Origin of the sequence: Gynuella sp., from assembly GCF_050297175.1 — a bacterium.
GTDB lineage: Bacteria > Pseudomonadota > Gammaproteobacteria > Pseudomonadales > Natronospirillaceae > Gynuella.
Map to the genome: position 1 here is coordinate 1 of NZ_JBNKSF010000039.1, position 230,686 is coordinate 230,686.

Consider the following 230,686-nt stretch of genomic DNA (forward strand, 5'->3'; position numbering starts at 1 on the left):
CACGCCCTTTGAGCAAAACTGCTTTGAGCTGTTGCGGCAGGCTTATGTGGATTCCCGTTATAACCCCACTTATTACATCACCACCGAGCAATTAGATTGGCTGGCAGAGCGAATTAATCACCTTCAGCAACTGGCTGAAAAACATTGCCGCGCCAAAATCGACCATTTGGGCTGACAAGGCCGATACAAATACCCATACGCCAGGATGGATATAAACAAGATGGTGGCTGGTTCTGGAAAACAGAATCCAAAGCGAATGTTAATTAGAAAAAATCAGTTTCAAAAACCAATCTCCAAAGATTCCAAGCATCCAGCTCAAGCCAGGAAAATGATCCAGACTGAGGTAAATTAAAATTTTCGCAGGAGAGACTCAAAGAGATTTCAATAATTTTTTCTGGCTTGTTAATTCATAAGAAGAGATATAGGAAAGGTGGTGCCCAGAGGCGGAATCGAACCACCGACACGAGGATTTTCAGTCCTCTGCTCTACCGACTGAGCTATCTGGGCATTGAAAGAATTTGTGTCATAGACACGGGGCTTTTCAGTCCCCTGCTCATTCCAGTCAAAAACCTAAGATTTTTGCTGTTCCACAAGCTCGAAGCCGTGCTTCGAAAAGCTGCTTGTTCCACCCAACTGAGCTATATGGGCATGTCGTTGCGACGGAGGCGTATTAAACGGATTTTGTTTCTCCGAGTCAAGAGTAAGCTACTGATTTTTATATAATTATTTTTTTTCCTCAGGAACATAGCCTTCTGCCTGGTCATATTCTTCGCCGCTGAGGAATTTTTGCATCTGTTGTTGGATGTATTTTCTGGCCTGCATATCCATCATGTTCAGGTGTTTTTCGTTGATCAGGCGGGTTTGATGGGCCTGCCACTCTTCCCATGCCTGTTGCGATACCGTCTCGAACAGTTTCTGTCCAGCTGGTCCAGGGAAAGGCGGTTTTTCCAGTCCTGGGAGTTCTTGTTGGTACTTTTGGCAAAACACAGTTCGGGTCATTGGGTTTTCTCTATTTGGGCCAGTAGTTTTTTGACCGGTGCGGCCAGTCCTATTTCGATGTCATCCAGTATCACCTGCAGCCAGACGGATTCCGTTTCAGAGACTTCTGTCGCCTCATTTTCAAGCCGCACCAACACCGGCTGAATGTCCAGGTGATAATGGCTGAAAGTATGCCTGAAGCATGTCCAGGGCTCCAGTTGGTAACGGTATCCTTTAAGGTCAAGCCAGGTCTGGGCAGCATCGAGATCTTCAAATTCTTTGAAGCTGTAAAGACCTCCCCAGATACCATTGGCCGGGCGCTTTTCCAGATATACCCGACCATCCTGCTGTTGCAGCATGAGCATAACGGTGGATTTGACCGGTTTATCAGTTTTGGGTTTGGAAGCCGGAATGGATTTAGTCAGATCCTCCAGCCGGGCAATACAACTGTCGTTGAAGGGGCACAGGAGGCAGGAAGGTTTACTGCGTGTGCACAGTGTCGCTCCCAGGTCCATCATTGCCTGGTTGTAATCTCCAGTACGCTGTTTGGGTGTATAACGTTCGGCCAATTCCCATAGCCTGGCCTGCATATGACTGGCCCCTGGCCATTCCCGGATACCGAGGAAACGACACAGCACCCGCTTGACGTTGCCATCCATAATGGCACTGCTCTGACCCATGGTAAAAGCCGCGATGGCTCCGGCCGTTGAACGACCAATACCAGGCAGTGTTTGCAATGCTTCGACAGTATTTGGGAACTCACCACGATAGTCAGCACTCACTATTTTGGCAGCTTTATGCAGATTGCGAGCACGAGCGTAATAACCCAGGCCGGTCCAGTGGTGCATAACCTCGTCCTCAGGTGCTTCTGCCAAAGCCTGGACGGTAGGAAAGCGAGCCATAAACCGTTGATAAAACGGAATCACGGTTTTGACTTGGGTCTGCTGTAACATGATTTCCGATACCCAAACCCGGTATGGGGATTTGTTGAGCTGCCAGGGCAGATCCTTTCGACCGTGCTCATCCCACCAGGTAAGCAGTTGTTCACCAAAACGTTCAGGTGTCATAAGAGTAGCAATCCAGAAATGTGAAAACCGGCAGGGAGCCGGTTTTTATAAGGCAGAAAACCATTAATCTAATTGTGACAGATCGCGTACTGCACCTTTGTCAGCACTGGTTGCCAATTTGGCATAGGCCTTCAATGCTGCCGATACTTTGCGAGGGCGTTCTTTAGCAGGCTTCCAGGTTGTCATGGCGTCACGGCGCTGCTGCAGCTCTTCGTCACTGAGCAGCACGTTAATAGTGCGATTAGGGATATCAATCCGAATGCGATCACCATCCTGTACCAAGCCAATAGCGCCGCCCGCTGCGGCTTCCGGTGATACATGTCCAATGGAAAGACCGGAGGTACCGCCAGAGAAACGCCCATCGGTCAACAATGCGCAGGCTTTACCCAGGCCCTTGGACTTCAGATAACTGGTTGGATAGAGCATTTCCTGCATACCTGGTCCACCACGCGGCCCTTCATAGCGAATGATCACAACGTCACCGGATTGTACCTGATCGTCAAGAATGCCGGCGACGGCATCTTCCTGGCTTTCGAAAATCCGGGCCGGGCCTTCAAATACGAGGATGCTGTCATCCACTCCGGCTGTTTTTACCACACAACCATCGAGCGCGATATTACCCCGCAGCACTGCCAGGCCACCTTCTTTGGAGTAAGCGTTTGCTAACGAGCGAATACACCCCGTTGCGCGGTCAGCGTCGAGACTGGACCATCGGGTGCTTTGGCTGAAGGCCACCTGGGTCGGAATGCCAGCAGGACCTGCCCGATAGAACTCGGCTACGTCTGCAGCTTCTGATTGCATGATATCCCATTTGCTCAGAGCTTCTTTCATGGTTCTGCTATGGACGGTACTGACGGAAGTATCCAGCAGACCGGCGCGGTCCAGCTCACCCAGAATACCGAAGATACCACCAGCTCGGTGTACATCTTCAATGTGATATTTCTGAGTGTTGGGAGCGACCTTACACATCTGCGGCACCTGACGGGACAGTTCATCCATATGGAACATGTTGAAATCGACCTCGGCTTCCTGAGCAACGGCCAGCAAATGCAGAATGGTATTGGTGGAGCCGCCCATGGCAATATCCAGGCTCATCGCATTTTTAAACGCCGATACTGTCGCAATGGAACGTGGCAATACTGAAGCGTCTTCCTGCTCATAATAACGACGGGTGATGTCTACAATCAGGCGGCCAGCTTCTTCAAACAATCGTTTACGGTCGGAGTGAGTGGCCACGGTAGTACCATTACCTGGCAACGACAGTCCAATCGCTTCTGTCAGGCAATTCATGGAATTAGCGGTGAACATGCCGGAACAGGAGCCACAAGTTGGACAGGCTGACCGCTCCACCGCAGCCAGAGTCTCATCATCAACGTTGCTGTCGGCTGCCATCACCATTGCATCAATCAGATCAAGCTTGTGGTCTGCCAACTTGGTTTTACCGGCTTCCATCGGCCCACCGGAGACAAATACGCAGGGAATGTTCAAGCGCATGGCCGCCATCAACATCCCTGGAGTGATTTTGTCACAGTTGCTGATGCAGACCATGGCATCGGCGGTGTGTGCGTTCACCATGTACTCAACGGAATCAGCGATAATATCGCGGCTTGGCAAACTATAGAGCATGCCATCGTGCCCCATGGCAATACCGTCATCCACGGCAATGGTGTTGAACTCTTTGGCCACTCCACCAGCTTTTTCAATTTCGCCGGCAACCAGCTGTCCAAGGTCTTTAAGGTGCACGTGACCGGGTACGAACTGGGTAAATGAATTCACCACCGCGATGATGGGTTTTTGAAAGTCTTCATCTTTCATACCGGTAGCACGCCAGAGAGATCGCGCGCCCGCCATGTTGCGGCCGGCAGTGGACGTTTTTGAACGGTATTGAGGCATGGTTAGCTCCACGTCGTTGTTATTCGGGGAAAGTGGGCGCCATTGTAACGAAATGACACTGCGCTTAAACAGTGTGTTTTTTGCAAGGTCGCGTTGACTGAAATGCCGGCAAGGCCGGCATTTCAGTGATAGGGATTAGCTCGGGTAATGGCAGGCCACCCGATGCTCTCCTTCTGTGGAGAGTACGGGTTTTTCACGTGAACAGAAATCAGTCGCTTTCGGGCAACGGGTTCTGAATACGCAGCCGGAAGGAGGATTCATGGGCGATGGTAGATCCCCTTCAAGCAGAATGACATCCTTACTCCGTTCAATTGTCGGATCCGGAATAGGAACTGCAGAAATCAACGCCTGGGTATAAGGATGCCGGGGATGACTGTACAGTTCTTTCGCGGGCGATATTTCGGCAACATTGCCCAAATACAGCACCATGATCCGGGTACTGATATGTTTGACCACACTGAGATCGTGAGCAATAAAGATCAACGACAGTCCCATCTCTTTCTGCAGCTTCATCAACAGGTTGATCACCTGCGCCTGAATGGAAACATCCAGTGCCGAAACCGGTTCATCGCAGATGATCAGCTTAGGCTCAAGAATCAATGCTCGCGCAATTCCGATCCTCTGACACTGGCCACCGGAAAACTCATGGGGATAACGGTTGATCTGGTTGGCCAACAGTCCTACCCGAGTCATTACCTGCTTCACTCTTTCTTTAACTTCCGCTTTTGGTGTCTGCGGATAGTGGGTAATCAGGGGTTCTGCAATGATCTGACCAATGGTCATACGTGGATTCAGTGACGCCAGTGGATCCTGAAAGATCATCTGGACCTCACTACGCACTTTTTGGGTTTCTTTTTTGCCCATACCCAATAGGTCTTTTTGCCCTAACCACAAGACCTTACCTGATTCCGCCGGAATCATTTTTATCACAGCTCTGGCCAGGGTCGACTTGCCACAACCGGACTCCCCTACAACACCCAACGTTTCACCAGCCCGCAGGTCAAAAGAAACACCATCCACTGCTTTCAGCTTTTTGGGTTTGGTCCAGGGCATCGCATTGCTGGGGTATACATCAAAGTGAACCTTCAGGTTCTCTACCCGTAGCAGAATATCGTTCGCGACCGTCATGCGACCTCCTGAATATCTTTATGGCAGGCACGACAGAGGCCTTCACTGGTTTCAATTAACTGGGGAGCCTGAGTTTTACAACTTTCAGTCGCAATCGGACAACGTGGTTCAAACGGACATCCCTGAGGAGGCCGGAGCATGTTTGGTGGATTACCCGGAATGGTATTCAGTTCATCTCCCAGGTGATCCAGACGCGGAATCGCTGCCAACAATCCCTGAGTATAAGGATGGGTAGGCTGTTTAAACAGACTATCGGTATCGTTGTATTCCATGACCCGACCACCATACATAACCAGGGTTTTCTCACACGAGCCGGCGACCACACCCAGGTCATGGGTAATCAGGACAATCGCTGTACCAAACTCATGCTGCAACTCTTTTAGCAGTTTCATGATCTGCGACTGCACCGTTACATCAAGCGCCGTGGTGGGCTCATCAGCGATCAGCAATTTAGGGCGGCATAACAACGACATGGCAATCATCACCCGTTGGCGCATGCCACCTGAAAACTCATGCGGATAAAGGTGCACACGGGTTCTGGCTTCAGGAATTTTGACTGCATCCAGCATGTGGATGGATTCCTGCAGAGCTGCTTTTTTACTCATACCCTTGTGGTGCATCAGCACTTCCATGAGCTGATCACTGACCCGCATATACGGATTTAATGAGGTCATTGGATCCTGAAAAATCATGGATATTTTTTCAGCCCGGATTTTATTCATGGCTTTTTCCGGTAATCCGAGAATTTCCGTACCATTGAATTTAACGCTGCCACTAACAGAGCCGTTTTTGGCCAGCAAGCCCATCAGAGCGAATACAGTCTGACTCTTACCGGAACCGGACTCACCAACAATGGCCATGGTTTCTTTTTCTTTCAGATCAAAGCTGACACCATTGACGGCGCTGACTGTGCCATCAAGGGTTTTAAAATAGACGTTAAGATCTTTTACTTCCAATAAATTCATGTTCATTGCCTCATCGATCTTTAGGGTCCAGAGCATCACGCAGCCCGTCACCAATAAAGAAGAAGCACAGCAGGGTGACGATGAAAAAAGCAAGCGGAAAAGCCAGTTGCCAGACGGTGCCGTAGGTCATGGTTTTTGCTCCTTGACTGATCAAAACACCCCAGGAGGTATCCGGCTCCTGTACCCCCAACCCAAGAAAGGAAATAAAGGATTCGGTCAGAATCATATTAGGCACCAGTAGGGTCGCATAAACGATCACAATTCCCAGCACATTTGGTACGATATGGCGAAGAATAATGCGCCAGGAACTGACTCCTGTGGCAATCGCCGCTTCGATATATTCCTTGTTCTTCAAAGACAGAGTCTGGCCACGGACAATACGGGACATATCCAGCCACGATATAGCGCCAATCCCGACAAAAATTAAAATAATGGAACGCCCGAATACCACCAGCAACAGAATCAGAATAAACATATAGGGAATGGACATCATGATATCGACAAAACGCATCATGAAGCCGTCGACTTTACCGCCCACATAACCCGCTGTGGCACCATACAAAGTGCCTATCAATACCGCAATCAACGACCCAATCACACCCACCATCAGAGAAATCTGAGTACCTTGAATCACTCGCGAAAACAGATCACGGCCCGACTCGTCAGTACCAAAATAGTGGCCGCTCTCCAACGACGGTGCTCCAAGGGTTTTGATATCTCCGAGCACATCCCAATCTATATTTTCATGATCCCATACAGCAACATAAGGACCAATAATGGTAAATGCGACGATCAGCCCCAAAATCACCAGACTGGTCATGGCAGCTTTATTATGAATAAAACGGTTTGCCGCATCTTTCCAAAGACTGCGTCCACTCATTTCAGCTTCAACCAGGTTTTCGGCCAGCTGCTCGGTTTTACTTTGATTTAATAACATGCTTTACCTCAGTACCTGATTTTCGGATCAATCCAGGCATACATAATGTCCACCACGGTACTAAACAAAATGGTCAATGCCCCTAACAAGATGGTAACGCCCATCAGAACCGAGTAGTCACGGTTCAGAGCGCTGTTTACAAAATGAATACCTATTCCACCGGTGGAAAAAAAACTGTCTACAATTACAGATCCGGTGACCATCGCAACGAATGTTGGACCAAGATAAGACACAACAGGCAACAGCGCCGGCTTTAACGCATGCCGGAAAATGATATAGCGAAACGGCAACCCTTTGGCTCGAGCAGTACGAATAAAGTTGCTATGCAATACTTCTATCATGGAAGAACGGGTAATACGGGCAATACTGGCGATATAACTGGTCGACAGAGCAATCACAGGCAAAATAATAAACTTAAGCTGACCACCTTCCCAACCCCCTCCTGGCAACCACCCAAGTGTCAACGTAAACACCAGCACCAGAATCGGAGCCATTACAAAATTCGGCAAAACCTGCCCCACAATAGCAAATCCCTGAGTGGAATAATCCTGCCAGCTGTTTTGTTTTAATGCGGCAAAAATACCAATCGACACACCGACTATCAGTGCCAGAAAAAATGCAACGGATCCATATTTCAGCGTGACAGGGAATCCTTCTGCAATCAGGTCATTGACAGACTGATCCTTGTATCGGAATGATGGACCAAAATCGAACCGCGTAACAACATTCGTAACATAGTTGGTGATCTGCACATATAACGGCTTATCGAGACCGTATTTTTTTTCAATATTGGCTTTGACGGCTGGAGGGAGCGGCTTTTCAGAACTAAAAGGGCTACCTGGAGCGGCATGCATAATCAAAAAAGAAACAACTATCAATACCAGTAAGGTCGGTATCGCAACCATTAGACGTCTTAATATAAAGTTTATCATTTACCACAACCCGATTATTGAGCGACAGGCAAGCCCGTCTCTACAACACGATTTAGACTCTCAAATAGTAACTTAATCTTATCCGGATGAAAAAAAGCAGAAAGCTTATTCTAAGAATAAGAATGCATGCGGGCACTTGGTAAGTGCCCGCGGAAAGGTCTAGTGTGCAATGATATACATATCTTTGCTGTAGATGTTTTGTTCGATGTTGTTATAAGGCCAGCCCTTCAGATATTTGCTGATCGCAATATCTTCCGCATAGTGATAAATCGGTGCGATAGGCATGTCTCTGGCGAGTAATTGCTCAGCCTGTGTGTAGTTGACGTTAGGATCCGCCATGCCGGTAGACTCTTTCATCAGCGTATCGTACTGAGGATTTTTATACTTGCTGTCGTTCTGAGCATTGTCAGACATCATCAATGTCAGGAAGGTTGATGCTTCGTTGTAGTCTCCACACCATCCGGCACGGGAAACGTCATAATCAGGTAATTTTTTAGTTTCAAGATACGTTTTCCATTCCAGGTTTTCGAGCGTAGCGTCGACACCCAGTTTTTGCTTCCACATTTGTGAGATGGCGATGGCAATTCTTTTATGGTCTTCAGAAGTGTTATACAAAATAGCCAGTTTGAGGGGATTGGCCTTGGTGAAACCAGCTTCAGCAAGCAGTTCTCTGGCTTTTTGGTCACGCTCTTTCTGAGTCATATGCTCCCAGGCCAGATCAGGTGTCACAAAACCGTTGGTTTTTGGTGGCGTGAACACATAGGCAGACGTTTGGCCAGCACCCAGAATGCGCTTGGCAATTACGTCACGGTCAATGGCATAACTCAGAGCTTTACGTACACGAACATCATCAAAAGGTGGACGGGTCATGTTGAAGTTGTAGTAGTAAGTGCACAACTGCGGCATGCTTTTGGTTTCTTCTGGGTTTTCTTTCAGCAAACGCTGGAATTGCCCGGCCGGGATATCGGTTTTCATGACTTCACCAGCCTTAAAGCGGGCATAAGCCTGATTTTCATCGTTAATAACCATTGCAACCACTTTATCGATAATAGTGGCATCATTGTTCCAATAATATTTATTACGCTCTCTGACAGATCGTTCGTTCACAACATACTCAGTCAGAACATAGGCACCATTGCCCACCATATTTCCGGGTTTGGTCCAGTCAGAGCCGTATTTTTCGATCACTTTCTGGTTAACCGGGAAAGTGGATGTATGGGCAACCATTTTGGGGAAATAAGGCATCGGCTGAGAGAGTTTTACATCCAGCGTATAGTCATCCACGGCTTTAACGCCCAGAGTTGATGGCTCTTTTTCGCCGGAAACGATCGCTGACGCATTCTCAACATTCATGATTTCCATAAACCAGCTATAAGGAGACGCTGTCGCCGGGTCAGCGAGACGGCGCCAGGCATAGACAAAATCATGAGCAGTTACCGGATCACCATTAGACCACTTTGCATTCTGACGCAGATAAAAACGGAAACTCATATTATCTGGGGAGGCCACCCAGCGCTGCGCGACACCCGGCATCAGGTTACCATCAGCATCCTGATTCACAAGACCTTCAAACAGATCACGGGCCACGTTGGATGCATCAACACCTTCAATCAATTGAGGATCAAGGGAGTCGATTTCATCCAGCATACGGTAGGTAAAAGTCTGGTCGGCAGCCAGCTCTTCACCGGTAATCGGATGCTTTTTCGCATACGCCATCGGCGACAACATTGCCACGCTAATAATACCTGCAGCAATAGTCTTGGTGATTACTTTCATAAGTCTATGTTCCTCTTATTTATTATCTGTGTGCCCTGAACACTATCGGGCGAATGGTTCTCAGAAGTCTTAATGCAATATCAAAACCATCTTAAGCATGAATACTTAAGCGACAAGACCACCAAAATGGCACAAGTAAACCGGCCATTCAACGGTCAACATCAACTTTTTGTTAATTGTTTTTGGGCGGATAATCAGGTATTAGAGCCGCAATAGTGCATATTTTGTATCCCGCTGGCCCGCTAAATATCTAAGAAAACCAACAACATAGGCTAACACGCACCATTGGTGGTCACGCAATAGTGGAATGCACCAAATAGGGCAAATGTTTGTAAAGTAACAATTACAGCTTGGACTGAGAGCTAAATTATTCCTGCAGATGAGCAGTCACAAGCGCATTAACCTCTCGATCCATCAACTCTGAGGATCCAAGATTCATCTCAATAACCCGCCGTAACTGCGATGCACTGTCAAGATCAAGAGACGTAAATTCAAGACCGATATGGTGATCTTCTTGATGCACGCACTTGGCTTGTGCAACCAAGCCATGATCAAGGGAACCAAATTGAACGATCACTTCAAGCTCCTGGCCGACCAGTCCTTCCAATTTATGATCACAGTTCAGCAACACACCTTTCAGGCTGATATCCAGTAAATGACCTGAATATGAATGCCGGTTCATAATGATGTCAGCCTGCGCATCATGGTCAATCCGGGTAAAACGGCGTTTATCGCTCATGTTATCTATTCTTCAATTTGCCAGTGATCTTTTTACTCTAGCAGATTTCAGCCATCTTGCAGTCTGCCGAAAATCTCTCTAGCCTTCCAGGTTCTTCTCTATTTCAAGGGAACCACTATGGCAGGCTTAACAACATTTCCAGAACAGTATCTGGCGGGGCGAGACACCCCCTTAGAAATCGAAAAACAACATTTTGTCACTGGCGGTTCCATTGTTCCGCCATGGCCAGAAGGTTCTGATCGAATTCTGCTGGGGATGGGATGTTTCTGGGGAGCTGAACGAAAAATGTGGCAGCAACCTGGGGTGATCACGACTGCGGCGGGATACGCCGGCGGGGAAACGCCGAATCCAACTTATGAAGAGGTCTGCACTGGCCTGACCGGGCATGCAGAAGTAGTACTGGTAGTGTTTGACCCCAGGGAAACCAATCTGCAGCAACTTCTGAAAGTATTCTGGGAGTCCCATGACCCTACCCAGGGAATGCGCCAGGGCAACGATATCGGTACGCAATACCGTTCTGCTATCTATTGCTGCAACCAATCCCAATGCGAAGCCGTGTTAAAGACCAGAGAGCAATTCCAGCAGCAGCTCACAGCAAAGGGAGCTGGAGGAATTACTACTGAAATCAAGACCGCTCCGGTATTTTATTATGCCGAAACCTATCATCAACAGTACTTAGCTAAAAACCCTGGTGGCTACTGTGGCCTGAAAGGGACCGGCGTGACGTGCGTTTTATAAGGAAACAGAAGTGACCACTATCACTCTTCATACCGAATATTGCCTCAAGCGATTACTCGAACTGGAGCAGCAGGTGGAGGAAAACCGGTTGTTCAACGTGGGTTACATCATTCCTCAGGTTACCCTACTGGAGAATCAATGGCGGGATGAAGAGCGATCCGGCAATTTGCAAAACTTCCTGACAGATTTAAAACAGATGGTGGACACGCATGGACGCCAGGACAATCTGGATGACGAGGACCTCACGGTCAATGCTGAAATTCTGGCACTACTTTGAAACCGAATATTCCTGCCTGGCAGACTCAATACTATGACACATTGAGGTAATGCCTTTGATGATGTTAACCGTCGGCCGGCCAATATCGTCGGCACTGATGGAATATAAAGCATGGTGATGCACGGCCGGTATTTCATCGAAATCGGGAAATACAGAATCCCCCCGATGACCGCTCTGGCTGATGATCACCTCTGGTCGACCGGCAATCACGCTTTCAATACCAATTTGTGGCGCAGGTAATTCGAGGTCTTTAAAAATATTTACGCCACCACAGATCTCAATTACTTCATTGATAAAACTGTTACCACTGATCGTATAAATCGGCTCATGCCAGACTTGATAGAACACCCGCATTCTTCGACGGCTCTGATAACTCTGGCGCAATGCCGCCAGCTCAGTGCGATAGCGCTGAACACGTTCATCTGCCTGCACTATACGATTCGTCAAATGGGCAAAAGTTATCAGGCTGCTTTCAATCTGCTGCAGGTTTTTGGGGTCACTGTAAAAGACCTTATAACCCAGCTGCTGCAATTGCTCCAATTGCTGCAGTGTGGGGCCATCGGGTAGCGCGATGATTAAATCCGGTTTCAGGCTGACAATCTGTTCAAGATTCAAAGTGTAATAATCACCTACCCTCGGAATTGCCTTGGCGGCTTCAGGGTAATTGGAATAGGCACCTGCTCCGACAATCAAGTCGCCGGCATCAATCTCGAATAATTGCTCGGTGGCATGAGGCACCAGGCTGACAATCGCTTTTACCGGCCCAACGAACGTCAATTTCCGGCCGGTATCATCTACCACAGTCGTCGCTGCCCCTACACAAACAGAGCACAGGAACAGGTAGCTGAATAACCATAAAACAGGCTTCATCCATTTACCCCACAAACCATCCAGATCACAATAATTGCCAGCTGTTGCATTGCTCCGAGCGTATCGCCGGTGTACCCCCCCAAATGCCGCCGCAACGTCTGGATCATCGCACTTCGAACCATTACCAACGACAAAATCAATAGCCACCACTGCCACCAGACAAAACTGTGACCCAACCAGAGCGGCACGACTGCCACCATGACCGGTAACATAGCAATAACAGTAGCTGCTGCATTGAACTGAGTGGCCAAAGGTTTACTTTTTGATTGTGCCGGATCAGCAACATATTCCAGATTCCATAACAGCGATATTGCCACCAAACGGCTCAGGCTTTCAGTCAGAATGAGCACCAGCAGTACAAACTGCCACGACTGATGATCCAACACCCAGACCATTAATTGCCACCGCAACAACAAGGCGATAACCAACGCTGCCGCACCGTAACTACCAAGCCGACTGTCTTTCATAATGGCCAGCTTACGCTCGCGACTCCAGCCACCACCCAGACCATCGTAAGTATCTGCCAGCCCGTCTTCATGAAACGCACCTGTCAGCCACAGGCTCAGAGCCAAACAACACAACACGGAAACAGCTGCCGGGAAAATTACTGTCAGCACACAAAACGCAACTGCCTGTATCATCCCCAGCACCATTCCCACCCAGGAAAAGTAGCCACTGGAACGACTCAGGTTCTGATTGTTGTAGTCCACCCACCTGGGGCCCGGCAAACGGGTAAAGAACACCCAGGCGTTGAAAAACAGCTGCAACTGCCGGTTCATTTCTCCTGGCTGACTCCAGCACTTTCGAAACTGGCCATATTATTTATAAATACAATGCTGGATTGAATCAGAGGCCAGGCCAATACCGCTCCAGTGCCTTCACCCAAACGCAGATTTAACTGCAGTAATGGGCTTACACCCAACGCTTCCAGCATGGCTTTATGACCTTGTTCATTTGAACAATGGCCGAAAATGGCATAATCCAGAACTTCTGGCTGATCTTTACTGACACACAGTAGAGCCGCCGTTGCCAGGAAACCGTCCACAATAAACAAACGCCCTGCCGCAGCAACCGCCGCCATAGCCCCAGCCATCATAGCCAGCTCAAAACCGCCCAAGTGCTGCATAATTGCAGCACCGGTTTGTAATTGTGCACCATGTTTTTTCAACGCAAGTTGTATCGCCCTGACTTTATTGTCGATAATTTTCTGACTGGCTCCGGTTCCCCTGCCAACACATAGTTCCGGTGCCAAATTCATCACTGCAGCCATTAATGCCGCACCTGCAGTGGTGTTACCAATACCCATTTCTCCAAAACTGAAAAACAGGTTTTCGGGTTGCCCGCACAACTCTCTGATCAAGTCAGCTCCAGACTCTGTCGCCTGTTGCCACTGACCTTCGGTCATGGCTGGCTCACCGCTGAAATCCGTTGTCCCTTTGGCCACTTTTCGATCCACCAGTAACGGGTGAGCTGCAAATGGTTCGGCCGCAACACCTGCATCCACAATCGTAATAGGCACCTGATGCTGAGCGGCAAACACATTGATCGCCGCGCCACCCTGCAAAAAATTCATGACCATCTGTTGCGTAACTTCTGCGGGGAAAGGGCTGATATTTTGGGCTGTCACACCATGGTCGGCAGCAAATACATAGTGATGTAGTGTTCCCGCTTGCGGATCAACGGTTTTTTGAACTCTGGCTATCTGAAACGCCAACGCCTCTATTTGCCCTAGGGACCCCGGTGGTTTTGTTTTTTGGTCGATCTTGGCTTGAATCTGATCATCCAACTGTCCGGACACTGCTGGAATTTTAAATTGATACTGAATCATGGGAGTTCACCTAAAGTAATTTTTTTGCCTGCAATTATGAAAAAGCTTTGATCGGCCATAGCAGCAATATCCTGATGCAGCCAGCCGGCTTCATCAACAAAGCGACGGGTTTCCTTTCCCATAGGCACGATCCCCTGGCCGACCTCATTGCTGACCAAAACCACATCACATCGTGTTTGTTTTAACTGATCCAAAAACCTCCGCCGTACATCCGGCCACTGATCTGGATTTTGATATAACTGATTACTGAGCCACAGGGTCAGACAATCCACCAGAATAGCCTGGTGTTGATTTTGTCTGGCCTTAATAGTTTCAGACAACGCCAGCGGCGCCTCCAAACTCTGAAAGCGCGGATCCCGCTGAGCCTGATGCATGGCAATTCGCGCCTGCATTTCTTCATCCAGCGCCTGTGCAGTCGCGATATAAAAAGGACTCGAGGACAGGCTTAATGTTTGTTGTTCTGCCAGCCTACTCTTACCTGAGCGCGCGCCCCCCAAATAGAAATAAATCATCGATAAAGATTGATTTCGTTTTTCAGTGACAGTGTTTCAGCTCGCGCCGCCTCGGCAAAATCATCACCTGACGATGCATACAGAACCGCCCGGCTGGAATTAATGATCAGACCAGTACCATCAGTTGTTTTCCCAGCGCCAAGAACAGCGGCTATATCTCCACCTTGAGCACCAATACCGGGCACCAACATAGGCATGTCACCACAAATACGGCGAATTCGCGCCATTTCTTCCGGTGCAGTAGCGCCTACAACCAACATGACATTGTTATTATGATTCCATTCCTGCGCAGCCAGCCTGGCAACTTCTTCATACAACGGATAACCACCAACATCCAGGTTTTGTAACTGAACCGCCCCCGGGTTGGAAGTACGGCATAACAGAATCGTGCCTTTATCTGTGAATTCAGTAAACGGTGCAACGGTATCAACGCCCATGTACGGATTAACAGTAACAGCATCTGCCTGATAATGGACAAAAGCTTCTTTCGCATACATGCTCGCGGTGGAACCAATATCGCCCCGCTTTGCATCGAGAATCACCGGAATCTCCGGATATTGGGATTTGATGTAATGAATGGTCTTTTTTAACTGATCTTCAGCCGCCACTGCGGCGAAGTGAGCAAACTGAGGTTTGTAGGCACAGACCAGATCATGAGTGGCATCGATGATGGCTTTGTTAAATTGAAAAATACCATCCTGGTCAGAAAATCCGGCCGGGAACTTTTCTGGGTATGGGTCAAGACCGACACATACCAGAGAGTCAGCGCTCAACCAGCGCTGACGAAGATAGGAAATAAACTCCAATGGAAGCTCCTTCAACGGACATGAGTTGCAGCCAGAATTGTACGGAAGAGGGCCGGTTTTGTCTGTAGCCAGCCCAATGTTTTCAAAGCTTCCCGGGAATTCAGAAATCCAACTGCATCGACAAGAAAATTACCAAACCGTTTTCATCTTGCCGCCATCTACCGTCAATGACGAACCGGTAATATAACTGGCTGCTTCTGACAACAAAAACGTCGCGGCATTGGCAAATTCTTCCGGTCTGCCGTAACGTCCCCACGGCAATGTTGCTTCCACTTGAGCCTTACGCGCTTCACGGGTGATCCCCTGTTTATCGGCCACGGCCTGATCCATCCCTTGCACCCGTTGGGTATCAATCAACCCTGGAATGATGTTGTTAACCCGGATCTTATCTCCAGCCAGCTGTTGGGAAAGACTTTTCACCAAAGAGGTAACCCCAGAGCGCATGACATTAGACAAAATCAACACATCAATAGGCTCTTTCACGGAAGAGGAAGTCAGTGTCAGAATAGAGCCACCACCGGCCTGCTTCATACTTGGCAGCACTGCCCGTATCAACCGGACAGCACTCATCAGAGTCAATTCAAATGCTGCCTGCCAGTCATTGTCATCAAAACTTTCAAACTGACCGGTGGGTGGCCCACCGGCGTTAACCAGCAATCCATTCACCGGCCCGAGATCAACGATGGTATCTGCCACCCAGCGCTCAATACTACTGCCGTCACGGGCATCAAACTGATAGGCCTGGACCTTCGCTCCGGATTCTGCTCGGATGGTTTCAGCCGCAGCCTCAATGGCAGCCTTGTCACGACTGGCCATGGACACTCTGGCACCTTCCAATGCACATTGCCGGGCAATGGCATATCCCATCCCCTGACTCGCTGCCGCCACCATGATGACCTTGTCTTTCAGTTGCAGATCCATAAGATTCTCCTGTTTAGTCACCCGCCCCTTAGGGTCTGAGTGGACCGATATTTTTCTTAAAAACTTTAGAGTTGCGCTGATAGTTGTACAGAGACTTTCTCTTCATCGGCAACCCATCCACGTCAATCTGTTGAAATCCCCGTTCAAGAAACCAGTGCGCTGTATGTGTCGTCAACACGAACAGGCTGCTCAGGCCCAGCGCATGGGCCCGCTCAGTAATGGCCCGCATGAGCCGGTCACCACGATGTTCATGACGATACCCTTCATGCACCGCCACACAGGCCAGTTCACCGGTTTTTTCCTCATCCTCCAAAAACGGATAAAGAGCAGCACAACCGATGATCATGCCATCGCGCTCGTTGACCATGAAATGATTGATTTCCTGTTCCAGCAGCTCTCGTGAACGTCGCACCAGAACGCCCTTAATCTCCAGGGGTAGCAGCAGTTCGAGGATACCGGCCACATCATTAATCGTTGCCGGGCGGATGCTATCGTAGGCCTCCTGGGTAACCAGGGTACCGATACCATCGCGGGTATACAGTTCGTTGAGAATGCTGCCATCGTTATCGAACGGCAACAGGTGACAGCGTCCTACACCGGCTCGACAAGCAGTGACCATGGCCTCCAATTCGGCATATCCAGGTATTTCTGGAGTATGTTGATCCAATATTCGCTGGCACTGACTGGGAAACAGCTCGGTAATCGTTTCGGCTTCTTTCAAGACCAGTGAACAGTCACCGACAATTACCAGCTTGTCTGCTTTGAGTGCAACTGCCGTTTGTACCGCAACATCATGAACAGACACATTAAACAACTCGCCGGTGGGCGAATACCCCAGATGCGACATCAGGACAATGAAATTGTTGTCGAGCAATTGCCGTATCGAAGAGGCATCCACTTTACGCACCACACCCGTATGTTGCATGTCGACACCATCAATCACCCCCACCGGTCTGGCCAGAACAAAATTACCACTGACACACCGGACTTTGGCGTTGTGCATGGGTGAGTTCACCATCCCAAGACTGAACTGAGCCTCCAGCTGTGAGCGCAATTGCCCATGTACATCCAGAATGGTTTCCATGATTTCAGGACTGGTCACCCGCATATGGCTGTGCATAACGCTGGTGATATTTTTTTCCTGCAATCGTCGGTTTATCTGACTTCGGGCACCATAGACCAGGACTACCCGCATCCCAAGACTGTTCAGCAACGCCAGATCAGGAACCAGAGAGCGGGCAGCAGGTTGATCCAATCCTTCACCAGAGATCCCGACAACCAGTGTCTTGGTCCGGTGGGCATGAATATAAGGAGCCGTAGAACGGAAGAAATCAACGAAATTCACGATGGGAATATGTTCCTTTCAAGTGGTGGCAGGAAAGTCTAATCATAACGTATCTGCAGGTTTTATTGATTGTTCAAATTTATTGATAGAATTATATGAAAAGCTTCAATTTTTTTACCAGTATCCATTCAGTACTATTGCCGTCATCTTAAACAAATGAACAGATAAGGCAAAAAACAATGGAAAAATTCTGGAGCTATGTCGAAGTCCTGGGACGGGTTTTATTGATCTCAATTTTTGTGATGTCCGGATTGCAAAAACTGGGCGATATTCAAGGAAATATGGCCTATGTCACCAGTGGCGGCCTACCCGGTTTCATGTTGTTCCCAGCGATAGCAATTGAACTGTTTGCCTCTTTGGCTGTTTTGTTGGGCTGGAAAACCCGTATCGCCGCTTTGTTCCTGGCATTATTCTGCCTGGTGTCCGGCCTGTTGTTTCACGGTAACACGTTTCCGGATAATGCAATGGCCACGCTATTGGATCAGATCCACCTAATGAAAAATATTGCTCTGACTGGTGCCTTTCTGTTTCTGGCGGGTCGTGGAGCTGGTCCTATCAGCCTGGATAGCCGCAACAAAGCTTGATTATCCTGACGAAAACCAAAAAGAGCTGCCTTGGCAGCTCTTTTTTATTACAACATGTTTTATCACAACACTTTGGAAAAGCGATTCTTATTTGCCGGACTCTGCTGCAGATATGCATCAAATACCATACAAATAGGCCGTAACAACAAACGCCCGGCGCTGGTTACCTTAATGGCATGATTATCGACAGTCACCAGGCCGTCATCAGCCAGAAACGCCAGTCGACGAATCTCATTGGCAAAATACGCCCTTGAATCAATATCAAACTGTTCATCAAGCGCGTCAAACTTCAACCGACCATTGCAGCTAAGCTCCTGAATAACCCGCTGTCGAATCAGATCATCGTCATTGAGCTGATAACCTTTAAAGCTGGCCAGGTTTCCATTGGAAATAACCTGCTCGTACTGCCCAAGATCACGATAATTCTGCACGAAGGTCTGGTTGATATAACTGATACTGGAAACGCCAAGCCCCAGCATATCCATATTGCCGTAGGTCGAGTAACCTTGAAAATTACGCTGCAGAGTTCCTTCATTAAGCGCATCAACCAAGTCATCTCCCGGTTTGGCAAAGTGATCCATGCCAATATAAACGTAACCGGCCTGCTGCAATGCATTGATACAACTATCAAGAATATTTAGCTTTTCTTCCGGTGAGGGCAGTTCACTTTCGTTAATCCGTCGTTGTGGTAAAAAACGCTCTGGCAAATGAGCGTAGTTATACACAGCAATCCGGTCCGGATTCAGGGCGATAACCTGCTCAATGGTGCGATCAAAGCTCTCCCTGGTCTGTTTTGGTAAACCGTAAATCAGGTCGAAACTAACACTGAAAAACCCATTTTGCCGGGCAATGTGCATCATTTCCGACACCATGTCATAACTTTGCAACCGGTTGATGGCTACCTGTGTGTCCGGATTAAAATCCTGCACCCCGAGACTGATACGATTAAATCCAAGCTCCCGTAACAGAACCAGCTGATCCCTCGAGGTCACTCTGGGGTCTATTTCGATGGAATATTCGCCCAGGTCATCAGCCAACAGCGAAAAGTTCTTTTTAATAAGCAGGAACAACCGCTTGATCTGATCTATCGATAAAAAAGTCGGCGTTCCTCCCCCCCAATGCAGCTGACGTACCGGACGTTCCGCAAAATAAGGCGCCATCATTTGCATCTCTTTTTCCAGAATATCGATATAAGCGTCGGCTCGGGCCGGGTCCTTGGTTGCTATTTTATTACAACCACAATAAAAGCAGATATGACGACAAAACGGCACATGCACGTACAAACTCATCGATTGATGAGTGTTTTTATGTTCCTGGGCAATCTCCAGCGTCCGAGTGGGATCAAAATCCTCAAACTGCACCGCTGTCGGATAAGATGTGTATCTGGGGCCTGAAATGTTGTATTTCAAAATGACTTCGCGATCCCAGATTTTAGGTTCATTAATTACGGTCATAGGACTCCTCCAATATCAGGCTAGGCTAAGTTTTAATCCCGCCAGCGTCATTGACAAAGGTCACCCAATCCCGGAAAAGCAATAAGTATTTTATGGTTTTTGATCAAATACATATTCTGTTTGATTTGCATCAAGCGTGAATGAGTTAGCACTAAACAGCAAAGATTTTACCGGTATACTTCACTGCAACACCGACCTAACCCGCTATAGGAAGGTGTCTCCATTGTTCTCCTCCTCCAGCACACGGATGTGTTGTTACGATGGTGAGGCCAGGGCTTTATAGCTTTGGCCTTTTTTTTGCCCCGTCGTTTTCCCATGAAACTTTTTTCCCTCTGACTGGTCTTATATAAAAGCTATAAGTACCTATTTAGTAAGGTTTTTTTACACCCCAATAGGGTCTATAGTAATTGCCGGATTTAAAGAAACACTCCGAGCCGCAGCGTTCTAACCGCCAGACGCATGAACCTCCGGCCTCAGCATTGTGCTGACAGGGTAAACAGGGAAACCGGTTTGCCTCCCTTGTATTTTGGAAAGGTGTGTCTATGTTACAGGATTCATTTGGGCGTCGTTTTTATTACCTGCGCCTGTCTATTACTGATGTTTGCAATTTTCGCTGCAACTATTGCCTTCCGGATGGTTATAAAAAGGATGGCCAGCGTTCATTTCTCACCCGTCCGGAAATTGTTAACCTGGTATCGGGATTTGCCTCTGCCGGCACTCAGAAAGTTCGAATTACCGGCGGTGAACCGGCCCTGCGTAAAGACCTGATCGATATCATTGGTGACATCAAAAGCATCCCAGGCATCCAGACCGTTGCCATGACCACTAATGGCTATCGATTAGGAAGTCTGTTGCAAGGTCTTGATCACGCAGGGCTTGATCAATTGAATGTCAGTATCGACAGTCTTGATCCTCAGGTCTTTCAAACCATCACCGGGCATGACCGGCTCAACGAGATTCTTGTCGCGCTGCAACAAGCACAAAGGACGGGTATTAAACATATCAAAGTCAATGCAGTGTTAATGCGCGATCTGAATGACCGTGAACTGGATACATTTTTGGGATGGATTAAGGACCAGGATCTGACTTTGCGCTTTATTGAAGTCATGCAAACCGGAGACAACACCGAATTCTTCGAAAAACGACACCTTTCCGGAGCTGACCTGCAAGTGAAATTACTTGAGCAGGGCTGGCAGACAATCATTCGTAACCAGGATGCAGGCCCGGCAGTGGAATATTGGCATCCAGATTATCAGGGCCGTATCGGTCTGATCATGCCATACAGCCAGGACTTCTGTAGCAACTGCAACCGCTTGAGAGTCAGCGCCGAAGGTAAAGTACATTTGTGCCTTTTTGGTGACCATGGATACGATATCCGCCATCTGATTCAACAGCCAGAACAGCGCTCACAGCTGACAGATTTCTTAGCCGAGGCACTTAAGGACAAGAAAGTCAGCCACTTCCTGCAACAGGGCAACTCCGGCATCACGCGCGACCTTTCCATGATCGGAGGCTGACATGCTGGGTGTTATTCTTGCCGGAGGCCGTTCCTCACGTATGGGAAAGGATAAATCCCGACTGATGATCAATGGTCAGACCTTGTTACAACGCCAGCAAAGCATCCTTGGACAGTTGGGGCTGGAAGTTATTGTCAGTGGCCCAGACGGGGTTCACGACGAGTTTACTGACTACCCCGGGCCATTGGCCGGAATATACTCTGTCATCCGGCAACGACCGGCTCCCAGCTGGTTGTTTGTGCCGGTTGACCTGCCCCTGATGCAACCCGAAACGCTTGCCAGACTGATGAACCATTCTTCAGAGGCAGGCTGTTGTTATGATTACCATCCTTTGCCATTACTGCTGAAGTCTTCCGTCCAGCTGATACCGGAATTATATAAACGGCTGCAGACATCCGGAGAAGATTTGAGTGTCCGGGCATTCAATCGCAGCATGGGTGTTGAACAGCTGGCCCTGAATGCTGATGACGAAATATGTTTAAGCAACGCCAATGATCCACAACAATGGCAAACCTTATTAAGACAGTTATAGGAAATATTCACCATGGCTCATTTATCACAAGCTGACTTCGTTCCCCTGAATATTGCAGTACTGACCGTATCCGATACCCGTACAGAAGCAAACGATACTTCCGGACAATACCTGGCAGAGCAAGTGAAAGCGGAAGGCCATCTGCTGGCCGACAAGCAAATCGTCAAAGACGACGTTTATCAACTACGCGCCATCGTTTCCCAATGGATCGCTTCGAGTGAAGTACAGGTTATTTTAATTACCGGAGGCACTGGATTTACCGGTCGCGATTCCACCCCGGAAGCACTCACACCGTTATTTGACAAACAGGTTGAAGGATTCGGAGAGTTATTCCGGCAACTGTCTTATGACGAAATAGGGACTTCGACCATACAAAGTCGCGCTCTGGCAGGTTTTGCCAATGGCACAGTCATCTTCTGCATGCCGGGCTCCACCGGGGCCTGCAAAACCGGCTGGAACGGCATCATCAAAGAACAACTGGATGCACGTTGCAAACCCTGCAATTTTGTTGCCCATCTGAAAATGGCACCCACATGCGAGAGTCGGGGCTAATGGAAAAGCAATTCAGCCATATCGATCATCACGGCTCCGCCAACATGGTGGATGTTACCGACAAACATAGCAGTCAACGGTTGGCACAGGCAGAAGCATTTATTTATATGTCTGCCGATACCCTGACCATGATAGAACAGGGTAACCACCACAAAGGGGATGTTTTTGCCGTTGCCCGCATTGCTGGCATACAAGCAGCAAAAAAAACCCCTGAGCTGATTCCGCTATGCCACCCGCTGATGCTAACCAAAATTGCTGTGGACTTTGAGCTGCAACCACAGCTTGGCCGCGTTCGCATTACATCGCTTTGTAAACTGGCCGGTCAGACCGGCGTCGAGATGGAAGCATTGACCGCCGCTTCGGTTGCAGCACTAACGCTGTTTGACATGTGCAAAGCCGTCGATCCGGCCATGACCATCAGTGGTTTAAGGGTATTGGAAAAACAGGGTGGTAAAACCGGACACTGGCTCCATCCGGAGGAAACATGAAAATACTGTTTTTTGCCCGCCTGCGGGACAGTATCGGTTGTGCAGAGACATCACTGGAAGTACCTCAGCCTACCCAGGTTCATAAGGTCATCAAACAACTGCTTAATGATCACCCGGACTGGCAGGATGCATTCGATAAACCAGTACTGGTGGCCATTAATCAGACCATGGCAGAAATGGATAGCAAGGTCAGCAACGAAGATGAACTGGCATTTTTTCCACCGGTCACGGGAGGGTAGTGCACATGACTGATCTGGTATTAATACAGGAAAATGATTTTTCAGTGGATGAACACTACCAAGCCATGGTCGCTCAAAACAACAGCGCGGGTGCAGTGGTGTTTTTTGTCGGCCGGGTTCGCGATTTTAACGAACAACAGCATGTTACCGGCCTGTACCTTGAACATTATCCCGGCATGACTGAAAAAATTCTGCATGAGATTATTCTGACTGCACGCCAGCGCTGGTCCGCTGAAGAGATACGGATTGTTCATCGCGTTGGAGCGTTGCAGGTCAGCGATCAGATCGTGTTTGTAGGCGTCAGCAGTGCTCACCGTCAGGATGCGTTTCAGACCTGTGAGTACCTAATGGATTTTTTAAAAACCAAAGCTCCTTTCTGGAAAAAAGAAACGGGCACTCAAGGTGAACAATGGCTGGATGCCAAGGACAGTGACGAGCAGGCAGCCCAAAGATGGTGACCGACAAAGATCATTACGTTGCCACAAACACAAGCACCTAAAACCCCTCCGATCCCGTTCCCCCAAGCGCTCATATATAAACAAGTGCGTGATTGCCCGGCAGTATTATTTGCCGGGCGAACAAACACTTAAGGGTACTTCAATACAACTCCACTCCCGTCATATCCGGTAAGCGGTGAGCAATTCCTTTGTGACAGTCGATACAGGTTTTTTCTCCCGATGCCAGTGCAGTTGAGTGCCGCTCCGCAGCGCGTTCACTTTGACGGGTAAAATCCATGGAATCAAAGTTATGACAGTTACGACACTCTAGGGAATCATTGGCCTTGAGACGGGCCCATTCATGTTCAGCGAGTTCTCGCCGTTTATGTTCAAATTTTTCCTGAGTATTAATGGTGCCAAATATTTTTCCCCAGACTTCTTTTGAAGCCGCCATTTTTCGGGCCATTTTATTCGTCCAGTTATGGGGCACATGACAATCGGAACAAATCGCCCGAACCCCGGATCGATTACTGTAGTGAATGGTCGTCTGCAACTCCTGATAAACATTGTCACGCATTTCATGGCAACTGGTACAGAATTCTTCCGTGTTAGTAAATTCCATGGCGGTATTGAATCCTCCCCAGAAAATAATACCAGCGATAAAACCACCCACTACCAAAAACCCTAGAGAAAAGTGCACACTGGGCTGACGTAGGATCAGCCAACCGCGCCGAATCATTTGCATCATGCCCTACTCCTCACCTTTAACCAGGGTATCCATGTCGACAAAGGTGTTCTCGATCAAAGACTTGGTCTCCTGCTGGGTAATATGGCATTGGGTGCAAAAGAATCTTCGCGGCGATACATCAGCCAAAAACTGCCCATCCCGGTTCATGTAATGAGTGATACTGACCATTGGTGCCTGCGCTTCATCGGCTTTCTTGCGGGAGTGACAGGCCAGGCAGCGATTGAAATTCAGATCCACCTGATAACCGGTAATATCATGAGGAATGGTTGGTGCCTGTTGAGGATAAGCGCGCTCACGTTTTAAATCGCTGTTTTCCACAGCCTTCATTTTCGGCGGTTCACCCTCTGCATCCAATGGTGTATCACCACGCAGGTTAGCCAACTGATTATCGGCAAGTAAAAATACCGAAACGAATGCCACCATTAACACGATCAATCTTTTCATTTCGGTATCTCCTATGCTTTATAGACTCTGACGGCACACTTCTTATAATCCGTCTGTTTGGAAATGGGATCGATAGCATCGAGAGTAACTTTATTTATCAGCTGACTGGCATCGAACCATGGGACAAATACGAGCCCTCTTGGCGGTTTGTTGCGACCACGGGTTTCCACTCTGCTCAGAATATAACCACGGCGGCTTTCCACTTTAACTTCATCGCCACGACGCAGTCCCTTTGCTTTGGCATCTTCTGGATGCATGAATACCACGGCATCCGGGAATGCCTTATAAAGCTCAGGTACCCGCTGAGTCATGGATCCGGAATGCCAGTGCTCCAATACCCGGCCGGTAGACAACCACATGTCGAACTCTTCATCAGGCGATTCCGCTGGTGGCTCGTAAGGCAACGCGAAAATCACCGCTTTTCCGTCTGGCTTGCCATAAAACTGCCAGCCAGTACCCGGCTGCACATACGGATCAGAGCCTTCTTTAAAGCGCCATAAAGTTTCTTTGCCATTCACATACGGCCAACGCAGTCCACGCGCTTTGTGATATTCCTCAAACGGTGCCAAGTCGTGACCCTTGCCCCGACCAAATGATGCATACTCCTCAAATAAACCTTTCTGAACATAAAACCCGAAGTCTTTGGATTCATGGTTTCCATACTCTGGGCTGATTTCACTCAGTGGAAAATGATCGACTTTGCCATTGGCAAATAACACATCAAACAGATTTTTGCCTTGATATTCAGGATTCTCATCCAGTATCGCCTTTGGCCATACTTCATCCGTTGTGAAACGTTTGGAAAACTGCATCACCTGCCATAGATCCGATTTAGACTCTCCCGGCGCATCTGTCAGCTGATACCAGAACTGAGTACGACGTTCAGCATTACCATAAGCGCCTTCTTTCTCGATCCACATAGCCGTCGGCAATATCAAATCAGCCGCTTCAGCAGTGACTGTTGGATAAGCATCTGACACCACAATGAAGTTTTCCGGATTACGATACCCCGGATAAGTTTCTTCATTCATATTGGCCGCTGCCTGAAGGTTGTTATTCACCTGAATCCAGTAAGCATTGATTTCACCATCTTTAAGCTTACGATTCTGTAAAACGGCATGGGCTCCCACTTTCGGGTTTAACAACCCTTTTGGCAGTTTCCATTTTTCTTCGGCAATTGCCCGATGCTGATCATTATTGACCACCATATCCGCCGGCAGTCGATGCGCAAATGTACCCACCTCACGGGCGGTGCCACATGCAGATGGTTGTCCGGTTAATGAAAATGGACTATTACCCGGCTCAGAGATTTTTCCTGTCAAAAGGTGAATGTTATACAATAGATTATTAACCCAAACACCGCGGGTATGCTGGTTCACACCCATGGTCCAGAGCGACATGATCTTAACCTCAGGGTCAGCATACAGCTTAGCGAGCTGTTCTATTGTCCGTGCTGGAACGCCAGACATTTCTTCGGCATATTCAAAGGTATAGGGTTTAACAAACTCAGCGAAAGTATTGAAGTCAATGGCTTCGGAGGCGCCGGCTTTAGCGGCATTTTTTGCTTTTTGCTCTAGCGGATGAGTCGGTCGCAATCCATAACCAATATCCGCCATACCCTTACGAAAGTTAACATGCTTGGCAACAAAGTCCTGATTCACCGCATTATTCTGGATAATGTAATTGGCAATGGCATTCAACAAGACGATGTCTGTTTGCGGAGTAAATACTGCGGGAATATCAGCCAGATCGAAACTACGATGTTTGTAAGTGGACAGAACCGCAACCTTCACATGCGGATGACTCAAACGCCGGTCGGTAATACGAGTCCACAAAATTGGATGCATCTCGGCCATATTTGAGCCCCAGAGAACAAATGCATCGGCATTTTCAAAATCATCATAGCAGCCCATGGGTTCATCGATACCAAATGTGCGCATAAAACCCGCAACCGCTGACGCCATACAATGGCGGGCATTCGGTTCGATATTATTTGACCGAAATCCGGCTTTCATTAATTTGACAGCCGCATAACCTTCCCAGACAGTCCACTGACCGGAACCAAAGAAACCAACACCATCCGGCCCCTTGGCCTTCAAAGTCGCTTTCCATTTCTCTGCCATGATATCGAAGGCTTCATCCCAACTGACAGGAGTGAACTGGCCATTTTTATCGTATACGCCATTGGTTTTCCGTAACAATGGCTGTGTCAGGCGATCTTTACCATATAAAATTTTAGCCAGAAAATATCCTTTAACACAGTTGAGCCCTTTATTAACCGGTGCAGCTTCGTCTCCATGGGTAGCCACCACTTTGCCGTTCTTCGTCGCCACACTGACACTACACCCAGTACCGCAAAACCGGCAAGGCGCTTTGGACCATTTCAATTCACTGTCCTGACTGGAGGCAATCAGATTATTGGCTCCGGCAGGTACGGACAAACCTGCGACAGCAGCTGCAGTAGCAGCAGCCTGTGCTTTGACAACCTGTCTACGTGTTAATTTCATTTGAATTCTCCAAAATCTGAAAATGCGCCTGACTGCACTTGCTCAAAATAGGTTTCCAATTCCTGATCAACATCGGCCTGTTGATCAAATTCTTCCTGGCTGCCGGTCTGGTGATAGACCAACGCCACGTTTATGACCTCGGGGATCTCTCTGATCCGGTCGACGTTATCCATCAGCTCTTTCAGAGTCTTTGCACAACACACCACCACTATTTTTCCTTCCCGGGTGCTGTGAAAGATTTCAGTATCCCGGATGCACTGAATCTGCTGTCTGCACAAACTCATCTGTTCAGGCCGGCAGTGCACCACCAGGCTGGCTATTTGTTCTTCATGGATTGCTGATTTCATGTTTGGATTCCTATGGCTGATACCGGACATGCCGATACACATAAGCCGCAACCGCTACAACGGATTGGGTCGATATGCGGTCTGGCTACGGCGGAGGTTAAGTCAAATACAATCGCCTGCTCGCTGCAGTCATCGAGACAACTGTTACAGAATACCTGTTGCATTGTCAGACAGTGATTATGGATGGTGAAATGATGTTCCCAGGGCTTGGTAACCAGATCGGGAGATATGGCCTGGGTCGGACAAGACCGTGCACAGGCACCACAAAAGTCGCAACCTGACTGGTCAAATTTCAGCTCAGGAAAACCACCATCTCCTGAATAAATCAGTTGTTCTGGACATTCGTTTACACATGCACCACACCGACTGCAGTGATCAGTAAACAGTGCTTCCGGCAGAGACCATGGAGGCCTGACAGGTTTCTTTTGCGACCGGCCATGTATGAGCCATGATCGCCTGGCCAGATCAACAGACATTTTGCACCCTATACGCCCGGAGGTCCCATGAGCAATTGCAGCATCCACACTACAAACCCATAGCCACCAATAATTGCTATGCTCAGTATCGGGGCCAGGAATACAGTCAAAAAGATAAATAACTTCAGCTCATCGCCTTTACTCGGCTGCTGCTCTGACATATCTCTTGCTCCATATTTTCGCTTTGTTGTTATGAATTTATTCTAGTCAAGCGGATATGGAATGGACGTACCCCTGGCGAGGTACGGGAGTTGTCACAGGTCAATGTGGGAGGAATTTAGCAGGGTCTGGTGGATGATCAGCACCAGAATTCAGACAAACCAACCATTGCGGGAAGGAACACAGTGGTGAAATACGGAATAGTCTTGCTATTGGCAGCAACCATATAGACGGAAGGTCACATGATACTGGCAAACGTTATTTTTGCCCGACGTTCTTTGTTGGAAAACACTGCAGAAATTGTTGGGCTTTGAATCAGTGTTTGACCGCATCGCCATGGCAACATTATTAATCCAGGTCTTGACGGGCATTCATCTGACTGATCATTTATGGCCAGACTACAGACAATGGCATCCACCCAAACTGACACGGTTGCTGATAACTGCCTTACTGGCTCTGGATGCCAGGTTTCAGGTGATGATAAATAATCAGAAGACAGCCTGGGAAATATGACCAGGCATATCAGGAGCAGCACCCAATTTACACCTGTATTTGGGCTTTCTAAGGGTGCTTCCTGACTGTTACCAGCATAGGAAAATTATTTCCCGAGAAACTCATCGACCGCTGCCAATGCCTGCGTTCCATAGATAATGGCCGGTCCACCCCCCATCAACACCGCAACATTGATCATCTCTACCAATTCCTCACGATTGGCACCAGCCACCACTGCTGCTTTGATATGAGAAGCAATGCAGCCATCACAGCGTATGGCAATGGCTATCGCAGACGCCATCATTTCTTTATATTTTTTAGGTACAACCCCTTCTGCCATGGCAGCTTTATGCAACCCTAAAAATGCATTCATAGTGTCGGGACTGGCTTTTCGATAAGCAGATCCCAGAAGGTGTTGGTCCTGATTAATTTCCGTGTAGTTCTTGGTCATATTTGTCTCGCTTAAGACTGAATGGAAGATTGTTATTCCGGCTGGCATATCGCTCTGTTTCGAATCGCCAATAATGTTTTATAAAGCAACCATACAATGATGATATTCAGGGCAACAAACAGAAGTATGGCAACTGAATATGTAAAAACTCCCGGCATAATGTGCGCCATTTTCACACAGGCAACAGTTGCTGCTGCCAATGGAAAGCTGTAAGCCCAGGATGAAATAAAAAACGGTAACTGGAAAAACCGCCAGGCATTAATAAACAACAATAAGGCGAAAAATATCGTGACGTTGAACAGTATCCGGACAAAGTTATCCAGCTCGTGATTCAACGCCAGATAGGCAACCACTCCTACGGCCGGCGGTGCCATTAGTATGAACAGGGTTGGAGTCAGACGGGCGGGCAATGCTTCCAGAAAAAACAGCCGTTGCATTACAATCGTCAGCAATACCAGCCAGAAAAGCAGACCGACACTGAAGAAAAACCAACTGATCTCATGATAACCGAGTGGTACTCCCGCAATCGGCACAACCATATTGCCCACGACGGGAATAAACCAACTTGGATTCACATGACCATGAGTATAATGAGGCTGATAAATCCAATGACTCAGCACAAACAGCGTCAGAGGTAACTGAATTGCCAAAGCGGCTATCCACAGCGCTCTGGCAATAAAGACATGCTCCATCCAGGCAATGGCAAACAATAACATCGCAATGGACATGGTCGGAAAAAAGTTCAGTTTGACCGGATGGTTAATTTCCTCCCGAACTGCCGCTGGGTATTTCATCCATTTCAACAGATAGAGACATAGAACAACAGCAAACACGACTGCCGCCAGCCAGGAAAGATATCGCCAGCTTTCCAGCTTCGGTAACCACATTGCAGTCACTGCTTTCCAGGCAACCGCAAAACCAGCCAGCCCCATCGCTATCGCAAACATGGAAACAGGAAAGTTTAACAACCGTGACTGCGGAATGGTTTCCTCTTTTGAAGCCGTATGAGTACTCATGTAAGACTCCTGTGCACATGGATGTTTTTAAATTAGAATACACTAATATTCAAAAAAGAACATCTGCTATCGAATATCTGTCTAGATTTTGTGGTGAGGAAATAGTTAACCTGCCAGCCATAATCAGAATAGGCCGTATTCCCGGTTTTGAGGCAAGAAATTTGCTGATTAACGCAAAAGTGGAATTGGGGGACAAAAAAGCCCTGATAACCATACAGCTTCAGGGCTTGAAAACGCTTTAGAACAGAAAGAGGTAGCTGATCGCACCAGATACATAGCCCAGCAGCGCCAGCGGACTAATATTTTTCAGATACCAGAAAAAGTTGATTTTCTCCATTCCCATAGCAGCAACACCCGCAGCAGACCCAATAATCAGGCAGCTACCACCAGTCCCGGCTGCAAATGCCAGAAACTCCCAGATATGGGCATTGGTTGGATAAGTGGCCATGTCATACATGCCCATTGAGGCTGCGACCAGGGGAACGTTATCGATGACGGATGACAATAGCCCGATCAGAAACACAATGGCATCGATATTACCAACGGATTGATCCAGCCCGTGCGCCAGCATATCCAGCAAACCTACCGCTTCCAATGCCCCTACAGCCAACAGAATACCCAGGAAGAACAATACACTGGGGGTATCAATCTGACGCAGAATTCTGGTAATACGCAGCGCCGGATCAGGTTTGGTGGGGCTGGTTTGAGCCAGAATTTCACTGATAATCCATAGCACCGACATACTGAGCAGCATCCCCATAAAGGGTGGTAGATGCGTGACGGACTTGAAAACCGGTACGAACAGCAGTCCACCAATACCAACCAGGAAAAAGATATTACGATGACCACTGGTAATATTGGTATGATCAGAACCAACAGCCTGATCCGGGGCATGAATGATCCGCCCCTTCAGACGCCAGCTCAAATACAACAACGGAATGATCAGACAAATCAGTGACGGAGCCAGCAACCCTTTAATAATCGCTCCGGTTGTGATCTGACCTCCAATCCAGAGCATGGTTGTCGTGACGTCACCGATAGGAGACCAGGCCCCACCGGCATTTGCCGCTACCACGATAATGCCGGCAAAAAACAGTCGCTCCTCATGCTCCTTTATCAGTTTGCGAATTAGGGAAATCATGACAATTGTAGTGGTCAGGTTATCAAGAGCTGCAGACAGGAAAAATGCAATCAGGCCAATAATCCACAACAAGGTAACCATATTTGATGCCTGAATGCGATCAGTGATAATCGCAAATCCGCCATGAGCATCCACGAACTCTACAATTGTCATAGCACCCAGGAGGAAAAACAGAATACTGGCAATTTCTCCCAAAGCACCCAGCAATTCATGTTCACCCACCCAACTGCTGATCAGTTGAGCATCGGTTTTCTCGACGTACTGCTCTTCCAAAAACCAGTGTGGCAGATCTGCGACCGATACCAGGGAATGGGAGAACATAATGTACAACGTCCAGCAGATGATGGCCGTCAGGATCGCCGAGGCGGTCTTGTCTATTTTGATATTATGTTCCAGTACGATGGCGGTATAACCCAGCGTAAAAACAACACTAATCAGTATCAGTGAGAATGACATAGGTACCTCATTTAAGTTTTTGTTCGAATTCTTTAGCGAAGTATTGAGTCACCGAATGGCATTCATGGGAGGCAACAACTTTGCTCTTTTCACGCTAAACAGACCCGGCTAGTGGCACTCTTTCCAACTGTGTATTCAATCAATAAAAGTCAAACTGCATCGGTAGGCCGGATCTATGGTGATTTTGGGTCCGCCATCCTGAAACATCTCCAGGTATGATGCATATACGACTTTCGTAGGGAGCACAGGCTACCTGCTAAATCGTGGTACCTACCAACAGAGCCCGATGCCAGTGCCTGGGCCTCCATAGTAGAGAATGATGGATGGTGGATTCAAAAGTAATTAACAACAACTTGATACGGATCAACCGCTCAGCACCGTACCCGGCCATAAAAGTTTCATGCCCCAGGGTTGAAAAAAAAACCTGAGATCATAAATAAGGGTATACCAGTGATGGGTCTTGAAAAGAGCGTCGCTGGCAAATTGATCTTGCTTAATTAAAGAGGATACAAACATGACAACTATTGATCTATCTCCGCTATATCGCAGCAGTATTGGTTTTGACCGCCTGGCTAACTTACTCGACAGTGCCATGAGAGGTGAGCAGTCTTCACCAGGATACCCTCCCTATGACATCGAAGTGGTCGATGATAACCGCTATGCAATTACCATCGCGGTTGCGGGGTTCGAGGAAGACGAACTGAATATTCAGGTTGAGAAAAACCTACTGACTGTCAGTGCCAGGAAAGCTGACAAAGAGCAGAAAAAGTACTTGTATCGCGGAATCGCCAATCGTTCCTTCGAAAGAAAGTTCAATCTGGCCGATTATGTTGAAGTAGTCGATGCAAAACTGACTAACGGGCTTTTGAAAATCAATCTGGTTCGTGAAATTCCTGAGGCAATGAAGCCGAGAACCATCACGATCAATGGTAACAATGGGCAAACTCTGGAATTCCGGAAAGAAGCCTGATCGACCCTAAAGGCCATGGAGCATCGCTCCATGGCCTGCTGATCATCCCACCTGTTATCTAGCTGCTCTCAGAGCCTTCAACGCTACGGCTTCACCCAGCCGGTAGCTGGCGATACCTTCAACAATACCCTGCGCCTTTAACTGCTTGTCATAGGCCTGCCAAAATAAATGTTGAAAGCGCCAGCGCGGCTTATTTGCCTGCCAACGGCTATAGCAATCGAGATCCTGATTGACCTCTTTACCCAACAATATCCGATACTCTTCAGGAGCGCCAATGCTGTGCCACCATTGCAACCATCCGGCATAAACGATCCAGGGATCCTCCGCCTGCCACAAAGCCATATATGCGATCAGGTCAGCATCCTGCTCAAAGGCATATCCAGCCCAATGAGCAAATTCATGGGCTTTCGTGAATGGCTGCACCATCACAAAAATACTGTTGCTGATCGTTGCCTCACCCGTAATCGGAGTGAACATGCCGGCAATGGATAAGCGTGTATACACCGGGCTCCACAAAGAGGTTTTGACCGCTATATCCGGAGCCTCGGGTAAACCTTTATTGCCAAGCCACTGATTGACGACAGTTTCCGGCTGAAAAGCGACGAGACTGTAAGACAATTTATCTTTACAGGTATCACTGATCTCCGCTGGTCGTGCAGCACGGCTTTGTTGAATGGCAAATATCCAGTCGACAGGAGAAAGTTTCGTTGAGTCCAGTTCAGATACATATTGGTGGTATAAGGAGGGTTTATGATAGTTCAGCCCCCAACTAACCATAAACAATAAAGTCAGTACACCTGCCCATAACAATACCTCCAGTACCGCTCGAAATGGCCAGAACCACCATACATACCTGAAACCCAACCAGATCAGGCGGACCAAAAACAACAACGCGGTAGTCGGCCAGAGAAAATCAGCAAGCAACCAGCGACTGTTTGGGTGAAGTTCACCCCACACATATTGCCAGAATGGATAAACACGACGGCTATAGGTATCCATAAACCATGCTGGTAAGTACGCCGGTAAATACAAAAGACAGATAAGACATATACCCAGGCATACAACCGTTAACAATACCCCCAGAGAGGCTCTAAATGGATTCTGCACCATAAATCTTCTTTCCTGATTCCAGTGGGGGGGGCAATGCCTTCGCATTATCACCGAGCGATTAAAATGCCCGGAATATTATCAGGTTTAAAAATAACGATTGGTGATTAGCTTGGCAATTGATGACCACGAATCAACGATGACTCAGAGATCATAAATCAATTGATCCACTTTAGATGCTGGTAACGGGTGATAAAACCAATATCCCTGAAACTGATCACACCCCAGATCTTCAAGTACTTCGACATGATGCTCGGATTCAATACCTTCAGCAGTTACCTGTAACTTAAGTCTGTGCGCCAGCAGAATTATGGTACTCAAGATCTGAATAGCTTTTTCCTTATCGGAAGATAAAGCACTGACAAAAGAACGGTCAATTTTCAACTTATTGAACTGAAACATCCAGAGATAATTCAAACTACTAAAGCCTGTACCAAAGTCGTCAACAGAAAATCGGATTCCCAATGACTGCAAGACATAAATCTGCTCTTTCACATGATCACTGTTATCGATCATAACCGACTCTGTCACTTCAAACTCAATACGTTCAGGGGAAATCGACGAAGTAGCCAGCGCATCACGCACGTAATCCACTAAATGGCCGGTTTGAAACTGAACAACAGAAAGGTTGATTGCTACAAATATACTCTCTGGCCAGGACACCGCCTTGAGCAACACTTCTTTGATCACCCACTTACCGATACTATCAATCAGTCCAATCGATTCTGCCATAGGAATAAATTCAGCAGGCGAAATCAGGTTGCCATGATCATCTTTTAGCCGCAGTAGCGCCTCAACACCAGTTAACGAGCGCTGCCGAGCATCCAGCACCGGCTGATAATAAATTTCGAACCGCCCTTGTTCCTGCCCGGTCCGCAACAACCTCTCAATCATCCTGCGACGAAGCAATTGGTCTTCGATATCATGATGATAAATACAATAACTTTCACCCACCGACACCCCAGCACTAAACAGCGCCAGTTCTGCACGCTGGATATTGATGTCCACTCCCTGTGCTTCTTCATGACAATTACAGGCCCCTACATTGATATTTATGGAAATCGACCGGCCATTAATATGATATGGCATTTGAATCCGGTGGATTAAATCGACAATAACTTCCTGGAGTACACGATGATCATCTAGCGGTATCGCGATATGAAATTTATCAGCACCGAAACGAGCGACAATGGACTCTGAGTCAAGGTACTCAGTCAGGCGATTGATGACCCGGGTCAGGAGTATGTCACCGGTCTGCTGCCCATATTCTTTATTAACATATTTAAAGTTCCGAATATCCATCAACACGATGCTGTAGAAACGGCCTTCAGACAGAAGGCTTTTCTCCCGCCAGGCATATTCCCCGAAGAAACCTTCACGATTATATGCTCCGGTTAAAGGATCATGATAACTTAAATAGGATAATTTCTTGTGGGAGTCCCGAGCCTGCTGGCTTCTCCAATAAAAAGCCAGCGCAGGTACCAGAAACGCAAATGTTAATATCAGAGAAATGTAGATAGATACATCGGTAATAGCCTGACGATAAATTGAACCGGTTTCGGACTGATCGAGATAGACTTCGACTCCTCCCAGAGTTTTGCCGTTTTCTGATATCAGTGGAAAAAAAACCTCTACGTATAATTTTGGATAGCCATTATCGGGTTGTCCATGATTCAGCTGCGCATAAGCCTCTTGAGACCTGATAGCCCGGTACGCTTCCTGACTGTGTTCCTGGAGAGTGACTGTATTTTCAATATCAGACAATACCTGGTTACCACTTTCATCAAAAACCCGGAAACCAATAATATTCCCTCTTCCCTGAAGCTGATGAATAAAGTCCAATTTTGCGTCACTCAGCTCTTTACTTACTAATATTGACTCGATTTTTGGAAAAGCGGTGGAAACATATTCAACCCAGCTTGTTATCCGAACAATGGCATCCTGAGCAATAGCTTTTTCCACTGCACGGGCATTCAGCCAAAATACACCAAACGCCAGACATATCATCAGCAATACAGTGACCAGTACCATAAAAACAGAAGACGGAAGTCGATACATCGCTGAATATTTATCTCCCGAAAAATATCGTTTTAAAAGCGCTCTTTGTCACTCTTCAATTCACGAAGTTATACAGAGCAGGTACACCAAGTCACAAATGTAACAATATGTTATTTTTAGAACCATTACAAAGCTCGCCGCTTCAGTTAGGGTGCTACATTCCACTTTTTATGTAGCACCTGAATCCACCCAATACCGACACAATGAATTGCCGGGTTGAATAAACAAGTTTAGTCTGAATATGAATAATTGGTTGTGTAGTAACTTAAAATTATATAAATCATTGAAACAGCAAATCATTATGCAAATTGAACATGACACCGAACAACAATGCTTTACCTGCCAGCTGGATTCTAGTCAACACGCCTTTCTCAGCTACACACTACATGGTTACCATATTGATTTTATTCATACTCTGGTGCCGGAATCTCTCCGTGGTCAGGGAATTGCTGAAAAACTGGTCCGAGAAGGTTTATCGTGGGCCCGACACCAGGGTTTCACCATCTCTGCATCCTGCGGCTATGTACGTAAATTTATGTAGCAGCCAATTTTATTAATCAAGATAACTAATTAGTGTCGAAGTTATTTACAAAAAATAGACAGGACGTTCACTCATAGAGAACTTAACCCCTATTTTATAAGCGTTTTTATTTGTTGGTATCAATTTTGCCTATGGATGATCGATATTTTAATAATTATGAATATCAGCAGTCTTGATCAACTTTTAAGGATGGTCAAAGAAACCGTTATCATAAAAATAAGCCAAGGAATATCAGCTATGAAAAAAATCATTGCACCTTTGTTTACACTGACTCTGCTGACAGTTGCACCATCTGCTTTTAGTACTGGCTGGTGGGGAGGAGGCTGGGGTCCTGGTGATTGGGACTGGGGTGACTGGAACTGGGAATGTGATAATGGATGGGGCCAATGGGGGCATGACAGCTGTGACGATGACTCTGACCAACCACCTCCAGCAACATCCGTCCCGGAAATAAATGCGAATGGAGCCGGACTGGCACTGGCACTGCTTGGCGGTGTTGTGTTAGTGGCCAGAGAGAGAAAACGCAATAAGAATTAACAGCTCCCGACAGTACAACCACGCCATGGTTTGAGTCTCACCAACCATGCATGGGATCTCCTCTGACACAAGTATTTTGATGGCCCTCAATTAGGGCCATCAAAAAAATGTACGCCGATACTGAATGGGTTTTACCAGCCTGACCCAAAACACGCTACCCAGCAAAAACCCTTATTTACGCCAATTGCGTTTTCACAAGTACTGCTTTCCGATGAGAATAGAAACTATTACTATTCTTAGATGCTCCCATAAAAAAAGGGCCATAGGCCCTTTCTGGTAAACACCATTACTCAAGCCGTTTTCTGGCCCGCTCTGCCGCCGCAGCAACCTGAGCCGGAGCAGTACCACCCAAATGATCTCGGGCGCCAACAGAACCTTCCAATGTCAGAACATCGAAGACATCCTCTACAATCAAATCAGAAAAACTCTGCAGTTCAGTCAATGACATTTGTCCCAGGTCTTTCCCAACTTCAATACCATATGCAACGGATTTACCAACGACCTCATGGGCATCCCGGAAGGGCATACCTTTTTTCACCAAATAATCAGCCAGATCTGTCGCCGTCGAAAAACCTTGCAAGGCGGCTTCACGCATTTTTTCCTTTTTCGGACTGATATGGGGAACCATTTCTGCAAACGCATGCAGACTCCCCCACAGGTGGTCTATGGTATCAAACAGAGGTTCTTTATCTTCCTGGTTGTCTTTGTTGTAAGCCAACGGCTGGGATTTCATTAAAGTAAGCAGGCCTACCAAATGACCGAATATTCGTCCACTCTTGCCACGCACAAGCTCTGGCACATCGGGATTTTTCTTTTGCGGCATAATCGATGAACCGGTACAAAAACGATCCGGCAACGAAACAAAATCAAACTGCGCCGATGTCCACAACACCAGCTCCTCGCTCATGCGACTCAAATGCATCATGATCAGTGAAGCCACACTGGCAAATTCAATCGCAAAATCGCGATCTGATACAGAATCAAGAGAGTTTTCAGATGGCATATCAAAGCCAAGCAGCTCTGCTGTCATGGCTCTGTCTATGGGGTAAGTGGTCCCAGCCAGAGCAGCTGCCCCCAATGGCATAATGTTAACCCGCTTCCGACAATCCTGGAGACGCTCAGAGTCCCGCTGCAACATTTCATTCCAGGCCAGTAGATGATGTCCAAAAGTTACGGGCTGAGCCGTTTGCAGATGCGTAAATCCCGGCATCACGGTATCAGTATTGGATGCCGCCAGTTCAATCAAACCGAGTTGTAGACGTTTGAGCTCAGCAACAATGACATCCGTCTGATCACGCAGGTACAATCGAATATCTGTAGCCACCTGATCGTTACGGGAACGTCCGGTATGCAGTTTTTTGCCGATCAGCCCGATCTTCTCAGTCAGAGCTGACTCAATGTTCATATGGACATCTTCCAGCTCAACCCGCCAGTTAAAACGCCCACCTTCTATCTCTACAAGGATTTCCTGAAGTCCGTCGACTATCTGCTGTTTCTCCGACTCACTCAATACACCAACCGCGGCCAGCATGGTGGCGTGAGCAATGGAGCCCTGGATATCCTGTCGATACATCCGACGATCAAACCCGACAGAGGCAGTGAACTCTGCGACAAATTGATGAGTTGCTTCGGCAAAACGTCCGCCCCATGCGGAATTGGTCTGATCTGACATATTTCACTCTCGATTGCAGGTACATTCACAACAAAGTGCGCAATTATAGAGAGATCAAAACAAGATGTCGTCTATACTCTGATCCGTTGACAAAGATACATTCTGACTCAGAACCTGCTCCATTTGTTGAAGCAGCTCAACCAGTAAGATAAATACCTGTTCACTCGTTTCTTCCATATCCGCAAGCTTTTCCAGCGCCTGGTAAATATCTCCTTTGAGACAGAGCCTGATTGTATCAGATGCAATTTCATGAAACTGAATATGAGGGCCCTCCAACTCCTGGAAAGCCTTCAAGTGCGAATACTTTTGAGACTTCTCCTGATCGTAGTACCATTTTCCCAACCGACATTCCTGATGATTGTGAGCACATATCTGCTCCTCTGTCAGATGGTCGTTGGCTTCCATGAAAGAGGTATAGACCTTATTTTTCCAAACAAAATGATCCAATATCACTGACTGAATAAAACTTTCATGATTGGTGCGGTTGATCAGTTCAAGCATATCCCGGGAAATGTCAGTAATTTCACCAACAGTCTGGAACACGCTTTCGGTGGTTTCTGACAACTTATTACTCTCCAGCTTGATCCCGTCCACACCATCATCTGCCTGATCCGTCAGATTAATGATCTGGCTGATCAGACTGGCAATCTGATGCGTCGCTTCACTGGTTCTGCGCGCCAGGCTGCGCACTTCATCAGCCACGACTGCAAACCCTCTCCCCTGCTCCCCCGCACGTGCGGCTTCAATTGCAGCATTCAGTGCCAGCAGGTTGGTCTGATCAGAAATGGACTGAATCATGTCGACAAATTTATCAATGTCGTGAGAGGCTACTTTGAGTTGTTTCATGGTATCGGAGTTGGAACTCGCCAACTGATCGATATCCTTAAGATCCGCTGAAATCTGCCGCAGAATCGCCCCTATCTGGTTGGAGGTTGCTTCACCTTCACTCAAGCGAATGCGGTCCTGCTCCAACGCATCCGATTTACCCGCCACCATTTCCCGAAACGATGAGGATCGCTTTATCGCCTGAAAAATCAACTCCAGCAACCTCCGGTTCTGCTGGGACTGCGACACAATGTAGTCACCACGCATATCCGCCACTTTGCGAATGGACTTAAGCAACTCGTTTTCACTCTGTAACTGTCGGACCTGCTGTCGTAATACTTCTTGCTCTTGTCGCAAGCGGGATGCTTCCTGATATCTTGTCAGACCAAACCAGGCCATAAGAAACCGTTCCTCTTACTTTGTCAGCAGGAATATTTTTCGTCGCTGACTGAGTCTGCTAAATTGATACTCTCCTCAACCTAAGCATAGACAAAAAATGCAAAACCCCAACCCACAGACCAATGCTTTTTTGTTACCTAACTTCTGTAAGGATAAATCCATTTTTTTTCTGATTGCGGCAGCACAGACTGCGGTTATTCTGCTCGCATTAATGGATGCTGGAGTACGCCCGTTTGACTGGCAGCGCCTGTCGCTAATGACCTTACATGTGCAATGGGTCTGTATTGTCAGTGCCGCGATTACCTGTTGGCTGCGTCAACGGTTGATGAAATTATCCACACCGATGAGCATTCTGTTCGTCTGGTGCATTTTTGTCAGCGTTGGTTTCATTGTCAGTTGCGCCGGCCAAGCGCTCGTTTATGCAACCTTTAAAACCAGTACGGTAGGTCTGCATACACTCATGACCGGCCTCATCGCCGCGTTGATACTAAGATATTTTTATCTGCAACAACTGGTCATTAATCGCTCTCAAGCAGAGCTCAGGGCCCGTATTCAATCCCTGCACTCACGAATAAGACCTCATTTTCTGTTCAACAGCATGAACAGCATTGCCAGCCTCATACCAAGCGATCCGGCGACAGCAGAAACGGCAGTGGAAAATCTGTCAGACTTATTCCGGGCAAGTCTCAAAGAGACTGATGAGCAGGTCAGCCTGGCGCAAGAGGTCGACCTCGCCAGACAGTTTTTATTTATCGAACAACTTCGGCTCGGTTCACGTCTGAGCGTAAAGTGGGACATCCAGGCACGACCGGAAAAATGGCGGATACCGCAACTGACTCTGCAACCACTATTGGAAAATGCTATCCAACACGGAATTCAACAATGCCTTGAGGGCGGCACCATAAATATTCGCCTTTACGAATCCGACAAAACGCTGAAAATTACTATTGTAAATCCACTGCCAGAAAAAACCCCGACTCAATCACAATCCCGTCAAGGTAATCGTATAGCACTGCAAAATATTGAACATCGAATACAATCTATATATGGAGATACAGCTAGAATATCAGCAACAAAAACAGAGAAAGAATACATATGCATTCTGAGCCTGCCGCGAATAAACAATCGATCTCTACAGAAAACGCGATAACAGTACTGATTGTCGATGACGAGCATCTGGCCAGGGAACGCCTGAAACGATTTATTAGTGGAATCAACCATTGCAAAGTTATCGGTGAAGCCGAAAACGGTATTCAGGCTATCGATCTGTTTTCCAAACTCGCTCCAGACATTCTGTTACTGGATATCAGAATGCCAAGTATGACAGGCATTGAAGTTGCCCAGCACTTAAGCCGCCTGGATCATCGTCCAGCCATTATCTTCTGTACCGCCTATGACGACTACGCCCTCGAGGCCTTCAAAGTCAATGCAGTGGATTACCTGGTCAAACCAGTCCGCCTGGCAGACCTTGAAAACGCCATTCTGAAAGCCAGCAGCCTGAATCGTGCTCAGCTCAATGCCATGCAGCTGCAACAACAGGAGCTCAATCAGCGTTCACATCTTAGCGTTACAAGTCATCGGGGGCTGGAGTTGATTCCGGTTTCTGAAATTCGTTGTTTTCGGGCAGAACAGAAGTATGTGGCAATTGTGACAGACCAGGGGGAGTGGCTGGTGGATGAGCCTTTGAAACAGCTTGAGAAAGAGTTTGTGGACCAGTTTTTAAGAATTCATCGTAACGCACTAATTGCGATCAGATATGTTGAACGACTCGAACGAACCAATGAAGGGCAACAACAGATTTATCTGCAGGGACTGCAACAACCGCTTAAAATCAGCAGGCGTCATTTAAGCGAAGTCAAAAAACACCTGCGTAGATTAATAATATGAAGGGAATCAGGCAGCCGTAATAATCCGGTATTTTTCCATCAGCTGGTCCTGATTCTCAACCCGATTCGGATCCTTGGGAATACAATCGACGGGGCATACCTGCTGGCACTGAGGCTCATCGTAATGGCCCACGCATTCTGTACAAAGGTTCGGATCAATCTCATAGATCTCCTCACCTTCCGATATTGCACTGTTCGGGCACTCGGGTTCACACACATCACAGTTGATGCATTCATCTGTAATCATTAATGCCATTGAGTCTTACCTCTTACTGACTGTAACCATGAACTTCTGCCAATGCCGCTGCCACCTCAGGGTGAACAAACCTGGTAACATTGCCACCAAGTGACGACACTTCGCGGATCATGGTAGACGATATAAATGATAAATGTTCTGTCGGGGTTAAAAACAAACTTTCCACCTCAGGAGCCAGTTGTCGATACATATTGGCCAGCTGAAATTCGTACTCAAAGTCAGATACTGCCCGCAATCCCCTGATGATGGCAGTAGCCTGCTTTTCACGGACAAAATCCGTCAACAAGTTACGGAAACCGATCACTTCGACATTGGGAAAGGTAGCCAATACCTGTTTGGCCAGATGTACGCGGATATCCAGAGGAAATAATGGCTTTTTCTTTGGACTGGCCGCCACCGCAACAATAACGTGATCAAAAAGTTTGGCTGCCCTGCCAACCAGATCAGTATGACCATTGGTAACCGGGTCAAATGTTCCAGGATATACAGCGATACTCATAAGCTTACACCTGTGCCAGCTCAAGAAAACGGGGCGCGAATGGTAGCCGAAAACCCCGTTGCTCACAAATTTTGCCGATTCACTAACGAATAAATATTTTCTGCATCAACTTCACCAGCCAACGATCATATGGCGGATTGAACAGCCGGGTCAGGTGAATTCGGCCGCGACGATGAATCCCTTTGGCATTGGAAAACTGCTGAAAACCTTCCCAACCATGATAGTGCCCCATGCCAGACGGCCCCACTCCCCCAAACGGAATACTGTCCACCCCGACATGAATGGCCGCATCATTCACCATCGCACCACCGGAATGGGTTTGCTCCATTACCTGACGCTGTACTGTTACGTCATTACTGAAAATATAAAGAGCCAGCGGCCTGGGTGCACTATTCACCATATCCACAGCCTGTTGCAAGTCACGATACGCGACTATCGGTAATAGTGGCCCAAAGATTTCTTCCTGCATGATACGCATTTCTGATGTCACTCCGGTTACCAATATCAGAGGCCGGTGTCTGGCATCTGCCAAGTACTCCTGCGTCTTAATCACATTGGCCCCAAGGCTGGTCGCTTCCGCCAGCAGCTGATCCAAACGCGTCCGCTGACGGTCACTAATAACGTAAGTGCAGTCTGTATTGGTAGCCGCATCCGGCAGCTGCTGGCTATATAGCGCCTTGAGTTCATCAACGAGCTGACCAACCTTGCCTTCAGGACATAACACGTAATCTGGCGCAACACAGGTCTGTCCAGCACTCATAATTTTAGGCCATAGCAAGCGTCTGGCGGCTTCACGGATATCGTAATCCGGCGCCACGACCACCGGTGACTTCCCCCCCAACTCCAGCGTCACAGGGGTCAGGTTTTCGGCTGCCGCTTTCATCACAGCACGCCCAATATTCGTCGACCCGGTAAACAACAGATGATCAAAAGGCAAACTGGAGAACGCCTGTGCCACCTGACTATCACCATTAACCACTTGGACCAGATCATTTCCAAAGTACTGTTGACACAGCTCAGCAAACAAACGACCAAAGTTAGGGGTATATTCCGACATCTTGATCATCATTCGATTACCTGCCGCCATGGCCGAAACCATCGGTCCGGCAGACAGCATCAACGGATAGTTCCAGGGTGCCACAACCCCTATGACGCCAAGTGGCTGATAAAGAACCTGACTTTGACCAGGGAAGAACAGCAGACCACTGGAGCGCCGGGCAGGTTTCATCCATCGACGCAGGTGGCGAAGGTTGAAACGAATCGCGCTGATTACCGGCAGTATCTCCAGAATACGGGTCTCATCCAGTGATCGCCGCCCAAAATCTTCATTGATAGCAGCTGCAATCTCATCCTGTTTCTCGACCAGCAATCGTTTTAATGTCAGCAGCCACTGCCTACGTTCGTTCAGTGTCGGATAACGATGACCAGTATATGCGGTCGTTAATTGCTCCAAACCAACCGTTAAATCTTGCTGCACGCCATTGACCTCTCTCAAGGTTATCGAAAAAAACAGAATCAATCACGATGCAGCATCAAACACAATGGAACAGCTCTTGTGCTCACAAACAACTGCACATCCATATTCATTATTAAAAAGAAGGCTGGGAATCGCCGCTATTACGGTAGAGACCGTACACCAGTGTTGAAGTGCTCTTTTCTTTCACCGGCAACCATCCTTCCGGTAACGGGACATCCGTCTCTCGTTCTATATATACCTGAGCATCTACCGTTAACAGAGACAGGAAACGCGGGTGATTCAATATTTTGTCCAGCCACCCCTGGTGAAAAGGCGGGTCCAAAAACACCAGATCATAGTTCTGCTCTGGCAGCTGATTTAAAACACTTAATGCGTCTCCCTGAACAACACTACCGTGCTCACACTTCAATACGGACAAATGCTGTTGCAAACTGCGACTCGCCGCAGCATTCAGCTCGACAAAGTCTGTCGCCTGCGCCCCTCGTGACAAAGCCTCCAGCCCTAAAGCACCACTGCCAGCAAACAAATCCAAACATCGGCAGCCCACCACCTCCACGGCCAGCCAGTTGAACAATGTTTCCCGAATACGGTCGTGACTCGGTCTGAGCCCCTGCACAGTTGGAAATGAAAACTTCCGGCCACGCCAATCTCCGGCGATGATCCTGAATTCGTTGCGCCCACTATGAGTCGTTTTTTTTCTGTTTTTCATCGTGCTCTTCATTGATTGAAACTTTGCAAAACCTGCTGCACCTGCTGGAGAGTCAGCGCCTCCAGTCGCTCTGTCTGGTGGCTGATAAAAGTGTCTGGCAAATGATATATCGCCATTGCTGTCAGATAGCGGTGTATCTGCGCGGGCGAACGAAGGGACACGTCCGCAAATTGTTTCAGTGGCTGTAGTGCTGCAACATATTCCTGTTCACTAGGAGCGCGTAGCCAGTCAGGCTGTATTGTGGTATTCAACGTCAAATAACTGGTCGTACGCTGATGGTCCCAGCGCAATTGCAAATCATATCCCGCCATACGGTGGGACAATATATCTGCCGCCACAATCATGGCCAGCTGGTCAGGGCTGCCAAATGGTGGACTGGCAATAACGCTCAATGCTGTCGGCGCAGGAATAGCAACATCCACGGCTTTGCCTTTGGCTTTATGTAACTCCGTGCGGACACTTTCCAGCATGCCGGCATCCACTTCGCCACTCATCACCAGAATATCATCCGGCATAACCGGTGACAGCCATTGATCCAGAAAGTCCAGGGTGAGCTCCAGCTGGGCTTGGGTAGCCGGAATGACAACCCTGGTTACGGCCATGCCATTGCGAAAACTAAAGGAAAAATCCTGATGTTCTGGAACATCAACCCGATTCACAGGCATACGCTTTTGTGCCACAGACAGTGCAATCAAACCACTACCAGGCAGGTTCACCCAGCGATCAGCCCCTAACCTGCCAATAGCGAGGGAACTGATATCAAATTTATAAATCGTTTCAGGTACCGACTGTTTTTCGGTTTTAGAGCCCATATTATTGAGCACCACAACCAGTGGAATCAGGACAATAATCAGGATCCACAATGTCGTGCGACTCAATTGTATGAATCCCAGTTGTTTTCGTTTGACGGACACGCGTTTATTATCCTTATCTATTACGTCAATCTGTTACAATCCGGCTATGGCATAATCGCCATCCCGTATTGCCACCGCTATTTCTGGATTTTTTCATATATGTTCGGTTTTGGAAAAAAAAACAAAGCGAAGAAAGCATCATCACAAAGCGTTGAAGCATCTGAACAACAAGCACCTGATGTTACTCCAGCAACGCCTGCTCCGCAGCCTGCCACTCAGGAAAAACCCCGACTGAGCTGGTTTGCCCGCATGAAACAGGGGCTGGGTAGAACCCGCAGTGGCCTGACCGACGGACTGGCCAATCTGTTACTCGGGAAAAAAAATATTGATGATGAGCTGTTCGAGGAAATTGAAACATTGCTGTTAATGGCAGATGTCGGTATCGATGCCACCCAGCATATAATCAAAACCCTTACTGCCAAAGCATCACGCAAGGAGCTGTCGGATTCTGATGCTCTGTACCAAGCACTCAAACTTGAGCTGCAGGCCATCCTGACACCTGTCGAACAACCCCTTACCATTGCAGACACCCAACACCCATACGTGATTCTTGTGGTCGGCGTAAACGGCGTGGGAAAAACCACCACCATCGGCAAGATGGCACGCTATTTCAAGGAGCAGGGTAAATCAGTCATGTTGGCGGCCGGTGATACTTTTCGGGCAGCCGCAGTCGAGCAGCTGCAAGCCTGGGGGGAACGCAATGATGTCCCCGTCGTGGCTCAACATACCGGCGCCGATAGTGCCTCGGTCATTTTTGATGCAGTTGCTGCCGCCAAATCCCGAAACATTGATGTTCTGATTGCAGACACAGCCGGGCGCCTGCACAACAAAGACAACCTTATGAGTGAGCTTGAAAAGGTTGTCCGGGTCATGAAAAAGCAAGACCCCGAGGCTCCTCATGAGACCATGCTGGTGCTTGATGCCGCCACCGGCCAGAATGCTTTGAGTCAGGCGAAGATCTTTGGCGAGTCTGTCAACGTATCCGGCCTGTGTTTGACCAAGCTGGACGGAACAGCCAAAGGTGGAATTATTTTCGCGCTGGCTCAGCAGCTTCAAATTCCGATCCGTTTTATTGGAGTTGGAGAAAGTGCCGAAGATCTGAGGCCATTCGAAGCGAAATCCTTTACCGATGCCTTGTTTGTCAGTGAAGACAGCCCGGAATGATTCACTTCGAACAAGTCTCCAAGCGATATCTCGGAGGACATGAGGCGCTCAAAAGTCTGACGTTCAATATGGCTCCAGGCGAAATGGCGTTCCTGACCGGACATTCCGGAGCAGGTAAAAGTACTCTGCTTAAAATGATTGCGCTGATCGAAAAACCGTCCAGCGGTCATATCCGCATCGCCGGACAGATACTAAATCGTATGAATCGCCGTCAGATCCCCTTTTTTCGCCGCCAGATTGGGTTGGTATTTCAGAACCACAACCTGCTGATGGACCGGTCTGTTTTCGACAACGTCGCACTGCCCCTGCTGATCGAAGGCGAGTCACCACGCGAAATCGGTCGCCGAGTCAGGGCGGCTCTCGACAAAGTGGGCCTGCTTGAACGTGAATCTTATCTACCCATTATGCTGTCCGGTGGAGAGCAACAACGGGTTGGAATCGCTCGGGCAGTGGTCACCAAACCCAAACTGCTGCTGGCAGACGAACCAACCGGAAACCTTGATCCCAAATTGAGCCGCGAGGTTATGAATTTGTTTGCGGATTTTAACCGAGTGGGAACGACTGTGTTGATTGCCAGCCATGACCTTGGCCTGATTGCCCGCATGCCTTTCCGTGTTATGACTCTGAAAAATGGAGAACTGGTCAGAGGTGCCGATGGAGGTGAACGTGCCCAGAATTAAAAAAGGCGCTGTGGCCCGTAAGATTCACTTCGCCGAAAAACGGGACGCCTGGCTGCGACACCATCGTTATCTGGCCATGGATAGCATGAGGCAGATGCTTAAGCGACCGCTTTCAGCGGCCCTTACCTGGATGGTGATTGCCATCGCCCTGTCTCTGCCCACCTTGATGGTGATGGCATTGCTGAACCTGAAACAAATTACCGGCCCACTCAACGAAGGTGCTCAACTCAGCCTCTATCTTGATCAATCCGTATCTACCGACCGGGCAGAAAAGTTGGCCAGAGAACTGAAGCAACGACCGGAAATCAAAAGCACTCGCTATATCAGCCCAAATGATGGTTTACGTGAGTTCAAAGAATTTTCCGGCCTGGGCAATATTATCGACAGTCTGGAAAACAACCCACTGCCCGCACTGATCGTGATTCAACCGATGGAAGAAACAGCGGCCACGGTGGAAGGCCTCAAAATCATGCTGGAAGCACTGCCCGAGGCAGATACGGTACAGCTGGATTTGATCTGGGTTCAGCGACTAAACCAGATCAGTCGGATTGCAGAGCGGGTAGTTGGCGTTCTGGGGCTGATTCTGTCTATGGCGGTGGTACTAGTGGTTGGCAATACCATCCGCCTGGCTATTGAGTCCCGTCGGGATGAAATTCTGGTCATCAAACTGGTTGGCGCAACTGATGCATTTGTACGACGCCCATTCCTGTACATGGGCTTCTGGTATGGTCTGGCGGGAGGGATCTTTGCCGTCATCATCGTTACAACCTGTTACTGGTATCTGCACGAGCCGGTTACTCGTCTAATCAATACGCTATCAGCAGGATTTATCTTTGAATCCATTCACTGGTGGGGAACGTTGCTGGTTATCGCGACATCCATCAGCATCAGTATGTTTGGCACCATCATGGCGGTCAGTCGCCATATACGGGCAATAGAACCAACCTAAATTAGTAAAATCTGATACTGTCAGTCAAAGGTAAAAAAAGCGGCTAATACTTGATCTCAATCCTCAGTTAACGATAAATAATACCCTGATAAGGGAAGCCATTGAGGGCTAAGCCCGATTGCATCGATATTTTTCATGTTATACTAACCGATGCATGTGTCTGCGCCTTAACTGATAGGGCAGGCTCACAACACACATTCGAGGTGAACATATGACTAAAAGCTTACCAGCAGTTGCATTCGAGAATCTGGCTCCAGGGCAGAATCTTGATGCATATATTCAGGTCGTCAACGGTTTTGAGATACTGTCTGCTGAGGAAGAAAAAGAGTTAGCTGAGCGCCTGTATTATAAAGGCGATCTGCAAGCCGCCCGTCAGTTGGTCATGTCTCATTTACGGTTTGTCGTTCATATTGCGAAAAGTTATTCAGGTTATGGCCTTAATCAGGCAGACCTGATTCAGGAAGGCAACGTAGGACTGATGAAAGCGGTCAAACGGTTTAATCCCGAAGTCGGAGTCAGACTGGTTTCATTCGCGGTACACTGGATTAAAGCCGAAATCCATGAATTCATTTTGCGTAACTGGCGCATCGTCAAGGTGGCAACCACCAAGGCCCAAAGAAAACTATTCTTTAATTTACGCAGCTCCAAAAAACGTCTGGGCTGGTTAAACCAGAGAGAAGCGAGAGAAATCGCGGAAACACTGGGTGTCAAAGAATCGACCGTTTATGAAATGGAAGGCCGCATGACTGCTCAGGATATGGGCTTTGATGCTGACAACGATGACGATGAGAGCGCCTTTCAGGCTCCGGTCTATACGATTGAAGATACTCGTTACAACCCTGCCACTATGGCTGAAAACGAGAATTATGAGGATGATGCCAACAGCCGTTTGCTGTCTGCACTCGAAGATCTTGACGAGCGCAGCAAGGACATCCTGATGCAGCGATGGTTAAGTGAGAATAAAGCCACTCTGCATGATCTGGCTGCTAAATATGGCGTATCTGCGGAACGCATCAGACAGCTGGAAAAAAATGCTATGAAGAAAGTACGGAAAGTGCTTGAAGCAGGTGGCATTGAAGTATAACAACGCTGATGAATTGATAAGCCGTGTCGAAACAGATTCGACACGGCTTTTTTATTGTCTGCAACATTCAGTTAGAATCTCTCTACACTCTGGTTAACCCACTAAAACTAATACCCGTCATGGTCAGTCAAAAAACCCAATTATATGCCCTTGGTCTGCTGGGAACAGCGGTAGCTCTGGGAGCTTTCGGTGCCCATATCATCAAAGATATGGTGACTCCCGAACGCCTTGATACCTGGCACACTGCAGCTCGCTATCAATTCTGGCATGGCCTTGCCCTGCTGATATTGGCAGAACACCAGATCCGGTCACCCCAAACAGTAGCATTGAAAACATGCGCGCGACTGTTTCTGGCAGGGACACTGGTATTCAGCCTTTCACTGTATGCCTTGTGTCTGACAGATATCTCTATACTGGGAGCTGTAACTCCTGTTGGTGGAGTTCTCATGCTATCCGGCTGGGTCTACTGGTTTACAACGGTTTTAAAGCAAACAAAATATGACAACAGATAAACAACTGAAAAAAATTCGCAGCTTCGTCATGCGCCAGGGACGGATGACCGAGGGGCAACAACGCGGTTTGGATGAGGTATATCCGAGACTGGGACTGAACCCTGAGACCGTATTCAACAGCCAGGAAATATTTGGCAACAACCACCCACTGGTGATCGAAATCGGCTTTGGTATGGGCGACTCGCTACTGCAAATGGCCATGGCAGAGCCCAACTACAACTTTATTGGCATTGAGGTTCACTTATCCGGTGTCGGACGCCTTTTGAATAATGCCGATAAAACCGGCGTCAGCAATCTGAGGGTTTATAAAGATGATGCGGTGGAAGTCCTGAAGCATTGTTTTGCCGACAACTCCATTGAACGACTGCAGCTGTTTTTCCCGGATCCCTGGCATAAGAAGAAACACCATAAACGTCGTATTGTACAAGCTGATTTCGCCAACCTGGTCCGTCGTAAACTTAAACCGGAAGGTATCTGGCATCTGGCGACGGATTGGCAACCATATGCAGAACAAATGCTGGAAGTACTCACATCAACCCAAGGCTTTAGCAATACAGCCGGTGAAGGACAGTATTCTGAACGACCGGTTTATCGGCCAGAAACCAAGTTCGAACGTCGAGGCGTTCGCCTGGGGCACGGAGTCTGGGACTTAATATTCAAGAAGACAGAGATAGAATAATGAAAAAAGACAAACAAAGAGTAGAATCAGAAGAATGGGATACCACACGTTTTGAGGTGTTTTTTTCGTTAAAATCCCATGACGAAACCGACCGCGACTTTGTCATTCTCGAAAAAGCCTATCGATCCATGCCTGTTCCATTATTTGAGCAGTTTCTGGAGATATTTGTAGACAGAAATCACAATCTCCAAGCTAAAAACAAAGCCGGTCAGACGATGCTTGAGATTATTGCCAAACACGCGCAGTCAACAGAATATCTTCAAGCCATTCAGCAGCGTATTAACTGAACCTGATGACAGCAATGATACACGGACGTATCTTGTCACATAGCTGTTCGCTATCGGCATCATTCCAAAACGAATTATTTCAAATCCGCAGATACTGATACTCTGGTTGTCATTACTGGAGCTTCAGACTATGAGTTGGATTTTATTCACATTTCTTGCCGTCAGCATGCAAACTGTCAGAACAGCCGGACAAAAACGACTTGGCGGACACATATCCCCAATATTGGTCACTTGGGTTCGTTTCGGTTTTGGACTGCCATTTACCATAGTTTATTGGCTGTATCTGTCATATATCATCAAAGACACATACCTGGACCTCAATACAACATTTTTCCAATATTCTTTTTTTGCAGCCATCGCTCAAATTGTTGCTACTTTTCTGTTGGTACATGCGCTCAAACTTCGTAATTTCAGCGTTGGAACCACTTTTGCGAAAACAGAAGCTATTTTTACGGCACTGCTGGGCTTTCTATTCTTTCAACAACCTCTCAGCCTGTTAGCAGGCATTGCCATTTTTATTGGCGCGACGGGAACAATTTTAGCGGGCCTGATCAAACCTTACAGAACAATACTGACAGAACCATCGCTTATCTATGGCCTTGGAGCCGGGCTCGGTTTTGGTCTTGCATCGCTTTGGTTACGACAGGCAAGCCTGTCACTACATGGCAACTATATATACTCAGCCGCCACAACTCTGATGACGATTGTCTCACTACAGGTATTTATCTCTGCGATTCCCATGATAAAGAACCCTGCAAATAGCATCAGACAATTAAAACACCATTGGAAAGCATGTATATTTGTTGGCGCCACCAGTGCTGTCGGATCAATCGGCTGGTTCACTGCCATGACATTTCAGACAGCGGCAATTGTAAAAGGCCTCGGACAGATAGAGTTTGTTCTGTCTATTCTGATCACTACCTTTTACTTTCGTGAACGCATCTCATACAACGAATGGACAGGTATGATCCTGGTTACATCATCCGTATGTCTATTATTGTTTGTCAGTTGACAGATTCCCTGGCGTACAATATGTCACAAAAACTGTTGCTGTAGATCAAGAATTTCAGCATCAAGACGATCATTCAACGCCACTTCAAGTTGTTGCTTTCGCTGATCCAGTAGCTTTCGGTTTGGCGCAACAACAAGCACCGACAGTATTGAATGATCAAGCTCTTCTTTGAGCTCCGTTTCACTGGCTGCAACATCGCTATGACCACCTAAAAATTTTACCAGTCTGGTGACACGTTGACTTTTATCCTTTAACGATTCCACACCGTGAAATCGGATATGGTATTGCATCAATATAATCTGCATAGAACGCCTTGTTTTTGTTTCACTTTGATACATGTCAACACATTCTATCTCAATCAGTCTATGTTTTGATTATCTGCCACTTTTATGAGGTTTGTGTCATGGCTGCCAAACTACTCGAACACTTACACAACGAGCATAAAAACCTGTCTCGTTTTCTTTACTGTTTTAGATATCAGTTACAAGGTTTTGGCGACCCGGATCAGGACGCAAATATCAACCTGATTATGGATATGCTTGACTATATCAATACATTTCCGGAGCGTTACCACCACCCGGTTGAAGATGTTATTTTTAAAAAACTGTTGAGTAAGTCGATTCCAGACCCGGATATTATTACTGGCGTGCTGGCCCAGCATGCCAAGCTGGAGGAGATCACTCAAAAGCTAAAAAATGATTTTAACGCCGTGGCCATGGACATTGCCATGCCAATGGATCAACTGAAAATCGATGCACATCTCTATCTGGATATGCAGTTAGAACATCTGGATGTTGAAGAAAGCGATATTTTTCCACTGGCGGATGAGTACCTGGAAGAGGACGACTGGACCGAACTGGAAAACATGGTAGAAACCATTTCCGAAGACCCATTATTTGATAACACTCGAAAAGAATACGACTCTTTACTCTCAGAAATCACTAATTTTGAAGCTCAGGGCCTGGATGAGGAGACCAGAAGTAAATTCACTGATGATTGAGAAATTGTTGTGTAGTCACATTGTTAATACGCCACCAATCCGGCAATAATCTTTGAATATTTGCCCGGAAAAATCGATCATCGATTAAAATCAGATAACCAGAGTCATTAACGCCCCGAATGACTCTACCTGCAGCCTGAATAACTTTCTGCAATCCTGGAAATAAATAAGCATACTCATACCCATGACCAAACACCTGATGCATATTTTTCTTCAGCGCTTCATTGCGCTGATTAAGCTGTGGTAGTCCTAGTGTCAGAATAAACGCACCTATCAATTGCTCACCTGGTAAATCCACCCCTTCCCCAAATGCACCGCCCAACACCACCAACCCGAGTGTATTGATCTTCTGATCAAATGCAGCCATAAATTCCGTTCGCTCAGATTCCGACATACTGGCTGCCTGCCGGATAATTCGATGATCCTTAACAACGTGTTGTAAACGACTACCAACCTGCTCTAGGTATGCAAACGAACTGAAAAAAACCAGGTAGTTACCTGGGCACCTTTGTAGCTGACAACGAATAATATCAATGACCGAATCCACTGAACGCTCCCTATCCAGATAACGAGTGGAAATATCAGTAATGACCTTAATGTTCAGTTGCTGAGCTGAAAAAGGAGAGGCTATCTGTTGGACTGGACAATCCTCGCCAAGACCGAGAGTATCCTTAAAAAAAGCAAAGGGAGTCAGCGTACCGGAAAAAACCACACTGGATTGTGCAGCAGCAAAACGTTCCCTCAGCAGTTCTGCCGGAATCTGGTTCAATAACCGGATAGCGGCATGTGTCTTTTCAACCTCCGTTTCCATCACAAAATGATGGTTAAATAACTCTGCCACTCCCATAAACTGGATAACAGAAAAGTAGAACTCCAGATGCTGCTGAGGTAGAACTCCATGCTCATATTCATCAGTCAGATATTCACTATAGTCAGACACAAAACGCGATAAACAGCCAATCAGGTCTTTATCGAGACTGCCACTGATGTGAACCCCTTCCGGCCACTGTTTTTCAATTTTCAGCCACCGTCGGTTTAGTCGTTCGAGAATTTTTCTGCCGGCATGATTATGTATTTTTCTGGCAGCCAGCAACTCCTTTCTGCTCAGTTCAGCTGAATACATGCTACGACCTCTGTCGAGCAGGTTATGAGCTTCATCAATCAGTAAGCCTGTATACCATTCATTGGCTTTACTCAAACCGTAGATCTGTGCTGATATATCAAACCAATAGTTATAGTCAGCAATCAGAACATCACTCCATTTGAGCATTTCCTGTGCCAGATAGTAAGGACATACTTGAAACCTAGAAGCAATATCTCCAACATCATCAGCCATCAACCAGGCATTTGCAAAAGCAGCCTGCCGGGCTTCTCTAAGACGGTCATAAAAACCGTTGGCGAGGGGACAGGAATCACCATGACAGGCCAGATCAGGATGTTCACAGACTTTATCCCGGGCTTTCATTTCGACAACACGCAAAACACGTGACTGATCCAGTTGTAACTTTTTAAGAGCCTCCCTGACCAATACTCTGCCAGGCGTCTTGGCCGTTAAAAACACCAACTTATCAAACTTGCCAGACATCATGGCCTTAAGAGCCGGAAACAACGCGGCCAGCGTCTTGCCAATTCCGGTTGGCGCTTCAATGATCAGTTTTTTTTGCAGTCGAAAAGCCTTATAAACGCTTTCCGCAAAATCCCGCTGCCCTGTTCGGAACTCCGGATAAGGAAAACTCAGTTGCTCCAATAACTGACTTCGTTGCTGCATGGCAACCTCAAGCTGCCGCGACCACTCCATAAATACTCGAACACAATCATCCAGGAACAATTTCAGCTCTTCGGCACTAAAACATTTCTCTTCAATGGTTTCCTTTTTCTGGTCCACGTGCCAGTACACCAGCGCCACACCAATTTCAGAATGTCTGTGCTGCTCACAATAAATCGCAGCATACAGTCGTGCCTGCGCCCAATGTAATGCTTTATGGTTATCAGGCAACCGCGTTAACTGTCCACGATAAGTTTTTATCTCCTCAATACGATGACGATCTCGATCATAACCATCCGCCCGCCCGCGAACACAAAGCAGCTGTTGATATTGATAAACCAGAGAAATTTCTGACTGGTAGTTGTCCGAACGCCGGCTATAGATTGCCTGATGACCTTCGATACCTTCCAGACCAGAAGGAGCAGGCGTGAAACGCAGATCCAAACTTCCGCTTTTACAGCAGAACTCGGCCAGATTGCGGACACTAACTGTTTGCATCATTCAACCACTGAACATATAGCACAGATGCTGGAATCTGATGGCGTATAAAATAGTTAAACCAGCGTATTTGATTATCCTGCAAACGATCTCCTGGACCTTTGACTTCCACCAATCGATAGCAAGGTCGATCAGAATCAAACACAACAAGGTCTGGAAATCCGCTGCTATTACTTTTTATATCAAACAAAATCCGTTCAAAAACTGTTCTCAAATGTTGAATGGGAATACACCTTTGCACCGACTGCAACAGCGTTTCGTCAATGACCGACCAGTTTACAAATGGATTAGCAATTCCATGTTTCTCCTGGTAACGACCTGCCAGCCACTTATGATAACCGGGTTGCTGCATCCGCTCCCAGCCAGCAGCAATTTCACCTGCCCGGGTACTGGCAAAATCGGTTGTATATAAGTCACGAGGTGCTGACTGGAATGGATGGAAAAATGCACCAGGACAAGGCTTGAAAATGGCCTCCCAAAAGGTCAGACCAAACAAACCATTAAACAGACTGTTCTCCACATAGACTGCCTGCCGACTCGATGATGTCAGGCTTTCTGCGGCCAACAGTTCGACTGGTTCAGGACGACAATCCAATTGAGTAGTATGCTGTTCAATCGGAGCCATCACAGCAACACTGACCTTACGAGCCACCTTGCGGGCCAGTCGCTTGATCATTTTCTGACAGCTCTGCTGTTCATTTTCGTCCAACGGCTCCGCCAATGCCAACTCACACAGCTGAAAAGCCTCTTCATATCGCTGTTGTTTTTCGAGTACACGAATGTGACGTTCACGTGCCCGGCAATAATCATTATCAAGATAACAGTCTAGCGCCTGATCAAACTCACTTTTGCGTTCATAGTCGTAACCAATACGATACAGAGCCTTATCTCTTTTCTGGTTCAACCAATCACTATTAATCGGTTCAGGTAGACTATCAAGAGCCTGATCGGTAAGACCTTGTTCCAAAAACTCTCGACTAATCAGCAGCTGGCGGTAAAACTCAATCTGTTGACGAGTCTGAAATGCACGAGTGCTGTCGTCGAAAGGAATCACTTCATAACGAAATAACCCAAGATCAGTTAATACAAATTCAGTCAGATCCTGATAAGGATTACCAAAAAACATCAGACAAAAACAGTCAAACATGTCCTGACATTGTAATTGGATCAAAGGATCATCGAGTTCCGCCGCCCATTGACTCCAGTGCTTTTTCGATTGCAATCCGTAACATTCATATAATTGTTCTGATAACTGTTTTTTACTGGCTTTTGGCAACGCCAGTTCATGACCAAAACATGCAAGCAGCTCCGCTTTCAGCATTTGTCCGGTCACAATTTCAATATCAATGACCGGATCTATCTCCACCAGTTCATGCAGACAAAGTTCTTTAACCGCAACATCAATATGATCGACTTCCGGATATACCAGCTTGGAACAACGAAAATACTGCTTAGTCCGCATTAACATTCGAACCAACAGGCATTGACTGGCGACAGATAGTTGACGGAATATCTCCAGAAAGTCATGTTCTGTTGGCAACAGTAAGTCGTCGTAGCGCTGCTCGACCCACTGCAATAACGTGTGAAAATTACTCAAATAATAGGGTTGATCGACTTCTGGAAAATAACTCAATGAAACCACCGGCATTTTTACGTTTAGCGACTATATTTATTACTACTATTGACGTAGCGCCGATTCATATGGAGCAGTAATGAATAAGCCATTGCGCGGACTAAAATCATGGGTAAAACATATCAGTCAGATGGAATTACCCTCTCTTTCCAATATTTTACAGGAGCTTAATCGCATTACCGATGACCATCAATCGAGTGTACAGGAACTCGCCGATGTCATCCTTAAAGATGCATCCATGACAGCCCAGGTGTTAAGGGTTGCCAATTCAGTTCAGTTCAATCCCAGCGGTCAAACCATTCATACCATCAGTAAGGCCATCGTCCAGATTGGTTTTAATGAAATAAAAGCCATCAGTACGACGGTTTTGATCATTGATACTTTACTGAAACACAGCCACAACGATAATTTTTTGCTGGATACCATCGCCCGATCTTTTCACGCCGCCATACAGGCGAAAAATATAGCCTACAACCTGGCGCCAGAGAAGCGTGAAGAAATCTTCATTGCAGCATTACTGTATCACCTTGGAGAAATGGCCTTTCTGGCCTGTCATTTACCACAGGTGGATGAATATATTCAGCAAGTCAATGAGACCCCTCAGGATAAGGCCGCGATTTGCCTCGACATTCTGGGAGTCGGTTTTGGTTCCATCACCAAAGCCTTGTGTAAGGAGTGGGATCTGGGACCACTGGTCATACAGGCCCTGGATCGCCCGGAACATCCGACCCGAAGCGTTGCCGCAGTTCTGATGGGCGAAGCCATCAGCCAAACTGTCACCAAAGGTTGGCAATCCAGGGAAATGCGCCGACTGGTCAGCCAGGTCAGTCGCTTTACCGGATTAAACGATGACAAGACCGAGGACTTAATTGTCGCAGGAGCCGATGAAGCCAGTGCAGTGGCAAAATCATATGGTGCAGAAAAAATATGCCATTTGCTGCCTTCCGGCAGTCAGCTTCGGGATATACAACCGGAAAGCAGCGAAAGCGCAACGCAACTACAACTTAAGTTTTTACATGAACTAACCGATCTAACTCTTGAAAAAGCCGATATAAACCGGGTTTTTCTGACTGTTATCCAAGGCCTGAGCCGTGGAGTGCTGATCAAACGTTGTGCAGTTGCACTGTTCGATATGCAACGGGAGTATCTTGAAGCCAGATATTTTGCCGGACGTAATACTCAACTCTGGAAAGAACAATTTCGCATGCCGGTCATGGACTCAGACTATGCCAAGGACGTTTTTTCTGTCGCCCTCAACCAATATCAACCAATCTGGATGGGACAGGATCCATCACGGGAAAAACTGCGCTACCAGGCACTGCGCAAAATCCTCCCCGATGGAGATTGTTTTGTTGCCCCCATCACTTACCGTAACCGTAACATTGGTGTGCTTTATGGCGATGGCAACGGTGATCCACTCACCAGCACTCAATTCAACGACTTCTGCCTGTTTTCCAAGCAGACCAACCTTGGACTGTCTATCCTGATCAAAGACAGTTAAGTATTCTGGGAAAAACAAACAGGTCTGGATGATCACCTTCTGTCACAAACTGGCAATACAACGAATTGCTCAGGACTGACACACAGATCTGTTTCCCACCATTACATTCGGTTACCATCAACAGACTCAAAATACCGGAGTCACCATGACAAAAGCTGTTCGAATCGCAACCCGCAAAAGCCCGCTGGCACTTTGGCAGGCGGAATTCGTCAAACAGGCGTTGATTAAAAATCACCCAGAACTTGAGGTGGAGTTGCGAACCTTTACCACCCAGGGAGATAAAATTCTCGATACTCCTCTATCCAAAGTGGGAGGAAAGGGACTATTTGTTAAAGAGCTGGAAAATGCCATGCTCAATGGTGACGCAGATATTGCCGTGCACTCCATGAAGGATGTTCCTATGGAACTGCCTCCCGGACTGGAACTGGCGGTGATCTGTGAACGGGAAAATCCCCATGACGCTTTTGTATCAAACCGATACGATAGTATCGATCAGCTCCCGCAAGGGGCTTTGGTGGGAACATCCAGCATGCGCCGGCAAAGTCAGATAAAACACTGGCGTCCGGATCTGCAGGTGGCATCATTGCGTGGCAGTGTCGGCACCCGGCTGGAAAAGCTTGATCAGGGTAATTTCGACGCCATTGTTCTGGCCGCAGCGGGATTAATCCGACTGGAATTAAAGTCACGCGTCGCCCAGCTGATACCAGAATCAATATCCACCCCGGCCTGTGGTCAGGGCGCGGTGGGAATTGAATGTCGCAGCAATGATGACTGGATAAAATCGCTGATCCGTCCTCTGATGCACGGAACAACCTGGCTCAGAGTGACAGCCGAAAGAGCCATGAATAAGAAACTGAACGGTGGGTGCCAGGTCCCAATTGCGGGGTTTGCAAAACTTGACTCAGATAATATTCTTGCGCTTGAAGGTCGTGTTGGTGAAACTGATGGTTCTCGGCTCATCATAAAAACGGCCGAACGATTACTCGAAGGCAATATAGAACAGCAAACCCTAATCGCGGAGCAATTAGGTCAGAATGTCGCCCAGCAACTTCTGGACGGAGGTGCTGAAGGTATTTTGCAACGTTTGTATGGAAATCAATGAAGGTACTAATTACTAGACCCAGCGGACAAGAACACTCTTTGGCACAGTTACTTCAGGGGCAGAGCATTGATTACGCTCATCTGCCGCTGCTTTCAATTGCTCCGAAGGAAACTGCACAGGCAGATAAAGAGCTGATCATGAATCTGGATCAGTTTACTGGCGTCATTGTGGTCAGCCCGAATGCTGCCCGTCATGGACTGGACCTGATCGAACAATACTGGCCACAGTTTCCTGCCCGGCAATATTGGCTGACCAATGGCTATGGAACCGCCAAAGTGCTGGAGCATGCCGGTCTTGAAGTGGCCTTTCCGGAGACAGGAACGCGCACTGAAGACCTATTGGAATTACCGGAACTGGATCAGATCATTGGTCAGAAATGGCTGATTATCAAAGGAGAGGGTGGCCGAGATCTGCTCAAGCAGGAACTCGAGGATCGTGGCGCGGAAGTATCCGTGTTATCTGTATATAAGCGCAGTGCTCCGGAAATCACTAAAGCCGATGCTGCTAAAGCGGTTGCTGACGTCGATACTCTGATACTGACCTCTGGAGAAGCGCTGGATAACCTGAATAAACTGGTTGACACCGAACTGCTAAAAGACAAGACCTTTATCGTTTCATCCAGCAGGATGGCGCAAATGGTCCAGGAAAGAGGTCTGGCAGATATAATTGTAGCCAAAGGAGCCAGCGATACCCTGATACTACAGGAGTTGTTGAAGCTGGATGAACCTGGTACTGACGGACAGGAAGAGTGACAAAATCCCAAGACCCCAAAGAACTGCCGGCAAGCCCTGATGAGGTGGAGCCGGCATCTGCGCCTCCCTCTCAGCCCCCCAAACATAAAGCCAGCAAACTGGTCATTCTGACCCTGTTCCTGGTGATAGTCCTGCTTGCAGCGCTTACCACTGGTGGCTGGCTGGGCTTTCAACAATGGCAGCTGCTGCAAACCAACAATGCCGCTTTGAGAGCCGATATCCGGAATCTGCAGCAAGCCCTGAACGAAGAGAAAACGACGACCCAACAGTTCAGTCAACAGCTGACCGCCTTGAAAGAAAACAACCAGCAAGCCATCAGCAACCTTCAGACTGAACTGATCAGCACCGCCAGGCGCATGACAGAGAGTCAGGGAGTAACCCGCTACGAATGGTTGCTGGCCGAAGCAGAATATCTCATGCGACTGTCCCAGCAGCGATTGAAACTGGAACAGGACGCTGCCGGCGCCCTCTCTATATTGCAATCGGCGGATGCCGTATTGCGCGATTCCCGCGACGCTGGATTACTGGACGTCCGTGCAGCCTTGGCAGATGAAATGACTGCACTTGCGGCTGTCACCCCGGTCGATACCGGAGGCATTTACTTAAAACTCGCGTCCTTGTCGAAACAGATACAACAATGGCCGGTGATACCTCAGTTTGAACCGGCACCAGCAGCGCCGGAACAGGACAGCAGCTGGATGAGTGGACTGACTCAGTTCATCAGAATCAGAGAACATACTGAGAATTTCCAGCCAGCAACTCTGGGACAATTCGAACTGAATCGTACCATCCTGATTCTCAAACTTGAGCAAGCTCAGGCAGCGCTATTGAAAAAGAACCAGCCAGCATTTGAATTGGCTCTGTCTCAGGCAAGCCTGTGGCTGGAAAACTATTTTATGCAGCGTCCACAAGCTCAAAGCATAGACAACCAGCTCGTTGAACTATCGCAAACTCAGCTAAACGTCGCCCTGCCCAAAATCGGCCAGTCACTCAAGCTCCTCAAAGGCTATATCGCTCAGGTTTACGCCTTGAAGCGTGAAGCTCCAGCAGAAAAAACAGGGGCAGAGCAATGAACTACAGGATTCTGCGGCTGTTTATTCTGATCCTGCTATGGCTTGTACTGATGACACTTGCAGCTCTGGCGGGACAGGTCGCCAGTCGTGATGCTGGTTATGTATTGGTCTCCATTGGCCGCTATACCCTGGAAACCAGTTTCTGGCTTGCCGCAGCGGCCTGGTGCCTGAGTGTGGTCATTGTATATGGCAGCGTGTGGTTAATTGGCCGGTTAAGAATTTATCGGTCACTGTCGCGTTGGAACCATGCCCGCCTGGCCAATCGCGCCAGTAGAATGATGAACGACGGTCTGCGGGCGCTGGCTAGAGGCCAGTTCAAACTGGCTTACAAGCTGCTGACCAATTCAGCCAAACGAGCCAACATTCCGGCCATTAATTATCTCCTGGCAGCCTATGCCGCTCACCATATGGGCAATAACACCTTATGCGACGAATGCCTGACCGCCGCAGAAACCACCGGTAAAGCCGACCCAGTGATGGCGGGGCTATTGCAATCAATGGTGCAGATTCAGCGTAAAGACTATGAACAGGCACTGGCTACTCTGAACCGTATCAAGGGCGAGGATAAGAATCCGTTCAAACTGGAGTTGTTGCGTCAGGCATATGATTATCTTCAGGATTGGGAAAACCTTGATCAGATTTTGAAACGCCTGGATAAAATTGGTCGCAGTCAGTCCAGCGAAGTTCGTATTTCAACCGAGCATCTGATTATCAACCGCTTGAAACAGGCCGATGCCAAGACACTTGATAAGGTATGGAACTCCATTAGCAATTCCCATAAACAGGAACCGGTGATGCTACTGACCTATTGCCACCGGTTAACGGAACAGGGACGTCAGCAACAGGCCGAAACATTGCTGCGCAAACACATCAGCCAGCAATATGATCAGGAATCCATTCTCGCTTATGGCGAATTGAACGCCGATGCCAAACAACAATTACTCGCGGCTGAAGGCTGGTTACGGGAACGCCCCAACAATATAGAGCTACTCGTTACCCTGGGACGCCTCAGCCTCAAAAACCAACTCTGGGGCAAAGCGCTGGAGTATCTCAAAATGGCAGTCTCGCTTGGGCATTGCCCATTAGGTCATGCTGAACTGGCAAGGCTCTACGCCGCCATGGGCGAACAACAGCTCAGTCATGAGCACCTGCAACAGTATGTGGCAATGACCGAATCATTGCCCCAATTGCCAATGCCGGATCACGATCAACAGTCAAAGGCCTCTTAAAAATCCCCCCACTGCGCCTGCAACAAGGTCAAAGCAACCAGAGGCGCAGTTTCTGTTCGGAGTATCCGTGGACCAATCAAGGTGGCATTAAAATCGGCTTTTTCTGCTTCGATGATCTCGTGATCGGATAACCCGCCCTCCGGCCCAACCAGCAACGCAACAGATTGGGGTCGATTGAACTCACGTATAGGTTTCGCTGCTTTAGGGTGTAATACCAACCTCAGCATCTCTGTCCGAGCGGATAACCATGCAGACAACGGCGTGATGGCATGTACCTCTGGTACCTGATGACGAAAACACTGCTCACAGGCACTGACACAGATCTGCTGCCAGTGTTGCTGTTTCTTCTCTTGCCGCTCACCTTTCAAGCGTACCTCACAGCGTTCTGACGTCAGAGGTGTCACTTCCGTGACGCCCAGTTCTACAGCTTTCTGCAGGGCAAACTCAAACCGGTCTCCCTTAGATAAGACAATGCCCAAATGGGTATGCAGAGGAGACTCACGATTCACAGCTTCCACTTGCAGAATTCTGACCTTGGCACTGTGCCGGTCAGATGTCTCCAGTACGGCAACAAATTCGTTCTGGCTATTGTTGAACAGTACCAGCTCCTGACCCGGCTTCATCCGCAATACTTTTAACAAATGCTGTGAAGCACCAGTCTCCAGTTCAACCACACTGTCCAGCATCAGTGGTTGGGGTGTAAAAATACGAGGCACTCGCATGTCTGCTCCTTAATTCACAATAATGACCACTGCCGTCCCGCCATCAGATCCTCAATATCTTCAACGGTTTTCGGCAACTGCTTGCTTAAAACATCCTGACCATCACGGGTAACCAGTACCGTATCTTCAATCCGTATCCCGGTGCCACGAAGCGTAGGACTCACCCGGTCATTATCAGTCTGAATATAAATACCGGGCTCCACGGTCAGCACCATGCCGGGTTCAAGTATCCGCCACTGACCACCAATCCGATAATCCCCAACATCATGCGCATCCAGACCCAGCCAATGACTGGTACGGTACTTGAAAAATGGCTGAACAAGGTTTTGCGCCATTGCAGCTTCATAACTGCCGGCTATCCATCCCATCGCCAGCAACCCTTCAGTCATCACCTTCGTCGCTGTCTGATGGGGAAGATCAAATGTCACGCCTGGACGAATCACCGAAATTGCGGCGGTCTGGGCTGCCAGTACCAGTTCATACAGCTGTCGCTGTTCAGCACTGAAATGCCCACTGATCGGATAGGTTCGGGAAATATCCATGGCGTAGTACTGGTATTCACATCCGGCATCCACCATCAGCAACCCATCTTTGCCCAGTTTTTTGTCATTACGACTGTAGTGCAATATGCAGGCATTGGCCCCGGAAGCAACGATGGGAGGATACGCAACCCGCTGCGCACCGGAACGCATAAACTCATACTCCAGTTCAGCCTGTAGTTCGTACTCAAATACTCCCGGACGAACACAACTCAACATACGTTTGTGAGCTGCTACGGAAATATCGGCAGCCTTGCGTAACAAGCTGATTTCAGCAGCTGATTTCACCAGCCGCTGTTCATGCAGCAAGTGTCTGAGATCAGAAAAGTCCTCAGGCGGTAATGCCCCGATACTCTGCTTCTGGCGAATTGTCCGGGTCCATTCCATGAGCATGTGATCCAGGCGGGGATTGGCACCGATGATGGTATAAACACGGCTGCGACCTTCGATCAAACCCGGCAGAATTTCGTCCAGATCAGCAATGGGGAAGGCATCATCCACGCCCAACAGGCTGATCGCATGCTCCGGACCAGTCAACGGCCCATGCCATTCTTCCCAGTCCGGATTACGTTCAAGACAAAATATCAGCTCAGTCCCCTGCTCCCGTCCAGGACATAACACTAACCAGCTGTCCGGTTCTTCAAAGCCGGTCAGATAATAGAAGTCGCTGTCCTGTCGAAACGGATAATGAATGTCACGGTTACGGACCGTCAAACTGGCAGATGGAATAATGGCAATGGAATTATCTGCCATCTCTGACATTAGACGCTGTCTGCGACGACGGAACTCAGCCTTGGCAACTCTGGTCACTCACGCACCAATTAATGGGTTGTACTATCGGATTCTTCAGACTTCGGTAATTCATTGAACTCCAGAAACAGACTCAGAGCAGAAAGACGTACATGCTCAAACACCGTCATCCAGTCTGCCTCATCACTGTCGTCAGCATCCTGCTCCTGCAGTAACGAAATTTCAGACAGATCCGAAATAATTTCTCCGGCCTCCTGCGTCATCTTCGACAAATCCCGCCCGCTGAGCCCCAAGCCACTGATAAAAGCAGAACACCAGGATGCCAACTCAGCGAGCCGTTTAGGGATCTCCTGACCATCTGCCACGAAAACCGGCCGAAATAACATCTGCTCGTCCTGCAGAACCTCCAGCATATTGTCGTAGAACTCAATCAACTCTACCTTGGTGTCCGGATCAGCACTCTGATCGGTTTCCATCACTTCAATTGCCTGAGCGATAAACTGCTCAGCCGTAAACCGACCTCCGGCACACAAATGTCCCGCGATGGCACCATGAATCATTGCAGGTGTGGCTCTGGCTCCGAGGCGGGTACATAGGTGCAATACCCTTTCATAATCAAATTGTTCAGACATTCATTCTTCCAAGTATTCATCGTCATTGCTGCTGGCAAAACTCTGGACGGTTCAAAAAACAGTCAGTGAGACAACCGAACAGACCTGAATAAATCCTAACACTGGTCATAACTGATGTCTGCGCTGATTGATTATCCAGGTGTCGGCTTTTATAGTACTGAGGGTCTGTTGTCGTTTAGGTTCTGTTCAAGAAACTGTAAACACAACAGTCCCATGCGTCTTGAGCAGAAGAAATTTCATGAGCAACACTGATCTGAAAACACTGGCGTCCAAAGTTGAAGAGCTGCTGGAAGCCTACCAAAGCCTGGAAAAAGAAAACCAATTACTACGTGCTGAACGTACGCACTGGCATTCCGAACGCAAACGCCTGATTCAGCAAAATGAACTTGCGAGACAAAAAGTGGAAGCCATGATCGAGCGGCTAAAAAAAATGGAGTCTGAATAATGAAGCCTGCTGCCAAGCTTATTTCTGTAACGATTCTGGATCGAGAATATAATGTTGCCTGTCCTGATGGGCAGGAACACGAGCTACAAAAGGCCGCCAGCTTCCTAGATAAAAAGATGCAGGAAATCAAATCCAGCGGCAAGGTGTTCGGAATGGAGCGCATTGCCGTAATGGCGGCTTTGAACCTGACTCACGAGTTGCTGCATCAGGATGAAATGGACAGCAGCGAATCAGTGGAAATTGAAAAAATAACCGAAAAAATCGATCAGGCACTGGGAGCGGGTCGCCAGCTGGAACTTTGATGGCTTTTCAACATCACCACGATCATCCGTCAAGCCATATGACACGATATTCTGGAAGTTGATATTTGAAAACAAATCTATCTAACCAGTTTTTTGTTTTCGCAAAGTCAAGACCTGTTATTCTGATATTTTTTCTTATAATGGTCATCACCCTGGGCTATTCGCCAGCGATTAAGACCTCGAGCCGATAATCTGAATTTCGGAGGTTCCTGCGCTGGCGCTGTGAGCATGTCCAAACCTTAACGGCCCCCTGACTTCGGTCATGGCCCGCGGGTACTGGAAAGCCTTTTGCGCCACTAGGGCCGCCACCTTGAACTCCATGGTTCAAGGGCTTTATTCGGCAGCGGTAGTCTGGGGTTTCTCTTCTTTTTCTGAACGCTTATGAATTCAAAAGATCAACTTCGTAAACACATACGATCACTCCGGCGGCAACTTACCCCCTCTCAGCAGCAACATGCCAGCGAAGGCCTGGTAAACCAACTGCGCGCCCACGACGTTTATCAGCAAAGCGAATCTATTGCCCTCTATCTTGCCAATGATGGAGAAATTTCAGTTCAACCTCTGGCCGAATACGCTTGGCAGCAGGGCAAAAAACTCTATCTGCCGGTACTCAATGCAAACACCGGAGTATCACTGATATTCAAGCGATGGCTACCTGACAGTGAATTTGAGCCTAACAGGTTTCGAATTCCGGAACCGGTTACCAACGAGACAATTGAGGCCCAGGCACTGGACTTAGTCTGCTTTCCGCTAGTGGCATTTGATACTCAAGGGGGGCGACTGGGAATGGGAGGAGGTTTTTACGACCGAACCTTTTCGTTTACCTTAGAGGAATCATGCGCAACGCCAATATTGTGGGGAATGGCTCATGAATGTCAGGAAGTAGAGATAGTACCGAAAGAGGACTGGGATATTCCATTGAGCAGTATTATTACCGATCAACGCTGGTATGAAGTGAAAAACTAATGCTCAGTCAGTGCTGACCAGTGAAGATGACATATTAACTGCCGCAACTGCCGCTTTAGCAGAAGAACTCTCTCGATGGTCATGCTGACTGGTAAACCCACTCAAAACCAAACTAAGCCCAAATACAATAACCAGAACTATAATCATATCCGGCTTATGGCGCTGCATAGAAACTCCTGAACATTTTTGGATTATCTTTTTTTGGATAAAAACAGGCAATTAAGGCACCATGCCCGTTTTGCCGCACATTTTGCTATCAAGTATTATAACATTCCGTGATCAAGAACAATCTTTCATGAATTTCTGGGAGAAATTTAATCATGACTTACTGGCTCATGAAGAGTGAACCTGACGTATTCAGCATCGATGACCTGGCTAACTGTCCCAAAGAAACCGACCACTGGGACGGCATTCGAAACTATATGGCCCGCAATTTTATGCGCGACAGTATGCAGGTAGGAGACGAAGTTCTGTTTTATCATTCCAATGCTAAGCCTCCACACGTTGCTGGTCGAGCCAAAATCACCAGCACTGCTTATCCTGACCATACCGCATTCGACCCAAATTCAAAATATTACGACCCGAAATCCGATCCGGACAATCCACGCTGGGTAATGGTCGATGTTACTTTTGTCCGTAAATTCAAAAACAGCGTGCCTTTAACCGATATCAAAGCCAATCCAAAACTGAGCAAAATGATGCTGCTAACCCATGGCCGCCTATCTATCTCCAAAGTCGCAGAAGATGAATGGATCGAGATCCATCAAATGGCAGGCGAAAAGGTCTAATCGTTTTTTTGCACCAACAGAGCGGCCCGATGCCCAAACTCCACATTTGGATTTGGAAACACGATCAACTCCGGCCGCCCCTGTACCCGATATTCCTGCTCATGATCCCGCCAAACCAGTTCTCCAGACAAATACTCAGAGAAATTCTCCTGGTCCGCCGCGACCATCAATTCAAAATGCTCGCCTGTGCGGATGACCTCTGAGCGAACGGAGTAAAACTCCATCTGCCGATCAGGCGTTACAATGCTGTCAGGCTCGCACAGCCATGCTGCCAAAGCATCATACACATTTTGATAAGCTGTCAGATCATTCTGGCCAAACGGACGTACCCTGCCAAGCTCCAGAGTATAACTGCGGGCACCATGCTGCAGGCCACTATAAGAAGAAAATGTGGATCCCGCTTTGTGCATCAATAATGTGGCTTCAATACCCATCGCCAGTAGCAGCTGAATATCTTGTTGCAGGTAAGCCCTGTTTTCCACATAAGGAAAAATGGCAAACCGTTCTTTTCTGGACCTCCTGATAGCCGTATGCAAATCCAGGTGTAACTTTTCTGCCTGACCGTGACGCATCAGAAAGTCATCCACCAGACGACACAATAGATTGGCACGACTTAGCTCAATGGAGGGTTTATACGTATTGCGACGGAGGGGTTCGACAAACAAGCGGTTCAGGTTGGTTTCGATATAACGCTGCTCCTGCCTCATCGCTTGAGGATGTCCCAGAATGATCAACAATGAACACTGCAGTTGAATATGCCCTGCCAATATTGCTGTGACCAGGTTATTTATGATTTCGATCGGAGCAGTTTCATTCCCATGAACACCTGCAGAAAGCACCAACGCATGCCCGGCAGAATGACTCGGACTGAACTCAAGCACTCCGGTTGCATGAAACAATATCTGCATCCCATCCTGCTGGACCACTTCAAAAGAACAATCGTCTGTGACCAGAGTATGGGCTAAAAAATCATGGCCGGGTAAAAACAGGTTGCTGTTCATGTTTTTAGAGGACGCATATAGGCTAACACTCTCTGTTCAATTTTTTTGAAAATGAACACAATAGAAAACGTGATGCAGAGATAGATACAAGCGACGAAAATAAATGCTTCAAAAGGGGCGTAGTATTTGGAGTAAACATTTTGGGCCGCGCCGGTTAAATCAACAATAGTCACCACACTGGCAATAGCGCTGGCATGCAACATGAAAATCACCTCATTGGAGTAAGCCGGCAATGCGCGCCGAAATGCCGCTGGCAGAATAATACGGCGCATTCTTGTCCACCATCCCATTCCATAAGCCTGTGCAGCTTCAAGCTCGCCATGATCAGTCGCAACGATAGAACCATAAATAATTTCGGTCGTATAGGCAGCGGTATTCAACACAAATGCAATTAAAGCAGGATAAAACGGTTCCCTGAAGATACTCCACCAGAATGTATCCTGAATTCCGTTAATATATGGAATTCCATAATAAATAATATATAGCTGAACCAATAAAGGCGTGCCGCGAAACACATAACAATAAAACCAGATCGGCCAGACAATAAGCGGATTTTTCAATGTGCGCAGCACTGCAAAAGGCACAGATAGAAACAATCCAATTAATAACGATAAAAACACCAATTGTATGGTAGTGACAAATCCACCCCAATAGGTCATAAGTGTTTCGGGAGTAAAAATCTGATTTTGTTCCAATAACTGCAAAAGACTGTCAAACATGCACTTACCCTTTCACAAACCCAACACTGAATTTGCGTTTTAAATAACTCAATAACACTTCTGATATAAAAGTAATCGCAAGATAGACAATCACAACAGGGATAAAAAACTTGAAGGGCTCATGAACCGCACCCGACGCTTCTTTCGCCAAACGCACCATATCCGTAAGGCCAATCACAGATACCAAAGCAGTGGTTTTTAGCAATACCATCCAGTTATTACCCAAACCAGGCAATGCAAAACGCATCATTTGTGGAAACAGGATACGGATAAATATCCGCCACTTACCCATCCCATAGGCGACTGCTGCCTCTATCTGTCCTTTCGAAACAGACATATATGCGCCACGGAAAGTTTCTGCCATATAAGCGCCAAAAATAAAACCGATCGTCAGAATACCCGTCACAAACGCATCTATATCGATAAAATGCCGGGTACCAAACTGAACGTTGTACCAGATAACAATTTTGTTAACGATAATCTGAGCTCCGAAAAAAATCAGCAGCATCAGAACCAGGTCAGGAACACCACGGATAACCGTGGTATATACCGTGGCAACAACCCTCAATGAACGCTTATTGCTGAGCTTGGCCAATGCTCCAGCCAAACCAAGCAATACCGCCATTATCATGGACAGAACAGCCACTTCCAGTGTCAGGAAGGCCCCCTTGAATATGGATAGCCCATAACCATGAAAATCAAACATACCGTTCTGTCCGTCTTAGTGCTTAGATTTTAATGTCGTAAGAGAAATATTTTTTCCGGATTTCATCATAGACACCATTGTTTTTAACAACATCCAGTGCCTTGTTGAACTTCTCTACCAGTTCCTTATCAGAAGGACGCAATGCCACTGCGGCACCGTCACCCAACTGGAATGGTTTGCCGATCAGTTCATATTCAGAACCCTGATCACCGCCCAGAACGGTGGTTTCACCGACAGGATAGTCAAGGATGACGGCATCCAAGCGTCCGTTGTAAAGGTCGATCACCAGCTCATCAGCCGTCCCATAACGCACCACGTCAGCATCCTTCAGGTTGTCTGTTGCAAATTTGTCCTGAATCGTTCCGCGCTGAGCACCGATTTTTTTACCTTTGATAGAAGCTTTATCGTTAGGGTCGAAATGGCTGCCTTTCTTGGCAAACCAGCCGGTCGGAGTGTTGTAGTAACCATTGGTAAACGCGACTTTTTGAGCCCGCTCGGTCGTAATCGACATGGAGGACAGGATCGCATCATATTTATAGGCCAGCAAACCAGGGATAATGCCATCCCACGCCTGAATAACCCATTCGCATTTCACCTTCATCTCTGCGCACACAGCATTACCCAATTCAATTTCAAAACCCGTCAGGCTGCCATCGGGTGCCTTATATTCAAAAGGTTCATACGGAACATCCACAGCAATACGAATTGTTTCTTCAGCATGACTGTAACTGGCCATTGCCAACAAAGCGGACAGTGTTAACAGGATTTTCTTCATGGCTTCACTCCAAATTTAGATTATTTTTTTACCATTAAAAAAGACGTCAGATCCTTGGGACTGACCTTTTCTTTTTATTCAAAATGCATGATGACAACAGCAGGATTAATAGCCATCCAATATCAATATTTGGGGGCCAAAAACTGTCTCATTCTCTCTGAATCAGGATTATCAAACACTTTGGCAGGCGTGCCTTGTTCTTCGATTTTCCCCTGATGCAGAAACATCACATGATTGGAAACGTCTCTGGCAAAATCCATTTCATGGGTAACAACAATCATCGTTCTTCCCTCTTCGGCCAGACTGCGCATCACCTTAAGCACCTCTCCCACCAACTCCGGATCGAGTGCCGAAGTAGGTTCATCGAACAACATCACCTCCGGATCCATAGCCAATGCCCGGGCGATTGCAGCCCGTTGTTGCTGACCACCAGACATGTGTGCGGGATAATAGTGTTTACGCTCATGCAGTCCGACCCGATCCAGTAATGCTTCTGCCTGCTCTATAGCTTCTTTCTTATTTTTACCCAGAACATGGACAGGTGCTTCAATAACATTTTCCAGGATAGTCATGTGAGACCACAGGTTAAAGCTCTGGAATACCATTGCCAGTCTTGCCCTGATCCTCTGTACCTGGCGACTGTTGACCGGCACTCTTTCACCCCGGATCTCGCGAAAACGGATCTCTTCGCCATGTACCGTCAGCTCACCTATCGTGGGAATCTCAAGTAAGTTTATACAGCGCAGAAAAGTACTTTTGCCTGAACCGGAGGAGCCGATCAATGAAATGACATCCCCTTTATGGGCTTCCAGGGATAACCCCTTTAAAACTTCATGGCTACCAAAGGTTTTATGAATATTGGTTGCCAATAACTGTGGGGTATCTGGACCCATTCACTTCTCCTGTAATTTAAAATAGACCCTATTGTACAGAAAAATTGCCATTATAAACTGCCTGTTATCGCATCGGATTCTATCCGTTGCCCAATCAGCAATTGTTAAGCCAATATGGCTACACTCCGGTCAGCACTGGATCCAATCACTCAACTATAGCGAAGCAATTCGATCATCGTGAGTACGATTCATCCGGCTGGCAAAAGGGCTATCCGGAACTTTTTTGGAAAGCACTTTGAGACCCTGCCAGAGTTTCCACATTCCCTGACATCAACTTTCATACTGACTGGCAGCCAACGATCGTACATTCAAGCCCAACATACTTGACCCGATATGGAGATTCATCTACTCAATCATGCCGGCAGAAAACGCATTCGCGGCAAAACTCACGAGCAAATGGTTTTAATATACGGCGGCAGACAAAACGCACCACAAAAAAGCCATTGCGCACCATTTGTTAACACGATACACACCCGCAGGCAACTGTCCATTGGAATCATCGAACGCCTGTATGGCGAAAATTTCCGTTACACCTGACAAAACTATCTTGACAGCATCAGTTGCGGTGCATTTTGGTCACCGTTATAGTGCAGGTTACTCAAATATTTGAGAAATAACCCTGGCCTGCTGATTGCTCTGTTTACTGAGCCAAAATACTTTCGCTCTGTACAGGATAAAAGTATTTGTCATGGGCCATAAGGGCGTGCTCGGTTGCCCAATAAATGATATCGCTCTGAAATACTTAACATGTTTCAACCATGTCCAGTGAAAATCGGACAATGAAGGAGATAATAATGAACAAAGCTCTGACACTGATTGCAGGTTTTGTACTTGCATCGTCAGTCACCATCAATGCATCTGCCGCAAAAACGTTAGTTTATTGCTCAGAAGGTAGTCCAGAGGGGTTTAACCCCGCCTTCTATACAGCCGGTACGACCTTTGATGCCACTTCAAAAAATATCTTTAACAAACTGGTCGAGTTTGAGCGTGGCAGCACCAAAATTATTCCAGGGCTGGCCGAAAGCTGGACCATTTCTGATGATGGCACAAACTACACCTTCAAGCTGCGCAAAGGGGTTAAATTCCACTCCAACAAAAAGTTCAAGCCTCATCGTGATTTCAATGCCGATGATGTGCTGTTCAGCCTGAACCGTCAGCGTCTGAAAGATCACCCTTATCACACAGTGTCTGGCGGCAACTATGAATACTGGAACGGTATGTCGATGACAGAAACCATCAAGGATATCAAAAAGATTGATGACTACACCGTGAGCATCTCCCTGAATCAGCCCAATGCACCGTTTCTGGCCAACCTCGCTATGGATTTCGCATCAATCATGTCTGCCGAATACGCCGACAAGATGATGAAGGCAGGCACACCAGAAGTAGTCGATAACCAGCCGATCGGCACCGGTCCGTTCGAATTTGTCGACTACCGTAAGGACAGCCAGATCCGCTATAAAGCGTTCAGCAAATACTGGGGCGGGAAAACGCCAATCGACCGTCTGGTTTTCTCAATCACACCTGATGCCTCTGTTCGTTATGCCAAAATGCAGGCCAATGAATGCCAGGTCATGCCATACCCGAATCCGGCAGATCTGGAAAAAATGCGTGCGGATAAAAACATCAATCTGCTGTCTCAAGAAGGTTTGAATGTTGGTTTTCTCGCTTTTAACGTTGAGAAAAAGCCATTTGACGATCGCAAAGTCCGCCAGGCTCTGAACTACGCCATCAATAAGCAGGCAATTCTGGATGCGATTTTCCAAGGCGCAGGAACCGTTGCGAAAAACCCGATTCCGCCAACAATCTGGTCTTACAACAACGACACTGTGGACTACGACTACAACCCTGAAAAAGCCAAACAACTACTGGCAGAAGCTGGGTATTCAGATGGTTTCTCCACTAATATCTGGGCAATGCCGGTACAACGTCCTTACAACCCCAATGCCCGCCGTATGGCGGAACTGATTCAGGCTGACTGGGCCGCTGTTGGGGTGAAAGCAGAGATCGTCAGCTATGAATGGGGTGAATATCTGGCGCGCACTAAAGAAGGTGAGCATGACACGGCACTGCTCGGCTGGACGGGTGATAATGGTGACCCGGATAACTTCCTGTATGTATTGTTAAGTTGTGACGCTGTCGGCGCCAGCAACCGTGCCCGCTTCTGTAATGCCGATTTTGACAAGCTGCTGAAAGCGGCACAGACAACATCTGATATTGCAGAAAGAACCAAGCTGTACAAACAGGCCCAGCTGCTGTTTAAGAAAGAAGCACCATGGGTAACCATTGCTCACTCAGTCGTGTATAAACCGGTTCGTCCGGAAGTGGTTGATTTTAAAATTGACCCTCTTGGTGGGCATATTTTCTACGGTGTGGACTTGAAATAAGTAATGCACTTCAATCTAAACCGGCCTGTCGGGCCGGTTTACTTGTGTTATGAAAGCTTTGATGCACACATCCAATCAATTCATACAGCACCCCAATCACTTCAGACGTGATAGCATCATTATTTGTTCTATTTTGAGGATGACCTTTGTCTACAATTAGAACATTTCGACTCAACTGATGTCCTGGTAAATCTATGTTAGTGTTTTTATTTCGTCGCCTGATGCTGGTCATTCCGACCTTCTTCGGCATAACCCTGCTCACATTTTCATTAATTCACATGATCCCCGGTGATCCAATTACAGTGATGGCTGGAGAACGCGGAGTAACCGATGCCCGCAGAGCCGAACTTGAAGCTCAACTGGGATTGGACCAACCATTGCCAATCCAATACCTGCACTATATTAAAGGTGTGTTGCAGGGCGATTTTGGTAAATCCCTGGTCACCAGAGAGCCCGTCCTCAGTGAATTCTTCACACTCTTTCCCGCTACCATGGAACTGGCATTCTGCGCTTCCATCATCGCCATTCTGATCGGTCTTCCCCTCGGTGTCATTGCCGCTGTGCGACGAGGATCGATATTCGATCATAGCGTGATGACGGTATCTCTGGCCGGCTATTCAATGCCGATTTTCTGGTGGGGACTATTACTGATTATTCTGTTCTCTGTCACTCTGGGCTGGACACCGGTATCTGGGCGGATATCCGCCACCATGTGGATAGACGAGAATACCGGCTTTATGCTGATAGACACACTCATGTCCGATGAGGAGGGAGCCTTTATATCCGCTCTGTCACATCTGATCCTGCCTTCAGTTGTTCTGGCAACAATTCCCATGGCAGTTATTGCCAGAATGACGCGCTCCTCTATGTTGGAAGTACTGGGAGAGGATTATATTCGTACTGCACGAGCCAAAGGCCTGAGTCGCTGGAAAGTCATTGCCAAACATGCACTGCGCAATGCTTTGATTCCAGTGATTACCGTCATCGGTCTGCAGGTAGGTATTTTATTGTCCGGAGCCATTCTGACGGAGTCTATTTTCGCCTGGCCGGGAGTTGGCCGCTGGTTGCTCGAATCCATCCACCGCCGTGACTATCAGGTGGTTCAGGGCGGCATTCTGATAGTTGCCACGATTATTATTGTAATAAATCTATTGGTTGATGTGATGTACGGGATTGTCAATCCCCGCATCCGTCATGCCCGTGGTTAAGGAGTATTCTGATGACCGTTCAAACCAATCAGAACCCGCCGTCTCCGTTGATGGAATTCTGGTTATATTTCAGTGCTAACCGCGGTGCCTTACTGGGGTTTGTGTATATTCTGTTTATTCTGTTTCTGGTGGTGTTTGCAGATGTAGTCAGCCCTCACGCCGCTCACGAACAGTTTCGAGATTCACTGCTGCTACCGCCAGCCTGGGCTGATGGAGGTAGTTGGCGGTTTGTTCTGGGGACGGATGATATTGGTAGAGACATTCTGTCGCGGCTGATACATGGTTCCAGACTATCCATGCTGGCAGGGGCGCTGGTCGTCACCCTGTCTTTGTGCATCGGTATCATTCTCGGCCTGCTGGCAGGATATTTCCGGGGCTTCGTCGACACGTTCATCATGCGTGTAGCTGATATCATGTTATCGATTCCCAGTCTGTTACTGGCTATCGCAGTGGTGGCAATACTGGGCCCAAGTCTGGTGAACGCCAGCATCGCCATTGTCATCGTTTCAATGCCCCATTACATCCGCCTGACCCGTGCATCCACCATCAGTGAGATGAGCAAGGATTATGTGATTTCATCACGGGTGGCCGGGGCCGGAGCGCTGCGCATGATGTTCATCAATATTCTGCCAAACTGTCTGGCTCCTTTGATTGTGCAGGCCACCCTGGGGTTTTCCAACGCCATCCTCGATATGGCCGCGCTCGGCTTTGTCGGGTTGGGTGCCCAGCCACCACTGCCTGAGTGGGGATCAATGCTGGCGGATGCACGCCAGTTCGTCCAGAGCGCCTGGTGGGTAGTTACCTTTCCAGGTCTGATGATCCTGAGTACGGTATTGGCATTTAATCTGATGGGTGACGGTCTGCGTGACGCCCTTGATCCAAAACTCAAGCAATGAAGGTTTAGCAAACGTGAGTCTATTAACAGTCAGGGATCTGGCCGTCGAATTCGGATCCCACGAGACACCGTTTCGAGCGGTGGATCATATCAGTTTTAGTATCGAGGTCGGAGAAGTACTCGGTATTGTCGGTGAATCCGGCAGCGGTAAAAGTGTCAGTTCACTAGCCACCATGGGGTTAATCGATTTTCCTGGTCGGGTTTCTGCCACAGAACTGAAGTTCGCCGATATCGATCTGCTGACCATCAGTGAAAAACAACGCAGAAAAATTACTGGCGACGAAATAGCCATGATTTTTCAGGAACCGATGTCCAGCCTCAATCCTTGTTTCACCGTTGGTGATCAAATCACTGAAACCCTGAAAATCCATCAGGGCGGGTCTCGCAGAGAACGTCGGGAAAAAGCCATCAACCTGCTACGCCAGGTTGGTATACCTGCACCAGAAAGTCGTATGAAAGCATATCCGCATCAATTATCCGGCGGCATGAGCCAACGGGTTATGATCGCCATGGCCATTGCCTGTGATCCAAAACTACTGATTGCAGACGAACCAACCACGGCGCTTGATGTCACCATTCAGGCACAGATTATTGATTTATTGTTGGAGTTGCAGCGGGAAAAGAACATGGGACTGATTCTGATCACCCATGATCTTGCTCTGGTCGCTGAAGCCGCGGATCGCGTGGCCGTCATGTATGCCGGACAAATCGTCGAACTGGCCTCCGCCGAACAAATCTTCAATCATCCACAGCATCCCTACACGCAGGCATTGCTCAATTCATTGCCGGAATCATCACTGGGTGAGAAACGCTTGCGGGCACTGCCAGGCGTAGTGCCCGGCGCTCATGACCGCCCTCAGGGCTGCCTGTTGAATCCCCGCTGTCGTCATGCGACCGATCAATGCCGACACCAGCAACCCGCCATGGTGGGCTCAGCTGAGCATCAAGTTAAATGTTTTTATCCGGGAGGGTCTGCAGCATGACCACCGTAATGCGCGCGGAAGCACTCAAAAAACACTACCAGGTTGATCAGGGCTTCAGGCAACCCCAAGCCATAGTCAAAGCCCTAGATGGTGTCAGCTTTGACCTCCAGATAGGAAAAACTCTTGCTGTCGTTGGTGAATCAGGCTGTGGTAAATCGACGCTGGCAAAACTGTTGACCTCAATCGAAACACCAACGGCAGGGACCCTGGAGTTCGATGGCAAAAACCTGTTGGAAAACGTCAGCAAAGCAGCCGCCAAAGAACGTCGACAGAAAATTCAGATCATCTTTCAAAACCCTTATGGCTCGCTCAATCCACGGAAAAAAATCGGCTATATACTGGAAGAACCGCTGATCATCAATACGGATATGAGCAAGGCAGACCGGCGCGCACGAGCGTTGGATATGCTGCAAAAAGTGGGACTGCGGCCGGAACACTACAATCGCTATCCGCACATGTTTTCCGGCGGGCAGCGCCAGCGCATTGCGATAGCCCGCGGACTTATGATGAACCCGCAAATTCTCATCGCCGACGAGCCGGTCTCGGCACTGGATGTTTCGGTTCAGGCTCAGGTACTGAACCTGATGATGGATCTGCAACAGGAGCTGAATCTGGCGTATGTGTTTATCAGTCACGACCTGTCTATCGTTGAACATATTGCTGATACGGTCATGGTGATGTATCTCGGCAAGGTGGTCGAATACGGCAACAAACAGGACATTTTTGCCAACCCAAGACACCCCTATACCCGGGCATTGCTGTCCTCAACACCAAGGATCAAAAAAGAGCACCGTATCGAACGCATTCGTCTCACGGGAGAATTACCATCTCCACTGAATCCCCCATCGGGATGCAGCTTTCATGGCCGCTGTCAGTATGCCAATGAAACCTGTAAGACCAAAGTGCCAGAGCTGATCATGCATGATCAGAGTCAAATCGCCTGTCATGCCGTAGAGGAAGGACGGATTTAACCCGTCTTCATCATTTCCTGCCATTAATTCGCTTGCTTCCAATCGCGAATTAATGGCATTTCACTATGACTCTTTCATCAGATAAAGGTTCACAGTGAAGCGGCCTGCCTGGGTATCAAACTTCAAGCAAGTAGTACCGTCATTCGTCAGTTTTGCAGCACCATCTTTCAAGCTCTGAAAGGTAACCTGCTTTTTAGTATGCAGCTGTTCATTATTCTCACCAACAATTTCTATTTTCCATTTTCCTTCGCTTGAGCCGCGATAACGATCAAATCCCGGAAAAGCACTTTGCAAGGCTCTTTGCGCATAACTTAAACTCAGGTAAGGACCAACCGTATTCTCTTTCGTTTGCAGGACAACTTCATCACCATGTTTAATGACTGTACCAATCTTTGCGCCATCGTTACTGGCAGAATAGATGACATAAGCCTGAGCATGGTTAGCCTCGGCGGCGAGTCTTGGGTAGTAGTAGTTGACAGCATCACTTACCACGGTATTGGAATTAGTCACATAAAAGTCGTTTATTTTCAGGGTGATCAGATCGCCATACTTTATCGCGGTTTCGGCATATTCAACCTGTTGAACCGGTCGGAGTGCCATATCCACCTGGTCTGAGTTCATAGCATCCAACACTCGGGTATTGATTGCTTTTTCGGAGTCATCGAGGTACAACTCATCCAGTTCGTTGACCAGATTAAAAATGGGATTCATCGACTTTGATAATGATCGATTTCGGCAAATACGCACCCGACCTTCCTGCTGGTATCTTAAAAACAGGTAATTGATTCTGAACAATGCTTTGGCAGCAATGTTCCAGTTAACGAAGTCATACTTGATCAAAGTACCCTTTTCCATTGGATTGTTTTCATTATATCCTCCTTTTTTATACTCAGTTCGTAACTTACTCGCCCATCCTTCTTTCGCTTTGTTATATCCCGGTACATCGCGATACTTGTCATTTTCAGTATTGCAAAGCCCTGCCAGGCATTCCCCCCATCGCTGTTCAGATGTTAAGAACCAGATACTACCTTCAATACAAAGCCCTTTATCATAGACAAGCGTATCATTTCGGTCTTTTATCGAAGGAGCAATGAGTTTTTTGACAGCATCCAGTATGGTGTTAAGACTTTGCGGCCTGCCATTACAATCTGAAACTTCCAGGTCCCAGCTAAATTCAACATTATTCTTAATACAATACAGAGCAATCACCATTTTTTTAAATGCCTGCAGATAGGTTGTCGGATTATTACGTGTGATCGCTTTTGCCGTTTTAATCTGCCAGTCAGGTCGATACATAAATGCAACGGTCGATACATCAGGAATATGCCCCATTTGACCATGTCCCAGGGAGGTGAAGCTGCTGTTAACGGTAGAATAAACCGTCAATGGATCCCAACTCACCACATTTTTTGGCCAGACAATATCCCGATAGGTGTTTTCCTTGGGGTTCCACTGGTCGTTTTCCCACTCACCATATATTGTGAACTTTCCAGGATCACTGCTGATTGAGTTATACACACCGTTCAAACGAGTTGAAAACGTTCCGGCAAAGTCCTGATGAGCGTAAGTATCTGCAAATACATGCATGCAGCAACCGGCAAGATTAAGTGCGGATTTCTGACTGTCGGCATTATTGGCAATTTCGTTATCTAAACAACGGCTGACAATTTTTCGGGTTTCATTCACCATATTCTGTGCAGCATCGCTGTTTGGTCTAGTCAACAGGCCATCGCCAGTATCACAATCAACCCTGATGTCCTTTTGGGACTCTTCCTGGGAAGAATTAAGATAATCCGGATTCCTAAGCTGCAGGCCGTCACTTATCGATTTTTGATGCGGATAATTACCTGGTAGAAAATGAAATGGTTCCCAGATCTGCCGGGTTTCATCATAATTGGATGTTGGTGCCCAACTGGTCATTCCATATACCGATGTAACCATGGGCCTGAAGACCTTATTGCTTCCATTTGATTTGAAAATATATTCATCCTGTTGACTGATCTTAAAAGCGTTAGTCGTATAGGTTGCTTTTTCAGTACAGTCGTCGATGTATTGAGCAGAGGTCGCAATGGCCCTGGCTTGTTTGTTATTATACCCTGCCGTCCAGGCGGCCAAATAAGTGCCATAATAGTGAAAGTCTCTATCCATTCCGTCTCCCCCAAATACAATTCAATGTTGTAATTCTTCGATTGGAATCAGCAACAAGAATGCCAGGCATAAAAACAACTGATTTCACAGAAGTCATGTATAGACAAGAGAACTGACGATGGCCGATTTGGTAAACCTCCATAACACAACTGGCCATTCTCGACCGGTTTGAGACCCACAAAATAGATTTAGCGGTGTTTTTCATGACCTTATTCTGTGGCACATGAATTGCCACCTTAAAAACATCGTTATTCAGATATTTTTACAGACACTGAAAACAACGATAGTTCTCAGGAACTTCCAATAGTTCCTTATATTGAATTAAGACGCCTATGAAAAATGCAAAATCGGTTATCGATAAATTCGGGCACATTCACATGACAGCGAATCGCTATTTCCAAGCAACCGGAACACTTTTTTTATTTTTCTAAAAGAAGAACAGATTATCTGATTAAGGAGTCTTGATGCCTGAGGTAAATGACTACAAACTAGAGAAACTTTTTCAGGCTATTTCAGAAAATGTGTCTAGAGACCAGCGTGAGACACTGTCAGACTGGAAACGAAAATTTTATCGCTATAAAACCTCTTACTGGAATTTTGAAAACATCGGCACTTGTAAATATCAGCAGGAATTTACTGCCAATGCAGAAGCGCTAATAGCAGCACAGGCAAACATAGACACCCTGCTATCTGATATTTATATGGCAATTAAAGATCCGCAGGAAGCATCGCATCAATGGGACCGTGGCAGAGAAAAACTCAAACGCCAGAATCAACAAAATGCCTTATCAGAACTGACTAAGGAGATTAACGCAATATACCAGGATGTTCGCTCCACCCTCGCCAGATACATGAAACATGAAACTGAGGAACCAACCATGCCCCAACCAAACAAAAATAACAGTACTGATACAGAACCAGATGCAGGTTCATTTGATAAACTCCAGGTTCAAGCACTATACGAAGAGTGCCAAAATCTGAAAGCTGAAAACCTAAAACTCGAACAACGGCTGCAATACTATAACGACACTTCGTCCCATCAGACTGAACCCCGCCAGATTGAACCCGTGCAATCAAAAGATACGCCAAACCTGGAGACAAATGTTTCTTCAATCACAGAGCATAGACTGTTTTATTTTCAAACTTCTCAAGACGAAGATACCTGAATCTATATACCTCCTGATAAAAGCTTCGTCATTGGCTGAAATATTTGACGCAATAGCAGTATTTCAAATGAGTTTTATAAGTTAAGGCTGATCCATCACATAACGACACAAAAGCGTTCTGTACATTTGTCGACGCTAGCCACATGTTCACCGACAACTCTGCCTATCTGGACTCGCATCATGCATGCCGGCTCTAAACTCTTTGTCTATGCAATACTTTTTTTCAACAGCTTCAAAGGTTAATTTACAGATAGGCACCGCCACAAAGTAAAATGTTTTCATGAGTACGGGAGAACACCGTATTCAGAACCACACAGTTTATAGATCATAAATAAGGATTCGAGAGAGTTCCGCCTTCGGACTGAGCTGACGAGTTATTCGCAGCAAAGATGTTTTTTAGAGATACTCAGATATCAATGTTTTTTTCATCAACTCATTGCATTTAACCCCCATATACATACCGGCACATCACGTAATTGTTTTTGAGAACACCCCTTCGAGGCACTGAATGATAGAGAGACTGGAAATACATCATCTTAAAGCACTGGCAGCCTTGTATCAGTTTGGGAATATTTCACCTGCCGCAGAATCGTTAGGGGTTTCCCAACAGGCCATCAGTCTCAAACTTAAAACCATCAGGGACATCCTGGGAGATCCTTTGTTTGTGCGAACCGGCCATGGCATGGCCCCGACACCCTATGCCAAGCTGATAGAACCATTTATTTATAAAGCACTGACTGCCTTTAATGAAATTCCACGATCTGATGCAATCGATCCCAAAAAACTGGAACGGACCTTAACCATTTCAGCCACAGACTACACCCAGGAAATTATTATTGCTCCGTTACTCGAAAAACTACGGAAATTTGCCCCCAAAACCAACGCTATCGTAACCAATATCGAAGCGGCCAATCTGATCAGCAAAGTCCATCAGGGTGAGATTGATGTGGTATTTACCAGTCATGGTTACCTACCGGCAGGCTTGATCTCCGAACCGTTATTCACCGAAAAGTACTTGTGCGTTACCTCAAACAAGTCACTCAGCCTTGAGCAGATGGTCACACTGGAGCAACTGATTCAGCATGATTTCGTCATTACATCACCAGGAGTGGGGAGTTTTATCGGATCAGCCGACGACTGGTTTCAACGCCAAGGCTGTCATCGCAATGTGGTGCTGTCAGTTCCCTCTTTTCATATTGCGAAACAAGCATTAAGGCATTCAGACATGGCAGGTTTTATACCTTCTCGCCTGCTTCCTTGTGAGGGATTGTTCGAGATACCCCTTAACAAATATCCACCGGGATTTGAGGTCGTCATGGCTTATCATCCAAGCAGTAGTCTGGACCCATTGATCACCTGGCTGCGACACACGCTCTCGACAGATTTATCAGACAACTGATCATGTTTGCTTGTATCTGATACAAGCAGAGCTTCATCGATAACGGTTGCAACAGCCACTACTCTTTGACACCCGTAAACATGTCAACTCGAACGAGGTTTTTATGAGTATTAGCAAGATCAATCCCACCGGTTTATATGATGGTGCGGCAACAGGTATGTCACAGGCAACGGTTGATACAGAGCTTGGGCTGGTCTTTATATCCGGCCAGGTAGACTGGAATATGGAGCATGCCGTGAAGCACCAGGACATTGCCTCCCAAACCAAAAGTGCCATAAAAAACCTGGTCACCGTCTTGGAAGAATCGCATTCATCTGTAGAAAACCTGCTACAGCTGCGTGTTTATGTCAGAGGAGAGGTGGCCGACCATATGGACCACATTGTACCGATTATCACTGAACAACTTGGAAAATCCCGACCCGCACTGACCGGTGTAGGAGTTGCCTCTCTGGCATCACCGGATATTTTGATAGAAATAGAGGCTATCGCCAAAGTCGCCAGAGCAATATGAATCTCTCTCAGTCAGCAGAAATACTCGGCTGTGCCCGTTCGATCACATAGGCACAATCACTGCCTGGCGGCAATGTGCCATACATAGAACCAGGATTAAGCGCCAGACGACTGCGAACAAACAAGTCAGCTACCCGTCCATCGCCGTGCTCGATCAGCATGGCTGCCTGCCAGGCCAGTGCCAGACTCTCAACCAGAGTTCGGGCCTGATATTCGAGATTATCCGGACTGGAGGCTAGCGGTTTGATCACCCGATCAATCAGTAGCCGCAACTCATTGGCAGCCTGTGCTGCCGGTTCAAGCTGTTGTAACAGCCCCTCAAAACAAGCCGGGTCCTTCTTGATGACCCGGACCACATCCAGACACTGAATATTGCCGGAGCCCTCCCAGATGGCATTGACCGGAGCATCCCGGTACAACCGCGCCAGCACGTTGTCCTCAATCATCGCCACCGCCCCAATCGACTCCATCGCTTCATAACTGTGCTGAACCGTGCGCTTACAGATCCAGTATTTCCCAACAGCAGTACCGATCCGTACCAATGCTCGCTCACACTCATCATCTGCGTGATCCAGTGCATGGGCAATGCGTAAGGAGATGGCCAGCGCGGCTTCGGCTTCCAAAGCCAGATCCGCCAGCACATTCTGCATCAGTGGCTGTTGATGTAATGGTTTGCCGAAAGCAGCGCGACCTGCGGTATGATGCAAGGCCTGGGCAACTGCCAGCCGCATTTGTGCCGACGACCCGACCATACAATCAAACCGGGTCATGGCCACCATTTCCAAAATGGTATTAATGCCTCGACCTTCCGGGCCAATCATCCAGGCAAATGCATCTCGATACTCCATTTCCGAGGATGCATTGGAAACATTACCCACTTTGTTTTTGAGTCTCTGTATATAAAAACTGTTTTTGCTGCCATCGGGCTTCCAACGCGGCAAGAGAAAACAACTGAGGCCACTATCGCTATACGCCAACATCAGAAACGCATCGCACATAGGTGCGGAACAAAACCACTTATGACCGGTTATCAGATATTCCTGCCCCGGTCCTGGCACCCCCAACGGTCGCGCCAGCGTAGTATTGGCACGGACATCAGAGCCCCCCTGCTTTTCGGTCATGGCCATGCCGATTGTCACACCGTTCTTCTGATAAAACGGGATATTTCGGGGATCATAAGTGTTGGTAGTGATTCTGGGAATCCAGTCACCAGCAATATCCGGCTGCTGCCGCAAAGCCGGAACGGATGCAAATGTCATCGTCAACGGACAGCCCGAACCAGCATCAGCCTGAGTATGAAGATACTCGACGGCCGCCCGGACCACATGAGCTCCAGGTTTCGAGTTCACCCAGGGCAGCGCATGATGACCAGCCTCAATCGCCGCTTGCATCAGCTGATGATAAGCCGGGTGATACTCCACCATATCAATACGGTGACCAAAACGATCATGACTGTGGAACTCAGGCTTATATTTGTTGGCTTGAAATCCGGCATCCAGCAGATCATGGCCAACCCGATGACCGTACTGAGTCAGCGCTTCCTCACCCCAGCTCCCGCCAAATACCAGAAGCCAATGATGCAGCACCCGGTCACTGGTATAGGCATTATAATTTTCCAAAGGCTCTGGTTGATTGAAAACATCGTGGGTTTCGGTGGCCATATCAATGCTCCTCCCCTGTCATGGTGGTTGGCATATAGACAGATATATGAGCCGATCATGTTAACCAGATCAACCCTCTATCCGCCATAGAAGGCTTCCCTGAAAGCAGCAATACTGTGTAGGATAAAAAAGTCAGGTACAGCTATTTGCCGTGAAACAGAAGAGGCGCATGCGCGCCTCTGATTCAGGTTCAAAATTCGTCTTCGTCGATCTCCATCAATACCGCGCTGCCTGCTTTGATCTTGCCAAAGTAGGCACTGGTTTCCGGCAACAGTTTCTGAATGAAGAAACGAGCCGTTTTCAGTTTCGCACGATAGAAAGCATCATCTTTACCCATGGCCTGCTCGGCCATGCGGGTCCAAACGTATCCCAGAGACACCAACCCGAACAGATTTAGATAATCACAACCGGCTGCACCAATCTCATTCAGGTCTTTCTGACTGGCAGAAATCACTTGCTCAGTCGCCTGCCGGAGCAGATCCAGACTGCTGCGCAATGCTTCTGTAAATGGCTGTAACTCCGGCGACTTGAGGCCATTCAGATATTGATCTATCTCCTCAACATATATATTCAGCCATTCACCGCCATTGGCCACGACTTTACGACCCATAAGATCCAGCGCCTGAATCCCGTTGGTACCTTCATAGATCTGGGTAATACGGGCATCACGAACATACTGCTCCATACCCCATTCACGAATATATCCATGACCGCCAAATACCTGTTGCCCCAGCACACAGACATCAAAGCCACGATCAGTGAAATACGCCTTGGCCACTGGAGTCAGCAGCGCAACCAGGGCATCGGCACGGGCGCGGGTCGCAGCATCGGAATGGTTCTTGGCGACATCCAGTTGCATACCCACATATGCGGCAAACGCTCTGGCGCCTTCGTTATAAGCTTTCTGAGTCAGTAACATCCGTCGTACATCCGGATGCACCAGTATCGGATCGGCACTTTTCTCCGGCTGGCGAGGGCCGTTCGTAGCTCGCCCCTGAATACGGTCTTTGGCATATGCCAGAGCCTGTTGATAAGACGCTTCACCCAGACCGATTCCCTGAATACCAACCGACAACCGCTCGTAATTCATCATGGTAAACATGGCCTGCAGACCACGATTCACTTCACCAACCAGGTAACCAACAGCACCATCAAAGTTCATCACGCAGGTGGCAGAGCCTTTGATCCCCATTTTGTGTTCGATGGAACCACAGCTGACGGCATTGCGGGCTCCCAGACTATCGTCATCATTAACCAAAAACTTTGGCACCAGGAACAATGAAATACCTTTAGTACCGGAAGGGGCATCAGGGAGCTTGGCGAGTACCAGATGGATGATATTTTCCGTCAGATCATGCTCACCACCGGTAATGAAAATTTTGGTGCCATTCAGATGGTAACTGCCATCGTCTTGCGGTTCTGCGCGGGTCTTGATAATACCGAGATCCGTTCCACAATGAGGCTCAGTCAAACACATGGAACCAGCCCAGGTACCGTCATACAATTTTGGCAGATACTGCTGTTTCAGTGCTTCGCTGGCATGATTATTCAGAGTCATACTGGCCCCGCTGGCCAGTGTGGTATAGAGACCAAACGAAGTGTTGGCGGAAAACAGCATTTCCTCAAACATCACCGTCAGCATCTTCGGCATTCCCTGACCGCCATATTCCGGACTGCCACCAAGACCGGTCCAGCCATTTTCGGCATACAACCGATAGGCTTCCTTAAATCCTTTGGGAGTGGTCACGACAGAGTCCTGCCAGTGACAGCCTTCCTCATCGCCATTACGATTCAGCGGTGCCAGTTCGTTCTCACATAACCGGGCACCTTCCTCCAGAATCGCACTGACCAGATCGGGTGTTACTTCCTGAGTATTCTCCATTGATGCCCACAACTCCGGTGCCTGCCACACTTCATTGAGGACAAATTGCATGTCACGAATAGGTGCTTTGAATTCAGCCATCATCATTACCTGTTTTATTGTTATTGCTCAGCGGGCTACTGAATAGAATGATCAGACAGTTGTGCCGGGCATACTGCCCGGCACGCGATGATCATAGAAACGCAAAATGTTCCGGATCCAGCGCCATCAGTGTCTCGGCACCATTGAGCATGGCCCCTTTATGCCCGTCGGCCCTCGGCAAAATCCGCTGGAAGTAAAATCTTGCGGTTGCCAGCTTGGCCTTATAAAAATCTTCATCTGACGTTCCTGCGACCAGGGATGCTTGCGCAGTCTTGGCCATAGCAGCCCAGAAATATGCCAGTGTGATATAGCCTGAGTACATCAGATAGTCGACAGATGCCGCCCCTACTTCTTCACGATCCTGCATGGCTTTCATGCCAATCTGCATGGTGACATCGCCCCAATCTTTATTGTAGGCCGCCAGTGGCTCAGCAAATTCCTTCATATCAGCATTATCTGCTTCGGCCTGACAGAATTTGTGAATGATTTTGGTGAAATGACGCAACAGCTCACCTTGACTCATGAGCACTTTTCGACCCAGCAGATCAAGCGACTGAATACCAGTCGTACCTTCGTAAATCGTGGCAATACGGGTATCGCGGACAATCTGTTCCATCCCCCATTCAGCAATATAGCCATGACCACCAAATACCTGCATACCCAGATTGGTTGCTTCATAACCCGTCTCAGTCAGAAAGGCTTTGGCAATTGGGGTCAACAGGCTCAGCAGGTCTTCCGCTTGTTTAATCTCAGCTTCGTCCTGACTGCGATGAATGGTGTCACCCAGCATCGAACAATAATAAATCATCGCCCGGCCGCCTTCGGCAATAGCTTTCTGAGTCATCAGCATACGGCGGACATCAGGGTGAACAATAATCGGATCGGCAGGTTTGTCCGGTGCTTTCGGCCCAGATAAAGACCGCATCGCCAGACGATCCTTGGCATAGGTCAACGCCCCCTGGAAAGACTGCTCGGCAGCAGCCACACCTTGCATGGCAGAGCCCAGACGCGCGAGGTTCATAAAGGTAAACATGCAGTTCAAACCTTTATTCGGCGGGCCAATCAAAAAACCTTTAGCGGCATCAAAGTTCAATACTGCAGTGGCATTACCGTGAATACCCATCTTGTGTTCAAGCGATCCACAGGTCACATTGCGAGTACCATCGGGCAGGAACTTCGGCACGATAAACAACGATATCCCCTTGGTGCCTTCAGGTGCGTCCGGCAGGCGCGCCAATACAATGTGAACAATGTTTTCGGCCATATCGTGCTCACCGGCGGAGATGAAAATCTTCGTACCGGTGATGGCGTAAGAGCCGTCGTCATTTGGCTCAGCCTTGCTTTTGAGGATACCCAGGTCGGATCCGCAATGCGGTTCTGTCAGACACATGGTGCCGGTCCATTCGCCACTGATCAGTTTGGTCAGGTAAGTCTCTTTCTGCTCATCAGTGCCAAACTTGTCGATAGTGTGTTTGGCACCGTGACTCAGACCGGGATACATCCCCCAAGCCCAGTTGGCGGTCGCTACAAACTCCGAAAATACGGTTGCAAGTGATTCGGGCAGCCCCTGACCTCCAAACTCTTCTGATGCGGAAAGACTCGGCCAGCCACCTTCCACATACTGTGCATAAGCTTCTTTAAAGCCGGGAGGAGTAGTGACTTCGCCATCCTTAAAAGTACATCCCTGATCACCGGCCTGATACAAAGGCGAAAGCACCTGCTCACAGAACTTGGCCCCTTCCGTCAGGATGGCATCGATCATGTCGCGGGTGGCATCGGATGCGCCCAGCTTTTCATAATGGGCTTCACCTTGGAGCAGCTCATACAGCACAAATTGAGTATCACGCATCGGTACTTTGTATTCTGGCATGGTGGTTTTCCTCGAATAATGGTTGGCGACTGAAGAATTCAAACAACTGTTTGAAACATATGTTTGTAATTGCCCTCCGTCAAGTAAAGTGTTTTTCCACTCAACAAAACAAAACACAAGTACGCCATCGGGTGAATAATCCAGGATGAAACTCTGTGATTACTGAATTTCAGGCAAGCGAAAAAATCGCTACAGCCCACGGGAGGAGCGGCCTGAATCACCCAAAAATTTCGAGTGTTGCGAAAAAGAGACAAATTAAGTTATTGATTTTTAAAGGTTTTCTTACAAAACCTCCTTACATGTCGCCAGCAACAGACAGATACTTGGAGTATTTTCGTCTGTCCGTGTCGAGCCATCTCAAAAAATAACCATAACCCATTGATTTATATAAATTTTTTAAAGATGGCACGGCGATTGATATACGTAGAGTGCTTGCTTAAAACGTCACGAAACTATTAAGCAAATTATAAATATAGAAATTACAACTCAACATATGAATACGGAGTAATACTCATGAAAAAAGTACTGTTATTGTCATCTTTAATGCTGGCCGCTACAACTTCATTCGCATTCGATCAAGTGGCTTCAGCCAATGTTACTTTCAAATCTATCGATATGAACGCTGACGGTTTTATTAGCTCAGAAGAAGCTGTTTCCTATGACGCGTTGGTAGGACAATTCAACAGCCTGGATACCGACCAAGACGGAATGTTGTCTGAAGACGAGTTCAGCCAGTTCGGTGAAACCACCAATTAATCAGTTTTAGTTTACAGGGCAGTCTGGCAAGGATAAGGCAACCCAAAGAAATCTTATGTACGCCTCATAATTTGGTAAGCCTTATCCGCCCTGTCATTGTTAAGATACCTTTGAAAAATCTTATTTTTTTTAAAGGTATCTTCCAAAGGAATATGAATATACGTTTTCAACCCTCATCGTTACGCCAACTGATTCTCATCGGTTTTTTTGTTTCACTGATCCCTCTGGCCGTGTTGCTCTGGCAAAGCACCAAGGTTCTGCGGCAGATCAGTCGCTCATCCATCGCCTATTCCCAACAATCCAGCGATCTGGTCCGTAATGCCGAAACCATGGACGATCTGCTGATTGATATCGAGCGCGCCATCAAACAATTCACCATTGTCAAAACCGACGCACTGGCAGAACTTGCAAATGCCCATCTGAAAAAATATCAGGATCTGCAACAACGGCTCTGTGCGGTATCCCCCCTGGACCTGACTGCGTTTTGCAGCACCCAGCAACAACAAATTGGCATGCTAACCAGTAATTTTACTGCCATGGACATCAAACAACTCGACCCTATCTTTAACCAGACCCGACAACAACAGCAACGACTGATGACATCGGTATGGTCTTATCTTGACCAGTCCATTGAGCAACAACGAGAGTATGTTGAGCAGCAGCAGCGACGCATGAATATACTGCTGGTCTCACTGGTACTGGCCACTTTTGCATTGATTGTCTTAATGAGTGGTCGCCTGGCAGCACCGGTGAAACTGCTGGAGGAAAAAATCAAGCTTATTGGAGCCGGCGAAAATGCTCACCATGATAAGAGTGAAAAGTTCGTCGGTCCGGAAGAGTTTCAACTGATTTATGAACGCCTGAACTGGCTGTCGGCGAGACTGGAACAATTGGAATCGCTGCGTCAGGCATTCCTGCGACACGCCGCCCATGAACTGAAGACACCACTCTCAAGCATTAAGGAAGGCTGTTCAATTCTATCTGAGCAACTGGCCGGTCCGTTAACCCAGCAACAAATCGAGGTCATCAAACTACTGGACGAAGGCGTCGACCGCTTACGGCACCTGACAGATCAGTTGCTCGACTACAACTATTTGTTGCAACAGACAGCGCCAACATTGGTATCTCTGAATCCGAATGACCTGATCCAGGAGTGCCTGTCCATTTACGATCTGGCTTTTCGCAAACGCCAGCAACAGGTTACCGTTGAATGTGACCTGTCAGATATATACTCCGACCACAAATTATTTACACGCATTCTCGACAATTTGTTGAGTAATGCTCAAGCCTATGGCGAACAGAATGGTAAAGTCCTGATTCGCTTAAGCAGACAAAACCGGGAGGCCATACTCATAGTAGCCAATACCGGTGAGAGAGTTCCGGCTGATCAGGGACCACTGCTGTTTAAACCGTTTCATCGGGGTGGAGCCGTCAGACAGGATGCCATCAAAGGTACTGGCTTGGGTCTCTCCATCGTCCATGACTGCGCCCGATTACTGGGCGGTAAAGCCGAGTTGCTGGAATCTGAGCAGTATCAGTTTGGTGTCATCATTTCGTTACCACAACTTTAAGGAAAACCGTGTGAGAAAAGTCTGGTATCTATTTGTTCTGGGGCTGTTATGTTCCTGTCAGCTGCAGGACCTGAAACCAATTCATCAGTCACCGACACAGACGGACGATGCCTCTGTGGCAAACTCATCCATCGCCGCGGATGGCGGTCGAACAGTGACGAACTGCGATGACGATCTGAACGATATCGATCTGTCGGCCAACCTCTGCAACACCATAGCCTGGCAGAACTATCTGGCGGAAATTCCCACTCTCAGCGAAGAACAGCGCATTCAACGCCTGGATACGTTGAATGCGTCATCCCCCGACGAACTCAAACGACTGCTGTTAAACACCGCTCCGACACTACCGTTGCAGCAGCGGATTGATAACCAGATTCTTTTATTCGACAAGGCATCCACCCTGCCCAATCCACTGGGCAACCTGATCTTTATGTATGCCTCACAAAACCAACGGCTAATCGAACAGGAACTCAAAACCCGTCAGTTGGTTACTCAAAACCAGCAACAGCAAAAACAGCTCAAACAACTGCAAAGCAAGCTGGTACAGACACAGAAAAAAATTGATGCACTGACAGAAATAGAACAACAACTCAATGATGTTGAATCCAATACGCAGGAGGGTACGGAAAGTGAGTAACCTGGCAGAAGATCTGATCCAACAACAACGCCCCAAAATATTGCTGGTGGATGATGACCCCAGCCTATTACGGCTGCTAACCATTCGTCTGGAAAGCGAAGGCTATGAAATTATCACCGCAGCAGATGCGGACGAAGCTGTTCGCAGTATCTCTAAACAGCAGTTTTCACTGGTACTGACCGACCTGCGCATGCCCGGTAAAGATGGCATGTATCTGCTTGATTATCTGGCCCGAAAAATACCGTCGCTACCGCTGATCATCATGACGGCTCATGGTTCTATCGCCGATGCCGTGGATGCTACGGAAAAAGGAGCACTCGGATTCATCACCAAACCGATTGATCATCAACAATTGCGTCAGGCTCTGCGAAAAGCATTGTTACAGAGCAACGGTACCGTCGAAGACAGCTGGCGCAGCGAAATCATTTCTCACAGCCCGCTGATGAAAGCAGTACTGGATCAGGCCTACCGGGTGGCACAGAAAGATGTCAGCGTACTGATCACCGGCGCCAGCGGTACTGGTAAAGAGTTGCTGGCCAGGGCAATTCATAAAGCCAGTCACCGGGCGGACAAACCATTCGTGGCCATTAACTGTGGTGCCCTGCCGGAACACTTGCTGGAATCAGAACTGTTTGGCCATACCAAAGGTGCTTTCACCGGAGCCGTCAGTGAAAATAAAGGCCTGTTCCGCGCAGCAGAAGGCGGAACCCTGTTTCTTGATGAAATTGGTGATATGCCTGCACCTCTGCAAGTCAAACTGCTACGGGTATTGCAGGAACGCATGGTGCGTCCGGTCGGTAGCAGCCAGAGCATTCCGGTGGACGTCAAAGTATTGTCCGCGACACACCGGGATCTGCTGGCCGCCATGAAAGACGGCAGCTTCCGTGAAGACCTCTACTATCGCCTGAATGTGGTCAATCTCAAACTACCCAGTCTGAAGGAACGGCCGGAAGATATTCCGCTACTGGTACGCCATATTCTGCTGAAAACAGCAGATAGACACGGCGTCAACGTGACCCGCTTTGCCGATGCTGCCATGTTGAAACTATGCGGTGCCAACTGGACCGGCAACATCCGCCAACTGGTTAACGTGGTGGAACAGTGCGTCGCCCTGACGCACACTCCGGTGGTCAGCGAATCACTAGTGGAACAGGCTCTACTGCAAAACTCCGGGCATTGGCCCGCACTGTCAGAAGCCAGAGATGAATTTGAGCGCCAGTATATTGTTCGGGTATTGAAAATGACCGATGGGATCGTCTCCAGAGCTGCAGAACTGGCAGGCCGGAACCGTACGGATTTCTATAAACTGATGAAGAAGCATGAGCTCAGCAGCGACGATTTTAAAACGGTAAAACATTGATGTCGGAGAATCCCTCCGATAATCCGGGAGCCATATCTGTGCGGCTCCATCACAAAAGCATGGGACACCCCTGCGGTACAGAACGCCCTGATCGAATTGCCGACTAACCGCTGGCCTTAACAATCAGAACAGAGCAGGCAGCCTGAACCGCCACTTTCGCGGTAATCGTGCCAAAACCCGGGTTACCCAGCATATTGGTGGTTTGTTTGTGATTGGCAATAATGATCAGGTCGCACGCTTTTGCCTTGGCAAACTTCAGGATCTCCTCACTGGCATTCCCCAGGAGAACATGCAGAGATACCCGCTCATCCACCCCCATATGCTGTTCAGCGAAAGCCATCAACTTTTCTTCAAACTGCTCGAATTCCGACGACGCTGATGACACCCCATTTAATACGCTCACCAGATATATTTCCGCATCTTCAGCCCTGGCCAAGGCCAACGCCGTTTTGGCAATTTCCGGAGAATAACCATTCTCCTTGAGATCAACAGGAGCTAGAACTTTCTTATACATAATTGCACCATCCTGCTAAATAGCGGTTTTATAAGCATAGTTATGATCGTACATTTCTCAATGTCAGCCTCGACTAAAAAAGCACCAACCATTTGTCGATTTTTTTTACAAAACATCAGTGAGAACTTAATCACACAATGAAACACTGATCACAGCAACCAATGACAAACAAAAAAATACACGCTCTCTCAATTTCTTAATTTTTACCAAAATTCCCTCAAAGCTTGCCAATCAACTGGCCTCTGAGGTCTTTTTCTTCCTTATTGTTAATTTTTGTATATACGTAAAACAGCTCATCCAAAAAAATGACACAAATCGGTCTCATTTTTGCTTTGGAGCCCTAATCGACTGATCTATAAAGCAATCTGTCAATAGACTTTATGAATGAGAAGTGTGAAATACATTCTCAAATATTAAAAAAGGAGATGTAAAGTGCGCCAATTTTTCGGCTTTTGTGTGCTGTTATGCCTGACCATATACACACCTGCCGCAGTTACGGATATTGCGTTCAGCCAGGACTCCGATAACAGCAGTGCCACCGAAGTTCTGGAGCTTCATACGCCCAGAACCTGGAGCAATGTTGCACTGACCAGCGAAGGCGTCGCCGTCGATGTTCAAGTGGAACTCATGAACACATTCCCAGGAACCGTTGAGACGGGAATATCCGGTGACGATCTGGTGGTTTATCTCAATCGCAATCTCACAAATTGCGTTGTCTGTCAGGATAACTACGAAGCCCAAATCCGCTATAGCTTTGTGAACCACGACGACCAGACTCCGGTTACGTTATCCAGCGTGCTCACGATCAAAGACATTGATGGCTGGAGTGACGGCGACTATGAAACCGTATTTTCGCCGTTGGAACATATTGCCAGCGCCAGCATCAACCTCGGTCACGATCTCGAAATCGTACCGGATCTCAGTTCAAAAAATATGGTTTTAAAGGGGCTTGGCGCTCATGATGTTACAGACCCTCAGGCAGCTGCTTCCATCGCTTTTTCGGAAACCTCCTCCTTTACTGTTTATTACACCCGTGCTCACAGTACAGATGCCAATGTCAGCAGCGCATTTTACATGGATGGTAATCTGACACCCGGTTTCTATACCCTTGAAGTGCCCTTCACCCATAAACCTTCTGCTCTGGGGTCAGTCGATATTGCTACCTACAACAGCAGCAGCGTACCCGTTTCCGGAACATCGGCTAGCGCCAAAGCAGACATTGCTGTTTATGTTGATGGAGTAGAAAGCTGCACCACCACCAGTAACAGTGAAGGCCACTGGAGCTGTGACCTATTGGGACTCAGCGATGGACAACACACCATTACGGTCTACGCAATCGCACCTGCACCTGTTGCACCTGGCTTTATTTATGAATACAGCGACTTCACCATTACCGCCGGTGACCAGGATGGCGATGGAACTCTGGACGGTAACGATGCGTTCCCAACCGACCCAACGGAAGATACCGATACTGACCACGATGGCATCGGCAATAATGCTGACAAAGACGACGATGGTGATGGTTACAGCGACAGCGACGAAACTGCTGCCGGCACCGATCCGTTGGATGCTTCAAGCGTACCAGCCGATCAGGACAATGACGGCGTGTCTGATGCCACTGATGATGACATTGACGGCGACGGCACTCTGAATGGCAACGACGCTTTTCCATCCGATCCAGCAGAAGATACCGATACTGACCACGATGGCATCGGCAACAATACCGATAATGACGACGACGGTGATGGCTACAGCGACAGCGACGAAACTGCCGCCGGCACCGACCCATTGGACGATTCAAGCGTACCGGCCGATCAAGACAATGACGGTATTTCTGACACCACCGATAATGACATCGATGGCGACGGCACCCTGAATGGCAACGATGCGTTTCCAACCGATCCAGCGGAAGATACCGATACCGACCACGATGGTATCGGCAACAATGCCGACAATGACGACGATAACGATGGCTACACCGACAGCGACGAAAATGCTGCCGGCACCGATCCACTGGATGCTTCAAGCGTACCGGCCGACCAGGATAACGATGGCGTTTCCGACGCCACCGACGATGACATTGACGGCGACGGCACCCTGAATGACGACGATGCCTTCCCAACCGACCCAGCGGAAGATACCGATACTGACCACGATGGTATCGGCAACCATGCCGACTCTGACGACGACAATGATGGCGTCCCTGACAACCTGGAATCCTCCATTGAAGACACCGATGGTGATGGCCTGGTGAATAGCCTGGATCCGGATTCAGACAATGACCGCATACCGGATCGACTTGAAAGTGGCTTTACCAGCACGGATAGCGACGGTGATGGCATTAACGACTCTTTGGATGTGGATATCACCGCTGGCGTGGATGCCGACAATGATGGCATCGACGATAACGTTGCCCTGAGAGACAGCGATGGTGACGGCGTTGCTGACCTGTTTGATCTGGACTCCGACAACGACGGCAGACCAGACTCACGTGAATCAGGGCTGGGTATCAGCGATGTTGATCATGATCAGATTCCAGACCAGGCTGATCCAGACTTTGTGGCCGGCGGTATTGATGCTGACAATGATGGCATTGAAGACAGCACATTGCTGACAGATACCGATCATGACGGTATTCCCGATTACCTGGATACTGACAGTGACAACGACGGTATTGCCGACAGCGCTGAAAACGGAGCGTCTGGTCTCGATAACGACGGTGACGGTATCGACGACGCTTTTGATATAGATTTTGTCCATGGCATTGACAGCAACATTACCGACAGCAACGGCGATGGTGTCGCAGATACCATGATTGCCATTGACTCTGATGCTAACAATACACTGGATACCCTGATCACCGACCTGGATACCGATAACGATGGCTTCCCCGATTACCAGGATCTGGACAGTGACAATGATGGAATTCCTGATGCCACCGAAGCCAACACCGATCAGGACCATGACGGCCTGGGCGATAATGACATTCTGGAAACCGATCCAGTCGATACAGACCAAGACGGCGTTCCGGACTTTCAGGACACAGACAGTGATGGCGATGGCATAACGGATATTAATGAGTCTGGTAACGGCGAACTTGACCAAAACGGCGATGGTCAGGTCGACAACACCACTGATTCTGATGGTGATGGTATTGCTGATGATGTTGATTTTAATGATGGCGCCTGGGGTACTGACAATGATACTGATGGTGATGGCATCGGCAACGACCAGGATCCTGACGATGATAATGACGGCCTGCCAGACGCCGATGAAGCTCCCGGAGATGCAGACGGCGACGGACTGGATAACTCCCAGGATCCCGACAGCGACAACGATGGCATTATTGACGGCGAAGACGACACACCTACAGAGGCCAACCCGACACCTGGTGCACCGGGAACCGGAAGCCCTGATAACGGTGACAACAGTGGCAGTGGCAGTGGCAGTGGCAGTGGCAGTGTGAATGTCTCCGTATCCAATGGCGGTTCAATGCCGATCTGGGCATTACTGATGTTGCCACTACTCGCGTGCCTGCGATCCAAAAAATAATTATCTTAATAAGCCCGGCTTCGGCTGGGCTTTTGTTTGTCAGGAATACATTGAATGCTCAAAAACACAACTCTGCTTTGCTGTGTCACTCTTTTATCTGGCTATGGGTTAGCTGCCGGGACAGAAAAGCCCACCGGGCTATACTTTGGAGGATCACTCGGCTGGTCCCATCTGGAGCCACAGCCTGATGATAATGCTCCCTATAACGTCTCCGACAAGAACGGTTTTACCTTCCGCCTTCATGGCGGTTATCTGTTAACCCCAAAACTATCTGGTGAACTGTCGTTTGCATCACTGGGAACAACAGGTATTGCAAAAGACAGTGATCCGGACAAAACCATTACAGATATCAATTATTACGCCACCAGCGCAGCGGTCCTCTACCGTCTTTGGGACTATGACCATCCTTACAACCTGTTTGCCAAAGGCGAATTATCTACCTTCTCAACTGACAGTAGCGGAGAAGATATCCCGATCAATAACGACAACACCATACTGCTCGGGTTTGGATTTGGTGCTTCTTATCGTCTCAACCAGCAATTCAATCTACGAGCGGATTTTGACAGCTACTCCGCCGATGCAAAGTCACTGACATTGGGCATTGAATGGCAGCCTGCAAAACGGGAAATGCCTGCCGACGCTGACCACGATGGAGTCATTGATGAACTCGATCACTGTCCTGACAGCAAACCAGGTGCGACCGTAGACAGCATGGGCTGCGAAGTTGCCAAAGACAGCGATGGTGATGGCGTATCAGATGCCATTGACCAGTGTCCTGCCACACCAACAGATCTTAAGGTCGACAGCACAGGCTGCGCGCTTGACAGCGACCAGGATGGTTACCCCGATTACCAGGACCAATGCCCCCATTCCACAGTGGGTGTGAAGGTTAACGACAAAGGTTGTGAAGCAGACAAAGACAGCGATGCCGATCGCGTGGCAGATTCTATGGATTTTTGTCCTGACACCCCTGCCGGCCTGGCGGTCAACCTGAATGGCTGTGAATTGGATGATGACATTGATGGTGTCGTCAATCGCCTGGATCAATGTCCAGATACGCCAGTGGAACAAAGCGTTAACGAAATCGGTTGTCCTCTGACTTATGAACAAACCGTTCAACAGAAAATTGCGATTATTGAACCGTCAAATATCCAGTTCGCTACTGACTCAGCGGAACTGACAGAAGATGCCCGCCGGGAATTACTGGTACTGGTTTCCATCATGAACAGTTATGACAATATCAGCATCGATATCAATGCTTACACTGATAATGTCGGACGCGAAAAATACAATCTGTCTCTGAGTCAGAAACGCGCAGACGGCGTCAAAGCCTACCTGGTTGAACAGGGTATCGCAGCGGAACGTCTGACCGCGGAAGGTTATGGTGAGGCGAGCCCTGTGGCTGATAACGCAACGGCTGAAGGACGATCACTGAACCGACGGGTCGAGTTTATAGTAAAAGGCATTAATTAATTAACCAACAGAACATCAGGGGCCAACGAAAAAGATAATGGTCCCTGATGTTCAAAAGCTTCCCTAGTCAGAGCATCAACATCAGGCAATGTCCGGATTAAGATCTGATATCAGGTTTTGAATTTTCTGATCTGTGCCAGCAAATCCTCAGAGATATTGGCAAGCTCTTCACTTGCAACCGCTATTTTTTCAGCACCATTAGAAGATTCAACCGCCGAGTTGTTGATGGACATAATGGAACGCTCAATTTCATGACAGACTTGGCTCTGTTCCTCAGAAGCCGTCGCTATCTGCGTATTCATATCACTCAATAAATTAATCGCTCTGGAGATTCCATCCAAAGTGGTACCTGCAAAAACAGCACTTTCTCCGGTTTTAGCCGCCCTTTGATTATTGGTTTCCATTGCCGAAGCGGCCATCCGGGTACCATTTTGAAGTTTTTCAATGGCATCTTTGACTTCAGAAGTCGAGTCCTGGGTTTTCTGAGCCAGGTCCCTGACCTCATCGGCAACCACTGCAAACCCACGCCCTTGATTTCCAGCTCGTGCAGCTTCTATCGCGGCATTCAATGCCAGTAGATTTGTCTGTTCGGCGATGCCCTGAATGACCGTAATGACAGAACCAATGTTGTCACTGAATTTATCAACCGCCAGAATTTGTTCCGTTACCCGATGAATCTCTTCAACCAATTCTTGTGTCGCCCGGGTTGCGGAGCGTACAGCTTCATTCCCCAGTTCAACCTGTTGTGACGTTTCAGATGTTTCGCGGTTTGCATTTTCAGCATTCGCAGCAATTTCTCTTGCGGTACTCAGCATCTCGGTCATGGCAGTCGTGACCTGTTGGATCTCATCACGTTGTTGCAAAACATTCGTTTTGGAGTGTTCACTGATATTGTTAAGTGCCACAGCGGAGGAAGAAAGCGTTTGTGCCGACTGGTTGATATTTTTCACCAGACTTCTGATTTTACCCAACATGGTTTCAAAACTATTGGCAATGGTCACCAGCTCATTTTTACCTTCAAGTCTCAGCTCAACCGACAGGTCTGAGTTTTCAGTAATCGTATTAATCGAATGACCAAGCTTATCCAGCGGTGACTTAATACTCAGGTACGTTATCACTCCAACCGCGCTGACAACAAAGAGAGTCACCAGGGCAATCAGAATAAATATCGACCGGCTGGCAAAGTAACTTTCATTGATCGCATCTTTTTCAGTTTGTGCCACAGAAATCTGCAAATCAATCAATTGATTAATGATATTACTGATAGGATCAATGCTGCGATATAACGGACCATCGTAGGCTCCCAGCTTAGCGGTCACATCCCCACGCATACCAGTACTTCGCAAAGCATTTTCAACCTCATCCAATGAGCGATTGGCAATCACAAACAGGTTTTCAGCCTGCTTGACCAGACGTACTTCCTCCTGAGTCAGCGACGTTGCTAAATATTGTTGCCATACCTGTGTAATTTCCTTTCGGGCTAACTGAATAGCCACCAAGGCATTACCTCCGGAAATAGAACCACTGTTAGCCTTATTGATACTGTCTATGACAGAAACAGCGTAGTCGTCGGCAATGACTTTTAACTGTTCCAACGGAACAATACGATCACGGTATATTCGATCAACCCCACGACTGGCTTCTTCTAACTGTCCCATTGCCACAAAAACAATAAGAGCAATTCCAATCACGGGAAAAACAGACATCGTAATCAGTTTTTGGCGAATGGATATCCTATCTAACATATTAAAATTCCCATGCTGTATATTTGTAGAGTGTGTTCGATTAATTGTGGTTATAAGTTATGAGTGACAAGAAACACGAACATCTGTTTTTGTTAATCTGACCAAAGCCAAAATACAAATGAATGGAGATTATTTTCCCTATCGCACTCTGCGCAGGAAATACATTAAGGAGCAGTTCAATAATACCGACAGATCAGGATCTGACGGCACTCACAATAAACAGATAGATTATTCAGGCGGGCTGGCAATGATGTGGCGACTCATAAATGACGCCAGTTATCACATTTAGCGCCAAAGTGTTTTCCATGCAGGTTTTATGATTGTTGTTTTCATCGAACAGCACAGGAATTTCAATAAACACATAGAAACCTTCCTGAATGATCAGTATTCCAATGACTCTCTGTCAGAACCTATAACTTTAACCCAATATACAATGTAAACCAGGGCCAAAGTTTTGTTCATTTAAAAAAAGAGACTTCGTTCACAGAGCTTCTTACAAAACAATGGGTAAAAACTCAACAGAAAGGATCACTTTTGCCGTTATTAAGAAAATCCAAATATTACAAAATTCCGGGCCATCATCGCTCCATCTTGAACATACGGTCTAACGAAAAAGTACCGGGGCCCATCACCAGAATGACCGCCAATATTGCCACCCACCAGGCAGCGGGATTCCACCAGTGAGCCCATTCAGGAAATACCGCCAGCTGGATAAATCCGACCATAAACAATAGACCCAGAGCCGCTACCCGGCTGAATAACCCTATTATTAACATAACCGGCAAAAGGACCTCCATGATTCCCGCCGTTACCGCCAGCGCCTTGATTACTCCGATTAACCAACTTCCCTCAGCATAATCCAAAGTTTGCGGGTCACACAGTAAAAGAGCCCCCGGACGAATCGGGTCTGGGCAAAAAAACTCATATAGGAATAGATCATATTTGTCCGCATTAAAATCAAACCAGCCATTCCATTTAGTCAGGCCGGATAATAAAAACACTCTTGCAACCAATAATCTCAACATCAGCAGCAAGACAGGAGTTAGCACCCGTTGAAGCTGACTTGAGACTGCTCGATAACCTGAACCTAATAGTTCCGTATTCATACTAATTCTCCATGTACATCAACAGCGCCTGTTCAATCGACAGTGAAAAAAATTCACTGACTTCAAATTCACTATCAACAGCCAAGGCTATTTCCGAAGCCCGATACAAATTTTTGCGGGTGTCCAGTTCATGCAAAAAAGACCATTGAGCGGATGTAATTGGCTGCACCCGGACACAGCCATCCCGTTTCCAAAGCAATACATGCTGCAGTTGAGGTTGCCATGAAGGGATTGCAGGACATTCCGCCTGCTTAAACGCCTGCCAGTACGGCAATACATCATATTGCAGCGTCAGCAACCGCACCGATGGTGCCAACCCGATAAGCAATTCGCCCAGGTCCTGTTGCTGTTTGACCAGTTCAGCGATCTGCTCAGTCGTTACAGCACCACCATCAGCTTCGTTCAGACATACCAGCCAAGCCAGATCCAAACGCGCCAGGTCTGCCAAATATACTGAAGAAGGAAGCATCTCGGAGATGAAATCGGCAAAATGGTGACCATACTCCACCAGTGTTCCATGCTCTGGTGGCCATTGCTCGACATAACGACGCGCAAGATTTTTAAATTCCATTTCACTGATCAATGTCTGAAGCACTGGAAAATTTGCCTTGAGAGCTCCGATACACGACTTATAAAAACCGTTTCGATACAGCTGCATGACTGTTCGAGCATTTTTATGACTATCCTGTGCAACGAATGCCATCAATGGGTCAGCATATCCGCGACTTAGATAATCCGAAAAAGCTAGGAGGTAGCGATCTGTTTGCTGCATGTGAAACCACTCTGGGTGAGTATCTGATCGAGCATGGTTTGCGCCTGATTACGCTCCTGCATCAAATCATCGTATACGGGAATATTGTCATCCCTCTCCAGCAAGACCGGAACATAACCGAAACGTTGCAAAGCAAATTGAAGTAGTGACCAGACGGCTTCACTGACCGTATCAGCATGGCTGTCAATCAATAGTTCATTTTTTAGCCCTGGATCTTCGCTGTAGCCGGCAATATGTATTTCCTCAACGAATGCTGGATCGATCTGACGCAGATAGTCTTCTGCTTTCTGACCACAGTTGTATTCACTGACATACAGGTTATTAACGTCAATCAATAAGCGACAACCAGTACGCCGGCAGACCTCCAACAGAAAATCGGGCTCATCCATTTCCGTCATCAACGAAACATAGTGACTGGGATTTTCAATCGCAATGTGACGGCCAATGGCATTTTGGTAAGCATCCACACCATCGCACAAAGCCTGCAACGCGTCTCGGGTTTTCGGCAGAGGTAATAACTCGGCAAAGTAATGGTCCTGATAACCGGACCAGGCTGCATGTTCAGATACCAGCTGTGGATTGAACGTTTTCACCAGTTCGGCGACTTTGCTCAAATGCTCCGCGGAACTGCGCATGGGGCTGCCGAGCGATCCACCTACACCATGAAAACTGAGGGGAAACTGTTCAGCCACACGTTGCAGATACTGCCTTCTCGGCCCGCCTTTAACAAAATAGTTTTCAGTATGGACCTCAAACCACAAGCCCTCTGCCTGACAGGCTAGCGCCTGTTCATAGTGCTCTGGCTTCAGGTTAATGCCAGCTCCCATAGTGACAGCAGCCGTTGCAGGAGAACATGGTGTTGAGGCCATAAAAAATACCTTTTAGCAGTACTGTACAATCACATTTCAACCAACGATCCCATACCCTTGGGAGTCATAATGTACTCACAACTACCTTTGGGAACATAGGTCCAGGCATTGCTTTGAAAATCAACGGTTGATGTTCCTTCACAACTGGTTCCTGCCCCGGCCTTACAATCGTTTTCACCAGCCAATGCCACACCAAAACATTTGTCTTTACGACCACTGACTTTTTCCCCGGCCTGCCACTCCTTAAACTGCATCTGAACATTTTCCGAAGCCTTAGGTGAAATGCTGAGTTCAGCATTAGGTTTTGCCTGGGCCATAGAACCAGCAACAGCTAGAGCCACACCTGCAATCAGTGCCTGATTGATATTCATGGAACTTTCCTCATTTGCTACGATGTAAAAATTACTTCGAAAACTTAGACTGGGGGACTGAAAAAAGGTTCCACAGATCAATCATTTTTTTTATGAGGACGATAACCGTGCCAGACCTGGCAGATGGAGTGGTGCTCTAAAGCTCATCAAGCTGTTCAATATTTTCAAGCAATCGTGTACGTAATGTTAGGGCCGGCACAGGGCAATGGTCATAACGACCAAACAGACGATAACGACGCCACGCCAACTGCTCATATAAGTAATCAGTCAACCCTCGTGGTAACCAGCGGAATCCTCTCAACCAGCGCCATGGACGGTCAAGATAACCGGCAATAGCAAACAACGCTGAGCTGCGGGTAAACACACCCGATTCTGTTATCACCATAATGGTATTGTTTTGCAGCAGATTAATGCCAAACCGCTGCTGCAGGTATTGTCCCAGCTCTGATTGCAGAGGAACGACCTTAAGCTGCTGACGCGAATCATGGCGATCAATAAAACGTACCGCGGCATGGCACAACACACAAACGCCGTCAAAGACAATCAGCGGATACGGCAGCGGTAAAATATTCTCCGAACAGCTGACCAACTACAATTGCTCCAGATATCGTTGCACCATTGCTTCCTGGCTTTCAGGTGGCTCACCATCCTTGAGCGGATCTTTCAGGATCTGTTCCATGGTTGAAACATTGCTGCGACTCATCTGACAGGCAGGCCCCCATAACGTTGACCACATCAGTGCTTTGCCCCAATGCATAAATACCTCCGTCACGTCGACCTCAATACAACGCATATCCGCGAACATCGCCAGATATTTCAGTACAGTGCCGACACCGGCTCCTCGCCTCACCCTGTTGATTCACAGTGGCGAACATGATGATGGAAGACTGCTCAATAAAACAGCGGGAATGGGTTTCAAGCGCCGGCAAGACCCTAACCCAACCACTGGCCGCCGGGTAACTCTCTCGCAACGGTTCCACACAGTTAAGTTTCATTGCAGCATCCTATATAGTGACTCCAGTTTAACATTAGCAGGATACACCTTATGCCAAAAGCACAACCGATTAGCATTCACGATGCTCTCGATAAACTGACTTTTTTCTCTGGTCGCACGCCATACTCCACCGATGAAGAAACAGCAGATGCCTTCAGCTGCCTGTCCGAGTTCCAGAATGGCGGTCTGTATGTTGGCCATTATCAGGGAAACAGCGAATGGGAACGTCATGGTTATGGTGATGAACTAGTGATGGTGATCGACGGCCAGACCACATTATTTATTTGGCAGGATGACCATGAAGCAGCTCATACCCTGACTGCAGGAAGCATGATCGTAGTTCCTCAGGGTCTCTGGCATCGTTTTGAAACCCCCGAAGAGGTTAAGATACTGACCCTCACCCCACAGCCGACCGATCATCAAACCGAACACCCGTAAGGGATCAGTCGAGTAATGAATCATAGAAAACCATTATTGACCGGCAGCAGATATACATTTGCGGTGGGTATGGTGCTCTACACCAGCCCGGCAATTTTTCATGTCGCGCGGTTTTACTTTCCTGCTATATTGCGCCGCCAATGATTTAGTTGATTGTTACCACCACAGCACCTTACCAGTACATCAGGGAATTCTTATGATTACTATTCCTCAACAAGTTATTGCCCACCGTGGTATTTCAGCCTCTGCACCGGAAAACACCCTCAGCGCATTTAAACTCGCCAAACAACATGGTATCAGGTGGGTGGAATTTGATGTTTCTTTGTGCCGCGACCAGCAGTGTGTGATTTTTCATGACGATGATCTGGACCGTTGCAGCAATTTAACCGGACCACTGGCCCTGCAGAATCTGGCAACGCTTAAACAGGGAGACTTTGGTAGCTGGTTTGCACCAGAATATGCCGGTGAAAACATCCTCGAACTCAAGGCACTGATCCACTGGTTACACACCCATGACATGTACTTTAACCTGGAAATCAAAGTTGCCCCCAACATAGCCTGGGAAGCACTGGTTGAAAGCATTGCAGCAACCCTGCCAGAGACCGCATGGCTGCGTGAACACTGTCTGGTCAGTTCGTTTCATCCAGCAGCATTGCTGGCATTTTCCCGATTACGCGAAGATGTGCCACTCGGCATACTGCTCGATGAACCGATCCATCATTGGCAAGACTGGGCCGAAGGTGTTAATGCCTCAACGGTGAATTGTAACTACGACCATCTTACCGATGCATTTGCCAATGAGGTCATTGATACCGGCTACCAGTTACTGGTTTACACAGTGAATACCCCCGAACAGTTCGAAACAGCCTTAAGACTGGGGGCAACTGCCGTTTTTTCGGACAATCCCGAGGAGCTGATGCAGTCATAGATATGTTTTAGGCAATTTGTCTCCTTCTCTGAGGAGGAGACCACTTTATAACTATTTGAACCACGTCTCATTTTATATAACCCGAATATCAGCAACCACCATTTTCATTGATTCAGGTCATCAGGTGGCGCAATCGTTGCTAAACCAATCCAGCTAATCAGAGTGGTGATTCACGAGGGTTTTGAAAATGACGGTCAGCAATGTTCTTCAGCATCCATCCAAGGTGGAAAATAAATCCACAAGTATTGGTTTTCTGCTACTGGAAAACTTCACTATGATCGCTCTGGCCTCTGCTCTCGAGCCTTTGCGAATGGCCAATCAGCTATCAGGCAAAGAGCTGTACAGCTGGCATCTTATCAGCAAAGACGGAGAACCAGTCCGCGCCAGCGACGGTATTTCCGTGACCCCCGATGCATCCATGCAGCAACATCCCTCTCTTGATATGTTGTTCGTTGCCGGAGGAGTGGACATTACCCGCAGCTACTCAAAACGGGAACTCAGCTGGCTACAAAGCCTCGACCGTAAACACGTTCAACTGGGCGGCATCTGTACCGGCGCATATGTGCTCGCGCATGCCCGGATGTTGGACGGCTATGATTGCAGTGCTCACTGGGAGTGCATCGGTACACTCAAAGAGATGTTTCCAAAAGTAAACTGTAACAACCGCTTATTCACCATCGACGGTAACAGAATAACCTGCTCCGGTGGAGCCGCTCCGATGGACATGATGCTTAACCTGATCAGTCGTCAACATGGACAGTCATTGACTAACGCCATTTCGGATATGTTTGTCTGCGACCGGGTACGCAGTCAGAATGACCTGCAGCGAGTGCCTTTAAGACACGTACTCAGCAGCGCCCAACCCAAGCTTTTGGAAATCGTCGAATTAATGGAAGCCAATATCGAGGAACCGATTGAACTGGATGACCTGGCCGCGTTCGTCGGAATATCCAGGCGGCAACTGGAACGACTGTTCCACCAATATCTCGACTGCACACCATCCCGTTACTATCTCAAATTACGACTGGATCGGGCCAGACAGCTATTAAAGCAAACAACCATGTCGATCATAGAGATCTCCGCTGCCTGCGGTTTTGTTTCTACGCCACACTTCAGCCGTTGTTATCGCAAACACATCGGTCTCTCCCCTCGCCAGGAAAGAGCTGGCATGTGGTTTGACCGACCAGATGATAAAATGCTCAACATTTCCACCGCCGAAGAGGTGATGGAAGCACTTTGCCCTGACAGGGTCGCGGATGCACTGGTAACGGCCAAATCAGAGCCCAGCTATGCATCTATTCGACTTCACAGCGCCTGAGGCAAGAGAACATTGACGGTTTTGGAAAGGCAGCTGTCGTTTATAACCTCCATTTGGTTATTTTGAGCCGATACACTCAAATGCACTTCTTTTCATATATGCGAGAGGTGCACCATGAGCATCGAAGCCGAACAAGTACACCAACAGTCCATAATTATTGACGGACTTATTATTGCCAAATGGAACCGTGAACTGTTTGAAGACATGCGCAAAGGCGGACTCACTGCCGCCAACTGCACAGTGTCCGTTTGGGAAGGATTCCAGAACACTGTCAACAACATCGTGGCCATGAACCAGCTGATCGAAGCCAACAGCGATCTGGTTAGCAAGGTAAAATGTACGGCAGATATTCACCAAGCCAAAAGTGATGGCAAGACCGGTATATTTCTGGGTTTTCAAAATGCACATGCCTTTGAAGATCAGATTGGCTACGTACAGGTCTTCAAGGACCTTGGCGTGGGCATTGTACAGATGTGCTACAACACTCAGAACCTGGTGGGTACCGGATGTTATGAGCGTGACGGAGGACTGTCTGGCTTTGGTCATGAAATCGTAGCCGAGATGAACCGGGTGGGAATAATGTGCGATCTGTCGCATGTCGGTTCAAAAACCTCACAGGAAGTCATCCTGGCATCCAAAAAACCGGTCTGTTATTCCCATTGCCTGCCTTCAGGATTGAAAGATCACCCTCGGAACAAATCCGATGAAGAATTAAAATTTATCGCAGATCATGGCGGCTTTATCGGCGTTACCATGTTTGCTCCATTTTTGAAAAACGGCATCAATTCTACGATCGATGATTATGTCGAAGCCATTGCATACATCGTTAATATTGCCGGTACCGATCAGGTGGGCATTGGCACTGACTTTACTCAGGGTCATGGGCAGGAGTTCTTTGAATGGCTCACCCATGATAAAGGTTACGCCAGACGCCTGACCAATTTTGGAAAAATTGTGAACCCTGAAGGTATCCGAACCGTGGGGGAATTCCCGAATCTAACAGAAGCGTTGTTGCGTAAAGGATTGTCTTCATCCGTGGTTGAAAAAATTATGGGGAAAAATTGGGTGAACGTACTCGCAGACGTTTGGGGCGAATAGTCGTCGTTACACACGAGTAAGATATTGAAATCGTTATTTCTTCAGGAGCAATTGAGAAAAGCCGGTGTCTGCCAACACACCGGCTTTTTTGGGTCACATTTTGTCTTTATACATGGGATCGTTCTGTAATCCGAACCCCATAGGATCCAATGCTCTTAAACCACGCGCCAATACTGCAGCATTCTCTTCGGCATCTGCACCAGTAAAACAAACATACAAACCGTGCAGCTTAAGACCGCCCATATTATATTTCACCTCACCTTTGCGGGGTTTTAAGTCTTTATCATTCGAGACCCAATACGACAGCACCCGCTTGTCGATGACCGCCAGATCCACTTTATGGCCAAGTAGATTTTTAATATTCTGAACATCATCCACAGATTCCAGCACAGGAATTTTTTTCTGCGCAACGGCATGATCAAAGTTTTCTTCGTTCACATAACCAGAAACAACTCCAACCTTGCTAGATGCAAGGTCTTTAAGTGTTGCTGACGGTTTTTCTTCCTCAGCTCTATGAGCAAAAACCACCATACTGGTGCCAATTGCGTCAGAGAAAACACAACGTTTCTCCAGATCGCTGGAATAATATTCCGGAAAATAACCGGCGACCTCACTATCATTCATTGCACGTGAAACAGCAGTTTCCCAAGGCTCGAACTCAATCTTCAGATTATATCCCTCGCGTTCAAAAGCCTGTTTGACAATAATACTGGTCATCCCACCACCACCGATTGAGGGCGATGTGAAAGGAGGCCAGTCCAATGAAGTAAGTACAATATCTTTTGCCGAAGAATAACAAGAGAGGAAAAGGACCACGCCTAAAAGTGAATATAAACACTGCTTTTTCATACTACCTACCCAAAAAAAACATGACTACACAGGTAAATCTCCAAAGACCTACCATCAACGCGCCGCATTCTATTGAACTGAAATAACAAGCTCAACCAAGCGGCCTGGACATTTCTACTCCTGGCGCTTTTGGTAACGCTGCTGTCGCGAATGGTGACACCGCCGTGATATTCGAATCGCTAGACTGCCAGCAGATACTTAATCATAAGAGAGATGCCACATGGCTGCACATGCACCGGAAGTACCTATCAGTGTAGACGATCAAACCGGAGTATGGACGACTGATTCTCTACCCATGCTTTATGTTCCTCGACATTTTTTTATAAATAACCATATGGCTATCGAAGCAGAGTTGGGCCCGGAGCGCTACGCAGAAATTTTGTATCAGGCCGGTTACAAATCAGCCCGGCACTGGTGCGAAAAAGAAGCAGAAGCACACGGCTTAGCCGGCGCAGAGGTATTTGAACATTATATGAAGAGAATCTCACAACGAGGCTGGGGGCTTTTCATCATTGAGGAACTGGATATTGCAAAGGGTCTTGCCAGAGTTCGTTTGGAGCACTCGGCATTTGTTTATCAGTATGGAAAAGTAAATCGTAAAGTTGATTATATGTTTACCGGATGGTTTGCCGGAGCAATGGACCAGATTGCTGAAACAGCAGGATACAAGCTTCGAACCCGAGCCATACAGTTGCAATCTGCTGCTGAGGATGGATGTGACTATGGCGTATTCGAAGTCAGGCCCGATTCAACCGATTAATTACAGTCCCCTCTGAAGCAATAAAGTTAAGACAGAAAATAAATATCCAAAGCGGGAACCTGAAGCCTTAGCCAGAGACTCCCAAAGTAAAAACACCGCATTTTTAGCCATTTTTAATGGCGTTAGCATGGAAAAAACGATGTCACAATACGATGCACTGTTTCAGCCACTAAAAATTAACCAGCTTACTATTCGCAACCGTATCGTCAGTACGGCACATGCCGAAGTGTATGCCACGGATGGTGGAATGACGACAGAGCGCTACATTGGCTACTACGAGGAAAAAGCCAAGGGCGGTTGTGGCTTATGTATTTGTGGTGGTTCGAGTCCGGTTTCCATAGACAGCCCGCAAGGCTGGTGGAGCTCCGTCAATGTTTCCACGGACCGCATTATTCCGCATTTTCAAAAGCTATCGGAAGCAGTGCACCGGCATGGCGGCAGAATCATGATTCAGATTACCCATATGGGTCGCAGATCCCGGTGGGATGGGGAGCACTGGCCTAACTTAATGTCACCTTCCGGAATTCGGGAACCGGTTCACCGAGCCACCTGCAAAACCATTGAAGAAGAGGAAATTCAGCGGATCATTAGTGATTTTGCCCGTGCAGCAGGCCGAGTCAAAGCTGGTGGCCTGGACGGCATTGAATTATCCGCCGTGCATCAACATCTGATTGATCAGTTCTGGTCACCTCGGGTCAACAAACGTACCGATGATTGGGGCGGCAGCTTTGAAAACCGCATGCGCTTCGGGCTGGAGGTTATCAAAGCCGTGCGAGCCGAAGTCGGTCCGGACTTTGTGGTTGGCATGCGAATTTGTGGCGACGAATTTCATCCTGATGGTCTGACCCACGATGATATGAAGCAGATAGCTGCATACTACGATAGCACCGGCATGGTGGATTTTTTTGGGGTGGTCGGTTCAGGTTGCGATACCCATAACACACTGGCAAATGTGATACCCAATATGAGCTATCCGCCAGAACCATTTTTACATCTGGCCGCCGGTATCAAGGAAGTGGTTTCGGTACCGGTGATTCATGCTCAGAATATCAAGGACCCCAATCAGGCTCAGCGCATCCTGGAAGCCGGATATGTCGACTTTGTCGGTATGACCCGTGCCCATATTGCTGATCCACATTTCATTGCCAAAATTAAAATGGACCAGGTGGACCAGATACGTCAATGTGTCGGTGCCAACTACTGTATCGACCGGCAATATATGGGGTTGGATGTTCTGTGTATTCAGAATGCCGCCACATCGAGAGAATATCTGGGACTGCCACACATCATCGAAAAAACGTCTGGTCCCAGACGTAAAGTAGTGGTGGTCGGTGGTGGTCCCGGCGGCATGGAAGCTGCTCGCGTGGTTGCTGAGCGCGGTCATGAAGTAATCCTGTTTGAACAATCTGCAGCTCTTGGCGGCCAAATCAACATCGCCGCCAACGCACCTCAACGAGAACAGATAGCCGGTATTACCCGTTGGTTTGTACTGGAACTGAACCGGCTGGGAATAGATCTGCGGCTGAATACAGCTGCCAATGCTGACATGATCCGAGAGCTACAACCGGATGTGTGTATTCTTGCCACCGGCGGACGCCCTTTTGTAGAACAAAATCCGGAATGGGGAGCTGAGGACGGACTCGTGGTTTCAAGCTGGGATATTCTGAACGGGGACGTGGCTCCCGGTAAAAATGTTCTGGTTTATGACACCATCTGCGAATTTTCAGGTCTGTCCGTTGCCGACTACCTCGCAGCCAAAGGTGCATTGGTGGAAATCGTAACAGACGATATCAAACCCGGCGTAGGCATCGGCGGAACAACGTTCCCAACCTACTATCGCAGTCTGTATGAAAAAGAGGTCGTGATGACATCGGATCTGATGCTCGAAAAGGTCTATCGGGAAGACCAACAGCTCGTGGCCGTGTTGGAAAACGAATACACCGGTGTTCGCGAAGAACGGGTAGTTGATCAGGTCGTGATTGAAAATGGCATCCGTCCTGATGAAACACTTTATTATGAGCTAAAAGCAGAATCCATAAATAAGGGACAAATCGATAATGAAACGCTGTTTGCTGCGCAGCCACAACCGATACTGAGCCACCCAGCCGATGGCATGATCCTGTGGCGCCTCGGTGACTGTGTGTCACAACGCAACACCCATGCCGCCATCTATGATGCTCTGCGTCTGTGCAAGGATCTTTGATCAATGACACTGATGTCATGGCTCATATTATTATTCCTGCTGGTATGGTTCGTTGGTGCTGTACGGCGGATTCGTCTATGGCGAACCGGGCAACCTGATCCAGTATCATTATTAGCCGGCCTGATGGCGATGCCACGCCGTTACCTGGTAGACCTGCATCACGTCGTTGCCCGCGACCGGCGAATGTCCCACACTCATGTCGCCACTGCTGGCGGTTTTGTCGCCGCCATGGTCGTCATCATACTGACTCATCTGGTTGGCCTACACAGCAAATGGTTATCGGGGTTACTACTGCTGACAACGGCAGTTATGTTTACCGGATCGGTCTTCGTCTGGTTAAGACGCCAGCACCCGCCGTCACGACTTTCAAAAGGTGCCTGGATGCGCCTGCCTCGTAATCTCATGCTATTTTCCGCAACGTTCTTCGTGATTACCCTGGCAGGTTCACCACTGTTACCGACCGGCACCTATTCAGTTGTGATAATAACCCTGTTAACCCTGGCACTCATTCCGGCACTGGCGGAAATGCTGTTCGGCATGACCTGGGGTGGGCCTATGAAACACGCGTTCGCCGGGGCGCTGCATTTGGCTTTTCATCGTCGTAGTGAGCGTTTCGGTGGTGGTCGTTCAACAGCCCTTAAGCCGCTGGACTTGCAACAGCCACAGCTGGGTGTGGCAAAACCGACAGATTTCAAATGGAATCAATTGCTTGGTTTTGATGCCTGTGTACAGTGCGGGCGTTGCGAACAGATGTGTCCAGCCTTCGCAGCAGGGCAGCCATTGAACCCCAAGAAATTTATCCAGGATATGGTCATCGGCATGGCTGGCGGAGATGACCGCAGTTATGCCGGCAACCACCATCCAGGCCGTTCTTCCGGACAAGCCAGCGGAGGGCCCACCTCTATTATTACTGAAAGTTTGGTGAGCACAGACACTATATGGTCCTGTACCACCTGCAGAGCCTGTGTTGAAGAGTGCCCGATGATGATCGAACATGTTGATGCCATCGTCGATCTGCGCCGTTTTCTGACACTGGAAACCGGTCAAACACCAAACAAAGGGGCAGAGACACTGGAAAACCTGATTGCAACAGACAATCCCGGTGGTCATGACCCATCCCGCCGCACCCACTGGGCTGCCGACCTGAACCTGCCGCTCATGACTGATGTAAAACAGGCAGAGGTATTGTTCTGGATCAGCGATGGGGCTTTTGACCTCCGCAGCCAGCGGATTCTCAGAGCATTCGTTACACTGCTGCGGTCTGCTGGTGTCGATTTTGCCGTTCTGGGTGATGAAGAGACTGACTGTGGGGATGTTGCCCGCAGACTGGGTGATGAAGCAACCTTTCAACAACTGGCCAGACAGAATATTAAGACGCTCAACCAGTACCGTTTCCAACAGATTGTCACTACGGACCCTCATGCCTTTCATTGTCTGAAAAATGAATACAGGGATTTTGTCGGTGGGCACTATGAAGTCTTACATCACACTACTTTTCTGGAACAACTGGTCAATCAGGGCAAACTGCCACTGGAACCTGCAACGGCCAGTAACATGACCTATCACGATCCATGTTATCTGGGCCGGTACAATGGCGAGTATGATGCCCCCAGAACCTTGCTTAACAAGCTGGGTATCGAACTGAAAGAAATGGAGCGATCCGGTTTCCGGTCACGTTGTTGTGGAGGTGGCGGCGGAGCTCCGATCACAGATATTCCCGGTCAACGCAGAATTCCCGATATGCGTATGGATGACGCCAGAGCCGTATCGGCAGAAACAGTTATCGTGGCCTGCCAGCAATGTACCGCGATGCTGGAAGGTGTGGTCGAGCCACGACCCGCAGTCAAGGATATCGCCGAACTGCTGGTGGAACATTTACGGGTGGAGTAACACCGGAGCCAATGACCATGAATCAGATTAACCGCCGCAACCCCAGACGGGAACATATCCTCCGTAATCGTCTGCATCCACAACATCAAATGCTTATGCAGCAAACTATTGGTAGCGGTGCCCAGTCTGGAGGCCCTAAACGGAAAAATCCTCATGCGAAAGGGTTTATCGGCCCGAATGGCATTCGCAGAATTAACCGTCAGCTTGGACATGACGTTCAATACGATGCGGTCAAACATTCGCACGAACAAACCGTTAGCCTGCCATTGATCACAATCGACCAGCCCGATCACTTTATTGCCGTGGTACCCGACATGGTTGGAGGACAATTGACGGCCCATGATAAAGATCTTCTTGGACTGGCCCGTCAGTTTGTCAGTGAACAAAATGGTGCCGTCATTGCTATTGTATTTGGCAATTGTCGAGAGCATCAATTTGATCTGGCGGGCGTGGATCGGCTGATTCACTTTAATGACAAACAGTACCAGGGATACTGCCCGGAAGCCAAAATCGCAGCATTACTGGACATTGAAGAGCGATGGTCACCGGCATTCTGGTTTTTTCCAGACAGCATACACGGTGGAACAGAACTGGGTTCCCGGTTGTCAGCAAGGTTGGGGGTCAGGGCTGCCACACGGGTTCGGCAAGCGGATCGAACAACGGTCACCTGTCTTGGTGGCAACCAAACCATCGACATCCAACGCCCGACCGAAAAAATACTGCTGCTGATGGAAGAATGTGCCGAACCCGTCAGCGGCCAACGTTATGAAGCCAGACCAATGCAAACGGAAGCTATTGATCCACCTGCACCACAATTGCATGACCTTGGTCAGGTACAGGTGGATCCCGGTGACATTGCTTTGGCAGAAGCCGAATTTATTATCGCCGGAGGCAATGGCATTCATGACTGGGATTTGTTTCATCGCGCTGCCACGGAACTGCACGCGACAGAAGGCGCCAGCCGGGTTGCTGTAGACAACGGCCATATGCCCCGTTTTCGACAGGTCGGAGCCACTGGTACCTGGGTATCTGCGAAAGTATATCTGGCGGTCGGTATTTCCGGTGCAATCCAGCATTTACAAGGCATTGGTCAGTGCAACAAAGTGATTGCCATCAATACCGATTCGGACTGCGACATGGTCAAACGCGCCGACCTCAGCATTATTGATGACAGCCAGACAATTCTGAAAGCATTGATAGATGCAGTGCAAAGTCGAAATTCAGGAGATCACGAAGATGTCGCTTAAGATTACGACTCTGGTTTCCATCGGTCAGCACCTTCGCTCCGGCCGAGAAATGCGCGCCGATCAGGATGCACGTGCTATCGAGCTTGGTCTGACGCTATCACCAGTAGAACTGACTCTCTTACATGCCGGTTCAGCCCAGTCTCAAGCATTACGGATGTATCTCGGCATGGGATTGCAACACATCAAAGTTATCAAGCAAACAGAACAGGCAGATATCATTCCTGCCCTGGTGTCCTGGTTACGCCAATCCGACAGCCACATTATTCTGACTGGTGCCAGAGCAGAACGTGGCGAGGCTTCCGGCTTAGTACCTTACATGGTCTCTGAACAACTTGGCTGGCCACTGATCAGTCATATCGTTGCCATCGAAATGACCAGCCAGACGGAAGCCAGAATTTTACAAGCACTGCCACACGGCCAACGTCGGGCCATCAGTGTCAAACTGCCCTTTGTTGCTACGGTTGACAGCAGCGCTCCCAAGCCCAGACAAAGCGCTTTTGGTCCCGGACAACGTGCCACAATTGACATTCTGGATTCAAAAGAAGTGGTCGACACCAGTCGATTACCATGGAAACAAAGTAACGCCCGAAAACGCCCCAAACGGTTAAAAATCGTCAAGGCAGAAACTGCGGCAGAACGTTTTCGCGCTGCCACGGCAAAATCTCAGAGCAATAATGGCAAAATATTACAATCGGAATCTGCAGACCAGAAAGCGCACGCTATACTTAGTGTGTTAACTGAGGAGGGAGTATTAAAATGATGATTGCAGATTTGCTTGACCAAGAGGATCTTCGCGACCGTTTTTTGTCATTGGGCATACCAGTCACACAGGAACAAAGCCCTGATGCATGTTGCCGTGCGGCTTTGGCTTGGCGTACTGAACAGGATCGTGAACGAAAACAAGCACTGGATGAAGTCATTCGTCTACTGATTCGTAACAGCGATTCATTGTTACCTGAAATCAAAACCGCCATACAAACATGTTTTCCGATGAATGACGTGCATTAAAGGGATATTCAGTTCTTCGCGACAGCCTCTACCGTCTCTGGTCATCTGGATGGTCAGGTAAAAATACCCAGCCCAATCATTTGCGGCACCAGTACATTCCAAACCTGTTTGCCAATACGCCGGCCCTGACTGTCCAGCTCTTCCCCCCGCAGAGCGGTTGCACGATGCCGCTGTCGAAGATACTGCTGCACCGGTAAAACCAGTTGTTCCCGGCTTTCAGCACCATCAAGCCAGGACACAAGCGCTACAGCCTCAACAACATCCAGAGGAAAACCATTACCCAGAACGGGACTGGGCAAGGGCAACGCAGCACCGGTTTCAATAATAAACTCAAGCATGTTGCGAATAGTGGGACTGGCAACTCTGTTTCCCACGCCACCTACATGTACGTTTTGGCATACCTGCAACTCACCTGCTGCAATCAAAAATAGGATATTGCGAAATATCTCCATTTCATTACGACTGTTGCCACCCATATTCGCAAGAGTCTGTTGGAAACTAACGGCCCCCTGCTGCATAAGAGCTCGCAATTCAACCATAAATGATTTTCCGAAACTGATCTTTCCCCGCGGAGTGGTCACGATATCGGTAATAAATTCCGGGTCTTTAGTTGCGGCAAAAGGTATGTGAGACACCAATTCCAGAACCGATTTTTGCGATTCAACAGTACCGTTGATAAAAACATCGCGTCGAAACCGGCGGTTACAGGCAAAGTCAAATGCCAGTTGTCTTTGTCTGTCAGTGGGCAGCTGGTTGATGGCTTCATGTGTCCCCTCGTCCACTAACAGGAACGGATGATTATCAACCAGGGTAGCGCTACCCACGAAAGCCAAGCCAATGTTATTCATTTCCTCAGCAATATCGACAGAATAAAACGTCTGCCACGAGTGGTTCAGAAATTCGTGAGCGAGATAGTTATCAGACTCATGGATATATGCATTCAGACCGGTGATCACCGAAGGATGCTGTTTAAAGTAATTAAGCTTTGAGCTGAGTTGATTAACCGTTTGCAAGGCACCACGAGCTCGCTGAGCAGAATCGCCTGCTTCGGTTCTGGAAAGCTCCACTAACAATTTGCGTAGTGGCTCTTCTGGCGACCAGCCGGGCTTGCAGTTGTAACTCATATAAACCAGCCCACCGGGCTTCAAACGGGTAGCGAGTATTTGCCGTATGGTCATTCGGACCTCGGTTGCCACCCAGCTGTAAACACCATGCAATACAATAAAATCAAATTTCGGCAGTTGTTCCTGAACCCATAACTCGTCAAACGATGTCTGCAGGAACTCCACATTGTGAATGGCGAAGCGCTCTGCCCTTGATCGGGCTTCTGTTATGTGGCCCGGGTTGATATCACAGGCAACGAAGTGCCCGTGAGGATAGGCGCCGGCATTGACCAGCACAGAGTTCCCAAACCCACATCCGAGTTCAAGATAATAAAAAGGCTGATCGAGATCTCTGGGGGCAGCCCCATGAAGCATAGCGACATAATTTAACCATACCGGCGACAGCTCTTTGTAAAACCGGTCCGCGTATACAGCATCCACGACATAGCCAAAATTATCGAATTTGTTCGCCATACTCTTGCCCTCAGGGGTTTTCCAGGCCAGATACTAACGACATTGGAGTATATTCGGTACAGATTATTGATACCGGACAGCATGTCATCAGCCGTCAATCAAAGATTGTTGTCACCTGCGATCACTTCGCGGTTACAATGGCACAAGCACATTAATATCCTTTGCGGAGTTTTTATGTACATCGCTATGAATCGTTTTCGCATTGTACCGGGACATGAGCAGGAGTTTATTGAAATCTGGCGCAACCGCGACAGCCACCTGGAAGATGTTCCTGGGTTTAAAGAGTTCCATTTACTTCAGGGAGCAACTCAGGATAACTATACGCTGTTTTCCTCTCATGCCCTATGGGAGTCAGAGCGGGCTTTTCTGGACTGGACTAAGTCAGACGCTTTTCGGGCAGCTCATGCCAATGCAGGAACCGCCCGTCATATTTATCTTGGGGCGCCGGAATTTGAAGGCTTTACCATTATTCTATAACAGTTTAATGACATCAGTTCCCAGGATAAAAAATACACAATAAGAGTAAAATTTCACTTTCTGCAGCAGACTGAAAAACGGCATAATAGTCGTTTCCTTTCTGATTTTTCTTGCTATCTCATATCCAGGATTCTTTATTTTATGACAGCTCAAAAACATGTCAGGCCATTGCCGCTCCTCGAATTCGTCATCCTGATGGCACTACTTACGTCATTGGGTGCATTATCTATCGATGCAATTTTGCCGGCATTACCCGAAATTGGCCGGTCACTTAACATTCAGGACAGCAATGACACCCAACTACTGATCTCCATGATTATGCTCGGTATGTCAGTCGGTCAATTACTTTATGGCCCTCTTTGTGATTCCTGGGGACGCAAGCCCAGTCTGTATTCCGGAATGGTGGTTTTTACAATTGGTTCCTTGATTTCGATGTACTCCAATACATTAGAAGTCATGCTGTTTGGACGGATCATCCAGGGGTTCGGTCTGGCGTCCACCCGAGTAGTCGGAATGGCTTTAGTCAGAGACGTATACAATGGCCGCGAGATGGCGCGAATTATGTCGATCATTATGATGATCTTCATCCTGATCCCCATGATTGCACCGACCATTGGCCAACTGATTATGGAACAATCTTCGTGGGTTATGGTATTCGCCGCATTTGTGATACTCGCCTGGCTTTGCACACTGTGGTTTGGGATTCGTCAACAGGAGACATTGACAGCTGAAGACAAAAAGCCCTTTGTCATTAAAGTGATCTTTGCGACATTCAAAACTATTCTGACTCACAAAGCGGTGATGTCTTATACCATGGCAGCCGGGTTTGTGTTCGGGGCTTTTCTGTCTTATCTCAGTGCTTCGCAGGCAATCTTTGAGCAGGTATTTAATATCGTCGACGACTTCCCCAAGTACTTTGCCGCCATGGCCGGATCATTTGGGCTGGCAGCGTATATGAATTCACGCCTGGTGATGCGTTTGGGCATGATGAAAATGATTAATTTGGCAATCAAAGGATTCGTGGGCCTGGCAATCATTCTGTTGGTCATTACCCTGATCTATGATGGAGTGCCTCCATTCTGGCTGTTCTTTGGACTCGCATTACCATTGTTCTTCAGCCTGAGCCTGATGTTTGGCAACCTGAACTCCATCGCCATGCAGCCCATGGGACACATGGCTGGTATGGCTGCGGCGGTGATAGGTTTTATTTCCACGTTAATGTCCGTAGCCTGCTCAATCTTTATTGGTCAGCAGTTCAACGGCACCCTGACACCATTCTTTATTGGTTATGTCGTACTCGGGCTGGCTGGCTGGTTTATGATCCGGATTGGCAACAACGCTGCTACGGATATCCAGGACTGATTACTCCTCTGCCGCCATATCCCTAAGGTTATGGCGGACAACAAACTCTGCAAAAGACCGCTGCCAGTGGTCACCACAACCAGTCGCATATGATAGACTCCAGCGATTCTTTGCTGTCACTGAAAACCCTATGAATTATAAGGATCTAAGAGATTTTATTGCCACCCTGGAAAGCCGTGGACTGCTAAAGCGCATTCAACTTGAAGTCGACCCTTATCTGGAAATGACAGAAATTTCTGATCGGGTATTGCGAGCTGAAGGCCCGGCATTGTTATTTGAAAACCCTAAAGGTTTTTCCATGCCGGTACTGGCCAATCTGTTCGGCACTCCTGAGCGTGTGGCACTTGGCATGGGTGCGGAAAGTACCGATAAATTGCGTGAAATCGGTGAGTTACTGGCGGTTCTTAAAGAACCTGAACCCCCATCCGGTTTCAAGGATGCACTCAGTAAATTTTCCACCTATAAACAGGTGTTGAATATGCCTCCGAAAATCTTAAAAAAAGCCAATTGCCAGGAACAGGTATTTCACGGTGACGAGGTAGACCTCAACCAAATTCCCATTCAAACCTGTTGGCCGGGTGATGTGGCTCCGTTGATTACCTGGGGTCTGGTCATCACCAAAGGACCTGAGAAACAACGGCACAATCTGGGGATTTACCGTCAGCAGCTGATTGGCAAAAACCGGGTCATTATGCGCTGGCTGAGTCACAGGGGTGGCGCGCTTGATCTCCGTGACTGGCAGCGTAAATATCCAGGTCAGCCATTTCCAATCAGTGTCGCGCTCGGGGCAGACCCAGCGACCATTATCGGCGCAGTCACTCCTGTACCAGATAGTCTGTCAGAATACGCCTTTGCTGGCCTGCTGCGTGGCCACAGAACGGAACTGGTCAAATCAGTATCCAATGAGCTACTGGTACCGGCTTCCGCAGAGATTATTCTGGAAGGTCATATTTATCCCGACGATATGGCAGCAGAAGGGCCTTATGGCGACCACACAGGGTACTACAATGAAGTGGATCAGTTTCCGGTATTTACCGTGGAAACCATCACCATGCGTAAAGATCCTATCTATCACACCACGTATACCGGCCGCCCACCTGATGAACCGGCAGTGCTTGGAGTGGCGCTAAATGAAGTGTTTGTACCGATACTGAAAAAACAATTTCCGGAAATCGTGGATTTTTATCTGCCACCGGAAGGTTGCTCCTATCGAATAGCCATCGTTTCCATCAAAAAACAATATGCTGGCCATGCCAAGCGGGTCATGATGGGGGTTTGGTCTTTTTTGCGCCAGTTTATGTACACAAAATTCGTCATTGTCTGCGACGATGATGTCAACGTCCGTGACTGGAAAGACGTTATCTGGGCAATCACCACTCGTATGGACCCAAGTCGTGATACCACCCTGATCGAAAACACTCCCATCGATTATCTCGACTTTGCCTCACCTGTGTCTGGCCTGGGGTCAAAAATGGGAATGGATGCCACCAATAAATGGCCCGGAGAAACGGACAGGGAATGGGGTAACCCCATTGTCCGGGACCCCAAGGTGGTGGCAAAAGTTGATGAAATCTGGAAAAAGCTGGGTATTGAACAATAGCGGAGACTGATATGAGACTGATTTCCTGGAACGTAAACGGCATTCGGGCCATCATGAAAAAGGACTTTTTGCAATCACTGGAAACAATGAAACCTGACGTACTGTGTCTGCAGGAAACCAAAGCCCAGGATGATCAGGTCATCGAAGCGCTGGCAGAACTTGAAGGATTCCATATTTACAGCAACTCAGCGGTCAAAAAAGGGTATTCCGGTACAGCAATCCTGAGCAAAACCAAGCCCTTGAGCATTAAGGCGGATATGGGAATCGAGGAGCACGACCAGGAAGGGCGGGTGCTCGTAGCTGAGTTTGATGAATATTATCTGGTCACAGTCTACACACCGAACTCAGGAGGCGAATTGAAGCGTCTTGGGTATCGTCAGCACTGGGATAAAGCTTTTTTGCAATACCTGCAGCAATTGGAAATTCACAAACCGGTCATCGTCTGTGGAGATTTCAACGTCGCCCACCAGCCAATAGACCTTGCCCGGCCGAAAGCCAATTACAATAAAAATGCTGGCTATATGCAGGAGGAAATTGACGGTATGGATCAATATATCGCATCAGGTTTTCTGGATACCTTCCGCTACAAAAATGCTGACCAGGTTAAATACAGCTGGTGGAGCTATCGGGGTGGTGCCAGAGCCAAGAACGTAGGTTGGAGAATCGACTATTTTCTGTGCTCAGAAATTCTGGGTACAAAAATCAAGCAGACTGATATTCTGAACGATATTCATGGCTCAGACCATTGCCCGGTATTACTGGAGCTTTAACAAGCACTCTGGCTTTGATAGTGATACCCTTATTTTCATTCGCCCAGAGTCTACATAATGGAGCATGTTTTGATTCAGACCGAATGTACCATTCGCAGCATTGAAAAAACTTCTGGCCAGGTGTCTATCATTACCCTGGTTCCCGAACAGCAACCCGAGTATAAGGCCGGGCAATACCTTGAACTGCAGATTCCCGGTCAGGAACATGCATTTTTCACGATTGCCTCCGGTCCTGGCCAGGCATCCCTGGATATTCATGTTGTGGTACCTAACGAGAGTTCTAACTCTCACGCCATTGTTCAATACCTGCAGCAAAATAATCGGGTCAGCGCCAAAATTGGCCAGGGCTCCTGCTATCTTGATAACTTTAAACCAGAAAACGGGCCTTTGCTGCTAATCACTGCTGGCACCGGGTTCTCACAAGCCAAGGCTATTTGCGAAGAACTGTTCAGCCAAGGCCCTCTGCAGCGCGAAGTACATTTGTACTGGGGGGTTAAAATGGTTCAGGATTTATATATGCACGACCTGCCACAACAATGGCATGAACAGTATCCATTGTTTCACTACTGCGCCGTGGTATCAGACCAGATTGACTGGCAGGGTAAGCAGGGGTTGTTGTATCAGGCAATTCAAGCGGATTTCCCGGACCTGAGCAAATGTCAGGCGATTTGCTGTGGCTCCCCGTCAATGGTGTATGCCACCCGGGAGGAACTGATGAAACATCATTTCCGCAAAGATCAGATGCTGAGTGATGTTTTTGATTTTGCACCGGAACCCTAATTACAAGATAGGGTGGCAAGCGTAAGAGGGAGCTTCGAACGGCTCCCTTAAGCATGACTAGATGACTTTCGTCAGCAAACTTTCCAGGTACGGTAGGTTGGGAATATAAGCTTTTCCAAGAGCGGTTTTCACTGCCATTGCTTCGGCTGGCCCAAGATTTTCCTGGCTTTGTTCAACATCGTCATTGCCAACCCTGACCATCCGGGGGATCCCCTGAACCACCACCGCAAAAAATGGCAATCTGCTATGAGCACCAGAACCATTCATTACAGCAATCCGAGCCGAAACTGTTTTGGGCGCCTGTGTTTCATGGTTAGCCAGTTCATAAGACAGTACAGGTATTTGTTCACCCCGCCAGAACATAAACCCCAGAAACCATGCAGGTGCATTTTCAAGCGATCTGGGTTCGGTATAACCCACGACTTCTGCAACTGTGACGTTAGGCAACAACAAGCTTTTGCCCTGGGCAGGAATCAACAAGCAAGGCACTGCCTGACTGGCAGAATCGCTTTGAATCTGTTTGGTCACTATTTTTCTCCTACTGATTTAAGTCGCAGTAACTTCCAAACTTGTGGTATCGGCTAATAACTGCTCAACAAATTTGCGAGCCAGCTGTTCCGGCGAGCCACGAAAACTCACATAACCGGCCTCTGACACACTGTCGGGCATCGATGGCTCGATAGCAGACTGGCAATCCTGAGCCCAGACTGTACCGCCAGCATCAACGATACTGGTTGCTCCCAAAGTACCATCTGACCCCATGCCACTAAATACGATGGCACTGGTCATATTTTTATATCGGGCAGCAACATTCTTAAATAAATGATCGATACTCGGACCATAAGGACCAGACCAACCATTTTCGAGTATTTCAACCACATGATTGGCCTGAAACTGAATTTCCCGGCTCACCGGGACCACCAGAATCTTGCCATTTTCCAACTGGCACCCTTCACTGACCAGTTCCATTTTCAATTCTGTATGGCGTCCCACGGATGCCACCAACGCATCAATGCAGCCCTCGTCTATATGCTGGGCATACAAAAATGCTGCTGGTAAATCAGCTGGAATCCGATCAAAAAACTCTTTCACTGGAGAAGGGCCGCCCAGCGATGCTGCGACCACACAAACATGGTCAACCTGACTCGGGTTCGCATAGCGGAATCTGGCTGGGAGTTTAATCACATCAGAGGGATCGACTCTATTCGCACTGATCAAAGCATCCAGATCAAGCACAGGTGCCGACTTCACTTCGGCGATTGGATCAGCAAACTCCTTCAGCTTGGTAATAATACGTCTACGCCAACTTGGAAACTCCGTAGAGTTCCTCTCAGGTGCTTTACCATCGCCAAAAAACACCGGTGCACAACTATGATCAAGAATTTGCTCAAGTACATCATCCCAGGCATCCGAATCCACCAGATTAACCACCCAGACGGATATGGTATCTGATCGAAGCAGTGCAGCATTCACCTTTTCGGGATGTGTGTTTACACCAACCTCATAGCCTTCTTCTACAATGACATTCTGCAATAAATGCTGTTGCAGTGGTTGATCAGCAATGATCCCCACTCGTGCCTGATGTCGCACTTAACCTACCCTGTTGGCCTTAACCAGCTTCTCTATCGCCTCAAGCAGCATGGACTCCTGGAATGGTTTCCCCATGTAGTCATTCACACCAATCGCTAAAGCCCGGTCTTTATGTTTAGAGCCTGTACGGGATGTAATCATAATGATCGGCACCTGTTTTGTACGGCTGTCATGGCGGACCCGGTTGGCAACGTCAAAGCCATCCATCCGAGGCATTTCAATGTCCAGCAATATACAGTCAGGAACACGATCCTGTAGCAATGCAACAGCATCAACACCATCTTTGGCCACCAGAACTTCATAACCCTGCCGCTCCAGTAAACGGGAGGTTACTTTTCTCACGGTAACTGAATCGTCCACCACCATAATCGTAGCTGGACCAGAAGCACGACGGCCACTATGGCCGGTGGAGATATTGGTAGCCTCTACTTCCACTGGCTCGCCGAATTCATCATCGCGCTCGTAATCTGCTTCCAGTACTGGAATCCCTATATCGTCAGTACCGGTTCTGGAAATAGTCAGATCGCTTCTGAGCAGAGAAGTCAGGTCCAGAATAACGACCACGCTACCATCCCCAAGAATCGTCGCTCCAGACAGAGCCTGAACATCGGCAAACTGCGGCCCAAGGCTTTTTACCACGATCTCACGAGAGCCCATCAACTTATCAACGTTTAAAGCAATGGATTCTGAATGAGTTCCCCGTTTTACCAACACCAGAGGTACCGGCATGTTTGAACTATAAAACGATGGACGATGATCATAATTGAGAGTCGACCCCAGATAGTTCACCTTATACCGGTTGCCTGCGTATTCGAACGGAACCGCTCCGGGTTTCACATATTCCATCAGTTGTTGTGGCGCGATACGAACAATACCTTCGATTGTATCAAGCGGAATAGCGTAGTGATCATCACCGATAGCCACCATCAATGCCCGGTTAACAGATACACTCACCGGCAGGTGAATGGTGAACTCAGTACCCTGATTCAATTGGGTATCGATAACCATCTGCCCACCCAGTGCTTTTACCTCTGAGTGCACCACATCCATTCCGACACCACGACCAGAGATCTGAGTAACCTTCGCTGCAGTGGAAAAGCCCGAATCAAGAATAAACTGTAATACATCCTGATCACTGAGCTGCTGATCTTTTGAGATCAGACCACGCTCCACGGCCTTTTCCCGAACCTTGCCGACATTGATACCTGCACCATCGTCCTTGATCCGGATGACTGCATCACTGCCTTCCCGGTTAATAAATATGCTGATCTGTCCAACAGGACGTTTGTGCAACTCCTGACGGCGTTCCGGCAGTTCGATACCATGGTCAACAGCGTTACGAAGCATGTGCTCCAGAGGTGAAATCATCCGTTCCAATACGGTCCGGTCCAATTCCCCTTCTGCGTTATTTACCACCAGCTCAACTTCTTTACCCAGCTCTCCTGCGATCTGACGCACGATCCGCCGCAGTCTTGGAATCAAACGACTGAACGGCACCATTCGTGTCTGCATCAGACCTTCCTGGAGCTCAGTATTGATACGGGATTGCTGTAAGAGCAGTGTCTCAGCATCACGGGTCTTATCAGTCAAACTGTTTTTCAGGTCCAACAGGTCGGAAGCCGATTCCATCAGCGAGCGAGACAACTGCTGAATGACGGAGTAACGGTCCATTTCCAATGGGTCAAAGTCCTGATAGTTACTTTCCTCTGCCCTTTCCTGACGAAAACTGACCTGAGCATCGGTTTCAATATCCAATCGGCGTACCTGATCGCGAAGACGGTCGATCGTGCCTTCCATCTCTTCCAACGTAAAACCGAAGTCACTAACCTGCTCTTCCAGTCGCGAACGGGCAATAGAAGTCTCCCCGGCGAGGTTGACCAGATTTTCCAACAGCGACGCACCAACCTTAACGGTTTCCTGAGGCTGGCCACCTTTATTCCGCCCCTTAGATTTATCGTCATCCCGTTTTTCAACTTCCCGCTTCTGGAAGGGAACAACATTGGTAGCTGGTTGCTCGGACTGCGGAGCAATCTGAGCGGCCAGATCAGAACCATAAGGTTCTTCAGGCTCATCTTCGTCCTCTACCTGAGCAATAACCGACGGACCAACTGCACCGCTCAACCCTTGCTGGGCAAGCATTTGTTGCAGTGTCTCAACACCATTGACCAACTGATCATTCATTGCCAGGATTTGGCCAAAAAAGCTTTCATCCAGCGGCAGATGATTACGCTGGGCCGATATGACAAAGGTTTCAAATTCATGGGCTTTGTTACCCAGAATAGTCAACTTAGCCAATCGTGCACCACCTTTCAGAGTATGCAGGACCCGCTTTAACTCGTCGGTGTGATTCTCATCTTCAGGATCTGCCTGCCATCCATGAATGGCACCATCCAGCTCAAGCAACAGTTCATTGGCTTCATCAACAAAGATATCGAGGATATCGAGATCCATGTCGTCGGTCAGCGTCATCTGCCAGTCAATACCTTGATCATCACGCTTCGCACTTGATGCCCCCACAAACGAAACATTTGGCTGTGAAGGCTCAGTTTCAACAGGTTCTGAAGCACCTTCCGGCTCTGAAGGCTCAAAGTCCGAGTCTATTTCATCCTCTTCGAATACGGCTTCTGGTTCCTGTGCAACGGTGCCAAATTTTTGATCCAGAGCGTTACTGCGAAATTGTTGAATAGCTTCAATCAACTCTTTTGCAGGGCGACAGGACATGGTTGACTCAACATCATGCACCATATCCGCAAGCCGCTCATGACACTGACGGCACAGATTGGTAATTTGTGTAGAAACCGGATATTTGCCGTCACACAGATCTTCGTAGAGAAACTCAAGTTCATGACCCAAATCGCCGATGTGTTTCAACTCGGCCATTCTGGCACCACCCTTCAGAGTATGCAGATCACGCTGAAGAGCTTCAATCAGATCGGTATTGTCAATATCGTCGGCCCACTGATCAAAGGTCTGGGTAATGTCTTCAAGCAGATCATTGGCTTCTTCCAGGAAGATTCCGATCAACTCAAAATCACCTTCGGTTTCTTCCAAGCCGTCACCAGACAGATCGTCTGCGACATTATCCAAGGTGATCAGCTCTTCGATATCAGTACCGGCTGTATCTTCATCAAACTCCACTACATCCAGCTCGGGTAATGGTAGTTCCGAAGCGGTTTGCGTATCTGTCCCGGTAATCAGGGATCTCAGCATCCGTTCTACTTCTTCCTGCGGCCATACGCTCTGACCCGCAGCAATCCGATCCATCATATTAATTAATGCGTCCTGGCCTGCTAATGCAGCGACAAAAAACTCATCATCAGTCGCGATTCGCTGCTGCTGCACTACTGTATACAACTCAGCCAAAGCATCACTCAGAGTGACCACTGGCTTAAGATCAATAGTCCGGGCCGCTCCCGCCAACGTCTTCAATTCCTGAATCAGTACCTGCAACTGATCAGAGGAAATTTCCGCCTCTTTCCAGTCACTTACGATCCGCTCGGCGTCAAGAATGATATCCATGCTTTCGGACATAAAGATGGCCATGACATCCTGTTCTTCTGGCGCACCTGTATTCCGTTTGAAAGTTGATAACTTAGACTCGTGTAACTGTTTTACCCGCTGAACGAATTCGACATTGTCTTCAGGTATGGGATCATCAGCTTCTTCACATGCCAGGGTAATCCGTACACGGGTGATCAATTCAGAAAGGCAGTCATTGATGGCGCTGTCATAACGTATACGCCACTCTTGAAACTCCTTGATCATTTTTTCTACAGGCTGGACAAGGTCGGCAATCGTATGCAGTGTGGCCATGTGTGCCGAGCCTTTTATTGTATGCAAGGCACGCTGAATTTTGTCTTTTAGCAGCTCTTCCTGACCATTCTGGCGAAAGAGATTAACTTCTTCCTCAAGCACTGCCAGCAGGCTATCCAGCTCTGTACGGAACACATCGAGCAACGGGTTCTGTTGCTCGGCAGTCTCAAATTCCAATTCAGGTTCAGGGCCTGATCCGGTTAATTCTTCGTCTTCGTCTTCATCGGTATCCTGATCTGCCTCTTCTAATTCAAAAGGCAGATCAGACTCAAAAGGGGTTTCGGACCAAGAGTTAGTGGCTATTGCCGTTGCTTTATTGGACAGGTAATCAACTCTGTCCTGATCATAACCGCCGTTTGTCCTGAATGCTTCCACCAAATTCGGCAGAATGTCGATCACTTCCTGAACCACATCGACAAGGGGCTGTGAATACCCAATCGTGCCATCAATAAGACGGTTCAACATGTTCTCAATCGACCATGCCAACTCACCAATGACATTGGCACCAACCATTCGGCCACTACCTTTCAAGGTATGAAACGCCCTTCTGAACTCGGTCAATGCTTCTTTGTCTTCAGAGTTACGCACATAACGTGGGAAATATTCATTCAGTGCTTCCTGCACCTCTTCAACTTCCTCAAGGAAGACTTCAATGATTTCATCATCAATCAGATCGTCATCCGACTCCGCAGTGGCCGCATCTCCAGTTACAAGCTCGGCAGCGACCGTTTCCTCTTCATCAGGCTCACCTGCTGTCTCAGCATCGGATGCAATATCAGAATCATCAGTAGTGACATCAAATTGAAGCACAGAGTCTTCTTCGTTATCTGCCTCCAATTCGGCAACAGGCAGTTCCACTGGTTTAATAACGGCATATCCCAGATCCGCCACTCTTTTTTCGGCTTCGGCCAGCAAATGCTGATTGCCTTGAGGACCATCTAATCCCAGTCGTTCAAGGTAATATTCAACCCCCATGATGGCATCAGCGAGAGTATCCAGTTCCGTCCATTCAGGACGATAACCACGATCCGTCAGCTTGTCTTTTACATATGCCAGACAGCTCGCCAGAATACCCGCTGGTCGAAGCATGGGAATCATCCGCAACCCACCACAAATGGCAGATAACACCGAGGGTATGGATTCAAGACTATTGGCATCAAACTGACTGCCAATGTAATCAGTAATGGCCTCTTTAACTTGTTCCAAACCATTTCTGGCTTCCCGGATAACTGCTTCCTGAGCACCATCGATTGAATGAGCAGCCTGCACTCCATCCACATCGTGACCAGACGCTGTGGACAATGCACTTAATGTTGCTTCCACATAAATAAGAGCACCGGCGATATCCATCAAGGAGCCATCAGAGAGCGGCTCATTTGCATTATGCAGAGAATTGATGATATCAATTTGTTCTAATAGGACCTTACGCGGAATACCCAGCGCCAAAACCGCCATAGTATCGGCAACGTGCTTGATGTCAGGAACCAGTTCAAGCAATTTAGCGCTATTCTGTACCTTGCCACGCACCATAATATCGAGAGCATCTTTAATTGTTCCCAGCTCTTCCATCAATGCGCTGACCACGCTGTTCATAGTTTCATGGTCGGGTCCGGACAGCGGATCATTCTCATCTGACGCGCTTATGGGCAGAGAATTGCCGAGGTCGAAACGCTCTTTAATGACCGTCAGCATGTTATTTTGACTATCAGATTTGGCAATGTAATAAAGAAGGTTTTTGAGAACTTCCTCATCAACACGGGCATTGATAGCCTCTGCTTTGTTTACACAGACATCTTTTAAAGAGTGATCCAAAAACTTTAACAGTCTTTTTGTTGCGGTGGACAATTCGATAGTGCCTTCCGCCAGCCCCTGCAAATACGCATGGCCTACTTTCCACAAATGTCCTTTTGGGGTATTGCCGGCAAGTGTTTCCAGGCGGCTAAATACTTTAAGACAGTATTCGAAATTATGTGCCAGCTCTTTGCCGTTCAGAATCCCAACCAGTGCATATTGAAACATCTGCCGGAGCTTTCTCAACAAATCCAAAAGCCGGGGATCACTGAAACGCCCCGTATCATTATCCACCGGTGCTTCCATCACAGCCGTCAGATTTGGCGTAAACAAAGCCGTTTCGGACATCAGTGCTTCACCACGGGCTGACCGCAGGTCATTCAGCAATGGCAACAGGATCAATGGCAGATCCCGCTTTGAGCTTTTTATATGATCCAGATAGACAGGAAGCTGCAAAATTGCCTGCATCAATACAGACAAATTGTCCTCACTGGCAGGGATGGCTTCATTTACCAGTTCAGCTGCCAGCTTCTCCATTTCCTCTGCAAGAAGAGCCGCTCCATAAAATTCGACCATGTGCAGAGTACCGCTAATCTGATGCAGATAAGCCAGGCAGAACCGCAAACGAGATGAGTCTTCTGGATTCTCCACATAGGCTTCTAAAGCCTGCCTGGACTGCACCAGCGTCTCCTGTATTTCACCTTTTACCCAGTCAAGGGCAACATAGTCGTGACGTTCCACCATGCCTATTCTCCGCCCGATCACGCTTTCTGCTTAATATAAGCAAGCGATGATTCACTTGATATCCGTGTTAATTCAGTACCATGCCAATCAGTCAGCTCCCCAGAACCAAGAAGTAACAGTCCACCAGGGGCCAGATGTTTGGCTAGATGATTAGTAATTTCTTTTCGGCGCCAGCGCCGAAAATAAATCAGTAAATTCTGACAATAAATTACATCGAAATCCCCTAACGGAGATTTATCGATATCCAACACATTCATACGGATAAAACATACCCGGTCTTTCAAATAATCGGAGATCTGACACCATCCGTCTTCACATGTGAAGTAGGTTTTCAGAATGTCCGGTTCAACTGTTTGTAATTTTCTTTGTGGATATTTTCCTGCCCTTGCTTTCGAGAGGACAGGCTGGCTAATATCAGAGGCAGTAACAGACCAGCGGCAGGGAGAACTTTGCCCCAACTCCTGATCCGCAACCATTGCAAGGCTGTACGGTTCTTCTCCGGTTGAACATCCAACACTCCACAAATTAAATGGTTTGCTTCGTGGTTTTCTGGATTGAAGATAGCTCCGAACCAAATCAAAGCCTGCAGGATCACGGAAAAACCGGGTTTCCTGTACAGTCAGCCGATCAACCAGAGTGTCCCATTCCATCAACCCGGAAGTACTGTCTACAACCAGGTTGTAATAGGATTGGTAATCCCCACACCCGATTTCTTTCATCCTGAGACTGAGATTAGTTTGTAGAAACCTGCGGCGCTGTTCAGTAATCTGTATACCCACCCGATGCTCCAGGAGTTCCCGCCACTGCCGGAACTCCCTTTCATTGAGGGGGCCGCCAGGAATCTGGGGCGACCACTTTTGAGTTACTGGCTCAGCCACTTTTAATGATGTGCTCTGTGGTTAGATAGATAACAGGTCCGCATCAAAGTCATCGGACATTGAACCCTGACCGGATCGACTATCCGGCAGTTTAAAACCAGCTACCGATGCACGCATTTCATTTGCAAGCTGAGCAAGGTTACCAATGGATTTCGCTGTTGCCATGGTACCTGCAGATGTTTGCGAAGTAATTTCCTGAATAACGTTCATCGTGTTGGAAATATGACCGGCAGAAGACGCCTGTTGTCTTGCAGCGTTAGAGATGTTCTGAATCAAATCTGCAAGAGATTTGGATACGTTCTCAATTTCTTCCAGTGCCACACCCGCGTCCTGTGCCAAACGAGCACCACGTACCACCTCGGATGTTGTTTGTTCCATCGAGATAACCGCTTCGTTGGTGTCGGTCTGAATCGTTTTAACCAGTGCCTCGATCTGTTTTGTCGCAGCTGAGGAACGTTCCGCAAGGCGCTGTACTTCGTCCGCTACCACCGCGAAACCACGACCTGCATCACCGGCCATAGATGCCTGAATCGCAGCGTTCAAAGCCAGAATGTTCGTTTGGTCAGCAATATCGTTAATCAACGATACGATATCACCAATCTCCTGAGAGGATTCACCCAACCGTTTAATACGTTTCGCTGTTTCCTGAATCTGCTCACGGATGTTATCCATGCCATTGATCGTTGCCTGTACCACGTCAGCACCTTTTTTGGCGATCGCAACCGACCGCTCCGCAACCGCTGATGATTCAGCAGCGTTGGCAGATACCTGGTCAATAGATACTGCCATCTCGTTCACAGCGGCAGAAGCTCCGGCAATTTCCTGAGCCTGGTGTTCAGATGCCTCTGCAAGATGCATCGCTGTAGCCTGTGTTTCCTGGGCAGCTGAAGATACCTGTACTGCAGTCGCATTAATCGCAGATACCAGACCACGCATCTGGTCAATCGCAAAGTTAATGGAGTCAGCAATCGCACCTGTAAAGTCTTCGGTTACCGTTGCTTCAGTTGTCAGGTCACCGTCCGCGAGATCAGCCAGTTCGTCCAACAGACGCAAAATTGCGTTCTGGTTCTGTTCGTTGGTTTCAGCTGTATCTTTAAGGTCAAGCTGGGTATCACGAATAAACAATCCAGCAATAGCGGCAATCAGAAGGATTGCGATACCACCTAACGGCCACACCATATAGTCCTTCAGGAAACGCTGGCTGGAATAATTTACGAAAGAGTCTGACAAACTGGTTGCCAATTTAAGCAATGTAGAAGAATCATTGGAGATAGAACTGGCAGCTTCTCTGACCTGGAACAACTCTGGAGAGGTTTCAAGAATCTGGTCAACGGACCCGTTCACAAACTCAAACTTAGTTTTAATGTTCTGTAAGGCTGCAACTGCATCACTATCCACAACTTTGGTAATACCCAGGCTACTGTTTCCTTCCAACATGCCAGTCAAAACCCGGCCAAACAAAGTAGCATCACGGCCAAACGAGTCTGCCGCCATTACCGCACCTTCACCACCACTCAATACTTTGTTCACTGACCGGATAATACGTTCAGCCAACCAGGATTGACGCTGTGCCACAGCAATTTGTGGAGACGCAGATCCAATATCAAGCATGGTTTCGACAACTTCATCATACTCAACCTGAAGCTCAGGAATTTTCTCACTCATGGTTGATGCAACTTCGTGCAAGGCCAGAATCGTAGACTGCGAAGCAATAATCTGGTCAGCATTGAGTTTTGCCCGATCCCACACTTCCTGTAAGGATTGCAGGTTATGGTAGGACGCATCAGCACCTGGCAAACCAGTCTGCTCATTACCATTTACAATGTAATCCCAACGGGCCTGGAATTTTGTTCTGGATTCCTGCAATGAGCGAAAAGCATCTGCCTGACCAGAAGCAGCTTCTGAGGCATCCTTCGCTATCTGCTGTGACAACACTCGTAACTCACCTACATGCTGCAGATATTCAGAATCGTACCTGTTGTAGGTGGACAACCGGATGAACACCACAACTGTTACTGCTATCACCAACACCAACAATACAAAAAGGATAGCGTATAGTCGGTTAATTCCTATTACCGAAAGGTAATTACCGCTTTTCTGTCTCATTTTCGAACTCCAGTTCGCTTGAGCGATTAACAACAAGCCATGCACTTGGTTTTACTTCAAGAAACCCAAAATGCCGACACATTCAAAATTACACTGCAACGGCCATAAATTCTTCTGACACCATCATTCTCTGTAGGCTGAATACAGACCATACTTTATTATTGAGAACATAGTGACCATCGGAAAAAGGTTGCAAACTTTCGGGAATCTCAGGCGCCATTTCTGCAGAAAACGTATCTACCGGAAAATGTTGCATACCTTCAACTGAGTCCACCACGATGCCATTGATCATATCTTCATAATCAATCACAAGAATTCGCTTGGTTTTCAAAGTCGCACTTGAACGTTCACCCAAAAAATTCACGAAATCAATAATCGGAACCAAACGTCCACGGACATTGGCCACACCATTCACCCAGGACTTAACACCCGGTAGCCTGGTATAGCCTGGAACCGATAGAATTTCTGAGATTTCATTCATGGGGGCAACATATTGACGACCGGCAACGGTGAAACCGATACCCGACCATAGCGCTCTGATTTCCCTTTGCGCCGGAAGCTGACTGGCTGCACTTCTACTGGAATCAGCAATCTGCCTGAGCAACTGAAAGGGTGTAATAGAATCGGACATAACTATTATTCTTGGCTTTTCCCTGCAAGTACTGCATTGATTGTATCCACCAGCTCCTGCTCGGCAACGGGTTTAACCAAATACCCCGATGCCCCCTGGCGACGCCCCCAAACCCGATCAGTCTCCTGATCCTTGGTGGTGACAATAATCACCGGGATGTGCGCCGTATCAGCCCCCTTGGTCAGCTGTCGTGTTGCCTGAAAGCCATTAAGGCCAGGCATAACAATGTCCATAAGCACGACGTCTGGTAGCTCCTGACGAGCCAAAGCAACTCCATCGGCACCATTTTCGGCTGTTAAAACGCTGTGGCCATGCCGCTCCAGCATTTCTTTGAAGGCGAAGGTTTCCGTCGGAGAATCATCTACTATCAAAATTCTTGCCATCATTTCATCTCATTACGGTGTGTGACTTGTTTTTTAGTTAGTTATTCTAGTCTTTAATATGTTGCCGAATGGCACCAAGTAACTCTTCTTTACCAAACGGCTTAGTAAGGTACTGGTCAGAACCAACTATTCGTCCTTTCGCTTTATCAAACAGTCCGTCTTTACTGGATAACATGATGACGGGCGTGTTTTTAAAAGACGAGTTGTTTTTAATTAATGCACATGTCTGATAACCGTCCAAACGCGGCATCATAATATCGACAAAAATGATATTTGGCTTTGTGTCTGCTATTTTGGCTAACGCGTCGAACCCATCAGTCGCAGTAAAAACTTCGCAGCCAACTTTTTTGAGAAGTGTTTCGGCCGTCCGGCGGATGGTCTTACTGTCGTCGATAACCATAACCTTCAGGTTCTCAAAATTGTCCATAGAACACCCGTTGTTCCCAGTAAATATGTGTGGATAACAAATGCGTAAAGCCTACACGGTTTAAGCCTGGGCCATACGTAAAGGCAGTCATTTTTATCACAGATTCTAGTTGTCGGCTATAACCTTCTGTAAACCCTGATAATTTTCGCTAACCAGTGCTGATTTATTCAATAACAACCCTTATTAATGTAGCGCAAATTTCGATAATATGAGAGATCTTAACCTGGAGGAAACAGATCATGACGGTCGCAGTTGGCATCGTGATGGACCCCATTCACACTATTAGCTACAAAAAAGACTCTTCTCTGGCCATGTTATGGGCCGCACAGGAGAAGGGCTGGCAACTCTATTATATGGAGCAGTCTGACCTTTGCATTGACGAAGGTCTGCCTATGGCCAACATGGCAGAGCTCAACGTCAGTCATGATCCAGACAACTTTTACACCCTTGGAGACAAACAAAAAAGACCCATCTCAGACCTGGATGTGGTACTCATGCGCAAGGATCCCCCTTTTGATCCGGAATATATTTATAGTACTTACATCCTTGAGCTAGCAGAGAAGTCTGGCACACTTATAGTTAACAAGCCACAAAGCCTGAGGGATTGCAACGAGAAAATATTTGCAACTCACTTCCCTCATTGCTGTCCACCACTACTGGTGAGCAAAGATCATGCCCAACTTAGAGAGTTTCATCAAAAACACGGCGATGTCATATTCAAACCTCTCGACGGCATGGGGGGAACCTCCATTTTTCGTACCAAACCAGATGATCCCAATGTCAGTGTAATACTTGAAACACTTACACAATATGGCCGCTCACTAATCATGGCCCAGCGCTATATTCCTGAAATCGTCAATGGTGACAAGCGCATTCTGATGATAGATGGGGAACCAGTACCCTATTGTCTGGCCAGAATTCCAGCACAGGGAGAAACCAGAGGCAATCTTGCTGCGGGTGGTCGTGGTGAAGCCAGACCGCTGACAGAAAGAGACCTTTGGATTGCGAAACAAATTGGCCCCGCCCTCAAACAAAAAGGGCTGTTATTTGTCGGACTGGACGTGATCGGTGACTATCTGACGGAAATTAACGTCACCAGTCCAACCTGTATCCGGGAAATTGATAAAGCGTATAACACCAACATTGCAGGTATGTTAATGCAGGTTATTGAAAGTAAATTGAACAGGAAGTCTCAATGAGTGTTTCGGTAGGTGCCGGCGACAGGCTTACGTTTACCATTTTTCTTGCCGCCGCAGTTCACGCGATGCTGGTTTTTGGCATCAGCTTTAATCTGGGCTCCAGCACCAAACCGGACCCATCATTGGATGTTACTCTGGTTTACCATACTTCCGACAGTGAACCGGAGAAGGCTGATTTTCTGGCTCAGTCAAATCAACAGGGCAGTGGTACTGAAGACGAAGCCAAACTGTTGCAGACCACAGAGACTTCAGAATTTGAAGACAACAGCATTCAAAACGTCAATACCGAGCAGCAAAACCTGCTCATAAAGCAACAACATGAGTCCCAGGCCAGAATCATCACAACCACCGCCGGCAGCAAGAAAATTGAGGAAAGCCAGCAGCAGGCAGATGAACAGCCGGAAGCCAATTCTGATGTTGACCAAATCGTATTGCAGCAAACCCAGGATATTGCAACATTGAAAGCAGCGCTGTCAGACATGCGACAGCGTTACGCCAATCGCCCGCGAATACGGACACTATCTGCACTATCCACCAAGAAGGCTGAAGATGCAGCCTACTTATATGAATGGCTGCAGAAGATAGAACAGGTCGGCAACCTGAACTATCCAGACGAGGCACGTCAGCGAAAGATGACTGGTGACGTACGGATGTTAGTATCATTACTGCCCAATGGCACCGTCAAGCGTATCGAAATACTGGGGTCTTCAGGGCATCAGTTGCTGGATGACGCCGCCAAACGCATCGTTCGCCTGGCTTCTCCGTTTAAACCATTTCCAGACAGCATTAAGGAAAACACTGATGAATTGGAAATTATCCGTACCTGGCGTTTTCGCACCAAGCTTGAGCTGGGCAATTAATGGCTGATTCCAAAGCAGAAATGACATTCCTGGGCTTTGATTACGGAACTTCCTGGATAGGTGTTGCCTATGGGCAGCGTATCACCAACACCGCCAAAGCCTTGAAGGTACTTCGCGCCAGAGACGGCATCCCGAACTGGGACGAAATTACAGAACTGATACAGGAATGGCATCCCGACGCTCTGATTGTCGGCAACCCCCTCAACATGGATGATTCTGTCAGCGAACTCAGCCAAAGAGCCAACAAATTCAAAAACCGACTCCACGGACGTTTTGGTTTACCGGCTTACAGCTTTGATGAGCGCCTCAGCAGCTATGAGGCCAAAGGTTTGTTACTGGAAAATAATAAAGGCAACCATGATTTTCGCAGTCAACATGTCGACGCACTGGCTGCTCAGATTATTTTACAGGGATGGCTGGATCAACACACTTCATAGCGCATCAATCTCCAGAAAGTTATCCAGCACACGATTCAGGAACAGGAACCCCTGATCCGTAGTCGCCAATCGATCCGACACAACCAACCCCTGTCGCTGCAAATTACGCCAAATATCTTCGACCACCGCAAAAGGGATACCCGTTCTACGCTCCAAAAGCGACATATCAACACCTTCTTTCAGGCGCAAAATATTCATCATAAATTCAAATGGCAGCTCTTCCCGGGGAACCTGCTTCAGTCCAGGCACCACTGTATGAATTTTTGACATATAGTCCTTGGGCAAACGGGTTTCCTGAGTCCGGAAAATACCCTGCTTTGTTGTAGATGTGAGCTTCCCATGCGCTCCCGCACCGATACCGATGTAATCACCAAACGACCAATAGTTACCGTTATGCCTGGACTGGCGATCAGACAAACTGTATGCAGACACTTCGTATTGACGATAACCATGTTGGGCCATTAAGGCCTGTCCATGTTCCTGAATGCTCCACAATAGTTCATCTTCAGGCAATATAGGTGGTCGACTGAAAAACTCCGTGTTTTTTTCAATGGTTAGCTGGTACCAACTGATATGCTCCGGGTGCAAATCAATGGCCTGCTGCAAATCGGCTATGGCCAGTTCGAGAGTCTGTCCAGGCAACCCATGCATCAGGTCAATATTCAGGTTGTCAAAACCCGCTTCCCGCGCCACAGCTACCGCTTTGAGCGCCTCATCCGCTGAGTGGATTCGTCCTAAATGATGCAATTGTGTATCGGCGAAACTTTGAATACCAATCGACAAACGATTGATTCCTGCCTGTCGAAACCGGGCAAATTTGAGCTGCTCAAAGGTACCCGGATTCGCCTCCATGGTAATCTCGCAATCTGCACTAAAATGGACACGCTGACTTAAAGAATGCAGCAATGCTGCAATTGAATCTGCCGAAAAAAGACTGGGAGTTCCTCCGCCCATAAAAACTGACTGAAGCTCTCTGCCTTCAATCCATTTCTCATAGATCTGAAAATTAGCTATGAGCGCATCAATATATTCAGCCTCAGGCAACGTATCTACAGCAGCATGTGAGTTAAAATCACAGTAGGGACATTTCCGTACACACCAGGGGAAATGGATATACAAAGATAACGGCGGAAGCTCGGTTAATGTTTTTAGGTCTGGCAAAGCCCGGTATCCTGGCTAAATGTTGTTTAACTTGAATATTTTGTCACCCTGCTGATTGATAATCACCATGGCTTTATCCATCGTAATATCACAGGCCATTTTAGGATCAGGGATCAAATCACTACGTATAAATTTCTTTTCCTGCCCATCCTTGCTGATAACGCCACAAACCCGATAATTGTGCCCCCCTTCCGGAATGGGACAGGCCGTTATTGTGTAACCTTTATATTCCATGGACTCTGAAGGGGCAGAAGCGGCACCTCCTGCAAACATTTTTTTCAAAAAGCCAAACATGCTAATTACTCCTGATTATCAAAACATCAAAAACCATTCTGGTGTAAAACCAAACGAACAATCCGTACACAATCAATAACACCAAATTAGAAAAAAGTGCTACAGATCTCATTTTTTCGATATGCCTGATCACAAAAATACTGCATCCTGATAGCTTGCGTTCAGAGCTGATCACAAGTCAGCCATGCATGGATGTAGTCGGTAAGATAGTCATTCGCTTCTTCCAGTCCAAGACCCAGGCCAGTGTCCGGTCGATCTGCTTTGCCAGATAGGATCAGCGCCAGCGGCCACTCAGGAATGCTCAGTAATTGGGTAACGTTAAACAGGCAAGCAGGAAATAGGTATCCAGGGCATTGTATTTGCCGGGTAACGAGTGTGCGAATGAAAATTATTCCATTCCCACATAAAACACCTTCTTTTCTGTCTGACTTTACCGCAGTTCTTACGGTTTCCTGATAGTTACTTATAAGACTTAGAAATCATTATCAAAAAGGATCCAAGCATGCTCAATAAAAAACAACCGCCACTGGTCCGTAAAATGCCTGTGCTGTTAGCACTGGCAATCGGACTGGGAACTCTGGCACCACAGTCGTTTGCTGATATCAAGGTGGTCGATAAAACCAAACCTGCAAATCGCGATGTTATCGAAAAAACGATCGACGCCAGCTCCGGCTCTGCTTCCACTTTCTCCCGGGCATTTGCGGTACCGATGGAGCGCTACATCATTTCCGGTCTTGCACCATCTATCGCCCGTTACCGGGGTGGCATCGATGGTTATGAAGCCACCAGTACCGAAGGTAAGACCAAGCTGAATGTAAAATCCTCAACGGCACAGGCCTATAAAGGGTACCTGGAAAACAGCCAGGAAGAGTTAATTGCCAATATCGAAAAAACGCTGGGCCGCAGTGTAACACGAGTTCAAACCCTGCAAACGGCCACCAACGCAGTGGTTATTGAATTAACTCCTGTTGAAGCGCAGAAAATTTCAGTACTGAAAGATATCAAGAGCATACAAAAAGATCAGTTGCACCAACTGGAATCCAACACCAATGTATTGGATGGTTATGCCCAACCAAGTCAGGACAGTTCTAACTGGACTTACCTCACAGCTGCTGCACTGCTATTGACCCTGGCTTTGATTTTCTGGGCCTATCGTTCAGGCAGATTCAGTAAGACTCATGCCCGCTTGGCGTCAATGCTTGCAGTACTCGGGCTGGCTGGCTGTTATTGGGAAGGTGGTTTTGCCTGGATCAATGCTCCTCAGGTGTGGAAAGGCGTTGGCCATATGAAAGGCACCATGGGCGAAGGCGTTATTGTCGGCATTATCGATACCGGTATTAACCCGATAAGTGATTCTTTTGCTGCCCGCGGTGGCGACGGCTACAAAGTCGTCAACCCACTCGACTCGTACGTCGGCGTATGTAACCCCAGTGAAGCGGTTTATGACGCGACATTCCCATGTAATGACAAGCTGATCGGAGCCTGGGGGCACCCAGCAGTTAATGATGGCAGCCCAAGAGATAAGGAAGGTCACGGCTCTCATACTGCGGGTACCAGCGCCGGAAACATTGTATTTAATGCAACCGTCAAAGCGCCTTCCGGTTATACCATCACCAAAGATATCGCTGGTGTGGCCCCTCATGCCAACATTATCGCTTACAACGTCTGCGATGAAAACGGCTGTTATTCTTCATCGATTCTCTTCGCCATTGACCGCGCTATCCAGGATGGTGTCGATGTCATCAACTATTCCATTGGTGGTGGTTCCGTTGATCCTTGGGCCAACCCAAGCGCTCTGGCTTATCTGGCTGCAATGGATGCTGGTGTTTTTGTTGCCACTTCTGCTGGTAACAGCGGCCCGGATCCTGAAACATTGGGTTCCCCGGCCGATGCTCCTTGGATCACTGCTGTCGCATCCAGTTCACACAACTTCATGTACAAAAGCGCCCTGGTTAATCTGACCGGTGGGGACACCACTCCTCCAGCAGACATCATTGGTCAGGCCATGTCAGAAGGTTATGGACCGGCAACCATTGTTGATGCTACTGATTATGGCAACCCCCTGTGTCTGGAAGATCAGTTCACTGCCAAATTTGATGGTGAAATTGTGTTGTGTGATGCCGGCGAGATTGCCCGTGTAGCAAAAGGCCAGAACGTTGCCAAAAACGGTGGTGGCGCTCTGATTCTGACACGTCCCAATACCACCCCTGATGGTACAGGTTACTGGGAAGCAGATACTCACTATATTCCTGCCGTCCATATCATGTACACCGACGCCGCCAAACTGCGCGAATGGATGAGCACCGGTAAAGAGCACATGGGCACAATTTCCGGCACGAGTACGGTTATTGCCAATGAATATGCTGATGTCCTGGCGTATTTCAGCTCCAAAGGCTCAAATTCATCAGTAGGCAGCATTGTCAAACCCAATATCACGGCACCTGGTCGTGCTATTTTTGCGGCATTTAACGAAGATTACAGCGACCTGGAACAGGACTACAACATCATCCAGGGTACCTCTATGTCGAGTCCTCACATTGCCGGTTCCGGAGCTTTGATGAAAGCGTTGCATCCAGACTGGACCCCCATGCAGATCCAATCTGCACTGATGACCACCGCCAACACCATGCAGTATAAAGAAGATGGCGTCACCATCGCAGATCCATTTGACGTGGGTGCTGGTCGGGTTGATCTGGCGATTGCCGCACGCGCAGCGCTGGTACTAGACGAAACCACCAACAATTTCCTGAAGGCCGACCCGTTTGTAAACGGAGATCCGGCAACACTGAACCTGGCATCTTTAGGGCAGAGTTCCTGCGTCGTGGACTGCAGCTGGACACGTACTGTAACCAACGTCAGTCATAAAACCACGCGCTGGAAAGCCAAATCTAAAGATGGCGTCACAGTCAGTCCGTCTTATTTCTCCCTGAACCCAGGCGAGAGTACCGAGCTGAGCTTTATGGTCGATGTATCCGAAGTACCGGCTGGCGACTGGAAGTTTACCCAGGTTGGTATCAAATCCCTGACCCATGGCGTACCGGATGTGCATTTCCCTCTGGCGGCCTTGTCTACCTTGAGCAACTTGCCGAGTGCCATTGAAATTACCTCTGCCGTTGATGCTGATGTGGCATCACTGGGCGGACTGAAAGCAGTGGAAATCACGGCAGCTGATGTCAATGTTATTGGCTTGACAAAGTCAGAAGCGACCAGCGCAGCCCTATTATCAGACCCAACCAACGGCAAGCCGTTTGATGGTTATGAAACTGCCGAGGACGGCGCATTTTTCTTTACCGTTGAAATCCCCAATGGTGCGACTCGGTTTGTTGCCGAGATTACCGCATCTGAATCAGATGATATGGACATGTTTGTGGGTCTTGGCGATACCCCAAGCGAGGCAACCATGGTAGCCAACAGTGCAACAAGCTCTGCTTTGGAATATATCAGCCTGTCTGAAGTACCAGCCACAACGTTATGGGTACTGGTGCAGAACTGGGAAAGCGGACACACCGACCCTTCTGCAGTCACAGTACACACCGCTGTTGTTGAAAATATGGACCAAGGCAACATGACAGTGACCGTTCCAACATCATTACCTGCGGGTGAAGAGTTCGCCGCTGACATCGCTTTCAGTCTGCCTGGCTCAGTAGCTGGTGACCATTACTATGGTGCGTTCTCAATTGGTACCGACAGTAGCAAACCAGGAAATCTGGGAACCATTGCGGTTGATCTGGTTCGGGAATAATTCGTTCCGACATTAACAGTTGCCGTGGCACCTGCCCGGTAACCTCAATTGTCCCCGCATCACGCGGGGACAACTCATTTATACGAGCACGCTTTTTCAAAAATCTGCAAACTGGCTGTCAACCATGCTCAGCCTGCAGAATCGACCTGGCCATCACCAGCAACGGATCATGAGCACGCTTTCGAGTATGGGCGAATAACACCCTGACATGCTTTTGTGCCTCGCAAATAATTTCAACCTCTCCACTGAGCTGTGCTTCCCTCGCACTATCGGCATGGAGCATACCAATGCCCACACCCCCTCCGATCAGAGTTCGGGTAACCACTTCACGGTCAATACTGATAATTCGCTCCGGGCGAATATTATGTGCTTCAAACAGCTGATCTGCCGCTTGCTTACAACAACTTTGAACCGTTGGACAAATCCAGGGAAGTTGCGCCAGCACCTGCCAGTCGACCGGCTTGGAGGTATCCACCAGCCCAGGTGGGGCCGCCAGAAAAATACCGAACCGCCCGACTTCCAGGCTACTGATACCTTCATCCGGTAAGTGGCTATCGTTGTAGAAACCTGCATCCAGATCACCGTTACAAATTGCTTTAAGTATTTCTGCGGTATCACCATGCTGCACCACCAGCTCCACTTCCGGGCACCGCTCCGACAACGCAATCATCAGCCGCCCAAGCGCTTCCGTACTGGCAGTGCTGGAATTACCAATATGCAGTTTGCCATTGAGTCGCCCCTTTAAACGGACGGCCTCCGCCAGAAAATCCTGATGGGCCACAAGGGTTTGTTCAGCCTTGAGCAACAGCTGCTCTCCCTCGCGGGTCAGACTCATGCCACGAGGGATGCGCTGAAACAAAATCAGCCCGAGTGTATCCTCAATAGCCTTGATATGCGCACTGACCGCTGGCTGGCTGAGACAAAGCTTTGCAGCTGCCCGGGAAATACTGCCCTCGCGTGCGACCGTCATAAATGTCTTGAGTTGATGAATTTCCATGAAATTAGAAATACCCGTGAGATGAGGTCATCAGGTTTTATCAGAGTAACCCCAGTATATGCCACCAAAGCAAATCCAACGGGGCCACGATCACAATACCAATTACAAACAGAGTCAGACACATTCTGGTCACAACGCTCATTGGCAGCTTACCCACCGACATCGCAGTGATCAAAGGAGGCGCCTGGTACGGCATAAATACATTTGAAAAAGCCAACACCTGGGTCATCAATACCGTCGCCAGAGGCAAACCCGTCAAACTGGCAAGATCTGATGCCAACGGTGTCATAACAGCAGGAATACCTGGCAGATTGGTGACCATTGCAACTAATGTGGAAATAACCGTCAAAGCGCCTATATTCCACAACGGCTGGTCACTGGAAAAGTGAGCATGGCCACTGAGATTTCTCACCAATGCCTCGCCAAGTCCACTGGCAGAAATAACGGCCCCCAAACCGATGATCCCGGCAACGAAGAATAGCGACGCAAAATTAATATCCGTGTTAAGGCATTTTGCCTTGGTCAGTCCGGAAATCGGAGCCAGGCAATACAGTGCCGCTGCCAGTCCCACCCAACCCGGTGAAACATGATGAATCGCATCAGTCAGCCAGAATAGTAAACTGAGCCCCAACACGATGATCAACCTTCGTTCCGGGGAAGTCAGCGGCGTTACATCGACAACATCGTCTGCCTGTTGCGGCAGAGGATCACGGTCCGGATACAGCCACAGGATCAGCATGACCAGTAATATAGCCTTAAACATTCCAAGAACAGGGAAATGCAGTAAAAAGTAGTCCCAGTAACTGATTTGTAACCCATGCAGATTCTCAGCCATGGCTGCCAGAATCATATTAGGTGTATTAGACGGCAAAATGGAAAAAGCCGGCAAAAAGGTTCCCAGAGATGCAGCCAGTACCATTCCCGTACGCCCCTTGGACCCCGATTCATAACCCAAATGATCAGCCAAGGCGAGAATAATCGGCACTATCAGCACAATACGCCCCATCGCCGATGGCATGACAAACGCCAGTAACAGAGCCGATGTCACGATACCGGCAATGATACTTCGATAGCGGTGACCGAGCATGCCCGAAAAGCGTCTGGCAACCCGTTGGTCCAGCCGGGTATGGCGAATAGCGGCTCCCAATACCATGCCACTGAACAGCAACCAGAACGGCGAAGAATAAAAGCCGGAAAATACGGTCTGTACTGGTGCCATATGCAGCACAATCGCCACCAGGAAAAACAATAGCGAAGTCCAATACTCCGGCATCACTGCTGTCGCCCACATAGCAATACAAAACACCGTCAATGTCGCAGCCATGGCCATCGTAACGGACAGATAAAACCCGGTAACCACGGCAACCGTCACAGTTAATACCATAATGAAAACAAGCTTGCGAAAACCCGGATGAAACCAAAACGATGACAAGGCGTTTTTCTGATGGACAGGCGTTGATAAACCCGTTGGAGAGGAAGGTTGTTGGTTTGACATCTTTTTCACCGAATACATTAACAACCGCAACCTTACCCGGGCAACGTGTCGATAATCCAATCGTATCTTTGGAGGTCTGCCCTCAGTAATGCTGATACCAACATCAGCCAGAATAATCTTCAGACAGTTTTGGTCCCGTTATGGGCTGACCCGTTTAATCACATAAGTCCGACTGAGGGCATCGTGCAACGCTCCTTTTTTATACCACCAGAAATACAAATGGATAAAAAACAGCTTAAGGGTAATAAACGATAAAAACAGACTGAAAGTACGCCATACGATGTGCCAGAATTCTGGCTTTCCTTCCGCTCGGTTGATGATTGTCATCCTTAACAAGTGTTTCATAGGAGTACACCCGTATTTATACTCGAAGAAAATAAAATAGGAAAAATAACCGGCCAGTTCCATCAGCACCATGGCCCCCAAAGACTTTTCAGGCACATTGAAGGTCAACAACCCGGCAAACAGCACCGCTCCCAGATTGATGAGCATCAGATCCAGCAGGTAAGCCAGACAACGGCTTGCCATACTGGCTTTCTGCTTGTTGAACTCCAATGCCTGCCGCTGAATGGCCTGAGCAGTCTGTTGACGCTGTTGTGCTTCCCGTTCACGCTGATCACGGAGCTGGCCACGTTGATGTTTTTTCAGGTATGTCTGGATCAGTGTAAGCTGTCGATCAGTCTCATTCAGCTCACACTCCTGTTCCAACAACGCCCGCTGCTGCAACCAGTTCATCTGCTGCTGCAACGTAAACAATGCTTCACTGTCAAACAGGTTTCGGTATACCACCGGTACTTCCCGCTCCAACCGCAGTAGACATTCAAACGTTTCCACAGCAAAACGCCGTTGTTCCAGCAGGCTCAAATCAAGTGCCTGATAGGCAAGCCGTTGGATGGAGCGTTCAAAACCCGGCTCGGTAAATTGGCAGATTAATTCATACAACTCATCCACCAGCGTCCGCATTTCAATTTGTGGCGTCTGCGGCGTTACCTCAGCATCATCAAATACAGGCGACTGAATCACAACAGGTTGATCAGCCTCAGGTGACCACGAGTTAGCGTCGTCTTCTACCCGGGCTGGTGTAATAACCGTTGCAACGATTTCCGCTGGTTCCGGCACAACAACAGGCGCAGTGTCAGCCGGTACCGGAACATCCTGCACCTGCCTGCCAGCTTTAACAGCAGACGGTTTACCAACCTGACGACTTAAGGTTTTATAAGCCCGATGTAAAGCCTGAAAACCTTCAGGATCCTCATCAGGCCGACATTTTTTCAATGCCGTTGAGTAGGCAAGCTTGATGGTTTTGGCATCATCGGTAGGCTCTATTCCCAGAACTTTCCAGGCTGACATAGTTCCCTCTTACTAAAAAATGCTGTTGGATTCCAATGCTTCCAGAAAACGGACAAACTGCTGAGTTGCCGCCTCCACCCGATGAGGAACCTGGGTTTCCAGTTCAGACTCAAAGTAGCGAATAAGGTGTTGGATTTCGATCCTATCCTCTTCCAGACTGCTTTCATATAGTCGCTCCGCCCGGGCAATCAGCTCCTTGTTCATTTCCAGGTCACGTGGGTGGAACTTCAGAGCAGCAAGGCGTTCACTGCTGTCGATCAGTTCCTGTTCCGTAAGATCGGAATCAGCATTCTGAATCTGCAGGCTGGTCTTCAGCCCGGTGGATACAACCGTAACATCCACTTCCAGTAAACCGTTCATGTCATAACTGAAGCGCACATCAATGGACTCTTCACCACGCCGGCCGGCCGGTACTTTCACCTCCAGCCCACCAAGCTTGATGTTATTCTTCACCAGCCTGCTTTCACCCTGATAAACATCCACCAGAATTTTTTTCTGATGATCTGCTGCCGTGTAATAGCGCCGGACGATACTGACAGGCACGGTGCAGTTACGTTCAATGATCGGCGAAAACAACGCCCCCATATCTCCCCGTTGATCATTGTCGTTAATCACGGCAGTCCCCAGACTGTACGGGCAGACATCTGTCAGAACCACATCCTCCAGAGCCTGATTTTTTTCTTTCAGACCGGCTTGAATTGCAGTTCCACGGGCAACGATAAGATCAGGGTCAAGATGGATGGATGGCATACGCTGAAACAACCTGGCCACCAGAGAGCGAAACACCTGCATCCGGGTGGCTCCCCCCACCAGAATAATTTCGCTCAGCTCATCAGGATGGGTACCTGCATCCCGCAGTGTTCGTTCAATCGGTACTTGAATACGGGCCAGCAGTGGCTGACAGGCATGGGCAAACTCGTCCCGGGTGATGTCGATATCAACATCACTCGATGACAGAAAACTGGGTATTTTAACGGCCCGCTCAGTACTCAAAGTGTGCTTTGCCTGTTCCAGCGTGGCATATAACTGGCGAACCTGAACCCTGGACAAGCCCTGCTGAGTACGCCCGAGTTTACTCAAATACAAATCAACCAGAAGCTCCAGGAAATCCTCACCGCCAAGAAAGTTATCACCTGCAGTGGCATGTACTTCAAGTACGCCATCAAAATACTCCATCAGCGACACATCAAACGTGCCACCGCCAAGATCGAGGATGATAAATTTAGAGTCTTCGGGTTTTTCATGCAGGCCGTATGCAAGTGCTGCAGCAGTCGGCTCATTGATCAGACGATCCACTTTCAGGCCGATCAGTTCTGCCGCCGCTTTGGTCGCCTTACGCTGAATGTCATTAAAGTAAGCAGGAACGCTGATAATTGCTTCGCTGACCGGCTCCCCAAGGAAAACCTCGGCATCATCCCGCAGGCTTTTCAATACCATGGCAGATAACTCAACCGGTGAATACACCTGCTGTCCCAGTTTGACCTGTTGCCGGCTCCCCATATAGCGTTTGAATGTGGCAGCACAACCTGCCGGCTCCACCATACGCCGAGCCTTGGCAAACTTACCCACTATCAACTCTCCGGTTTCATCAATTCCCACGACAGACGGCGTAAGGTATTCACCAAACCGATTGGGTATTAACTCAATTCCATCTTCTTTCCAATATCCACAGGCACTGTTTGTAGTTCCCAGGTCAATGCCGATAATACTCATCAATCCTTGCTCCTCAATCGCTGAAAGCTCAATAAAAACGGAAACATCCCGTGCTTTTAGGGGTGCCGGTATAAAAGTTATGCACCTGCCTGTCATGACGAAGGCTGGTAATTCCGGCTCTGCCAGAAAGACGGAGTCCTACAAGAGACATGACATGGTACGATGGATGTATGAGGGAAAAAGCGACATCAATTCGGATACGCCGCAACAATCGGGCTAAGGTCCAACAACAGACTGTTTTTAAATGAATCGTGTCGTTTAGCTGCATTCCATTACCCGCTATATCCTTGACTATGAACAGAACAATTGTATTAAAAAAGAAGCGCAGTGCAAAAAATGTCGGTGATTACGGAATTAGAAAATCAATTAATGTGAGCCAGCAGGGGTTTATTTACACTGACACTTGACCGACAGCATAGAACTCTATCAAACAACTCTCTTTTGAAGCGACACCAAGAATTCCATATTCGGCCTTTATATAGGTACTTTTTATTAATCTGACAGGCAATCCACACACCACAAATTCCTGAAATTGGACTTCCCCGTTCAGTTTATATATTTGCAGGCCACATAATCGAATACGGTTACCCATATTCGTTATCCCCGGAACTTACAGAATGCCTCTTTGAACAAAGCATTACAATGCATTCAGGCATGTTTGGGTGGGTGATAACGATGTCGTACTCACAATCGTAATCCAGGCAATAGCAATTTGAATAGATCCGTCTGAAGTCAAAGACTGATCTGAAGAGTGCCAATATCACTCTGTTTTCCATCATAAATGGGTAGATCGTGGCCATATTATGTAACATGGCAAAGACAGCTGTTCCCTGACATCATTGATCACTTATCCGGCGACGTTATATCTCAAGCGATATACCGGAAAGCCGGTCTCAGGATGAGGTTTCCGGCACATCACTTCGAAGCCATATAAGTCGTAAAATCGCTTACCGTTGAGATTGTCACAAAATACTTCAAGCTCCAGAGTCCTGTGCAAAGCGGAGGCTTTATCCAACAATGCTCTGCCTATTCCCATACTCTGATACGACGGGTCAACAAACAAAGCGCCCACTTCATGACCCAGCAGAGACACAAAACCAACCACATGTTCGTCCAGCTCTGCCACCCAGGTGTCTGCGTTTGGCAGATAATCCGTCGGAATGATCTCACGAATCTGTTTAATAAATTCATTGCTTAAAAATGGATGAGCCTGCCGGTTACCACTTTCCCAGACAGATAAAACCAGTTCCAGATCAGCAGCACTATAAGGCCGGATCACATACGACATAGTAATTTTCCTTTCACGCAATCTCTCCGGAGAGAACAAAATAAAACACTCATAAATATTTGAAGCACAGCAACAGAATAAAGTCTATGTGCCGATAAGGGGAAAAACAGCATCTTCGTACAATGTTCATACGGTTAATTTTCGGAAGTCAAAATAAACATATAACCGGATCAGAATTCATCTTCAACAGCACAATACGATCCTATCAACGATCTCTGTTTTATAACTCAGCCAGAAACAATCCAATATACTTTTTGAGAGATAAATGAGTAGGAGTATATTTTCGATAATTCCATACACTTACCATATAAAATTCCAGCCGATTGTTTTTACACAAAGAAATCTATGGATACTCCAAAGAGTGTCGATGAAGACACCAGAGCAATACAAAACATGCCAACATCCGCCATTCATCATCTACAAATAACCGAATTTTGCAGATTTTTTTAGCTCATTTTCGGCGACAAAGGTCATTATTCAGAGTCATAAAACTATTTTCTGGTGCAAAATTTTTCCACAAATGCCGATCTGGTTTACATACCCATGAGCTGAGTACAAACTCTCGCCACCATACATTGTTCTCGCCACAAATTTTTTCATTTCTGTTTAATAATCAAGCCATAAAAAATATTTCATCTTGCATATTTGTCATAATTATAAATAATACGAGCAGCCCGACTAAGAACATTATCAGAATACCTTTCTTATAAGACACTGACGAACCAACATCCCCGGTTAATAAGTATACAAACAGAAAACCCGCCACAAAAAATTATCAGGCATCACGATTGACAAAGTTTCAGCAGCTCCTTTATGGTTGCATTAATGTCTGACAGCTGACAGATCTTCAACTAGAATCTACCTGAAGACCAATACGGAAATATGAATGACAGATCATGTTCTGCCATTATTAAAATTGTCTCCCCGTAACCACGCATATCTGTTGGTAACTTTATCACTTAAGGCGCTTATAAGGTGAATGAACATCCGTTTTTCATTGGTGAATGGCAGGTATCTCCTAAGACCAATACCATTCGTTGTGGCGAGATTGTGCGCCAGCTTGAACCAAGAGTCATGGATGTCCTGGTAGCACTTTCGAACCAGAAAGGCCAACCATTGAGTGCTGACGAAATTGTCCAGCAATGCTGGGGCAACACTGAGATCGGTGATAACCCGGTTCACAAGGCCATTAATCAATTACGTCGGGCGCTGGGAGATAAACCCAGTGAGCCTCTGTATGTGGAGACCATTCGTAAACGGGGTTACCGTATCGTTGCTGAATTAAGTTTTCCTGCATCTGAAACCGTCACCGAACTATGGCAAAACAAGTCGCCATTTCCTGGCTTACGCGCGTTTTCCAGCAGCGATGCAGCGGTATTTTTTGGCCGTAACGAACAGATAGTCACCTTGTTGCAACAACTGTCCGGACAAGTCAGTAACGGCCACACATTCTGTCTCATTCTCGGTCCCAGTGGCAGCGGTAAATCATCTCTACTGAACGCAGGGGTCATTCCTGCTTTGGAAGATCGCAAAGGTTATGATGGTATTGGAGTATTGTCACATACGAGCCTCGACTTTGCGGATATTGGTAAACATCAGCTGTTTATGGATCTGGCAGCCGCGATGCTGGATTGGGAGATTGACAGCACTCCGCTGTTCGAGGGTTGCAGTGCCGAGACACTGGTGACAATGCTTACCAAACAAATTGACGATCTTATCGATCACTGCCGGCAACGCATTGCTGCCACGGAAACAAGCTATGCCTTGCCCCAGTTATCACTGTTTATCGATCGTCTTGAAGTCTTATTGTCTTCACCGTTATTCAGCACAGAAGAGCGTGATCAGTTTTTAAATATTATTGATTATCTGGCTCGATCCGGCGGTATATTAATACTCAGTGCCTGTCGAAATGATTTTTATCCACTGGTCGTGGGCCACCCGGTCCTAATGGCGATAAAAGCCAGCGGTGCAGTATTCGACCTTATGCCGCCCACGCGACTGGAGCTGATGCAAATGATCAGGCTGCCAGCAACCGCCGCAGGGCTTGCCTGGGCACGAGATCCTGTCACACAGATTCCACTGGACGAAATACTCTGTGCTGACGCATCAGACCATCCTGACTCCCTGCCTATGCTGCAATACACTCTGGAAGCCTTATATCAGCAGCGCTCCTCTGATAATGAACTGCTGGTATCGGTCTATCAGCAACTGGGGGGGATAGACGGTGCCATTGGTCGCAAAGCTGAAGAGATTTTCCTGAGTTTGCCTACTAACCGCCAGGCTGCTCTACCCGGAATACTGCCCATGCTGCTGACCATGACCGACGATGGCAAAAGCATTACCAGCCGCACTGCCGCCTGGACACAATTGCAGCATCAGGATCAGATAGAGCTGGTGCAGGCGCTGATTGATCACCGGCTACTGGTTTCACACCTTTATCATGATGAACCCTGTTTCAGTGTCTGCCACGAAGCACTATGGCAACACTGGCCTCGGGTGCAAACCTGGATCAGAGACCATCGCGACAGCCTGGCCATCAAAACCCGGCTGCAACAACAGGCACAACGCTGGCAACAGGAACAGCGTAGTCAGGATTTCCTGCTGGCAAAGGGAAAACCTTTGCAGGAAGCACAAGAACTGCAGGAGCAAAACCTGTTTGTGCTGGATGTATCGGAACGGGAACTGATCAAAGCCTCAGCCAGACGGGCAGAATTAAGGCACTGGCTCAACCGGGCCATTATCGCTTTGCTGTGCACACTGACACTGACGTCGATATTTATGAGCATCCGCAGCCATCAGGCCGAAACTCTGGCTCGCCAGAAACGCCTGGAAGCTGAAAATCTGCTCGGTTTCATGGTAGGTGAGTTTGCCGACAAGCTCAGAAGCGTCAAACGAATGGATTTGCTCGATGGTATCAGCAATGAAGCTTTGGCTTATTTCAGTACGCAGGAACAACAGCGCAACCAAGATACATTCCTGCCCTTTTTAAAGAACGATCTCAGTTTCAAGTCCATGTTTCAGCAGGCGCGAACCCTTGGAGCCATCGGTGAAGTGGCTTATTCGCGAGACCGGATTGATGAAGCTAGACAGGCTTTTGAAGCTGCCAATACAATCCTGCAACCATTGGTTCAGCAACAAAAAGACAATCTGGACCTGCTCAAGGAGTCGGGAGCTAATGCGTTCTGGCTCGGCCAACTCGAATATGATGACTGGAACCTGGATGCCGCACTGGCATGGTTTGATACCTACCGAAACTACAGCGAGCGCATGTATGCGCTGGCACCCGATAGCCTGGATACCATTCTCGAACTGTCAGACGCCTACAGTACCATGGGCTCCCTATATCTGGAGCAACAGAATTATCCAGCTGCACAAACAGCCTTCGAGTCATCGCTGTCCTATACCCAACAGGCCATTCAGATGGAACCCAGCGATGAAACCCTGCACATGAATCAGGCAGATACGCTGTCATGGCTGGGCTCTGTCGCCAAACATCTTGGTGATTTGCAACAAGCAATTGAGCTGAATCTGAACGGCCAACAGGAACTGGAGAAGGCCCTTGAGCGGGAACCCGACAATGCCAACATTATTGAGAGTCTGGCTTACTCATACACCCAACAGGCCAGAATGCTGAATTACCGCACGGAGTATCATCAGGCCAGTGACAAAGTGGATCAGGCCATCACCATGATGGAAAAAGGATTGGTCCAGGATCCTGAAAATACCGGATGGCAGGACTATCTACTGGGACTGAAAGCCTTCCGGCGACTGTTACAGGCAAACAAAGGGCACCCCGACGACGCTGAATTGACAGCCGAGATAGAGGTATCTATGGATCACATCATAGAAAATGCCGCGATTGATCCATCCACCCTGATCGACACTATTCGGTACTATCAGGTAAAACATGACTGGTCAAAAAGTAAAGTACTTATCGAACAGGCACAAATACAGCTTGATGCCGCACATTCGACCGATACTTTATCCAGCTACGCGTTACAGGCGCTGGCAGAAATCAAGTTGATGCACGCCCGGCTGGATGATCAAAACAATAACGGGCAACACAAGCGGCAAGCCTGTCAGGAAGCCATTGAGCTACTACAACCCCTGCTCGAAAAAAGCCGCAGCGCTGAATATCTGATGCCCTTTGTACAGGCACACCATTGTCTGGGCCAGCAATCGTTGATTCAAAACGAAGTGGAGGCATTACGACAAATGGGCATTTCCGAGATCGGCTTTATGCTTGTCAGTGGCGCACAATAACAGGACTTTTTATAACGGGACGCGGGCGTTTTATGCACCTGTGCCCCTATGATGCACTAACCATAGTGGTTCGTAATTGAGAAGGAGAAGTCTATGCAACAGGTAAAATTTAAAGTAACGGTGGACACATCAATCATTCCCCCGATTTTTGTGTTTTATAATGAAAACAAACAAATCACCAATGGATCTGTCACCGTCCAAGGGTGCCCCACAGAAATATACTACACCCTGGAAAGCCCTGGTTACTTTATGCAAAAACCAGCGATCAATGACGACTTCAATAGTGACATCTCTTACACTTTCCAGGACAACGGAAAAACCTTGGTGCTCATGGATCAGGGCTCAAGATCCAACGAAGACGTCGGACTCCAACTGATCATTGAAAACATTCAGACCGGGCAACGCTATGCAAGTCCGGACCCTCGCATTAAAAATAAACGCCCTTAACTGATCACTGGGCATACCACCATTCATCCCGGCCGGGCGACATGTTAAATAATATCTTTCAGTCGTCATCGGCCACCTTCCCAACTCGACAAACTACCTCATTTTTTTCAGCACTTATTGTTGTTTTTCAACTGCCTGAAGCATTGTTTTCTTAACAATCAAAAAACACATAAAAACCTTAAAAATCAATAAGTTATAATTCAGAAGAATACCGGAAGGTTAGGCAGATCATTTTTCTTTACAGTGCACTCATCACATCAGCAGGCAAATATGATTTGCGAGGCAGTTATGAGCAAAACCAGCTGTTCAAAGGATAATAACCATCGCGCCCTGTCAAACCAGGCGCGACCCAACAAAACGTTTGTACCGGCCGAGGAAAGTCATCGGATCAGCCGCTTTTACAACATCCTTCATAATATTGCCGAAGGAGTGTTCATCGTTAACGACGAAGGGGTGATTGAACTGATCAACCCTCTGGGCGTGACATTTTTCGGAGCTCCGGCAGAATCGCTCCTCGGGCAAAAATGGTTTTACTTCCTGACCAATCATTATTATGAGCAGTATCAGGATATTTTTGCCAACTGGAAAAACAATCAGAATCAGCCACTCAGACATGGTCCGAAGGAAGTAGTCATCAACCGGGTTGATGGCACTCTGGTGGAGGCAGACCTGTCATTGTCTTTTCTGCCCACAAACATGACCGGCATGACACCGCTCTTTATCGGAGTACTGCACAACCTGAGTCAACATAAGGCTCAATATCGGGAATTACGTAAACAAGCCTATACCGACCAACTGACCGGATTGCCAAACCGTTACGATCTCGAACAAAAACTGGAAACATGTTGGAATCAATGCATAAACAATCATCAACCTCTCAGCCTGATTCTGATCGACGTGGATTACTTCAAAACCTTTAACGATCAATTCGGTCATCTAAATGGGGATAAATGCCTGCAGAAAATTGCCCAGGTATTACAGGATTGCCTGCCTTCCAACGACAGCCTGGCAGCCCGCTATGGCGGAGAAGAGTTTGTGCTGATATTGCCTCATTGTCCGGTACAGGGAGCCAAACTCGTGGCCCAGCATATACAAAAAGCCATCTGCGCATTGACGTTCACCGACATGCAGCTCGACGCTCATTTGAGCATCAGCGTCAGCCAGGGAATCGCCTGCAATCAAGGTGGCCAATACCGCACACCGGAAGCGCTCATCTTCGCCGCAGATACAGCACTTTACCGTGCCAAGACAGACGGCCGGAACCGGATCAACCTTAGTCTCTAGCCGGATATTGATGTTTCTGGGATGGGTGCGGATATCCGCCTGCGCCCCCTCAGTGCAGATCCTACCGAATTTTTTGCCCTGAACATCATTGACTGGCATTGGTAATGCCCAGCACACGCTTGTTGAAACATGCTGATAACCACTCAAAACATTGATAGCAGTCATTCTTTCTAACGATTGACACGGAAAATTGCAGCACTTCTGAGTATTACCTCTATAATCCGCCGCCTGCCAGACGTTACAACTGCGTCGAAATCACCTTTGCCAGTTACAAAAATGGAGAACCATCTATGGCTCAGATACAGAAAATGGTGAAAAACATCGGCTTTCAGGTAGTGGTTGCTATGATTATCGGCGCTATTGCGGGTGCACTCATGGGCCAACAGGCAGCCATGTTTGCGCCCTTGGGAGCAATATTTATACACTTAATTAAAATGTTGGTTATACCGCTGATTGCAGTCTCCATCATTGCTGGTGCCGCCAATCTGGGTGACAGCCCGGCGGCCGGAAAAATTGGCCTGACAACCTTCGGCTTCTTTCTGCTGACATCTGCCGCAGCCGTTGCTCTGGCTTTGTCCATGGGCGCCATTTTCAAACCAGGTGCAGGGCTTGATCTGAGCGCCGCACAACACTTCTTTTCCAATGACTACGCCGACAAAGGTGCCGTACCTGGATTTTTCGATACCATTCTGGGCATGATCCCCACTAACGTTTTTCAATCACTCAACGATGCCAACATTCTGCAGATCATGGTGTTTTGCCTGTTTCTGGGCATTGCAATTGCCAAGCAGGACAATAGCCGTACCAAACCTCTGATGGAAGGTCTGGACACCCTGATCCAGGCATTTATCTGGATGATCAATATCGTCATGCTGGTTGCCCCAATTGGAGTGTTTGGCTTGATGGCCGATGCCGTCGGTACCTTTGGTTTTGGAATGTTGATGCTGGTCGCCAAACTGTTTGCCGTCTATCTGCTGGCTATTCTGCTGTATGGCTTTGTATTTTATCCACTGCTGGTCAAGCTCTTCTCCAATACATCCCCATTGGATTTCATCAACAAGATGAAAAAACCCCAGGCTGTTGCGCTATCCACCGCGTCCAGTATGGCAACTCTGCCTGTCAACATGGAAACCTGTGAAGAAGAACTGAAAATCTCCAAACCGACCTGCTCTTTTGTGCTGCCTCTGGGAGCCACAATCAATATGAGCGGGAATGCCATTTATTATGGCCTGGTGGCGATCTTTTTTGCCCAGCTGTTTAACGTCGATCTGACCATGACCAGCTATGTGGCCATCATCTTTACCGCCACGATCGGTGCCATCGGTCAAGCCGGCGTACCGGGTCCTTCCTTTTTGGTAGTGGCCGTACTACTGGCCGCCAAAATCCCCATCGAAGGGCTGCCGTTACTGTTTGCCCTGGATCGTATTTTTGACATGATCCGTACAGCTCTGAACATCACTGGCGATGCTGCCTGTGCTGTGATCGTTGATCGTTTTGCCGGCGAAAAATCTGCCTGAACCGGTTATAACCGGGCAGCGTCAGAGCTGTCCGGTATCATCCTGCGCGACAAACCCACTCGCTTCCTGTAGAAAGTCCACGAATACTCTGTTGGCTTGGGATAAATATCCTCCTTTGCGCCAGGCAATACAGAGATCCAGCAGAATCGGCTGATCAAACGATAGTGTGACCAGCTCCGGATCGTCTTCAACCGCCATGTTCAGCAGCGTGGATATACCAAACCCTTGTTTGACAATCGCCCGGATGAGCGGCACCAGATTGGTTTCAAAGCCGATATTCGGAGTACAGCCAACCTCTCTGGCCAAACGATCCAGCACCTTGCGATGAAAATAGCCGGGTTTGAACATGGCCAGTTCTTCAGCAAAAAATTCCTCCAGACTGACAGAACTGCGACCGGCAAACGGATGTTCCCTGGCCACCACCACCCGCATTTCCTCACGCAGAAAGGCCCGAGCTTCCAGCATCTCGGGAATCTGCTGCGATTCAATAACCGCCAGATCCAGCTCACCTTTCTCCAGCATCTGCTGCAACTGTACCGCCCCTCCTTCATGTACCGAAAACACCAGTCCGGGGTAACGATGCCGGAAGGCCATCAGGATCGGCGGAAAATAAAATGACCCGAGCATGCTCGGAATACCGACCCGCACTTCGCCACGCTCCAATCCCTTTAATTCCTGCATTTCCAATTCTGCATCGCTGACTGCCTGAAGAATTTTCTCTGCCTGCACAAACAGTCGCTGTCCTTCATCTGTCAGTGCGATAGTCCGTTCACGGCGATGAAACAAAGTCAGCTGCAGCTCATCTTCGAGTTTGCGAATCGACATACTGATGGCCGGCTGGGCCAGATTGAGCCGCTCAGCAGCGCGGGTAAAACTACCCAGCCGAGCCACTTCATAAAAATACCGCAAGGGTTTGAGTTCCATAGCAACGATCGCACCATCAGACGTATCAACAGAGACATAAATAATAGTGATCATACTGATAACTTCCATATATTTTTATTATGCTTCTTTCAGGGATATAGTGCAGGCAGCTCCACGATGCTCGACCTTGTTCAGGTTTTACAGGACTCTCCCATGACTCAAAAACTGCTTACCAACGCTCTGGAGAGTAAGCTCACTCCAGAATCTGTCATTGTAAACGGTGAGCGGATCAGAACCGGCACGCCTGCCTATTGGCGTGCCACCCTGGCCTTGTGCCTGGGATCATTCATGATTTTTTCCAACCTCTATGTCACTCAGCCATTGCTGCCGATGCTGGCCAGTAATTTTCATATTTCCGCATTGAGCGCGAACTGGAGTTTTACCATTGCCACACTGACTTTGGGTCTGTCGTTGCTCTTTTATGGTCCACTGTCAGATGTCTTTGGTCGACGTGGCATCATGGTGGTGACCATGGCAGGCGCCATTCTGACCACACTGTTGATCTCCCAGGTACACAGTTATGAGTGGCTGCTGATCCTGCGGGCCTTACAAGGCCTGTGCCTTGGTGGTCTGCCGGCTATCGCAGTCGCGTACATGGGGGACGAGTTTGACAGCCACGCACTGATCACCGCCGTCGGCTTTTACATCGGTGCCAACAGCCTTGGAGGTATCAGCGGGCGTCTGATCGGTGGTTTTGCCGGTGAACATCTGGGCTGGTCAAGTACGTTCATGGTCATTGCTCTGCTCAGCCTGGTCATCTGGGCCGGGTTTATCTATCTGCTACCGGCATCCAGTCATTTCCAGGCCCGGCCATTTCATCCCCGACAAATGTTTGCCAATTTGCTGGAGCATCTGCGTAACCCGCTGTTACTACCCGCGTACCTGATTGGTGGTTTCAACTTTTTTGTATTCATCAATCAATACAGTTACCTGACTTTTGTACTCGAAAAAGCCCCCTACTCGCTCAGTACTCAAGTGCTGGGAATGCTGTTTTTGACGTACCTGACTGGCACATTCGGCTCCACGCTGGCCGGTCGCGCCAGCAGGTACCTGGCACAGCCGTTGTGTATGGCGCTGGGGATTGTGGTTCTGATGACAGGTAGCCTGATTACCTTGATACCGTCACTGCCGATGATCATCGTCGGCCTGCTAATCAACAGTCTTGGTTTCTTTTTTGCTCATGCCACGGCCAGCAGCTGGGTCAGCCGCAATGCTCATCATGCCAGGGCCAGTGCCAGTTCGCTCTATCTGGTATTTTATTATCTGGGAGCCAGCACCGGCGGGATTTATCTGCACCCTTTCTGGCGCTGGCAGGGATGGGGCGGGGTCATCGTCGGCTCGCTGTTGATATTGGCCGGCACGCTGAGTACCGCCCTGCTACTCTATCATCGCAGCCGAAGGACATCGGCTGCCAGCTAAAGCGCTTTATCAGCGCTTGACGGAATAAGGATCTTTGGCAATCAGATAAGCCAGCAGTTCCAAATAATTGTCCTGTTTCTGCAGCCATTCACGAGTATCTTTAATTTTCTGATACACCTCTGGACCGAATTTATCCTCATAGCGGGCGGACAGAATTTCGGCAGTGCGCTCGCTTTGAATACGGCGCTGCCATGGTTCGGTGAAAATACTGTTCAGCTGATGGGCCAGGCCTTCAGACTTCAGCAGCTCCCATTCACCTTTATCCATCCAGATGCCGGAAATATCAGAACTAAGGTCCAGCCGATGGTCATTGGAACCGCTGATTCGATACTTCAGCATCATATTACCGGTCACCGGGCACAGCAGTACCTGCCGGGAGTCCATGATTTCATATTCGATATTCGCAGCCAGAGGCTGAGGAGGAGTTCTCTGCAACCAGTACAGATAATCTTCCAGCATTAGCCAGTTACCACCGCAACTATCACAGGTACGTGCCAAAAACAGATCTTCCAGATAACCGCTGACAAGATTCCCATTTTTGCAAGCCGGGCATTTCATAGGCTTTCCTTAAAACATTCAGATGGAGGCTATGCATTCTACTGAATTAACCACCATTACTAAAACGGGTTTTCTTCACAAAGTTGGGCTATATTTCCACTCATGCTCGATAAACACTTTATTCATATCAGTCTGTTATTTACCTTTGCCGTGGTCATGCTCTCGGCCTGCGCCGGTTATACCAGTCTCGACAGTCAGCCTTATCAGGCACAAAACTCCGAAACCTATAGCCGCAGTGACTTCGAAACTATCTATCAACACTGGAAAGGTACACCACACCGGCTGGGTGGGCTCGACAAAAGTGGTATCGATTGTTCTGGATTGGTCTATCGAGCCTATCAGGCCCTGGGGGTTCGGGTGGCACGGACTACCGCGACACAGATACAACACTCTTACAGCATCCGGCAGTCTGCGCTTCGGCCGGGGGACCTGGTATTCTTCAAATTTCCCGGCAAGAAATACCGTCACGTGGGTATCTACCTCGACAATGGCGATTTCATGCATGCGTCCACCAGCAAGGGAGTGATCATTTCCAATCTCAGCGGCTTCTGGAAACAGCATTTCTGGATGGCACGACGGCTGGAGAATAATGGCTAAAACAGAAACAGTTCAGGCGCTCGAAAAGCGACCTGAACCGTCAGATCAGATAATCAGTAGTATTTGAGCTTCGTTGATTTGCCCCAGAATACCCGATAAGAGTAGGCGGTATAAGCCAGAATCAACGGCAATACGATGGCCACTCCCACTCCGATAAACCGTAGAGAAGCTTCGGCACTGGCAGCTTCCGCCGCACTCATCCTGCCGGGTACCACATCCGGATAAAAACTGTAGGCCAGACCGAAAAAGCTCAGCAAAAACAACGCCGCCACGCCAACAAACGGAAACCAGCAGCCCATATCATTCTTCAGCGGTACGTGTTTGAGATATTGATCCACTGCCACCACCAGGGCGATGCAGATGAGCGGAATCGGCACCAGCAGAATAGCACCGGGAAAGCTAAACCAACGTTCGGCAACGGTGCTGCTGACCAGCGGATTGACGATACTGATGGCAGCGATCCCCACCGCTGCGAGCCTTCCAGACCAGCGTGCCCAGTGAGCAGCACGGCGTTGCAGCTCGCCTTCTGTTTTCATCACCAGCCAGGCCCCGCCAATATAAGCATAGGCAGCGGTAACACAGACGGCACTGAGGGCAGCAAATGCTTCAGCAGCGAGACTATTTTCAAAACCAAGCACGTAACGACCAATCATGTATCCCTGCGTCAATGATGCTATCAATGAACCGGCTTTGAAGGCTCTGTCCCATAAGGTCCGGTGACCGGTAACCGCCTTGGCGCGAAAATCAAACGACACACCACGCACGATCAAACCCATCATTAGAATCGTCGTTGGCAGATACAGTTCATGCAGCACCAGGCTGTAAGCATGAGGAAACGCAATCAACAGGATGCCAATTGCGAGCACTAACCAGGTCTCATTGGCATCCCAGAACGGACCGATACTCGCAATCATCTGATCACGATGCTCAACCTCATCCATCGGCAACAACACTCCGATACCAAGATCATAACCATCGAGCACCGCATATATCAGAACGGCGAGCCCCATCAAAAACAAAAACACTTCCACTATCCAGCTTGTTGTCATCATGCTCTATGCTCCGCAGTTGTCATCGTATGCTCCTGATTCTGTAATTCCGATAGACTGAACTCCTCTACCTCGGTCGATTTGCGGGCCATATAAAAAATGGTTTGCAGATAAGCCGCCAGCAATAATCCATACAATGCCAGGTACATGGCCAGAGACAGGCCGACGTTCTGCTGCGGTACCGTTGTTACCGCTTCAGCTGTTTTCAATACCCCGGATACCAGCCACGGTTGTCGGCCGATTTCGGTCACATACCAACCGGCCAGTGTCGCCACCCACCCGGAAAATGTCATTAATACCTGAACTCTGAGCATCCAGACCGGCATTTCCCGATCCTTTCGTAACAACCAGGTGGCAGCCCAACTGACCAGCAGCATTAACATGCCAATCCCCACCATGATTCTGAAACCGAAAAACATAGGTTTGACCGGTGGATGAGCACCTTCAAATTCGTTCAGGCCTTTGATTTCTCCCTGAGCATCATGAGTCAGAATCAAACTCGCCAGACTGGGAATCTCAATGGCGTATTTGTTGGTTCTGGTCGTCTCGTCAGGCCAGGCAAACAACACCAGCGGCGCACTTTTTTCGGTCTGCCAAACCCCTTCAATCGCAGCAATTTTCTGGGGCTGATGTTCAATGGTATTCAACCCATGCATATCCCCCACCATGACCTGTATGGGTATCAATATTGCCGCCACCGCCATCGCCGATTTAAGGCTTTTTCGGGGAGCCAGCTTGGAGTCTTTTTTCAACAAGCGATATGCCGAGATACCGGCAATCAGGAATGCCGCCGTCAACCCTGACGCCAGCAACATGTGCATCAGGCGATACGGAAAAGAGGCATTAAAAATAATTTTCCACCAGTCCACCGGATACACCACACCATCGATAACTTCATAACCATCGGGTGTCTGCATCCAACTGTTCAGGGATAGAATCCAGAACGCCGACAGAGTTGTACCAACCGCCATGATAAAGCTTGCCAGCGTATGTACCCAGTTAGGCACCCGGTCCATGCCAAACAGCATCACACCCAGAAAGGTCGCTTCCAGAAAAAACGCGGTGATGACTTCATATCCCAGCAAAGGGCCGGCAATATTGCCCACTCTTTCCATAAAACCGGGCCAGTTGGTACCAAACTGAAAACTCATGGTGATACCGCTGACCACCCCCAGAGCAAATGTCAGGGCAAAAATCTTCACCCAAAAACGATAGATCCGCATCCACACCGGATGCCCCGACAGATCGTGTCGCACCTTGAAATAGAACAAAAACCAGCACATGGCAATGGTGATGGTCGGGAACAGGATGTGAAAACTAATATTCGCGGCAAACTGAATGCGCGACAGTATGAGAGTATCCATAACTCCTCCGTTACGATTTTAAAAAAACTATATCCCCCCACACCTTGGACCAGCCGCTATCTGATCAGGCTGCCAGCATCATGCCTGGCAACATTGTGTATCGGGGAAACCGGGACATCCTGTGCTCTGACGGCACAGCGACAACCTCAATCAAACTTGTGATTAACCTAGGACATTTCATTGCCAGGTTAGCGGTGATACAGAAAGCATCACCATCAACCTGTTGTCCTGACCAGGTTACGAATTGGAAGGTTTCTTTTTCGGCAGCATCCGATCACCCAGCTCCAGGACCTTTCCGACACCAGCGCCCAGTTTCATCAACGCCCGCAAATGCTCGGGTTTCATATTCTGTACATCGTCGAACCAATGATTGAACAACTCCAGCAGATCATGAATCTCACCCATTCTCTGCTGTTCGTAAGACATTTCCGACGACTCTTCGACATCCATCAACTGACTGCGCAGCATCGACAGCGTCGGATCAACTTCGCGTTTTTTGCGCTCCGCCATCACCTGTTGCGCCAGTTGCCAGATCGAACCGTTGGCAACGTAGTAATCTTTGCGATCCCCCGGCTCCCGATGCGTGCGAATCAGCTGCCAGCTATTCAGTTCTTTGGTTGCCATGCTGACGTTACCGCGGGAAATATTCAGCGCCTCAGCAATTTCATCCGCACTCAACGGCTTTTCGCTCATGACGATCAACGCCAGCATCTGTCCGACCGTGCGGTTAAATCCCCAGCGACTGCCCATCTCGCCAAAATGCAGTACAAACGTCTGAAGTTCGGGTGTCAGTTTCATGCATATACTCTGAATGGTTATTTCCATGATATTTGTCATGGAATTTCTGAATTTTCAATAATTTCTGAAAGTTTAAAAAGTTGGCACCAAAATGCAAGCAAATAATTGTCGCCAGCCAATAAATTAAATCCCTTTAAATTGTGTGGTTTTCAATCAAATAAGAGATGAATTCAGCAGATGGCTATGTTGTACTGCTGCGAAAACAGAAAGGACAATGTCTATGAAAGACTTGGACAGCCACAAAAAGATAGCGGTTCTGATCGATGCTGATAATGCACAATTAAGTAAAATCGGCGCAATTCTGAGCGAGTTGTCCGCACATGGGCATATTGTCATCAAACGGGCTTATGGAGATTGGTCCAGTGAATATCTGAAAAACTGGAAGCAAACTCTCAATGAACTGGCCATCCAGCCCAAGCAGCAGTTTGCCTATACCACTGGGAAAAATGCCACCGATGTCTCCATGATCATCGATGCCATGGATCTACTCTACTCGGATAAGTTTGATGCATTTGCACTGGTTTCCAGTGACAGTGACTTCACCAGTCTGGCCTCCCGACTGCGGGAGTCTGAGATTTTTGTCTTTGGTGTCGGCGAAAAGAAAACTCCGGTCTCGTTTCGGAATGCCTGCGATGATTTTATCTTTACCGAAAATCTGGAGACTGAAAATTCCACTCCCACTCCGGAAAAACCCCCGAAATCCGGCACCACAGTCTCTCCCAAAACCACCCCGAACCACGAATTGCTACCGCTGTTAAAAAAAGCCTGGGAGCTGTATCAGGATGACGACGGCTGGGCTAACGTCTCTCCCGCCGGCAGCATGATTAAACGATCCAAACCAGATTTTGACCCCAGAACTTACGGCGCCTCAAAACTCACCGATATCATTATCGGCCTCAAAAACATCTTCGAGGTCAAAAAAAGCAAGGGCAAAGGCACTACCAACATCATTCTGTATCGCCTGAAGAAACGCTAACCCCAGCCTTACCTGCCCCCATACGAATATTCAACACACCCGCGGCAATCAGTGAACCCAGAACGATCAATGCACAGGCAGCAATCAAGGCATCGGACATGTATGCCTCCCCAGCCATAATCAGCAATATCGTGGAAATCAGCGGGGCAGCGTAGGAAGCAATGCCCAGCAGCTGGATATTGCCGTGTTTGACACCGTAATCCCAGGTAAAGAATGCAATGCCCACCGGTCCAATCCCGAGTGCCACCACCCCAAGCCATGATCGCGCATTTGCGGGCCAGACCGTCGGTTCGAGCAGCCAGTGACACGCTAGTGCCAGCAGTGCCGTCACCAGACAATACCAGCCGACAGCATCGGTCGGCACCGATTTCAATCGCCGAGACAGTATCGAATAACCGGACCAGATCAATGCACAGGCCAGCGCTGCCATATATCCGGCAGCGTAAGCAGGTTGCAGCCCTTCATCCGGGTCACTTAACAACAGCCAACCACCCAGTGCCGCCAAAACCACACCCAGCAAGTGACGTTTTAACAGTTTTTCCGAGGGCAGCAACGCCGAAAGCAACACGATCAATACCGGCCACAGATAGGCCAGCAAACCCGCATGGGCGGCTGGTGCATGATTCATAGCAAAGAAATAACACAAGTGATAACCGAATAACCCACCCACGCCGACCAACCATGCCTGCCAGGGCTGGCGCATATAAAGTACACCGGTATGACCGAGACAGAACCAACGAATCTGCATCAACAGATAGGCCAGCCCAAATGTCATCGCCACCAGCTGCAACGGTGGAATCAGGCCATCAGTCAACCGGGTCAACAGCGCCAGCGTGCCCCATAAAAAAACAGAAAACAGACCGATTAGTGTTGCCTGAGGTGTGTGCATGATAAATACCCGCAATGAATTTTTGGGTATTTTAGGAATATTACCGACAGCCGGCTTTGCCGTTATGGTGCTTCTGTTTGTCGTTTCGGCGATAACCGGAAGGTGCTGGGGGATTGCCCGTATAACTGCCGAAACCGGTCACTGAAGGCGGACAGGTTTTGGTACCCACACTGATCAGCAATCTGCTGCACAGTCAACCGGGTATCGGTCAACAGCTGACTCGCCCGCAGCATTCGTTGCTGCTGTATGTACTGCCCCGGCGACATCCCGACATGGCGGATAAACAGCTGATGCAACTGCCGCACACTCAGATGCGCAACTGCTGCCACTTGATTGAGTGTCAACTCTGCCGCCAGATTGGCCTGCACATAATGGAGAGCCGCATTCAGGCGACGGTCCCCAGGCAACGATTCAGGACCGGCCCGTATCAGCAGCTGCAGTAATAACGACACCATACTGTAGCCAACAACCGGACTCAGGGAGGGCATCGACAACTGCTGATATATGAACGGTATGTACTGCTTCAACGCCGCATCGGTGGCAACAAATGGCGGCAGCTGTTCGCAGATCCGGGATTCATTGTGAGGCAAATCGATGACGATAAACAGATTCTCCTCTCCCGCCGAAAAACCGTGATCCACTCCAGAACGAATTACCGCCATCCGGGATTGGTCCACCTGCCCGGCAATGTTTCCAATCTGTAATTCCAGAACTCCCTGCAGCGGTAATACCAGCTGCGCAAAATCATGACGGTGCAAGGTATTGATGGCTGAATAACTGCGTAAAGTCATCGCGCTGGTCATGGTTGCTCAGGTCTCTGTAAATCGTCGTTTTAAAGGTCTTCCAACACTTCCGCAAGCCGGTTCAGACCAAAATCATCAGCCAGTCCAAAACGGATTTTCTGCCACTCCGGAAATATCCGCACCAGGACGGCATGTTGCCCACAATGTTGATAAAGCCGCCGGGCCTGTTCCGGATCCGTCAGTGTCAGGGTGACAAACAAGGCGGTGGTACTCAATTGCGCTTCGGCAAAGTGCTGACTCAACAGGTTGGTGAGTTTTTCACTGCTGTACTTAATCTGTTGCTGGGCATGTTGCTGCCAGACAGTGTCCTGCAATGCCAGCACTCCAACATATCGGGCCGGATGACTGATGGCCCAGGGACCCAATCGCTGTTGTAGTTGCTGTTGCAACAGCGGAGCACAGCAGATAAATCCGAGACGAATACCCGCCAACCCGAAAAACTTCCCCAGCGAGCGCAAGACGATCAGGTTATCCGGCATCGTGCCGGACAATAATGAATACTTGGGAGAAGGATCCATGAACGCTTCGTCTACCAGCAGGTAACCGGATAATTGCTGTAATTTCATCGCCAGCCCAAGTAACTGATCAGGTTGATAACGATAGCCGGTAGGGTTGTTTGGGTTGACAGCAATAACGATATCATCGGGGGCCAGTTGATGTTGATCCGGCAACTCATCGTAAGTTTCCAGCTGATGACCATTCAGACGCCAGTGAAAGGCATGCTCGGCATAACCATAATGGGGGATCCAGACCCGTGTCGGTGCGAACAGCATCGGCAGTGTTTGAATAGCCCATTGACTGCCAGGTACCGCCAACATTGGCTGGCCATAGAATCTGGCGGCAGCCTGCTCCAGCGCACCATCATTTTCCGGCAAACGTTGCCAGACCTCCGCCGGCAAATTCGGCACCGGCCAGCCCTCCGGGTTCACCCCGGTCGATAAATCCAACCACTGCTCCGCAGCGATTCCAAATTCGTTTGCGGCCTGTTGCAGGCGGCCACCGTGAAAAGGTGCTGTTACTAAAGACACCATAAAACTCCCGAACAGAACAAATAAATTAAAAAGATGGGACGTCAATCAATCCAGCCATTGCAGCAATGGCAAAGATCGTCATTCATCATTTGCGGCATAGCCACCCATCAAAAAACATCTGACTTCGATGCTTTTAAAAAACAAATCTACAATAGAGTAGAAAAAATATCCCAAACAAAAACAAAGATTATTGAAGTTCTTCAGCGCAAACAAATACCCAAGCGGAATCCGGCATTATCAAAGCATAGTCAGAATAGCAGCAACAGCCCAAACACCACTGCGACAAAGATCAGCAATGCCCGATCCAGCAGCTGGATGGCATTTATAATCTGCCGTTCATCGGCTGGCTGAGTACCGCCATACCAGGGCTTCTCCACTGTTAGGCCATGATAGATGGCCGGGCCGCCAAGACAGACATCCAAAGCACCGGCCCCGGCGCTCATCACCGGTCCACCGTTCGGGCTCGATAATAACCGGGCATACCTGCGCCAGCTGGCAAACCCCGCATGGGCATTGCCGGCCAGACAGTAGCAGACAGCACACAAGCGTGCAGGAATGTAGTTCAGCACATCATCGATACGGGCGCTGAACCAGCCGAAGTATCGATAACGGTCATTTTTATAGCCCCACATGGCATCAAGGGTATTGGCCAGCCGATAGATCACCACACCAGGCGCCCCAGCCAGCAGAAACCAGAAAATGGCAGCAAAGATACTGTCGCTGCCATTCTCCAATACCGATTCCACGGTCGCCCGGGCGCAGCCAGTCTTATCCAGATGAGCACATTCGCGACTGACGATCATACTGGTCTGATACCTGACCTGAGTCAGATCACCTGTCCTGATGGCATCAACCACCCGACGGCCATGTTGACATAAACTCTTACGGCCGATGGCGAGGTATAACAGCAGGATATCTATGACCATACCGAGTCTGTCAACCAGAACAAAGGCAATCAGAGCAAAGGGCAATACTGTTACCAACCAGGCCAGGATACCGTTCAGTCTGGCACGCAGTGGCGATATCCCCAATGCATCGAACCTGGCTTCTACCCAAGTGACCCAGCGACCAAACCCAACCAGAGGATGAAAACGTCGAGGTTCACCAAGTAGCTGGTCGATCACCAGGGCAATCACAATGGTCAGACTCACGGGATAGGCTCAAGCGCTAATGGGTTCAGAATGGGAACGGGATGTTAACACGTATCAACAAAAATGCGCGGCGGCGACAGAACGATAAACCGCCCGGACTGAGTCCGGGCGTGCCAGTGATCAGTCTTTTTTTCGACCGAACAGTCTGGCAATGACGCCACCGACCAGGGCAATACCCACAATGATGAACTTTTTAAACACCAGCAACAACGCACCCAGCTTGGCAAACAGCCCCATTTTGGCAGCCACACCACCGGCTACCAGCGCCGCCAGTCCATACTCAGCAACATGATCAACGCTGCTGTCGAAATCTTCATAACGATTGCCCTGGGTAAAATTGGTTACCGCCAGCAAATCCGGCATTTCGTGTTTAATGCTATCGATCTGATCCATAGTGGCCACGGCATTGAGTACCAGCACACCTTTACGTCCAAGGACACGAATGTTGTAGTTCAGGGAGTTCACATCAGCACCACTGGTGACATACTCCTTGGCCCAGTAAAACTTGTGAGTCTGCTGGTCATAACGCGGAGATTCCGCCCAGCCGATCAGGGTCATGGAACCATAGCCCGCTTCTTCACGTTGTTTGCTGGCTTCACGACTCTCCGCCATCATGTTTTTGAGCAGCTCATCGTAATCAATATCATCAGCATCCTCGTCACTGACGTAGCCATCCTCCATGTAGGTGATCACCACGCCCCAGCCTTCATAGTCAAGCGGACTGACATTGGCGGGGATGATCATGCCCAGGGTTTTATTGCCAGGCGGGTTCCCCCAGCCGTCTACCAGTAATCGTTCAGTGTTATCCGGATCTATGTACAAAAACTGATCAGATAAATTCATGGTGGCGATGTTGCCGGGCAGTGTGATCTTGCCGGAAATTCCGTGCAGGGAGGCAACAAATTCCTCCGCCGTCATTAAGTCCGTAGCATCTGCAGCGATACTGTCCGCCGCAACCGTCTCTTCAGAAAGACCGGGTTCAACCAGAGTACCTTCCGGAGCCTCCACCAAGGTGTCCTCAGCAAAGCTGTTAAATGCCAGTAATGACGCCACCAATAACAAAAATTTATTCATATGAGTGTCCTTAAGAAAAAAGAACCCGGATAACCAAGCAGTCCTTCGGGTCACTGGATGAGTAGGCTGCTGATGCCCGTTACCCAAGTCATGACGCCTGGGTTAACAAACACCCAACGACCCGTTGGGGCGAGTTCAGAGACAGGGGCGAACAGCACCATCCACCCTTGAACGATATAGCACCACAATAAAAGTGGATTTATACGGTTTCAGTTGCCTGGACGCAAATGAATATTCGCGCCTTACTCACAGTTATCAGGCAATTTATCCAACGCGACGAGGTGCTGCAAAAAACGATGCATCGCCATCAGGGCTTCTGCCAGATCAGGCTCGGTAATGGCTTCTGCAGGATGATGAGAAATACCTTTTTCGCAGCGCATGAACAGCATCGCCATCGGGCAAATCTGTGCCATGACCATGGCATCATGACCAGCACCACTGGGCAGTCGATGCGCCGCTTCACCGATGGCATCTGCAAGCAGATCCGTCATTTGCGGATCGCACTTCACCGCTGCCGCAGAATGGATCTGGGTCCAGGTAACTTCCAGACCACGCCGCTGACAGAGTACGTGTGCCGCGCCTTTGATATCTGCCAGAGCCTGATCACGTAACTGATCATTCTCACTGCGTATATCCAGGCTGAATTCAACCCGTCCGGGAATAACATTCACCGCCCCCGGCGCCGCAGTGATCTTGCCAACAGTCGCGACAATACCGGTATCACAGGCAATGCTTTCTATCGCCTGCATCAATTCTGCTGCTCCCATCAACGCATCCTGACGCAGATCCATCGGGACCGTACCGGCATGGCCGGCCATACCACGCAATTCGATATTAAAACGGCGGGCTCCGGCAATAGCAGTCACGACACCAAGCGGCAGATCCAGGCCTTCCAGAACCGGTCCCTGCTCAATATGAAATTCGAAATACCCAAGCAATTGCCGGGCATCCACTGCGGCCTGTGGAATCGCATCAAAACTGGAACCGAATTGTTCCAACGCCTGTGGCAGGGTCAGTTTGCCATCGCTGAGTTCACGCCATTGTTCCGGCCAGGAACCGGTCAAAGCCCGGCTCCCCAGCAGCGTAGTACCAAACCGCACACCTTCTTCGTCTCCAAATCCAACGATGTCGAGATGAAACGGCAGCGCAATCTGATGCTGCTGCAACCAGGCCGCCAAAGTCAAAGGAGCCAGGACACCGACGATACCATCATACTTGCCAGCATTGGGGACAGTGTCGAGATGGGAGCCAATGATGAATGTTCTGGCATCACGGTGACTGCTGGCAAACCGGCCCCACTGATTACCAGCCGCATCCTGCCAGCAGCTCAGCCCCGCCTGCTGCATCCAATGTTGTACCTGATCATTGGCGCGACGATGTTCCGGGGTCAGGTAACGACGGTCGACGATTCCCGCTGTCTGACTGATCTCAGCCAGGATATCGCAACGCTGAAGTACCTGTGCAGCGAGTTCCAGCGCAGTGGCTTTATTCAGTTCCGGCCAATCAGCCACGCTCATACACCTCAAAAGCCGCCTGCACACCACCACCGGCGGGTGCCTGATAACCGGCACGACGCAACACCTGTTCAAGCGCAGACAGAGTGGTTAATACTGCATCTTTACGGGCGTTATAACCCATCGTGCCAATACGCCATATTTTGCCGTGCAAAGGCCCAAAACTGGTGCCGATTTCAATATTGAAATCCAACAGCATGGACTGTCTGACCTGCTCGCCGTTAACTCCCTCAGGAATGTAAACCCCCACGACATTGTTCATTTTGTGTTTGAGATCACCGAACACCTGAAGACCAAGACCCTGTACTCCCTGCAACATCGCACGGCCATGCAGTTCATGCCGCGACACGCAGTTTTCAACACCTTCTTCGACCACCAGCCGGGCACATTCACGGGCCCCGTACAGCATGGTGGTGGCTTCGGTATGATGGTTCAGACGTTCTTCTCCCCAGTAATCCAGCAACATGGGGACATCGAAATAATTGGAAAGAATACGCGGCCGTTCACCGGCCTGATGTTGCGCAGTACGAATACCGGCTTCCACATGTTGGCGCTTGCGCACCTCGGCAACATAGCGATCACTCAGGGTAATCGGTGCCGAACCGCTCGGGCCACCCAGACATTTTTGCAACCCGACAGACACCGCATCCAGATGCCAGTCATCTACCAACAGCGTATTGCCGACCACGGAAGCCGTCGCATCACAATAAAACAGTACTTCATGACGGCGACAGATCTCACCGATTTCCTGCAGTGGCTGCAGCATTGTTGTAGAAGTATCCCCCTGCACGGTGGCAAAGACTTTGGGACGGATTGTCCGAATCGCCTGTTCCACCTGTTCAGGCTCGACGATCCGCCCCCATTCCACGTCAATGGTGTGAATCTCGGCCTGGGCACGTTCACAGATTTCCCTGAGCAGATGACCAAAACGACCAAACACCGGAATCAGGACTTTGTCGCCCGGTTCCAGAATTGACACCAGCACGGCTTCGATACCAGCCCTGGCAGTCCCATCCACAAGCAGGGTCCACTGATTTTGGGTATTGAATACCTGCCGGTAAAGGGCCATGGTTTCATTCATATAACCAGTCATCACCGGGTCATACTGCCCGATCAACTGATTTGACATGGCCTGCAACACGCGAGGATCGGCATTGATCGGACCAGGACCCATCAGTAAACGTGGAGGCGGATTGATAATTTGACTGGACATATTGATCCCCTATAACACCAGTTGCAGCAACATACGAACACCCGTCACCATAAGCGCGACGGCAAACACTCTCTTTAACTTTTTCTGATCCAGTTTCTGCGCCAGAGCGGCCCCCAACGGCGCAAATAATACCGTCAGCGGAACAATGCAGACGAATGCCACCAGATTGACCAGACCATAGGTGAACTTCGGTGCGTCCACTGGGGTATTGGCTGCCACCAGCAACGTTAATGCTCCCGGCAGTGAAATCATCAGCCCCACCGCCGCAGCGGTTCCGACTGCCCGATGAGCCGGATAATTACAGGCCGTGAGAGTCGGCACCGTGAGCGTGCCACCTCCGATGCCCACCATGGTCGAAAAGAAACCGATACAGCTTCCCATAATGCCCTGCCCCACACGCCCCGGCAGTTCATTCTTTAACGGTTTGGCTCCGGCCCGGAACAACATATTCAGAGCCGATAAGGTAGCAATAATGCCGAACAGTGCGGTCAGATAAGTGCCATCCACCCGAGTCACCATAAGGCTACCAGCCATGACACCGATGAATACGAACACCACCCAGTACTTCAGCAGCGCAAAATCCACATTGCCCTTGCGCGTGTGGGCACGAATGGAACTGATAGAAGTGGGGATAATGGTCGCCAACGACGTGGCGGTGGCAATGATCTGAGCAGAGTCAGCGCTGACACCAAAGCCCTGAAACAGAAAAAACAGCACCGGGACAATGACGATACCACCGCCGACCCCGAGCAGGCCAGCCAGCAGACCGGCAAAAACACCGGTTACCACCAGGGCAAGAAGTTGAGGTAAGAATTCCAAGATTTACGGCTCCGATTAATAATTTGGGCAGTGTCGGGTTGATCGGTTTCACCTGTCTGCACTGCCGACAGCAGGTAGGGTAACTCAACGAATCAGGGCAGCCCCATCGCTTCTTGGGTCTGTGGCAGCCTCAACCGCGCCACTGCTGGCGTTGAACACCACCGCACCGGCATGTCCCATCAGTTCATTCTGATCCGCCACAATCTGCAACTGATGACCTTTGGCCAGCAACGCATCGGCAATGTCATCCGCCAGGCTTTGCTCCAGTTTCAAATCATGATTCTGTTCGCCCCAGGAACGACCCAGCAGCCATCTGGGCAGGGCAATGGCATCTGCCAGTCCCAGTCGTTCGAAGACATAACGATTAAACAATGCCGCCTGAGTCTGGGGCTGCCCCTCACCCCCCATAGTGCCATAGGCCATTCTGCGACCATCGTCCAGCTCCGCGTATGCAGGATTAAGGGTATGAAATGGACGGCAGCCCGGTTGCAATACATTGTGGTGCTGAGGATCCAGGGAGAAGGAAATCCCGCGGTTATTCCAGTGCACTCCGGTTTCCGGTAGCACTACTCCACTGCCAAACTCCCAGTAAATGCTTTGAATATAACTGACCATACGTCCCTGTTGGTCCAGCGCGCCCATCCAAATGGTATCGCCGGTGGCACTGGGCCTCGGCCAGGAAAGGGCCTGGTTGGGATCAACATTCCTGGCCAATCGCTCCAGGGTCTGTTCATGCAGCAGTTCGTGATAAGCCTGGCTCAGACGTGAGCGATCCGTTACCAACTGGTCACGCTGTATAAATGCCTGCTTGGTACATTCCACTAACAGATGCACTTGTTCGGCTTCGCTCATACCCGTGCGACGCACCCGATCATACAGGGCCAGTATCAGCATGGAGGCAATGCCCTGAGTCGGCGCCGGGAAGTTAAACAGTGTGCCCTGGCTGAATCTAACGGACAGAGGGTCCACCCATTGCGCCTGATACTGTTCAAAATCGCTGCGGCTAATGAATGAGCCTGCATCGCCTAACTGCTGGCTGAGAGAACGGCTGATATCGCCGTGATAAAAATCCTGCAATCCCGCCCGGGCCAGATGATCAAAGGTATCCGCCAGCGTCACATTGCTCAGGTTTTCGTTCACGGCAGGCATACGACCATCCGGACAATAAAGCGACTGATAGGCACTGAAGTCCTGAAACTCTGTTGCCACCTTGGCACACGCATTTACCAGACTCTGAGTGACCCGAATACCCTGCCGGGCAGCATCAATCGCAGCTTCCAACAACGCTGACAAAGGTAGTGGTCGTTGCCAGCTGGCAGACAATTGCAATGCCTGATGCCAGCCGTCGATAGCACCGGCCATAGTGATGCAGCTGCGGCCGCCACGACTGGGAATCCCACCCGCCTGCGTATAAGCGTTCAAATCGGCGGCCTGGGCCGCAGTGCCACAGGCATCCAGCGCCCGGGGTAATTTCCCTGGCTCACTGATGACCCAGAAACCATCACCACCGATGCTGTTCATGTGTGGATAGACCGTCGCAATCATGGCCGCTGCCGCGACCATTGCCTCAACGGCGCTACCGCCCTGTCGAAGAATGGCCATCCCCGCTTCAGATGCCTGAGAATGAGGAGCAGTAAAGGCAATACTCATCAGTAAGTTCTCCGATTAATGGTTTTGGTTGTCGGTAAACTGTTGAGCCAGTTGTAATAAGGTTGTGTCCTGTCCACCCCGGGCCAGCAGCGAAAAACCGTAACGACCGCCATTTGCCAAGGTCAATGCCGGAATATGCAGTTGCGGCCAGCCACACAAACCGGCCGGTGCCGTCAATCCCATGACTTTGATTCGATAGGCGGCCATGTCATCTGCCGGCAGAGTCAGTAATGGTGATAATCCAGGTGCTGTCGGCCACAACATTACGCCTTCTTCCGGCAGCCAGTGTTGCATATCTGTCCGGATCTGCGTCAGTTGCTGTTCAGCCTGCTGTTCCTGTTGTTCGGTCAGCTGCGAAGCCCAAACAAACCGTTCATGGATATCCGCGCTGAACCGAGGCTGGCAACGAGTAATCCATTCACCATGCTGGCGCCATATCGCACGCCCCTGCAAGGTGCGGAACACGCTGCTGCACTCTGCCAGCCAGGACCAATCGGGCCCTTCAATCACGGAATATTGCCAGGTCTTTGGCAGACAACGCTGAATAGCACCGGCATATTCGAGCCCATCCCACAATTGTTTTGGCCACAACCACTGAGGCTCGGACTGAACCGTTTGGGATGGCAGCAGACAATGCCCGACGGCTGCCAGCGTATGCGCATCACGACACAGCCAGCCGACGGTATCAAAACGCGGTGCCAGAGCAACCAGATCAGCAGTGGAAATCAGACCATGGGACGGCCGTAATCCATATAAACCGTTATAGCTCGCTGGTATGCGGATGGAACCACCGGTATCAGTACCGAGACCGATATCGATTTGCCCACTGGCCGCCAGCGTAGCACTGCCACTGCTGGAACCGCCTGGCAAGCGATCAGGGGTCGCGGGATTAACCGGGGTACCATAATGTCCATTGACCCCATTGAGGCTGTAGGCCAACTCGTCGGTCAGGGTTTTGCCGATAAATCTGGCACCCGCACGCATCAGGGCATCCACCACTGGGCTGGTTTGTTCCGGAATCTCATGGCTGCTCAGCCAGTCCGGATTACCGGCCGACGTTGGCAGTCCCTGAATGTGAAACAAGTCTTTGACCCCCAGGGTTAATCCGGTCAACGGACCCTCACCGGGCAGCAGATAATCAGGTTGGTAATGTAGGAAATCGGGTTTCATAGTCACGTAACGTTTGTTTCCTTTTCTTGAGTATTATAGAAACATTTGTTTCTTGCAACTGTTTTTCCGGCTTTGGCAAAGAAACGTTTTGGATAGCCGCTGTTGCAAATATCCCTCAAAGATCCAGTTCATCCAGCTCTTCATAAAGGGTCTTAATCTGCTGTATGCGTTTCAGAGATCCGGCCCGCTCTGCAACGGTATTCACCAGTCGGGAGATCAGGCTGAATACCACACTGTAATTGTCCATCGGTTGCTGTGCACCGAGCGGGCAGATCACCGTAGTACCCACCCATTGCCCATAACCACTGCCAGTCGGATCGGTCAACAATACCAGTTGCTGTTGACCCAACTGCCGGTTCAACCCCTGGATCAATGGCTTGAATGATTTGATGCGGCGGCGAAACCCCATGAGAATCACCAGATCGCGAGCACCGATATCCACCATGTCTTCAGCCAATGTCTGACCAGCTGCCGGCAGCAGCGAGACTCTGGAACGCAGTTGCACCAGTTGCTGACGTAAATGACGGGCGGCCGGGTAGCCGTTACGAAATCCCAGAATATAGATGTTCTCGGCAGCCAACACGGCATCCGCCAGCGCACTTTCCTGACGATCAAAATCCTTATGAGCCTGAACCAGATTCTGCCACTCCTCCTGCAATGCCTCAGGCGGGGTGATGGAAGTCAATTGTACCGGCACACCTGACTCCCGGCTGGATCGCAATTCCAACCGGGCAGCCATGTGATCGTCATATCCCAGGGAACGAAAAAAACGACTGACGGTCGCCTTGGAGACACTAGCCATGGTCGCAATTTCAGCCACCGAGTGACTCACCACAATTTGCTGATTCTGCTCCAACAATACGGCAATTTTCCGCTCCGAAGGCGATAACCCCTGCCAGCTGTTTTCTATCCGTCGTTGTAAAGACATAAGCGACCTCTTGAAACATTCGTTTCAGTATCATGGCAGTTTATGAACCGGCAGGCAAAATCTGTCTGTGCTTCAAGCCTCCGAAGTCCGGTGTTAAGCTCACTGATTCCTGACAACTGAGTATCACTCCATGGCCGACCCGCACATTAAAGAACATCTCGACCGCTGGGATATCATGACAGTGATTCTTTATCGCAGTGGCCTGACCCTTGCCCCACTGGCACTGCTGATGATGGTGGTATCTGCGGACTACGCGGTGTTCAGCCAGTGGCTGCTCATGGGGGCAATAACCTTGTGCTGTTTTTCCCTGCACATTTACGACAAAAACATTCGTTTGATCGTTCAGGGGTGTGGATGGCTGGCGGTGCTACTGACCCTGGCCACGGCCTATGGATCACTAAAGGTGTTTGAGTTGCTGGGTGTCGGTGCCGCCTATCTGGTACTCGGGGCCCTCTGCTTTAAAGAAAGTTTCTGTTTTAAGATCCCCTTCCTGCGTCTGATGCCGGCAGTGTTTGCCGTTGACTGGCTATTGCGGGTCAGCGGCTGGTCAGACGGTTACCGGTTATTGTTGCTGGTGACTGCCATTGCCCTGATTATTATGGCCATCGCCAAATGGCGCATGCCATTACATTTTGACATCGGTGACAAGCGCAACTATCAGTTGTGATACCACGGCGGCCAGAACCGCCGTATCTGACTAAATATAATTAGATGGTGCCGTCCCAACTGTTGCGGATTTTTCCTTCTTTGGCTTCTGCTTCTGAGAACCAGTGGCTGGTAACAGTCTTCAACTCCGTAAAAAACCGCACGCCATCAGTACCCATGGCGTGAAGATCTCCGAAAAACGAGTTCTTATGCCCGGTGAAGCCGAAAATCCCGAGGGGTACCGGAATCCCCACATTTACTCCCACCATGCCGCCATGAGTCCGCTTGCTGAACTCACGGGCATAATAACCGGACTGGGTATAGATCACGCTGCCATTGGCAAACTCATTGGCATTCATTAACTCGAGGCCTTCCTCAAAATCCTTGACCCGCTTAATACACAACACCGGACCAAAGACTTCTTTGTCACCAATGGACATCTCAGGTGTCACATGATCAAACAATGTCGGTCCGAGATAAAAACCATCCCGATAACCATCTACGGTGACATCGCGACCATCTACGACCAACCGGGCTCCTTCCGTCACTCCCCGATCAATCCACTGACGAACGAATTCACGATGATCCGAGTTGATGACCGGTCCAAGCTGACTGTTTTTATCCCAGGCCGGGCCAATTTTGATCGCCTTGATCATGCGTGTCAGAGTCGCCACGAGTTCATCGGCAACCGCTTCTTCAACCACCACTGCGGGCAATGCCATGCAGCGCTCACCAGCACAACCAAACGCCGAATTCATAATGCCGGCAGCGGTTCTTTCAATGGCAGCATCTTTTAAGACCAAAGCATGGTTTTTGGCTTCGGTCAGCGCCTGTACGCGTTTACCATGAGCAGCCGCGGTGGCATAAATATGCTTGCCAACACTCGTGGAGCCCACAAAGGAAACTCCTTTGATATCTGGATGGGTCATCAGCAATTCGGCTTCGTGGCGGGAGCAGGTCACCAGATTGATCACACCGGCGGGCAATCCGGCCTGTTCCCACAATTCCAGAATACGGATGGCACTTTGAGGTACATAGCTGGCCGCTTTCAGTACCAGCGTATTACCGGTTGCCACACACATCGGCGCCATCCATCCCATCGGAATCATAGCCGGGAAGTTCCAGGGAGCGATACCAGCGAATACCCCCATCGGTTCCATGAACTGGACCGTGTCGTAACCACTGGTGACGTTCATGATCGCCGGCCCTTTCATCAAATGCGGAACACCGCAGGCAAACTCGACGACTTCGATGACCTTTAACACATCTCCTTTGGCTTCGTCCCAGACCTTGCCGTTTTCTCTTGCAAGCAATTCAGTCAGCTCATCAAGATGTTGATCCAGTAGAGACTTCAATCGAAACAGTACCTGCACCCGCTTGTTCGGCGGGGTATTTGACCAGGCAGGGAATGCTGCCTTGGCGGCCGCAATAGCCAGTTCCACTTCAGCAGCCGTACACTTGGGAGCCAGTGCAATAACATCACCTGTGGAGGGGTTGTAGCAGTTCATAAACTCGCTGGTGTGGGATTCATGCCAGCCAGCCGCATAATATTTCAGTTTGCGCGGAACATCATGTGTCATAGCCATCTTACCTTCAGTGATTTTTAGAACAAATAGTCTAAATCAATAAAAAATAGAAAACTTGTTCTATTAAAAATCACACTGAATTATTGCTCGATTATTTGATGCATATCAGCCCACGAAAAAAAAGCAGTCGACAACTTTCCTGTCGCACTTTGTGCAGAATACCTAAATTGGTCTAGGCTCATAACTGGAGCCCAAATTATTTGGCTAGTAGCGACACATATTCAAACCTCCGGTGTGTGTGCGTAAAAACAAATACAGAGGAATAGGCAATGCGACAAAATTTGCCGGTCAAAGATCAGGAAATTGTTTTAGCAGATGGAGAAGAGCTGGTATCTGCCACCAATGTCAAAGGACAGATCAGTTTCTGCAACGATACCTTTTTAAAAATTTCTGGCTTCAATCGAGAAGAACTAATCGGCCAACCTCACAACATTGTTCGCCATCCAGACATGCCTCCCCTCGCTTTCAACATGCTATGGAATACGATAAAGACCGGCAAACCATGGATGGGACTGGTCAAAAATCGCTGCAAAGATGGCAGTTATTACTGGGTGGATGCCTACGTAACCCCCGTCCTGGATCAAGGGAAGGTTATCGGCTTCGAATCAGTCAGGTTCAAACCATCAGCAAGCTTGGTCTCCCGGGCGAACGAAGTCTATCGACGTATCAATGCCGGCAAAACCATGGCCTCCTGGTGGCAACGCTATAAAGCTCAGATAAAAACCACCTGCATTCTGGCTGCAGGGCTAGCTGTTCCACTCTCATGCATCTCTATCTTCCATGGAGAAATAAGTCTGGCTGCCTTTAGCTTCGATATTGCCGTCAGCCTGCTGGCCGCTGTTGCGACAAATTTTGGCTATCGCCTCCGACTGCGCAAACTGATTGCCTCCATGGGCAATATCGATCTGTTTGCCACTTACATGTATACCGGCCGCACTGATGAAATTGGTCAACTCAGATTCATGCATCTGGCCAATAAATCCCGCTTGCGAACCGCTCTTGGGCGCTTCGGAGCATCTGCTCATGACCTTTCCCATTTCTCAGACCTGACAGCCGAACAGGTCAGAGTGACTCAGCAAAGTATGTCCAAGCAGCGTGAAGAAACCGATATGCTTGCCACAGCCATTCACCAGATGGCACAGGCGATCAACGAAGCAGCACAGGCCGCCAGCCATACCTCCTCATCAACCCGCGATGCTAAAGATGAAGTCAGCAGTGGTGTAAGTGCACTGGGTCAGGGCAACCAGTCCATGCAGAAACTCTCCGATACCGTTCGTGTTCTCAGTGAGTCTTTGACCCAACTGACCGCCAACAGCCAGAGGATTTCAGAGGTAATTGAAGTTATCCGCAGTGTTGCTGAGCAAACCAACCTACTGGCTCTAAATGCCGCCATTGAAGCCGCTCGTGCCGGTGATCATGGCCGCGGTTTTGCGGTTGTAGCTGATGAAGTGCGCACCCTGGCACAGCGCACCCAGGAATCGACTGAACACATCGAAGGCATCATCACCAACCTGACACAAACATCCGATAGCGCATCTCAGGCCATGGAAGTGTGCCAGCAAATGACCGCAACCAGCGCTGACGAATTATGTCGGATATCCACGACTTTTGATGACATTCTGAAGTCGGTCAACGCAATTGAGGAAATGTCGATACAGATTGCCACAGCAACAGAAGAACAATCCAATACCGCCAACGAGATCATGAACAATACTGTAAATATCGTTAACATTTCCAACCAGGTTGAAGAAGAAGCCAACAAATCCGCTGATTTGGCCCTTCAGATCAGCGATCTTGCCAAGAAACAGTTTATGCTGGTTGAACGCTTTCACTCTTAACCAGCAGACGGCTTCAGACACAAAAAAGGCCTTCAATTGAAGGCCTTTTAGTATGCGATGACAGATAATCAGTCGGTTTTCATCAGATTGGTATGCAGCTTCCGGCGATTGCCTCCGAACAGTTTCATAACCAGCACAAAAAAGACCGGTACGAAAAAGACAGCCAGCACGGTCGCTGCAATCATGCCACCCAGAACACCGGTACCAATAGCATTACGGCTGGCAGCCCCGGCACCCGTACTGATGGCCAAAGGCAAGACGCCCAAACAGAAGGCCAAAGAAGTCATCAGAATTGGCCGCAAGCGCATACGACATGCTTCAACCGTAGCTTTTAGCAAGTCCTCACCCTGGTCATACAGGTTCTTGGCAAACTCTACGATCAGGATGGCGTTTTTGGCCGAAAGCCCAATAGTAGTCAGCAGCCCGACCTGGAAATAGACATCGTTGGACAAATCCCGCATAAATGCAGCGACAATTGCACCAAATACCCCCAGCGGCACAACCAACATAACTGAAAACGGAATCGTCCAGCTTTCATACAACGCCGCCAGGCAGAGAAACACCACCAGCAGAGAAATCGCATACAAGGCACCCGACTGCGAGCCGGACTGGCGTTCCTGATAAGACACCCCGTTCCACGCCAGGCTGACACCTGCCGGCAACTTCGCCACCAGATTTTCCATGGCTGTCATGGCATCACCAGTACTCTTACCAGGTGCTGCGGACCCTTGAATATTAACTGCCGACAAACCATTGAAACGTGCCAGTCTCGGCGAGCCATAACTCCAGCGGGTTTGGGCAAAACTATCAAAGGGCACCATCTCACCGGCGCTATTACGAACGTGCCACAGACTCAAATCCTCCGGATTCATCCGATAAGGCGCATCTGCCTGCACATAGACTTTTTTAACCCGGCCACGATCAATAAAACCATTGACGTAATTCGACCCCCATGCCGTAGACAGCATGGCATTGATGCTGGAAGCAGAGACACCAAGAGCCATGGCTTTTTCATAATCGACATCGATATTGAACTGCGGCGTATCTTCCATACCATTGGGACGCACGGCCGTCAGACTCGGGTCCTGTGCAGCCATACCCAGCAGTTGGTTACGTGCAGCAATAAGCTTCTCATGCCCCAGATTACCATTGTCCTGAAGGTAGGCGTCGAAACCATTGGCAGTACCCAGCTCCGGCATTGCCGGCAGATTAAAGACATATACCTGACCTTCCTTGATCTGCGATAACGCACCCCAGGCACGGCCGATAATGGCATTAACCGACATCGCCGGATTGTGTTCCCGCTCTTTCCAGTCTTTCAACTTGATGAACACCATACCCATGTTCTGGCTTTGACCGGCAAAGCTGAAACCTACGACATCAAAAACTGCATCGGTGGTCTGTTTTTCTGCATTAAGAAAGTGCTGTTGAACCTTCTTCATGACCTCCAGTGTGCGCTCCTGAGTCGCTCCGGCAGGCAATTGCACCATACCAAGAATCACACCCTGGTCTTCTTCCGGCAAAAATGATGTCGGCAGACGCTGCCACAGAGCCACCAGACCGGCGATAATCAATACATAAACCAGCAGATAACGGAAAAACTGGCGAATGCCTTTCGAGACCACCCACTGATATTTATCCACGCTCCAATCAAAACCACGGTTAAACCAGCCAATCGGTCCACGGCGAATACCATGATCGCCTTTTTTAACAGGCTTCAGAATGGATGCGCACAAAGCCGGCGTCAATACCAGCGCCACCACAACCGACAGCACCATGGCGGACACAATGGTCACCGAGAACTGCCGGTAGATCGCCCCGGTTGCACCGCCAAAAAAGGCCATTGGTACAAATACCGCACTCAATACCAGCGCAATGCCGATCAGCGCGCCGGTAATCTGCCCCATGGACTTACGAGTCGCTTCTCGAGGCGACAGCCCTTCTTCCATCATGACCCGCTCGACGTTCTCAACCACCACAATGGCGTCGTCCACCAACAGACCAATTGCCAGCACCAGACCAAACATTGTTAAGGTATTAATAGAAAAGCCAAATGCAGCCATGACCCCAAAAGTACCCAGCAATACCACAGGTACAGCAATGGTTGGGATCAGTGTGGCACGGAAATTCTGCAGAAACAGATACATCACCAGGAAGACCAGTACGATTGCTTCAAACAGAGTTCTGACCACTTCTTCAATGGAGATTTTGATAAATGGTGTGGTGTCGTAAGGATAAATAACCTCAAGCCCTTCGGGAAACGCCGGTGTCAGTTCTGCCATACGTGCCCGCACTGCATCAGCGGTATCCAATGCATTGGCACCGGTTGCCAGACGTAAAGCCATACCACCGGCGACCTGGCCATTGTAATGGGTTGAGAACGCGTAAGTTTCACCCCCCATTTCAACTCGAGCCACATCTTTCAACCTGACCTGAGAGCCGTCGGGATTCACTTTGAGCAGAATCTGCTCGAACTGCTCAACACTTTGCAACTGTCCCTGAGCGGTGATAGTAACATTCAACTGCTGCCCGGATACTGCTGGCAGCGACCCTAATTGACCAACAGAGACCTGGGTATTCTGAGAAGCAATGGCTGCAGTCACATCGGATGGCGTTAGACTGAAGCTATTGAGTTTATTCGGATTCAACCAAACACGCATGGCGTACTGGGCTCCGAAAACCTGCACTTCACCAACCCCGTCAACACGACTGATAGGATCTTTAACATTTGAGATCACGTAATCAGACAAGTCAGCAGAACTCATGGTGCCACCGGTGGAAATAAACCCGATCACCATCAGGAAGCTGGCAGACGTCTTGGAAACTCTCACACCCTGGGTACGAACTTCCTGAGGCAACAGCGGTGTGGCCAGCGCCAGTTTGTTCTGCACCTGCACCTGGGCGATATCCGGATCAGTACCGGAATCGAAGGTCAGAGTCACCGAAAAACTACCAGAGGAATCACTGGTCGCAGACATGTACAGCAGATTATCCAGACCATTCATATTCTGTTCGATAATCTGGGTAACGCTGTCCTCCAGAGCCTTGGCAGAGGCCCCTGGATAACTACCATTAATACTGACCGTCGGTGGCGCAATAGAAGGATACTGGGAAACCGGCAAGGACAATATCGACAGCCCGCCAGCCAGCATGATGACGATAGCAATCACCCAGGCAAAAATGGGTCGATCAATAAAAAAACGAGACATGTATACTTACTCCTGCGGGGCCTGTGCCGGTTTGGCAATCACAACGCTTGCCCCGGGTCGCACTTTCTGCAGACCACTGACAATCACCTGATCACCCGCGTTAAGCCCAGAATCCACCAACCAGGAAGTACCGATTACCTGACTGGCAATGATCGGCCGAACCTCAACTTTGCTCTCAGCATTTACCAGCATGACCTGAGCACCACCGGTGGGATCACGAATCACCGCCGCCTGAGGAACCAGGATGGCCTCATCGCGATGCTCAATCGGCACTTCAGCACGCACATACAGACCAGGCATCAGGAACTGATCACTATTGGGCAATAATGCCCGCACGGTCACAGTGCCGGTATCCTCACTGACAGACACATCGGCGAACTGCATCGTGGCCGGTTGCTCAACCACAGTGCCATCATCCAGTATTACTTTGATGCCGCTGAGTTGTTTGCTGTTTTTGCCAGCCTGACGGCGCAGTCTGAGGAGGTCAGTACTGGATTGAGAAAGGTCGACATAGAGTGGATCGAGCTGCTTGATGGTCGCCATGGCAGACATCTGATTAGCAGTCACCAGTGCTCCTTCAGTGACCGTGGAACGACCGATCTGGCCGCTGATTGGAGCTTTTACCTGAGTATAATCCAGATTGATTTTCGCGCTTCTAACACTTGCCTGGGCAGCCTTTACCGCAGCTTCAGCCTGACGGAAAGACGCTTCTGCGTCATCATTAGCCTGCTGACTCACCATCTTACGATTAACCAGGTCGCGATAGCGTTCCGCCTGCAAGCTGGCCGAAACCAGATTGGCCTGGGCTTTGGCCAATTCTGCTTCAGCACTGGCCAGAGTTGCTTCATAACGGACCGGATCGATCTGGTATAGCACCTGTCCGCTTTCTACCGTACTGCCTTCAACAAACAATCGTTTCAATACGATACCTTCCACTTGGGGTCGTACTTCTGCAACCCGATAAGCACTGGTACGCCCGGATAACCGCGAGGTAATATCAAGAGGCTGGGTACTGACCGTTATGGTTCCCACCTCAACAGGTGGCGGACCTGCCGGCACGCTGCCTACATTTTTTTCCTCACTGCCACAGCCTGTCAGCATCGCCGCACTGCTTAACAGTAACAGCGAAATATGCCAGCACTTGAAAGGTTTGATCTTAATCATGAGCCAATTTCCTCAGAAGTTGAATACGCTTTTATCAGGCCGTTGCATGCGGTCTACCCAACGCTCTGGGTCGTTGCAAAAAAAATATGTCAAAGGACAAACTTCCAGCAAAAATGCATCCCAAACCGCTTTCCGGTTTACAAGCAATTAAAAAGCCGGGAACTTTATAGGTAGCTGCATAAATCATCCGGTTAAAAAACTGACAGCCTCAAATCCGGAACAATTTAATAAGCATGAAAAAACAAATAGAGCTGGAACCTAACAACAGCAGTTTTTCATTATATATACATACATGAATGCATGTTAATATCACACATCTTATAGAATACGTAAAGTAACCCGGGATAGAGATTCCATGGCTCGAAAAACCAAAGAGGCTGCGCAGGAAACTTATCAGGCATTATTGGATGCCGCCGAAAATGAGTTTTCCAGACATGGCGTCAGCGCCACTACATTAAATGACATCGCCCATGCTGCCGGAGTCACCCGTGGTGCCCTGTACCATTATTTTGGCGATAAGCAGGCATTGATTGCCGCATTGATTGAACGTTGTTTCTATCCCATGGAGCAGCTCACATTATCACAGTGTGCAGAAACGTCCATGCTCAAGAAATTACATGCCTGCTGTCTTGGTTACCTTACGTTAATTGCCCAAGATCGTTCTGCTCAGAATGTTCAGACCATTACCATGCTTAAATGCGAAATGGTGGATGTCCACGATACCATTCATGAACACTATCGAGACATTCGCAACGAAATATATCAGGAAATGAAACAGGATCTTGAACAAGCCATAAGCAATGGCGACCTTCCTGACCACATCGATCCTCATCAAGTGGCAGTAGCTTTATTCTCAATTACCCAGGGTATTGTGTATTCATGGCTGGCCGATCCGAACTACTGTGATCTGATTCGCGACGGCATGGCTGCTATTGATACGTATTTGGCCGGATTGACGCGCCCCTTATAAATCGATGACACCGCGGTCGTCACCCCGTAGCATAAAAATACGTTGAAAATCATCGCCCAAGGATCTGCCATGCCTGTACTCGCCATCATACTGTTAATCATTTCTGCCCTAATCCTGTTATTACCGCCAATCATAGCCATATACGCAGTGCACCAGTGGCCGACGTTTGCCAAAGGAGCCGGCCCCAACTTAATTGTCATCGGTATTGTTATTAAGGTGCTGACCGCCCTAGAATTTATCCCGCAACAGCTTGTCGCTCGTCATTTCAGTACTGAACAACTGGCTAGTTATTCACTGATCTCCCACTATGTCGTCGCAAGTATTAATTATCTTGCGTTACTGGCCATGGCCATAGGCTTGTTGTTACTGGGCAAACAATTGTCCGCAGCAGAAAAACGGCATAGAGACCAAATCACAACTCAAGGCGTTATCGACTCCCAATCGTGAACACGAGGTCATGATGCCTTCTTTCGGCTGCCACTGGCGCGCGGTTTCCGGGCGGTCTTGCGACGACTGCGCCGGTGCGCGGTTTTTTCTGTTTTGATGCCCTGAAATGCCTGAACATTCAAATTGCACGCCTGGGTTACCAATTGCTGCAGCTGACTCAACATCGGCTGCATGAAGTGTTCGTAATTCAGACTCCGTTCGCTGATGTCATTTAATTGTTTCTCCCAATGAGCAGTCATGTCCGGTACTGTTGTACTTTCCGGCAGGGTGTTAACCAGTGCCCGCCCCAACTCTGTCGCACGGATATTCTTACCATTCCGTTGCAAAAAACCACGTTTAAACAACAGCTCGATAATCCCCGCCCGGGTGGCTTCTGTTCCAAGACCATCTGTGTCTTTTAGGACTTTTTTCAGATCAGGGTTTTTGACAAACCGGTTTATGCCAGTCATCGCGCTGAGCAAAGAGGCATCGGTAAAATGCTGCGGCGGCTGGGTATGTTTTTCATTGACCACCGGATCACCACTCCACACCTCCTGACCTTTTTCCAATGCCGGCAGCTTGCGCGGCTGATTTTCCTGTTCCTGCTGAGACTGAGCCGTCGAACGGGGCATTGCCTGCTTCCACCCTGGCTGTATGGTTTCCCGTTCTGTGGCCACAAACCGGCCACCGGCAATGATCAGACTGACCCGGGTATCGGCATACTTGAATGGCGGATAAAACTGCAGCAAATACTGCCGCGCGATCATGCCATAGAGTTGTTTTTCAGCCGTTGTCAGATGATTGACCGCTGACGCTTTTTCCGTAGGAACAATAGCATGATGCGCTTCCACCTTGCTGTCATTCCAGGCTTTGCCACGCACGTTCAGATCAGCACCGGCAATGACATCGGTAAGGTTTTGATCATGACAACCAATGGCCTTTACCACCTGCTGCCGACGGGCAAAATGCTCATTAGGCAAATAACGACAGTCCGATCGTGGATAGGTAATCAGCTGGTATTTTTCATACAGATTCTGACACCCATCCAGAACCTGCTTGGCACTGAGACCAAACGCTTTGGCGGCCTCAATCTGCAGTGTTGAAAGGTTGTAGGGCAATGGTGCAGCCTGTTGTTTTTGCTTGCGCTCCACCGTCTCGACCCGTGCAGGTTGATGCTGGATACGGGCTGCCACATTCTGCGCTAATTTAGGATTCAGCACACGCCCCTCTTCATCCTGATGAGCACTACAAGCCTCACTCGGCTGCCATTTGGCATAAAAACAAAAGGGAGCTTCCGGGGTTAGATGAATGGCCGCCTGGACTTCGTAATAAGGGCGACTGACAAATGCCTCAATGTCTTCATCCCGACGCACGACCAACCCCAGTAGCGGGGTCTGGACCCGCCCAACAGACAGAACGGATTTCAATCCACCCTGTTGTCCTTTGACGGTACACGCGCGTGTCAAATTGATTCCGTACAACCAGTCAGCCCGCGAACGCGCCAGGGCGGATACCGATAACGGCAGAAAATCCTGATTGGGTTTCAACTGAGCCAATGCCCGGGACACCGCCTGGGGGTTCAAATCGCTGATCAACAGCCTGAGCATGCTGTTGCGTTTACCGGCGGGCACTTTCAGGTACGCAATCACCTCATCCACCAGCAGCTGACCTTCGCGGTCCGGATCGCCAGCATGGACCAGTTGATCAGCTTCTTTTACCAGCTTGCGCAATACACTTAACTGCTGCCGGGTCTGAGCCTTCGGCGTCAGTTGCCATTGCTCCGGGACAATCGGCAGGCTTTCCAGGCTCCACTGTTTATAGGCTGGACTATAGGCTTCCGGCTCAGCCTGCTCCAGCAAATGACCGATGCACCAGCTCACCACGTCGCCATTGGCGGCACGTACGAACCCTTCACCTTTGTTGTGGGGTTTGGGCAGAACCGCAGCAATGGCCCGCCCGAGACTTGGTTTTTCTGCAATAATCAACCGCATAGAACAAACACTGAACACTGTACAAACGACCAGTATATGAGAGTTGATCGAGAAAACAAGCAAAGGCAGGCGGTTAAAGCCTCCATGCGGATCGACAGCCCTCAAACATCATGCGGTAGAAAGATGGCTGAAATATCATGCGATAACCGAATCTACGCTATAGGCTTATGCAGACCAACCATGGCTGATCCACAAAATTTATTCGCGTAGTCAGCATAAACGCGACCTCAGCAGCACAGTAATGTATTTATTCGCCGTCCGGATTTGTCACCATCCACCGACACTTAAAAGGCGTTCCAGCACCGCAGGATAAATTGCGTGGAACACAAAATGGAACTCATCAGCGACGACAGCCTCGACTGTTCCTCAATATCGTTAAAAGCCTGCAAATCAATGCTGCTTTTAAGTAAAGGGGTCTTTTTTTACCTGTCAGAACAGGCACACTCGTCGGGTATTTTTTGTATGAGAGCCAATCATGAAACCAAAAACAGTCATTGGTGCCATGACGCTGATTTTATCCAGTGGCATGTCGCTGGCAGACAGCTCATCCACCTCGCCGGACAGAGAAGAGCTTGAAGCCGCCATCAAGGAATGTTCTACCAGTGCCGACGGTGACCAGGATGCCATGGACAGTTGTATGAGCACCAGAGGTTATTCCAGACCTAGCAGTCCGCTGCCTGATGAACAGGCTAAAGGAACACCACCACCACCTGCCAAATAAACGGACATTGACCCCCATTAAAGGCACCGGAATAAACCTCCGGTGCCGGCAGTCATTTCCAGCAACTCAAAACATCGGTATCGGACGTGTCTGGTCTACAGCTACTTTAGCCGATCCAGCAATCTGACTTTCAGTTTACGCCCTTTGATCGTGCTCTCCCGCAGTCGGGCCAGAATCGCTTTACCGTGCTGACGCTGTACGGCCACATAGGAATGAAACGGAAAAATATCGATTTTCCCGATCAAATCCGCCGCAAAACCGGCATCACCCGTCAATGCGCCCAGAATATCTCCCGGACGGATTTTATTTTTCTTACCACCATCAATGGCGATGGTGATCATCGGCGGTTTCAACCCCTTCTGATCAACCATAGCCAGTTCATTCTCATGGTGCCATTCAGGGGGTTGTCTGATGAGCTGTTCTATACGCTCCAGCCGATGCATATCCCGCTCAGTGACCAGACTGATGGTCAGGCCCTGCTCACCAGCACGGCCGGTTCGCCCCATCCGATGAATGTAGACTTCTGGATCTCTGGGCAATTCATAATTGATCACCAGATCCAAGGCTTTGAAGTCGAGCCCCCGGGCAGCCACGTCAGTGGCAATCAGCAACGAGCAGCTGCGATTGGAAAACCGTAGCAATACCTGATCACGTTCCCGCTGTTGCATATCGCCATGAATGGCAAGAGCATAGTAACCATCGTCCGCCAACTGATCAGCCAGTTCCTGACATTCCTGTTTGGTGGCACAGAAAATAACCGTTGACTCAGGTGTATGGGTTGCGAGCAGACGCTCAATCAACTGATATCCCTGAGCCCGAGCATCAATCGGGTAAAAGTGCTGGGCAATCACTTCATGATGATGGACCGATTCCACCTGAACCCGCTGCGGCTGTTGTAAATAACGGCTGGTCATGGTGTCGATCTGTTCAGGGTAGGTCGCCGAAAACAACAATGTCTGACGCTGAGCGGGGCACTCTTTGACGATGGCAGCAATGGCATCGCTAAACCCCATATCCAGCATACGGTCCGCTTCATCCAGCACCAGCGTTTGCAGGTTCGCCAGAGACAATGTCTGTTTACGCAAATGCTCCATCAATCGTCCGGGGGTACCGACCACCACATGGGCACCATGTTCCAGCGAGCCGATCTGTGGCCCCAGCGGCATACCGCCACACAGGATCAATACTTTTATGTTATGGGTAAAACGGCCGAGTCTGCGAACCTCCTTGGCAACCTGGTCGGCCAGTTCGCGGGTTGGACACAATACCAGTGCCTGAACCTGAAAGTTACTGACATCCAGTTTATGCAGTAATCCGATACCAAACGCTGCGGTTTTGCCACTGCCGGTTTTGGCCTGGGCCACCACATCGCGCCCTGCCAGGATCAACGGCAATGCCTGCGCCTGAACGGGTGTCATATGGTGATAATCAAGTGCGTTTAGATTATCAAGCATCGCTGGTGACAGCGGTAATTCTGAAAATGATTGTGACATGTATAAATCTAAGGAACCTCTAAAAAATAGGAATGGTTTTGGAAGCACCGCTCACAAAACCGTAGTTTAGTCGACTGAATGAGGATTAGAGAGGGCGCTACGTTCGGACGGGCTGATAACATCCTGCACGAAAACAGACCATTTTCAGAAACTCTCTAAAGCAGTGCCTGCCGACCAATACCGGCAGGAAAGTATGTATCAATGCCTGAATTCGGACTGCAGAATACGCCATGCGTCCCAATATTGCTCGTATTCTTCGTCATCGAACACGCCACGTGCAAGCTGATCCTGAGAGGCATAGTTCATCAGCACCATTTCCAGAAAGGTGCTGTAATCCAAAGCAATGGCACCGGCAACAGTAGACTGGGTTTCATCGCCCGGTCGATTCTGAAACCAGCGATTCCAGTCTTCCGACCCGGGAACGTGCATGCGCAGTGGTTCTGTGATCGGTCTTTTGGCCGGGTAAAAATACGTCAGCATCTGATCGTAACCGGGAAAGTAAGCAACCGTGCCATGACAGCTCATACATGCTGAACTGCGCAGTTCCGGTACCAGTTTTTCACCCACATACACGTCGGTTTTTACCGCAATATCAAACGGTCCTGATAACCGACCGCCATAGCCAAGGGTGACCGTGGAGTAGGCTGGTGCCTCTGGATTTACCCAGGTTTCCTGCAACGGCATGGTCGGATGTTGAAAGGAGTTCACATCGGGATCGTTACCCCACATTGCACCCAGGGGCACCATACGGTCCCAGGCATCTTTTCCTGCAGCGTCGCGGTCGTACACCAGCGTCGAAAACACCCATCCGGTTTGTGGTGCAGCAATACTGTCTTTGACAATGATGTCAAAAATAGCGACCCGGACATCGGTGACCACCGGCGGGGCCTGTTCGATAGTGCCATGAAGATTGAATGGCTTACGATAGATCTGCCACTTGGCGGCACCTTGCAACACCGGCCACTGTTCAGGAGTTGCAGTCGCGGCAGCGGCTTTGATAATGACCGAACCTTCCGGAAACTGTGTTTCGCCGTCACTGAGACTGGGAGGACAAAGCCGAGTCACCGGATCACACTTCTGCCAGACTTTATGCAGTGCATAAGCAGCCGTTTGATTGTAATAGATGGCGGCATGATTACGGACATCTACGGTCAGACCGGAGTCCTTATACACCGAAGCCGGTTGAATCTGGCCGGTATAGGTTCCATAAATGGCATCGCGACCCTCCCAGCCGGTAGCGGCAATATTTTCCCCGGCCCATAACATGCTGTACCAGCCTTTCTGAGCACTGTTATTCCATGCTTCCGGCCGGGTCACAAACATTCGCATGGGATTGTCCACAAATTTTTTCAGCGCCATAACAAACGGATAGGCGTTTTCCTTGGTCAGAGGCTGGCCATTCAGTACTTTTCGCCAGGGCATAGTGATCTTGCGCGGAAGCTGATCCGGGTAATTCACGTGCAACTGAAACAGTGGACCATGGTACTCTGATGGCGCAGGAATATTGCCATCATTGACTGCAAAGGGGTTTACGCTGGTCTCAGCCCGGGCCATGCCGGCCAGTACCAAAAAGGCCAGAATCATTTTTGAAAACATATATTTGCAGGGCATCTGCAATCTCCTTGTGGTTGTCGGGGATAAAGTCATGGCAGCTGTAATTCCATTTGGTCAGCATGGGTGCAGTTTTTCCCCTGGTGCTTAGCCTGGTACAGAGCCTTGTCAGCCAGCTGGATCAGTTGTTCCTGGTTGTCTCCGGGACCACAGCTTACACCGATACTGAGGGTCACATACGACGTCACCGAGGAAAACCGATGCTCCACCTGAGCCTGCGCCAATGCCTGATGAATCCAGTCTGCCACTTGCAATGCGCCCTGCAGACCGGTATCGGGCAATACCACGGCAAATTCTTCACCACCATAGCGGCTGACCAGGTCACTTGGCCGGTTAACCACTGTTTTAAGACAGTGGGCCACGGCTTTCAGACACTCGTCACCCTGTTGGTGGCCATAGTGATCGTTATACGCTTTGAAATCGTCAATATCACACAACAACAGCGATAATGTTTTGTACTCCCGCCGACAATACAGAAACTGTTGATGCAGGAACTCATTAAAATGCCGGCGGTTGGCCAGAAGCGTCAGGCTATCGGTACGGGCGAGCTGTTGCAGTTTGGTATTTGCCTGACGCAGCTGCTCTTCTGCCTGTCGACGTTCTTCATTTTCTCTGGTCAGACGTGTGTTCAGAAGCCGGATCGTGTCGTACTGAGCCTGCAGTTCCTGCTTTTGGATCTCAATATCATGAGTACGCTCCCTGACTCGTTGCTCCAGCGTCTGATAGACCCTGGCATTTTCAATGGAGATGGCAATCTGGCCACCCAGATAATTCAGCAACGACATCTGATCTCTGGTAAACACCGAAGGGGCAGCATTGTTTTCCAGATAAATAATGCCCTTCAACTGCCCCTGCAACATTAACGGCGCGCACAGAACAGACAGCACCTGATGCTCATGAATGTATGGGTCTTTGATAAGCAGCGGGAAATGCCGGGCATCGTCAATGATAATCGGCTCCAGAGTCGAGCTGACGTAATTAATAACCGTAAGGGGCAACTCGCGCGACTGTGATAACGGCTCATTCAACATGACTTCTGGCTGCTCAGTATCCACCGATGCCCGTGCCGCCACAGACAATTCCTGAGAGCACTGCAACAACAGAATAGCACGCTGGGCAGTGACATTTTCCAGAATAATATTCATCAGGGTTTCAAGCAGCTGAGGTAACCGCCGCTCTCTGGTAAGCGTCTCTGCTGATCGAGTCAGGGAATCGGTACCAATATTCACGGTACGGTGTGGCAGTATCTTATTAACACTGCTGCTATCATGATCAAATAACCCCCACTTTTTCCCCAACTGCCAGACCTCCGCCTCATGACTTTCCGCGGCTTTGGGTTGAGCCAACCGAACATATTGTGCCGCCAGCAACAGATGACTGATCAGCTGCAGATTCAGATGTCCCTGAAACTGTGCGGTTTGAGCGGCCTTCAGGTATTGTTGAATCGCCTTCTGGGAATCTCCCCGTAAACGGGTGAGCTCGGCCTTAATCAGTTGATAGCGATCCAGAAAGTTTTCCGGACATTGTTGTGACCATTGATAAAACTGACGGGCAATCTGCCTGATACGTACAACCTCAGCCTGACGACGAAAACCACGTTTATGTTCAGCCAGTCTGGCAATCAACATGGCCTCCAGAAAGTAGTGTTCAGCGCTGTGCAACATACCCCGGGAGCCTTTCAAAAATGTCCGGCTACGCTGCAATACCGTCAGGGCATCCTGATAATGACCCAACAAATACAGCACGAACAGTTTGTTCACATAGTAAAAATGTGCGAAATGCGGTGAACCATAAGACTCCAGCCGGGCCAGATATTGAGGCTCATCGAACTCACCCACGGCAAACTGTGGTAACTGTTGTGATGGGAACCGAAGATTGAGAACTGCCTGGCGAATGCCGGTCAGCACATGCTCATGCTCTACTGCTCCAATTCGCTGCAAAGTCGGTTGCAGAGTCTCGCAGCGATCCAGAATACGATCCAGCCTGACGCCGCGCATAAACAGGCTCTGCATCTGCGCGGCAGCGGCACAGCCGGTATGAAACCAGTCACCAATCATCAGCCCCTGCTCATAACTCTGCTGCAGGTAACGCTCGGTATCCGTAGCGGCAAACTTCCACGAGTGGGCAAAATAACTGTATACGAACAATACCTCAGCACTTTGCATCTCGTTATTAAAACGTTTGAGCATTGCCAGAGACAACTGCCCGTATTCATAACCAAGGCGATAATCCCCCCTGGCACCACCGAGGAAAATCACACCAAAGACCATATATCCGATTACCGCCTCCCGGGTGTTGCCATAAGACAGACACAGCTCCAGCTGTCGCACTGCCAACGCCGCGCACAACTGAGGACGAAGCTGATAAGCCGCCTTTTGCATGGCCGATAGTAACCGAATGAGCGCAATGGCCGTGGCATTCGTGGCTTCAGGTAAATCCAATAATTGTTCCGGCCGGTAGTGACGCAAACGCCATTTCAAGCGCATAAAATCGGCCATAAACAGGACCGGATTAAAACCCGCCGCGATTGGCTGCCCAAGCTCCTGCAAAGCCATCCGACCGGTGTTATACGCGGTCTCAAAATCCCCGGCATCGGTGTGAAACTTGATCAACAGTTCATACAGTAAGGTTTTATGCTGCTGATCCCAGGTGCTGGCGAGGGCCTGTCGATAATATTCCAGCGCTTCCTCACGATGATTACACAGATGCTCACATTCAGCCCGTTCCCGCAATAACTCTGCTTTTTTAACGACATCAACGTGGTGCGGCAGCAACAGCTCCATGGCGGTCCGGATATAGCGCAATGACAGAGGAAAATCGCCATTTTTTTTAGCCTGCCGGGTTGCAGCCAGATTCAATTCACCGATGTCACGCAACAGGTTTTCCTGCTCGACCAGCCCAAGTGCAGTGTTATAGTGGTTTACACACTCAAACAGATACTGACTCCGGCATCCAAGGCAGAAAAAGTAGTTGGCAATCTCCAGATGGATCTGTTGGATCTGCTGCTGACTCAATTGTGAGTGTGCGGCCTGCTGCATGCGGTCATGAGAAAACATGTAAACCTGCCGGCTCTGTTCCAACTGTTGCAACAGCCAACCACCTTCAACCGCCTGACTGATCGCAGTTTCCACGGCAATGGTCTTCAACAGCGAGCGTAAAATCGTGATCTCGAAACGGCTGCCGATACAGGCGGCGGTTTTTAATACCTGCTGGACCTCTGATGGTAAAAACTCAAACCGGTGGCTCAGGAACTCCACCACGTTATCGCTGATGGCAATATCGCTTTGTCGATGCCTGTCATAGCGCCAGGAAAAACTGACCGGATCAAACCAGATCATTTTGTTTTCCTGCGCCTGTTTCAAATACTCGATGATAAAGAATGGATTACCGTGGGTTTTACTGAAGATGTCTCGGGCCAGATCATGGGCCGCCTGGGAATACATGGATAATTGTGTAATAAACATCTCGGCAACGGTCTCAGTCGCCAATGGACTCAGTGTCAGATCCAGCACACCCGCATCGTCTCGCTCCAGTCGTCCCAGAAACCCCTCCAGTATTGGCGTGATGTGGTCGCGGGTATCTCTGAATGTCATGATCACCAGACATGACGACAGTTCGTAACGGGCACTGTCGAGCCATTCAAGCGTGGCACTGTCAGACCATTGCAAATCATCCAGGAACAGGCACAGCGGACAGTCCGGCTCACTGATGGTCTGCAGAAAACGGGTCAACAACCTATGCAGCCGCACCTTGGCATCACCGGGTGCTAGCAATGCTGGGACTGCCGGTTGATCGATAAACCGGGCCAGCTCTGGCAGCTCATCGATCAATATCTGAACTTCAGCTCCGAGAACAGTGGAAAACTTTTCACTCCAGCGGCTCCGCACTGCCTTGGGTTCAACCAACAGTTGTCGCAACACTTCCCGCAATGAGGCAAACAAACGTTCGAACGGACTGTTGGTGCGAAACTGATCAAACTTAACCCTGGCACACCGGAACGAGTGCTGCCTCTGACGGCTCAACAGGGCTTCGATCAGACTGGATTTCCCAATACCAGAAGGGCCGCGCACTAGCGCAAACGACAATGGCATGCCACAACAGTTATGCAGGGCATCCTGCAAAGAACTCATGGCTTCCTGGCGACCATATAAATGATCGCTGGCAAACAGACTGGTCATGAAGCTGGCGCGATCAATATTGAACTCAGGGATCCTGTGGCCGGCTTTCAACGCTTCCCGACAAATCTGCAGATCCACGACAACCGAAGCAAGATTCTGATAACGCTGTTCAGGAGTTTTGGCCATCATTTTCATGATGATCGTCACAACCACATCTGGCAGATCCGGACGCTGTGCCCGCAGATCGCCGGGTTCGATAGTCATTTTATTCAGCCGCAACCGCGTGCCCGCTTCCGACAGATAGGGCGCATGACCACTGAGCATCAGATAAAACATAGCTCCCAGCGCATAAATGTCTGCGCTTTCGGTCAGTGGTGCGGCACGTTTACGATCAAATTCCGGGGCCTGATAGAGAGGATCTCCACCCTGCGGATCGGGTCGGCTTTTCCAGTCACTATGAACACGAAACGCCTGACTGAACCCTAACACCCGGATACTGTGCAGGCCTTCAGCCACCAGAATATGACTCGGATTGAGATTGCCATGAATGACACCTGCGTTATGTACCGTCGCAATTGCCTCACTCATGAGCAGCGCCAGGTCGACGAATGCCTCTGGTAAAAAAGTAGTGACGGCAACCAATTCATCCAATGGCTGACCAACAAAAAACTCCCGCACCAATACCGGCTGCTGCTGCCACAACTGAACACCATAAGGTTGAATAATTGCCGGATGGCAACATAGTTCCAGCAACGCACACTCGTTGTTCAACATATCCAAATGGGACACACCCGGCACCTCGAACCTGCTACGCTTAAGCAGCAGCGGCCGGCCATGATCGTCATTCGTCAGTAACAGATCCGAAGAAGCCGTTGTGTGTAGCAAAGTTACCTGATTGAAATTAACAGCAGGCACACAAGACTCCATCAATGTGTTTAGAAACTCTCATAAAATGGGTTTTTCCCAACCAATAAATTGTTAGCCATCAATGATAGCTTATCATCACCCGGCCATGGACCTTCCATATGTTCCTTGATTGAGGATAAAGCTGGTTTTATATGCAGCCTACTCCCCTGTTTGAACCAGAATGTGAATACCTGAAAAACCCCTCACATCCGTATTGAGATCTTTGCATCAGCTTAGCAGTATTTGGAAATTTACAAAAAATACAACCACCTTCAGATTTGCAACCGGAAAACCGGGAACGACTGATAGATACCGAACGACCGATACCGTTATTTGGTTAACCAACAGAAATCAACTGAATCATTGCAAAAAATTGCTGAACAATATTATTGAGAATGGTCAGTGTCAGGGGAAATTTATGATCAGCAGAATTTTTTGAGTCATAACTGACTGAGTTTTAGAAGAGTTTTTATATATTAGTAATGACCGAGTATAGTGTCTCAAATAAAACGCATATTTAAATGGGCCGCCGAATTCATTTTGCAAATTTACATTAAGTTCAGCAAACGGCGTCCCACTCTTCGAGAAGCCCTGAAGATGCCCACCGCTTCGTTCCTGCTCTTGACAAGGGAGTGCCATTGCCTGCGAGCTGCGCCTCGCTGTGAACATCTTGAGATGCTTTTTTAATATAGGTTTTATTCAAAACACTACGCTAGAAAATTATTTAGAGGCACCTGAAAAAGGCCGCAAAAAGCACTCAATAAAAAGCATATTAACCATCTAATACCACAACATCACTATCTATAAAACCCTTCAAATGAACCATAAAAATATGTTCAGTTTTCGTGCCTTTGCAATAGGACTGCCACAATATAAAGCATATAATTTCACAAGCTGTTGAAAACAAAGGGTTAACTATATGGCATGTTACTCGCATAACATTGCCTGCGCATTTTGAGACCAGTGATACCGAAGCTATTTCATAATCAAGCGTATCAAATCGATTTATTATGAAATCTCTTCAATACGTTTCAGCCCCTGAACCGGGGTTTTGAAAACGTATCTGCGTTCGCTCAGGCATTTTCTTTTCTATCCGCTTCGGTGGAGAAATACACCGCAGGCTATTGCCACACGACACTGCGTCAGACGTACTCGCATTCAAGCGCAAACGAAATGATCACCGACTGTTGGGTAACGGCATCTATTTGCCAACCCCAGCGGCATTTACGGAGGCACTATGAAACAAGTTAGTCATGAAATCAGCTCACAGGTACTGGAACAATACGATTCGCCACAAGGGAGAGCCTTTTACCAGCAGGTAATGGGAGACAGTGGATTCAATATCCATTACGGCATCTATCCATCCGAAAATGAAACCATGAAAACTGCCAGTGAAAATATCATTCGGCACTTGCTGGAACTGGCACAACAACGGGGTGTTCACCTGCCCCAGGCATCGGTACTGGATCTCGGTTCCGGCACTGGTGGCGCGGCGCATTATCTGGCCGAACATTTTGGTTGCCAAGTTACCTGTGTGAATATCAGTCCGGAACAAAACAAAATCAACCGCAAACAGGCTCAGGAGCTGGGCATTGATGATTTGATCAAGATAGAAGAATGCAGCTTCGACCATCTGCCCGAAAATTGGTCAGGGCAGTTTGATCTGGTCTGGAGCGAAGAAGCCTTTTGCCACGCAGAACACAAGGACAGTGTGATCAAGGAAGCCTGGCGGGTTTTAAAACCTGGAGGTGTGCTGGTGTTCAGCGACATTATGGAAGGCATGCAAAATCAGGACACCCATACCTTTAGCGACCGTAACGCCATCCGCGATCTTGCCAGTCCAAGTGACTATATCCGGTTGTGCATGGCGAACGGTTTTTACCAGTTAAGCTATCAAGACCTCAGTCATCATCTGCCGATCAACTTTCGCAAAATGATCGATCAGATCGATCAAAATTATGACCGACTGGTCGAAAATGGAGTATCTTCCAAATACGCGGATAATTTCCGTCAATCATTAAATGACAGAGTCAATGCTGCTTTTCAGGGAAATTTTTCCTGGGGCAGTTTCGTGATGAACAAATCCACCCGATTAGAGCACCCACACCTTCGCTCTGTTATTGAAGGTCGCAACCTCTGCCGTATCACCGCAGAACCGCTGACCCGCGAAAACCTCGACAAACTGGGAACCCTCTACGCCTACGACCAACCCCAGGAACAACACCCACCGGTCCCACAACACAGCTGGCCGGTAAAATATCCGCAGCGAATGGAAACCGGCCGGGGTCTGGCGCCCCTTGGCACTGACGATATGACCATGACATGGCAGCAAGAGGTTCTGCATGCCCGCAATAAAGTATTGAAACATTGTTACGAGAACATCGCCTATCGGGATGAACAGCATGGATATTTTATCGAATGGTTCAATCAGCACGTTGAAAGCGGACAAAAGTTCTACTGCCCTGGCGTACCGTTGCTGTACGTGCTGGCAGCTCCGGGAGATCACCCCAAAGCTCAGGATTTCAAGGCATTTATTGCCGATGGTAGCCATGGTGTCATTATCAATCCGGGGGTCTGGCACACCAATCCGATCCCGCTGATCGATACAGAAGTGACCCTGACCACCACTCAATCCATTGTCGATGCCAGTTGCGACTACTCACTGTCAGCGGAGAACAACCAGTGGTTGAACATCGTTGTCAGTACTGGGACAGACTCATGAAAAAAATCTTTATTACCGCCGAGGTGCCAGCCCGGATATTACAAAACCTGTCCCGGGAATTTCAGGTTGACGTCTTTTCCCAATCACGTCCAATGACTGAACAGGAATTGCTTCACTGCCTGGAATGTGAACACTATGATGCGGTAGTTTGTACCTACAAAGACAGAATCAACCAGCGCTTGCTGGACGCCGCCGGTGAGCAGCTGCAAGTCATTGCCACCTTAAGTAACGGCACGGATCACATCGACAAACGTGCCTGTCATCAGGCTGGAGTCAAAGTTTGCAACGTACCGGCCGTCACCACTCATGCAGTGGCCGATTACGCAGTAGCACTGTTGCTGATTGGGATTCGCAGGCTGGACAATCACATTCAGGAAGATACTTACGATGGTCACGATGAACCCTGGCATTTTATGGGCAACCTGCAGGGGCGCGCATTGTCGGACATGACCATCGGGATCGTTGGCATGGGAAAGATCGGCACAGAAATCAGTCGACGGCTACACGGATTTGGAGCTCGTATCCATTACTTTTCCCGTACCCGCAAAATTCACGTTGAGCAGCAATTCGCCGCGCAATATCAGCCACTCGATACGTTGCTGGCCAGCACAGATGCCATTTTGCTCAGCTGTGCTCTCAGCCAGGAAACCTATCATCTGCTGAATCGAAATACCCTGCGAAACCTCAAACCACACACCATTCTGGTGAATGTGGCACGTGGTGAAATCTGTGACCATCAGGCCCTGACAGAGGTTCTGGCATCGGGTCAGCTGGCGATGTTGCTGACAGATACGACCGAGCCTGAGCCATTGCCCGCGGAACATCCGTTGCGGCAAATGTCCAACTGCCTGATATTTCCCCACATTGCCACCAATACCCTCGACAGCCGAGAAAACCTTTGTCATAGCGCTGTTTTACAGGTACAGCGGACATTATCGACGCTGCAAAAAACCAACTCATCCTGATTCCCGTCATCGGTAGAGAGTAGAAAAGCAGGCACGATGCGATTGATAGCAATGGCGCAGTATCGGCCTGTCATTTACGACTTGTCTGCACTTACCTGCTCATGATTGCGGCAGGGTCGCCGGAACCACAAGCAGTTCCACATCGGTACCGGCTTTTTGATTAAGCGCGTCCACCAGGCTGCCATGCCAAAGATGATTCCGTGCAGCCGGATCATGCCGGCCAAGAATAACACCCGATACATTCAGTTCGGACATAAGCTTTAACATTGTCTCCACCAACAGATTGGCCGGCGCTTCCAGCAGACTGACCCGAACATTCACACCTGCTTGTGTGAGTATCCTACTCGCATCATCGATCAATTTGCATACCCGCTCCTGACTCTCTACATCGATAGCTTCAGTCTCGACCACTTCCCAGGTACGTATATGAACCAGCTCTACCGGACGTCGCTGCAAACGCGCCATATCAATCGTCTGTTGCAACACAGAATGCGCCGGCTGATGACCGGATAGTGCCAGCAGCAATGGTCGTGTAGAACCTTCCACAGTGGCATTCCCGGCAGTAGCGCTCACCGGTTGTTCCGGACGTAGCAGGTGCTGACGATAAACCCACAGAATCACAAATGCCGACACCGCCGCACCCGCAGCAATAACAAACGCCAAATAAGCGCCGAAATACTCTGCCAGCAATGGTGCTAAAAAGGGCGCTGCCACACCGGCAAACCAGCGAATAAAATTATAACCGGCTGAAGCCACCGGGCGCGGCGCATCTGAGATTTCCAGCGCGATTTCCGTATAAATCGTATTGCAGACGCCCATGACCGCGCCAGATAACACCACACATGTAGCGATTACTGTCACGGAACCAAAAGCCATGGCAACCAATATCAGTGCCAATAAGCTCAAACAACCGGTCAGAATATGCAATGCTGAGAATCGCGCCTGCAACCGTGGAGCCACCAGCACAGAAAACAACGCCAGCAGAATACCCCAGCCAAAAAATATCAGTCCCACCGAGTGAGCGGACATTTGCAACACAAATGGTGCAAAAGCCAGAATGGTAAAAAATGCAAAATAGTAAAAAAATGCACTGCCCGATACCGTGAGCAGACCGCCGTGAGTCAACGCCTTGAGGGGGGCCGACAAAGAGGTTTTCTGCGCTGGCCGGGGCTGATCCGGCAACCATAACCAGATAGCCAGAAAACCAATCGTCATCAACGTGGCTGTGCCGAAAAAAGGGTAGCGCCAGGAATAGGCACCCAATGCGGCGCCGAGCAGCGGCCCTGCCGAAATTCCAAGCCCCAGGGCAGACTCATACATCAGGATCGCCGCCATGCTGCCGCCACGGGAAGCACCGACAATTACCGACAAGGCCGTCACCACAAAAAACGCATTACCCAATCCCCAGCCGGCACGAAACCCCACCAGTTCCGCCACACTGGTAGAGGTACCTGCCAACGCTGAAAACACTACGATCAAAGCGGCCCCCAGCAACAGGGTTTTACGGCCACCAAGCCGGCTCGACACATACCCTGTGACCAGCATCATCAGAGACGTCACCAGAAAATAACTGGTGAATAACAAAGACACCTGACTGGCAGACGCATTCAGACCCGCCGCAATAGACGTCAGAATCGGGTCTACCAGACCAATGGACATAAATCCCACCACACAGGCAAAAGCCGTTGCCCAGACGGCACGGGGCTGGTGATAAAACGGGGTGTTCACCTCACTCATATACGCTCCATATTCACAAACGATACATTTTGTGAATTATTATCTGTATCATACAGATAAAATGCCAGATAATTTATGAAACAATATGCATCATGATCCCCTATACAGAGGCCAGACCGTGGCAAACAATCAGACAGCAAGCATCTCGCAGCTGGAATATGAACTGGCCACTCTGGTCAGAATTCTTGAGGCAGTATCACGACGACGCAACTACCCACTGGAACGGGCGCATTACCTGTTGTTACTGCAGTTGCGCCAAGAACCATTGAGCATTGGTGAGCTGGCAGAACGCCTGATGCTGGATAACTCCACCGTCACGCGTCAGATTAAAGCCATGGAAAAACAGCGGCTGCTGATCAAAATTCCCAACCCGGCTGACCGCCGCAGCACCCTGGTGCAGCGCACCGAACTGGGTGCCAGTCTGGCGGAGGACATGAACCGGTTACGCATTGAGCGCCTGAGCCACAATCTGGGAGACTGGCCAACCGCGGATCTGCAGTCGCTATCACGGCTGACCGGTCGACTGAACCGGGCCCTGGCCGATCATGTCAGAGATGAAGATGATTGAATGGCCGGCCTAAACAGTAGCCCAGTTAGCCATTCAATCTTCCCGATTAATCACTCGGGTAATGATATCTGTATGACCACTGACAGTCAGAAAATTACTGACTTCAGACACCCAGGATGATTCCGTCAGGGTAGCCCAACTGCGACTGACAGTCTGTATCAGCGGCCGGTTATCAAAGGCTGAAATCAATACTCCGTTCAGAGCATCGACGGACATGGGTTTACGACCGGGGCGGTCTTTCTGCCGACTCAGAGAAGCCACAATGCGTGACTGTGTCAGAGGATCAGGTGTGATGGGTATTTCCAACACCGAGCGCGCTACGATCAGATCCGGCGGGACATTTTCCAGCATACAGGCCTGCAAGCGGCAGTGCCCATCGACCAGCACAAAAGCATCGAGACAGTTGAGATACCAGACCAATATTGGCGGAGCCTCTCCTGCACGAACTTTTTTTCGCCACCATTTCAGGCGTCCGGAATCCGTCTCAGGCGGTTTAAGATTGACAAGATCCCCACTGCCACTGAACCACCAGTCCAGCCAGCAGACAGGGTCTGTGGAAGTGGCCGGTTTCAGATCGGAGACCATCGGTCCAGCCAGCCGCGAACGTTGACCGGATCGCAGATCAGCTCGGGAAACCCAGTCAACAAGACCGTGTTGCCTCTGTTGATGGGTAAATAACCACCGACCCGCATATAAGAACCCAGCTTGACTGTGGCTCAATTGATCAACATAAAATCGGATCCACGCGCGGACTTGTTCAAGGCCTGACAGATGCTGTCTTGCTTCAATATCCTGCGAACGAATGGGTGATATCGGCATTTCAGAAACCGACCAGTCAGCAAACGGTTTGATCACCCATACGCCACCATAATCCCGAACGGGGGTTGCCCAAAAGCGGATACTGCCGCCGGTAACCAGCCGGATACGACTGTTGCCACCAGACTGAAGATACATACCCGGCTTAACCGACGGGTCTGTCTGAATCTGAACCTGCAGGCCGAGACCGTCTTCACCCTCCAGGTCCTGCCAATAAATACTCATCACTCAGTGATATCCCTGCACAAAAATCAAACCCTCAGATGGATCGTCCTGACCGATCTGAGGATCGTCCAATAGCACCCCATAACAGTGATGATCCGGATGCCTTCACGACACACTTACGGCGCCATGCGGATTTCCACCCGACGGTTTTTGGCACGACCTTCGGCTGTGTCATTGGAGACAAGTGGATCTTTCTTGCCCATCCCTACTGTACTCAACTGATTGGGGTTCATATTCAAAATGTTAACCAGATAATTTTTAATAGTCTCTGCGCGTTTAAGGCTCAGAGAGTTATTAACGGCATCGGAACCTACGTTATCGGTATAACCATATATGACAAATTTCAGATCCGGATCGGCCTTGAACTGATCGGCAAACAAGGTCAATTCCGGTAAATAGTCACCAGCCACCTCCGATTTATTCGACGCAAAATAAATAAACAGCGTTTGTGCGTTACTCATGGAACGATCCGTCACCGTGATCTGCACATCGATGGGTCCAACTTCCTCGCGACCATCTGTCATCCAGTATTGAAACCGGTCACGTGCATTCACACTGCCATCATGCTGATAGGTCAGAATGCCATCCTTAAGCTCCAGCTGACCACGATCAGCTGCCGTAATCCGGCTGATCACCAGCGGCGCTTCGCCATAGTTGACATCGTTGGCCAACACATCCAACACCATGCTATTACCTTGAGGCACTGAAAAAGCATCACTGATGCCTTTGGGAATAGGAATACGCACATCCATTTCCACCCGTACCGGTCCAACTTCATGACTGCCATTGCTCAACCAGTACACCAGCAGGTCTTTGTCTTTTTTGCCGGCCTGTTGATAGAGAATGGTTTTGCCATCAGTGGTGGCCGTACTGACACTGTTACTGGCCAGCTGTAACCGGGTAATGGTCAGGGGCAGCTTGTTAGGATCATGATCATTGACCAGCACTTTCAGCACCCGCTGTTCATTCTGCTCAACCTGATAGTGATCATCCTCACCAACGGGTTCCGGCAAATCCACGTGCACGGTGACCGATACCGGACCGTATTCATGGCGACCAGAAGAAAACCAGTAACTAAAACTGTCTTCAGAAAAGGTGCCGCCGCGCTGGCGGTAGATGATTGATTTCCGATCCGGACTGATGGTGCTATGACCATTGGCAGCCGGTGTGACATTGGTAATCTTCAGGGCTTGTCCCTGATCGGCATCATTGGCCAACACATCCAGAGAAACATCGTTTGTTCCCTGGGCAACAGTAAATTCATCGGCCATTTGTGCCGGTGTCAAATCCCACTGACCGGGTTTGGTCAGCCCCATGGGCCGGAATTCCAGACCCGCCGACACCAATTGTGCACTTTCACGGTCCATCCAGTACACATTCCAACCCAAGCGTGCGGTCAAGTGAGAGTTGATTTCATAGGTGGTTTCCAGACCGGCCGTAGGCGCCACACCAAAACGCTTGTCACTGCCCACTTTGTTACCATTATCATCTCTCAGGGTATAATGCTGACGCCAGCCGGTCACACCAGCACGTGCACCCAGACTCACCGGCTCAAGTGCGCCATTAAATCCCCGCCATCTGCCCAGTACACTCAGGGCAATTCCATCTTTAATACTTTCAGGGTGAATCTCTTCAAGTTCATCATAAAAGCTGGCGGCATCGAGAAAGTTACCCGAATAATCAACATCCACCTCTCCCAGGGTCAGATATTCCACCTGAGTGGCAATGCTCCAGGGATGGGCAACCGGCAACCACTGATCAAGGTCAACACCCACGCCAACACGCAAACTGCCGCGCCAATCGGCGGTTCCCGACAACGATGCATCCAGGCCGGCATCATCAATCTGATTCTGATAGTTGTCCTTCGTCAGCGGCCGGGCATAGCCTCCATCAATGGAGAACCATATTGGAAATTCAGCCTGGGCAGTAGTTGCCAGCCCAGATAACGCCAGTATAACAATGGATTTCTTGGTCATGATGCCTTCCTTTTTTTGCGCAAGCATTAGCAGGACTATCAGCTCTGCCCGATGAAACTGACTGTGCTGAATGAGTGCCAACCCCAGCGGCTATAAACGTTCAGGCCAGGTATGGTTTATGAAACTCAGCCACCGCACTACATCTATCCGGTGGAGATTTTGTCAGCGAACTTTCCCATCAGAATGTCATCGTCATTCACACTATTGAGGTGACTAGCAGTTACGCTAATGTGTTATTTAGCAAACTTATAAATTCCAGTGTAGACACCATACCGCATCAGGTCATCCCGATTGAGAAAATCTTATACATATATATTTATTGGAGTTAGGGAACCATCTGAAAAATGGCCTATTTTTCAGAGGCCCTTTAGAATACATGTTTGCCTTGTTATCTTAAAAACCCGTCAGTGGCACGCCAGACCGAAACAGTTACCATGCTGTATTTTCAGCAACTTACCGATTCGACAATGCCTCTACGCTAACAATTTTACAGCCATGCTCAGAGTCAGAAAAGCAGGGTCAACATAGACTTTCGTTTTATCATTGTGTGCCCCCACTCGCCTTCATCACTGAATATCGCTCACCCAGTCAGACAGATATACGCCGTTTATGATAACGCCATACCTGCTGCAATCCTGATAACGATTATATTCATGATAACCACTGACGTTTAATGATGGCCAGGTGAACAGTTTATATGGATTCATAAATGCTGGACTTAATCCTCTGCCACTCTGGCAGTATTTATCAGTCAGTGCCAAATAATCTTATCTTCAGCAACATTCAGACCGCTGATCGGTCAGACAAAAGCCTGGTACCCAGGCGGGCCGCATGGTGGCTTCAGAATGAGCTATATGAGCGAACATGAATATCAGCCAAGTGACTCAGATTCTGACACCGGAATAAACCGAGATGGGATAAGAATAATACACTTTGCCATCAATCAGTCGGGGGTTGAATCCGGTTCGATTGATGTCGATATCCTGACGAATCAGTTCCCTTATTTTTTCTTCATCACCATGTTTGGGAAAGGACACCGACAACTGCTGTTCCAACTCAACGTTGACGGTATAACAGGATTTTGTACAACGGCTAAATGCTTTCTGCAAAAACAACTGATCCAAGACCTCTGATGACAACGCACACACGTGAGACGAATCGCGCATACGTTCAATGGCGTTGAATCGCTCTGACACCGAAGGCTCAATCGACACATCCGCAACCACCACACGACCTCCAGACTTACAGACCCGGATCATTTCTGCCAATACCCGATCAGGCTCAAGAAAGTGATGGAAACTGTAACGAGTCACAACGACATCAAAGCAACCATCTTCGTAAGGCAATTGCATCGCATCACCCTGCTGGAAAGACAGGTTGGATAAATTATTTTCCGCTGCATGATTACGTGCCTGTGTCAGCATGGCTGGGGTCAGATCCAGACATTCCACATGACCGGCAACAGCCGCGAAAGCCGCCGCTACCAAGCCAGGGCCGGATGCCACATCCAGCACCTGACTGTCGGCATCTGCCTGCGAGAGCTCAACCAACAGCTCCAATGCATCCATATGCCCCGCTAACTGAGTGAAAGGTATGGCTTGCCTGGTAAACTGCGACACCACATTACTATTGTGATCGGTATGTCTGGACATGATTTGATCCCGTTGAGTTAAAGAAGAGGATCCATTATTCTCCAACCACATCTGACCGACTTTCGACATTATGACAATACATAATGATTTTCTGACAAAGATTGATCCCGTTATCCCCGGCCACATTATCGACCCTCAACGACCGGTACTGCCCTATTGGCAAATAACACAAAATGCCATGTGCTCAGCGCCACACTCACATCCAAGAGGACAGTTTATCTATTCAAGTCAGGGAATTACCCGGGTTGTGACAGACAAGGGAATTTATCTACTGCCAACCTCTCAAGCATTCTGGTGCCCACCCAATCACCAGCATGAATTATTTTTCCTGGGAGCGGTGCACATCGCCAACCTGTTTATTGATCCGGACTGGACCGATCATTTCCCAAAAACCCAGTGCGTCGTAAATGTAACGCCCCTGGCACAGGAACTGATACAGCGAAGCATGCAGATTGGCACAGACTATCGTTCCGATGGTAAGGAATACCGGCTGATGACCGTGGTTATCGATGAACTGTCCGGACTCAAGCGCGCCCCCTTGGCACTGCCGTGGTCCAACCATCCGCAACTGGCAATCATCATGCAGGCTGTTTTTAATGACCCAGCCAACCACCATAACGTGGAACATTGGTCTGCCATGATCCATACCACTCCCAGAACCCTGGCCCGACTGTTCCAGAAAGAAGTGAATATGACCTTTAGTGAATGGCGGATACAGGCGCGACTACTATATGCACTGGAAAAACTGCATGATGGCAAATCAGTTACCTATATTGCACTGGAATTAGGATACAGTTCGCCCAGTGCATTCATCGCCGCGTTCAAGAAAATTATGGGGAAATCGCCTTTGGAGTATATGTCAGTTATCAAAGCCTGATCCATAACCCCAGCCGGGTTACAGGAGCACCACTGTGTAATCCAGCTGCCCGCGCTATGGTGCCTCTGAAAAATAGCAATAGTTTTGATGCAGGCGAGGAAGCGCCACTCGCAACAACGCAATTTACGGGTGTCAGTGAGAATGTGAGACGGGGGCTGACAACGCCCTGAGTGAAAACAGGCCATTTTTCAGAGATTCCCTATCTATCCATATGACCAGATACTTATCCTCCTTCCAACCAACACCATAGTCACATGCGGTTAAAGCAAAACCAAAATAGCAACAGAAGTTTCATTGAAACGCAGTCCAAACACTGATCAGCCAGGTATAATGAGAAACCAAACCTCCCCTATGAATGGGTTATTTTGGAGACAAAATAAGTCACTATGCCGGCAATGAGTAATAACATAAAACCGAGCATCACCCGGTCAAAACCAGACTTTCTCATTTCTGTCTCGGCGTTATTCAAAGACGTACGATACTCATCCACATCTCTTGGGTTTGCCACATCATGAGCATCATCCTTCAGCAATGCCACAGCATCCAGATATTGATCGTCAAATACCACCCAAATCCCTACTTGCACCGCCACCGACATATACGACAGATTTCTGTTGGTATCGTCATTGCTGATATGAACGGGAATTCCTCTGGATTCAAGCAATAGCCGGGATGCTTCTACTGCCTGCTTGTCACTGGATTGATAAATAAGCTTCATAATTTTTCTGATTAAACCTGATAAAACAGAGACATTTTACTGCCTTCAAATCAACTCGGTCATTTATTTTTTGAAAGTATCGACTATAACCTGTTTTGTTTTTGAAATAGGCATCGTTAACGCCTCAAAATCCCGAGCATAATCATTCGCTAAAATAACTGAAGAAAGACTAAATTTTCCGCAGACTTGCCCTATCACACGACAAACACGGCAAAAATGACAACCCATTTATTGAGTCCGGACACACTGTCCCTATCGATGCAACGATTTCAAGCCCATCAAATTGGCAAATGCACACCAGCTATACAATCGGTTTCTATTTTTTTGAAACAAAGGGAACGAACTTGACCGCTATTAGAATGATACTTTGCTTGGCAATAGCCCGCATTTAACGTTCAATCTGAACGGTCATGCTTTTCATCCAATGTTTCAGGCAGCTTTTTTATCTTCGTTTTCGCTTATCCATCATCGAATTGAGTGTTATGACATACCGACAAAATCGACTCTTCATGGCCTGGAGCATCTCCTGACCATGGCCATTGCTTCATGCTTTGATCGAGGTCAGCAGAATAATGGGCCCGGCACCTATGGCCGCCACGTTGTTAATGGGTAGTCCCTGCATTCTAAGGCCGCATTAATGCGGCCTGTCGGTGGGTTTCCGGTCAATAACACAACCTCGGAAACGGCTGCCAGCAGATGCAAAATAGACTACTCAAGGTTTTTTTCATATCAGCCAAAGATAACAATGCATATCGGAAAAAATTTCACAGCATAACTCTCTATATCTGAAAAACTGGGTGGTGTTATTATAATCTCTAAATAGATCATTTATGGCTGGATTGTGACCGACTTGGTATATTTTTAATTGCTGTCTTAGCGAAAGAAAATTCTTTGTCTACACTTAAATTCTGTATTTTCGAATAGTGATTGTAACACACTGGAATGGCTCGTTTTCACGAGCCTTCTGCATTGGAGGTGTAATGAAAGCGTCTCATCAACTCGGCCTAATCGTCGTGATTGTCGTACTCGGATTTTGTCTTTTAGGTAGTTACGGCTTGATGTCTTTAAGAAATAGCTTGATTGATCAGGCTAAGCACGAAATTAAAACCACTCTGACCTTCGCCCGTAACCAGGCAAAAATATATGTAGACCAGGCAAAATCCGGTGTTTTAACAAGAGAAGAAGCAGAAGCTCGCGTTGTAGAAGTGCTTTCAGGTATGCGTGAAGGAGCCAGTTATATTTGGGCAAATGATAATCATGCGATAGCTCGGGTACATCCAAATGCAGGCAAAGTTGGCACCTTTCAGAGTTCCTATTCAGAACATATGAAGGAACTGGCATCTAAAGAGTTTGCCTATGTTGTAGCAACCAATGCGAAACCAGGAACAGATGCGAAAATCTATAAGATTAACGGAACCACGTTAATACCCGAGTGGAACTGGGTTATAGGGATTGGCGCATACATGGATGATTTGAACAGTACTTTCTGGAATGTAGCAACTGGATTTATTATTACGATTGTTATTACGCTGCTGCTGGTTGTCTCTATATGTATATGGATGATCAAAAACCTGTTAAAAAAATTAGGTGGCGAGCTTAATTACGCCTTGTCCGTTACTCAAAAAATAGCCGAAGGCGATTTAACGCAGGAAATAAAAGGTCAATACCATAAGGACAGCCTGCTTGGCACTATTCAGAGCATGCAAAACTCTCTGAAAAACATTATGGAAAATATTTCACGCGGTACCCTTCAACTGAAAAATGCCAGTTCCGAGTTATCCAACCAGTTTTCATTAATCAGCTCTGCCTCGAATGAATCTTCCGCGGCTTCCCAATCGACAGCGGCGGCCATTCAGGAGTTTACAACCAGTATTGATGGGATTTCAGAAAATACGAAACAAACCGAAAAAAATTCAGAAATCTCTTCAGAGCTTTGTCGAAAAGGCGAACTGTTAGTTAAAAACTCCAGTGCAATCACTAACGATATTTCAGGCTTAATTAATGATTCGATCAAGGATTTCAACAGCCTGCAAGAGCGTTCAAACGAAGTTGGCAGTGTGGTGAAAGTTATCAGCGATATTGCCGAACAAACAAACTTATTGGCACTGAACGCTGCAATTGAAGCGGCACGAGCGGGAGAACAGGGTCGGGGATTCGCCGTGGTTGCAGATGAAGTACGTACTCTGGCGTCTCGTACCGCCACAGCTACGGCTGAAATCACCGAAACCATTAATGTGATTCAAAGTGAAACCAATTCCGTGGCCACTGCCATGCAATCGTTATTGCCGAAAGTCCAAAAGAGTGTTGAAAGCTCAACCGAAGTCAACAATATGCTCACTGACATTCAAAACAGCTCAGGAGAAACGCTGACAATGGTGCGAGACGTATCCATTGCCACATCCGAGCAAAAACTGGCTTCAGAAGAACTTGCGCAACACATTGAGAAAATTTCTGAAATGGTACAGAGTACAGCCCATTCCATTTCTCTCTGCAATAAAACGGTTTCCGGGCTCGATGACCTGGCGCACGAGTTAAAAGAAGGGATGAGCTACTTTAAAACGAACTGAGTAAAGGCATCTTTGGATCTGCTCACACAGATTCCGCTAACATAAATCGCCCCCTGGCCTGAGCCAGGGGGAAACCCAATAAAATCAAATATTCAAACGATTAGTGCCACCGCTGTGCGCATCACGGCGCATTAACAAGGAGCCTGCTCATCGATCAATCAGGGTTCAACAACGGTAAGGGTGAAGGGCTCCTGATCAACAGCTGCGAAGTGGAGTGCGGCGTCTATTTGATTGAGCGGAAATTTTGTCACACGCCATTGCTGAAGATTGAGTAGACCGGATTTAACCAGTCGTACCAGTTTCACAGGGGTATCGGAGCTGTACATCCAGGTACCACGGATGGTGATATTGTTTCGCATGATCCATGGATAGGGCAATTCCAACTCCGGTCCTCCGAGCATCCCCACTCCTCCCATCAGCACCACTCGACCATAAGGTCGAACAGCCAGCAGCGCATTCCTGGAGACCTCACTCGACACCGATGGCGGGAGAATATCCAAAACCAGATCGACAGGCCCCGCTACTGACCGCATGGCTTCCTGATCCGTAATCGCGTCCCCGGTCAGCACCACAGGTTTGATTCTGGCCCCGAACCGGCGAACCAGCTCATCCAACATTTTCACATTCCGTCCCGGCGTGACAACCGCTCCTGCCCCCATGGCGAGTGCCACCGCAACCGCTGAGCTGCCAAAATTTCCCGTTGCCCCACTGATCAGTACCGTTTCACCGGGCTGCAAATGACCAGCAACTAACCCGCCAAACGGCACCAACAACGTTCCCATTGCACACCAGTACGGGGCAAATGATGCATCGACCTCCCCGAGGGGGACGACACATTCTGTTGGAACCCGGATTTTCTCCGCGAAAGAACCGTCACGAAAGTACCTCTGGAGTACCAGCCCACCCTCGCCCCGGGCACTCCACCCCTGCAGGGTGATATCCGGGAAGAGAGGATTATCACGCGCACGTACAGTCGCATCGCAGAGCACCCAATCCCCCGGCTTCAGAACAGTGGCATCGGGACCGACTTGCAAAACCCGCCCAACAGCGCCTGCACCAAGAACCAACGGAGGCTCCAGTAAATATTGTCTTTTACCGGTAATAACATCTTTCGTATAAGGCAATACCGGCGCATAACCTACCTCCACCAACACCTCTCCGGTACCCAATTGCGGATCCGGCCACTCCATAACCTCAAGAGAATGACCGATCGTTTTCAGTACAGCTGCTTTCATATTGACCTCCTTTTTGAGCGATACTACGGAGCAAATCAATACTCGTTCAGCGATAAACTTATCCTGGGATAAAAACCTACCATGAAAAAAGAGATGATCAGGCACTCCAGCCTCAACCGCACAGCCCTCGCGGATTTCCTAAAGACTCGTCGTCTCAGACTACAACCAGAGACAGAGACCTCCAGAACCCATACCCGGCGCAGAACTCCGGGTTTGCGCAGAGAAGAAGTGGCGGAACTGGCGGGAATCAGTGTCGACTGGTACGTAAAACTGGAACAGGGAAAAGCAAACAGTGCCTCCCCTCAAACTATCGAAGGTCTGATTCGGGCTCTTCGGCTGACTCAGGAAGATGCCCGTCATCTAAAAACCCTGATGAACGACTCGGCAAGGCCGACACCAACCGATTCAGATCACGCCCTCTGCCAGCTCGAAGACTTGGTCAACGGTCAGACTCATCCGGCTTACCTGCAAAACGCCCTGTACGACGTACTAGCCTGGAATGATGCAGCGGAGCAATTGTTTGGTTTTGCAGATACAGCGACAAACGACAGGAACGTATTAACCTACTTATTCGTCGACCCCAGAAGCCGTCGCGTTTTTGGCAAGCAGTGGGCCCCTGAATCCGCACGAGTGCTCGCCCAATTCCGGCGCACCTACGACCAATCACCAAAAACATCAACCATATCTGCGCGCCTGACAACACTACTGGAGACCAGCCCGGAGTTTGCACAGGCCTGGAATCAACATGACATCCATTTTCGCTCGACGGGCACAAAGCATATAAAACATCCAGAGAGGGGATGTGTGGAGTATCGATACTACTCACTGCATCCCGACGGTTTTGAAGATTTGTCGTTAGTGGTCTTGATGGAAATACAGTGACATGGAAGCGGATAAACCTGATTTTACGAAGAGCACAAAACTCTAGGGAACCTTAAATTTATCCCCCAAAACATCATTAATCATTAACACAACTCAGAACAAATTTTAATTTGATACATATTTGTCCTGTTTCGTGATCAATATACCTGGAATGAGCAGCAACCCCCTAACTAATCCTACGTCAACAGCGACTTCTCTTTCATTAGGAAACCTCTGAAAAATGGCCTATTTTCGCGCAGGACATTGTCAGCCTCGTCTCACATCTTCATTTACCCCCGTAAATTGCGGTGTTGCGAGTGGTGCTTCCTCGCCTGTATCAAAACTATTCCTATCTTTCAGAGGCCCCTTAAGACTTCCAGTATCCAAATTAAAATACTCACGAAATAAAAACACCAAAGCATTCAGAGCGATATGTTGTGTATTAACAGAGCAGTAGCGTTCGTTTGTCAGATGACTGAGAAATGGCTCAACCTGCACCATATTAATTTCCGCTACGGACTGGTATTGACTGAAGCGGGATGAATCGTCAACCCCATATGCAGTAGATCTTTTCAGGCGAATAGGAAGACCCTGTGACGAATGAACAGCCTGAATTGATCAAAGAAACGGGGGAAGTTGGGGCTAATTGTTTTTCGGGTATCAATGTCTGCATTTTTCACGTCCATGTCAGAATTATTGACAAAACACTGTATTCATAAATAATTAGAAAAACAGGTTTTCAATTTGTTAGGTACCTTAAAGCTATGAACAGAAACTACTATGAGTTAGCGGCTAGCACTTAACAAGTAAAATGTTGCTTCAGCCCAAATACTTTTGCTACGTAAAACGGGCTTTGGACTCAAACACACTGCGCGCGTTTTCACCGCAAATTTAAACGTTAAGGCAAAAGGTACCACGTGAAAATTCTCAGCTGGTTCTTTAGAAAACGAGCGATCAAAAAACATGTCAGAGTGCTTGGTCCCGCGTTGAGAGAAAGATTTGGCTATCAAAGGACCTACTCGGCGACACAAGTTACGGATACAGCAGCTTCGCTGAACCTGCCTGATAAGTACCTTTGTTATGCCATCGCGCTCTATTGCACTAAAGAGGAATACGAGCGGAACACTGCTTACCCTCAGTCAATGGTTATGGATTATGCAACGGCCAGAGCAGTGAGCTTCAACGTAGCGGTTGTTGCCGCTGCCGGCGGTTTTTCAGGCGAGAGCGGAATTTCATCAGACGGCGATACTGGAGATGGATTTGGCGGTGGTGATGGCATCTAGGGAAATTGCGTCGATGCGAGTCTAGCTAAGCCTCAACAAGTCATTCCAGTTCGTACGGCCCAAAAGGACCTCCACCAGACGGTGTTCAGGCTGTAGAAAAATACCGCAAACCCACGCCGGTGCTCAATTCATCCTGTAAAAATAGTCGTTTAATCCGCTGATCAGTTTATTTATGGCCAACTATCTTGATAACAATCTCAACCAAAGTGTATTTCTCGATATTAATTATTTGGACGTTCTGGGTGAAAATACCTTTGAGTTTTGTTTATACCTGCTGATCACAAAAATGCTTGATCTTAATAAATTCCATAAGCGATACAAGAAAAGGAGCACGACCGCCAGGTTTCCTTTGCCGTTGATGGCGAAGGCAATGTCAGTTATTTGGATTTAATGAAGCAAAAAATCGACAGTGGACAAGGTCGGAAAAATTATTCCCGACGTATGTGGACGATAGAACCGGTATTTGGAAATATCACCAGTCACAAAGGCACCAATAAGCTGACCTTGAGAGGGAAAGCTAAGGTCACTAGCCAATAGATGATGTGCTGCATTGTTCACAACATTGAAAAGCTATTGGCGTTATCGTGGTACTGGCGCTGTAAACGTGTAAAAGAGCGTAGGTAAAGCAATATAGCGCTGTTTTAGCGTAACTGAGGCGATACATTGATCTACAACGCATAACAATACCTGCCATCCAAGATGAGGCGTGAAACATACAACGCCAGGGTGGAGCGGATTATTTATATGAAAAACCTAATTTTTCCACAGCTTGGTTAAGCACACTTATGGATGAACAACCTATTTTAAATTTAGATGGATATCTTTTGGCCCTGAGAAGACTCAGTGGGAATCGATGTGATTTCTGGGCGGAGATTTTCGATATAAGCGGTAACATAGAGGACGACTTTCGAAAGCATCTATCAGATCGCCACGTGGCTCTCATTGATTTTTCGAATATCGGTTACAAAGAAATAGATGAGGTTCTGAAAAAGCATTCGTTTTCAATGCTCCGCATTGAAGACGAGTCTATTTCAAAGCTATTTGCTTGGGATATCGTTGAATATATTCAAATGTCTTATCGACTTATAGAGCCTGAGATAGACCCTATATCAAACAATCAGGCAGTGCTTGTTAGAGCGGAATCAGATTTTCACGGCAGGTATGTATATATTGTTATACCTGTGAAAAACAAAGGCATAGCTATGGGGCTGGCAACCCGACCTTAACAGCGGAGCACAAGCAAAAAGCGCTTGTGCTGGACCTCACTATCGTTCGGCTGCTGTTTGCGGCGTTAAGTAGATAATATGGAAAGCAAATACCTCAGGTACAAAGTAATAGCTAAAGAGGATACACATTGTCTATCTGAAATAATGATGAACTCTGAGCATATGAGATTTAGCACACAGTTCTCTTCAATTTCAGAATGTGAAAGCTATATTGGGCCTCTTGCCAATCAATGGGAGAATCTTGGTTTTGGTTGCTGGACTATTGTGGAAAAAATATCAAACGAAGTAATTGGTTGGGGCGGTATAGTATTAGATGAAAGTGATCCCGATTGGGGTCCTGAATTAATCTATTACATTTCTCCTAAGAAATGCGGCAACGGCTATGCAAGCGAAGTCTCTGAGTTTTCATGTAACTATGCATTCTCAGTGGCAAATATACCCAAAGTAGCAGCCTTCGCTCACCCAGAAAATTATGCCTCTAATAAAGTTATTAGAAAAACAGGTTTTCAATTTGTTAGGTACCTTAAAGCTATGAACAGAAACTACTATGAGTTAGCGGCTAGCACTTAACAAGTAAATGTTGCTTCAGCCCAAATACCTTTGCTACGCAAAACGGGCTTTGGACTCAAACACACTGCGCGCGTTTTCACCGCAATTTTAAACGTTATATGTATCTCAACTAGGGTGTTATCAAAATGTCAAAATCTGAAGCAAGTTGCCTTTGCGGTGCTGTAAAAATCATAGCTGAGGAAATTAATCCTAATTTTACAGTGTGTCATTGCCAATCATGTAGAACTTGGGGTGGCGCTCCATTCTTTGCTGTAAAATGCGGTACTAAAGTTAAAATTGAAGGTGATGATAAAGTTAAAATGTATAAATCATCATCCTGGGCATCACGTGGTTTTTGCTCCGAATGTGGAACTCATCTTTTTTATAAATTTAAAGCAACTGGTGAATATAATATGCCAGTAGGCATGTTCCCAAACTTGAAAGGGTTGAAAATGGATATGCAGTATTTTAGTGACATGAGACCTAGTTATTACTGCTTTTCAAATGAAACAAAAGAAATGACAACAGCAGAGATAATGGCTTATTTTGCAGCTGATATGTAATTAAACATATAACAAGTTGCTGCACTGGACATTTTGGTCTTGTCACGTTTTTTAGAAAAGACTCAAAAACAGCGATCAATCCCAGATCGACAGTGAGCAAGGCGTTAAATGTAATCGAGTATTGAGATAGGTACAGAAGTAAACGGCTATATTGAAATTAATACAATTGAAAAAACAAATGAATATATCTGGTTTGAAGTGGTAAAGATCGGAGTTATAACTGAGCGGAACTACGAAATATTCGGAAAGCTATTTGGCGTAAGAACTGAGAAGAGTGTAAAGCCTCTAGCGGCCAAACGGGGAATTCCCGCCAATACATCTAATCGCGATGAGCTAGATGAAAACAAAGAAAGTATTGTGTTTCATTCATGGGTTGATTGGGAAGAGCTAAAGGGGTTTCTTCCAAATATTAATATTTGTCCCGAGTTGTCAGGTTGGTCATTCATATTTAGTTCCATGGAAAGGCTTGCAGAAGAATATGGCAATAAAAATGTACGGCTTATTGTGGCATTTGACAACTATGGGTAATGTACTACTGCATCTATTTCCATCATATTGCTTGAAGTTGTTAAAGGTAATAGTAGTGCCATCAATGTATATCAGCAATCTGGTTATGTAGTTAATGACTCCCTTGGTACAGATCCAAATACTATTTACATGACCATGGAAGTAAATCAGTAACAAAACGCTGTGGCAATACAGCCCAAAATTCACCGCTTCGCGGCGGGCTGCAAGGTTCGCGCCTTTGTCGCTCACAGCTAAACTTGGCGTTAACTTCTAATGAATATTGAGCAATTACGTAGTATTAGAAACAAGAATATACAGCAGCAGAATGAACTGATGTACCTTGAAATTAAAGAGCTGGCTGAATCATTTCGAAATCACCAAGAGGGTTATCCTTGGCTACTCACTTTGCTTTCGAAGTATTCACTCCATCCAAATGATGGCCTGCTGGTTTCGTGTGCATCAGTGCCAGGACAAGGTGGCAATCAGTGGATGGGTACATGGCTTACATGCGATCGACGATTTGTTGATTTTGATGTCATGGCCGATTATAAGACTGGCATCCTGCTAGAAGTTGGTGGTTGGGATGAATATAGTCCTGTCATAAGCGAGCATTGCAAGGGAACCGGTAAATCATTCGGGTATTTAGCTCTTCAATTATTGACTGAATATGGTAAAAGTTAACAAGGCTATCAACGCCAAAGCCGCAATTTATAGCGTCGTTAAGTTTCCGAGTTACCCAAAATTAGTAGACACCTTCTATAGCTAGATAGAAGGTGCATCATGCCCAAGAAAAAGACCCAAGCTTATACTGAGAAATTTCGCAAAGAAGCAGTTCGTCGCGCCATGAAAAAAGGCAGCGGCGTATTTGCGAACCACCAAGAGCAAAGTATGCCGTTATCCACGAACATATTGGTTTATTTAGTATTGCACTGATGTGTCGTGTTCTGATGGTCTCTCGGTCTGGTTATTATCGATGGAGAGGTCGAGAGAAATGTGAGCAATCGAAGCGCCGTCGTCTCCTTGAAGCTCAGGTTATTGATACGCTCGAGTTATTCAAAGCACGATACGGTGCGCCCAGGCTCGCCGAAGAGCTGCTTACCATGGGTATGTCTTGCTGCCGTAATACGATTACTAACATCCCTGCCAGCCGTTCTATACAGGCGCGTAACGGCAAATCATTCACCTACCGACAAGATGCTTTAACGATGAACAACGTCGCTGAAGATAATCTTCGTCGTAAATGCCCGGCCGATGATATCAACCAGAAATGGACCAGTGACATCACCTATATCTGGTACCAGGATCGGTGGCTTTATCTGGCTACGGTTAGGGATCTATGTTCACGGAAGATTGTCGGCTGATCGTTGGATGACAGTATGACCGTTGAACTGGTCAACACTGCATTACAGATGGCTTATGCTCGCAGAGAAACGAGTCCGGGGCTTATCTTACATTCGGATCGAGGCGTTCAATACCGTTCAAGAGAATACCAAGACTATGCTCGTTCTCTGGGCATGAAGTTGAGCATAAGCCGCAAAGTAATTGCTGGGATAATGCCCCTATGGAATCCTTCTACAGTCGTTTGAAAATTGAGCTGATCTACAGTATGGACTTTTGCTCAATAAGCGAGCTAAAGTTGAGTATCTTTGAGTACATTGAAATATTTTATAATCGCCAGCGACGGAATTCTGGACTGGGCTATGTGAGCCCTGGAACGTATGAACAGACTCTGTTAGCGGCATCGTTAGGGGGGTTACTTTTTGCAGGTAACAACAGCACTAATGACGAGTAAGATTCGACTAATATTTGCGTCACTCTTAATTTGCGCCTTATTTCTTCCTTTATCGCAATGTGAATACCGCGCGATGACAGAAAGTGGTGAACTAGCTCAACCGGAAATAACGGTAAGATATGTGATATCAGACGCTTCCGAAACCGAAGACTATATTTGGCTTCTTCCATTTCTGGCTCCAACAATTTATGCGCTATTTACCTTTAAGAAGCCACGTACGACCTTGAGGGAGATAGGACATTATTTGACAGTCGGGCCAATCTTGTATGTCATCTGGTTACACCAATATACAGGCACTTTATTGTTAGGTGGATACATAGCATTGATTTCAGCTTTAGGTATACTCTTAATTACTATTTTTATTAGCTTGCAAATGCTTAGCAAGCAATTCAAGCGGGGTGGCGCCCCTTAATCGGGCGTTATGTCTAATTGGAGTGTTGTGCGTGTTAATCAAGATAAATAAAGGTGCTCTCTTTTAGGTAATTACCTAAAGGAGAGTACAGTGAAAAGAGAAGTTCGCCTTATTAAGGCATTTGGTAAAAATAAATTTGGCTTAGTGGATCTACCAAAAAAAGTATCTGGCATAAAAGTTTCAAGAATTCTAATTGGGGAAGAATCAGGTTGTTCTGGGTGCTTTCCTCACGGATATGAAACAATTAACTGTCGTTTTTACAAAATTCAGCGTAATTGGAAAAGACAACGTCAAACGCAGTGGAAAAATATATAGCAATTTGCTCAAACGTGTTGGCGCTTCCAGTGCCAATGACTCTTAATGAGGCGATCCCTGCCGTCGCTGAACTTGAAAGGACTGGGATGCCTAAAGGAAAGCCCGTAATTGTTCCCAATATATAGCTGACAAAAAGCAAACAATCAAAGGCAGTTAGCCCTACGACTGGCCCCTGCTTTGGGTGTTACAAGAGCTCTAGGAACCTGAACCATGAAAGTAGTATCAATTATATTTCTTCTCTTATTCTCGGTTGGCGCCATCGCGGGAATGAATGAGCTTGAGCAGCGAGCTAAATCTGGTGATGCTAATGCCCAGTATCTCATGGGTTACAGCTTCGAGACGGGCCAGAACAATCCCGTCAACCTCAGCAAAGCTGTCAGGTGGTACAAAGAAGCATCTGCCAATAACAACCCAAGAGCGCAGCATCGTCTTGGGCTCATGTACGCAACAGGCAGTGGTGTGCCAACTGATTTCGCTAAAACAGCGGAGCTATTTGAAGCAGCAGCAAAGCAAAAAGATCCTGCCGCTCAAATGGATTACGCGATGTTGCTCTTTGGTATGGCTCCGCCTGAGTATAAAAATCCTGTTGAGGCGTATGCTTGGTTTGCTGTTATAGAGGCAAATGACCCCAAGGCTTATGCAAGCATTAAAGACCTTAAGTCAAAACTTGAGGCTGAGCTTTCAAAGAAACAATTGCAGCAGGCTGTTGAGCTAGGAGCGGAGTATGTTGCCAAGTACAGCCCTAACAACTAACGGCACTGGACGCAGCAAAGCTGCGCCCGCGCTTTAGGCCTTACCCATGCGAATGAAGAATTTACTATTTTTTATTGTTTTTTGCTTATATGGCTGTGATTCTGGAACTTTGTGGGAGCATCATCCCTATGAAGTCCACTGGATCGATAGCAATGTCACACTAGCAAAGCGGTTTGACGATCAACCGCATTCCGTAACTATCGGTCGTGTACCCGCAAACGTTATTGCTGTTGGGATTAATGATCGTTACGTAGTAGCAAAGCAGAAAGCCCCCGGTGATGATCGGGTACTCTACTTCTATATAGATAGAGTAAAAGATAGTGGGTACGCAAACCCAGATGAGATTACACAGGGGCCAATGTCAGAAAAAACGTACCTAGAACTTAAAATAAAATACGGCTTCCCAGAATTTAGTAAGGAGTTCTAAGTGGCTAACAAGGTTGTCAAATTGACAGTTTTTCCATCGCTCCTTTTTGTGCTTAGTAGCACAAACGGGCTCCTCCAAAACTGCAATTTACCACGGCGTTAGCAATCCAGCATGAAGAACATCGAAATAACATATAGCGATAATTACCCAGAAACCCCTATGACGTTCTGGGTGCATCACAAAATTGACCGAGAAGCTGGCTTTGACGTAGCTAATTTTGACCCACCTTTATCTGGTGTTATAGGTGGTAAAGGTTATCCATTACTACGTATACAGTTCATGGGCGTAGAACTTATGTTTAGCTCCATAGCTGAAATTGAACAGGCAATAGAAATACTGGGCGCAAAAAACCTTCCCACAACATTCTCTTTATCGCAAAAACGCAATACAACAGTAGGCCCAAATGGCCACTGGCTAAGTCGTTTACCTGCTCGCATAAAGCCTTGGAAAAAGCGCGAAAGATTATTACCAAGTTTATATAAATCAAAAGAACTATTTGGTTCGGTCTACGGTCAAAAATGCTAAGGCAGATCTGATTTACTTACGAAGAATTTGGGGCTATTAACGAGCGGTCTAAGGAATTTTTCGATCCAGAAGGTACAATTAAATATGCGAGAAAAGCATAACAAAAACGTGCAGCCGACATTTTTTCCTCACTTTGTAAGTGAGCACTCTATGGCACTGACAAATCCGTGACAGTGCACAGGTAAAATTAGGTAGCGTTCAACGTTAGTCGTTGTGTGCCAAATAATCAGGAATTGGCCCAGTCTAGTGGCAATTGTGATTTAAAGTGCAGCAAATTTCCCGGTTATACCAATTCTAACAATACAAAGCTGCGGACCACTTTCGTGTCCGCAGTTTTAAGCGTTATGTCAGTATATGAATGTAATTGGAGATTTATGAATTTTAAAGAATCATTAGACAACCACCTTAGTTCAATTTCTGCTCGTAATTTGGAGGAGTTTTCTAGGACTTTGGTGAAGGATGATCGTTTAACGCTAATTATGCCAAATAGCTCTGTATTAAACGGATACGAAGCAATTGTTGATTTTCATAAAAATTGGTTTTCTGATCCTGACTGGAGTATTGAAACAACTTTACTAAAAACAATCGAAAGTAATGCATCATGTATAGCATTGCTAGATGTCGTGTATAACGATCTAGATGAGTCAGGAGAGCCTTATCAGCTAAATTATATTTTGAGCCTGACATTCGTTTTTGAAGGAGGTTCCTGGTTGTTGACATTTGACCAGAACACAATGAGGTCGTAGTTTAAATTTACATAACAAGTTCGTGAAACTCAGCCCTAAGATCTGCACTGCGTGCAGTGGGCTTGGACTCAATATCGCTGCGCGAAATTTCGCCGGTTACAAATACGTTAATTTTCTACAAGGAGTAGTTGCTTGAAACTTGGATACATTGGAATTGCACTAGGGTCTATTGCTTTATTGCTTGCATTAGTCAGCTTTTGGGCAGGTCCATTTTCTCCCCAACCAACTCTTGAGTCTCTAGTTGCAGAAAAAGCGGCTTCTATTAGAAGTGCAGCTTTAGATGCATTAGCAGGTAAAGAGGATGTTTCGAAAACATACACTACCCAATGGACTGTAGATAAAGTCATCAATGTAATTATTCCGCTGCTCGGAGGCTTAGCTGTAATTCTTGCAGTGGTCTCTTATGTTAAAAAGGAGCCAACTCGGGTAGTTGGAGGTGCGGTAGCTCTTGGTATTAGTGCAATAGCATTCCAATTTATCGCAATGTACGTCATGGTAATCCTATTTGTCCTTTTAGTTATTTCAGTAATCGGCACATTAGGTGGCGGTTAAAATTAACAAGCGCAGACAGTCGACGCAAAAAAGCCTGCGCAACTGCTACGAACGTTATAGTTTTGAAATATGAAAGTATCGCGATTATTCGATCCTAAGCCAGAGCAATGGGGATTAAGAGGCGACCCCTTTCTTTGGGATGAACTTAAAGAAAAGCTGGATTGTGTTGAGCTGCCTGAAAGTGAAGATGAACTTAAAAACTTATTAGAAAATGAAATTGAGCGTTCTTTGGAAAAGCCCATTAGCTATGATGGCAGTATCGTAATTGAACGCTTTAAACATGGTGGTATGTCTAGCGGTGGAATATCGCTAAAGTATTGGAAAGAAACGGGCATTCCACTTCTAATACGTCGGTGCTTTAAACCGTAACAAGGCGAAGCACCCGGCCCGTACCGGGCCTTGGACCAAGACCTTACTGGCGTTCGTTTTTTGCCGGTGTTCGCAACGTTAACCGAATAAGATCATGCGACGAATTAGTATCAATCGACCTAAAGAAAAAGTACGCGGCATAAAGAGAGGGCTTCGTGCGTTGGATAAATGGGCTGACTCTTTTGAAGGTTACTTCCCTTCAGAATATGCTCAAGAAAAGTACTGGAATTGGAAGCTGCCTGTGCTTGACCGGTTGGTTGGGCCACCTACAACAACTAATGAGATACAAGCTCATTGCTCACAAGCCATATTAAGGGCAGTAAAGCATTTGCTTGATGCGAGACCAGAAGAATATAGCCATGCCGTTGTATCTGCTCTGATAACGTATCCACAAATGTTCGGTAGTGAAATCTGCATATTCTTTGACAAAAATTACTTTGAGTCATTCTTCGATCGAAATAGTGAATGGCAGTCTTTAACTCCTATTAACGGCAAAGAACTTTCAAAATCATTAAACTTTGATGTGCCGCATCCGCTCATTCAATCAGGCTACATACATACAACAAAAGACGAATGGGAAGGTGAGGCAACCACTTACGAAGAAGAATGGTGGTCATTTCATGCTAGGTAAAACGCTTAACAAATCGAGGCAGCATCGCCCCTGCGGGGCTGGACCTCGCTACGCTCGGCCGCTGCTTTGGGCGTTAAGCACCAAGGGGAAATCATGAGCAACACCCGTAAATTTGAAGTGCTGCTTGAGATCGCTGAGAAGTTAAATCAAGACATAGGCTCCGTTCCTGTTTTATATGGATCTTTGGGTTTATCCCGTGCAATTGAAGTTGATCTTCAAACTGATGATATTGATATCCTAATCGAAGATTGTATATTCTCAGAGCGCCTATCCTATATTCATGGTTTAATGGAAGAGCTAGGTTTTACCTTAACTGATCCCGAAGAAAATGAATTTCGAAGGGGCACAACAAAGGTTGGAATTGCTTCCGACGGTGATATGCTATCTTTTTCCGGTGTAGATCCATTGAGTCTTGCTGTTGAAAGTTCAGCTGCGAAATTTAGAGTGCTATCACCAGAACAATATTTGGCGACATACAAGGCGTCTAGTTTGGATGGTTATCGTAAAAAATGCACACAAGAAAGATGACCAGTCAAAAATTAGGCTTATTGAGTCGCAGCTAAATGCATAACAAAACCATCAACCCGAAACCCTTACGCCGCACTTCTTGGGCTGGTGCGAGCGCCAGTATAGCCCCAAAAAGTGCTCTGGTCGGTTGTGGATTATGGAGGCGCTAAATAGCAAAAAGGACGATAGGTACCAAATCCTAGATTCATAAAATAATTGCATTCATTATTGGGGCTATAGCTTTGTACTCGGGCTATAAAATTCTGCCTGGGCTCCCAGAGGTTTATGCTAGTTGGCAGGCGTTTTTCGATCAAAACGAGTCAGTCTATGCGATATTAGTCACTCGCCTGTGTTTTTCGGTTCCTTTCGGATTGCTCTTGGTCGCCATATTGGTTTATCTCAATAAGCGCAGCTATTTCATTTTTCCTGTATTGCTAATTAGTTGGTTTTTCTTTATTAGTTATACGGTTTACTTAGTATTAATATTGGTGCTCTACTGGTGGTTCGAGCTATCATCAAGTTGCCATTTAACAAGGCGCTCAAGCCTCAAGCAAGGACGCAGCATAGCTGCGCCGCTTAGCTTGGTGTTAGAATTTTTTCTTCACTTTATAAGTGAACATTCTGTGGCACCGACAAATCCGCGACTGCACACAGGTAAAATCAGGTGGCATACAACGCCAGTCGTTGGGTGCCAAATAATCAGGAATTGGCTCAGTCCAGCGGCAATTGTGATTTGAAGTTCAGCAGTTTCCCGGTCATGCCAATTCTAACAATGCAAAGCTGCGGACCACGGGCGTGTCCGCAGTTTTAGGCGTTATATTTTTCGATAGGTCGGAGATATGGAGATTGGAAAAGGCTTTATAGTTGACTTTCTGAGAGCTATTGGAGTTCCCATCTATTATATGTTGCTTTTGATTTTAGTAGCGGTCTTAGGTGATTGGCTCGAGTATACGCATAAAGTATGGATGTATTATGTGGCCGCGGTATCACTGCCCATATTTGGATTGTTGGGTTCATATATTTTGGCGCCTATATATAAATTGGGCTATATGTATGGTGTATGTATAGTTGGTTGCATTCTTGCTTATATCATGGCTTTTGACAGTTACTACCCTGAATGGCATGAGTTCCCTTATATGCAAACTCATAAACCATTTTTCATTACAGTAATAGTTGCTATTATTACATCAATAATTATTAGGTGGTTACATATTTATAAATTAACGTGCCCACCACAAATATAGCAAAGCGCAGCAGTCGGACGGTTTGTTCCGCGGGGCATTTGTGTTTGATAACACAAATGCCCCACTCCACAAATCGCCGCTGTGCTTGGCGTTAAGTATAAAGAGTAGGGTAAATGAGACATGGATAATCCATACCAAGCGCCAAAGTCAGATATCGATAATGGTGAGTTACAAAAGCGATCTGTATTCTGGAAAATATATTTTTTTATAATCACTATATTGTCATTTATTGGAATGGTGTCACTTTTATTGTCTAGTGGTGCTGGAATAATCGATTATACTGAGTTCGTATTATTGATTATTGCAACAGCAGGTCTTTACGGATTTGTTTTTACCAAAAAAGTACTAAGCCCAGGTTTCTGGGTGCCTTTTTTAGTATTTTATTTAATTGCTGGAATAGCTTATGAACCTTTATCTTCAGTAAATATGAGGGAAGGAATGTCTGACGATGTGTACTATATCAGCGTAGCAATTGGATATATATTTTCACTCCCAGGTTATTATGCCCTTTACAAGTACGGTCAAAAAAGTGAACAACCGTGGACAAATACTTAACAATACGTTGCACCGGATAAACCGGTGAACGCGCCGTTAGAATTGTTTCCTCACTTTATAAATGAACATTCTGTGGCACCAACAAACCCGTGACGGTACACAGGTAAAATCAGGTGGCATTCAACGTCAGTCGTTTGATGCCAGGCAATCAGGAATTGCTCAGTCCAGCGGCAATTGTGATTTGAAGTTCAGCAGTTTCCCGGTCATGCCAATTCTAACAATACAAAGCTACGGACCACGGGCGTGTCCGCAGTTTTAGGTGTTAATTGAATTTCATGAAAATATACGCATTGTTAATTTTATTTATTTCCAACACTTGTTTCGCTGAAAAAATATACATTGGTTATCAAGTATCTGCTTTTTCACGTGGAGGTCTCATTTTGGGTTATGACCTTGATAGGACTAACGCCTTAGAGTTCCATTTAAATGGTTCAGACTTTGGCGCTACCTATGGGGTTTCATACAAAAGGCACTATTCTGAAGGAAACTATCTTGTTGTTGGTTATACCGGCTTAAATTGGTACGACTATGATAGTGAGAACCGAGCCAATCTATATGGTTTCAATGTGGGAATAGGGCATGAATTCGGTAGTCGGGAAGAAGGCAAATGGTCCTACCCAATAGAAATAGGAGGAGGGTCAGGATATGAACCTAAGAAGGAGAAATGGAGACCTTTGGTATTCTTTGGTTTCGGAGCACTCTATAATTAACAAATACAAGCACAGCTACTCCTTACCTCGCGCGTTTCGTAAACGTTATGTGTCGCGGTTTTAGATAATAAGTGCAATTGGTAATAGAGAAGCCAGCTGATAGAGTCTGCGCTTCTCCCGACCAAGAGACAAAGCACCTTGAACGACCATCAGCTGACTGAAAACGAACGATACCAGATTTACTCTCTATTGAAAGAAGGTTTGAACCAAAAGCAGATAGCCGAAAACCTTGAGCGTAGTCCGTCAACGATATCCCGAGAGCTGAACCGTAACAATGGACTTCGTGGCTATAGATCTAAACAAGCACAGGCGAATAAATGCTCATAAGCGTATTAAGTTGACGGCAGAAGTAACCGGTTGGATTGCGACGCTGATCAGACAAGACCTCAGCCCGCAACAGGCTGTTGATTATTTGAAAAGGCATAAACGGACCGACCTGCATTATGAGGCGGTGTATCAATTGATATACGCAGACAAGGACGAAGGTGGTGATCTCTATACACACCTGAGAGTAGCTTCCAAGCCTTACAGGAAGCGTTATGGACAGTCTGATCGGCGAGGAAAGATATGTAATCGAGTTGATATTGATGAGAGACCGAGTGTTGTTGATCTTCGATCACGCATTGGCGACAGGGAGGGTGACACGGTTATCGGTAAAGGTCGAAAGAGTGCGTTATTGACGATGGTGGAAAGAAAGACACTATATACCATCATCGTGAAGTTAACAGGCAAACGAGCGGACTTACTAGCCGGTGCAGCGATAGACAAAATGGTATCAATGAAGAACCGAATTAAAACGATTACCTTCGATAACGGTTTAGAATTTTCTGAACACGAACGCATAGCCGAGACATTAGAAACGGATATTTATTTTGCTCATCCGTACGCATCCTGGGAGCGAGGTACAAATGAAAATACCAATGGGTTAATCCGTCAATATTTTCCAAAAGGCACAGACTTCAACCTTGTCAGTGAAAAAGAGATCCAAGAAGTAATGAATCGAATGAATGATCGACCAAGGAAGACAAGAGGCGGTCGATCACCCAACGAACTGTTTTTGGGGCTGTGCAGAGACTTACTGGCAGCCTAAAACAAAGAAATTGCAGTTATTACTTGAAACTGCGTCCGAAGAACGTTCAAATAATGCTTAACACACCACTGCACACCGATACATACTGCTGCTGCAGTATGTGCGGGTGAGCGGGGCGTTATGTATCAAATTTTTTGAGGACACTATGTTTTCACCAATAATATCGATTCTATTTGGAGTAATGTCATTTTTAATGTCCGTACCAGTAGTTCTTCCAGTTTTTGGATTAGCATTAGGTGCAAATGGATTAATTAAACAATTAAAACTGAGCGCTGATGCTCAAACCAAATGGATAAAAAATGCCTCTATTGTAGGAATTGTAATATGCTCTATTTCTGTCATTTCATTTTTCCTGCTAAGAACTTGAATTAGTCGTCTACTCTATACATAACCAACTAATCGAAAATCGTTCCCGTTGGTCACTAGACCCATTTTTCAAATGCGCCTTTTATTCAGAACGTTAGCATCATGGAAATTTGGGCATGTTTGAATACCACGGCTGGGTCACTGTTCGGGATGGTGTAAGCGAGTCAGAAGACGACTCAGTTTTACACGAGCTAAATTGTAGAGACATTGAAGCGACCATCGCTCAATATAAAGATGATATGTCAAGGGTCGAGCTTTACTATCAGAATGGTTCGCCTTACGTGAGATTGGACGGTGACAGAAACCACTATAAATCATGGGTTCTGGATTTATTTATACAAATAGGAAAAATTGCTAAGGGTTTGCACAGTCTCCTATACATAAGAGACGATGAAAGCCCTGAACACCATAATGGATTTCAGGTTTGGAGAATGACTGGGAGTGGAATAATTCAAATGAAAGACATATTGCTTTCTCCATGCGACCCATTAATAAAAACGTATGAAAAGTAAAATGCTAACAAACGGTTGCTGTCAGACAGTCAAAAACTCCGACCAAAAAGCGTCCTCAACTTTTGACTGCCACAGAACCGGGCGTTAGCAAAAAATGAGGTCAATGAGTAGTTTGAAGAAATTATTGAATGCTACGAGATAAGTGTTTGGGCTATTTACTCTTGTAGCAATG

Annotated in this window: 216 protein-coding genes, 1 tRNA gene, 1 other RNA gene, 2 pseudogenes and 1 riboswitch; of the genes and pseudogenes, 111 read left to right on the forward strand and 109 right to left on the reverse strand. The window is 48.2% G+C overall.

The features are described from left to right. Positions 1–431 precede the first annotated feature (431 nt). The 10 genes from ACQY6I_RS16095 to ACQY6I_RS16140 all read right to left on the reverse strand — a co-directional run bounded on the left by ACQY6I_RS16095 (position 432) and on the right by ACQY6I_RS16140 (position 10,415). A tRNA-Phe gene (locus ACQY6I_RS16095) sits at positions 432–507 on the reverse strand. Between the two features lie 216 nt (positions 508–723). Then, on the reverse strand, positions 724–999 hold the full coding sequence (locus ACQY6I_RS16100; protein WP_428242521.1) for an oxidative damage protection protein: 276 nt from the start codon (positions 997–999) through the stop codon (positions 724–726). After that, positions 996–2,045, reverse strand: coding sequence for an A/G-specific adenine glycosylase (gene mutY / locus ACQY6I_RS16105; protein WP_428242522.1), 1,050 nt, complete (start codon positions 2,043–2,045; stop codon positions 996–998). The genes ACQY6I_RS16100 and mutY overlap by 4 nt, the downstream gene beginning before the upstream one ends. 63 nt (positions 2,046–2,108) lie before the next feature. Beyond that, positions 2,109–3,938, reverse strand: coding sequence for a dihydroxy-acid dehydratase (ilvD, locus tag ACQY6I_RS16110; protein WP_428242523.1), 1,830 nt, complete (start codon positions 3,936–3,938; stop codon positions 2,109–2,111). Between the two features lie 135 nt (positions 3,939–4,073). After that, entirely contained in the window at positions 4,074–5,066 is a 993-nt protein-coding gene (oppF, locus tag ACQY6I_RS16115) for a murein tripeptide/oligopeptide ABC transporter ATP binding protein OppF (RefSeq protein WP_428242524.1), read from the reverse strand. Continuing rightward, entirely contained in the window at positions 5,063–6,031 is a 969-nt protein-coding gene (locus ACQY6I_RS16120; RefSeq protein WP_428242525.1) for an oligopeptide/dipeptide ABC transporter ATP-binding protein, read from the reverse strand. Before ACQY6I_RS16120 ends, oppF begins: the two co-directional genes overlap by 4 nt. Positions 6,032–6,041: 10 nt before the next feature. Then, a complete protein-coding gene (locus ACQY6I_RS16125) occupies positions 6,042–6,968 on the reverse strand; it encodes an ABC transporter permease subunit (RefSeq protein ID WP_428242526.1) in 927 nt (308 codons plus the stop codon). 8 nt (positions 6,969–6,976) lie between these two features. Continuing rightward, positions 6,977–7,900 carry an oligopeptide ABC transporter permease OppB gene (gene oppB, locus ACQY6I_RS16130; protein ID WP_428242527.1) on the reverse strand — a complete coding sequence of 308 codons (924 nt, stop codon included), beginning with the start codon at positions 7,898–7,900 and terminating at the stop codon, positions 6,977–6,979. 159 nt (positions 7,901–8,059) lie between these two features. Further along, positions 8,060–9,676: a peptide ABC transporter substrate-binding protein gene (locus tag ACQY6I_RS16135; protein WP_428242528.1), complete on the reverse strand. Its 1,617-nt coding sequence runs from the start codon at positions 9,674–9,676 to the stop codon at positions 8,060–8,062. Positions 9,677–10,043: 367 nt separating this feature from the next. Further along, the gene (locus ACQY6I_RS16140) at positions 10,044–10,415 is read right to left on the reverse strand and encodes a PilZ domain-containing protein (RefSeq protein ID WP_428242529.1); all 372 of its coding nucleotides are present in this window, start codon (positions 10,413–10,415) and stop codon (positions 10,044–10,046) included. A 117-nt stretch (positions 10,416–10,532) separates the two neighbouring features. Between ACQY6I_RS16140 and msrA the strand changes: the two genes are divergently transcribed. After that, complete coding sequence (msrA, locus tag ACQY6I_RS16145) at positions 10,533–11,153, forward strand: peptide-methionine (S)-S-oxide reductase MsrA (RefSeq protein ID WP_428242530.1); 621 nt, start codon at positions 10,533–10,535, stop codon at positions 11,151–11,153. Positions 11,154–11,163: 10 nt separating this feature from the next. Next, positions 11,164–11,430: a hypothetical protein gene (locus ACQY6I_RS16150; RefSeq protein WP_428242531.1), complete on the forward strand. Its 267-nt coding sequence runs from the start codon at positions 11,164–11,166 to the stop codon at positions 11,428–11,430. Here ACQY6I_RS16150 and ACQY6I_RS16155 read toward each other — a convergent pair. The 7 genes from ACQY6I_RS16155 to argA all read right to left on the reverse strand — a co-directional run bounded on the left by ACQY6I_RS16155 (position 11,422) and on the right by argA (position 17,712). After that, a complete protein-coding gene (locus ACQY6I_RS16155) occupies positions 11,422–12,300 on the reverse strand; it encodes a cobalamin-binding protein (RefSeq protein ID WP_428242532.1) in 879 nt (292 codons plus the stop codon). The two genes, ACQY6I_RS16150 and ACQY6I_RS16155, sit on opposite strands and share 9 nt — an antisense overlap. Then, entirely contained in the window at positions 12,297–13,079 is a 783-nt protein-coding gene (locus ACQY6I_RS16160; protein WP_428242533.1) for an adenosylcobinamide-GDP ribazoletransferase, read from the reverse strand. Before ACQY6I_RS16160 ends, ACQY6I_RS16155 begins: the two co-directional genes overlap by 4 nt. Further along, positions 13,076–14,128 carry a nicotinate-nucleotide--dimethylbenzimidazole phosphoribosyltransferase gene (gene cobT, locus ACQY6I_RS16165; RefSeq protein WP_428242534.1) on the reverse strand — a complete coding sequence of 351 codons (1,053 nt, stop codon included), beginning with the start codon at positions 14,126–14,128 and terminating at the stop codon, positions 13,076–13,078. Before cobT ends, ACQY6I_RS16160 begins: the two co-directional genes overlap by 4 nt. Next, positions 14,125–14,640, reverse strand: a complete 516-nt coding sequence (gene cobU / locus ACQY6I_RS16170) for a bifunctional adenosylcobinamide kinase/adenosylcobinamide-phosphate guanylyltransferase (protein WP_428242535.1) — start codon at positions 14,638–14,640, stop codon at positions 14,125–14,127. The genes cobT and cobU overlap by 4 nt, the downstream gene beginning before the upstream one ends. Then, entirely contained in the window at positions 14,637–15,446 is an 810-nt protein-coding gene (gene pyrF, locus ACQY6I_RS16175) for an orotidine-5'-phosphate decarboxylase (RefSeq protein WP_428242536.1), read from the reverse strand. Before pyrF ends, cobU begins: the two co-directional genes overlap by 4 nt. Positions 15,447–15,575: 129 nt before the next feature. Then, the gene (locus ACQY6I_RS16180) at positions 15,576–16,367 is read right to left on the reverse strand and encodes an SDR family oxidoreductase (protein ID WP_428242537.1); all 792 of its coding nucleotides are present in this window, start codon (positions 16,365–16,367) and stop codon (positions 15,576–15,578) included. Positions 16,368–16,395: 28 nt separating this feature from the next. Beyond that, on the reverse strand, positions 16,396–17,712 hold the full coding sequence (gene argA / locus ACQY6I_RS16185) for an amino-acid N-acetyltransferase (protein WP_428242538.1): 1,317 nt from the start codon (positions 17,710–17,712) through the stop codon (positions 16,396–16,398). Between the two features lie 179 nt (positions 17,713–17,891). On the opposite strand from argA, the gene ACQY6I_RS16190 reads away from it, so the two are divergent. Next, positions 17,892–18,296: a DoxX family protein gene (locus ACQY6I_RS16190; protein WP_428242539.1), complete on the forward strand. Its 405-nt coding sequence runs from the start codon at positions 17,892–17,894 to the stop codon at positions 18,294–18,296. Positions 18,297–18,358: 62 nt separating this feature from the next. Here ACQY6I_RS16190 and hemN read toward each other — a convergent pair whose 3' ends face one another. After that, a complete protein-coding gene (gene hemN / locus ACQY6I_RS16195; RefSeq protein WP_428242540.1) occupies positions 18,359–19,750 on the reverse strand; it encodes an oxygen-independent coproporphyrinogen III oxidase in 1,392 nt (463 codons plus the stop codon). Between the two features lie 415 nt (positions 19,751–20,165). Beyond that, positions 20,166–20,303, forward strand: a riboswitch (molybdenum cofactor riboswitch). On the opposite strand from hemN, the gene moaA reads away from it, so the two are divergent. The 6 genes from moaA (at position 20,293) to moaE (ending at position 23,536) form a co-directional block, all read left to right on the forward strand. After that, positions 20,293–21,267, forward strand: a complete 975-nt coding sequence (moaA, locus tag ACQY6I_RS16200) for a GTP 3',8-cyclase MoaA (protein WP_428242541.1) — start codon at positions 20,293–20,295, stop codon at positions 21,265–21,267. Its footprint overlaps the riboswitch before it by 11 nt. Position 21,268: 1 nt before the next feature. Beyond that, entirely contained in the window at positions 21,269–21,799 is a 531-nt protein-coding gene (mobA, locus tag ACQY6I_RS16205; RefSeq protein WP_428242542.1) for a molybdenum cofactor guanylyltransferase, read from the forward strand. 12 nt (positions 21,800–21,811) lie between these two features. Continuing rightward, a complete protein-coding gene (gene moaB, locus ACQY6I_RS16210; RefSeq protein ID WP_428242543.1) occupies positions 21,812–22,351 on the forward strand; it encodes a molybdenum cofactor biosynthesis protein B in 540 nt (179 codons plus the stop codon). Beyond that, entirely contained in the window at positions 22,351–22,839 is a 489-nt protein-coding gene (gene moaC, locus ACQY6I_RS16215; protein WP_428242544.1) for a cyclic pyranopterin monophosphate synthase MoaC, read from the forward strand. Before moaB ends, moaC begins: the two co-directional genes overlap by 1 nt. Beyond that, entirely contained in the window at positions 22,836–23,078 is a 243-nt protein-coding gene (moaD, locus tag ACQY6I_RS16220; protein ID WP_428242545.1) for a molybdopterin converting factor subunit 1, read from the forward strand. Before moaC ends, moaD begins: the two co-directional genes overlap by 4 nt. A 5-nt stretch (positions 23,079–23,083) precedes the next feature. Next, entirely contained in the window at positions 23,084–23,536 is a 453-nt protein-coding gene (moaE, locus tag ACQY6I_RS16225) for a molybdopterin synthase catalytic subunit MoaE (protein ID WP_428242546.1), read from the forward strand. Positions 23,537–23,675: 139 nt separating this feature from the next. Here moaE and ACQY6I_RS16230 read toward each other — a convergent pair whose 3' ends face one another. Genes ACQY6I_RS16230 through napE form a run of 6 tightly spaced genes read right to left on the reverse strand, consistent with a single transcriptional unit; the run spans position 23,676 to position 28,198 of the window. Next, on the reverse strand, positions 23,676–24,263 hold the full coding sequence (locus tag ACQY6I_RS16230; RefSeq protein ID WP_428242547.1) for a cytochrome c3 family protein: 588 nt from the start codon (positions 24,261–24,263) through the stop codon (positions 23,676–23,678). Between the two features lie 3 nt (positions 24,264–24,266). Then, the gene (locus ACQY6I_RS16235; RefSeq protein WP_428242548.1) at positions 24,267–24,707 is read right to left on the reverse strand and encodes a nitrate reductase cytochrome c-type subunit; all 441 of its coding nucleotides are present in this window, start codon (positions 24,705–24,707) and stop codon (positions 24,267–24,269) included. Positions 24,708–24,718: 11 nt separating this feature from the next. Next, a complete protein-coding gene (napA, locus tag ACQY6I_RS16240) occupies positions 24,719–27,214 on the reverse strand; it encodes a nitrate reductase catalytic subunit NapA (protein ID WP_428242549.1) in 2,496 nt (831 codons plus the stop codon). After that, entirely contained in the window at positions 27,211–27,561 is a 351-nt protein-coding gene (locus ACQY6I_RS16245) for a chaperone NapD (RefSeq protein WP_428242550.1), read from the reverse strand. Before ACQY6I_RS16245 ends, napA begins: the two co-directional genes overlap by 4 nt. Next, on the reverse strand, positions 27,558–28,037 hold the full coding sequence (gene napF, locus ACQY6I_RS16250; RefSeq protein ID WP_428242551.1) for a ferredoxin-type protein NapF: 480 nt from the start codon (positions 28,035–28,037) through the stop codon (positions 27,558–27,560). Before napF ends, ACQY6I_RS16245 begins: the two co-directional genes overlap by 4 nt. 8 nt (positions 28,038–28,045) lie before the next feature. Then, positions 28,046–28,198, reverse strand: a complete 153-nt coding sequence (gene napE, locus ACQY6I_RS16255; protein WP_428242552.1) for a periplasmic nitrate reductase, NapE protein — start codon at positions 28,196–28,198, stop codon at positions 28,046–28,048. Positions 28,199–28,499: 301 nt separating this feature from the next. Here napE and ACQY6I_RS16260 point away from each other — a divergent pair, with 301 nt between their 5' ends. Further along, the gene (locus ACQY6I_RS16260) at positions 28,500–28,709 is read left to right on the forward strand and encodes a hypothetical protein (protein WP_428242553.1); all 210 of its coding nucleotides are present in this window, start codon (positions 28,500–28,502) and stop codon (positions 28,707–28,709) included. 85 nt (positions 28,710–28,794) lie between these two features. Here ACQY6I_RS16260 and ACQY6I_RS16265 read toward each other — a convergent pair whose 3' ends face one another. Next, positions 28,795–29,139, reverse strand: coding sequence for a carboxymuconolactone decarboxylase family protein (locus ACQY6I_RS16265; RefSeq protein WP_428242554.1), 345 nt, complete (start codon positions 29,137–29,139; stop codon positions 28,795–28,797). 32 nt (positions 29,140–29,171) lie between these two features. Continuing rightward, entirely contained in the window at positions 29,172–30,155 is a 984-nt protein-coding gene (locus ACQY6I_RS16270) for an SLAC1 anion channel family protein (protein ID WP_428242555.1), read from the reverse strand. A 17-nt stretch (positions 30,156–30,172) separates the two neighbouring features. Between ACQY6I_RS16270 and ACQY6I_RS16275 the strand changes: the two genes are divergently transcribed. After that, positions 30,173–30,397 (forward strand): hypothetical protein, encoded by a 225-nt coding sequence (locus ACQY6I_RS16275; RefSeq protein ID WP_428242556.1) that lies wholly within the window; start codon positions 30,173–30,175, stop codon positions 30,395–30,397. On the opposite strand, the gene nhaD is transcribed toward ACQY6I_RS16275, so the two are convergent. Then, positions 30,394–31,752: a sodium:proton antiporter NhaD gene (gene nhaD / locus ACQY6I_RS16280; protein WP_428242557.1), complete on the reverse strand. Its 1,359-nt coding sequence runs from the start codon at positions 31,750–31,752 to the stop codon at positions 30,394–30,396. The two genes, ACQY6I_RS16275 and nhaD, sit on opposite strands and share 4 nt — an antisense overlap. Before the next feature lie 514 nt (positions 31,753–32,266). Here nhaD and ACQY6I_RS16285 point away from each other — a divergent pair. Continuing rightward, positions 32,267–32,722: an Hsp20 family protein gene (locus ACQY6I_RS16285; RefSeq protein WP_428242558.1), complete on the forward strand. Its 456-nt coding sequence runs from the start codon at positions 32,267–32,269 to the stop codon at positions 32,720–32,722. A 54-nt stretch (positions 32,723–32,776) separates the two neighbouring features. Here ACQY6I_RS16285 and ACQY6I_RS16290 read toward each other — a convergent pair whose 3' ends face one another. Further along, entirely contained in the window at positions 32,777–33,832 is a 1,056-nt protein-coding gene (locus ACQY6I_RS16290; RefSeq protein ID WP_428242559.1) for a DUF3810 family protein, read from the reverse strand. A 141-nt stretch (positions 33,833–33,973) separates the two neighbouring features. Continuing rightward, positions 33,974–35,887 (reverse strand): putative bifunctional diguanylate cyclase/phosphodiesterase, encoded by a 1,914-nt coding sequence (locus ACQY6I_RS16295; RefSeq protein ID WP_428242560.1) that lies wholly within the window; start codon positions 35,885–35,887, stop codon positions 33,974–33,976. 301 nt (positions 35,888–36,188) lie between these two features. Here ACQY6I_RS16295 and ACQY6I_RS16300 point away from each other — a divergent pair, with 301 nt between their 5' ends. Then, positions 36,189–36,428, forward strand: coding sequence for a GNAT family N-acetyltransferase (locus tag ACQY6I_RS16300; RefSeq protein ID WP_428242561.1), 240 nt, complete (start codon positions 36,189–36,191; stop codon positions 36,426–36,428). A 237-nt stretch (positions 36,429–36,665) separates the two neighbouring features. Beyond that, a complete protein-coding gene (locus tag ACQY6I_RS16305) occupies positions 36,666–36,965 on the forward strand; it encodes a hypothetical protein (protein ID WP_428242562.1) in 300 nt (99 codons plus the stop codon). 286 nt (positions 36,966–37,251) lie between these two features. Here ACQY6I_RS16305 and argH read toward each other — a convergent pair whose 3' ends face one another. From argH to ACQY6I_RS16320, 3 genes and pseudogenes are all read right to left on the reverse strand, one after another. After that, entirely contained in the window at positions 37,252–38,637 is a 1,386-nt protein-coding gene (gene argH, locus ACQY6I_RS16310) for an argininosuccinate lyase (RefSeq protein ID WP_428242563.1), read from the reverse strand. Positions 38,638–38,691: 54 nt separating this feature from the next. After that, on the reverse strand, positions 38,692–39,138 hold the full coding sequence (locus ACQY6I_RS16315) for a CZB domain-containing protein (RefSeq protein WP_428242738.1): 447 nt from the start codon (positions 39,136–39,138) through the stop codon (positions 38,692–38,694). Between the two features lie 45 nt (positions 39,139–39,183). Next, positions 39,184–39,432, reverse strand: a pseudogene (locus ACQY6I_RS16320) (methyl-accepting chemotaxis protein); the annotation flags it as partial. 526 nt (positions 39,433–39,958) lie between these two features. On the opposite strand from ACQY6I_RS16320, the gene ACQY6I_RS16325 reads away from it, so the two are divergent. Beyond that, complete coding sequence (locus tag ACQY6I_RS16325; RefSeq protein ID WP_428242564.1) at positions 39,959–41,011, forward strand: sensor histidine kinase; 1,053 nt, start codon at positions 39,959–39,961, stop codon at positions 41,009–41,011. Continuing rightward, complete coding sequence (locus ACQY6I_RS16330; RefSeq protein WP_428242565.1) at positions 40,957–41,748, forward strand: LytR/AlgR family response regulator transcription factor; 792 nt, start codon at positions 40,957–40,959, stop codon at positions 41,746–41,748. The genes ACQY6I_RS16325 and ACQY6I_RS16330 overlap by 55 nt, the downstream gene beginning before the upstream one ends. 6 nt (positions 41,749–41,754) lie before the next feature. Here the strand turns inward: ACQY6I_RS16330 and ACQY6I_RS16335 are convergent, their stop codons facing one another. The 5 genes from ACQY6I_RS16335 to ACQY6I_RS16355 all read right to left on the reverse strand — a co-directional run bounded on the left by ACQY6I_RS16335 (position 41,755) and on the right by ACQY6I_RS16355 (position 45,602). Further along, a complete protein-coding gene (locus tag ACQY6I_RS16335) occupies positions 41,755–42,003 on the reverse strand; it encodes a YfhL family 4Fe-4S dicluster ferredoxin (protein ID WP_428242566.1) in 249 nt (82 codons plus the stop codon). Positions 42,004–42,016: 13 nt separating this feature from the next. Continuing rightward, on the reverse strand, positions 42,017–42,502 hold the full coding sequence (gene coaD / locus ACQY6I_RS16340) for a pantetheine-phosphate adenylyltransferase (protein ID WP_428242567.1): 486 nt from the start codon (positions 42,500–42,502) through the stop codon (positions 42,017–42,019). Positions 42,503–42,584: 82 nt separating this feature from the next. After that, on the reverse strand, positions 42,585–43,979 hold the full coding sequence (locus ACQY6I_RS16345) for a coniferyl aldehyde dehydrogenase (RefSeq protein WP_428242568.1): 1,395 nt from the start codon (positions 43,977–43,979) through the stop codon (positions 42,585–42,587). Between the two features lie 112 nt (positions 43,980–44,091). After that, a complete protein-coding gene (rsmD, locus tag ACQY6I_RS16350; protein WP_428242569.1) occupies positions 44,092–44,688 on the reverse strand; it encodes a 16S rRNA (guanine(966)-N(2))-methyltransferase RsmD in 597 nt (198 codons plus the stop codon). An 8-nt stretch (positions 44,689–44,696) separates the two neighbouring features. After that, positions 44,697–45,602 (reverse strand): hypothetical protein, encoded by a 906-nt coding sequence (locus ACQY6I_RS16355; RefSeq protein ID WP_428242570.1) that lies wholly within the window; start codon positions 45,600–45,602, stop codon positions 44,697–44,699. Between the two features lie 99 nt (positions 45,603–45,701). Between ACQY6I_RS16355 and ftsY the strand changes: the two genes are divergently transcribed. The 8 genes from ftsY (at position 45,702) to ACQY6I_RS16395 (ending at position 51,969) form a co-directional block, all read left to right on the forward strand. Beyond that, complete coding sequence (gene ftsY, locus ACQY6I_RS16360) at positions 45,702–46,766, forward strand: signal recognition particle-docking protein FtsY (protein ID WP_428242571.1); 1,065 nt, start codon at positions 45,702–45,704, stop codon at positions 46,764–46,766. Further along, positions 46,763–47,446: a cell division ATP-binding protein FtsE gene (gene ftsE / locus ACQY6I_RS16365; protein ID WP_428242572.1), complete on the forward strand. Its 684-nt coding sequence runs from the start codon at positions 46,763–46,765 to the stop codon at positions 47,444–47,446. The genes ftsY and ftsE overlap by 4 nt, the downstream gene beginning before the upstream one ends. Next, the gene (gene ftsX, locus ACQY6I_RS16370) at positions 47,433–48,395 is read left to right on the forward strand and encodes a permease-like cell division protein FtsX (protein WP_428242573.1); all 963 of its coding nucleotides are present in this window, start codon (positions 47,433–47,435) and stop codon (positions 48,393–48,395) included. Before ftsE ends, ftsX begins: the two co-directional genes overlap by 14 nt. Positions 48,396–48,606: 211 nt before the next feature. Beyond that, complete coding sequence (rpoH, locus tag ACQY6I_RS16375) at positions 48,607–49,479, forward strand: RNA polymerase sigma factor RpoH (RefSeq protein WP_428242574.1); 873 nt, start codon at positions 48,607–48,609, stop codon at positions 49,477–49,479. Positions 49,480–49,502: 23 nt separating this feature from the next. Beyond that, positions 49,503–49,991 carry a DUF423 domain-containing protein gene (locus ACQY6I_RS16380; RefSeq protein ID WP_428242575.1) on the forward strand — a complete coding sequence of 163 codons (489 nt, stop codon included), beginning with the start codon at positions 49,503–49,505 and terminating at the stop codon, positions 49,989–49,991. Further along, positions 49,978–50,670: a tRNA (guanosine(46)-N7)-methyltransferase TrmB gene (trmB, locus tag ACQY6I_RS16385; RefSeq protein ID WP_428242576.1), complete on the forward strand. Its 693-nt coding sequence runs from the start codon at positions 49,978–49,980 to the stop codon at positions 50,668–50,670. The genes ACQY6I_RS16380 and trmB overlap by 14 nt, the downstream gene beginning before the upstream one ends. Further along, the gene (locus ACQY6I_RS16390; RefSeq protein WP_428242577.1) at positions 50,670–50,957 is read left to right on the forward strand and encodes a PA4642 family protein; all 288 of its coding nucleotides are present in this window, start codon (positions 50,670–50,672) and stop codon (positions 50,955–50,957) included. The genes trmB and ACQY6I_RS16390 overlap by 1 nt, the downstream gene beginning before the upstream one ends. 130 nt (positions 50,958–51,087) lie before the next feature. Continuing rightward, positions 51,088–51,969, forward strand: a complete 882-nt coding sequence (locus ACQY6I_RS16395) for an EamA family transporter (RefSeq protein ID WP_428242578.1) — start codon at positions 51,088–51,090, stop codon at positions 51,967–51,969. Between the two features lie 23 nt (positions 51,970–51,992). Here the strand turns inward: ACQY6I_RS16395 and ACQY6I_RS16400 are convergent, their stop codons facing one another. Next, positions 51,993–52,274 carry a DUF503 family protein gene (locus ACQY6I_RS16400; protein ID WP_428242579.1) on the reverse strand — a complete coding sequence of 94 codons (282 nt, stop codon included), beginning with the start codon at positions 52,272–52,274 and terminating at the stop codon, positions 51,993–51,995. A gap of 98 nt (positions 52,275–52,372) precedes the next feature. Between ACQY6I_RS16400 and ACQY6I_RS16405 the strand changes: the two genes are divergently transcribed. After that, complete coding sequence (locus ACQY6I_RS16405; protein ID WP_428242580.1) at positions 52,373–52,969, forward strand: hemerythrin domain-containing protein; 597 nt, start codon at positions 52,373–52,375, stop codon at positions 52,967–52,969. On the opposite strand, the gene ACQY6I_RS16410 is transcribed toward ACQY6I_RS16405, so the two are convergent. Further along, a complete protein-coding gene (locus tag ACQY6I_RS16410) occupies positions 52,956–55,235 on the reverse strand; it encodes an ATP-dependent DNA helicase (protein WP_428242581.1) in 2,280 nt (759 codons plus the stop codon). The two genes, ACQY6I_RS16405 and ACQY6I_RS16410, sit on opposite strands and share 14 nt — an antisense overlap. Continuing rightward, positions 55,219–56,865 (reverse strand): VRR-NUC domain-containing protein, encoded by a 1,647-nt coding sequence (locus ACQY6I_RS16415; protein WP_428242582.1) that lies wholly within the window; start codon positions 56,863–56,865, stop codon positions 55,219–55,221. Before ACQY6I_RS16415 ends, ACQY6I_RS16410 begins: the two co-directional genes overlap by 17 nt. Before the next feature lie 79 nt (positions 56,866–56,944). Between ACQY6I_RS16415 and ACQY6I_RS16420 the strand changes: the two genes are divergently transcribed. The 5 genes from ACQY6I_RS16420 to ACQY6I_RS16440 all read left to right on the forward strand — a co-directional run bounded on the left by ACQY6I_RS16420 (position 56,945) and on the right by ACQY6I_RS16440 (position 62,522). Further along, positions 56,945–58,366, forward strand: coding sequence for an HDOD domain-containing protein (locus ACQY6I_RS16420; protein ID WP_428242583.1), 1,422 nt, complete (start codon positions 56,945–56,947; stop codon positions 58,364–58,366). Positions 58,367–58,511: 145 nt separating this feature from the next. Then, on the forward strand, positions 58,512–59,468 hold the full coding sequence (gene hemC / locus ACQY6I_RS16425) for a hydroxymethylbilane synthase (protein ID WP_428242584.1): 957 nt from the start codon (positions 58,512–58,514) through the stop codon (positions 59,466–59,468). Between the two features lie 38 nt (positions 59,469–59,506). Then, entirely contained in the window at positions 59,507–60,220 is a 714-nt protein-coding gene (locus ACQY6I_RS16430; protein WP_428242585.1) for a uroporphyrinogen-III synthase, read from the forward strand. Next, positions 60,217–61,293 (forward strand): uroporphyrinogen-III C-methyltransferase, encoded by a 1,077-nt coding sequence (locus tag ACQY6I_RS16435; RefSeq protein ID WP_428242586.1) that lies wholly within the window; start codon positions 60,217–60,219, stop codon positions 61,291–61,293. Before ACQY6I_RS16430 ends, ACQY6I_RS16435 begins: the two co-directional genes overlap by 4 nt. Next, positions 61,290–62,522 (forward strand): heme biosynthesis HemY N-terminal domain-containing protein, encoded by a 1,233-nt coding sequence (locus ACQY6I_RS16440; protein ID WP_428242587.1) that lies wholly within the window; start codon positions 61,290–61,292, stop codon positions 62,520–62,522. The genes ACQY6I_RS16435 and ACQY6I_RS16440 overlap by 4 nt, the downstream gene beginning before the upstream one ends. Here ACQY6I_RS16440 and ACQY6I_RS16445 read toward each other — a convergent pair. Genes ACQY6I_RS16445 through ACQY6I_RS16455 form a run of 3 tightly spaced genes read right to left on the reverse strand, consistent with a single transcriptional unit; the run spans position 62,519 to position 65,165 of the window. After that, the gene (locus ACQY6I_RS16445) at positions 62,519–63,244 is read right to left on the reverse strand and encodes a 16S rRNA (uracil(1498)-N(3))-methyltransferase (protein ID WP_428242588.1); all 726 of its coding nucleotides are present in this window, start codon (positions 63,242–63,244) and stop codon (positions 62,519–62,521) included. The genes ACQY6I_RS16440 and ACQY6I_RS16445 overlap by 4 nt on opposite strands. A 14-nt stretch (positions 63,245–63,258) precedes the next feature. Beyond that, positions 63,259–64,593 carry an aminopeptidase P N-terminal domain-containing protein gene (locus ACQY6I_RS16450; RefSeq protein WP_428242589.1) on the reverse strand — a complete coding sequence of 445 codons (1,335 nt, stop codon included), beginning with the start codon at positions 64,591–64,593 and terminating at the stop codon, positions 63,259–63,261. An 11-nt stretch (positions 64,594–64,604) separates the two neighbouring features. Further along, positions 64,605–65,165, reverse strand: coding sequence for a UPF0149 family protein (locus ACQY6I_RS16455; protein WP_428242590.1), 561 nt, complete (start codon positions 65,163–65,165; stop codon positions 64,605–64,607). A gap of 238 nt (positions 65,166–65,403) precedes the next feature. Here ACQY6I_RS16455 and ACQY6I_RS16460 point away from each other — a divergent pair, with 238 nt between their 5' ends. From ACQY6I_RS16460 to ACQY6I_RS16475, 4 genes are all read left to right on the forward strand, one after another. Further along, on the forward strand, positions 65,404–65,610 hold the full coding sequence (locus tag ACQY6I_RS16460; RefSeq protein ID WP_428242591.1) for a TIGR02449 family protein: 207 nt from the start codon (positions 65,404–65,406) through the stop codon (positions 65,608–65,610). Then, positions 65,610–65,912, forward strand: a complete 303-nt coding sequence (locus tag ACQY6I_RS16465) for a cell division protein ZapA (RefSeq protein WP_428242592.1) — start codon at positions 65,610–65,612, stop codon at positions 65,910–65,912. Before ACQY6I_RS16460 ends, ACQY6I_RS16465 begins: the two co-directional genes overlap by 1 nt. A 146-nt stretch (positions 65,913–66,058) precedes the next feature. Further along, a non-coding RNA gene (gene ssrS, locus ACQY6I_RS16470) (6S RNA) lies at positions 66,059–66,274 on the forward strand. A 19-nt stretch (positions 66,275–66,293) separates the two neighbouring features. Beyond that, entirely contained in the window at positions 66,294–66,878 is a 585-nt protein-coding gene (locus tag ACQY6I_RS16475) for a 5-formyltetrahydrofolate cyclo-ligase (protein WP_428242593.1), read from the forward strand. 3 nt (positions 66,879–66,881) lie between these two features. Here the strand turns inward: ACQY6I_RS16475 and ACQY6I_RS16480 are convergent, their stop codons facing one another. Further along, the gene (locus tag ACQY6I_RS16480) at positions 66,882–67,046 is read right to left on the reverse strand and encodes a hypothetical protein (RefSeq protein WP_428242594.1); all 165 of its coding nucleotides are present in this window, start codon (positions 67,044–67,046) and stop codon (positions 66,882–66,884) included. Between the two features lie 152 nt (positions 67,047–67,198). Between ACQY6I_RS16480 and ACQY6I_RS16485 the strand changes: the two genes are divergently transcribed. Further along, the gene (locus ACQY6I_RS16485) at positions 67,199–67,666 is read left to right on the forward strand and encodes an EVE domain-containing protein (RefSeq protein ID WP_428242595.1); all 468 of its coding nucleotides are present in this window, start codon (positions 67,199–67,201) and stop codon (positions 67,664–67,666) included. Here the strand turns inward: ACQY6I_RS16485 and astE are convergent. The 5 genes from astE to ACQY6I_RS16510 all read right to left on the reverse strand — a co-directional run bounded on the left by astE (position 67,663) and on the right by ACQY6I_RS16510 (position 71,760). Next, a complete protein-coding gene (astE, locus tag ACQY6I_RS16490) occupies positions 67,663–68,667 on the reverse strand; it encodes a succinylglutamate desuccinylase (RefSeq protein ID WP_428242596.1) in 1,005 nt (334 codons plus the stop codon). The two genes, ACQY6I_RS16485 and astE, sit on opposite strands and share 4 nt — an antisense overlap. Then, complete coding sequence (locus ACQY6I_RS16495; protein WP_428242597.1) at positions 68,664–69,386, reverse strand: ABC transporter permease; 723 nt, start codon at positions 69,384–69,386, stop codon at positions 68,664–68,666. The genes astE and ACQY6I_RS16495 overlap by 4 nt, the downstream gene beginning before the upstream one ends. Before the next feature lie 4 nt (positions 69,387–69,390). Further along, positions 69,391–70,092: an ABC transporter permease gene (locus ACQY6I_RS16500; protein WP_428242598.1), complete on the reverse strand. Its 702-nt coding sequence runs from the start codon at positions 70,090–70,092 to the stop codon at positions 69,391–69,393. Between the two features lie 22 nt (positions 70,093–70,114). Next, on the reverse strand, positions 70,115–70,867 hold the full coding sequence (locus ACQY6I_RS16505) for a transporter substrate-binding domain-containing protein (RefSeq protein ID WP_428242599.1): 753 nt from the start codon (positions 70,865–70,867) through the stop codon (positions 70,115–70,117). A 122-nt stretch (positions 70,868–70,989) separates the two neighbouring features. Further along, positions 70,990–71,760 carry an ABC transporter ATP-binding protein gene (locus ACQY6I_RS16510; protein WP_428242600.1) on the reverse strand — a complete coding sequence of 257 codons (771 nt, stop codon included), beginning with the start codon at positions 71,758–71,760 and terminating at the stop codon, positions 70,990–70,992. A 794-nt stretch (positions 71,761–72,554) separates the two neighbouring features. Here ACQY6I_RS16510 and ACQY6I_RS16515 point away from each other — a divergent pair. The 5 genes from ACQY6I_RS16515 to ACQY6I_RS16535 all read left to right on the forward strand — a co-directional run bounded on the left by ACQY6I_RS16515 (position 72,555) and on the right by ACQY6I_RS16535 (position 78,204). Beyond that, a complete protein-coding gene (locus ACQY6I_RS16515; RefSeq protein WP_428242601.1) occupies positions 72,555–74,147 on the forward strand; it encodes an ABC transporter substrate-binding protein in 1,593 nt (530 codons plus the stop codon). A 194-nt stretch (positions 74,148–74,341) separates the two neighbouring features. Beyond that, on the forward strand, positions 74,342–75,355 hold the full coding sequence (locus ACQY6I_RS16520; protein ID WP_428242602.1) for an ABC transporter permease subunit: 1,014 nt from the start codon (positions 74,342–74,344) through the stop codon (positions 75,353–75,355). A gap of 11 nt (positions 75,356–75,366) precedes the next feature. Continuing rightward, complete coding sequence (gene dppC, locus ACQY6I_RS16525; protein WP_428242603.1) at positions 75,367–76,251, forward strand: dipeptide ABC transporter permease DppC; 885 nt, start codon at positions 75,367–75,369, stop codon at positions 76,249–76,251. Between the two features lie 13 nt (positions 76,252–76,264). Beyond that, the gene (gene dppD, locus ACQY6I_RS16530; protein ID WP_428242604.1) at positions 76,265–77,233 is read left to right on the forward strand and encodes a dipeptide ABC transporter ATP-binding protein; all 969 of its coding nucleotides are present in this window, start codon (positions 76,265–76,267) and stop codon (positions 77,231–77,233) included. After that, the gene (locus ACQY6I_RS16535) at positions 77,230–78,204 is read left to right on the forward strand and encodes a peptide ABC transporter ATP-binding protein (RefSeq protein ID WP_428242605.1); all 975 of its coding nucleotides are present in this window, start codon (positions 77,230–77,232) and stop codon (positions 78,202–78,204) included. The genes dppD and ACQY6I_RS16535 overlap by 4 nt, the downstream gene beginning before the upstream one ends. A gap of 63 nt (positions 78,205–78,267) precedes the next feature. On the opposite strand, the gene ACQY6I_RS16540 is transcribed toward ACQY6I_RS16535, so the two are convergent. Continuing rightward, positions 78,268–80,352, reverse strand: coding sequence for a DUF6765 family protein (locus tag ACQY6I_RS16540; protein ID WP_428242606.1), 2,085 nt, complete (start codon positions 80,350–80,352; stop codon positions 78,268–78,270). Between the two features lie 464 nt (positions 80,353–80,816). On the opposite strand from ACQY6I_RS16540, the gene ACQY6I_RS16545 reads away from it, so the two are divergent. The 3 genes from ACQY6I_RS16545 (at position 80,817) to ACQY6I_RS16555 (ending at position 83,428) form a co-directional block, all read left to right on the forward strand. Then, on the forward strand, positions 80,817–81,518 hold the full coding sequence (locus tag ACQY6I_RS16545; RefSeq protein WP_428242607.1) for a hypothetical protein: 702 nt from the start codon (positions 80,817–80,819) through the stop codon (positions 81,516–81,518). 508 nt (positions 81,519–82,026) lie between these two features. Next, positions 82,027–82,917: a LysR family transcriptional regulator gene (locus tag ACQY6I_RS16550; protein WP_428242608.1), complete on the forward strand. Its 891-nt coding sequence runs from the start codon at positions 82,027–82,029 to the stop codon at positions 82,915–82,917. Between the two features lie 103 nt (positions 82,918–83,020). After that, the gene (locus tag ACQY6I_RS16555) at positions 83,021–83,428 is read left to right on the forward strand and encodes a RidA family protein (protein ID WP_428242609.1); all 408 of its coding nucleotides are present in this window, start codon (positions 83,021–83,023) and stop codon (positions 83,426–83,428) included. A gap of 7 nt (positions 83,429–83,435) precedes the next feature. On the opposite strand, the gene ACQY6I_RS16560 is transcribed toward ACQY6I_RS16555, so the two are convergent. The 3 genes from ACQY6I_RS16560 to ACQY6I_RS16570 all read right to left on the reverse strand — a co-directional run bounded on the left by ACQY6I_RS16560 (position 83,436) and on the right by ACQY6I_RS16570 (position 88,921). Further along, complete coding sequence (locus ACQY6I_RS16560) at positions 83,436–85,088, reverse strand: acyl-CoA dehydrogenase family protein (protein WP_428242610.1); 1,653 nt, start codon at positions 85,086–85,088, stop codon at positions 83,436–83,438. 190 nt (positions 85,089–85,278) lie between these two features. Then, the gene (locus ACQY6I_RS16565; RefSeq protein WP_428242611.1) at positions 85,279–87,051 is read right to left on the reverse strand and encodes an acyl-CoA dehydrogenase C-terminal domain-containing protein; all 1,773 of its coding nucleotides are present in this window, start codon (positions 87,049–87,051) and stop codon (positions 85,279–85,281) included. A gap of 91 nt (positions 87,052–87,142) precedes the next feature. Then, on the reverse strand, positions 87,143–88,921 hold the full coding sequence (locus tag ACQY6I_RS16570) for an acyl-CoA dehydrogenase C-terminal domain-containing protein (RefSeq protein ID WP_428242612.1): 1,779 nt from the start codon (positions 88,919–88,921) through the stop codon (positions 87,143–87,145). Positions 88,922–89,434: 513 nt separating this feature from the next. Between ACQY6I_RS16570 and ACQY6I_RS16575 the strand changes: the two genes are divergently transcribed. The 4 genes from ACQY6I_RS16575 (at position 89,435) to ACQY6I_RS16590 (ending at position 93,245) form a co-directional block, all read left to right on the forward strand. Further along, entirely contained in the window at positions 89,435–89,677 is a 243-nt protein-coding gene (locus ACQY6I_RS16575; protein ID WP_428242613.1) for a hypothetical protein, read from the forward strand. Between the two features lie 152 nt (positions 89,678–89,829). Then, on the forward strand, positions 89,830–91,248 hold the full coding sequence (locus tag ACQY6I_RS16580) for a sensor histidine kinase (RefSeq protein WP_428242614.1): 1,419 nt from the start codon (positions 89,830–89,832) through the stop codon (positions 91,246–91,248). 10 nt (positions 91,249–91,258) lie between these two features. Then, positions 91,259–91,885, forward strand: coding sequence for a hypothetical protein (locus ACQY6I_RS16585; protein WP_428242615.1), 627 nt, complete (start codon positions 91,259–91,261; stop codon positions 91,883–91,885). Beyond that, on the forward strand, positions 91,878–93,245 hold the full coding sequence (locus ACQY6I_RS16590; RefSeq protein WP_428242616.1) for a sigma 54-interacting transcriptional regulator: 1,368 nt from the start codon (positions 91,878–91,880) through the stop codon (positions 93,243–93,245). Before ACQY6I_RS16585 ends, ACQY6I_RS16590 begins: the two co-directional genes overlap by 8 nt. 103 nt (positions 93,246–93,348) lie before the next feature. Here the strand turns inward: ACQY6I_RS16590 and ACQY6I_RS16595 are convergent, their stop codons facing one another. Then, positions 93,349–93,759 (reverse strand): universal stress protein, encoded by a 411-nt coding sequence (locus ACQY6I_RS16595; RefSeq protein WP_428242617.1) that lies wholly within the window; start codon positions 93,757–93,759, stop codon positions 93,349–93,351. Between the two features lie 432 nt (positions 93,760–94,191). Here ACQY6I_RS16595 and ACQY6I_RS16600 point away from each other — a divergent pair, with 432 nt between their 5' ends. Together ACQY6I_RS16600 and ACQY6I_RS16605 are read left to right on the forward strand one after the other, a co-directional pair. Continuing rightward, a complete protein-coding gene (locus ACQY6I_RS16600; protein WP_428242618.1) occupies positions 94,192–97,311 on the forward strand; it encodes a GlyGly-CTERM sorting domain-containing protein in 3,120 nt (1,039 codons plus the stop codon). 54 nt (positions 97,312–97,365) lie between these two features. Beyond that, positions 97,366–98,784, forward strand: a complete 1,419-nt coding sequence (locus tag ACQY6I_RS16605) for an OmpA family protein (RefSeq protein WP_428242619.1) — start codon at positions 97,366–97,368, stop codon at positions 98,782–98,784. A gap of 110 nt (positions 98,785–98,894) precedes the next feature. On the opposite strand, the gene ACQY6I_RS16610 is transcribed toward ACQY6I_RS16605, so the two are convergent. The 8 genes from ACQY6I_RS16610 to ACQY6I_RS16645 all read right to left on the reverse strand — a co-directional run bounded on the left by ACQY6I_RS16610 (position 98,895) and on the right by ACQY6I_RS16645 (position 104,642). After that, on the reverse strand, positions 98,895–100,529 hold the full coding sequence (locus ACQY6I_RS16610; protein ID WP_428242620.1) for a methyl-accepting chemotaxis protein: 1,635 nt from the start codon (positions 100,527–100,529) through the stop codon (positions 98,895–98,897). 578 nt (positions 100,530–101,107) lie between these two features. Continuing rightward, on the reverse strand, positions 101,108–101,635 hold the full coding sequence (locus tag ACQY6I_RS16615; RefSeq protein ID WP_428242621.1) for a DoxX family protein: 528 nt from the start codon (positions 101,633–101,635) through the stop codon (positions 101,108–101,110). 1 nt (position 101,636) lies between these two features. Then, positions 101,637–102,407 carry a putative DNA-binding domain-containing protein gene (locus ACQY6I_RS16620; protein WP_428242622.1) on the reverse strand — a complete coding sequence of 257 codons (771 nt, stop codon included), beginning with the start codon at positions 102,405–102,407 and terminating at the stop codon, positions 101,637–101,639. Beyond that, entirely contained in the window at positions 102,380–103,276 is an 897-nt protein-coding gene (locus ACQY6I_RS16625) for a DUF692 domain-containing protein (protein ID WP_428242623.1), read from the reverse strand. The genes ACQY6I_RS16620 and ACQY6I_RS16625 overlap by 28 nt, the downstream gene beginning before the upstream one ends. A 29-nt stretch (positions 103,277–103,305) precedes the next feature. After that, positions 103,306–103,647, reverse strand: a complete 342-nt coding sequence (locus tag ACQY6I_RS16630) for a DUF2282 domain-containing protein (protein WP_428242624.1) — start codon at positions 103,645–103,647, stop codon at positions 103,306–103,308. Between the two features lie 136 nt (positions 103,648–103,783). Continuing rightward, a complete protein-coding gene (locus tag ACQY6I_RS16635) occupies positions 103,784–104,236 on the reverse strand; it encodes a thiol-disulfide oxidoreductase DCC family protein (RefSeq protein ID WP_428242625.1) in 453 nt (150 codons plus the stop codon). Next, positions 104,237–104,404, reverse strand: a complete 168-nt coding sequence (locus ACQY6I_RS16640; RefSeq protein WP_428242626.1) for a hypothetical protein — start codon at positions 104,402–104,404, stop codon at positions 104,237–104,239. 22 nt (positions 104,405–104,426) lie between these two features. Then, on the reverse strand, positions 104,427–104,642 hold the full coding sequence (locus ACQY6I_RS16645; RefSeq protein WP_428242627.1) for a hypothetical protein: 216 nt from the start codon (positions 104,640–104,642) through the stop codon (positions 104,427–104,429). Positions 104,643–104,692: 50 nt separating this feature from the next. Between ACQY6I_RS16645 and ACQY6I_RS16650 the strand changes: the two genes are divergently transcribed. From ACQY6I_RS16650 to ACQY6I_RS16665, 4 genes are all read left to right on the forward strand, one after another. Further along, positions 104,693–105,079 carry a cupin domain-containing protein gene (locus ACQY6I_RS16650; RefSeq protein ID WP_428242628.1) on the forward strand — a complete coding sequence of 129 codons (387 nt, stop codon included), beginning with the start codon at positions 104,693–104,695 and terminating at the stop codon, positions 105,077–105,079. A gap of 196 nt (positions 105,080–105,275) precedes the next feature. After that, complete coding sequence (locus tag ACQY6I_RS16655; RefSeq protein ID WP_428242629.1) at positions 105,276–106,007, forward strand: glycerophosphodiester phosphodiesterase family protein; 732 nt, start codon at positions 105,276–105,278, stop codon at positions 106,005–106,007. Between the two features lie 187 nt (positions 106,008–106,194). Then, entirely contained in the window at positions 106,195–107,325 is a 1,131-nt protein-coding gene (locus tag ACQY6I_RS16660) for a GlxA family transcriptional regulator (RefSeq protein ID WP_428242630.1), read from the forward strand. 114 nt (positions 107,326–107,439) lie between these two features. After that, positions 107,440–108,423 carry a dipeptidase gene (locus ACQY6I_RS16665; RefSeq protein WP_428242631.1) on the forward strand — a complete coding sequence of 328 codons (984 nt, stop codon included), beginning with the start codon at positions 107,440–107,442 and terminating at the stop codon, positions 108,421–108,423. 93 nt (positions 108,424–108,516) lie between these two features. On the opposite strand, the gene ACQY6I_RS16670 is transcribed toward ACQY6I_RS16665, so the two are convergent. After that, complete coding sequence (locus ACQY6I_RS16670) at positions 108,517–109,272, reverse strand: substrate-binding periplasmic protein (protein WP_428242632.1); 756 nt, start codon at positions 109,270–109,272, stop codon at positions 108,517–108,519. 220 nt (positions 109,273–109,492) lie between these two features. Between ACQY6I_RS16670 and ACQY6I_RS16675 the strand changes: the two genes are divergently transcribed. From ACQY6I_RS16675 to ACQY6I_RS16700, 6 genes are all read left to right on the forward strand, one after another. Continuing rightward, a complete protein-coding gene (locus ACQY6I_RS16675) occupies positions 109,493–110,032 on the forward strand; it encodes a DUF5943 domain-containing protein (RefSeq protein WP_428242633.1) in 540 nt (179 codons plus the stop codon). A 139-nt stretch (positions 110,033–110,171) separates the two neighbouring features. After that, complete coding sequence (dgcA, locus tag ACQY6I_RS16680) at positions 110,172–112,235, forward strand: dimethylglycine demethylation protein DgcA (protein ID WP_428242634.1); 2,064 nt, start codon at positions 110,172–110,174, stop codon at positions 112,233–112,235. Positions 112,236–112,238: 3 nt separating this feature from the next. Further along, entirely contained in the window at positions 112,239–114,125 is a 1,887-nt protein-coding gene (locus tag ACQY6I_RS16685) for a (Fe-S)-binding protein (protein ID WP_428242635.1), read from the forward strand. A gap of 17 nt (positions 114,126–114,142) precedes the next feature. Further along, on the forward strand, positions 114,143–115,372 hold the full coding sequence (locus tag ACQY6I_RS16690; protein WP_428242636.1) for an electron transfer flavoprotein subunit alpha/FixB family protein: 1,230 nt from the start codon (positions 114,143–114,145) through the stop codon (positions 115,370–115,372). Beyond that, a complete protein-coding gene (locus ACQY6I_RS16695) occupies positions 115,362–116,132 on the forward strand; it encodes an electron transfer flavoprotein subunit beta (protein WP_428242637.1) in 771 nt (256 codons plus the stop codon). Before ACQY6I_RS16690 ends, ACQY6I_RS16695 begins: the two co-directional genes overlap by 11 nt. Continuing rightward, positions 116,129–116,380, forward strand: coding sequence for a hypothetical protein (locus ACQY6I_RS16700; RefSeq protein WP_428242638.1), 252 nt, complete (start codon positions 116,129–116,131; stop codon positions 116,378–116,380). Before ACQY6I_RS16695 ends, ACQY6I_RS16700 begins: the two co-directional genes overlap by 4 nt. 53 nt (positions 116,381–116,433) lie before the next feature. Here the strand turns inward: ACQY6I_RS16700 and ACQY6I_RS16705 are convergent, their stop codons facing one another. Then, a complete protein-coding gene (locus tag ACQY6I_RS16705) occupies positions 116,434–117,957 on the reverse strand; it encodes a class I SAM-dependent methyltransferase (protein ID WP_428242639.1) in 1,524 nt (507 codons plus the stop codon). A gap of 174 nt (positions 117,958–118,131) precedes the next feature. Here ACQY6I_RS16705 and ACQY6I_RS16710 point away from each other — a divergent pair, with 174 nt between their 5' ends. From ACQY6I_RS16710 to ACQY6I_RS16730, 5 genes are all read left to right on the forward strand, one after another. Beyond that, positions 118,132–118,434 (forward strand): antibiotic biosynthesis monooxygenase family protein, encoded by a 303-nt coding sequence (locus tag ACQY6I_RS16710; RefSeq protein ID WP_428242640.1) that lies wholly within the window; start codon positions 118,132–118,134, stop codon positions 118,432–118,434. Positions 118,435–118,575: 141 nt separating this feature from the next. After that, complete coding sequence (locus ACQY6I_RS16715) at positions 118,576–119,796, forward strand: multidrug effflux MFS transporter (RefSeq protein ID WP_428242641.1); 1,221 nt, start codon at positions 118,576–118,578, stop codon at positions 119,794–119,796. 130 nt (positions 119,797–119,926) lie between these two features. Next, entirely contained in the window at positions 119,927–121,396 is a 1,470-nt protein-coding gene (ubiD, locus tag ACQY6I_RS16720; RefSeq protein ID WP_428242642.1) for a 4-hydroxy-3-polyprenylbenzoate decarboxylase, read from the forward strand. 11 nt (positions 121,397–121,407) lie between these two features. After that, positions 121,408–122,166: an exodeoxyribonuclease III gene (locus tag ACQY6I_RS16725; RefSeq protein WP_428242643.1), complete on the forward strand. Its 759-nt coding sequence runs from the start codon at positions 121,408–121,410 to the stop codon at positions 122,164–122,166. 69 nt (positions 122,167–122,235) lie between these two features. Then, the gene (locus ACQY6I_RS16730) at positions 122,236–122,946 is read left to right on the forward strand and encodes a hypothetical protein (RefSeq protein ID WP_428242644.1); all 711 of its coding nucleotides are present in this window, start codon (positions 122,236–122,238) and stop codon (positions 122,944–122,946) included. Positions 122,947–123,003: 57 nt separating this feature from the next. Here the strand turns inward: ACQY6I_RS16730 and ACQY6I_RS16735 are convergent, their stop codons facing one another. From ACQY6I_RS16735 to pilG, 8 genes are all read right to left on the reverse strand, one after another. Beyond that, positions 123,004–123,474 carry a chemotaxis protein CheW gene (locus tag ACQY6I_RS16735; RefSeq protein WP_428242645.1) on the reverse strand — a complete coding sequence of 157 codons (471 nt, stop codon included), beginning with the start codon at positions 123,472–123,474 and terminating at the stop codon, positions 123,004–123,006. Positions 123,475–123,492: 18 nt separating this feature from the next. Next, complete coding sequence (locus ACQY6I_RS16740) at positions 123,493–124,536, reverse strand: chemotaxis protein CheB (RefSeq protein WP_428242646.1); 1,044 nt, start codon at positions 124,534–124,536, stop codon at positions 123,493–123,495. After that, complete coding sequence (locus ACQY6I_RS16745) at positions 124,537–130,884, reverse strand: Hpt domain-containing protein (RefSeq protein ID WP_428242647.1); 6,348 nt, start codon at positions 130,882–130,884, stop codon at positions 124,537–124,539. Positions 130,885–130,901: 17 nt separating this feature from the next. After that, positions 130,902–131,762: a CheR family methyltransferase gene (locus ACQY6I_RS16750; protein ID WP_428242648.1), complete on the reverse strand. Its 861-nt coding sequence runs from the start codon at positions 131,760–131,762 to the stop codon at positions 130,902–130,904. Between the two features lie 21 nt (positions 131,763–131,783). Continuing rightward, entirely contained in the window at positions 131,784–133,868 is a 2,085-nt protein-coding gene (locus ACQY6I_RS16755) for a methyl-accepting chemotaxis protein (protein WP_428242649.1), read from the reverse strand. Positions 133,869–133,956: 88 nt separating this feature from the next. Then, the gene (locus ACQY6I_RS16760; RefSeq protein ID WP_428242650.1) at positions 133,957–134,499 is read right to left on the reverse strand and encodes a chemotaxis protein CheW; all 543 of its coding nucleotides are present in this window, start codon (positions 134,497–134,499) and stop codon (positions 133,957–133,959) included. Between the two features lie 5 nt (positions 134,500–134,504). Continuing rightward, positions 134,505–134,882 (reverse strand): twitching motility response regulator PilH, encoded by a 378-nt coding sequence (pilH, locus tag ACQY6I_RS16765; protein WP_044619797.1) that lies wholly within the window; start codon positions 134,880–134,882, stop codon positions 134,505–134,507. 46 nt (positions 134,883–134,928) lie between these two features. Continuing rightward, complete coding sequence (pilG, locus tag ACQY6I_RS16770; protein ID WP_044616249.1) at positions 134,929–135,309, reverse strand: twitching motility response regulator PilG; 381 nt, start codon at positions 135,307–135,309, stop codon at positions 134,929–134,931. Positions 135,310–135,548: 239 nt separating this feature from the next. On the opposite strand from pilG, the gene gshB reads away from it, so the two are divergent. From gshB to ruvX, 3 genes are read left to right on the forward strand one after another with little or no spacing between them, the layout of a single operon-like run. Next, positions 135,549–136,508, forward strand: a complete 960-nt coding sequence (gshB, locus tag ACQY6I_RS16775; protein WP_428242651.1) for a glutathione synthase — start codon at positions 135,549–135,551, stop codon at positions 136,506–136,508. Continuing rightward, complete coding sequence (locus ACQY6I_RS16780) at positions 136,505–137,368, forward strand: energy transducer TonB (protein WP_428242652.1); 864 nt, start codon at positions 136,505–136,507, stop codon at positions 137,366–137,368. The genes gshB and ACQY6I_RS16780 overlap by 4 nt, the downstream gene beginning before the upstream one ends. Next, entirely contained in the window at positions 137,368–137,805 is a 438-nt protein-coding gene (gene ruvX / locus ACQY6I_RS16785; protein WP_428242653.1) for a Holliday junction resolvase RuvX, read from the forward strand. Before ACQY6I_RS16780 ends, ruvX begins: the two co-directional genes overlap by 1 nt. Here ruvX and hemW read toward each other — a convergent pair. Both hemW and ACQY6I_RS16795 read right to left on the reverse strand, forming a co-directional pair. Then, a complete protein-coding gene (gene hemW / locus ACQY6I_RS16790) occupies positions 137,800–138,966 on the reverse strand; it encodes a radical SAM family heme chaperone HemW (RefSeq protein WP_428242654.1) in 1,167 nt (388 codons plus the stop codon). The two genes, ruvX and hemW, sit on opposite strands and share 6 nt — an antisense overlap. 15 nt (positions 138,967–138,981) lie before the next feature. After that, positions 138,982–139,260, reverse strand: coding sequence for an HlyU family transcriptional regulator (locus ACQY6I_RS16795; protein WP_428242655.1), 279 nt, complete (start codon positions 139,258–139,260; stop codon positions 138,982–138,984). Positions 139,261–139,762: 502 nt separating this feature from the next. Here ACQY6I_RS16795 and ACQY6I_RS16800 point away from each other — a divergent pair. After that, entirely contained in the window at positions 139,763–143,002 is a 3,240-nt protein-coding gene (locus ACQY6I_RS16800) for a S8 family serine peptidase (RefSeq protein ID WP_428242656.1), read from the forward strand. Positions 143,003–143,120: 118 nt separating this feature from the next. Here the strand turns inward: ACQY6I_RS16800 and ACQY6I_RS16805 are convergent, their stop codons facing one another. From ACQY6I_RS16805 to ACQY6I_RS16825, 5 genes are all read right to left on the reverse strand, one after another. Next, positions 143,121–143,999: a LysR family transcriptional regulator gene (locus ACQY6I_RS16805; RefSeq protein WP_428242657.1), complete on the reverse strand. Its 879-nt coding sequence runs from the start codon at positions 143,997–143,999 to the stop codon at positions 143,121–143,123. A gap of 40 nt (positions 144,000–144,039) precedes the next feature. Then, positions 144,040–145,494 carry an SLC13 family permease gene (locus ACQY6I_RS16810; RefSeq protein ID WP_428242658.1) on the reverse strand — a complete coding sequence of 485 codons (1,455 nt, stop codon included), beginning with the start codon at positions 145,492–145,494 and terminating at the stop codon, positions 144,040–144,042. Between the two features lie 138 nt (positions 145,495–145,632). Next, positions 145,633–146,844 (reverse strand): RDD family protein, encoded by a 1,212-nt coding sequence (locus tag ACQY6I_RS16815; protein WP_428242659.1) that lies wholly within the window; start codon positions 146,842–146,844, stop codon positions 145,633–145,635. A gap of 12 nt (positions 146,845–146,856) precedes the next feature. Further along, a complete protein-coding gene (locus ACQY6I_RS16820; RefSeq protein ID WP_428242660.1) occupies positions 146,857–148,557 on the reverse strand; it encodes an Hsp70 family protein in 1,701 nt (566 codons plus the stop codon). A gap of 847 nt (positions 148,558–149,404) precedes the next feature. Beyond that, positions 149,405–149,845: a GNAT family N-acetyltransferase gene (locus tag ACQY6I_RS16825; RefSeq protein WP_428242661.1), complete on the reverse strand. Its 441-nt coding sequence runs from the start codon at positions 149,843–149,845 to the stop codon at positions 149,405–149,407. 975 nt (positions 149,846–150,820) lie between these two features. Between ACQY6I_RS16825 and ACQY6I_RS16830 the strand changes: the two genes are divergently transcribed. The 4 genes from ACQY6I_RS16830 to ACQY6I_RS16845 all read left to right on the forward strand — a co-directional run bounded on the left by ACQY6I_RS16830 (position 150,821) and on the right by ACQY6I_RS16845 (position 157,356). Further along, on the forward strand, positions 150,821–154,108 hold the full coding sequence (locus ACQY6I_RS16830; RefSeq protein WP_428242662.1) for a winged helix-turn-helix domain-containing protein: 3,288 nt from the start codon (positions 150,821–150,823) through the stop codon (positions 154,106–154,108). A gap of 93 nt (positions 154,109–154,201) precedes the next feature. Then, complete coding sequence (locus ACQY6I_RS16835; protein ID WP_428242663.1) at positions 154,202–154,555, forward strand: DP-EP family protein; 354 nt, start codon at positions 154,202–154,204, stop codon at positions 154,553–154,555. Between the two features lie 288 nt (positions 154,556–154,843). After that, positions 154,844–155,839, forward strand: coding sequence for a diguanylate cyclase domain-containing protein (locus tag ACQY6I_RS16840; protein ID WP_428242664.1), 996 nt, complete (start codon positions 154,844–154,846; stop codon positions 155,837–155,839). Positions 155,840–156,129: 290 nt separating this feature from the next. Next, the gene (locus ACQY6I_RS16845) at positions 156,130–157,356 is read left to right on the forward strand and encodes a dicarboxylate/amino acid:cation symporter (RefSeq protein WP_428242665.1); all 1,227 of its coding nucleotides are present in this window, start codon (positions 156,130–156,132) and stop codon (positions 157,354–157,356) included. 21 nt (positions 157,357–157,377) lie between these two features. Here ACQY6I_RS16845 and ACQY6I_RS16850 read toward each other — a convergent pair whose 3' ends face one another. Further along, entirely contained in the window at positions 157,378–158,280 is a 903-nt protein-coding gene (locus ACQY6I_RS16850; protein WP_428242739.1) for a LysR family transcriptional regulator, read from the reverse strand. A 153-nt stretch (positions 158,281–158,433) separates the two neighbouring features. Between ACQY6I_RS16850 and ACQY6I_RS16855 the strand changes: the two genes are divergently transcribed. Further along, positions 158,434–159,699: an MFS transporter gene (locus tag ACQY6I_RS16855; protein ID WP_428242666.1), complete on the forward strand. Its 1,266-nt coding sequence runs from the start codon at positions 158,434–158,436 to the stop codon at positions 159,697–159,699. 9 nt (positions 159,700–159,708) lie between these two features. On the opposite strand, the gene ACQY6I_RS16860 is transcribed toward ACQY6I_RS16855, so the two are convergent. Continuing rightward, positions 159,709–160,257, reverse strand: coding sequence for a zf-TFIIB domain-containing protein (locus ACQY6I_RS16860; RefSeq protein WP_428242667.1), 549 nt, complete (start codon positions 160,255–160,257; stop codon positions 159,709–159,711). A gap of 102 nt (positions 160,258–160,359) precedes the next feature. Between ACQY6I_RS16860 and ACQY6I_RS16865 the strand changes: the two genes are divergently transcribed. Further along, positions 160,360–160,854, forward strand: a complete 495-nt coding sequence (locus ACQY6I_RS16865; protein ID WP_428242668.1) for a C40 family peptidase — start codon at positions 160,360–160,362, stop codon at positions 160,852–160,854. Between the two features lie 53 nt (positions 160,855–160,907). On the opposite strand, the gene ACQY6I_RS16870 is transcribed toward ACQY6I_RS16865, so the two are convergent. The 3 genes from ACQY6I_RS16870 to ACQY6I_RS16880 all read right to left on the reverse strand — a co-directional run bounded on the left by ACQY6I_RS16870 (position 160,908) and on the right by ACQY6I_RS16880 (position 164,065). Then, positions 160,908–161,906 (reverse strand): cytochrome d ubiquinol oxidase subunit II, encoded by a 999-nt coding sequence (locus ACQY6I_RS16870; protein ID WP_428242669.1) that lies wholly within the window; start codon positions 161,904–161,906, stop codon positions 160,908–160,910. Further along, on the reverse strand, positions 161,903–163,267 hold the full coding sequence (locus tag ACQY6I_RS16875; RefSeq protein WP_428242670.1) for a cytochrome ubiquinol oxidase subunit I: 1,365 nt from the start codon (positions 163,265–163,267) through the stop codon (positions 161,903–161,905). The genes ACQY6I_RS16870 and ACQY6I_RS16875 overlap by 4 nt, the downstream gene beginning before the upstream one ends. A 237-nt stretch (positions 163,268–163,504) precedes the next feature. After that, positions 163,505–164,065, reverse strand: a complete 561-nt coding sequence (locus ACQY6I_RS16880; protein ID WP_428242671.1) for a GbsR/MarR family transcriptional regulator — start codon at positions 164,063–164,065, stop codon at positions 163,505–163,507. Positions 164,066–164,285: 220 nt separating this feature from the next. On the opposite strand from ACQY6I_RS16880, the gene ACQY6I_RS16885 reads away from it, so the two are divergent. Then, a complete protein-coding gene (locus ACQY6I_RS16885; protein WP_428242672.1) occupies positions 164,286–165,041 on the forward strand; it encodes an NYN domain-containing protein in 756 nt (251 codons plus the stop codon). On the opposite strand, the gene yddG is transcribed toward ACQY6I_RS16885, so the two are convergent. The 11 genes from yddG to ACQY6I_RS16940 all read right to left on the reverse strand — a co-directional run bounded on the left by yddG (position 165,013) and on the right by ACQY6I_RS16940 (position 177,283). Beyond that, positions 165,013–165,930 (reverse strand): aromatic amino acid exporter YddG, encoded by a 918-nt coding sequence (gene yddG, locus ACQY6I_RS16890; RefSeq protein WP_428242673.1) that lies wholly within the window; start codon positions 165,928–165,930, stop codon positions 165,013–165,015. The two genes, ACQY6I_RS16885 and yddG, sit on opposite strands and share 29 nt — an antisense overlap. Before the next feature lie 62 nt (positions 165,931–165,992). After that, a complete protein-coding gene (locus ACQY6I_RS16895; protein ID WP_428242674.1) occupies positions 165,993–166,733 on the reverse strand; it encodes a helix-turn-helix domain-containing protein in 741 nt (246 codons plus the stop codon). A 29-nt stretch (positions 166,734–166,762) separates the two neighbouring features. Next, complete coding sequence (cobD, locus tag ACQY6I_RS16900; RefSeq protein ID WP_428242675.1) at positions 166,763–167,764, reverse strand: threonine-phosphate decarboxylase CobD; 1,002 nt, start codon at positions 167,762–167,764, stop codon at positions 166,763–166,765. A gap of 248 nt (positions 167,765–168,012) precedes the next feature. Beyond that, positions 168,013–168,915, reverse strand: coding sequence for an adenosylcobinamide-phosphate synthase CbiB (gene cbiB, locus ACQY6I_RS16905; RefSeq protein ID WP_428242676.1), 903 nt, complete (start codon positions 168,913–168,915; stop codon positions 168,013–168,015). A gap of 120 nt (positions 168,916–169,035) precedes the next feature. Then, positions 169,036–169,989: a DUF2167 domain-containing protein gene (locus ACQY6I_RS16910; protein WP_428242677.1), complete on the reverse strand. Its 954-nt coding sequence runs from the start codon at positions 169,987–169,989 to the stop codon at positions 169,036–169,038. A 242-nt stretch (positions 169,990–170,231) separates the two neighbouring features. Then, complete coding sequence (locus ACQY6I_RS16915; protein ID WP_428242678.1) at positions 170,232–171,500, reverse strand: allantoate amidohydrolase; 1,269 nt, start codon at positions 171,498–171,500, stop codon at positions 170,232–170,234. Then, on the reverse strand, positions 171,493–172,716 hold the full coding sequence (locus tag ACQY6I_RS16920; RefSeq protein ID WP_428242679.1) for a pyridoxal-phosphate-dependent aminotransferase family protein: 1,224 nt from the start codon (positions 172,714–172,716) through the stop codon (positions 171,493–171,495). The genes ACQY6I_RS16915 and ACQY6I_RS16920 overlap by 8 nt, the downstream gene beginning before the upstream one ends. Positions 172,717–172,725: 9 nt before the next feature. After that, entirely contained in the window at positions 172,726–173,535 is an 810-nt protein-coding gene (locus ACQY6I_RS16925) for a sulfite exporter TauE/SafE family protein (RefSeq protein ID WP_428242680.1), read from the reverse strand. Between the two features lie 84 nt (positions 173,536–173,619). Next, the gene (locus tag ACQY6I_RS16930) at positions 173,620–175,185 is read right to left on the reverse strand and encodes a gamma-glutamyltransferase family protein (RefSeq protein WP_428242681.1); all 1,566 of its coding nucleotides are present in this window, start codon (positions 175,183–175,185) and stop codon (positions 173,620–173,622) included. Positions 175,186–175,200: 15 nt separating this feature from the next. Continuing rightward, entirely contained in the window at positions 175,201–176,355 is a 1,155-nt protein-coding gene (locus tag ACQY6I_RS16935) for an amidase (protein WP_428242740.1), read from the reverse strand. A 115-nt stretch (positions 176,356–176,470) separates the two neighbouring features. Continuing rightward, entirely contained in the window at positions 176,471–177,283 is an 813-nt protein-coding gene (locus ACQY6I_RS16940) for a MurR/RpiR family transcriptional regulator (RefSeq protein ID WP_428242682.1), read from the reverse strand. Between the two features lie 130 nt (positions 177,284–177,413). Between ACQY6I_RS16940 and ACQY6I_RS16945 the strand changes: the two genes are divergently transcribed. Further along, entirely contained in the window at positions 177,414–177,950 is a 537-nt protein-coding gene (locus ACQY6I_RS16945; protein ID WP_428242683.1) for a DUF2301 domain-containing membrane protein, read from the forward strand. A gap of 40 nt (positions 177,951–177,990) precedes the next feature. On the opposite strand, the gene ACQY6I_RS16950 is transcribed toward ACQY6I_RS16945, so the two are convergent. After that, positions 177,991–179,508, reverse strand: coding sequence for a CoA-acylating methylmalonate-semialdehyde dehydrogenase (locus ACQY6I_RS16950; RefSeq protein WP_428242684.1), 1,518 nt, complete (start codon positions 179,506–179,508; stop codon positions 177,991–177,993). Between the two features lie 275 nt (positions 179,509–179,783). Here ACQY6I_RS16950 and ACQY6I_RS16955 point away from each other — a divergent pair, with 275 nt between their 5' ends. Continuing rightward, complete coding sequence (locus ACQY6I_RS16955) at positions 179,784–181,352, forward strand: methyl-accepting chemotaxis protein (protein WP_428242685.1); 1,569 nt, start codon at positions 179,784–179,786, stop codon at positions 181,350–181,352. A gap of 68 nt (positions 181,353–181,420) precedes the next feature. Here ACQY6I_RS16955 and ACQY6I_RS16960 read toward each other — a convergent pair whose 3' ends face one another. Further along, positions 181,421–184,561 (reverse strand): efflux RND transporter permease subunit, encoded by a 3,141-nt coding sequence (locus ACQY6I_RS16960; RefSeq protein ID WP_428242686.1) that lies wholly within the window; start codon positions 184,559–184,561, stop codon positions 181,421–181,423. 6 nt (positions 184,562–184,567) lie between these two features. Continuing rightward, positions 184,568–185,725, reverse strand: a complete 1,158-nt coding sequence (locus ACQY6I_RS16965) for an efflux RND transporter periplasmic adaptor subunit (RefSeq protein ID WP_428242687.1) — start codon at positions 185,723–185,725, stop codon at positions 184,568–184,570. Between the two features lie 355 nt (positions 185,726–186,080). Between ACQY6I_RS16965 and ACQY6I_RS16970 the strand changes: the two genes are divergently transcribed. Both ACQY6I_RS16970 and ACQY6I_RS16975 read left to right on the forward strand, forming a co-directional pair. Next, positions 186,081–186,695: a TetR family transcriptional regulator gene (locus ACQY6I_RS16970; protein ID WP_428242688.1), complete on the forward strand. Its 615-nt coding sequence runs from the start codon at positions 186,081–186,083 to the stop codon at positions 186,693–186,695. A 69-nt stretch (positions 186,696–186,764) separates the two neighbouring features. Beyond that, positions 186,765–187,142, forward strand: coding sequence for a hypothetical protein (locus tag ACQY6I_RS16975; RefSeq protein ID WP_428242689.1), 378 nt, complete (start codon positions 186,765–186,767; stop codon positions 187,140–187,142). 8 nt (positions 187,143–187,150) lie between these two features. Here ACQY6I_RS16975 and ACQY6I_RS16980 read toward each other — a convergent pair whose 3' ends face one another. Further along, complete coding sequence (locus ACQY6I_RS16980; RefSeq protein WP_428242690.1) at positions 187,151–189,112, reverse strand: DNA topoisomerase III; 1,962 nt, start codon at positions 189,110–189,112, stop codon at positions 187,151–187,153. Between the two features lie 475 nt (positions 189,113–189,587). Here ACQY6I_RS16980 and ACQY6I_RS16985 point away from each other — a divergent pair, with 475 nt between their 5' ends. Beyond that, positions 189,588–189,833, forward strand: coding sequence for a hypothetical protein (locus ACQY6I_RS16985; RefSeq protein ID WP_428242691.1), 246 nt, complete (start codon positions 189,588–189,590; stop codon positions 189,831–189,833). Between the two features lie 101 nt (positions 189,834–189,934). Here the strand turns inward: ACQY6I_RS16985 and dbpA are convergent, their stop codons facing one another. From dbpA to ACQY6I_RS17000, 3 genes are all read right to left on the reverse strand, one after another. Beyond that, positions 189,935–191,326, reverse strand: coding sequence for an ATP-dependent RNA helicase DbpA (dbpA, locus tag ACQY6I_RS16990; RefSeq protein WP_428242692.1), 1,392 nt, complete (start codon positions 191,324–191,326; stop codon positions 189,935–189,937). Between the two features lie 198 nt (positions 191,327–191,524). Continuing rightward, positions 191,525–192,937 (reverse strand): hypothetical protein, encoded by a 1,413-nt coding sequence (locus tag ACQY6I_RS16995; RefSeq protein ID WP_428242693.1) that lies wholly within the window; start codon positions 192,935–192,937, stop codon positions 191,525–191,527. 32 nt (positions 192,938–192,969) lie between these two features. Next, positions 192,970–197,970: a diguanylate cyclase gene (locus ACQY6I_RS17000; protein ID WP_428242694.1), complete on the reverse strand. Its 5,001-nt coding sequence runs from the start codon at positions 197,968–197,970 to the stop codon at positions 192,970–192,972. Positions 197,971–199,198: 1,228 nt separating this feature from the next. Between ACQY6I_RS17000 and ACQY6I_RS17005 the strand changes: the two genes are divergently transcribed. After that, positions 199,199–200,683 (forward strand): methyltransferase domain-containing protein, encoded by a 1,485-nt coding sequence (locus ACQY6I_RS17005; protein WP_428242695.1) that lies wholly within the window; start codon positions 199,199–199,201, stop codon positions 200,681–200,683. After that, a complete protein-coding gene (locus tag ACQY6I_RS17010; RefSeq protein ID WP_428242696.1) occupies positions 200,680–201,648 on the forward strand; it encodes an NAD(P)-dependent oxidoreductase in 969 nt (322 codons plus the stop codon). Before ACQY6I_RS17005 ends, ACQY6I_RS17010 begins: the two co-directional genes overlap by 4 nt. 99 nt (positions 201,649–201,747) lie before the next feature. Here the strand turns inward: ACQY6I_RS17010 and ACQY6I_RS17015 are convergent, their stop codons facing one another. Next, a complete protein-coding gene (locus ACQY6I_RS17015; RefSeq protein ID WP_428242697.1) occupies positions 201,748–203,385 on the reverse strand; it encodes an MFS transporter in 1,638 nt (545 codons plus the stop codon). A gap of 85 nt (positions 203,386–203,470) precedes the next feature. On the opposite strand from ACQY6I_RS17015, the gene ACQY6I_RS17020 reads away from it, so the two are divergent. Beyond that, positions 203,471–203,953 (forward strand): MarR family winged helix-turn-helix transcriptional regulator, encoded by a 483-nt coding sequence (locus tag ACQY6I_RS17020; RefSeq protein ID WP_428242698.1) that lies wholly within the window; start codon positions 203,471–203,473, stop codon positions 203,951–203,953. Between the two features lie 33 nt (positions 203,954–203,986). On the opposite strand, the gene ACQY6I_RS17025 is transcribed toward ACQY6I_RS17020, so the two are convergent. From ACQY6I_RS17025 to ACQY6I_RS17035, 3 genes are all read right to left on the reverse strand, one after another. Then, entirely contained in the window at positions 203,987–204,994 is a 1,008-nt protein-coding gene (locus ACQY6I_RS17025) for a hypothetical protein (RefSeq protein ID WP_428242699.1), read from the reverse strand. Positions 204,995–205,110: 116 nt separating this feature from the next. Beyond that, positions 205,111–206,970 carry an Ig-like domain-containing protein gene (locus ACQY6I_RS17030; RefSeq protein WP_428242700.1) on the reverse strand — a complete coding sequence of 620 codons (1,860 nt, stop codon included), beginning with the start codon at positions 206,968–206,970 and terminating at the stop codon, positions 205,111–205,113. A gap of 884 nt (positions 206,971–207,854) precedes the next feature. Then, positions 207,855–208,622: a class I SAM-dependent methyltransferase gene (locus ACQY6I_RS17035; RefSeq protein WP_428242701.1), complete on the reverse strand. Its 768-nt coding sequence runs from the start codon at positions 208,620–208,622 to the stop codon at positions 207,855–207,857. 70 nt (positions 208,623–208,692) lie between these two features. Between ACQY6I_RS17035 and ACQY6I_RS17040 the strand changes: the two genes are divergently transcribed. Then, positions 208,693–209,499 (forward strand): AraC family transcriptional regulator, encoded by an 807-nt coding sequence (locus tag ACQY6I_RS17040; protein ID WP_428242702.1) that lies wholly within the window; start codon positions 208,693–208,695, stop codon positions 209,497–209,499. 349 nt (positions 209,500–209,848) lie between these two features. Here ACQY6I_RS17040 and ACQY6I_RS17045 read toward each other — a convergent pair whose 3' ends face one another. Next, entirely contained in the window at positions 209,849–210,217 is a 369-nt protein-coding gene (locus tag ACQY6I_RS17045) for a hypothetical protein (RefSeq protein ID WP_428242703.1), read from the reverse strand. 980 nt (positions 210,218–211,197) lie between these two features. On the opposite strand from ACQY6I_RS17045, the gene ACQY6I_RS17050 reads away from it, so the two are divergent. Then, the gene (locus tag ACQY6I_RS17050) at positions 211,198–212,784 is read left to right on the forward strand and encodes a methyl-accepting chemotaxis protein (protein WP_428242704.1); all 1,587 of its coding nucleotides are present in this window, start codon (positions 211,198–211,200) and stop codon (positions 212,782–212,784) included. 158 nt (positions 212,785–212,942) lie between these two features. Here ACQY6I_RS17050 and ACQY6I_RS17055 read toward each other — a convergent pair whose 3' ends face one another. Beyond that, entirely contained in the window at positions 212,943–214,019 is a 1,077-nt protein-coding gene (locus tag ACQY6I_RS17055) for a quinone oxidoreductase family protein (RefSeq protein WP_428242705.1), read from the reverse strand. A gap of 81 nt (positions 214,020–214,100) precedes the next feature. Between ACQY6I_RS17055 and ACQY6I_RS17060 the strand changes: the two genes are divergently transcribed. Further along, positions 214,101–214,901, forward strand: a complete 801-nt coding sequence (locus ACQY6I_RS17060; protein ID WP_428242706.1) for a helix-turn-helix transcriptional regulator — start codon at positions 214,101–214,103, stop codon at positions 214,899–214,901. Between the two features lie 246 nt (positions 214,902–215,147). Here ACQY6I_RS17060 and ACQY6I_RS17065 read toward each other — a convergent pair whose 3' ends face one another. Next, positions 215,148–215,495 carry a phage integrase N-terminal SAM-like domain-containing protein gene (locus tag ACQY6I_RS17065; protein WP_428242741.1) on the reverse strand — a complete coding sequence of 116 codons (348 nt, stop codon included), beginning with the start codon at positions 215,493–215,495 and terminating at the stop codon, positions 215,148–215,150. A 302-nt stretch (positions 215,496–215,797) separates the two neighbouring features. Here ACQY6I_RS17065 and ACQY6I_RS17070 point away from each other — a divergent pair, with 302 nt between their 5' ends. The 25 genes and pseudogenes from ACQY6I_RS17070 (at position 215,798) to ACQY6I_RS17190 (ending at position 230,514) form a co-directional block, all read left to right on the forward strand. Continuing rightward, positions 215,798–216,163: a DUF6559 family protein gene (locus ACQY6I_RS17070; protein ID WP_428242707.1), complete on the forward strand. Its 366-nt coding sequence runs from the start codon at positions 215,798–215,800 to the stop codon at positions 216,161–216,163. Positions 216,164–216,478: 315 nt separating this feature from the next. After that, complete coding sequence (locus ACQY6I_RS17075; protein ID WP_428242742.1) at positions 216,479–216,700, forward strand: transposase; 222 nt, start codon at positions 216,479–216,481, stop codon at positions 216,698–216,700. Between the two features lie 248 nt (positions 216,701–216,948). After that, positions 216,949–217,389, forward strand: coding sequence for a hypothetical protein (locus tag ACQY6I_RS17080; RefSeq protein WP_428242708.1), 441 nt, complete (start codon positions 216,949–216,951; stop codon positions 217,387–217,389). 78 nt (positions 217,390–217,467) lie between these two features. Next, on the forward strand, positions 217,468–217,959 hold the full coding sequence (locus ACQY6I_RS17085; RefSeq protein ID WP_428242709.1) for a GNAT family N-acetyltransferase: 492 nt from the start codon (positions 217,468–217,470) through the stop codon (positions 217,957–217,959). A gap of 125 nt (positions 217,960–218,084) precedes the next feature. After that, positions 218,085–218,501 (forward strand): GFA family protein, encoded by a 417-nt coding sequence (locus ACQY6I_RS17090; protein ID WP_428242710.1) that lies wholly within the window; start codon positions 218,085–218,087, stop codon positions 218,499–218,501. Positions 218,502–218,699: 198 nt separating this feature from the next. Beyond that, complete coding sequence (locus tag ACQY6I_RS17095; RefSeq protein WP_428242711.1) at positions 218,700–219,029, forward strand: hypothetical protein; 330 nt, start codon at positions 218,700–218,702, stop codon at positions 219,027–219,029. Positions 219,030–219,281: 252 nt separating this feature from the next. Further along, positions 219,282–219,689: a hypothetical protein gene (locus tag ACQY6I_RS17100; RefSeq protein ID WP_428242712.1), complete on the forward strand. Its 408-nt coding sequence runs from the start codon at positions 219,282–219,284 to the stop codon at positions 219,687–219,689. 99 nt (positions 219,690–219,788) lie between these two features. Further along, positions 219,789–219,941, forward strand: a complete 153-nt coding sequence (locus ACQY6I_RS17105; RefSeq protein WP_428242713.1) for a hypothetical protein — start codon at positions 219,789–219,791, stop codon at positions 219,939–219,941. 14 nt (positions 219,942–219,955) lie between these two features. After that, complete coding sequence (locus ACQY6I_RS17110) at positions 219,956–220,369, forward strand: hypothetical protein (RefSeq protein ID WP_428242714.1); 414 nt, start codon at positions 219,956–219,958, stop codon at positions 220,367–220,369. A 15-nt stretch (positions 220,370–220,384) separates the two neighbouring features. Further along, positions 220,385–220,594: a DDE-type integrase/transposase/recombinase gene (locus ACQY6I_RS17115; protein ID WP_428242715.1), complete on the forward strand. Its 210-nt coding sequence runs from the start codon at positions 220,385–220,387 to the stop codon at positions 220,592–220,594. Further along, entirely contained in the window at positions 220,495–220,800 is a 306-nt protein-coding gene (locus ACQY6I_RS17120; protein WP_428242743.1) for an IS3 family transposase, read from the forward strand. Before ACQY6I_RS17115 ends, ACQY6I_RS17120 begins: the two co-directional genes overlap by 100 nt. Positions 220,801–221,302: 502 nt before the next feature. Next, a complete protein-coding gene (locus ACQY6I_RS17125) occupies positions 221,303–221,527 on the forward strand; it encodes a hypothetical protein (protein ID WP_428242716.1) in 225 nt (74 codons plus the stop codon). A gap of 210 nt (positions 221,528–221,737) precedes the next feature. Next, positions 221,738–222,280 carry a tetratricopeptide repeat protein gene (locus ACQY6I_RS17130; RefSeq protein ID WP_428242717.1) on the forward strand — a complete coding sequence of 181 codons (543 nt, stop codon included), beginning with the start codon at positions 221,738–221,740 and terminating at the stop codon, positions 222,278–222,280. Between the two features lie 46 nt (positions 222,281–222,326). Then, complete coding sequence (locus ACQY6I_RS17135) at positions 222,327–222,707, forward strand: hypothetical protein (RefSeq protein WP_428242718.1); 381 nt, start codon at positions 222,327–222,329, stop codon at positions 222,705–222,707. A 111-nt stretch (positions 222,708–222,818) separates the two neighbouring features. Continuing rightward, positions 222,819–223,232, forward strand: coding sequence for a hypothetical protein (locus ACQY6I_RS17140; RefSeq protein WP_428242719.1), 414 nt, complete (start codon positions 222,819–222,821; stop codon positions 223,230–223,232). 374 nt (positions 223,233–223,606) lie between these two features. Next, entirely contained in the window at positions 223,607–223,978 is a 372-nt protein-coding gene (locus ACQY6I_RS17145) for a nuclear transport factor 2 family protein (protein WP_428242720.1), read from the forward strand. A 132-nt stretch (positions 223,979–224,110) separates the two neighbouring features. Then, a complete protein-coding gene (locus ACQY6I_RS17150) occupies positions 224,111–224,530 on the forward strand; it encodes a hypothetical protein (RefSeq protein ID WP_428242721.1) in 420 nt (139 codons plus the stop codon). A 69-nt stretch (positions 224,531–224,599) separates the two neighbouring features. Continuing rightward, positions 224,600–224,899 carry a hypothetical protein gene (locus ACQY6I_RS17155; protein ID WP_428242722.1) on the forward strand — a complete coding sequence of 100 codons (300 nt, stop codon included), beginning with the start codon at positions 224,600–224,602 and terminating at the stop codon, positions 224,897–224,899. Between the two features lie 94 nt (positions 224,900–224,993). Next, on the forward strand, positions 224,994–225,530 hold the full coding sequence (locus tag ACQY6I_RS17160) for a DUF3916 domain-containing protein (RefSeq protein WP_428242723.1): 537 nt from the start codon (positions 224,994–224,996) through the stop codon (positions 225,528–225,530). Positions 225,531–225,623: 93 nt separating this feature from the next. Then, positions 225,624–226,058 (forward strand): hypothetical protein, encoded by a 435-nt coding sequence (locus tag ACQY6I_RS17165; RefSeq protein WP_428242724.1) that lies wholly within the window; start codon positions 225,624–225,626, stop codon positions 226,056–226,058. Between the two features lie 1,343 nt (positions 226,059–227,401). After that, complete coding sequence (locus ACQY6I_RS17170) at positions 227,402–227,836, forward strand: hypothetical protein (protein ID WP_428242725.1); 435 nt, start codon at positions 227,402–227,404, stop codon at positions 227,834–227,836. Positions 227,837–228,111: 275 nt separating this feature from the next. Next, positions 228,112–228,546, forward strand: a complete 435-nt coding sequence (locus tag ACQY6I_RS17175; RefSeq protein ID WP_428242726.1) for a hypothetical protein — start codon at positions 228,112–228,114, stop codon at positions 228,544–228,546. Between the two features lie 138 nt (positions 228,547–228,684). Further along, positions 228,685–229,636, forward strand: a pseudogene (locus tag ACQY6I_RS17180) (IS30 family transposase). 145 nt (positions 229,637–229,781) lie between these two features. Then, a complete protein-coding gene (locus ACQY6I_RS17185) occupies positions 229,782–230,003 on the forward strand; it encodes a hypothetical protein (protein WP_428242727.1) in 222 nt (73 codons plus the stop codon). Positions 230,004–230,118: 115 nt separating this feature from the next. After that, positions 230,119–230,514: an Imm7 family immunity protein gene (locus tag ACQY6I_RS17190; protein WP_428242728.1), complete on the forward strand. Its 396-nt coding sequence runs from the start codon at positions 230,119–230,121 to the stop codon at positions 230,512–230,514. The last annotated feature ends 172 nt before the right edge of the window (positions 230,515–230,686 follow it).

What these genes read in the sequence shown, in the direction of transcription:
- ACQY6I_RS16100 (WP_428242521.1), bottom strand. Translation starts at nt 999, where the DNA reads ATGACCCGAACTGTGTTTTGCCAAAAGTACCAACAAGAACTCCCAGGA.
- mutY (WP_428242522.1), bottom strand. Translation starts at nt 2,045, where the DNA reads ATGACACCTGAACGTTTTGGTGAACAACTGCTTACCTGGTGGGATGAG.
- ilvD (WP_428242523.1), bottom strand. Translation starts at nt 3,938, where the DNA reads ATGCCTCAATACCGTTCAAAAACGTCCACTGCCGGCCGCAACATGGCG.
- oppF (WP_428242524.1), bottom strand. Translation starts at nt 5,066, where the DNA reads ATGACGGTCGCGAACGATATTCTGCTACGGGTAGAGAACCTGAAGGTT.
- ACQY6I_RS16120 (WP_428242525.1), bottom strand. Translation starts at nt 6,031, where the DNA reads ATGAATTTATTGGAAGTAAAAGATCTTAACGTCTATTTTAAAACCCTT.
- ACQY6I_RS16125 (WP_428242526.1), bottom strand. Translation starts at nt 6,968, where the DNA reads ATGTTATTAAATCAAAGTAAAACCGAGCAGCTGGCCGAAAACCTGGTT.
- oppB (WP_428242527.1), bottom strand. Translation starts at nt 7,900, where the DNA reads ATGATAAACTTTATATTAAGACGTCTAATGGTTGCGATACCGACCTTA.
- ACQY6I_RS16135 (WP_428242528.1), bottom strand. Translation starts at nt 9,676, where the DNA reads ATGAAAGTAATCACCAAGACTATTGCTGCAGGTATTATTAGCGTGGCA.
- ACQY6I_RS16140 (WP_428242529.1), bottom strand. Translation starts at nt 10,415, where the DNA reads ATGAGCGATAAACGCCGTTTTACCCGGATTGACCATGATGCGCAGGCT.
- msrA (WP_428242530.1), top strand. Translation starts at nt 10,533, where the DNA reads ATGGCAGGCTTAACAACATTTCCAGAACAGTATCTGGCGGGGCGAGAC.
- ACQY6I_RS16155 (WP_428242532.1), bottom strand. Translation starts at nt 12,300, where the DNA reads ATGAAGCCTGTTTTATGGTTATTCAGCTACCTGTTCCTGTGCTCTGTT.
- ACQY6I_RS16160 (WP_428242533.1), bottom strand. Translation starts at nt 13,079, where the DNA reads ATGAACCGGCAGTTGCAGCTGTTTTTCAACGCCTGGGTGTTCTTTACC.
- cobT (WP_428242534.1), bottom strand. Translation starts at nt 14,128, where the DNA reads ATGATTCAGTATCAATTTAAAATTCCAGCAGTGTCCGGACAGTTGGAT.
- cobU (WP_428242535.1), bottom strand. Translation starts at nt 14,640, where the DNA reads ATGATTTATTTCTATTTGGGGGGCGCGCGCTCAGGTAAGAGTAGGCTG.
- ACQY6I_RS16180 (WP_428242537.1), bottom strand. Translation starts at nt 16,367, where the DNA reads ATGGATCTGCAACTGAAAGACAAGGTCATCATGGTGGCGGCAGCGAGT.
- ACQY6I_RS16190 (WP_428242539.1), top strand. Translation starts at nt 17,892, where the DNA reads ATGGAAAAATTCTGGAGCTATGTCGAAGTCCTGGGACGGGTTTTATTG.
- hemN (WP_428242540.1), bottom strand. Translation starts at nt 19,750, where the DNA reads ATGACCGTAATTAATGAACCTAAAATCTGGGATCGCGAAGTCATTTTG.
- moaA (WP_428242541.1), top strand. Translation starts at nt 20,293, where the DNA reads ATGTTACAGGATTCATTTGGGCGTCGTTTTTATTACCTGCGCCTGTCT.
- mobA (WP_428242542.1), top strand. Translation starts at nt 21,269, where the DNA reads ATGCTGGGTGTTATTCTTGCCGGAGGCCGTTCCTCACGTATGGGAAAG.
- moaB (WP_428242543.1), top strand. Translation starts at nt 21,812, where the DNA reads ATGGCTCATTTATCACAAGCTGACTTCGTTCCCCTGAATATTGCAGTA.
- moaC (WP_428242544.1), top strand. Translation starts at nt 22,351, where the DNA reads ATGGAAAAGCAATTCAGCCATATCGATCATCACGGCTCCGCCAACATG.
- moaD (WP_428242545.1), top strand. Translation starts at nt 22,836, where the DNA reads ATGAAAATACTGTTTTTTGCCCGCCTGCGGGACAGTATCGGTTGTGCA.
- moaE (WP_428242546.1), top strand. Translation starts at nt 23,084, where the DNA reads ATGACTGATCTGGTATTAATACAGGAAAATGATTTTTCAGTGGATGAA.
- ACQY6I_RS16230 (WP_428242547.1), bottom strand. Translation starts at nt 24,263, where the DNA reads ATGATGCAAATGATTCGGCGCGGTTGGCTGATCCTACGTCAGCCCAGT.
- ACQY6I_RS16235 (WP_428242548.1), bottom strand. Translation starts at nt 24,707, where the DNA reads ATGAAAAGATTGATCGTGTTAATGGTGGCATTCGTTTCGGTATTTTTA.
- napA (WP_428242549.1), bottom strand. Translation starts at nt 27,214, where the DNA reads ATGAAATTAACACGTAGACAGGTTGTCAAAGCACAGGCTGCTGCTACT.
- ACQY6I_RS16245 (WP_428242550.1), bottom strand. Translation starts at nt 27,561, where the DNA reads ATGAAATCAGCAATCCATGAAGAACAAATAGCCAGCCTGGTGGTGCAC.
- napF (WP_428242551.1), bottom strand. Translation starts at nt 28,037, where the DNA reads ATGTCTGTTGATCTGGCCAGGCGATCATGGCTCATACATGGCCGGTCG.
- napE (WP_428242552.1), bottom strand. Translation starts at nt 28,198, where the DNA reads ATGTCAGAGCAGCAGCCGAGTAAAGGCGATGAGCTGAAGTTATTTATC.
- ACQY6I_RS16265 (WP_428242554.1), bottom strand. Translation starts at nt 29,139, where the DNA reads ATGACCAAGAACTACACGGAAATTAATCAGGACCAACACCTTCTGGGA.
- ACQY6I_RS16270 (WP_428242555.1), bottom strand. Translation starts at nt 30,155, where the DNA reads ATGAGTACTCATACGGCTTCAAAAGAGGAAACCATTCCGCAGTCACGG.
- ACQY6I_RS16275 (WP_428242556.1), top strand. Translation starts at nt 30,173, where the DNA reads ATGGATGTTTTTAAATTAGAATACACTAATATTCAAAAAAGAACATCT.
- nhaD (WP_428242557.1), bottom strand. Translation starts at nt 31,752, where the DNA reads ATGTCATTCTCACTGATACTGATTAGTGTTGTTTTTACGCTGGGTTAT.
- ACQY6I_RS16285 (WP_428242558.1), top strand. Translation starts at nt 32,267, where the DNA reads ATGACAACTATTGATCTATCTCCGCTATATCGCAGCAGTATTGGTTTT.
- ACQY6I_RS16290 (WP_428242559.1), bottom strand. Translation starts at nt 33,832, where the DNA reads ATGGTGCAGAATCCATTTAGAGCCTCTCTGGGGGTATTGTTAACGGTT.
- ACQY6I_RS16295 (WP_428242560.1), bottom strand. Translation starts at nt 35,887, where the DNA reads ATGTATCGACTTCCGTCTTCTGTTTTTATGGTACTGGTCACTGTATTG.
- ACQY6I_RS16300 (WP_428242561.1), top strand. Translation starts at nt 36,189, where the DNA reads ATGCAAATTGAACATGACACCGAACAACAATGCTTTACCTGCCAGCTG.
- ACQY6I_RS16305 (WP_428242562.1), top strand. Translation starts at nt 36,666, where the DNA reads ATGAAAAAAATCATTGCACCTTTGTTTACACTGACTCTGCTGACAGTT.
- argH (WP_428242563.1), bottom strand. Translation starts at nt 38,637, where the DNA reads ATGTCAGATCAGACCAATTCCGCATGGGGCGGACGTTTTGCCGAAGCA.
- ACQY6I_RS16315 (WP_428242738.1), bottom strand. Translation starts at nt 39,138, where the DNA reads ATGCTTGAACTGATCAACCGCACCAATCATGAAAGTTTTATTCAGTCA.
- ACQY6I_RS16325 (WP_428242564.1), top strand. Translation starts at nt 39,959, where the DNA reads ATGCAAAACCCCAACCCACAGACCAATGCTTTTTTGTTACCTAACTTC.
- ACQY6I_RS16330 (WP_428242565.1), top strand. Translation starts at nt 40,957, where the DNA reads ATGCATTCTGAGCCTGCCGCGAATAAACAATCGATCTCTACAGAAAAC.
- ACQY6I_RS16335 (WP_428242566.1), bottom strand. Translation starts at nt 42,003, where the DNA reads ATGGCATTAATGATTACAGATGAATGCATCAACTGTGATGTGTGTGAA.
- coaD (WP_428242567.1), bottom strand. Translation starts at nt 42,502, where the DNA reads ATGAGTATCGCTGTATATCCTGGAACATTTGACCCGGTTACCAATGGT.
- rsmD (WP_428242569.1), bottom strand. Translation starts at nt 44,688, where the DNA reads ATGAAAAACAGAAAAAAAACGACTCATAGTGGGCGCAACGAATTCAGG.
- ftsY (WP_428242571.1), top strand. Translation starts at nt 45,702, where the DNA reads ATGTTCGGTTTTGGAAAAAAAAACAAAGCGAAGAAAGCATCATCACAA.
- ftsE (WP_428242572.1), top strand. Translation starts at nt 46,763, where the DNA reads ATGATTCACTTCGAACAAGTCTCCAAGCGATATCTCGGAGGACATGAG.
- rpoH (WP_428242574.1), top strand. Translation starts at nt 48,607, where the DNA reads ATGACTAAAAGCTTACCAGCAGTTGCATTCGAGAATCTGGCTCCAGGG.
- trmB (WP_428242576.1), top strand. Translation starts at nt 49,978, where the DNA reads ATGACAACAGATAAACAACTGAAAAAAATTCGCAGCTTCGTCATGCGC.
- ACQY6I_RS16390 (WP_428242577.1), top strand. Translation starts at nt 50,670, where the DNA reads ATGAAAAAAGACAAACAAAGAGTAGAATCAGAAGAATGGGATACCACA.
- ACQY6I_RS16395 (WP_428242578.1), top strand. Translation starts at nt 51,088, where the DNA reads ATGAGTTGGATTTTATTCACATTTCTTGCCGTCAGCATGCAAACTGTC.
- ACQY6I_RS16400 (WP_428242579.1), bottom strand. Translation starts at nt 52,274, where the DNA reads ATGCAGATTATATTGATGCAATACCATATCCGATTTCACGGTGTGGAA.
- ACQY6I_RS16405 (WP_428242580.1), top strand. Translation starts at nt 52,373, where the DNA reads ATGGCTGCCAAACTACTCGAACACTTACACAACGAGCATAAAAACCTG.
- ACQY6I_RS16410 (WP_428242581.1), bottom strand. Translation starts at nt 55,235, where the DNA reads ATGATGCAAACAGTTAGTGTCCGCAATCTGGCCGAGTTCTGCTGTAAA.
- ACQY6I_RS16420 (WP_428242583.1), top strand. Translation starts at nt 56,945, where the DNA reads ATGAATAAGCCATTGCGCGGACTAAAATCATGGGTAAAACATATCAGT.
- hemC (WP_428242584.1), top strand. Translation starts at nt 58,512, where the DNA reads ATGACAAAAGCTGTTCGAATCGCAACCCGCAAAAGCCCGCTGGCACTT.
- ACQY6I_RS16440 (WP_428242587.1), top strand. Translation starts at nt 61,290, where the DNA reads ATGAACTACAGGATTCTGCGGCTGTTTATTCTGATCCTGCTATGGCTT.
- ACQY6I_RS16445 (WP_428242588.1), bottom strand. Translation starts at nt 63,244, where the DNA reads ATGCGAGTGCCTCGTATTTTTACACCCCAACCACTGATGCTGGACAGT.
- ACQY6I_RS16455 (WP_428242590.1), bottom strand. Translation starts at nt 65,165, where the DNA reads ATGTCTGAACAATTTGATTATGAAAGGGTATTGCACCTATGTACCCGC.
- ACQY6I_RS16460 (WP_428242591.1), top strand. Translation starts at nt 65,404, where the DNA reads ATGAGCAACACTGATCTGAAAACACTGGCGTCCAAAGTTGAAGAGCTG.
- ACQY6I_RS16465 (WP_428242592.1), top strand. Translation starts at nt 65,610, where the DNA reads ATGAAGCCTGCTGCCAAGCTTATTTCTGTAACGATTCTGGATCGAGAA.
- ACQY6I_RS16475 (WP_428242593.1), top strand. Translation starts at nt 66,294, where the DNA reads ATGAATTCAAAAGATCAACTTCGTAAACACATACGATCACTCCGGCGG.
- ACQY6I_RS16480 (WP_428242594.1), bottom strand. Translation starts at nt 67,046, where the DNA reads ATGCAGCGCCATAAGCCGGATATGATTATAGTTCTGGTTATTGTATTT.
- ACQY6I_RS16485 (WP_428242595.1), top strand. Translation starts at nt 67,199, where the DNA reads ATGACTTACTGGCTCATGAAGAGTGAACCTGACGTATTCAGCATCGAT.
- astE (WP_428242596.1), bottom strand. Translation starts at nt 68,667, where the DNA reads ATGAACAGCAACCTGTTTTTACCCGGCCATGATTTTTTAGCCCATACT.
- ACQY6I_RS16495 (WP_428242597.1), bottom strand. Translation starts at nt 69,386, where the DNA reads ATGTTTGACAGTCTTTTGCAGTTATTGGAACAAAATCAGATTTTTACT.
- ACQY6I_RS16500 (WP_428242598.1), bottom strand. Translation starts at nt 70,092, where the DNA reads ATGTTTGATTTTCATGGTTATGGGCTATCCATATTCAAGGGGGCCTTC.
- ACQY6I_RS16505 (WP_428242599.1), bottom strand. Translation starts at nt 70,867, where the DNA reads ATGAAGAAAATCCTGTTAACACTGTCCGCTTTGTTGGCAATGGCCAGT.
- ACQY6I_RS16510 (WP_428242600.1), bottom strand. Translation starts at nt 71,760, where the DNA reads ATGGGTCCAGATACCCCACAGTTATTGGCAACCAATATTCATAAAACC.
- ACQY6I_RS16515 (WP_428242601.1), top strand. Translation starts at nt 72,555, where the DNA reads ATGAACAAAGCTCTGACACTGATTGCAGGTTTTGTACTTGCATCGTCA.
- ACQY6I_RS16520 (WP_428242602.1), top strand. Translation starts at nt 74,342, where the DNA reads ATGTTAGTGTTTTTATTTCGTCGCCTGATGCTGGTCATTCCGACCTTC.
- dppC (WP_428242603.1), top strand. Translation starts at nt 75,367, where the DNA reads ATGACCGTTCAAACCAATCAGAACCCGCCGTCTCCGTTGATGGAATTC.
- ACQY6I_RS16535 (WP_428242605.1), top strand. Translation starts at nt 77,230, where the DNA reads ATGACCACCGTAATGCGCGCGGAAGCACTCAAAAAACACTACCAGGTT.
- ACQY6I_RS16540 (WP_428242606.1), bottom strand. Translation starts at nt 80,352, where the DNA reads ATGGATAGAGACTTTCACTATTATGGCACTTATTTGGCCGCCTGGACG.
- ACQY6I_RS16545 (WP_428242607.1), top strand. Translation starts at nt 80,817, where the DNA reads ATGCCTGAGGTAAATGACTACAAACTAGAGAAACTTTTTCAGGCTATT.
- ACQY6I_RS16550 (WP_428242608.1), top strand. Translation starts at nt 82,027, where the DNA reads ATGATAGAGAGACTGGAAATACATCATCTTAAAGCACTGGCAGCCTTG.
- ACQY6I_RS16555 (WP_428242609.1), top strand. Translation starts at nt 83,021, where the DNA reads ATGAGTATTAGCAAGATCAATCCCACCGGTTTATATGATGGTGCGGCA.
- ACQY6I_RS16560 (WP_428242610.1), bottom strand. Translation starts at nt 85,088, where the DNA reads ATGGCCACCGAAACCCACGATGTTTTCAATCAACCAGAGCCTTTGGAA.
- ACQY6I_RS16565 (WP_428242611.1), bottom strand. Translation starts at nt 87,051, where the DNA reads ATGGCTGAATTCAAAGCACCTATTCGTGACATGCAATTTGTCCTCAAT.
- ACQY6I_RS16570 (WP_428242612.1), bottom strand. Translation starts at nt 88,921, where the DNA reads ATGCCAGAATACAAAGTACCGATGCGTGATACTCAATTTGTGCTGTAT.
- ACQY6I_RS16575 (WP_428242613.1), top strand. Translation starts at nt 89,435, where the DNA reads ATGAAAAAAGTACTGTTATTGTCATCTTTAATGCTGGCCGCTACAACT.
- ACQY6I_RS16580 (WP_428242614.1), top strand. Translation starts at nt 89,830, where the DNA reads ATGAATATACGTTTTCAACCCTCATCGTTACGCCAACTGATTCTCATC.
- ACQY6I_RS16595 (WP_428242617.1), bottom strand. Translation starts at nt 93,759, where the DNA reads ATGTATAAGAAAGTTCTAGCTCCTGTTGATCTCAAGGAGAATGGTTAT.
- ACQY6I_RS16605 (WP_428242619.1), top strand. Translation starts at nt 97,366, where the DNA reads ATGCTCAAAAACACAACTCTGCTTTGCTGTGTCACTCTTTTATCTGGC.
- ACQY6I_RS16610 (WP_428242620.1), bottom strand. Translation starts at nt 100,529, where the DNA reads ATGTTAGATAGGATATCCATTCGCCAAAAACTGATTACGATGTCTGTT.
- ACQY6I_RS16615 (WP_428242621.1), bottom strand. Translation starts at nt 101,635, where the DNA reads ATGAATACGGAACTATTAGGTTCAGGTTATCGAGCAGTCTCAAGTCAG.
- ACQY6I_RS16620 (WP_428242622.1), bottom strand. Translation starts at nt 102,407, where the DNA reads ATGCAGCAAACAGATCGCTACCTCCTAGCTTTTTCGGATTATCTAAGT.
- ACQY6I_RS16625 (WP_428242623.1), bottom strand. Translation starts at nt 103,276, where the DNA reads ATGGCCTCAACACCATGTTCTCCTGCAACGGCTGCTGTCACTATGGGA.
- ACQY6I_RS16630 (WP_428242624.1), bottom strand. Translation starts at nt 103,647, where the DNA reads ATGAATATCAATCAGGCACTGATTGCAGGTGTGGCTCTAGCTGTTGCT.
- ACQY6I_RS16640 (WP_428242626.1), bottom strand. Translation starts at nt 104,404, where the DNA reads ATGCATTGGGGCAAAGCACTGATGTGGTCAACGTTATGGGGGCCTGCC.
- ACQY6I_RS16645 (WP_428242627.1), bottom strand. Translation starts at nt 104,642, where the DNA reads ATGAAACTTAACTGTGTGGAACCGTTGCGAGAGAGTTACCCGGCGGCC.
- ACQY6I_RS16650 (WP_428242628.1), top strand. Translation starts at nt 104,693, where the DNA reads ATGCCAAAAGCACAACCGATTAGCATTCACGATGCTCTCGATAAACTG.
- ACQY6I_RS16655 (WP_428242629.1), top strand. Translation starts at nt 105,276, where the DNA reads ATGATTACTATTCCTCAACAAGTTATTGCCCACCGTGGTATTTCAGCC.
- ACQY6I_RS16660 (WP_428242630.1), top strand. Translation starts at nt 106,195, where the DNA reads ATGACGGTCAGCAATGTTCTTCAGCATCCATCCAAGGTGGAAAATAAA.
- ACQY6I_RS16665 (WP_428242631.1), top strand. Translation starts at nt 107,440, where the DNA reads ATGAGCATCGAAGCCGAACAAGTACACCAACAGTCCATAATTATTGAC.
- ACQY6I_RS16670 (WP_428242632.1), bottom strand. Translation starts at nt 109,272, where the DNA reads ATGAAAAAGCAGTGTTTATATTCACTTTTAGGCGTGGTCCTTTTCCTC.
- ACQY6I_RS16675 (WP_428242633.1), top strand. Translation starts at nt 109,493, where the DNA reads ATGGCTGCACATGCACCGGAAGTACCTATCAGTGTAGACGATCAAACC.
- dgcA (WP_428242634.1), top strand. Translation starts at nt 110,172, where the DNA reads ATGTCACAATACGATGCACTGTTTCAGCCACTAAAAATTAACCAGCTT.
- ACQY6I_RS16685 (WP_428242635.1), top strand. Translation starts at nt 112,239, where the DNA reads ATGACACTGATGTCATGGCTCATATTATTATTCCTGCTGGTATGGTTC.
- ACQY6I_RS16690 (WP_428242636.1), top strand. Translation starts at nt 114,143, where the DNA reads ATGAATCAGATTAACCGCCGCAACCCCAGACGGGAACATATCCTCCGT.
- ACQY6I_RS16695 (WP_428242637.1), top strand. Translation starts at nt 115,362, where the DNA reads ATGTCGCTTAAGATTACGACTCTGGTTTCCATCGGTCAGCACCTTCGC.
- ACQY6I_RS16700 (WP_428242638.1), top strand. Translation starts at nt 116,129, where the DNA reads ATGATGATTGCAGATTTGCTTGACCAAGAGGATCTTCGCGACCGTTTT.
- ACQY6I_RS16705 (WP_428242639.1), bottom strand. Translation starts at nt 117,957, where the DNA reads ATGGCGAACAAATTCGATAATTTTGGCTATGTCGTGGATGCTGTATAC.
- ACQY6I_RS16710 (WP_428242640.1), top strand. Translation starts at nt 118,132, where the DNA reads ATGTACATCGCTATGAATCGTTTTCGCATTGTACCGGGACATGAGCAG.
- ACQY6I_RS16715 (WP_428242641.1), top strand. Translation starts at nt 118,576, where the DNA reads ATGACAGCTCAAAAACATGTCAGGCCATTGCCGCTCCTCGAATTCGTC.
- ubiD (WP_428242642.1), top strand. Translation starts at nt 119,927, where the DNA reads ATGAATTATAAGGATCTAAGAGATTTTATTGCCACCCTGGAAAGCCGT.
- ACQY6I_RS16725 (WP_428242643.1), top strand. Translation starts at nt 121,408, where the DNA reads ATGAGACTGATTTCCTGGAACGTAAACGGCATTCGGGCCATCATGAAA.
- ACQY6I_RS16745 (WP_428242647.1), bottom strand. Translation starts at nt 130,884, where the DNA reads ATGGTGGAACGTCACGACTATGTTGCCCTTGACTGGGTAAAAGGTGAA.
- ACQY6I_RS16755 (WP_428242649.1), bottom strand. Translation starts at nt 133,868, where the DNA reads ATGAGACAGAAAAGCGGTAATTACCTTTCGGTAATAGGAATTAACCGA.
- ACQY6I_RS16760 (WP_428242650.1), bottom strand. Translation starts at nt 134,499, where the DNA reads ATGTCCGATTCTATTACACCCTTTCAGTTGCTCAGGCAGATTGCTGAT.
- pilH (WP_044619797.1), bottom strand. Translation starts at nt 134,882, where the DNA reads ATGGCAAGAATTTTGATAGTAGATGATTCTCCGACGGAAACCTTCGCC.
- pilG (WP_044616249.1), bottom strand. Translation starts at nt 135,309, where the DNA reads ATGGACAATTTTGAGAACCTGAAGGTTATGGTTATCGACGACAGTAAG.
- gshB (WP_428242651.1), top strand. Translation starts at nt 135,549, where the DNA reads ATGACGGTCGCAGTTGGCATCGTGATGGACCCCATTCACACTATTAGC.
- ACQY6I_RS16780 (WP_428242652.1), top strand. Translation starts at nt 136,505, where the DNA reads ATGAGTGTTTCGGTAGGTGCCGGCGACAGGCTTACGTTTACCATTTTT.
- ruvX (WP_428242653.1), top strand. Translation starts at nt 137,368, where the DNA reads ATGGCTGATTCCAAAGCAGAAATGACATTCCTGGGCTTTGATTACGGA.
- ACQY6I_RS16795 (WP_428242655.1), bottom strand. Translation starts at nt 139,260, where the DNA reads ATGTTTGGCTTTTTGAAAAAAATGTTTGCAGGAGGTGCCGCTTCTGCC.
- ACQY6I_RS16800 (WP_428242656.1), top strand. Translation starts at nt 139,763, where the DNA reads ATGCTCAATAAAAAACAACCGCCACTGGTCCGTAAAATGCCTGTGCTG.
- ACQY6I_RS16805 (WP_428242657.1), bottom strand. Translation starts at nt 143,999, where the DNA reads ATGGAAATTCATCAACTCAAGACATTTATGACGGTCGCACGCGAGGGC.
- ACQY6I_RS16810 (WP_428242658.1), bottom strand. Translation starts at nt 145,494, where the DNA reads ATGTCAAACCAACAACCTTCCTCTCCAACGGGTTTATCAACGCCTGTC.
- ACQY6I_RS16815 (WP_428242659.1), bottom strand. Translation starts at nt 146,844, where the DNA reads ATGTCAGCCTGGAAAGTTCTGGGAATAGAGCCTACCGATGATGCCAAA.
- ACQY6I_RS16820 (WP_428242660.1), bottom strand. Translation starts at nt 148,557, where the DNA reads ATGAGTATTATCGGCATTGACCTGGGAACTACAAACAGTGCCTGTGGA.
- ACQY6I_RS16825 (WP_428242661.1), bottom strand. Translation starts at nt 149,845, where the DNA reads ATGTCGTATGTGATCCGGCCTTATAGTGCTGCTGATCTGGAACTGGTT.
- ACQY6I_RS16835 (WP_428242663.1), top strand. Translation starts at nt 154,202, where the DNA reads ATGCAACAGGTAAAATTTAAAGTAACGGTGGACACATCAATCATTCCC.
- ACQY6I_RS16840 (WP_428242664.1), top strand. Translation starts at nt 154,844, where the DNA reads ATGAGCAAAACCAGCTGTTCAAAGGATAATAACCATCGCGCCCTGTCA.
- ACQY6I_RS16845 (WP_428242665.1), top strand. Translation starts at nt 156,130, where the DNA reads ATGGCTCAGATACAGAAAATGGTGAAAAACATCGGCTTTCAGGTAGTG.
- ACQY6I_RS16850 (WP_428242739.1), bottom strand. Translation starts at nt 158,280, where the DNA reads ATGGAACTCAAACCCTTGCGGTATTTTTATGAAGTGGCTCGGCTGGGT.
- ACQY6I_RS16855 (WP_428242666.1), top strand. Translation starts at nt 158,434, where the DNA reads ATGACTCAAAAACTGCTTACCAACGCTCTGGAGAGTAAGCTCACTCCA.
- ACQY6I_RS16860 (WP_428242667.1), bottom strand. Translation starts at nt 160,257, where the DNA reads ATGAAATGCCCGGCTTGCAAAAATGGGAATCTTGTCAGCGGTTATCTG.
- ACQY6I_RS16865 (WP_428242668.1), top strand. Translation starts at nt 160,360, where the DNA reads ATGCTCGATAAACACTTTATTCATATCAGTCTGTTATTTACCTTTGCC.
- ACQY6I_RS16870 (WP_428242669.1), bottom strand. Translation starts at nt 161,906, where the DNA reads ATGATGACAACAAGCTGGATAGTGGAAGTGTTTTTGTTTTTGATGGGG.
- ACQY6I_RS16875 (WP_428242670.1), bottom strand. Translation starts at nt 163,267, where the DNA reads ATGGATACTCTCATACTGTCGCGCATTCAGTTTGCCGCGAATATTAGT.
- ACQY6I_RS16880 (WP_428242671.1), bottom strand. Translation starts at nt 164,065, where the DNA reads ATGAAACTGACACCCGAACTTCAGACGTTTGTACTGCATTTTGGCGAG.
- ACQY6I_RS16885 (WP_428242672.1), top strand. Translation starts at nt 164,286, where the DNA reads ATGAAAGACTTGGACAGCCACAAAAAGATAGCGGTTCTGATCGATGCT.
- yddG (WP_428242673.1), bottom strand. Translation starts at nt 165,930, where the DNA reads ATGCACACACCTCAGGCAACACTAATCGGTCTGTTTTCTGTTTTTTTA.
- ACQY6I_RS16895 (WP_428242674.1), bottom strand. Translation starts at nt 166,733, where the DNA reads ATGACCAGCGCGATGACTTTACGCAGTTATTCAGCCATCAATACCTTG.
- cobD (WP_428242675.1), bottom strand. Translation starts at nt 167,764, where the DNA reads ATGGTGTCTTTAGTAACAGCACCTTTTCACGGTGGCCGCCTGCAACAG.
- ACQY6I_RS16910 (WP_428242677.1), bottom strand. Translation starts at nt 169,989, where the DNA reads ATGAATAAATTTTTGTTATTGGTGGCGTCATTACTGGCATTTAACAGC.
- ACQY6I_RS16920 (WP_428242679.1), bottom strand. Translation starts at nt 172,716, where the DNA reads ATGTCCAGTCAAATTATCAATCCGCCTCCACGTTTACTGATGGGTCCT.
- ACQY6I_RS16930 (WP_428242681.1), bottom strand. Translation starts at nt 175,185, where the DNA reads ATGAGTATTGCCTTTACTGCTCCTCATTCTCAGGCATCTGAAGCGGGG.
- ACQY6I_RS16935 (WP_428242740.1), bottom strand. Translation starts at nt 176,355, where the DNA reads ATGAAACCCGATTTCCTACATTACCAACCTGATTATCTGCTGCCCGGT.
- ACQY6I_RS16940 (WP_428242682.1), bottom strand. Translation starts at nt 177,283, where the DNA reads ATGTCTTTACAACGACGGATAGAAAACAGCTGGCAGGGGTTATCGCCT.
- ACQY6I_RS16945 (WP_428242683.1), top strand. Translation starts at nt 177,414, where the DNA reads ATGGCCGACCCGCACATTAAAGAACATCTCGACCGCTGGGATATCATG.
- ACQY6I_RS16950 (WP_428242684.1), bottom strand. Translation starts at nt 179,508, where the DNA reads ATGACACATGATGTTCCGCGCAAACTGAAATATTATGCGGCTGGCTGG.
- ACQY6I_RS16955 (WP_428242685.1), top strand. Translation starts at nt 179,784, where the DNA reads ATGCGACAAAATTTGCCGGTCAAAGATCAGGAAATTGTTTTAGCAGAT.
- ACQY6I_RS16960 (WP_428242686.1), bottom strand. Translation starts at nt 184,561, where the DNA reads ATGTCTCGTTTTTTTATTGATCGACCCATTTTTGCCTGGGTGATTGCT.
- ACQY6I_RS16965 (WP_428242687.1), bottom strand. Translation starts at nt 185,725, where the DNA reads ATGATTAAGATCAAACCTTTCAAGTGCTGGCATATTTCGCTGTTACTG.
- ACQY6I_RS16970 (WP_428242688.1), top strand. Translation starts at nt 186,081, where the DNA reads ATGGCTCGAAAAACCAAAGAGGCTGCGCAGGAAACTTATCAGGCATTA.
- ACQY6I_RS16975 (WP_428242689.1), top strand. Translation starts at nt 186,765, where the DNA reads ATGCCTGTACTCGCCATCATACTGTTAATCATTTCTGCCCTAATCCTG.
- ACQY6I_RS16980 (WP_428242690.1), bottom strand. Translation starts at nt 189,112, where the DNA reads ATGCGGTTGATTATTGCAGAAAAACCAAGTCTCGGGCGGGCCATTGCT.
- ACQY6I_RS16985 (WP_428242691.1), top strand. Translation starts at nt 189,588, where the DNA reads ATGAAACCAAAAACAGTCATTGGTGCCATGACGCTGATTTTATCCAGT.
- dbpA (WP_428242692.1), bottom strand. Translation starts at nt 191,326, where the DNA reads ATGTCACAATCATTTTCAGAATTACCGCTGTCACCAGCGATGCTTGAT.
- ACQY6I_RS16995 (WP_428242693.1), bottom strand. Translation starts at nt 192,937, where the DNA reads ATGCCCTGCAAATATATGTTTTCAAAAATGATTCTGGCCTTTTTGGTA.
- ACQY6I_RS17005 (WP_428242695.1), top strand. Translation starts at nt 199,199, where the DNA reads ATGAAACAAGTTAGTCATGAAATCAGCTCACAGGTACTGGAACAATAC.
- ACQY6I_RS17010 (WP_428242696.1), top strand. Translation starts at nt 200,680, where the DNA reads ATGAAAAAAATCTTTATTACCGCCGAGGTGCCAGCCCGGATATTACAA.
- ACQY6I_RS17015 (WP_428242697.1), bottom strand. Translation starts at nt 203,385, where the DNA reads ATGAGTGAGGTGAACACCCCGTTTTATCACCAGCCCCGTGCCGTCTGG.
- ACQY6I_RS17020 (WP_428242698.1), top strand. Translation starts at nt 203,471, where the DNA reads ATGCATCATGATCCCCTATACAGAGGCCAGACCGTGGCAAACAATCAG.
- ACQY6I_RS17025 (WP_428242699.1), bottom strand. Translation starts at nt 204,994, where the DNA reads ATGAGTATTTATTGGCAGGACCTGGAGGGTGAAGACGGTCTCGGCCTG.
- ACQY6I_RS17030 (WP_428242700.1), bottom strand. Translation starts at nt 206,970, where the DNA reads ATGACCAAGAAATCCATTGTTATACTGGCGTTATCTGGGCTGGCAACT.
- ACQY6I_RS17035 (WP_428242701.1), bottom strand. Translation starts at nt 208,622, where the DNA reads ATGTCCAGACATACCGATCACAATAGTAATGTGGTGTCGCAGTTTACC.
- ACQY6I_RS17040 (WP_428242702.1), top strand. Translation starts at nt 208,693, where the DNA reads ATGACAATACATAATGATTTTCTGACAAAGATTGATCCCGTTATCCCC.
- ACQY6I_RS17045 (WP_428242703.1), bottom strand. Translation starts at nt 210,217, where the DNA reads ATGAAGCTTATTTATCAATCCAGTGACAAGCAGGCAGTAGAAGCATCC.
- ACQY6I_RS17050 (WP_428242704.1), top strand. Translation starts at nt 211,198, where the DNA reads ATGAAAGCGTCTCATCAACTCGGCCTAATCGTCGTGATTGTCGTACTC.
- ACQY6I_RS17055 (WP_428242705.1), bottom strand. Translation starts at nt 214,019, where the DNA reads ATGAAAGCAGCTGTACTGAAAACGATCGGTCATTCTCTTGAGGTTATG.
- ACQY6I_RS17060 (WP_428242706.1), top strand. Translation starts at nt 214,101, where the DNA reads ATGAAAAAAGAGATGATCAGGCACTCCAGCCTCAACCGCACAGCCCTC.
- ACQY6I_RS17080 (WP_428242708.1), top strand. Translation starts at nt 216,949, where the DNA reads ATGGATGAACAACCTATTTTAAATTTAGATGGATATCTTTTGGCCCTG.
- ACQY6I_RS17085 (WP_428242709.1), top strand. Translation starts at nt 217,468, where the DNA reads ATGGAAAGCAAATACCTCAGGTACAAAGTAATAGCTAAAGAGGATACA.
- ACQY6I_RS17090 (WP_428242710.1), top strand. Translation starts at nt 218,085, where the DNA reads ATGTCAAAATCTGAAGCAAGTTGCCTTTGCGGTGCTGTAAAAATCATA.
- ACQY6I_RS17100 (WP_428242712.1), top strand. Translation starts at nt 219,282, where the DNA reads ATGAATATTGAGCAATTACGTAGTATTAGAAACAAGAATATACAGCAG.
- ACQY6I_RS17105 (WP_428242713.1), top strand. Translation starts at nt 219,789, where the DNA reads ATGCCCAAGAAAAAGACCCAAGCTTATACTGAGAAATTTCGCAAAGAA.
- ACQY6I_RS17110 (WP_428242714.1), top strand. Translation starts at nt 219,956, where the DNA reads ATGGTCTCTCGGTCTGGTTATTATCGATGGAGAGGTCGAGAGAAATGT.
- ACQY6I_RS17115 (WP_428242715.1), top strand. Translation starts at nt 220,385, where the DNA reads ATGACCGTTGAACTGGTCAACACTGCATTACAGATGGCTTATGCTCGC.
- ACQY6I_RS17130 (WP_428242717.1), top strand. Translation starts at nt 221,738, where the DNA reads ATGAAAGTAGTATCAATTATATTTCTTCTCTTATTCTCGGTTGGCGCC.
- ACQY6I_RS17135 (WP_428242718.1), top strand. Translation starts at nt 222,327, where the DNA reads ATGCGAATGAAGAATTTACTATTTTTTATTGTTTTTTGCTTATATGGC.
- ACQY6I_RS17140 (WP_428242719.1), top strand. Translation starts at nt 222,819, where the DNA reads ATGAAGAACATCGAAATAACATATAGCGATAATTACCCAGAAACCCCT.
- ACQY6I_RS17145 (WP_428242720.1), top strand. Translation starts at nt 223,607, where the DNA reads ATGAATTTTAAAGAATCATTAGACAACCACCTTAGTTCAATTTCTGCT.
- ACQY6I_RS17155 (WP_428242722.1), top strand. Translation starts at nt 224,600, where the DNA reads ATGAAAGTATCGCGATTATTCGATCCTAAGCCAGAGCAATGGGGATTA.
- ACQY6I_RS17160 (WP_428242723.1), top strand. Translation starts at nt 224,994, where the DNA reads ATGCGACGAATTAGTATCAATCGACCTAAAGAAAAAGTACGCGGCATA.
- ACQY6I_RS17165 (WP_428242724.1), top strand. Translation starts at nt 225,624, where the DNA reads ATGAGCAACACCCGTAAATTTGAAGTGCTGCTTGAGATCGCTGAGAAG.
- ACQY6I_RS17170 (WP_428242725.1), top strand. Translation starts at nt 227,402, where the DNA reads ATGGATAATCCATACCAAGCGCCAAAGTCAGATATCGATAATGGTGAG.
- ACQY6I_RS17175 (WP_428242726.1), top strand. Translation starts at nt 228,112, where the DNA reads ATGAAAATATACGCATTGTTAATTTTATTTATTTCCAACACTTGTTTC.
- ACQY6I_RS17185 (WP_428242727.1), top strand. Translation starts at nt 229,782, where the DNA reads ATGTTTTCACCAATAATATCGATTCTATTTGGAGTAATGTCATTTTTA.
- ACQY6I_RS17190 (WP_428242728.1), top strand. Translation starts at nt 230,119, where the DNA reads ATGTTTGAATACCACGGCTGGGTCACTGTTCGGGATGGTGTAAGCGAG.